Raw genomic sequence first — 230,686 nt, 5'->3', positions numbered from 1 at the left:
GTCGACGAGATCCTCGATCCGTACACACCGGTCTTCTCCGCCATCTACGGCTTCGACCAGGACTCGGTGTACCTGTGCCCGGCGCCGCTCTATCACGCTGCGCCACTGCGCTATTGCGGCATGGTCACGTCACTGGGCGGAACCGTTGTACTGATGGATCGCTTCGACGCCGAGACCGCGCTGCAACTGATCGACGAGTATCGGGTGACCCACAGCCAGTGGGTTCCGACGATGTTCATCAGGATGCTGAAGCTACCCGAGCAGGTGCGGTCGAAATACGATGTCAGCAGCCTGAAGGCCGCCATCCATGCCGCCGCACCCTGTCCGCCAGAAGTGAAGCGGGCGATGATCGAGTGGTGGGGTCCGGTCATCAACGAGTACTACGCGTCCACCGAGGGTTCCGGTGCCACGTTCATCGACAGCGCCGGTTCGCTGGCGCACCCGGGATCGGTGGGTAAACCGTTGCTCGGCATCGTCCGCATCTGCGGCGACGACGGCGCAGAACTGCCCACCGGTGAGATCGGTACCGTCTACTTCGAACGAGACGAATTGCCCTTCCACTACCACAACGACCCCGAAAAGACGCGGGACGCACAGCATCCCGACCATCCCGCTTGGACCACCAGCGGTGATGTCGGATATGTCGACGCCGATGGTTTCCTCTATCTCACCGACCGCAAGTCCTTCATGATCATCTCCGGCGGGGTGAACATCTACCCGCAGGAGGCCGAGAACATCCTCATCGGCCACCCCGATGTCTATGACGTCGGCATCATCGGCGTCCCGGACCCGGACCTCGGTGAGGTGGCGAAGGCCTGCGTCCAACTCGAACCGGGTGTCGCCGGAAGTGACGTACTCGCCGAGGAATTGATCGCGTTGGTCCGTTCTCGACTTGCCCACTACAAGGCACCGAAATCGGTCGACTTCGTCGACTCACTACCCCGCACACCCACCGGCAAACTCGTCAAACGTGAGCTGCAGAAGCGCTACCTCTGACCGGGTTCCGATGCCCGCCAGGAAGACTGATCGAATCGATACGACACCGCAAATAGGCCGTGTTCGTTAGGTAATCCTCGCCTAACAGATATAGGGTTCGCCTATTCTGAGAAGGGCGAACTAATGACCGGTTTGAACTCTGTCACCAGTCGGCGCACAGTACTGCGGGCGGCCACAGCGGGTGCGGCCATCGCGGCCGCCGCTGTAGTCGCACCCCGCGCTGCTGCCGGCACAGGAAGCACGGGCGCCACGGCGATCGTGATCGGAAGTGGGTTCGGCGGTGCAGTCGCCGCGCTGCGCCTCGGGCAGGCCGGCGTCCAGACGACCGTGCTCGAGCGTGGCCGCCGGTGGCCGATTCGCCCGGACGGCAACACATTCACCAATCTCAACAACCCGGACAAGCGGGCGGCCTGGTTCAGCACCAAGCCGCCGATCAATCCCCTGACGAGTTTCACCCGGCTGGAGCCCTACCCCGGCCTCATCGACCGCATCCACGGAAACGGTATCGATTCGGTCTACGGCGCCGGAGTCGGTGGCGGCTCGCTGGCGTTCGGTGCTTTCACACCCACCCCGCGCAAAGTCGACTTCGAGATGGAGTTCCCCGATGTCGCCAATTACGACGAGCTGATCCGGGACTACTACCCGACCGCTCGGACGATGCTCGGATCGAGTCCCATGCCCGCCGACATCCTGGCTCATCCGCAATATCGCGGCGCCCGGGTATGGACGAAGACCCTGGCCGACTACGGAGTCGAACCGGTCCCCCAGGACTTCGCTGTCGACTGGGACATCGTCCGCGACGAATTGGCAGGCAAGGCAAAGGCATCGCTGTCCGTGGGCGGCGGTCCCTACGGTGTGAACTCCGGCGCGAAGAACTCCGTCGATCACAACTATCTCCCGTCCGCCGAGTCCACCGGCAACGTCACCATCAAGCCGATGCACGAGGTGTTCGAGATCCGGCCGCGAGAGCGCGCCAAGGGATTTGTGGTGAAGGCCCGGCTCATCGACGATCAGCACCGCACGGTCAGCATCGAGACGTTCGAAGCCGACTACCTGTTCATGGCCGCCGGTTCGTACTACACGACGTCGCTTCTGGTGACTGCCCGGGCGAACGGCACCCTGCCCAACCTGTCCACACATGTCGGAAACGGATTCGGTTCCAACGGCGACTTCTTGATCATCCGGACCCTGCTCCGCGACGACGTCGGATACGCCCAAGGTGGCCCGGGCTTGTCTCGCATGTACGAGGATCGACTACCAGGCGGACCGGTGTCGATGATCTATCAGGCGACTCCGTTCCCACAGGTGGCAGGCGGGTTCACCACCACCCACATGGTGCAGACACACACCCCGGACCGCGGGACCATCACGTTCGACCGCGCCACCGGCAAGACGGTCCTCGACTACCCGTTCGCGGGCGGGCAGTCCATCGGCGACAAGCGGGCGATGGCGTTCGCCGGACACTTCCACGAGCGCACCGAAACCCGCTTCGGGCACCCGGCCAACGGCATTCCGGTGTACCCCCGCGAAGGGGACTTCGGTTCGGCTGCCACCTTCCACGGACTCGGCGGGGTGGTCATCGGGAAGGCCGCCGACGAGAACGGCAAGGTCCACGGCTACGACAACCTCTACGTCACCGATGGTTCGTTCATGCCCGGTGCCGTCGGACTGGTGAATCCGTCGCTGACGATCACCGCGATCGCCGAACGCACGATGGACCGGTTCGTGGCGAATCTCTGAGCTCCGGGCAGGCCGCCGACCAGCGAAGCTGTGTGAATGCTGAAAGGGATTAGGTAGAACACCTCGCCAGGGCTATTAGTTTTCCAACCCCCTTCGGGAAAGGCGAACCATGAGCGCCGGCGACACGATCACGTCCACACGGACCGTTCCCAGACGCACTGTTCTGCGAGCGGCGGCGGCAGGCGCGGCGGTGGCCGCCACCGCCGCGGTGTCGGCGCGAGCACGCGGAGCCCCCACGGGCGGATCGGCACCGACGGCGATCGTCATCGGCAGCGGCTTCGGAGGCGCGGTGGCGGCACTGCGGCTCGGTCAGGCAGGTGTGTCGACCACAGTTCTCGAGCGGGGTCGGCGATGGCCCATCAGGCCTGACGGCAACACCTTCGCGACGGTGAACCAGCCAGATGGGCGGGCTGCCTGGTTCAGCACGAGAACCTACATCAATGGCTTGTTGTCGCCGCCCATCAATGCGTATCCAGGTCTGATCGACCGCATCTTCGGCAACGGCGTCGACGCGATCTATGGGGTCGGCGTCGGTGGTGGATCGCTGGCGTTCGGCATGTTCACCTCGGTGCCGCGCCGGGTCGATTTCGACATGATCTTCCCGGCGTCCGCGAACTACGACGAACTCGTCAGTACCTACTATCCGCGGGCCAAGCAGGCCTTGGGTACCTCACCGTTGCCCGCCGACATCCTGGCTCATCCGCAATACCGCGGCGCGCGCGCATTTCTGGACACGTTGCGCGACTACGGAACCGAGCCGATTCCCACCGATTTCGCCGTCGACTGGGACATCGTCCGCGAAGAGCTCAGAGGCAGGCGAAAGGCATCGGTCAGCGTCGGCGAAGGACCGTACGGCATCAACTCCGGTGCCAAGAACTCCGTCGATCACAACTATCTCCCGTCCGCCGAGGCCACCGGCAACGTCACCATCAAACCGATGCACGAGGTGTTCGACATCCGACCACGGGAGGGCGCCAAGGGTTTTGTCGTCACCGCCCGCGAGATCGACGAGAACCACAACACGGTCCGCGTCACGAGCTTCGACGCCGACTACCTCTTCATGGCAGCCGGATCCTTTTACACCACATCACTTCTGGTGGCGGCGCGGGCAAGGGGAACGCTTCCGGCACTCTCGACGGCCATCGGAGGGGGCTGGGGCACCAACGGCGACTTCCTCATCGTGCGGACCCCGCTCCGTCAGGATTACGGGGCCGCACAGGGCGGACCCGGCAACGTCAAGATGTACGAGGACCGGCTACCCGGCGGGCCGGTCGCGATGAATTATCAGGCGACGCCGTTCCCGGAGTATGCCGGCGGGTTCTCCACCACGAACCTGATCCAGACCCACACCGATGAACGCGGCACCATCGACTACGACCGCGCCACCGGCAGGACGATTCTCAACTTCCCGTACCCCCGCGAGAACACGCTCGTCGATCAACGTGCTTCCCAATTCGCCTGGCACTTCCACGAACAGACGGAGACCCGATACGGGTTCCCTGCCAACGGGATTCCGATATACCCGCAGGCCGCAGACTTCGGTGCCGCCTGCACCTATCACGGCCTCGGTGGTGTGGTGATGGGTCAGGGCGCAGACGAGAACGGCCGCATCCGCGGCTACGACAACCTCTACGTCGTCGACGGCGCGTTCCTGCCGGGTGCCGCCGGACTGGTGAATCCGTCCCTGACCATCACCGCGATCGCCGAACGCACGATGGACAGATTCGTCGCCACCCTCTGACCTTCGAACTGTGCCCTTTTGGCGAACAAAACCGCAGGTCGTGCCCGCCAAAACAGCACATCATCGGGTTCAGGCGAGTTCGATGATCTCCTGGTACTCGGCCGACCAATGGTCCTCGGTGCCGTCGGGCAGCAGGATCACCCGTTGCGGATCGAGAGCCGCTGCGGCGCCCGGGTCGTGGGTGACCAGGACCACGGCACCCTTATAGCTGCGCAGGGCGTCGAGCACCTGTTCACGTGAGATCGGGTCGAGGTTGTTGGTTGGCTCGTCGAGGAGCAGGACGTTGGCCGCCGACGACACCAGTCCGGCCAAGGCCAGACGGGTCTTCTCACCACCGGACAGCGTTCCGGCCGGCTGATCGAGCTGCGGGCCGGTGAACATGAACGCACCGAGCAGACCACGCAGGTCCTGTTCACCCGCATCCGGAGCCATGTGCCGGATGTTGTCCCAGACACTCGCGTTGTCGTCGAGGGTGTCGTGTTCCTGCGCGAAATAACCGATCTTCAGGCCGTGACCGGGCTCGATCGTCCCGCGCTGGGCTGTTTCCGTACCCGCCAGCAATCGGAGCAGCGTGGTCTTGCCGGCACCGTTGAGTCCGAGCACCACGACGCGACTGCCACGGTCGATGGCCAGGTCGACGCCTGCAAAGATCTCCAGCGACCCGTACATCTTTGTCAGACCCGAGGCCATCAGCGGGGTCTTGCCACAGGCGGCAGGCTCCGGGAACCGGATCTTCGCGGTCCGGTCGGCCACCCGCTCTTCGTCGAGATTGTCGATCATGCGTTCGGCACGCTTGAGCATGTTCTGTGCGGCAACGGCTTTGGTGGCCTTGGCACCCATCTTCGCAGCCTGGACGCGCAGCACGCCCGCCTTCTTCTCGGCGTTGGCGCGTTCCCGCTTGCGGCGCTGCTCATCGGTAGCGCGGGCGTCGAGATACTTCTTCCAGCCCATGTTGTAGATTTCGGGCTCGCCGCGGACCGCGTCGAGGAACCACACGCGGTTGACGACGTCTTCGAGCAACTCGACGTCGTGACTGATCACGATCAGTCCACCCTCGTGGTTCTGCAGGAATCCGCGGAGCCAGCCGATCGAGTCGGCGTCGAGGTGGTTGGTCGGCTCGTCCAGCAGGAGCGTGGTGCCGGACTTGCCGCCGCTGCCATCGGAGGCCGCAAACAGGATGCGAGCGAGTTCGATTCGGCGGCGCTGACCACCGGAGAGCGTATTCAGCGGCTGGGCCAGTACGCGGTCGGGCAGACCGAGGCTGTTACAGATGCGGGCGGCCTCCGACTCGGCGACATATCCACCGAGGGTCGAGAAGCGATCTTCGAGCTGTCCGTACCGTTGAACGGCCTTGTCGAGGTCTTTCTCGTCGACGGCCTCTGCCATCAACGCCTGCTGCTTTTCCAGATCACGCAGCAAGGTGTCGAGCCCGCGAGCCGAGAGCACCCGATCCTTCGCAATGACCTCCAGGTCGCCTTCACGCGGATCCTGGGGCAGGTAGCCGAGCTCCCCGCTGTTGACGACCGAACCCGCGTAGGGCTCGCCTTCACCGGCGAGAATGCGCATCGTGGTGGTCTTGCCGGCACCGTTGCGGCCCACCAACCCGATGCGATCGCCGGGTTGCACCCGTAGCGCCGGACCAGGGGCGCTCAATAGGGTGCGTACGCCCGCGCGTACCTCGAGGTCAGTTGCCGTAATCACGACTTATCAGTCTACGGCAAGGCGATACGGTGCTCGTATGACAACTCGTATCGTCGACCTGGCGGTGGTGGGAGCCGGGCCGTCGGGTCGTGCCCTTGCGCACCGTGCGTCCCTCGCAGGCCTGCACGTGGCCGTGATCGACCCTCAGGTCGAGAGCCTTTGGAAGCCAACGTATGCCGCGTGGGCCGATGATCTGCCGAGCTGGCTCGACGACTCCGTGATCGCGGCAAGTTGTGAGGCCGTTGCGGTGTTCACGCCGTCGCACCGCCTCCTCGAACGGCAATACGTGACTTTGCACACGGCCGCGCTGCAACAGTCGCTGACCCTTGATGACAGGGTCGTGGTCCATCCGCAATCAGTGTCGGCGGTGCACCCCACCTCCGTGCATTTGGAGGACGGAACGCAGATCGATGCGCGGGCGGTGGTCGATGCGCGCGGGCTCCGAGATCCGGAAGCACCCGCGCAGAGTGCCTACGGCGTCGTTATGGATCGAGCCCACGCGGCACCGGTCCTTGGCAACGACAGCGCAATATTGATGGACTGGCGCGGGGCAACCGCTCATCGGACTCCGACGTTTCTCTACGCAATCCCATTGGACGACAATCGAGTACTGCTCGAAGAGACGTGCCTGGCCGCGGCACCGGCCATGCCCATCGCCGTGCTCCGCGAACGACTCGGCAAGCGGCTGGCACAATTCGACATCGACCAGGGATCACTCGAGGTGTCCCAGACGGAGACAGTGAAGATCGCGCTGTCCGACAGTTCGAGGTTGCCATGGGCCTCGCCGGATCCGCTGCGGTTCGGGGCTGCCGGCGGAATGGTCCATCCGGCAACGGGTTACAGCGTCGCCGAAACGCTGTCGTCGGTCGATCAGCTGGTTGACGCCTACGCACGTGGCCGCGATCCGGTCAAAGCCCTGTGGCCACGTCAGGCCCGGGCGGTGTATCGGCTCCGACTACGCGGACTTGCTGTGCTGCTCAACCTGTCCTCAGCCGACCTCACCGGCTTCTTCGATGCATTCTTCGCAGCACCGGCCTCGATGCAGCGCGCCTATCTGAGCGATCGCCACCATCTCGGCGGGACTCTCGGAGCGATGGCGGGCACCGTCTCCCATGCCGATATCCGCCTGTCCGGCACCATCGTCCGCTCGGCGTTGAAGTCCGGCAGGCCGGATCACTGATTCGGTGCTCGATGCAGCAGGATCCGAACCTCGACATCGGCTCCGGCGAACGACAGTTGAAGTTGATGGCGGACCGCACGTAGCAACTCGATGAGCTCGCGACCCTCGGCAGCAGGGTCTGCGGTCACGGTCAGCTCGAGCGTTGGGGTCCTGCCGTCGATGAACGACCGCGTCTGTGTCGAGTTGATCCAGGGATGCCGCTCCAACGATTTCGCGGCAGCTTTCCCGACATCGGGCACCGACACCGCGCGTTCACCGGCGACCGCACCCGATGAAGAACCCACCACGACGGACCGAATCCTGTTGAGACGCAGGTTGGCCAGCACCAGCCACAGTCCCAGGACAGCCAAGACGACGGTGGCCACGAGTAGCGACCACGGCCACCAACCCTGCTCCGGCGCGGTGTAGATCTCGTAGTCGTTGATCTGCTCGATTTCGTCGACGACCACTGAAACCTGTTGCCACCAGAGCAATGCGACCACACCCGCCCCGAGAAGGACAAGCCCGATCAGGCCAACAACGAGTCGGTCCATGAGGTTCAGGGTGCGTCTCACTTTTCCGGTCCCTCGTCCGTGGAGGTATGCGCAGGGTCGGCCGCAGGCGCCCGATAGTCGAGTACCACCCGCGGGGCGGTTTCGAGCCGGGCCATCACGATGTCCAGACGCTCACGGAGCGCAGCACTATTGCTGCCTTCCTGCCCGCGCACAGCGATCTTCGCGCGGCCCCTGGCAACGGTCGTGGTCGCCGAGACGGTGTCCTCTTCATCGAGCGCGATGGCGCTGATCCGCCGGGCGATGTCCACGTCACGCGTCCACAGGCCGGATACCGCCAACGGCCGGTGGGTGCGCGGTCGGGGTCGAATCGCCAGGTACAACAACCACAGGCCCACCACGACGGCGGCGATCGCAACGGCAACCATCCACGTCTGCCAGCTCGTACTCGCAATCCACTGCGTCGCATCCGCTATCCAGGCGTCGGAGTCGTAATAACCCTGGGCCACCGCGAATTCGCGACCGGCGAGCAGTGCTCCGACGATCAACAACACGCCGATCAGTGGCGCGATCCGCCCGGCACCGGGATAAGCCCGTGGCGGTCTACCGCCACGCTCGGAGACCATTTCAGAGGAATTCTGTTGTTCCGTGACGATATTCGCGACCTCTTCGGACAGCAACAGTCCTTCCGAATCGGTCACCGCCACAACGTCGACATCAACCCGCGACGGGCGCCGCCCGGTGAGTCGGGTCAAAACATCGGCGACGTGTGTCTGTACCTGCGCCGACACCTCCGCTGCCGACGCGGGCCAGCACACCGCGATCTCGATGGCGATCGCCGGATGCCGGGTGCTCGAATCCGACAGCGCGCGAGGCAGATTGCGACCGGTCAACGACCCCAGTTTCACCGACTGCGGCACCACGCCGCGAACCTCCACCGCAGCCTGGCGCGCGATCTTCACGTTGACCTTCGGCTCGATCTGCAACCTACCGCGGATCGCGGGCCGAGCCGGCCCGCTCAACTCCAGATCGGCAGCCTCGGTCGGTTGCGCGACTGCCGCCTCAGCCACGGCCCTTGCTCCGCAACAGCACACCGAGATCGATACGTCCATCGCGATGTGCCCCGATGGCCAGCCCGACCACCGCAAACACCACGGCGATCATCAAACCGGAAAAACCTCCGGTGGTGATGGCCAGGGCGAGCAACAGACCGACAAACAAGCCCACGATTGTATTGCTCATGATTCTCTCGTTTCTGGTGCGTTCACTTCGCTGCTTGCTGCCCCACCCACTGCTGCCCCACCCACTGCGTCTTCGACCGCTGCGCCTTCAATCACTGCGGCAACGACGTCTTCGACAACAACCGTGCAGGGCAGCGGCCGATCCAGCTGCGCCAGCGCCGCGACACGCACCGCTTGTGCCACCTGCTGAATATCGGTGCCAAAGTAGACGATCACATGCACCTCCACACCGGCCTTGCCGATCCGGACGCCGGACACCCGGTGCCCCGGCAGATATGTGGCCACGTCACCGAATGTCCCGGCATGCAGGCCGGCAACACCGTCGACCGCCATGACCGCATCGCGGACACGTTCGGCAACCGTGGTCGCCGGTCCGGTCACTGGACCCGCGACACTGTCTGCCCGTCGAGAGCGGTGGTCGAGTCATCGGTGTCCAGGTGGACGTCGTGAACCGTGATATTGACCTCCGTGACCTCGAGCCCGGTCATCTTCTCGATCGCGTCGATCACATTTGCCCGAACCGACTCCGCGAGTTGGTGAATCGCAACGCCGTAGTTCGCGACCAGGCCGACGTCCACGGCTGCCTGTCTCTCACCGACCTCGACAGAGACACCTTGTGTGACGTCCGTTGACGCACCGGGGATGTTCTCGCGCAACTTGCCGACGGCACGGGCCGCGCCCCCGCCGAGGTCAAAAACCCCGTCGATCTCCCTGGTCGCGATCCCGGCAATCTTCGACACCACCACGTCGGCGATAGTTGTCGTTCCGCCCGACGACTCGGAGTCGTCCGAGGTTTCTTTGCTCAACCCGACGTGGTCGGGGTCCGCAGAAGTTGTCATCTCGAGTCCTCCACTCGTCATGCTTCCCAATGTGGGACGGACGAGGGCATATGTAACCCGGTCCACTTCTTATGACGAGGTGGGACCGCAATGTTGCACGCGGCAATTGTGAGCCACGCCACATCCGGAACTGGCATGCTGAACCCGTGGACATGGAAAGCGAAGCATCCTTGATTCGCTACGCCGCACTGGGCGATCGCACTGCGTTCGAGGATCTGGTCCGGCGTCACCTCAAGCCTCTGCTCCGCTATGCCAACCGGCTCACCGGCTCACCGGCCACCGCAGAGGACATCACCCAGGAAACGTTCCTTGCCGCCTGGCGCGGTTTGCCCGGGTTCGCCTTCGAATCCTCGTTCCGCACGTGGCTGTTCACGATTGCCTCACGCAAGACCATCGATCTGCGGCGACACCGAGTCGCGATCCCGGTGACCGATGAAACGCTCGAACGTTCGGATCGGTACACGCCCGGACCCGAAGACGAGGCCGTGGGCCAGTCGCTGCTCGATGCATTGGAGTACGAGCTCGGACAGCTCAGCGCGCATACCCGGGCGTGCTGGTGGCTCCGCGAGGTCGAAGGGATGTCGCATGAAGAGATCGCCACCGCGCTGGCTATCACCCGGGGATCGGTGCGCGGTCATCTGCAGCGGGCACGTGCGCAGTTGGCGGCCAGACTTGCACCATGGGGACCCGCCGGGGCAAGGTCCGACAGGGTGGGCACCTACAGAAAACATCAAGGGACAAGGGAGGATCTGCGATGACCGAACCGGTGACCGACCCCGATCTGTGGTGGATCAGCGACGCCGCAGCTGCGCTCGATGCTCAGATCCCAGAGGCCACCGTCCTCGAGAAGATCCGGGCACGCCTGCACCACTCGAACCGGCGGGGCGTCCCGGTGTCGACCGACAGTCCGGGAATTCTGATCAACACCCGCGCGCTTCGCCTACTGCTGGCAGGCACCATCTGGGAGGTCGGCCGCCGCGACATCGCCGCAATCGAATTCGACACGCAATCGACAACTCTCACCGCTGTCGACATCAATCTGATCGGCCGATACAGCGATCATCTCGTGGCAATCGGTGACCGGATACATGATGCGGTCACCGAGCGCCTTCGAGAAATACTCGGGCCGGTGAGCGGCTCAGCCGTGATGCGGCGCCTGTACTGGTCCGATCTGGAGCAACCGAACGACCCAAGTGGTCGCGTGAAACCGGAGGTCAGACGGTGAAACCGAGCGCACGCAACTGTTCGCGTCCGTCATCGGTGATCTTGTCCGGACCCCACGGCGGCAGCCAGACCCAGTTGAGTTCCATGTCGGTGCACAGGCCGGAGGTGACCAGCGCATTGCGCGCCTGATCCTCGATCACGTCGGTGAGCGGGCAGGCGGCCGACGTCAGTGTCATATCGACCTTCGCAACGGCGTCGCTGCTGACCTCCAGGCCGTAAACCAAGCCCAGGTCAACGACATTGATACCGAGTTCGGGATCGACCACGTCGCGCATGGCCTCTTCGATGTCGTCGATGGACGGCAACGAGGTCTGCACCGGCGCAGGCACAGCTGCCGCAGGCGATGTTGCGACCTCGGTCGAGCCTTCAGGTCCTGATGTTGTTGTCATACCGACTCCCTAGCCGAATTCTCTTTGCCGGCAACCGTCTGTGCCAACGCGTCCTTGAATGCCATCCATCCCAGCAATGCGCATTTCACGCGAGCCGGATACTTACTGACCCCGACAAAGGCGACGCCGTCGCCGATCACGTCTTCGTCACCTTCGTCGGCGCCGCGTGAGGTCATCATCTTGTTGAACGAATCAACCGTGGCCAGAGCTTCTTTCACACTCTGGCCGACAAGCTGCTCGAACATCACCGAGGTCGAGGCCTGCGAGATGGAGCAGCCCTGACCGTCGTACGAGACGTCGGTGACGGTCTCCCCGTCGTCGGACAACCGAACCCGCAGGGTGACCTCGTCGCCGCACGTCGGATTGACGTGATGGACCTCGGCACCAAAAGGATCGCGCAGGCCACGTCCCTGCGGATGTTTGTAGTGATCGAGGATCACTTCCTGGTACATCTGTTCCATACGCATCAGGCAACCACCCCGGTCGGCACATTGTCGCCGTCAGTCTTTCTCACGCCGAAAAATTCCTGGGCCTTGACGATGGCCTTCGCAAGCGCGTCGACCTCGTCGAGTGTGTTGTATGCGGCAAACGATGCGCGTGCGGTGGCGGCCACACCGAGACGCTTGTGCAGCGGCCAGGCGCAATGGTGTCCGACGCGGATGGCGACACCTTCGTCGTCCAGGATCTGGCCGAGGTCATGGGCGTGAATGCCATCGACCACAAACGAGACCGCTCCCCCGCGCTGCTCCGAGGTGGCCGGACCGATGATCCGGACGCCTTCGATCGCACCGAGGGCGGACAACGTGGCTTCAACAAGCGAATGCTCGTGTGCGGCAATCGCATCCATACCCAGGTCCTGCAGGTAACGAACCGCCGCACCCAGCCCGATCACCTGAGAGGTCATCGGCACGCCCGCCTCGAAACGCTGTGGCGCGGGTGCGTAGGTGGAGACCTCCATGGAGACCGTTTCGATCATCGAACCACCCGATATGAACGGTGGCAGGCCGGCAAGCAGCTCCCGCTTGCCGTACAGCACACCGACACCGGAGGGGCCGAACATCTTGTGGCCGGAGAACGCCGCGAAGTCGACATCGAGTTCGTGGAAGTTCACCGTCATGTGCGGGACCGACTGGCAGGCATCGAGTACCACCAGGGCTCCGACGGCGCGTGCGCGGCGGACCATCTCCGGCACGTCGGCGATCGCACCGGTCACATTCGACTGATGCGTGAACGCCACCACCTTGACGGTGTCGTCGAGTTCCAGCGAATCCAGGTCGATCCGACCCTCGTCGGTCACCCCGTACCACTTCAGCGTTGCACCTGTCCGGCGGCACAGTTCTTGCCACGGAACCAGATTCGCGTGATGCTCGAGCTCGGTGACGACGACGGTGTCACGGGGGCCGAGTGGACTGCCACCCAGCACGCCGGCACTGCGATCGTCGCCGAGGGTGTAGGTCACCAGGTTCAGCGCCTCGGTGGCGTTCTTGGTGAACGCCAACTCGTCGACATCGGCGCCGACGAACCCGGCAACCACCGCACGCGCATCCTCGTAGGCATCCGTGGCCTCTTCGGCCAGCTGATGCGCTCCGCGGTGAACCGCCGCATTGCAGGTGACCAAAAAGTCGCGTTCGGCATCGAGAACCTGCACCGGACGTTGGCTGGTGGCACCGGAATCGAGGTACACCAGCGGCTTGTTGTCGCGCACCGTACGACCCAGGATCGGGAAGTCGGCGCGAACAGCAGTGACGTCCAGCGCAGTCGAAGCGATCGTCTCATCGATGCTTGTCATGTCTGGCCTCCTGGAGGATGTTCGGGCGAAAGGTAGATCCGGTGTCAGGCGGTTGCAGTCTGGGTGAACCGGATGTAGCCGTTCTGCTCGAGCTCGTCGGCCAATTCCGGGCCACCCGACTCGACGATGCGACCGTCGATGAACACATGAACGAAATCAGGCTTGATGTAGCGCAGGATCCGGGTGTAGTGGGTGATCAGCAGAACTCCGCCGTTCTCGCGCTCCTTGTAGCGGTTGACGCCCTCGGAGACGACGCGCAGAGCATCGACGTCCAGGCCCGAGTCGGTCTCGTCGAGGATCGCGATCTTCGGCTTGAGCAATCCGAGCTGCAGGATCTCGTGGCGCTTCTTCTCGCCACCGGAGAATCCCTCGTTGACACTGCGCTCACCGAACGACGGATTGATCTCCAGCTCGTTCATCGCCTCTTTGGTCTCTTTGACCCACAGGCGCAGCTTCGGTGCCTCGCCGCGGACTGCGGTGGCAGCGGTGCGCAAGAAGTTCGACATCGAGACGCCCGGCACCTCGACGGGGTACTGCATCGCCAGGAACAGTCCGGCGCGCGCCCGCTCGTCGACCGCCATCTCGAGGACGTTTTCGCCGTCGAGGGTGATGGTGCCCTGCATCACTTCATATTTGGGGTGCCCGGCGATGGCGTACGACAGCGTCGACTTACCGGAGCCGTTGGGGCCCATGATCGCGTGGGTCTGGCCCGACTCGATGGTCAGGTTGACACCCTTGAGGATGTTGATGGGTTCGGCGTCGGCGTCAGTCTGCTTGACGTTGACATGCAGATCACGGATTTCCAAAGTAGCCACGGTATTTGAGTTCCTTGCTGATATCTGGGGAAGAGTTTGTGCTTGCCGGCGATCAGGCGCCGGCGGCCTCGAGCTCGGCTTCGATGGCGGCCGACAGACGGTCACGCAACTCTGGCAGCGCGATCCGAGCGATCACCTCGCCGAAGAATCCGCGGACCACCAGTCGACGGGCCTCGTGTTCGGAGATGCCACGAGACTGTAGGTAGAACAGATGCTCGTCATCGAAACGGCCGGTGGCACTGGCATGTCCGGCGCCGACGATCTCACCCGTCTCGATTTCCAGGTTGGGTACCGAGTCGGCGCGGGCACCGTCGGTCAGGATCAAGTTGCGGTTCAGCTCGAAGGTGTCGGTGCCCTCGGCCTCGGCGCGGATGAGCACGTCGCCGACCCATACCGTCCTGGCCTCACGGGCGCGGTCGCCTTCGACACCCTGCAGCGCACCCTTGTAGACCACGTTCGACCGGCAATGCGGCTGCGAATGATCCACCAGCAGGTGCTGTTCGAGATGCTGTCCGGCGTCGGCAAAGTACAGACCCATCAGTTCCGCGTCGCCACCTGGTGCGTCGTAGTGCACCACCTGGCTGAGCCGGACCAGTTCGCCACCGAGGCTGATCGCGAAGTGACGCAACACCGCATCCCGGCCGAGCCGGTTGTGATGGGCGGTCACGTGCACCATGTCGTCGGCCCAGTCGTGGACGTTGAGCACCGTCAGATGCGCACTGTCACCGACGATGAACTCGATGTTCTCGCCGTAGGTGCCACTGCCCTTCTGGTCGATGACAACGGTCGCCTTGGCAAACGCTTCGAGCCGGATCTGGAGATGACCGAAAGCCGTCTCGCCGACACCCGGACCATCGACGGTCACGGTGATCGGTTCGGCGAGTTCGACCTCTTTGCCGACGGTCACAACCGTTGCCGAGGTGAACGACGAATAGGCCTGCGCTGCAACCCGATCGAACGGCACGCCGCCCTGACCGAGTCGCTTGTCGTCGCGACCGACCGTTTCAACGGTCACACCCTGCGTGGCTCCGGTGACCTCGACGGTCGCCTCGGCCGTACGTTCGGCGCTGCCGTCGTGCAGACCGCGGAGCTTACGGAACGGCGTGAACTTCCACGCTTCGTCCTTGAAGCGGGGTACTTCGAAAGCGTTCACGTCGAAGGACGTGAACATCTCACCTTTGTTGACCGCAGGCCGGGAGTTCTCACCCTGGACCGCACCGACAACACCTGTAGCAGAACTCATCCGACGGAGCCTTCCATCTGCAGTTCGATCAGCCGGTTGAGTTCCAGCGCGTATTCCATCGGCAGTTCCTTGGCGATCGGCTCGACGAATCCGCGCACGACCATGGCCATTGCCTCGTCCTCGGTCAGACCGCGGCTCATGAGGTAGAAGATCTGGTCGTCGCTCACCTTGGAGACCGTGGCCTCATGACCCATCGTGACGTCGTCCTCGCGGATGTCGACGTAGGGGTAGGTGTCGCTTCGGCTGATCTGATCAACCAGCAGCGCATCACACTTCACCGTCGAGCGGCTGCCGTGTGCACCCTTGTTGATCTGGACCAGGCCACGGTAGGAAGTCCGCCCGCCGCCACGCGCGACCGACTTGCTGACGATGTTGGACGAGGTGTTCGGTGCCAGATGCACCATCTTCGATCCGGTGTCCTGGTGCTGTCCGGGCCCTGCGAATGCAACCGAGAGGACTTCGCCCTTGGCGCCTTCACCGGTCATCCACACAGCCGGGTACTTCATGGTGACCTTGGAACCGATGTTGCCGTCGACCCACTCCATGGTGGCGCCGGCTTCAGCCTTGGCCCGCTTGGTGACCAGGTTGTAGACGTTGTTCGACCAGTTCTGAATCGTGGTGTACCGGCAGCGGCCACCCTTCTTCACGATGATCTCGACAACGGCCGAGTGCAGCGAGTCGGTCTTGTAGATCGGCGCGGTGCAACCTTCGACGTAATGCACGTAGGCACCCTCGTCGACGATGATCAGCGTGCGCTCGAACTGACCCATGTTCTCGGTGTTGATCCGGAAGTAGGCCTGCAGCGGGATGTCGACGTGCACACCCGGCGGGACGTAGATGAACGAGCCACCCGACCAGACCGCGGTGTTGAGCGCGGAGAACTTGTTGTCGCCGGCCGGGATGACCGTGCCGAAGTACTCGGCGAACAGTTCGGGCTGTTCCTTCAATGCGGTGTCGGTGTCGAGGAACAACACACCCTGCTGCTCGAGATCCTCACGAATCGAGTGGTATACGACCTCGGACTCGTACTGAGCGGCGACACCGGAGACCAGGCGCTGCTTCTCGGCTTCCGGGATGCCCAGCCGGTCGTAGGTGTTCTTGATGTCTTCGGGCAGATCGTCCCAGGTGGCTGCCTGCTTCTCGCTGGAGCGCACGAAGTACTTGATGTTGTCGAAGTCGATGCCGTCGAGGTCGCTGCCCCAGTTCGGCATGGGCTTGCGGTCGAAGATCGACAACGCCTTGAGGCGCGCCGCGAGCATCCACTCGGGCTCACTCTTCCTGGACGAGATGTCTGCGACAACCGCTTCGGACAGGCCGCGCTTGGCGCTGGCGCCCGCGACATCGGAATCGGACCAGCCGTATCCGTATGAACCGAAAGAGTCGATCGTCTCTTCCTGCGTCAGAACGCCCGCCGGTGCTGCTGCGGGGGTCGGGTCTGTGACCGTCATATGTGACTCCTTCCGGAGGCTACCGATGCCGACGCGGACTGTGCGTCGACCTGATTTGCCCCCTGCATTTTTGCAAGTGGCACGTGGGTGGTGCATGCGCAGTCGCCGTTGGCGATCGTTGCCAGACGCTGCACGTGAGTACCGAGCTTCGCGGTGAACACCGCTGTTTCTGCTTCGCACAATTCCGGGAACTCGGCCGCCACGTGCGCCACCGGACAATGGTGCTGGCAGATCTGCACACCATTACCAACGCGACGAGTGGTGGCAGAAAATCCCGCACTGGTCAAAGCTTCGGCAATTTGTTCGGCGGTGTTCTCGAGTTCTTCTGCCGAACTGCCCGATACGGGCACGTCAGAGACGATTTTCTGAGCGCGTTCCATGGCGAAGTCGGTAACCGCCTCCTCGCCACCGATCGTGCGCAGGCGGCGCATGACAGCACCGGCGAGATCGTCGTAGGCGTGCTTGAGGCGTCCACGACCGCTCGGTGTGAGCTGGAAATGCTTGGCCGGACGTCCTCGCCCACGGTGTGCGTAACGCGGTGCTGCTGTCGCGATCAGATCACCCGAGGCGATCATCGCGTCGAGATGACGACGTACCGCGGTAGGTGTGATGCCGAGCTCTTCGCTGATGTGTACCGCCGTGACCGGTCCCTGTTCGAGGATCAGGTTGACCACCGCGGCCCGGGTCTGGCCGTCATGACTGACGGGAACCGGAGAATCAGCACCGATATGCGTGCCCGGAGCAGCAGACGGTGACGCCGGAGCAGCAGACTGTGACACGGGAGCAGCAGACAACGATGCCCCTTCCGGGGCATGCGAGGTACCAGCAACCGTTTTCACAACACAAGTGTTACCGAAATAGATTCTGATTGCTAGCAAGGGTCACCTTGCTTGATGAACGCCACACTTTCAGCCCGGTATCGGAGCATCGGCTACGCAGGGCTGGCCGGGCAGAAATCGTCAGACGATTACAGTCTCACCTGTGCCGGATACCGCAGCCCCTGAAGTCGACCCTCCCGTCGACCCCAAGAAAGCTGCGACGACGCCGAACGATGCGCGCGCGTCCAGAGGCCCGATTCGGGGGGAATTCAGGAAAGCGCTCGAGTACCTGGGCCTGCGGCGTGTTGGTGAACCCGAACCGGACGCCGACGCCACCGGCGACTACGGCGTGGCGGTCGCGCGGCTACACGACGACGAGTCCGAGGTCGGGCCGCTCACCAGAGCCGAGAACAAGCGTCTGCTGAGCATCCGGGTGTTCGGGACCCTGGGTTCGGTCCTCGTGCTGGTCGGATCGCTCGGTACCGGCGCGCTCCCGGTCCTGCAGAACCCACTCGCCGGTATGCGGGTGTTGTCTCTGCCGTCCCGGATGTGGCCGGTCGCGCTGACGTTCTCGCTCACCGGAGTCGTGATCCTGGTCCTGGCATGGTTGTTGCTCGGAAGGTTCGCGGTCGGGCGCCTCGGTGTCGACGTGTTGAAGGACCGATCGCCCCAGCGACGGATGACGCGTAGCCAGGCCGATCGCACGCTGCTCGTCTGGATCCTCCCGTTCGTGCTGGCACCACCGATGCTCAGCAAAGACGTCTACTCCTACCTGGCGCAGAGCGAGATCGCCGCCCGGGGCCTCGATCCGTACAAGATCAGCCCGGCTGCGGGACTGGGCATCGATCACGTGTTCACCCGGTCCGTGCCGAACATCTGGCGCGAGACCCCGGCGCCCTACGGCCCACTGTTCCTCTGGCTCGGAGACCAGATCACGCATCTGACCGGTGAGAACATCCCGGCAGCGTTGGCCGCGCACCGGGTGCTCGCACTGCTCGGTGTGGCGATGATCGTCTGGGCGCTGCCCCGCCTGGCGGGCCGGTGCGGTGTCTCTCCGGTCGCGGCGCTGTGGCTCGGAGCCATGAACCCCCTGCTCATCCTGCATCTGGTCGGCGGCATCCACAACGAAGCGCTGATGCTCGGCATGATGCTCGCCGGCCTCGAGCTGTGTTTCCGGGGGATCGATTCACCCGACCGGCTCAGAAAACCCGGTTCGTGGTTACCGAGCCCACCGGGGTGGATTCTGGTCGCCGGCGTCGTGGTGATCGCCTGCTCCTGCATGATCAAGGTCTCCTCGATCCTGGCGCTCGGATTTGTCGGCGTGGCACTGGCCCGCCGCTGGGGCGCAACCCTCCCGGCGCTGCGTCACGCTCCGGTCCGCGAGTACTGGCAACGCTCCAAACGCAGCGTGCTGGCGCTGCTGGGTGCCGCGGGCCTGCTGGCGGTGATCCTGGCGGTGGTCATCGTCGTCATCTGTGTCGGTACCGGACTGGGATTCGGCTGGACGACGACTTTGTCGACCGGCGGGGTCGTGCGGTCATGGATGTCGATGCCGACCTTCATGTCGGTGACCACAGGCAGGGTCGGCGTACTACTCGGTCTCGGCGATCAGACCCAGGCGATGCTCGACGTCGCCCAACCGATCGGGCAGGTGATCGCCGGAATTCTGGTGATTCGCTGGCTGCTCGCCGCGCTGGCCGGCCGGATCCACCCCGTCGGGGCCCTCGGGTTGGCGATGGGCAGCTTCGTGCTGTTCTTCCCGTTCGTCCAGCCCTGGTATCTGCTGTGGTTCATCATCCCACTGGCGGCCTGGGCCACCGGGCGTTGGTTCCGCCTGATCGCGATCGCGCTCTCGGCGATCATCTCGGTCGTCGTGCTGCCAACCGGTGCCGGTACGCGCGGATTCCAGCTGGCGGAGGCCATCGTTGTGGCCGTTCTTCTTGTGGCAATACTCACAGCGTTGTTCTTCGAAGAGATGCCGTGGCAGCGCCGCCGACGCGTGAACGCCGAGGACACTGCCAAGACAACCGCACAGATCTGACCGCGAACCGGACGCTCGAAGGTCACCCGTGTTCGGATCCAGAGCGCAGGCCGCTTACTCTTGGACGTTGTGAACAGCCCGTCGTACGCTCCCGGGGTCACCGGTGCCGCGGCGACCGGCCCAGCCCTGTCGGTCAAAGGCCTGGTGAAGAGATTCGGCGAGACAACCGCGGTCGGCGGTCTCGACTTCGAGCTCCAGACCGGCGAGATCCTGGCGATCCTGGGCCCCAACGGCGCAGGCAAAACCACCACCGTCGAAATCTGCGAAGGCTTCGCCTCGCCGGATTCCGGTGAGGTCACCCTCCTGGGCCTTGATCCCATCGCCGACAACGAGGCAGTCCGCAGCCGCATCGGCGTGATGCTCCAGGGTGGAGGCGCATATCCGGGCGCCCGCGCCGGCGAGATGTTGCGACTGTGTGCCGCCTACTCCGCCGATCCCCTCGACCCGGACTGGCTGCTGCAGAGCCTCGGGCTCGTCGACGCCCAGCGCACGCCATATCGGCGACTCTCGGGTGGACAACAACAACGCCTCGCGCTCGGCTGCGCGCTGGTGGGCCGTCCCGAGGTGGTCTTCCTCGACGAACCCACCGCCGGCATGGATGCGCACGCCCGGATCATGGTGTGGGAGTTGATCGACCGGCTACGGGCCGACGGCGTCTCGGTGCTGCTGACCACCCATCTGATGGACGAGGCCGAAGCGCTCGCGGATCAGTTGCTGATCATCGATCACGGGGTCGAGGTCGCCAAGGGCTCCCCCGCCGAACTGACCAGCCGCGGAGCCGAGAACGAGCTGCGATTCCACGCGCCCCGGGGACTCGACATGACCGATCTGGAGTCTGTTCTGCCTGAAGGCTATTCGTGCACCGAGTTCACCCCGGGCGGGTACCTGGTCACCGGCCATGTCACCCCGAAGGTGCTGGCGATGGTGACCGGATGGTGTGCGGAGATCGATGTATTGGCAACCGACCTGCAGGTCGAGACACGGAGCCTGGAAGACGTCTTCCTGGATCTGACCGGCCGAGGGATGCGCGAATGACCACTGCCCGACCGAACAGCGCCAACCGTTTTGCCGCGGGCACATTCACCCCGCGGCCGCGCCCGGCCCCGATCCGCAAAATGCTCGCCGCACAGTCCCGGATCGAATTGCTCCTGCTGCTGCGCAACGGCGAGCAGCAACTGCTGACCATGTTCATCCCGATCACCATGCTGATCGGACTGTGCCTGCTGCCCATCGGCGACTTCGACGAATCCCGTGCCGACAGGTTCGTCCCCGCGATCATGACCGTTGCGGTGATGTCGACCGCATTCACCGGTCAGGCGATCGCCGTCGGATTCGATCGCCGGTACGGCGCGCTCAAGCGACTCGGGGCCACCCCATTGCCGCGATGGGGTGTGATCGCAGGCAAATCCATCGCCGTTGCCATCGTGGTCAGCTTGCAGGCGGTGATCCTCGGCGTCATCGGGCTGATCCTGGGCTGGGAGCCCTCACCGGCCGGACTCCTGCTCGGCATCCTGGTGATCGCCATCGGCACGCTCATGTTCTCGGCGATGGGTCTGCTGCTCGGTGGCACCCTCAAGGCCGAGATCGTGCTGGCCCTGGCGAACCTGCTGTGGTTCGCATTCCTCGGGATCGCGTCGATCGTCGTGATCGGCGACAGTGTTCCGACCGCGGTCGAGTGGTTCGCCAGGTGTACCCCGTCCGGCGCCCTGAGCGAGGCCCTGCATCAGGCAACGTCGGGTTCGCTGGACCTGGTCGGTATCGCAGTGCTCTCTGCCTGGGGTATCGCCGCCGGAACCGCCGCCGTTCGTTACTTCAAGTTCACCTGAACCGCGACCATCAAACCCGGCAACCTACGATCATTACCGTGTACCGCTTGTTTGTCCGGCTAGTCGACCGGCTCCCGCTCCCGTCCCTGCGCTTTCAGATCCTTTCCGCATTGGCGGTGGTACTGACGCAGGCGGGCATCGCGGTCACCGGATCGGTCGTCCGGGTCACCTCGTCCGGACTCGGATGCCCGACGTGGCCCCAGTGCTTCCCCGGCAGCTTCACCCCGGTCCAGCACGACGAGATCGCCGCGATTCACACCGCGGTCGAGTTCGGCAACCGGCTGCTGACCTTCCTGGTCACCCTCACCGCCGCGATCATCGTGATCGCCGTGACGCGGGCGCGGCGCAGGTACGAGGTTCGCCTCTACGCGTGGTTGATGCCGGCCTCGACGATCGTCCAGGCCGTCATGGGCGGCATCACCGTACTCACGGGCCTGCTGTGGTGGACGGTCGCGATCCACCTGATTTTGTCGATGGGCATGGTGTGGCTGGCGGTTCTGCTGCTGGAAAAGGTGCGCGAGCCCGACGACGTCGAAGCCGTCGCCGTGGTGCCAGCGCCCATCCGGTGGCTGACGGTCCTGTCCGCAGTCCTGATGACCGGGGTGCTGATCGCCGGGACGATGGTGACCGGCGCGGGACCTCATGCCGGCGACAAGAGCATCGACAAGCCCGTACCTCGATTGAAGATCGAGATCACCACGCTCGTGCATCTGCACGCCGACCTGTTGATCGCCTACCTGTCGGTGCTGGTGGCGATCGGCTTTGCACTCTTTGCCGTCAAGGCACCCGAACGATTGAAGCGGCGCCTCTACGTGGTCGTCGGCGTGGTCGTCGCGCAGGCGTTGGTGGGTGTGACCCAGTACGCCACCGACATCCCGGCGGTACTGGTGGTCCTCCACGTCGCGGGCGCAGGCGCCTGCGTGGCCGTCACGGCCGCGCTCTGGGTCGCCATGCGGCCAAGGCCGGCCCCGACCGGCTCCGGGACGCAGCCGTCGTCCAAGCCAGTCGAGGCCGCAGCCGCGTCTTAAATGTTTGCGTCCTAGGTGTTGGCGACCCAGCCCGCCATCTTGCGGTAGTGCGACGGGTTCACGGTCGCGGTTGACGTCAGTTCGCGATCCCACTCGCCGACCGTGAGGCCCTCGACCTGTTCGACGACCGCCTTTGCGGTGTCGAGATCAGGTACCACCTGATCCCCCAGGACGCCGCCCTCGCCGCCGACCAGGGTGATCCGAACACCCGCTGCTCCGACGGGCTGCAAAACCGCTGTTGCCGAGCCTCCCTCGCGCGCCACGTACTTGCTGATCGCTGCGATGACCGCCTTGTGTTCGCTCATGCGCCACAGCTTAGTTGGAGCTTCGGACGCTCCGGGAGCGGACACCCCCGCTGCGTACGGATCAGGCGGGTGGGTACAACTACAGTTATGCGCGCAATCCAGGTGAGTCGACACGGTGGGCCCGAAGTTCTCGAATACGTCGAATTGCCAGACCCCCAGCCGGCACCGGGCGAGATCCTGGTGCGGGCCCTGGCCATCGGCGTGAACTTCATCGACACCTATCAGCGGGCCGGCATCTATGCGATGCAGCTGCCGTACATCCCGGGCAGCGAAGGCGCCGGCGTCGTTGTTGCCGTCGGGGACGGCGTCGAATCACCCTTGGTGGGTCAGCGGGTCGCCTGGTGCGACGCCCCGGGAAGTTACGCCGAACTCGTCACCATGCCCGCCCACGTTGCCGTCGCGGTCCCGGACGGTGTCGGCGATGAGATTGCCGCCTCGGCGTTGCTGCAGGGCTGCACCGCCCACTATCTGCTGGACGGATCGTCGCACCCGAAGGCAGGCGACACCGTGCTGATCCATGCCGGCGCAGGCGGAGTCGGTCTGGTCCTCACACAAATGGCCAAGGCCAAGGGCATCCGGGTCATCACCACTGTGTCGAACGATGCCAAGGAGGCGTTGTCGCGGGGTGCGGGCGCAGACGAGGTGCTCCGGTACGGCGACGACCTCGCCGACCGCGTCCGGGACCTCACCGACGGCAAAGGTGTGGCCGTTGTCTACGACGGCGTCGGAGCCGACACCATCGACCAGAGCATCGCCGCCACCGCGGTCCGGGGCATCGTGGTCCTGTTCGGTGCCGCCAGCGGTCCGGTCCCACCATTCGACCTCCAGCGGCTCAATGCTGCCGGCTCCCTGTCGATCACCCGGCCGAAACTGGGAGATTTCATCGCCGACCCCGCCGAACGTGCGTGGCGGGCAGGCGACGTCATGAGCGGAATCAACAGTGGGACGGTGAACGTGCACGTCGGCCACCGCTACGAACTGCCCGAAGCCGCCCGGGCCCACGCCGACCTGCAGGCGCGGGCAACAAGCGGTTCGGTGGTCTTGCTGCCGGTCAGTTCGGAGTGAACACCGGGTTGTCGACCGACAGATCGACGTCCCCGTAGAGATACTGGGTATCGGTCTCGGTTTTCGTCTCGGCCGGCCGCGATCCTGATGCTTTGGTGCGGAACGTCACCGACCAGTTCAGCTGGCCATCGACCGACACCTCATTCGGATTGTCGTATCCGAGCCGAGTCTCCAGACCATCGAGGGTGGGCACGGTCCACACCGCCGAACCCGGTTCCGGGTCGTAGGCATAGACGTCCTGTTCACAACCGGGCTTGTCGGCGCTCGCGTCGGGCTCTTTCGACAACGCACAGTTGTCGACGTAGGCCTGCACCGCCGTCTCGACAGCCGTGGTTCCCTTCGTGCTCAGGGACACGGTCGGTGCGCTCGTCGATCCGTAGCTGCTCCCCGACATCCCGAATTCCGACTTCTCCTCGTCGATGACGGTGAAGTTCTTGTTCGACGTACCCCACTCGATCGGGCCCGGAAAGACGTAGACTTTCGCCTCGTTATCGACGGGGACACCGAATACCGTCAGGCCAGGGATCCCGTTCTTGAAGTACGAGATGTCGATGTCGACGGCTCCGTCGTCGAGGCGCCAGTTCTCACCGGCCTTGCTGAGCATGAAGGTCTCGTCGGCCTTGCGATCACCGAACATGTACGTGGCCTGCACGGTCGCCATGTCGCTGGACTCGGAGGTGTCGATGATCTTCACATCGGTGATCGGGGCGATCTCCTGCTGCTTACTCAGGACGTCATCGGTCAGCAGTAGTTCTGACGCCTGCGTCTTCATGAGGCCGCGGGCCTTGGCGGAATCACCGTCGGCCAGCGCTTGCAGGTACGACTTGACCGTCGCGTCGGGTTCACTCGACGAACTGCCGCCGGTGAAAACAATCAGTGAGACGACGAGGATCACAACAGCGGCAGCGGCACCGGCGGCCAGGACGATGAACAACGGCTTCTTGGATTTGGGGGGCGGCACGGGCCCGCCGCCTCCGCCTTGCGGCCAGAAGGCCGGCCCTTGCTGCTCATACGGCTGGTAGGCCCCGTAATTGGGATCAACCCCCGGCGGCACCTGGCCTGCGGGGTTCTGTGGCGGCGGGTACTGACCGAATTGCGGTTGGCCCGCTTGCGGCTGACCAGCGACGGTCGGTTCGGAATACGGCTGCCAACCGGCCTCTTCAGGACCCGGGCCCGGACCATACGGATGTGACACATTCCCCCCGATTCAGTTCAATACCGGCCATCACCCCAACGGCCGATCCGAAAACGTTAACTCGTGCGGCCGCAACTGCCGTCGCAGGCGTCCGGCGTTCGGCCGACGCGGCCGGTCAGAACAGGCTGGACAGAGTCGGCAAACCGATGACGGAATCGATTGCCAGGCCACAGAAGACCACGGCCAGATACTCGTTCGACTGCAGGAACACCTTCAGCGGTACAACTTCTTCGCCGCGCAAGGTTCCGCGGTAGAGCTTGTGCACGACGTAGATGAACCAACCGCCTGCGATGACGGCAACCGCGGTGTAGATCCAGCTGGTCGCCCAGCACAGGACGAGTGTGCTCAGGACGGTTGCCCAGGTGTAGGCCAGCATCTGACGGGTGACCTGCACCTCGGTGGCGATCACGGGCAGCATGGGGACGCCCGCAGCGCGGTAATCCTCCTTGTAGCGCATAGCCAGCGCCCAGGTGTGCGGCGGAGTCCAGAAGAAGATCACCGCGAACAGCACCAACGGTTCCCAGCTCAGCGTCCCGGTGACAGCGGTCCAGCCGACCAGGACCGGCATACAACCGGCAGCTCCGCCCCAGACCACGTTCTGCCAGGTGCGACGCTTCAAGATCATCGTGTAGACGAAGACGTAGAACGCGATGGTTGCCATCACCAACAGCGCACTGAGCAGGTTGGTCGTCGTGAACAGCACCACGAAGGACGCTGCTCCGAGGGCCAGTCCGAAGATCAGGGCACTACGTGTCGACACCGCGTGACGAGCCAGAGGCCGCCGTTCGGTGCGCTTCATCTTCTGATCGATGTCCGCGTCGACAACCATGTTCAGGGTGTTGGCGCTGGCTGCACCGAGCCAGCCACCGAGCAGGGTCCAGGCCATCAAGGCCGGATCCACATGCCCCCGATCGGCAAGCAGCATCACCGGAATCGTCGCCACGAGCAGCAATTCGATGACGCGAGGCTTGGTCAACGCGAGATAAGCGAGCGCCAATCCCGAAATCCGCCCACGCACACTGGTGGCGGGCTCCACGGGAGCAACCTCACCACCATCTGACGCTGGGGAGGAGACGAAACCGTGTCCGCTCACACGTTCCCCAATCCGCACTAGATCTCCTGACTCATGCTCATCTACTACACAGAATGGTAGACGGAGGTCGGTCGCAAACAGCAATCGAGGTCCGATCGACCGCCTATCTGTGGCGTCGGTTACCACGAGCCCTCCGCCGCCGGTTCGCGTGCCGTAGCCCGCGGCGACGGCTCGGGGCGACTACCCTAGATGGCGGACTGTGCATTGCCCAGGCCAGTGACAAATGTCGAGCCCCGGAATCAGAAGTTTGAGCTTGAGGAGTTCAGAAGATCGTGTCAGCAACAGATGAGATTCGCACACTAACTCAGGCGTCATACCCCGCAGACTGGACTGCAGTCGACACCAAAGCAGTTGACACGGTTCGTGTTCTGGCCGCCGACGCGGTCCAGAAGTGCGGAAGCGGACACCCGGGGACCGCCATGAGCCTGGCTCCCCTGGCGTACACCCTCTTCCAGCGGGTGATGCAGCACGACCCCAACGACACCGATTGGATGGGTCGCGACCGTTTCATCCTTTCCTGTGGCCACTCGAGCCTGACCCTCTACATCCAGCTGTACCTCGGCGGCTTCGGGCTCGAACTCGAGGACATCGAGGCGCTGCGTACATGGGATTCGAAGACACCCGGCCATCCGGAGTACCGCCACACGCGCGGCGTGGAGATGACCACCGGCCCGCTGGGCCAGGGACTGGCCTCCGCGGTGGGCATGGCCATGGCCGCCCGCTACGAGCGCGGCCTGTTCGATCCCGACGCACCGGTCGGACAGAGCGCTTTCGATCACTACATCTATGTGATCGCCTCTGACGGTGACATCGAGGAGGGCGTGACTTCCGAGGCGAGTTCACTGGCAGGCACCCAGCAGCTCGGCAATCTCATCGTCTTCTATGACAAGAACCACATCTCGATCGAGGACGACACGGACATCGCGCTTTCCGAGGACGTCGCCGCGCGTTACGAGGCCTACGGCTGGCACGTCCAGCGCGTCGAGGGTGGAGAAAACGTCACCGCGATCGAGGAAGCCGTCGAGAAGGCCAAGGCCGTCATCGACAAGCCCTCGATCATCGTGTTGCGCACCATCATCGGCTACCCCGCCCCGAACAAGATGAACACCGGCGGTATCCATGGCTCGGCCCTGGGCGCCGACGAGGTGGCCGCCACCAAAAAAGCGCTGGGCTTCGACCCCGACAAGACTTTCGACGTCTCCGACGAGGTCATCACCCACACCCGCGCGCTCGTCGAGCGCGGCGCAGAGCTCCGCAAGGCCTGGGATAAGTCCTTCGACGAATGGGCACAGGCCTACCCCGACCGCAAGGCACTGCTCGACCGCCTCGTGGTCAACGGCCTGCCCGACGGCTGGACCGATGTACTCCCGAAGTGGGAGGTCGGCGACAAGGACGTGGCCACCCGATCGGCGTCCGGCAAGGTGCTCTCGGCGCTGGGCCCGATTCTGCCCGAACTCTGGGGCGGTTCTGCCGACCTCGCAGGCAGCAACAACACCACGATGGACGGTGCAGCCTCGTTCGGACCGGAGGGCATCAGCACCAAGTCGTGGAGCGCGAACCCGTACGGCCGGACACTGCACTTCGGTATCCGCGAGCACGCAATGGCCGCGATCCTGTCGGGCATCGTCCGGCACGGCCCGACCCGCGCCTACGGCGGTACGTTCCTGCAGTTCGCCGACTACATGCGCCCCGCGGTGCGTCTGGCCGCCCTGATGAAGACCGATCCGATCTACGTCTGGACCCACGACTCGATCGGTCTCGGCGAGGACGGGCCCACCCATCAGCCGATCGAACACCTCGCATCCCTGCGCGCGATCCCCAACCTCGACGTGGTGCGTCCCGGTGACGCCAACGAGACGGCGTACGCCTGGCAGGCCATCATGACCCGGCGGCACAACCCGGTCGGGTTGGCGCTGACCCGCCAGAACCTGCCGATCCTCGAGGGCACATCGGCCGACGGTGTGGCCATGGGTGGCTACATCCTGTCGGAGCCCGAGAGCGAGCCCCAGGTGATCCTGATCGGAACCGGATCCGAGGTGTACCTCGCCGTCGAAGCGCAAAAAGCATTGAAGGACAAGGGCATTGCCGCCCGCGTCGTCTCGATGCCGTGTGTCGAGTGGTTCGACGAGCAGGATGAGTCGTACCGCAACTCGGTGCTGCCGCCCGCTCTGAAGGCCCGCGTGGTCGTCGAGGCCGGCATCGCGATGCCGTGGTACCGCCTGGTCGGTGACGGCGGCGAGATCGTCTCGATCGAGCACTACGGCGCATCGGCCGACTACAAGGTCCTGTACGAAAAGTTCGGGATCACCGCGGAGGCCGTGACCGCGGCCGCCGAGCGCGCTCTTGCGAAGCAAGCCTGAACTCCCCCACCATCTGAATCGGAGCACGACATGAGCGAACAGAACGCCAATCTTGCTGCACTGGCCGAGGCCGGCGTCTCGGTCTGGCTCGACGACCTCTCCCGGACCCGGATCGAATCCGGCAACCTGGCAGAGCTCATCGCGACGAAATCGGTCGTCGGTGTCACCACCAACCCGTCGATCTTCCAGGCTGCCCTCTCGAAAGGCGACGCCTACGACGCACAGGTCAACGAACTCGCCGCCCGCGGCGCCGACGTGGACGCGACCATCCGCACCGTCACCACCGACGACGTCCGCAATGCGTGTGACGTGCTGGCCCCGCAGTTCGAGGCCTCCAAAGGTGTCGACGGCCGGGTGTCGATCGAAGTCGATCCGCGACTCGCGCACGATGCCGACAAGACGGTCGCCCAGGCGATCGAACTGTGGAAGATCGTCGATCGGCCCAACCTGCTGATCAAGATCCCCGCGACAAAGGCCGGGACTCCCGCGATCACCAAGGTGATCGCGGAGGGCATCAGCGTCAACGTGACCCTGATCTTCTCGGTCGAGCGGTACCGGGACGTCATGTCCGCCTACATCGAGGGCCTGCAGCAGGCCACGACCGCGGGCCACGATCTGTCGAAGATCCATTCGGTGGCGTCGTTCTTCGTCTCCCGCGTGGACTCCGAGATCGACAAGCGTCTCGACGCGATCGGCACCGACGAGGCCAAGGCACTCAAGGGCAAGGCGGCTCTGGCAAACGCCCGGCTCGCCTACGCCGCGTACCAGGAGGTGTTCGAGCAGGGTGACGGTTTCACCGCGCTCGCCGCAGCCGGTGCCAATGCCCAGCGTCCGCTGTGGGCATCGACCGGTGTGAAGGATCCGGCCTACCCCGACACCCTCTACGTCGGTGAACTGGTCGCCCCGAACACCGTCAACACCATGCCTGAGAAGACGATGGACGCCTTTGCCGATCACGGCGTCGTGAACACCGAATCGGTTGTGGGTCAGGGTCCGGCATCGCAGCAGGTCTTCGACTCACTGGAGGCCGCCGGTATCGATGTGACCGACGTGTTCCTGGTGCTGGAAAAGGAAGGTGTCGAAAAGTTCGAGGGAGCGTGGCAGGAATTGCTCGACGCCACTGCCGAGCAGCTCGCCGCCGGCGCGAAGAGCTGATCGACCTTGCCGAACCGTCCCGCCGACCAGTGGGTCAACCCACTGCGCGATGAACGCGACAAGCGACTCCCCCGGATCGCGGGTCCGTGCAGCCTGGTCATCTTCGGTGTCACCGGTGACCTGGCCCACCGCAAGCTGATGCCTGCGGTATACGACCTGGCGAACCGGGGGCTGTTGCCGCCCGGTTTCGCACTGGTCGGCTTCGCGCGGCGGGACTGGGACCATGAGGATTTCACGCAGGTGGTGCACGACGCTGTGCGCGCCAGTGCCCGGACCCCGTTCCGGGAAGATGTCTGGGAGCGGCTGAGCGAGGGTTTCCGGTTCGTCCGGGGTGCCTTCGATGACAGCGATGCCTTCGACCGGTTGCGGGACACGCTGGCCGAGCTCGACGAGAAGCGCGGTACCGGCGGAAATCACGCGTTCTACCTCTCGATTCCGCCTGCCGCCTTCCCCGTTGTGTGCGAACAACTCTCCCGCTCGGGGTTGGCGCAACAGTCCGAGGACACATGGCGGCGGGTGGTCATCGAGAAGCCCTTCGGGCATGATCTCGAGAGCGCCAAAGAACTCAATACCGTTGTGAACAATGTCTTTCCGGAACAATCGGTTTTCCGGATCGATCACTACCTCGGTAAAGAGACGGTCCAGAACATCCTGGCGCTGCGGTTCGCCAATCAGCTGTTCGACCCGGTGTGGAGTTCGCACTACGTCGACCATGTCCAGATCACGATGGCCGAGGACATCGGCCTCGGCGGCCGGGCTGGGTACTACGACGGCATCGGTGCGGCGCGTGACGTCATCCAGAACCACCTGATCCAGTTGATGGCCCTGGTGGCGATGGAAGAGCCCATTTCCTTTGAGCCGCATGAACTCCAGAGCGAGAAGATCAAGGTCCTCTCGGCCACCAAGAACATCCTGCCCCTCGACGAGAACACCGCGCGGGGGCAGTACGAGGCGGGTTGGCAGGGCAGCGAGAAGGTTCCGGGGCTTCTGGACGAGAGCGGATTCGCCCACGATTCGACGACTGAGACCTTTGCGGCCATCGCCGTCGAGGTCGACAGTCGCCGGTGGGCCGGTGTGCCGTTCTATCTGCGCACCGGAAAGCGGTTGGGCCGCAGGGTCACCGAGATCGCACTCGTGTTCAAACGGGCTCCCCATCTTCCGTTCGACCAGACGATGACCGAAGAGCTGAGCCAGAACGCTCTGGTGATCCGGGTGCAGCCTGACGAGGGCATCACGCTCCGGTTCGGCTCCAAGGTCCCGGGATCGTCGATGGAGGTGCGGGACGTCAACATGGACTTCTCGTACGGACAGGCCTTCACTGAGTCCTCCCCAGAGGCCTACGAACGTCTGATCCTCGACGTCCTGCTCGGTGTGCCGTCCCTGTTCCCGGTGAATGCCGAGGTCGAACTGTCCTGGCAGATCCTCGATCCGGTGCTCGAACACTGGGCGGCCAGCGGCAAGCCGGACGGTTACGAGGCGGGGACCTGGGGCCCGCAATCTGCAGAAGACATGATGGCGCGGCACGGAAGGGCCTGGCGTCGTCCCTGACCGCTCTCGCCTCGAAGGAGCGCACGAATGATTGTCGAACTTCCCGATACCAACACGACCGCCATCAGCAAGGAACTCATCAAGATTCGCGACATCGGCGGCGCATTCACCTCTGGTCGCGTGCTGACGTTGTTGGTCAGCACCAACGAGGGTGAGCCGGCCGAGCCGGCCATCGAGGCCGCCAACGAGGCCAGCCGGGAACACCCCTGCCGTGTCATCGTGGTCTCGCGCGCCGACCGCTGGGGGCCCTCGAGGCTCGATGCCCAGATCCGGGTCGGCGGAGACGCCGGTGCCTCCGAAGTTGTTGTCCTGCACCTCTTCGGCGACCTGGTCGATCACGCTAAGAGCGTGGTGATCCCGTTCATGCTGCCCGACACCCCGGTGGTGACGTGGTGGCCAGGGCAAGGTCCGGAGAATCCTTCCGCTGATCCGATCGGACAGCTCGGTAAGCGCCGGATCACCGACTCCACCAAGACATTCGATGTCTCGGCGACCCTGGCGCAGCGTCTGGCCACCTATGCCCCCGGCGATTCGGACATCGCCTGGTCCCGGATCACGGTGTGGCGGGCACTGCTCACCTCGGCCCTCGATCAGCCACCGCACAGCCCGGTGACCGCCGTGGAAGTCCAGGGTCCGGCTGACAACGCTGCGCTCGAACTCCTTGCCGGATGGCTTCATTCGGCACTCGGTGTGCCGGTGACACGCTCGGTGGGCAGTTTCCAGGTGACGGTGTCCAGGGAGTCGGGACCACTTGTTCTCTACGTCGGAATGGGCAACCAGGCGATCATCTCCATGGCCGGTCAACCCGATGGCAGGGTGGCGTTGCCTGACCGGGAGCTTCGCAGCTGTCTGTCCGAGGAACTGCGTCGACTTGATCCCGATGTGATCTATCACCAGGCTCTGCAGGGGGTTTCGGGTCTGATCCGCACCGAAGACAAGATTCACGCTTGACACACGCACGTCGATCAGGAGGTCTAGCTCAACGATGAGTATCCATCCAGATGTTGTCCGAGTCGACGACAAGGACGCCCTTGTCGCCGCGGTCACCGAGCGGTTCATCAAAACCGTCACCGCAGCGCAGACCGCCCGCGGGTTTGCCTCGGTGGTCCTGACCGGCGGCAGCAACGGCATCGCGCTGCTCGAGGCGCTGGCGAAGGATTCCGGCGACATCGACTGGGTATCGGTTGACATCTACTTCGGCGACGATCGTTTCGTCCCGGCCGCCGATCCGGAGCGCAACTCCGGACAGGCTCACATCGCTCTCCTCGATCATGTTCCGGTCGCGCCGGAGCGGGTGTTCGAGATGGCACCGTCCGATGGCGAGTTCGGTGACGACATCGACGCTGCAGCAGCCGATTATGCGCGGCGGCTCGCAGACCGGGCCGGCGACGGACAGAGCGTTCCGCAGTTCGATCTACATCTTCTCGGCATGGGCGGTGAGGGACATATCAATTCGCTGTTCCCCCACTCCGAGGCCACCAGCGAAAGTCAGGCCTCGGTGGTCGCGGTGCGGAACTCGCCGAAGCCGCCTCCGGCCCGGATCACGTTGACCTTGCCCGCGATCGCGCGGGCACGCGAGGTGTGGTTCCTCGTCTCCGGCGCCGAGAAAGCCGAAGCGGTCGCGGCCGGTGTCGGCGGTGCGGACCCGATGGACTGGCCTTGCGCCGGTGCCCACGGCACCGAGGAAACGGTCTGGTTCGTGGACCGGTCCGCAGCGGGCAACCTCCCCTGAGTCGGGTTCTTCGGTCGCGGGTCAGAGCAGACCCAGCCGTTGCCCCACCGCCACCGCGTCGCGTCGATGTCGGACGTCGAACTTGCGATAGATGCCGCGCAGATGGGTTTTGACGGTGTTCACCGACAGGTGCATCAGCCCCGCGATCTCGTCGGTCGTGCGATCGGTCGCCAGGAACCTCAGGACATGGATTTCTGCGCGGGTCAGCGGCGGATAGTCCGGCACACCATGGCTGGACATGACACTCAGAACGGCATCGGCGTAGGCATTGATCGAACCGAAACTGCCCCGGTAGGTCGTGATGACTCCCGCGACGACCGGCCCGCATTCCACAATGGGACGCATCACGCCGTGCTCGGCCGCCGTTTCCAGTGCTCGGGTGATCGCCGCGTAGGACTGCGCGGACAGACCTGCCTGCTCACAGGCATACGATTCGAGCGCCCAGGCCGCAACCGTCGCCTGCGGACCGGACGCGTCGGCTTCGAGTAACGGGCTCAACAGCTTTCGTGCCGCCTGTGGTCGGGCTTCACCGACGTCGACGGCCGCATCCACGAGTCGCGCCTCGTCCGAGTATCCGAATGCGCGCTCAGCTTTGCGTGACAGGTCGCGAGCCCAGTCGAATCGCTTGACCGCCAAGCACATGTACGCCACGCGCGGAAGCAGGAAGAGTATCGGGAATGGTGAGGTGGCGCAGAGGAGCAATGCCGAGGTGGCGCTGTATGCGGTGGCGGTCACCACCAGACGATTCGGTGAGGTGTCGAACATCAGGACGCTGCGGGCAATGGGCACGTGGCGACCCAACACGCTGAACACCTCACCTCCTTCCGAGACATCCTCTGCCGGCTGGTGTTTCAGATCCTCTATCGGTTTGCCCTGCATGAATCGGGCGTATGCCAAGACTGTCTCCAGGCGCGGCACGTACGGCGACTCGGCGACTGCTGGGTCTTCATCCGCGATGTCCCGGACACATGCCAGCGCGTAGCGGGCACGGTCCTCCATCAGTACCGGCAGACCCCGCACGCCCGCCACCGACGCCCGGTTGGCCATGGCGCGCACCACCAACCGATTCAGTCCGGCAGCTTTCGCCAGCGCGATGGCCCGCACCGACGACAGCTCACCGTCGGCGGGCCGGTTCAAACGGGTGTAGGCCGATCCGAGAACGGTGTGCGCGTAGGCATCCACGGCCCACCCGCGATCGCCGACGGCAGATGCAACCGCCTTCGCCAGGTCGACCAGATCAAGATCGTCACGAGCGAGCGCGACGTCGAGGAGCAGCGCCCGGTAGAGCAGACCGCCGCCGTCGACGGCGAGGTCCTGCTCGGCCTGCGCCACGCATTCCAGGTAGGACGCCGCGTACCGCTCGTCGCCGTGTTCCATCGCCGCCAGGGCCCGAAGTACCACCGCAACCGGATCCTCGCCGAGCGAGGTGTCACACCCATCGAGCACAGACAGCAACGCCTCGCGCCTGCCCTGCAGCGCCAACTCGACTCCGCTGTGAAAGATGGTCTCCCGCAGCAACTCCGCGTCGCCGAGATGTGCCGCGTGGTCGATCGCCTCTGCGGGCCGCCTGCGCGCAGATGCCCACCGAATCGCCCTGATCTGCAGGGTGCGCCCGAGTTCGGGGGCGGTCCGCTGCAGCTCACCGCGTAGATAGGTGGCTATCAACGGAAGAAATCTATACCGGATCGCATCGCGCTCACCTGATGGGACCGCGGCCGCGATCCCCAGACCGATGATCTCGGGGATATAGGCCTCTGCGTCCGCACCGTCGATTGCCCTGGCCAGGTCGCCATCGAAGTCGGCCACGCTCGACAAACGCGTGACCAATCTGCGCACCCGGGGTGTCATCGGATCCACCAACTCGCGGCGCAAGAAATCGGATATCAGTCGCGGACATGCGGCGAACTCCAGCAGCGCGAGTTCCAGATCAGGACGCGCGGCCAGGAAGACCCCGGCCATCCGCACGAGTATCGCCCAGCCACCGGTGAGTTCGGCGACCCGTGAGACCTGTGCGGCCGCCGGGTTGAGGCCGTGTTGACGCAGCATCCGATCGACCTCGGCCTCGGTCAGTATCAGGTCCTCGCGCCCGATCCGGGCCCCGACACCATCTCCGATCAGATGCTGCCAGATCAGCGGAGGATCGTGCCGTGCGGAGACAACAACATTGATGTGTGGCGGCCGGTGGCGCAGGAACCGGTGAAAGGAGTCGAGCACCAACGGATCGGTTACGGTCTCGGCGTCGTCCAAGACTACCGTCACCGGACCGTTTTCGACGCCGGCCCCGAACAACCGATCCCCAGCCGTATCCCCGAGAACGAGATCATCGGCGCCGAATGCATCCACGCCCAGCCACACGACCCGGCCGACGACGTCTGACTCCGTGCGCCGGATCAACCATTGCTCGAGAAACGTGGTCTTGCCGTACCCGCCTGGTGCGCTGACGAGTACCAGGACGCCGGATTGATCATCAAACAGTTCATCGAGGGTACGTTCGGGGCGCATTCGTGCGAAAGCGCGGATCGTATCGGGCCCAGCTCTCGATCCGGCGGTCGAGCGCGTCAGAGCTTTCGACATGGCCACCCTTTTCTAGCCTCTGGTTGCTCAGAGGCTAACAATAATCACGACAGACAACATCTGATTACGCGTCATTAAAGAATGCCAGAGGTATTTGCGTTATTGCTCTAACCCGACGTTCGCCCGGAGCCCGGTGAAGACATCACCCGAAACAGGTGATGTCCCGATGCTCAGAACACCCCGATCATGGCAAGACCACGTTGGCAATACGTGCTGCCTGATCCGATCATCGGCCCAGGGGTTCTTGATCATCCGAGCCAAGGAGCAACGTCATGAGCAGCCCATCAGACCGTCCTCCCATCCAGCAAGACCGTCCTCCGATCCAGCAAGACCGTCATCCCGTTCAGCAAGGCATTGCAGGCGGAACGGTGTTCGCTGCGGCAATACTCCTGTTCGTCGTCGGCGCCCTCGGCATTCTCCAAGGCATTTCAGCCCTGGTCGATGACGAGGTCTTTGTCGTCGGGCCGCAATACACCTACGAGTTGGATCTCACCGCGTGGGGCTGGATCCACCTCATCGTCGGAATCATCGCAGTCCTGATCGCCGTCGGGTTGTTCACCGGTGCCACGTGGGCCCGGGTCGCGGCGGTCATCATCGCGGCCTTGTCGATCATCGCGAACTTCCTGTGGCTTCCGTACTTCCCGCTGTGGGCGATCCTGATCATCGCGATCGACCTCGTTGTGATCTGGGCCGTCACCACCTGGAATACCGACGACAGGATCTAGTGCCGCACTAGCCGCTGTTCCGCAACGCGGTGGCGAGTCCGTTCATGGTGAGCTGAATGCCGCGGCGCACCAGCTCGGAATCATCGCCACCGCGATAGCGGCGCAACAGCTCGACCTGCAGATGATTCAGCGGTTCGAGATACGGGAATCGATTGAAGACCGAACGCTTGAGGGCGGCGTTGTCGGCCAGCAGATCGTCCGTTTTGGTGATCTTGAAATACATCGCCGTTGTCCGCTCGTGTTCGGCGGTGATCATGCCGAACACCTTTTCGCGCAGCGCCTCATCGGGCACCAATCGTGAATAGTGCTCGGCCAGTCCCATATCCGACTTCGCCATCACCTGAGCCATATTCGACATCACGGTCCGGAAGAACGGCCACCGCTGGTAGTAGTCCGCCAGGGTCGCCAGGCGGCTTTCGTCGTCACCGATCCACTGCTCGAAGGCCGATCCGGTGCCGTACCAACCGGGCAACATCACACGCGACTGCGACCACGACAGCACCCACGGGATGGCGCGCAGATCGGAGATCTTCTCGGTCTGTTTGCGGGAGGCCGGGCGACTTCCGATATTGAGGGAGCCGATCTCCGACAGCGGAGTCGAGTTCACGAAATATTCGACAAACCCTGGTGTTTCGTGGACCAGCTCGCTGTACGCCTTGCGGGCCAACGCCGCCAGTTCGTCGACAACCGCGTACGCGACCTCGGCTTCGGCGCCCAGGCCTTCGGTGTCGAGCAGCGACGATTCGATGGTGGCGGCCAGCAGGGTCTCCAGATTCCGGCGTGCGATGACCGGCTCTGCGTATTTGGCCGCGATCACCTCACCCTGCTCGGTGATCCGGAGCGATCCCTGCACCGCACCCGGCGGCTGCGCCAGGATGGCCTCATAGCTCGGACCGCCACCGCGACCGACGGTTCCACCGCGGCCGTGGAAGAGCCGCAACCGGATCCCCGCCTTCGCGGCCGCTTCCACGAGATCGAGCTCTGCGCGGTAGAGCGCCCAGTTGGCGGCCAGGTATCCGCCGTCCTTGTTGGAGTCGGAGTAGCCCAGCATGATCTCGGCCATGCCGTCCTGTTGATCGATCAGCGTCCGGAACAGCGGGACCTCAAGCGCCGCAAGCAGTGTTGCCGCACCCTGCTGCAGATCCTCGATCGTTTCGAACAGCGGGACCACCCGGACCGACGACCGCGGCGGGGTGTCCGGCGAACCGGGATCGAACAGCCCGGACTCCTTCAGCATTACGAGCGCCTCGAACAGGTCGCTGACCGAGGTGCACATGCTGATGATGTAGTTGGGGACCGCTTCCGGGCCATACGCGGCCACCGCGGCCGCGGCCGCGCGGACGATGTCGAGTTCTTTGTTCGCCAGGTCCGACAGCTGCGCGCCCGGACCGGTCAGCGGCCTGCGATTGCTCAACTCCGCGGTGAGGATCTGCACCCGCTCCGGCTCGGCGAGCGACAAGTAGTCGTGATGCACACCGGCCCACGCCAACAGTTCGGCAACCACTTCTTCGTGGGTGTCGGAGTTCTGCCGCATGTCGAGACCGGACAGGTGAAAACCGAAGGCCCGCACCGATTCGCGGAGTGTCAGCAGACGATCGTCGGCCAACTCGTCGTCGCTGTTGGCGCGGAGCGACGCATCGATCAGGTCGAGATCGGCGAGCAACTGCGGGGCATCGGCATAACTGTCTGCGCCGTCGGCCGGGAATCCACCATCGTTGACAGCGACAAATCGTGCATCGAACAGTCGGGATGCGGTCGCCGCCAACCGGGCCCGGATGGCCCGCAATGCCGTACGGTACGGCTCGTCGGCGGCGATGGTTCCGCGCTCCACACCCCCGAGTTCGAGCACCGCATCGCTGACAGCGGTGAGGCGCGATGACAGGCTCAGTTCCTGGGCAAGCAGTGTCAGTTCCGAAAGGTGATGGGACACAGCGGTTTCTGCGGCGCGCCGGGTGGCCATCGACACGATCTCACCGGTGACGAAGGGATTACCGTCACGGTCGCCGCCAATCCATGAACCCATCCGGAGCATCGGATCATCGGTGATGCCTGCGGTCGGATAGTGCTGCTGCAACCAGGCCCGCAACTCGGCGTTGATACGTGGGATGACCTCGAAGAAGCCGGCGTCGTAGTAGCGCAGCCCCACCTCGATCTCGTCCTGGATCTGCAACCGTTCCAGGCGGATCAGCGCGGTTTCCCAAAGGGTCAGGATCTGCCGGTTCAGCGCGACATTGACCTCATCCCGCTCGGCAGGCGTCAGCTCGGTACGCCCGGCGAACCGCATCAATTCGGTGATCCGGTGTTGCACCTCGAAGACCGTGCGCCGCCGGGTCTCGGTGGGATGTGCGGTGATGACCGGGACGACAGTGGCATCGGCAAGTGCTTTGCCGACCTGCTCATCGGTCAGATCGGCGGAATCGAGCTTGAGGTAGGTCGCCGCCAGGGACGAATCCTGCGGGGTATCACCGGCCCGGACGTGGATCGCCCGCCTGCGTTCACGATGGATGTCTTCAGCGAGGTTGGCCAACAGGGCAAAGTGGCTGAAAGCGCGGATGACCGAAATGGCATCGGCGATGTCGATGTCGCGGAACAGGTTTTCGAGCTCGGTGCGGTCGATCTCGGAACGTCGTACCCGGAAGGACTCGACCCGGGCTTTCTCGACGAGATCGAAGGTTGCCTCGCCTGCGTGTTTACGCACGATCTGGCCGAGGATTCCGCCAAGGAGGCGGATGTCCTCGCGTAACGGTTCGGTGAGTTCGCGATCGGTACTACCGGGTTCCGGACGGGGCACAGAGGGGCGCTTATCAGTCACCCGTCCAGTATCTCCGGATGACGACGGGTTGCGCATGCCAACCCGTCGTAACGACGCAGAGGTTTTACGAGAGCTTGATATCCAGGCCGATGCCGAGGATGAAGATCGTCCAGATGATTCCGACGAATACGGTCAATCGGTCGAGGTTGCGCTCGACGACGGACGAACCAGACAGACTCGACTGGACGCCACCACCGAACAGTGACGACAAGCCGCCACCTTTACCACGATGGAGCAAGACCAGAACGATCAGCAAAACGCTGGTGATCACAAGTCCAATGTCCAGGGCTAGCTTCACGTGTTGATTCCCATCAGATCTGAAGTTCAAGCGGCCGATCTACGACTGTACCCGGCCACACTGCATAACCCGGAAATGGGGCGTTCGGGCGAACGCGACCTGCGGCGGAGACGAAGCCGAAGGCGGAGGTCGACGAATGTCTGTTCGCCCGAACACCCCAATTCACGAGATCAGGGCAGTGGACCACCGGCAGCGATGGCCGAGAGGGTGGCAAACTCGTCCGACTTGAGCGAAGCGCCGCCGACCAGTGCACCGTCGACGTCGGTCTGGCCGACGATCTCCCCCACGTTCTTTGCGTTCACCGATCCGCCGTACAGGATGCGAACCGAGTCGGCGACCTTTGCATCGGCCAATTCGGCCAGTGTGGCCCGTAGTGCGGCGCACACTTCTTGTGCGTCGGCAGCGCTGGCAACACGTCCGGTGCCGATGGCCCAGACGGGTTCGTAGGCGATGACGACCTTCGCGATCTCGGCGGCGCTCAGACCGGCGAGGGAACCCTTGAGCTGCTCGATGTTGTAGTCGACGTGCTCACCGGCCTCGCGGATCTCCAGGCCCTCACCCAAGCACACGATCGGGGTCAGTTTGTACTTCAGCGCAGCCTTGGTCTTGGCCAGCACCACCGAATCCGTCTCGCCGTGCATTGTGCGGCGCTCGGAGTGCCCGACGACCACAAAGGTGCAACCGAGCTTGGCCAGGAACGACCCGCTGATCTCACCGGTGTAGGCACCGGAATCGTGTGCCGACAGGTCCTGTGCGCCATAGGTGAGCAGCAGCTTGTCGCCGTCGACGACGGTCTGCACGCTACGGATGTCGGTGAACGGCGGGATCACCGTCACGTCGACCTTGTCGAAGTACTTCGACGGCAGCGCGAAGGCGATCTTCTGAACCAGCGCGATGGCCTCGAGGTGGTTCAGATTCATCTTCCAGTTGCCCGCGATGAGCGGTTTACGCGATGCCATGTCAGTTCTCCAATACGGTCAGGCCGGGCAGTTCTTTGCCCTCGAGGAATTCGAGCGACGCCCCGCCACCGGTCGAGATGTGGGAGAAGCCGTCCTCGGGCAGGCCGAGCAGTCGAACCGCGGCCGCACTGTCGCCGCCGCCGACAACGGAGAACGCGCCACCACTGGTGGCACCGATGATCGCCTCGGCCAGACCCTTGGTCCCGGCCGCGAACTTCTCGAACTCGAACACACCGGCCGGTCCGTTCCAGAACACGGTCTTGGCCTCGGCCAGAACCGCGGCGAACCGCTTGACCGACTCGGGTCCGATGTCCAGACCCATCCAGCCGTCCGGGATCTCCTCCGCCGAGACGACCTTCGCCTGCGCATCGGCGGCGAACTTGTCCGCCACGACCACATCGACCGGCAGGTGGATGACGTCACCGAAGCGCTCGAGGAGCGAGCGGCAGACGTCGATCTGATCTTCCTGCAGCAGCGAGTTGCCCACCGGCAGCCCGCGGGCCGCCAGGAACGTGAACGCCATACCGCCACCGATCACCAGGGTGTCGACCTTGGGGGCCAACGACTCGATGACACCGAGCTTGTCGGAGACCTTCGAACCACCGAGCACCACCGCGTACGGGCGGGCGGTGTCGGTGGTCAGCTTCACGAGAACCTCGACCTCGGCCGCGACCAGGCCGCCTGCGTAGTGCGGCAACAGCTTTGCCACGTCATACACCGACGCCTGCTTGCGGTGCACAACACCGAAGCCGTCCGAGACGAACGCACCGTTGTCCCCGGTCAGTTCCACCAACGCCTTGGCGAGCTTGTTTCGCTCGGCAGCATCCTTGGAGGTCTCGCGCGGATCGAACCGCACGTTCTCCACCATCATCACGTCTCCGTCGGTCAGACCCTCCGACCGTGCGAGGGCGTCACCGCCGACGACGTCGGTGGCGAGCTGGACGTTGCGTCCCAGCTCGGCACTGAGCCGCTCGGCGACCGGGGCCAACGAAAACGCCGGATCCGGAACACCTTTCGGGCGACCGAGATGCGCGGTCACGATGACCTTTGCACCCGCTTCGGACAGGGACTTGATGGTGGGCACCGACGCCAGGATGCGACCTGGATCGGTGATTTTGCCATTGTCGAGCGGAACATTGAGGTCGGAACGGACCAAGACGGTCCGGCCTTCCACTCCGGTCTCGAGCAGGTCTGCGAGGGTGGGTACCGAGATGGTCATCAGATGCGTTGTCTCTTTGCGATCGGTGATACGGGGTACAGGCGTCGTACGAGGCAGGCGCAAACCCGCCGAAAACCAAAGGGCGAGAACCCCTTAGAGGGACTTGGCAACAAGTCCGATGAGATCGACGAGGCGGTTGGAGTAGCCCCACTCGTTGTCGTACCAGGACACGATCTTGACCTGCTCGTCGATGACCTTGGTCAACGGCGCATCGAAGATCGAGGAATGTGCGTCGGTGACGATATCCGACGACACGATCGGGGCGGTGCTGTACTTCAGGATGCCCTTGAGCGGTCCCTCGGCAGCAGCCTGCATCGCAGCGTTGATCTCGTCGACGGTGGCCTTCTTCTTGAGGATGGCCGTCAGGTCGGTGACCGAACCGGTCGGGATCGGCACCCGAAGCGCATAGCCGTCGAGCTTGCCGAGCAGCTGTGGGAGAACCAGGCCGATTGCCTTGGCGGCACCGGTGCCCGTGGGAACCACGTTGAGTGCCGCGGCGCGAGCGCGACGCAGGTCGCTGTGCGGGCCGTCCTGCAGGTTCTGATCCTGGGTGTAGGCGTGGATCGTGGTCATCAGACCCGAGACGATGCCGAACTCGTCATCGAGAACCTTGGCGATCGGTCCGAGGCAGTTGGTGGTGCACGAAGCATTCGAGATGATGTTCTGGCTGCCGTCGTACTTGTCGTCGTTGACGCCCATCACGATGGTGATGTCTTCGCCCTTGGCGGGTGCGGAGATGATGACCTTCTTGGCGCCGGCCTCGAGGTGACCCTTGGCCTTGGCGGCGTCGGTGAAGATGCCTGTCGATTCGACGACAACGTCGACACCGAGGTCGCCCCACGGCAATTCGCTGAGCGGTCCGCGGTGTGCGAGTGCCTTGATCTTCTTGTCACCGACGACGATCGTGTCGTCGCCTTCGAGCGAAACATCCTGCGGCAGGCGGCCGAGGATGGAGTCGTACTTGAGGAGGTGTGCCAGGCTCGCATTGTCGGTGAGATCGTTGACTGCAACGATCTCGACATCCGTGGTGCCCAGCGCCTTCTGCGCCTCTATCGCGCGGAAAAAGTTGCGGCCGATCCGGCCGAATCCGTTGACGCCTACCCGAACGGTCACTATGAGCTCCTTAGCTTTGCGGTGTGCTGGGCCATCGTGTGGCCCCGCCTCTGCGGCAATGCTCAGCCTAGTCGTCGCCCGCGCGCCAAGCACCCCCGGTCCGCCTGCGTCGATGCGCACAACATGCACGTGACGTGCATTTCGCAGGAGAACCGGGCGTGGCCAGCTATTCGTCGTCGAGGAGGTCGGCGGTGACGGCCGACTCGGTGTCCGGAATTCCGTCTGTCCTGGCCTTCTTGTCAGCCATCGACAGCAGTCGCCGAATACGTCCTGCCACAGCATCTTTCGTCATCGGCGGATCGGCCAACTGGCCGAGTTCCTCGAGAGAGGCCTGCCGGTGGGTGATGCGCAGCTGACCGGCCGAGATCAGGTGGTCGGGAACCTGATCACCGAGGATCTCCAGCGCGCGCTCGACCCTGGCGGCGGCGGCCACCGCGGCACGGGCCGATCGGCGCAAGTTGGCATCGTCGAAATTCGCCAGGCGGTTGGCCGTTGCCCGGACCTCGCGCCGCATCCGGCGCTCTTCCCAGGTCAGCCTGGTGTCCTGCGCGCCCATGCGGGTCAGGAGTGCGCCAATGGCCTCACCGTCGCGGATGACCACCCGGTCGGCGCCGCGGACCTCACGGGCCTTCGCGGTGACACCGAGGCGTCGGGCGGCGCCGACGAGCGCAAGTGCCGCTTCCGGGCCGGGGCAGCTGACCTCCAGAGCCGACGAACGGCCCGGTTCCGTCAGTGAGCCATGAGCCAGGAAAGCTCCCCGCCAGGCGGCTTCGGCGTCGCCGACGCTGCCGCCGACAACCTGTGCAGGCAGACCACGCACCGGGCGTCCGCGCATGTCGAGCAGGCCGGTCTGACGGGCCAGGGCCTCGCCGTCCTTGGTGACCCGGACGATGTAACGGGCGCTCTTGCGGATGCCCCCGGCGCTGAGGACATGCGCTTCGGAGGTGTACCCGTAGAGCTCGAAGATCTCGCGCTTGAGGCGGCGCGCGACGTTGCCGAGGTCGACCTCGGCTTCGACCACGACCCGGCCTGCCACAATGTGGAGTCCGCCCGCGAATCGCAAAAGCGCTGAAACTTCTGCCTTTCGGCAACTCACCTGCGTCACAGCCAGCCGACTCAGTTCGTCTTTGACCGCGGATGTCATCGCCACCGGACGCGTTCTCCCTCTGTGGATGTCGTTTCAACTTTCGATCGGTAGCCTGCCGATTTACTATCGCACAAGCCACCTATGAGAGCGGCAACCCTGCCTGGGTCATGGGTGTGGGTTCCCGCAACTGCGAGTTCACCATCGTGCAGCGTAGCCCCAAATTTCGCCGCCGCTCGTTCAACGTGTTCACGTTCTGATCCCACCGGAACAGAACCCGAGTCCACGAGCACATGATCGACCCGGAAATCGTCGGCGTGAGCAAGGAGCACGTGCAGATGTCGCTCCACCGAAAAGCCGGTCGTCTCACCGGGTTCGGGAGCCAGGTTGACGATCAGTACCTTCTTCGCGGACGTCCGTTTGAGGGCGGCGAGCTGATCGGGTACCAGTACATGCGGGATCACACTGGAGAACCAGGAGCCCGGACCCAGCACCACCAGATCGGCGCCCTCGATCGCCTCGATCGCCTCCGGGCAGGCAGGCGGCGGGTTCGGCGAGAGGCGTACGCGGCGCACGATGCCCGGGGTGGTGGCAACTGCGACCTGACCGCGGATGGCCCGGCTGATCCGAGGATCGTCCTCGAGACCGGAGACATCGGCCTCGATCTCGAGTCCGGTGGTCGACATCGGCAGGACCCGGCCGCGAACCCCGAACAGCTCGGTCATCATCTCGAGTGCTTCGACCGCATCGCCGGTGGCCTCGGTCAGTCCGGCCAACAGCAGGTTGCCGACCGGGTGTCCGGCCAGCGCGCCGCGTCCACCGAAACGGTGCTGTAGCAACGAAGCCCACTCCTGCGGGGGTCGTACACCCGGACCGACATCGGGGCCTTCGCTCGACGGCTCGGTGGCCGCGAGCAGGGCAGCGATGGCCATCCGGAGGTCGCCGGGCGGCAGGACACCGAGTTCGGACCGGAGCCGGCCCGAGGAACCACCATCGTCGGCCACCGTCACGACCGCGGTCACATCGTCGCTCAGCAGACGCATCGCCGTCAGCGTTGCGTACAGTCCATGCCCTCCCCCGAGAGCCACGATCTTCACTCGCGCCCCAGATCTCGGTGGGCCACACGGACCGAGAAGGAACCGTCGATGTCCGTCGCCTTGGACAGCGCCGCGGCCAGCGCTTCCGTGATCGCCACACTGCGATGTTTGCCACCGGTGCAGCCGATCGCAACGGTCATGTAGCGCTTGCCCTCACGTCGGTATCCGTCGCCGACCAATCTCAGGATCTGCTCGTATTTCTCGAGGAACTCCGGCGCGCCCTCCTGGCCGAGGACGTAGTCGCGGACCGGTTGTTCCAATCCGTTGTGGTCTTTCAGTTCGGGTACCCAGTAAGGATTGGGAAGGAATCGGACGTCGGCGACCATATCGGCGTCGATCGGCAGACCGTATTTGAAACCGAACGATTCGACCACCACACTCACATCGGCGACCGAGGCCTCGGCGTATGCGCCCTCGATGATCACGCGGAGCCGCTGTACCGACAGACCCGACGTGTCGACCACGAGATCGGCCCGTTCCTTGACCCCCGCCAGCATCCCGCGTTCGGTCACGATCGCAGAGATCAGGGTGCCGTTGCCCTGCAGCGGATGTCGTCGTCGGACCTGCTCGAACCGTTGGACCAGCACCTGGTCGGAGGCCTCGATGAAGATGACGCGCGGTTCGATACCGACACGATCGAGGTCGGCGCGCAGGGTCTCCAGCGCCGAGGCGTACGAGTCGTCCTGGATCCGCATCACGATCGCCAGCCGGGAGATCGCCGAATCGGCACCCCGGGCCAGTTCGACCATCGAACCGATCAACGTGTGGGGCACGTTGTCGGCGACGTACCAGCCGGCATCCTCGAGGAGGTTGCCAACGGTGCTGCTGCCGGCGCCGGACAAACCGGTGACCAGTAGTACGTCGGGGGTCTGTGCGGGCGGCGGCGTGACCGCGTTCTCGACTTCACTCACGGTGTGGGTCCTGTCTTCTCACTCTGATTATGTTCGACAAGCGCCGCTTGCACCGCGCGTGCGGTCATCTGCCCGATACCCGGTACCTCCGCGATCTCTTCGGCCGTGGCCTGCCGCAGGTTCGCGACCGATCCGAAATGGGAGACCAGAGCCGCGCGCCGGGTGCTGCCGAGCCCGGGCACGCCGTCGAGCGCCGAGGCCGTCATGCGCTTGCTGCGCTTGCTTCGGTGGAAGCTGATGGCAAAGCGATGCGCCTCGTCGCGAACGCGCTGCAGCAGGAACAGCGCCTCACTGGTGCGCGGGAAGATCACCGGATCGTCATCGCCGGGCACCCACACCTCCTCGAGGCGCTTGGCCAGACCCACCACGGCCACATCGGTGATGTTCAACTCATCGAGTACGGCCGCGGCCGCATGGACCTGCGGCGCACCGCCGTCGACGACGAACAGGTTCGGCGGGTAGGCAAATCGTCGGGGACGCCCGGTCTTCGGATCGATCGCCGCCTCCGGGGCAGCATCTCCCCCATCTGCGCCCTCTGCGACATCGATCGGGGCCGGCTGACCGTTTGCAACATCGACCCGATGCCGCAGGAACCGGCGTCGGGTCACCTCGGCAATTGACGCCACGTCGTCGGAATGCCCGTCTCCGGCAGCCTCTTTGATCGAATAGTGGCGATAGTCGGACTTACGCGGCAGGCCGTCCTCGAACACCACCAGCGATGCCACGACGTCGGTGCCCTGCACATGTGAGATGTCGATGCATTCGATGCGCAACGGCGCAGAGTCGAGTCCGAGGGTCTCCTGGATCTCGGTGAGGGCCGCCGACCGGGTGGTCAGATCGCCTGCCCGCTTGAGTTTGTGATGTGCCAGCGCGTCCGCGGCATTGCGGTGCACGGTTTCCATCAGCGCCTTCTTGTCGCCGCGCTGCGGGATCCGCAGGTCGACGTTGCTGCCACGCAGTCTCGTCAGCCAGTCACGGACCTCATCGACATCGGGCGGAAGGGCCGGGACGAGAACCTCTCTTGGCACCGGATCGGCCTTCGTACGGCCGTCGTCCACCGACACCGACTCCGCCTGGTCGGCCTGTTCGCCGTAGAACTGGGTGAGGAACTGGCCCACCTGATCCGCCAGGTCGTCATCACCGGACTTCTCGACGATCCAGCCTCGCTGGCCTCGGACCCGTCCGCCACGAACGTGGAAGACCTGGACGGAGACCTCGAGCTGATCACCTTCCATCGCAACGAGATCGGCGTCGGTCCCGTCTCCGAGGACCACCGACTGGCGTTCGAGTGCACGGCGCAGCGCGGCGATGTCGTCGCGCAGACGCGCGGCACGCTCGAAATCCAGGTCGGCCGAAGCCTTTTCCATCTGAGTTTTCAGAGTGTTGATCATCCGGTCGGTGCGGCCGGCCAGGAAGTCGCAGAAGTCCTCCACGATGGCGCGGTGCTCGGCGGCACTGACCCGGCCGACACACGGCGCAGCGCATTTGTCGATGTAACCGAGAAGGCATGGCCGGTCGATCTGATGGTGCCGCTTGAACACCCCGGAGGAACAGGTACGGGCCGGAAAGACCCGGGTCAGCAGATCGAGCGTTTCCCGGATGGCCCAGGCATGCGAATACGGGCCGAAATAGCGCACGCCCTTGCGCCGCGGTCCGCGGTAGACGAACAGCCGGGGGTATTCCTCGTTCATCGTCACGGCCAACATCGGATAACTCTTGTCATCGCGATAGCGGACGTTGAACCGTGGATCGAACTCTTTGATCCAGTTGTATTCGAGTTGGAGCGCCTCGACCTCGGTGGCGACCACCGTCCATTCCACGGAGGCGGCGGTTGTCACCATCTGGCGGGTGCGCGGATGCAGCGTCGTCAGGTCGGCGAAGTAAGACGTCAGGCGGGAGCGAAGATTCTTCGCCTTGCCCACGTAGATCACTCGTTGATGCGCGTCCCGGAACTTGTAGACACCGGGGTCGGTGGGGATACTCCCCGGGACCGGTCGGTACGTCGTCGGGTCAGCCACAAATCCAGGCTAGTACCCCGCAGTGACAGATCGTGAATCCCCCGCGCCGGGCCCGCCGAGAATCGACTGTCAGACCTGCCTGCCGAACCGTTCGTGCAAAGCCCGAACCTCGGCCATGGCGTTGACGGCCCGTTCGCCGTCGTTGGCCTGAATGGCCAAGATCGGCACGTGCTCGTCCTCTGGCAGTTCCAGCCGCGCCCAGCTCCCACTGCGCGGGTACCGGATGCCCTCGATGATCGACCAGTCAAAGATCCGCTCGTTGAACAGATTTCGGACCGCGATACCTTCGGCGCCGACCCGGATCCGCGCCCGGGCGATGAGCATGAACGTTCCACCGATGATCATGCCGAGCCCGACCATCGCGATCTGGTCGGCGAGCTTGAACACGACACCGGAGTCACCGACCTGGAGCAACAGCGCCACGATCACATGCACGATGACCACCGCCACAGCGGCGATCATCGAGTATCGCGGCGACTTCCGGGCGCGGTAGACCATCAGCCACCGGGGTTCGTCGGTCATCGCAGAGACTGTATCGGTCTTGGCTTGTGTACTCATCAGACTTCGGGGTGGTATTCGCCTCGGGACAGCGCGCGCAGGGTCAACGCCGAGGCGATCGCCGCCGTCGCGGCCTGTGCGCCCTTGTCTTCCTTCGAATCAGGCAGACCTGCGCGGTCCAGGGCCTGCTGCTCGTTGTTGGTGGTGAGCACACCGTTGCCGACCGGGGTCGACTCGTCGAGCGAGACCCGGGTCAGGCCGCTGGTGACCGCATCACAGACGTAGTCGAAGTGGGGCGTATCGCCGCGGATCACGACACCGAGGGCGACCACCGCGTCGTGATTGCGGGCCAGCGCCTGCACGATGACCGGGAGCTCGATGGCACCGGCCACCCGCACGATCGTCGGATCAGTGATCCCGACCTCGGCCGCCGCGGTGGTGGCGCCGGCGAGCAACGACTCACAGATCGTCGAATGCCATTGCGAGGCAACAATTGCCAACTGCAGACGGCTCGCATCACCCAGGTTCAGTGTTGGTTCTCCGGCACCGCTCATGCTGGATTGCCTCCGCTCAGTTCGGTGTCTTGGTGATCCAGCTCATTGCCCTGATGAAGATCGTCCAGGCCGACGAGGTCGTGTCCCATCCGATCCCGTTTGGTACGCAGGTACCGCAAATTCTCCGCATTGGGCCGAACCGGCATCGCAACCCGCTCGGTGATGTGCAGGCCATAACCGTCCAGGCCGACACGTTTGGCCGGATTGTTGGTCAGCAGGCGCATCGACGAGACACCGAGATCGACGAGGATCTGGGCGCCGAGACCGTAATCGCGGGAATCGGCGGGCAGGCCGAGCTCCAGGTTCGCGTCGACGGTGTCGGAACCGGCGTCCTGCAGCTGGTATGCCTGCAGCTTGTGCAGCAACCCGATGCCGCGACCTTCATGGCCACGCATGTAGAGCACGATGCCGCGGCCTTCGGCGGCGACCATCTCCATCGCCGCGTCGAGCTGCGGACCGCAGTCGCAGCGCAGCGAACCGAAGACGTCTCCGGTCAGGCACTCCGAGTGCACGCGGACCAGGACGTCGTTGCCCTCACCGTCGGGTCCGGCCACGTCACCCAGGACCAGGGCCACGTGCTCGACCTCGTCGTAGATGCTGGTGTAACCGACGGCCCGGAAAGCGCCGTGGCGCGTGGGGATCCGGGCATCGGCAACCCGGACGACATGCTTCTCGTGACGACGGCGCCAGGCGATGAGATCGGCGATCGAGATCAGCGCCAGGCCGTGCTCGTCGGCGAATACCCGGAGTTCCGGGGTCTGTGCCATCGCGCCCTCGTCCTTCTGGCTGACGATCTCGCAGATCACGCCTGCGGGCGCCAGATCGGCCATCCGGGCCAGATCCACGGCGGCCTCGGTATGACCGGGACGGCGCAGGACGCCACCCTCTTTGGCGCGCAGCGGCACCACATGTCCGGGGCGGGTGAAGTCGCCCGCCGTACTGGTCGGATCGGCGAGCAACCGCATGGTCGCGGCACGGTCCGAGGCACTGATACCGGTGCCGATCCCCTCGCGGGCATCAACGGTGACGGTGTAGGCGGTGCCGTGCTTGTCCTGGTTCACCGAGTACATCGGCGGCAGACCGAGGCGGTCGCAATCGTCGCCGTCGAGAGGGACACACAGGTAGCCGGAGGTGTACCGGACCATGAACGCCACCAGTTCGGGCGTGGCCTTCTCGGCCGCGAAGATCAGGTCGCCTTCGTTCTCGCGGTCCTCGTCATCGACGACAACAACCGCCTTGCCTGCCGCGATGTCGGCGAGCGCACGTTCGATCGTGTCGAACTTGGTGCCCTGATGTAGGCCTGTAGTGGTGCCCACCTGGTTGCTCATTACTCCACTCCGATCGCGGATAGCCGTTCGACGTATTTGGCTATCACGTCGACCTCTAGGTTAACGACCACTCCCGCGGCTGCTTCCCCCAAGGTGGTCAACGCGAGAGTGGTTGGGATGAGCGATATCTCAAACCAGTCCGGGCCGATCGACGAAACGGTCAACGAAACACCATCGACGGTGATAGAACCCTTTTCGACGATGTAGCGGGCGATGGAACCGGTGGTCCCGATCCGCACGACGGTCCAGTTCTCGCCGGGTGTGACTGATTCGACTGTCCCGATGCCATCGACGTGACCCTGGACGATGTGGCCACCGAAGCGGCCGCCTGCGAGCATCGCGCGTTCCAGATTGACCGGGCTACCGGGTCCGAGGTCGGCCAGCGAACTGCGTCGCAGCGTTTCACCCATCACATCTACGGTGAAGGCGCCGTCGTCCGTGAGGTCGACCACGGTCAGACAGACGCCGTTGACGGCAATCGAATCCCCGTGTCCGGCATCACTGGTGACCAGCGGACCCCGGACGGTGAATCGTGCCGCGTCGGTCAAGTCTTCACGCGCAACAATGCTGCCGCGTTCCTCGACGATTCCCGTGAACATCGCCTACTCCTTCAATCGCTTTGCGATCTCAGGGCGGCACATGGCCGGGTCGGATGAAGACCCACCAGGTGGAGTTCTCTCACATCCGGACTATGACCGTCGGCTCCGGGATCTCACCGGAATCTGCTCGACCCCTCACCGGGTGAGGGCGCTCGCGGGCTCAGTGTCTCAACTGTTGTCGATTCACTTTTACCGCCGGTGGGGAATTGCACCCCGCCCCGAGAACTTCCACCATAGAAACTACCACATCGGGCATATATCGTGACCAGGACTAACGACATGAATGGCCCGGTCAGGGCGCTGAATCAGTTTGCATTCAGTGTGAGCAAAACATCGTCGCCCAGCGTTTCGACGCGCTCGGTGGTGAACCGGCGCGCCTGCGACAACGTCAGGACCGAATTGTCGACCACTGCGGCCGCTCCCCCGCCGATCACCAACGGCGCCAGGTACGCCTGGACGCGATCGACGAGTCCGGCCGCGAAGAACGCACCCAACAACCGCGCCCCGCCCTCGATCTGGACGTTGGTCAGCTCGCCCAACTCCTCGATCACCCTCGCCGGGTCGTGCTCGGCGATCTGCACCGTCCTCGCGCTCGAATCGAAGATGCTCGCCCCGGCCGGGATCTCCCGTCGACCGACGATCACCCGCAGCGGCTGATGTTCGCGCAATGAGCCGTCGGGATATCGGGCTGTCAGCGACGGATTGTCGGCGAGCACGGTTCCGGTGCCGACCACGATGGCGTCGATCTGTGCACGTTCGTGGTGCACCCGCTCGCGTGCCGGACTGCCGGTGATCCATTGACTGGTTCCGTCCGGAGCGGCGATCCGGCCGTCGATGGACGCCGCGAACTTGGCGGTGACCATCGGCCGTCCGCGCTCTTGCCGGAACAGCCATTCACGCAGCGGACCGTCACGCGCCTCATCGATGCCGACGCCTGCCTGAACCGAGATTCCGGCTTGTTCCAGACGGGCGTGACCTCCGCTCGCCAACGGGTTCGGGTCCGACACCGCGTAGACCACGGCGTGCACACCCGCCGCGATCAAGGCCTCGGTGCAGGGACCGGTGCGACCGGTGTGGTTACAGGGTTCGAGTGTGACCACCGCGGTACCGCCTGCGGCCCGTAGCCCGGCCTGCTCGAGGGCGACGACCTCGGCATGTGCGCCACCGGGTGGCTGGGTGTGTCCGACCCCGACCACGGAACCGTCGATGCCGAGAATCACCGCACCCACCGGCGGGTTGGGGGTGCTCTGGCCGCGGGCGCCGTACGACTCGGTGATCGCCCGGCGCATCGCCTCGCCGATCAGCCCCGTCATGACAGCCTGCGGCCCGCAGCTGCTTGCGCGCGTAGCGATTTCACGGCCTCGGCAGGATCGCTTGCGCCATAGACCGCGGAACCGGCGACAAAGCAGTCCACCCCGGCCTCGGCGGCCTGTTCGATGGTGTCGGCGTTGATCCCGCCGTCGATCTCCACCAGGATCCGCAGTTCCCCGGCGTCGACCAGCGAGCGCACCCGTCGCACCTTGTCGAGTACCCCGGCGATGAACGATTGGCCGCCGAAGCCCGGCTCGACACTCATCACCAGCAGGGTGTCGAAGCTCTTGAGGATCTCGAGGTACGGATCGAGTTCGGTGCCGGGCTTGATGCTCAGGCCCGCCTTGGCGCCTGCCGCGCGGATGTCCTTGGCGACCGCGATCGGGTCGTCGGTTGCCTCGGCATGGAAGGTGACGTTGTGCGATCCGGCCTCTGCGTATCCGGGGGCCCAGCGGGCCGGATCCTCGATCATCAGGTGGCAGTCGATCGGGATGTCGGTGGCCTTGAGCAAACTCTCGACGACCGGCAGTCCCAACGTCAGGTTGGGCACGAAGTGCCCGTCCATGACGTCGACATGTAACCAGTCGGCACCCTTGACCGCATCGGCCTCGGCGCCGAGCTTTGCGAAATCGGCGGACAAGATGGACGGCGCGATCATGGGTGACGTCTGCATGGCAACAATCCTATGTGCCCCTCCACCTCACAAATGCTCCGGTTATACGAAGACGCTCCGCATGTACGCGGAGCGTCTTCGTATAACCGGAGCGTTTGTGGTCAGTCCTTGCGGAGAGCCGCGAAGAACATCGCGTCGGTGCCGTAGAGATGCGGCCACAGCTGGACGTACGGGCCGGGACCGACACCCTCGATCGGCACCAGTTCGCGGGTGTCGATGGCGGTGATGGGGAGTTCGGCGACCGCGCGGTCGACAACCTGCGTCGTCTCCGCCGGGTGCGGCGAACAGGTGGCGTAGACGACCACGCCGCCCGGGCGCAGTAGGTTCACTGCGGATTCGAGTAATTCTTGTTGCAACACAACGAGTTCGGCGACATCAGCCGGGGTCCGCCGCCAACGGGCCTCGGGACGGCGCCGTAGCGCACCCAGACCCGAACACGGCGCGTCGACGAGGATCCGGTCGTATCCGGGTTCCAGACCCGGGTCGCGGCCATCGGCGACCTTCACATCGACCGGCAGATCGCGCGTGGCCTTGCGGATCAATTCGGCTCGGTGCGGGGCCTTTTCGATGGCGTCCACGCGGGCACCCTCGATCTCGGCGAGTGCACCGAGCAGTGCGGCCTTGCCTCCCGGCCCGGCGCAGAGGTCGAGCCAACGGCCGTTGTCGTCGCCGACAAGGGGCGCCTGCGCCAGTGACCGGGCGACGAGCTGGCTGCCTTCGTCCTGAACGCCTGCCATGCCCTCACGGATCGGGTCGAGGTCACCGGGATCGCCACCGTCGAGATAGACGCAGTACGGCGAGTAGCGCCCGACCTCGCCGCCGGTGATCAACGCGAGTTCTTCTGCGGTCAGCAACCCGGGGCGGGCCACCAGATGTGTCAGTGGCCGTTCGTCGTCGGCGGCCAAGGCCGCCTGCAGCGCTCCGGCCGAACCGCCCAGTGCGTCATTGAAGACCTCGGCGATCCACTTGGGGTGGGCGTACTGGAATGCCAAGTGCCCGATCAGATCCTCGGTGATGGGCGGCGCGAGTTCCTGCACCCAGAGGTCTTCGTCACGCTGAGAAACCTTGCGCAGGATCGCGTTGACGAAGCCGACCGGTCCGTGTCCGACGCGCGATCGCACCAGATCCACCGACGTCGACACCGCTGCGTGCGCACCGATCCGGGTCCGCAGGAGCTGGTAGGTACCCAGGCGCAGGACGTCGAGTACGGGACCGTCGATGTCGGCGACCGGGCGCTTGGCGACGTACGCGATGATCGCGTCCAGCATGCCCGCCGCGCGGCACGTGCCGTAGGTGAGCTCGGTTGCCAGCGCCGCATCGCGGCCGGTGATCTTCCGCTCGCGCAACATCTTCGGCAAGATCAGGTTGGCGTACGCGTCCCGTTCGCGGACGGCTTTCAGCACGTCGGCGGCGGCGATGCGGGCCGGATCGATCGGTGTGGATTCGCGTTGGGTGCCGGCCTGGTTGTCGGTGCCGGGCTTCCCAGTGGGCTGGTTCATGACAATGCCTGTCCGTCGGTCAGCCTGGCTCCGCGTGCCCAATCAGCACCGGCCATGGCCTTTTTGCCTTGTGGTTGAACCACATCGAGGCGGATGGGATCGGTTTGGGTGCCGACCATGAGTGCTTTTTTGGTGACATGCAATTCACCGGGTGCCGGTCGCTCGTCGACGTCCGACACGATCGACGCCTTCGCTATCTTGACGCGCAGGTCTCCGAGGTTCGTCCACGGACCCGGCGCCGGTGTCATCGCGCGAATGTGACGGTCGACGAGATGGGCCGGGAGATCCCAACGGATCCGGGCGTCGTCGATGGTGATCTTGGGCGCGGTGCTGATGCCGTCGGTCGGCTGCGGCACGGCGATCAGGGCGCCGTCCTCGAGCCCGTCGATGGTTGAAACCAGCAATCCGGCGCCGGTCTCCGACAATCGCCCGAGCAGATCACCGGCGGTGTCGGTGGGCCGGATCCGCTCGGTGACCACACCGAATACCGGGCCGGTGTCCAGACCCGCCTCGATCCGGAACGTCGTGGCACCGGTCACCTCGTCCCCCGCGGCGATCGCGGCCTGGACCGGTGCGGCGCCACGCCACGACGGGAGGAGCGAGAAGTGCAGGTTGACCCAGCCGTGCTCGGGCAGGTCGAGCAGTTCGGCCGGAACCAGTCCCCCATAGGCGACCACCGGGATGCATTCCGGTGCCCAGGCGCGCAATTGCTCAACCGCCTCGGGGTCGGCGAGCCGTCGGGGTGTGATGACCGGAACGTTGTTGTCGTCGGCGAGTTGCGCGACGGGTGAACGCGAAACCTTACGTCCGCGCCCGGCCGCGGCGTCGGGACGACTGATGACACCGACCACCTCATGGCGATCGGAATCGAGCAGTGCCTGCAACGATCCGACCGCGGGCTCAGGTGTGCCCGCAAACACCACCCGCATGTACAACCTCCATTGTCGAGACGGCCGCCGAAGATCGAGACGGCCATCCGAACAAGCTTAGAGGGCGGCTTGTGCTCAGCCGATGGTCGGTGGATCCATCTGCACGCGGATCGGGGATGTTTCGTGCTGGGCGATCCGTCCGATCAACGCCACCCGCAATGCTGCGGCCAGGGCACGTCCGTCCGAACGTTTGCAGCGCAACAGTATTCGTTGCGGGTCGGGTACCTCTGCCCGATCCAGACCGGACGGCAGCCGAACCCCGGCAGGCAGTTCGACGGGGCCGAGCACTTCCCCACCCTCGGGCAGTGTCACCTTTTCGGCAAAGGCGATGACGGCAGGCCCGGCTCCGTCGATCGACGCCATGGTCACCGCAGGCGGGAAGGCGAGTTCGGTGCGCTGGTCGAGTTCGGTTTGCGCATATCCGACGGGATCCCACCGGATCACCGCCTGTACCGGGGCGAGCCCGGCATCGGCGACCACCACAACCGTGCCGCCCTGACCATGTGGCCGCACCAGCATTGCTGCCGACAGCCACCGCCGGACCGCTTCTTCGCCTGCCCGTAGTTCGGTGCGGTCGAGTTGGGCCCAGGTGTCGAGCAGGATGACCGCGCCGTAGCCGCCTGCCGCTACCGGTTCGGCACCCGGCGTCGAGACCACCACGCGGGCACCGTGCTCGACGTGTTCGACGAGTTTGTCACCGCCGGAAGTGAGGATCGGCACTCCGGGGAACGCCCGTCCCAGCTCCTCAGCGGTCCGACTCGCCCCCGTGGTCAGCGCCCGAACCTTGGTGAAACCACATTCGGCGCAACGGAAGTCGGCCTCGGGATGCCCACACCACCGACAACTGAGCATGCCAAGGCGCGAACTGTTCGCGTCGGTGGGACCGTCGGCCTGCATCGGTCCGTGACAGCGACGGCAACGCACGTGTGAACGGCAGCGTTCGCACGCCAGCGACGGCAGGTAGCCGCGGCGGGGCACGCTGAACAGCACCGCGGTGTCGGCCGCAACAGCGGCTCGGGCGGCGTCGAAGGCAAGCGCCGGGATGCGGGCCGAGCGGGCCAGCGGGTCGCGGGCCACCCGGTTGTCCTCGTCGGAGAGCGCTTTGATCCGCGGCGTCCGTTCGCGGATGACCGCCCGCGGAGCGGTGAGGTCGTGGGCCCAGCCGGCCGCAACCAGCGCCTGGGTTTCCGTTGTTCGGGCCGAGCCCGCCAAGATCAGCCCACAGGTCTCCGAATGCGAGCGCAGGACCGCGACCTCACGGGTGTGCGGATAGGGCGCACGGGGTTCGCACAGGCTGTCGTCGCCGTCATCCCAGACCACGATCAAACCCAGATTCGGAATCGGCGCAAACGCCGCGCTCCGGGTACCGATCACCACCGATGCCTGGCCGCGCAGCGCGCGCAACCAGCGTCGATACCGCGCTGATGGACCCAGACCCGCCGACAGGGAGACCACGCGATCACCGATCAGGTCGGCGCAGGCCGTCTCGAGTCGATTCAGGTCACGCTGGTCGGGCACCACGATGATGGTGCTGCGCCCGCTGATCATGGTGTGGCAGGCGACCTCGGCCAGCCGGGCCGGCCAGTCCTCGCCGGGCAGCGCCTGCCAGGCCGCCCGCGCGGCCTTGCCGTCGGCGACCGCGCCCAGAAACGAGTCCGCGTGCCGATACGGGTCCCAGCCCGCCAGATCCACCGTCGGCGGCACCGGCGTACCGGCCGGAGCCGCGGTTGCCTGTTCGGTCCTGGCATGCCGGGGTGGGATGGCCAGGCGCAAGACGTCGGTCATCGTCCCGGCGTACCGGTCGGCGACCGCCCGCGCCAGCGCTGCCAGCTCAGGTGTGAGGACCTGCTCGGGCGAGGTCACTCGTTCGAGCCAGCCGAGCCGACCGGGATGGTCACTCGACTCGATGCGTTCGAGCAGATACCCGTCGACCAGGCGCCCGGAAAAGCGGACCCGGACCCGGACACCGGGCTGGGCCTGCTCGTCCTGGGCAGCGGTGACCTGATAGTCGAACGGTCGGTCCAGGTGTGCCAGACCCAGCAACGGCAGAACACGCGCGATCGGGAGCGTCGGGGCTAGCTCACGATCGTTCTTGGGGGCGATGGGCCTGGCTCGGACTAGATGCGCGCGTCAGATACCCGCCGCCGCGCGAAGCTTGTCGGCGCGGTCGGTGTGTTCCCACGGCAGATCGATGTCGGTGCGTCCGAAGTGGCCGTAGGCGGCGGTCGGCGCGTAGATCGGTCGCAACAGGTCGAGGTCGCGGATGATCGCACCCGGACGCAGGTCGAAGACCTCGCTGATCGCCGACTGGATCTTGGCCGGATCGACGTTTTCGGTGCCGAAGGTCTCGACGAACAGACCCACCGGGGCAGCCTTGCCGATGGCGTAGGCGACCTGCACCTCGATGCGTTCGGCCAGGCCGGCCGCGATGGCGTTCTTGGCCACCCAGCGCATCGCGTACGCGGCGCTGCGGTCGACCTTCGACGGATCCTTGCCCGAGAAGGCGCCGCCACCGTGACGGGCCATGCCGCCGTAGGTGTCGACGATGATCTTGCGGCCGGTCAGGCCGGCGTCACCCATCGGCCCACCGAGGACGAACTTGCCGGTCGGGTTGACCAGCAGACGCACGTCACTGGTGTCGAGGAACCCGAGGTTCAGCTCTTCGAAGACCGAACCGAGGACCTGGTTGCGGATGTCCGGGGTCAGCAGGTTCTCGAGGTCGATATCCGCCGCGTGCTGGGTCGAGATGACCACGGTGTCGAGGCGGACCGGCTTGTCGCCGACGTATTCGATGGTGACCTGGGTCTTGCCGTCGGGACGCAGGTACGGCAGCACGCCGGTCTTGCGCACCTCGGTCAACCGACGCGCGAGGCGATGCGCCAGCGCGATCGGGACCGGCATGTACTCGGGGGTCTCGTTGGTGGCGTACCCGAACATCAGACCCTGATCGCCTGCACCCTGGCGGGCGATCTCGTCTTCGGTGATGCCCTCGACGCGGGATTCATAAGCGTTGTCGACACCCTGGGCGATCTCGGGTGACTGCGCACCGATCGCGACGTTGACGCCACACGAGTTGCCGTCGAAGCCCTTGGCCGAGGAGTCGTAGCCGATCTCCAGGACCTTCTCGCGGACGATCTTCGGGATGTCGGCGTAGGCGGTCGTGTTGACCTCACCCGCGACATGGACCTGTCCGGTGGTCACCAGGGTCTCGACCGCGACCCGCGCACGCGGGTCCTCGGTGAGCAGGGCATCCAGGATCGAGTCGCTGATCGCGTCACAGATCTTGTCGGGGTGGCCTTCGGTGACGGACTCGCTTGTGAACAAACGGGAATCGGTCATGGATTTCCTCTCGGCAGCGGTCGTCCTGGAGCGGACGGGTCGTGGGTGCGAAAACCCGCGGACCTCAAATTACACAGGCTTGGTCTTGTTGGTTGCATCGACCATCGATGCCCCATCATCAGGGCGCATGGCGACAACCGCGTCAAGTATTCGGCTCGCCATGAGTGTTTTGGTTCCCAGCGGCAGCGCGGTCTCGTGGCCGTCGGCGGCAAGCACCCAACCGGTGTTGTGGTCCATGCCGAAAGCCTTACCGTCACCGACCGCGTTCACGACGAGCAGATCGCAACCCTTGCGGGCCAACTTGGCGCGTCCGTGGTCCAGGACTCCATGATGCTCGTCGCCGGTCTCGGCGGCAAAGCCGACGATCGACACCTCCGCCGGGATCTCCCCTGCGCGACGCGCCTCGACCAGTCCGGCCAGGATGTCGGGGTTGGTGGTCAGCTCGATCGGCGCCGGGCCGTCACCGGTCTTCTTGATCTTCGACTGCGCCACCGACACCGGACGGAAATCGGCGACCGCGGCGGCCATGATCACCACATCGGTTTCGGGCGCACGTTTGGCCATCTCTTCGGACAGGTGCTCGGCGGACTTGATCCGCACGAGCTCGACTCCCGCCGGGGTCGCGAGATCGTCGGTGGCGCCTGCCACCAGCGTGACCTGCGCACCGCGTTGCGCGGCAGCGCGGGCCAGGGCATAACCCTGCTTGCCCGAACTGCGGTTGCCGAGGTAGCGGACCGGGTCGAGTGGTTCGCGGGTACCGCCTGCACTGATCAGGAAGCGCACGCCACTCAGGTCGTACGGCAGGGCGTCAGAACGTTCTAGGAGGAGCTCGCCGAGCAGGGCGATCTCCTGCGGGTCGGGCAGACGTCCGGCACCGGAGTCGACGCCGGTCAGTCGTCCCGACGCGGGGGTGATCACGGTCGCGCCCTGCGCTCGCAGGGTGCGGACGTTGGTCTGGGTTGCCGGGTGCTCCCACATCTCTGTGTGCATCGCCGGGACGAACATCACCGGGCAACGCGCGGTGAGCAGAGTCGAGGTCAACAGGTCATCTGCTCTGCCGGACGCGGCCCGCGCCATCAGATCGGCGGTGGCCGGGGCGATGATGACCAGATCGGCTTCTTGCCCGAGGCGCACGTGTGCGACCCGGGGTACGTCGTCGAACACCTCGGTGCTCACCGGGTTACCGCTGAGCGCCTCGAAGGTGGCCGCACCGACGAACTTGAGTGCGGATTCGGTGGGGATGACCCGCACACCGTGACCGGCCTCGGTGAAATGGCGGATGACGGAGCCGACCTTGTAGGCCGCGATACCGCCGCCGACGCCCACAACGATGTTCTTGCGTGCACTAACCGCTTCGGTCACGAAACCTCATCCTCGCTGTTGGCGCCGCGAGTGATCTCCCGCCACCACATCCCCGACATACACGTGGTCCCACGATCCCGGAGATCCGGAATCGTGGGATTCGCGCTCACTCGCCTTCGGTGTGCTCGAGCAGGTCTGCGTGGATCTCGCGCATCGCGATCGACAGCGGCTTCTCCTGAAGACCCGGTTCGACCAGGGGGCCGACGTATTCGAGGATTCCGTCGCCGAGCTGGTTGTAGTAATCGTTGATCTGACGCGCACGCTTGGCCGCGAAGATCACCAGCGCGTACTTCGAGGACGCCCGTTCCAGCAACTCATCGATCGGCGGGTTGGTGATGCCAAGTGGGGTGTCGTACGCCGTCGCGTCGACCTCACCGATGAACTCGTCCTGGGTGGTCAAGCTGCTCACAGTTCTCCTACGATTTATTCAAACGGGTATCAACCAGCAAGGATAGCAACCTTTTGGCTGCGGAGTCGACTTCGTCGTTGACAATGACGTGATCGAACTCCTCGGCACTGTCCAATTCGGCTCGCGCCGTCTGCAGACGACGCTCGATCACCTCATCGGATTCGGTGCCCCGGCCGCGCAATCGCGAGACCAGAACATCCCAACTGGGTGGGGCCAGAAATACGGTGACGGCCTCGGGCACGGCGGCGCGGATGTTGCGCGCTCCGGCCAGATCGACCTCCACCAGAGTGGGTCGCCCCTGCTCCATGGCCTCGTATACGGGTTTGGCGGGCGTTCCTGAGCGTTGCAGCCCGCCATGGATCTCAGCCCATTCGAGGAGTTGATCCTCCTCGATCAGCCGATCGAACTCGTCGCGACTGACGAAGTAATAGTCGCGACCGTCCACTTCACCGGCCCGCGGTTCGCGGGTGGTGGCCGAGACGCTGAACACGAGTTCCGGGAGCAACTCCCGGAGCCGACGCACAACGCTCGACTTGCCGACAGCAGAGGGGCCGGCCAAAACCAGCAGCCGGCCCCTCTGTTGCAGATCTGGGCTCACTTGAAGAAGCGATCAGGCAAAGTCGAACTTCGCCAGTAGCGCCTTCTTCTGGCGATCTCCCAGCCCGCGCAGACGGCGGGTCGGGGCGATCTCGAGCTCGGTCATGATCTCCTGCGCCTTGACCTTGCCAACCTTCGGCAGGGCCTCGAGCAGAGCAGACACCTTCATCTTGCCGAGGATCTCGTCGTTCTCGGCATCCTTGAGTACCTGCTGCAGATCGGTGCCGCCACGCTTGAGGCGCTCTTTGAGCTCCGCCCGGGCCTTGCGAGCGGCAGCTGCCTTCTCCAAGGCAGCTGCGCGCTGCTCATCCGTCAACTGGGGAAGGGCCACGGTTCCTCCGATATCGTCTGTGTGTTCTCTGCCCCGGCACCGGTGATGTCGGGGCGGCTGCCTTGTGAGGGCAGCGAAAGCGACCGTACCCACGTGAGCTGGGATTTGCGACCCCGACCCCCGCATTCCCCCACGAAAACGGGTGTTGTAAGCCTTTCAAAGTAGACCGGCAGACGAACCCGCCACTGATCGCCAAACTGGCGGTTCCGATTCTTCGACCACACGAATCATGTTGTGCTACAACATATTTCAACGCCAGGTCATCGAATTTTCGGGAACATGACGTACGTCACACTTGCGGTGCTGCTGTGACAGGAGTTCCTCCGCGGAAAATTTCTCAGATTCTTGCGCCTTGCGCGTGTCGGAGATGGGTTTGACCTGCGATGAGTAGCGCTCGGGCACGCTCGTGTTAGATGACGTCGTGATCGATCGACTACCCACCCCAGCGCGCAACCTCCTGCGATTGACGATCGGCGGAGGCATCCGCGCGCAGGTACAGAACCCACACACGACCCTGCATTCCGAGCACCACCGGGTGCTGCGTCGCTACGGCGACCTCGATGACCTCGACCGGGCCCGCGACGGAGGCGGCATCCCCGTGCTCCTGCTCCCGCCCCTGGCCGCACCAGCTTCCTGCTACGACCTCGAACCCGACCACTCGTACGTCGGCCACCTGCTGAGTCAGGGACGTATCCCCTACGTCGTCGACTACGGCGAGATGAATCGGTCCGACCGGGGCCTGGGCTTCGAGGGGTTCACCGACGACATCATCCCGCAGGCCATCGCCCGGGTACTGGCAGATTTCGATGGCCACAGCGGACAGATCGACCTCGTCGCATGGAGCCTGGGCGGCACCGTCGCACTACTGACGCTCGCCGCCGACGCGGCGCTGCCCGTCCGGTCGATCACCGCGATCGGAACGCCGCTGAACTACGGGCTCGTTCCTCCCTATCCGCTGGTCCGGAAGCTGACCCGCAGGACCGGTCCGCGGCCTGTCACAGCGACGCTGAGCGCCTTGCGGGGGATTCCTGCACCTCTGGTGCAGATCGCCTATCGCGGCACAGCGTGGCAGCGTGAGCTCAAGAAGCCCTGGTTCATCATGAACAACCTCTCGGACACCGAGACGCTCGCCCGGATGGAGGTGGTGAACCGATTCCAGCGCCGATTCCCGGGATACCCGGGCCGCTTGTCCGAGCAGATGTGGGAGCAGTTCATCTACCACGACGAGCTCGCCGGAGGCGTGGTCAACTTCGGTGACCGCCAGATCGACCTGACCACCATCACGGTGCCGGTTCAGCTGTTCGGCAGCCACCGGGACGTCATCGTTCCGTGGGCGGCGGCCCGGCACGGCGTCGAACTGCTCGCCGAGTCACCGCAGGTGCACTTCACCACGGTCGAGTCGAGCCACCTCGGTCTGATCGCGGGCCCGGACGCCAAGGCGCAGACCTGGCCGCGCATCGATGCGTTCCATAAAGCGCTGAGTGATCACGCCGCGCTGGATGATCTGGCGACCGTGCGCGATCAGGCCGATCAGGACAGCGCGGACTCGATCTCCGACGCGGTACGCAGCGCCGCGTCCCGCAGTGCAGGCACGTCCGGGCCGTAACGCAGAACCGCGCGAGAACTCGACGGCAGAATCCAGCCCAGGTCGCTGCCCGCGAAGACGACACGCAGATCCTCGGCGGTGGCGCCCTGGGCGCCGAGTCCGGGAGCAAGCACGGGTGCACACAGATCCGCGAGGTCCAGACCGTGCTCGCGGGTGGCACCGACCACCACGCCAACCGTCCCCGAGCCGTCGCTGTTGGCCGCGGCGGCCGCATCGACGATCTGCTGGGCCACGGTCAGACCCTCACGCTCGGCCAATTGCAGCGCAGCGCCTTCCGGGTTCGATGTCCGGGCCAGCACGAACACGCCGCGTCCCTGCGCGCGGGCGAGGTCGATCGCGGGCGACAGCGAACCGAAGCCGAGGTAGGGCGACACGGTCACCGCGTCGGCACACAACGGCGACGACGGGTCCAGCCAGGCCCGCGCGTAGGCGTCCATGGTCGATCCGATGTCGCCGCGTTTGGCGTCGGCGATCACCAGCGCTCCGGAGGCCCGGCAGCCGGCGATCACCGTTTCGAGTGCGGCGAACCCCTCCGAACCAAAAGCTTCGAAGAAGGCGACCTGCGGTTTGATCACGGCCACCGTGCCGGCCAGGGCCTCGACGCAGATGTCGCCGAAAGCCCTGACCCCGGCGCCGCTGACCGGCAGCCCCCACTGTTGCAGGAGCTCGGGATGCGGGTCGATGCCCGCACACAGGCGGCCGCGCTGCGCGACCACCTCCCGATACCGTGCACCGAAGGTGCTCACTCAGCCACCCAGCATCGAGCGGTGCCGCGCCTGCAGCGACAGCACACCCATCGCGCCGCCGAGTGCAGCCTCGATGCCCTGGATCGCAGCGCTGGCGCCCTGGACCGTGGTGATGCAAGGGATGTTCACAGACACCGCGGCACTGCGGATCTCGTATCCGTCGACACGCGGTCCCGAATTGCCGTACGGGGTGTTGATGACCATGCCGATCTCACCCGCGCGGATGAGGTCGACCACGGTCACCTCACCCTCGGGGCGGTCGGCGTCGGAGTGCTTGTACACCTGCGTGCAGGTGATCCCGTTGCGCCGCAAGACATGTGCGGTCCCCTCGGTGGCCAGGATCTCGAACCCGAGATCGGCAAGCCGCTTCACCGGGAAGACCAGCGCACGCTTGTCCTTGTTGGCAACCGAGACGAAGATCTTCCCTTCGAGCGGCAGCGAACCGTACGCGGCGGTCTGCGACTTGGCGAAGGCCCGGCCGAAATCGGCGTCGATGCCCATCACCTCACCGGTCGACTTCATCTCCGGGCTCAGCAGCGAATCGACGCCGCTGCCGTCGCTGCGGCGGAACCGGTTGAACGGCAGCACCGCTTCTTTGACCGCGATCGGTGCCGTGTCGGGCAACTCGGATCCGTCACCGGTCGCAGGCAACATCCCGTCGGCGCGCATCTCGGCGATGGTGGCGCCCAGCATGAGCCTGGCGCAGGCCTTGGCCAGTGGTACCGCAGTGGCCTTGGACACGAACGGCACCGTCCGGCTCGCCCGCGGGTTCGCCTCGAGGACGTACAGGATGTCGTCTTTCAAGGCGTACTGGACGTTGAGCAGTCCGCGCACCCCGATGCCCTTGGCCAGTGCCTCGGTGGACCGGCGGACGTTCTCGAGATCAGACTTGCCGAGCGTGATCGGCGGTAGCGCACACGCCGAGTCACCGGAGTGGATACCGGCCTCCTCGATGTGCTCCATGACGCCGCCGATGTAGCAGTCGGTGCCGTCGTAAAGGGCATCGACATCGATCTCGATGGCGTCCTCGAGGAAACGGTCGACAAGCACCGGATGGTCGGGGTTGATCTCCGTGGCGCGGGAGATGTATCCGTCGAGGGATTCCTCGTCGTAGACGATCTCCATGCCGCGGCCGCCGAGCACGTACGACGGGCGCACGAGCACCGGGTAACCGATGTCGCCTGCAATCTCCTTGGCCTCCTCGAAGGTGGTGGCCATGCCGTACTTCGCAGCGGGCAGGCCGGCTGCCTCGAGCACCTTGCCGAACTCGCCGCGATCCTCCGCGAGGTCGATGGCCTCGGGGCTGGTGCCAACGATCGGCACGCCCGCGGCCTGCAGGCGATGCGCCAACCCGAGCGGTGTCTGACCACCGAGCTGGACGATCACACCTGCGACGGTGCCCGACTCCGATTCGGCGCCGAACACCTCGAGCACGTCCTCAAACGTCAGCGGCTCGAAGTAGAGGCGGTCGGCGGTGTCGTAGTCGGTCGACACGGTTTCCGGGTTGCAGTTGACCATCACGGTCTCGTAGCCGACCTCGCTCAGCGTCAACGCGGCGTGGACGCACGAGTAGTCGAACTCGATGCCCTGTCCGATGCGGTTGGGACCCGATCCCAGGATCAGGACCTTGGGCCGCTCGGTTTGCGGCGCGACCTCCGACTTCGCTGCGGGATCGAGTTCGTACGTCGAGTAGTGGTACGGCGTGGCGGCCTCGAACTCGGCGGCGCAGGTGTCGACGGTCTTGTACACCGGGCGCACGTTCAGCGAGTGCCGCAGTTCGCGGACCGCACCCTCGTCGGCGAGGTCGTCGCGCAGTGCCGCCAGCTGACGGTCGGACAGACCATTGCTCTTCGCCAGGCGCAGCAGCGGCTCGTCGAGAACCTCCGCCGACCGGATGTCTTGTCCCAGTTGGTAGATGGCCTCGATCTCGGCCAGGAACCAGGGATCGATCTTCGTGGAATCGAAGAGCTGCTCGACGGTGGCGCCCAGCATGAATGCCTGCATGATCCCGTAGAGACGGCCGTCCTTGGGCACGCTCAGTCGCTCAAGCAATTCCGGCAGGGTCTCGGCAGGCCCGTCGGTCGCCGGTTCGGTCCAGAACCCGGCGGCCTTGGTCTCCAGCGAGCGCATGACCTTGCCCAGCGCCTCGGCGAACGAACGGCCAAGCGACATCGCCTCACCCACCGACTTCATGGTGGTGGTCAGCGTGTCATCGGCACCGGGGAACTTCTCGAACGCGAACCGCGGGGCCTTGACCACGACGTAGTCGAGGGTCGGCTCGAAGCAGGCCGGGGTCTTCTTGGTGATGTCGTTGACGATCTCGTCGAGCCGGTAACCAACCGCCAGCTTCGCCGCGATCTTCGCGATCGGGAAACCGGTGGCCTTCGACGCCAGCGCCGACGACCGGGACACCCGCGGGTTCATCTCGATGACGACCAGACGGCCGTCCGCAGGATCCATCGCGAACTGGATGTTGCAGCCACCGGTGTCGACGCCGACCTCACGGATGATGGCGATCGACAGGTCACGCATGTCCTGGTACTCACGGTCCGTCAGCGTCATCGCCGGAGCGACGGTCACCGAGTCGCCGGTGTGCACACCCACCGGGTCGACGTTCTCGATCGAGCAGACGACCACGACGTTGTCGGCACCGTCGCGCATCAATTCGAGCTCGTACTCTTTCCAGCCGAGGATCGACTCCTCGATGAGCACGTTGGCGGTCGGCGATGCCGAGAGTCCGCCACCGGCGATCCGGTTGAGGTCGGTCTCGTTGTAGGCCATCCCCGAACCGAGACCACCCATCGTGAAGGACGGGCGGACGACCACCGGATAGCCGAGATCGGCGACGGTCTCGTGGACCTGCTCCATCGTGTAGCAAACCGCGGAACGGGCGCTCTCGCCACCGACCTTGGCGACGATGTCCTTGAACTTCTGACGATCCTCACCACGCTGGATGGCGTCGAAATCGGCACCGATCAGTTCGATGTCGTATTTCTCCAGGATGCCCTCGTCGTGCAGTGCGACAGCAGCATTGAGAGCGGTCTGGCCACCCAACGTGGCCAGTACCGCATCGATCGGATATCCGGCGTCACGCTCGGCGACGATCACCTTCTCGATGTAGTCGGCGGTGATCGGCTCCACGTAGGTGGCGTCGGCGAACTCCGGGTCGGTCATGATCGTCGCCGGATTCGAGTTGACGAGACTCACGCGCAGACCTTCGGCGCGCAACACGCGACAGGCCTGGGTGCCGGAATAATCGAACTCACAGGCCTGACCGATGACGATCGGACCGGAACCGATGACCAGGACGTGCGATAGGTCGGAACGGCGGGGCATCAGGCACTAGCTCCTTGCAGAAGGGAAACGAACTTGTCGAACAGGTATGCGGCATCGTGCGGGCCTGCCGCCGCTTCTGGGTGGTACTGCACCGAGAACGCCTTGCCGCTGACCAGCTCCACGCCCTCGACGGCTCCGTCGTTGGCGCACGTATGGCTGATCCGGGCCCGGCCGAAGTCGGAGTCGAACTCCTCGCCTGCCTCACCCTCGAGTGCGAACCCATGGTTCTGCGCGGTGATCGACACCGCACCGGTCGCATGGTCGATGACCGGGATGTTGATGCCGCGGTGACCGAACTTCATCTTGTAGGTGTCGCGGCCCAGCGCTCGACCGAGGATCTGATTGCCGAAGCAGATCCCGAACAGCGGGATCCCTTCTCCCAGGACGTGGCGGGTCAGATCGACAGCGTGATTCGCGGTGGCCGGGTCACCCGGGCCGTTCGACAGGAACACACCGTCGGGGTTGATCGCGGCGATGGCGTCGGGGCTCGAACCGGCAGGGAGCACATGGACCCGGACGCCGCGCTTGGCGAACATCCGTGGGGTGTTGGTCTTGATACCGAGATCGATCGCCGCGACGGTGAAGCGGTGCTCGCCCTCGGGCTCGACGACGTAGCCGTCGGGTGTCGAGACCTCCCCTGCGAGGTTCGCGCCCTTCATCTCCGGGGCGTCGACAACACGCTTGAGCAGTTCGTCGGCACCGGCGAGTGCGTCACCGGAGAAGATCCCGGCTCGCATCGATCCGTGATCGCGCAGGGTGCGGACGACGGTGCGGGTGTCGATACCGGCGATGCCGACGATCCCCTGCTCGACCAGTTCGTCTTCGAGCGAGGACGTGGCCCGCCAGCTCGAGACCCGGCGGGTGGGGTTACGGACCGCGTAACCGCTCACCCAGATCTTCCCGGAATCGTCGCCGCGTTCTCCGGCTCTGCCGGCCCGGCTTTCACCGTCTTCTTTGTTCCAGCCGGTGTTGCCGATCTGCGGCGCGGTCGCCACGACGATCTGCCGGTGGTAACTGGGATCGGTGAGCGTCTCCTGGTACCCGGTCATCGCGGTACAGAAGACGGCTTCACCAAGGGTCTGTCCCAGTGCGCCGTATCCGGTTCCGGTGTAACGCTCGCCGTTCTCAAGAACCAGCACCGCTGGCGTTGCCCGGTTTGGCTGTGTCACTGCTTTTTTCCGTCCTGCTCGAGAGGTTTGACCCATTGCGGGTAGATGGATTTGTCGTCCGCGCGGATGCCGGAGTCGATCTCGGTTCCCGACGGCAGCAGCCATCGGATCACCAGTACGCCGTCCGCCGTCATTACTTTTCCGGCCAGTCCGCGTTCGGTCCTGATCGCGGTGATCTGGTCGGCGGGGATCCAGATCGGGTTGGCGCCGCGTCGTTCGATCAGGATTCCGCCGTCGTAACGGCTGATGTCGGCGGTCGCGCGGTCGCCGTAGTCGCCGACGGCGACGCGGTCCTGCCAACTCGGCGCGATGGTCGATCCGACATAGAGCCCTGAGTGCGGTCCGAGCCGGCGGGGACCGAGGTCGGCAGGCACTTCGGGGAACGCCCCGAGCATCTGCTCCTGGCGGCGCCCACGCCCACGCCAGCCCAGGATCATCAGACCGACGATCCCGCACCAGGCCAGGACCACGATCAGGACAACCACGACGCCGGTCATCTCGGCGACCTGACCTTGCCGCCGTTGTTGGTTATCTCGCCCCGCAGCACCGTGGCGATCACGGTGCCGGGCAGGGTGAGTCCGTCGAACGGTGAGTTCGCCGACAGGCTGGCCAGTGCGTCGGACTGCACGGTCCACTCGGTGTCCGGGTCGACCAGTGCCAGGTTGGCGGGTTCGCCTGCGGCGATCGGACGGCCGTGGTCCGGCAGACCGGTGATCTGCGCCGGACGTTCACTCATCACCGCGGCCACTCCGCGCCAGTCCAGCAGACCCGGGTTGACCATCGTCTCGATCACGATCGAGAGCGCGGTCTGCAGTCCGAGCATGCCGGGGCGGGCGTTGGCGAACTCACAGCATTTCTCTTGCGCCGCATGGGGTGCATGGTCGGTGGCGACGCAGTCGATGATCCCGTCGGCCAGAGCCGCTCGGAGCGCGACCTTGTCCCGGCCTTCGCGCAGTGGCGGATTCACCTTGTTGACGGCGTCGTATGTCTCCAGCCGGCTGTCGTCGAGGAGCAGGTGATGCGGTGTGACCTCGGCGGTGATCGAGATGCCCTGTCCACGCGCCCATTTCAACAATTCGACGGTGCCCTCGGTGGACGCATGGCAGATGTGGACCCGGGTCCCGGCGTCTCGGGCCAGCAGCGCATCGCGGGCGACGATCGATTCTTCGGCCGCGCGTGGCCAGCCGCTCAGTCCCAGACGGGCGGCCGTGGCGCCCTCGTGCGCGATCGCGCCCTTGGTCAGGCGTGGTTCTTCGGCGTGCTGGGCGATCAGGACATCGAGGCCCTTGGCGTACTCGAGGGCCCGGCGCATCAGCAGCGGGTCGTCGACGCATTTGCCGTCGTCGCTGAACATCCGCACGCCGGCCGCACCGGCGGCCATCGCGCCCATCTCGGCGAGCTGCTTGCCCTCCAGGCCCACCGTGATCGCGCCGACCGGGTGCACGTCGACGAGTCCGACCTCCTGGCCACGCCGCCAGACGTAGTCGGTGATGACCGGGCTGTCCGCGACCGGGTCGGTGTTCGCCATCGCGAAGACCGCGGTGTAACCACCGAGTGCGGCTGCCGCCGAACCGGTTTCGATCGTCTCGGTGTCTTCACGGCCGGGTTCGCGCAGATGCGTGTGCATGTCGACGAATCCGGGCAGTATGACCGCGCCGGCACCATCGAGCACATCAACGCCGGCGTCGGCCGTCAGGTCGGCCCCGATCTCGGCGATGTCACCGGCCCGGACGAGAATGTCGACGATCTCACCCCCGTACGGCCGTACGTTGCGGATCAGCAGGTCGCCGCTCACGCCACACCCTCACTCTCGGTTCCGACCAGCAGCGTGAAAAGCACTGCCATTCGCATATGAACTCCATTGGAAACCTGTTGCAGCACAGTCGACTTCGATGAGTCGGCGACGGAAAAGCCGATCTCCATGCCGCGCAACATCGGACCGGGATGCAGCACCACGGCGTGATCGGCCAACAGCGCCGCCCGCCGATCGGACAGCCCGTATCGGATCGAATACTCGCGCGCCGACGGGAAGAATCCGCCGTTCATCCGCTCGGCCTGCACGCGCAGCAGCATCACCGCGTCCACCGCCGCGAGTTCGGCGTCAAGGCTGTGCGAGATCTCCACGGGCCAGGATTCGACACCGACCGGGAGCAGGGTCGGCGGCGCCACCAGCACCACCTGGGCACCGAGGGTGGCCAGGAGATGGGCATTGGACCGCGCCACCCGCGAGTGCAGGATGTCGCCCACGATCGCAATCCGCCTGCCTTTCAGCGAACCGAGTCGCTGCCGCAGGGTCAGGGCGTCGAGCAGTGCCTGTGTCGGGTGTTCGTGGGTGCCGTCACCGGCATTGATCACCGACGGACCCGGGCCATCCTCGGAGGTCCACTGGGCGATCTGGTGCGCCGCACCGGACGCCGGATGGCGGACGATGAGCGCGTCGGCACCGGCGGCGCGCAGGGTCTTGGCCGTGTCGCGCAACGACTCGCCCTTGTTCACCGACGAGCTCGACGCACTGACGTTGATCACGTCGGCGCTCATCCACTTGCCGGCGACCTCGAACGAAACCCTTGTGCGCGTGGAGTTCTCATAGAAGACGGTCATGATGGTGCGACCCCGCAGCGTCGGGAGCTTACGGATCTCCCGACCGACAAGCGCCTGCTCGAAGCGTTCGGCCTCGTCGAGCATCTCGGTGGCCACGTCTGCGCTCAGGTCATCGACGGACAGCAGGTGCTTCATGCACTCTCCCCTGCCCGCAGGACGACCCGGTCGACACCGTCGTGTTCACGCATGTGGACCTGGACGTCTTCGCTCCGCGAGGTCGGGATGTTCTTGCCGACATAATCCGCACGCAGCGGCAATTCGCGGTGACCGCGATCCACCAGTACCGCGAGCTGAACGGCCGCCGGGCGACCCAGATCACGGAGGGCGTCGAGGGCGGCCCGCACGGTCCGTCCGGAATACAGGACGTCGTCGACGAGCACCACGAGAGCGCCATCGACACCGCCTGCCGGAACCGCGGTGGATTCGAGAGCACGATGCGGCTTGGCGCGTAGGTCGTCGCGATACAGGGTGATGTCGAGGTAACCGACGGGAACCTGAACACCCGCGAACTCGGCGATGTTCGCCGCCAGGCGCCGCGCGAGGAAGATGCCCCGAGTCGGGATTCCGATGATGACAACCCGTGGTGAATCGGGGCTGTCGAGAGCTGTCTTTTCGATGATCTGATGCGCTATCCGCGCAATGGTCCTACCGACATCGGCGTCGTCGAGTAATTCACGACCCGCGTCGGTACCGTCGCTTTGTTGAGCTGGCACGGTTATCGGGACCTCCTTCTCCGCCTCTCGGGACGGATCGTTAAAGGATGTCGGCCACTGCAATGGTGGCCGACATCATTAGCACCGGCCACCATCGCAATTTCACCGCAAACACTATCAGGTGAGGCTCAGGCCTCCGGCGAGCGCGGTTCCGGTGTCTCGAGTGACGCCCGCACCTGCGGTGCCAGCAGCACGATCCGGCCGAGCACGCCGTTCACAAACGCCGGCGAATCATCCGTGGACAACTCTTTGGCCAGTTCGACGGCCTCGTCGACGACGACCATCGTGGGGACGTCGTTGGTGTTGAACAGCTCCCAGGTGGCCAGTCGCAGGATGGCGCGGTCGACCGCGGGCAGCCGCGGAAGTGTCCACTCATTCAGGTGCGACGCGATCACCGCGTCGATCTGCGCGGTGTCACCGGCGATACCTTCGATGATCTGGGCGGTGTAGTCATTGATCTTGCCGACGCTGTCGTCGGTGGCCGCCAGCTCACGACGCTGGGCGATCAGCTCGACGGGTGAGCAGTTCTTGACCTCTGCCTCGAACAGCAGATCGACGGCACGCTTGCGTGCCTTGTGTCGGGTACCGGGCTTTTTCACCAGCGTCAGGAGTTGACGCGGCCGAGGTAGCTGCCGTCGCGCGAGTCGACCTTCAGCTTGTCCCCGGTGTTGATGAACAGCGGGACCTGGATCTCGGCGCCGGTTTCGAGCGTCGCCGGCTTGGTGCCACCGGTCGATCGGTCGCCCTGGACGCCGGGGTCGGTCTGTGCGACGACGATCTCCACCGTGACCGGGAGCTCGACGTACAGCGGGACACCCTCATGGGTGGCGACCTGGACCCGCATGTTCTCCAACATGAACTTCGCGCCGTCACCGACGGTCTCCGGGCTGACGTTGAGCTGCTCGAAGGTGTCGCCGTCCATGAAGACGAAGTCCTGGCCGTCGTTGTAGAGGTAGGTCATGTCGCGGCGGTCGACCGTTGCGGTCTCGACCTTCACACCGGCGTTGAACGTCTTGTCGACGGTCTTACCCGACAGCACGTTCTTGATCTTGGTTCGGACAAACGCCGGGCCCTTGCCGGGCTTGACGTGCTGGAACTCGAGGATCTGCCACAGCTGACCCTCCATGTTCAGCACGAGGCCGTTTTTGAAATCCGAGGTGTTTGCCACGTTCTTGTTCTTCCTCTCGAGCTGCGGGCGGATGGTTCCACTCGCAACTGCTGTGCTGGGCGCCGGAGCGCGTCAGATGACGGTGAATGTCTTGTCGGTGGTGGTGAGCAGTTCGGGATCGCCGTCGCGGACCACAAGGGTGTCTTCGATCCTGACGCCACCTCGGCCCGGCAGGTAAATCCCGGGCTCCACGGTCACCGCTGCACCGCATGGCAGTGTACCCGTGCTCAACGCGCCGATAGACGGCGCTTCATGTATCTGCAGTCCGACGCCATGGCCGAGGCCGTGCACGTAATAGTCACCGAAGCCGGCCTCGTCGATGATCGACCGGGCCGCAGCGTCGACGCCCACCGCCTCGACACCGGGCTCGAGCGCGTCGCGACCGGCTTTCTGCGCCGTCGCGACGATGTCGTAGATGTCACGCTGCCAGGACTCGGACGATTCGAGCACATAGGTCCGCGTCATATCCGAGTGGTAGCCGGCGACTACGGCCCCGAAGTCGATCTTCAGCAGGTCACCCGAGCTCAACTCGGCGTCGGTCGGCCGGTGATGCGGTACCGCCGAGTTGGCGCCGGTGGCCACGATCGTCTCGAACGACACCGCGTCGGCGCCCCGCTCGAACATCGCCCATTCCAGTGCGCGCGCAACCTTGCGCTCGGTGTTGCCCGGCACCAGCACCCCTGCTGTGATGATGTCCGCGAGAGCCAGGTCGGCCGCCTGGCAGGCGGTGCGGATCTGCTCGATCTCGAACTCGTCTTTGACGATGCGCAGCTCTTCGACGAGCGGCGTCACCGGGACCAGCGTCTCGGAACCACCGAGCAGCGGCAGCAGTCGCTGATGGGTCGCCACCGTCACCACATGCTTCTCGAATCCGATCCGGGCGCCCGAGCCGACCAGGTACTCGATCAAGGCGCGCGGGCAGTCCCGGTTGATGATCGCGGTCAGATCGGGGGCCTGTTCGGCCACCTGCGTGATGTAGCGGCCGTCGGTGGCGATCCGATCATCGCCTGCGGCGGTGATCACCACACCACCGTTCGAACCGGTGAATCCGGTGAGATACCGCACATTGACCAGGTCGGTGATCAGGAGGGCGTCAACGCCTGCCCCACTGAGCAGCGCGCGCAGCCGGTCACGACGCGCCGATTCCGCAGTTGGGCCGAGGTCGGTGACCACTCGTTCAACAGTCATGAAAGCCAGGCTAGTTCAGTGGTCGGTTCGCGCGCGGTTCCACGATCAACTCGGACACCGCGTTCGTTTTGTGGCCCCTGCCACATGAACACGTTCCACATCGGTACTCTGCTCACATGGTTGCGTGGCTGTTACGTGGTTTGGTGATGTCGGCGGTGCACATCGGTGCCCGGGTCCTGCTGGGGCTGGCCATTGTGGCCTGGCCCCTGGACTCAAATTATTGGAAGACGATCGCCATCGCCGGCGTGGTGTTGGTGGCGCTGATCTGGGGTGGCATAGACGGTCTGATCGACGGTCACGCACATGCCGATCCCGACGACTACAACGACCTCACGATGCGCTGGCTCAAGGCCGGACTCCTCACCGGACTCATCAGTGCCGTTGTCTGCTGGATCCTCGGCAACTGGGTGATGTCCGGGATCGGCGAGAACTCGCTGGCCATCGAGATCTTTGCCGGCGGCTCGTTCACGACTCTGCTGGTGTTCGTCCCCGCCCTCGTCGGCGCTGCGGTCGGCCGGTTCCTCACCCGCCGCCAGCACCGCAAGAACGAGGCCAAGGCGCACGACCAGAACGCCTACGCCTGACCCCAAACGCTCCGGATATACGAGGACGCTCCACAAATATGTGGAGCGTCCTCGTATATCCGGAGCGTTTGCGGGTGGGGGCTAGAGCAGGACCGCACCGTTGGTCGGTTCGTCCTTGGCGACGGTGGAGTACGCCGCCGCGAGCAGAGCCGGATCGGGAGCTTCCAGACGTCCCGGCTTGGTCAGGCCGTCGAGGACGACGAATCGCAGCATGCCCGAACGGTTCTTCTTGTCACCCGCCATGCCCTTGAGGAGATCGGGGAAGGCGTCGGCGTCGTATCCGACCGGCAGTCCGACACTCTCGAGCACGCTGCGGTGCCGGTCGGCGGTGGCATCGTCGAGGCGTCCGGCGAGTCTGCCGAGTTCGGCGGCGTAGACCAGCCCAACCGATACCGCAGCACCGTGGCGCCACTTGTACTTTTCGCGCCGCTCGATGGCGTGGCCGAGGGTGTGTCCGTAGTTGAGGATCTCGCGCAGCGACGATTCCCGCAGATCGGCCGCAACCACTTCGGCCTTGACCCGCACGGACCGCTCGATCAGTTCCGGCAGGATCGGGCCGGTCGGGTCGAGCGCGGCCTGCGGATCGGCTTCGATCAGGTCCAGAATCACCGGATCGGCGATGAAACCGGTCTTGATGACCTCGGCCATGCCGGCGATGATCTCGTTGCGCGGAACGGTTTCCAGTGTCGCGATGTCGATGAGTACGGCCCGCGGTTCGTGGAACGACCCGACGAGGTTCTTGCCTGCCTCGGTGTTGATGCCGGTCTTGCCGCCCACCGCGGCGTCGACCATCGCCAGCAGAGTGGTCGGGACGTGGACGACCGGGATTCCGCGCATCCAGGTGGCAGCGACGAATCCGGACAGATCGGTGGCCGCTCCACCACCGAGTGAGATCACCACGTCGTTGCGCTTCATGCCGATCCGGCCGAAGACCTCCCAGCAGAACGAGGCAACCGACAATTCTTTGCCTGCCTCGGCATCGGGGATCTCGATCCGGTGCGCATTGAAGTTGTTCTCGTCCAGCGTCTTCCGGATGACCTCGGCGGTCTCGGCGAGAGATGGCTGGTACAGGATGGCCACCGAATCGGCGCCGGCGACGGACTCGACCAGTTCGGTCAGCAGCCCGCGGCCGATGATGACCTCGTAGGGACTCTCACTGTTCACCGGTACGCGGATGGGTGCGGCTTGCTCGGTCACTTGGTGGCCTCCTGCTCGGTCAGTTGGGTGATGATCTCGTCGGCGACCACACGCTGATGCGGGTGCGCATCCACCACGATCGTGGCGGCGCCCTGGTAGATCGAATCTCGTTGTGCCAGCAGGTCTCGATACGCCTGCTTGGGGTTGTCCACTTTCAGGAGCGGCCGACTGGAGTTCGCAACCCGCGAAAAACCTTGCTCGGCATCGACTCTGAGGTAGACAACCGGGTGTCCGGTGAGTAGCTCGCGGGTGGCCGCCGTCAGGATGGCGCCGCCGCCCAGCGACAGCACACCGGTGTGGGTGCGCAGCAGATCGGCGACGATCTCGCGTTCGTATTCACGGAATGCCTCTTCACCGTCGGTGAAGATCTCCGGGATGGTCCGGCCGCTTCGGCGCTCGATCTCGGCGTCGCTGTCTTTCCACTCGCAACCCAGGACGCGCGCGAGCTGTTGTCCGACCGTGGTCTTGCCCGAGCCCATGAAGCCGATGAGCACCACCCGCGGGCCGGTCGACCCCGTCACGACGAAGGCAGGTGTGCGGCCACACGCTTGAGGTAGCCGGCGAGGTTGTCCCCGGTCTCGACGGCCGAATCGCCACCGAACTTTTCCAGGGCCGCCTGCGCCAGGACCAGTGCCACCATCGACTCGGCGACCACACCCGCCGCCGGAACTGCACAGACGTCCGAGCGCTGGTGGATGGCCGTGGCCTGTTCACCGGTGGTCATGTCCATGGTCGAAAGCGCCTTCGGCACTGTGGAAATCGGCTTCATCGCGGCCCGGACCCGGAGGGACTCACCGTTGGTCATGCCGCCTTCGAGCCCACCGGCACGGTTGGTCGACCGCACCGCGCCACCTGGACCGGGGATCATCTCGTCGTGTGCGGCGCTGCCGCGACGGCGAGCGGTCTCGAATCCGTCGCCGACCTCGACACCCTTGATGGCCTGGATACCCATCAGCGCACCGGCCAACCGCGAATCGAGACGACGATCGCCACTGACATGCGAACCCAGACCAACGGGCACACCCGTCGCGACCACCTCGACAACACCGCCGAGGGTGTCGCCATCGCGTTTTGCCGCTTCGATCTCGGCGATCATCGAAGCCTGCGCCGCGGTCGAGTAGGCCCGAACCGGGCTGGCGTCGATCTGCTCGAGGTCGGCGTAGACCGGGGCGGCACCGATGTAGGGGTCGGAGGCTCCGATGGAGATCACGTGCGACAGCACCTCGATACCGAGGACCTGACGCAGGAAGTTACGGGCGACCGTGCCGATCGCAACGCGGGCAGCGGTCTCGCGGGCGCTGGCCCGTTCCAGGACCGGACGGGCATCGTCGAAGCCGTACTTCAACATGCCGGAGTAGTCGGCGTGGCCGGGTCGCGGCCGGGTGAGCGGCGCATTCCGGGCGATGCCTTCGAGTTCTTCGGCCGGGACCGGATCGGCAGACATCACGGTCTCCCACTTGGGCCACTCCGTGTTGCCGATCTCGATGGCGATCGGTCCGCCCATCGTCAAACCGTGGCGAACACCACCGACCAGGGTGACCTGGTCGGCCTCGAACTTCATCCGCGCACCCCGTCCATAACCAAGACGGCGGCGGGCCAATTGGTCAGCAACCTGCGACGAGGTCACCTCGACACCGGCCACCATCCCTTCCAGGACGGCTACCAGTGCGGGACCATGGGATTCTCCGGCAGTACTCCAGCGCAACACAGTTCCCAATTGTTCCACGCCCATCAACATGTGCTGTCACCAGATCCCCTGCCGTCACCAGAGGCCACAGCAGAGCGCCGCGGACGCACACAGCGCCGGTCCGTGTGCCGTACCGCGTGAGCGACCGTCACCCGTACGGCAGATCAGAACCTGTCCGAGCGTCAACATCTGCGCGAGCAACACCAAGACCGTTGCAGTGGCGAGCGAACCGGCCATCGCGCCGACCACCACGGCCAACTTCACATCACCACCGCCGCAGCCCCCGAACCAGAACGCGATCAGGTAGATGACACCGGCCACCAGCAGGCCGGCGCCCGCGCCGGGGGCGATGATCGTGCCTGCGATGGCACCGAGCACACCGGGTAGGACCACACCGTTCGGCAGGCGGCGGGTTCGCACGTCGACTCCGGCCAGCGCCACAAACCAGAACCCCACGATCCCGACAACAAGCTGCATTCACCCACCCTCGCGCAGCCGCACCAACTGTCGGGGCCACCGGCAGCCCGATTGTGGATGGGCACCGACTCTGTGGACGAATCGGTCGTTGTTGGCCGAGTCAGTCGAGCGCGGCGGCCATCACGTCCAGCGGAGCCTTCATGCCGGTGAACTGCTCGACCTGTCCCAGCGCCTGATTCAGGAGCATCACCAGCCCACCGACCACGGCGCCACCGGATTCGCTGACAGCGGCGGCCAGCGGGGTCGGCCAGGGGCTGTAGATGACGTCGAACAGTCGTGCTGTCGGTGCCAGAGCCCGGGCCAGCGGCTCGGCGGCCGCAGCCGGAACCGTGTTGACGACCACTGCGGCGGTGGCCGCGCGGTCCGCCAGTTCCGGAGTCGGTTCGAACGGCAGGATGTCGGTGGCCAGACCCAGCGCGTCGGCAACGGCCAGCACCTCAGCGGCCCGGGCACGGCTGCGAGCGACGATGCTCACTTCGCCGATACCGGCATCGGCCAGCGCCGCCAGGACCGGTGCGGCAGTTCCGCCCGCTCCGATGACAACAGCGTGTCTCGTCGGCGCCTGATCGATCTGGAGTTCGGCCAGGGCTGCCGCCGCACCGTCGATGTCGGTGCAATCCGCGCGCCAGCCACCGGCGACCCGGACCAGCGTGTTGGCCGAGCCCACGGCAATCGCACGGTCGGTGCGGTGATCGGCGAACTCCAGCGCGGCCCGTTTGCCCGGCATCGTCACCGAGAACCCGATGTACTTCTCATCGATACCCGAGACCAGCGATGGGAGTTGCTCCGCGGTGCACTCGATGCGCTCGTAGGTCCAGTCGACAAGACCCAATGCCCGGTACGCCGCCAGATGCAACGCGGGCGATTTCGAGTGTGCCACCGGCGATCCCAGGATCGCGGCAGCTCTGCCACGGCACGTCATCAGCAGTTGGTCTGGAGAATCGAATTGTCGCAAGCCTGTTGGCGGTTGCGCTTGTGCTGCTCGTAGTCCTCGGTGAACAGCGTGGTCCCCTGCTGATCGACTGTGACAAAGTACAACCAGTTACCGACCGGCGGTTCGATCGCTGCCAGCAATGCGGGCTGGCCGACCGCGCCGATCGGGGTGACCGGTAAACCCTTCTGCTGGTAGGTGTTCCACTTGGTGGGTGCCACGAAATCGTCACCGGCCACATCGATGTTCTGGATGGCGGAGGTGTAGTTGACCGTCGAGTCCATCTGTAGGGCCTGGTCGACGCCGAGCCGATTGGCGATGACCCGGGCGACCTTCGGATAATCCTCGGCGGTGTTGACCTCACGTTCGACGATCGAGGCCGACACCAGCGTCTGGTACGGGTTCAGGCCCGTCGACGAGGTGCCCGATGCGGGCAGCCCCCACTGCGCGAACAGGTCTGCGCTGCGCGAGATCAGGTAGTTCAGCATCTGCACCGGGGTGAGGCCGGGATCGATCATCTCCCACGACGTCGGCGCGATCAGACCCTCGATGCGGCGATGATCGCCATCAAGCGCCGACACCGCATCTACGGCCCACTCGGGCACACCGAGTTCTTGTGGAGTGGCGGTCGCCGCGGCCTGGGCCAGATCCTCGACCGTGGAGCCCTGCGTCACGCCGTTGAGGTCGACGGTGGTGGCCTCGGCAACCCGGGCGAAGATGCCCGCGGTGGTCTTGCCGTCGATGCCGTCCTTGGAGTCGAGCTGCAGACCCTCCGGGATGACCACCCGGCCGACCCGGCTGTCCATGTTCGTCAGCATCGACACCGCAGTGCTGGCCGGGATCTCGGTGCGGAGTTTGTAGTAACCGGCCGATATCGGCTGGTCATCGGCCGCAAGCGTGAAGGCGTTGACGCTGCCGACCACGTCGTTTTCTTCGAGGATCTCGCCGAACTGGGTCAGCGTCGCATCCTGCGGGATCGACACGAGAACATCCGAGGTGCCTGCGACGTTCGTGAAGTCTTTGTCGTCGGTTCCGAAGAATCCGGCAACGCGTAGTCCGGCGTATCCGATGCCACCGACCAGGGCCAGCATGAAGACGACCGCGGCCGAGATCACGATCAGTCTCCGCTTCTTGCGGCGCGCTGTCGCCGCGGCGGTGCGCTTGGGTGACCGGACGCGGGCCGTCCCTTCGCGGCGGTCGGCGTACTCCTCACGAACCGGATCGACGTAGGGCGCCCGCTCGTCACGCCTGGGATCGGGGTCGTACGCGTGCGGATACGCAGGCTCGACAGCCCGCGGAGCCGGTCGCTGTCGCGGGATCGGCTGCGATGGGGGTTGCTGTCGCGGGATCGGCTGCGATGGGGGTTGCTGTCGCGGGATCGGCTGCGATGGGGGTTGCTGTCGCGGGATCGGCTGCGACGGAGGTTGCTGGGGTCCGGGGTGGGGCTCCCACAGGGCTTCCGGCGGTGGCGCGCTCGCCCGCCGAGGTGGCGCCTCCCGCGGAGGTGGCGGTGGCGGTGTGCGACGACCTGCTGCCGGATCACGCGGTGGGATCACCTCGGGTCCACGTCTGCGGTTCGGTGCCGTTCCGTTTCCCTGAGTGAAGTACTTCAGACGATCGGGGTCATAGGGAGTGTCCGCGCGCCGACGACGGCGACCCGGCTCTGCCTGCGCCCGACGATCGTCGGATCCGTCGTCGCTCACCCGCGGCCTTCCTGACTTGCCTGCAGATCCAGCCAGTTCTGGAGGATCGCGGTGGCAGCTGCCTGATCGATCACAGATTTCTGGAACTTCGCCCGAACACCGGACGAACGTAGTGCTTGTTGTGCGGTCACCGTTGTCAAACGTTCATCGGAGTACATCACCGGCACCGGCGAGATGCGCCGGGCCAGCGCGTCACCGAACTCGGTGGCGAGGGCGGCGGCATGACCGTGCTCGTCGCGCAACGTTTTCGGCAGTCCGACGATAACGCCCACAGCGTCGTATTCGGCGACAATTTCGGCGAGTCGCCTCAGATCGGCATCACCTTTGGGGGTTCGGGCGACAGTCTCGACCGGAGTGGCCAGGATCCCGTCGGGATCACACGAGGCCACTCCGATCCGAACGCTGCCGACGTCGATGGCGATACGGCGCCCTCGGGGCGTCAGCGTCATCGAGCCGAGCCGACCAGTTCACGCAGCCGAACCAGCGCTGAATCAATACCTGCGGCGTCGCTACCGGAACCCTGTGCCAGGTCCGGCTTTCCGCCTCCCCGACCCGAGACCAGCGGCGCGAGTTCGCGAACAAGATCGCCGGCCTTGATCCCGGCGTCGCGGGCTGCCGCGGTGGTCGCGACGGCAAACGGCACCTTGTCGCCCGATGCCGAGAAAAGCACCACAACGGCGTTGTCCGAGCCCACGCGTCCGCGCAGGTCCGCGGCCAGTGTCCGCAGGTCACCGGCGTCCATACCGTCGAGCTTTCCGGCGACCACCAACACGTCACCGACACGCGTCGCGTCGTCGATCAGCGAACCCACTGATGCTTTCGCCGCGTCGGCCCGCATCTTCTCGATCTGCTTTTCGGCTTCCTTGAGTTTCGTCACGAGCGACTCGACCCGTCCGGGAACCTGGTCGCTCGGCACCTTGAGGGACGAGGCCAGTCCGGCCAGCAGTGCGCGTTCCTTGGCCAGGTAGCGGTAGGAGTCGAGCCCGACGTACGCCTCGACCCGTCGCACACCGGAACCGACCGACGACTCACCGAGCAAGGTGACCGGACCGACCTGCGCCGACGAACCGACGTGGGTTCCACCGCACAGTTCCATCGAGAACGGTCCACCCATCTCGACCACTCGGACGACGTCACCGTAGTTCTCACCGAAGAGCGCCAGCGCGCCCATCGCCTTGGCATCGTCGATTCCGGTTTCGAACGTGTTGACCGGGTAGTTCGCCTCGACCGCAGCGTTGGTGATCTCTTCGATCTCACCGCGCTGCGCCTCGGTCAGCGCGCCCTGCGATGCGAAGTCGAACCGCAGGTAGCCGGGCCGGTTGAGTGAACCCGCCTGTGTTGCGGTCGGTCCGAGGACCTGGCGCAACGCGGCTCCCACGAGGTGGGTACCGGAGTGGCCCTGGGTGGCACCGTGACGCCAGGCGGCGTCGACCTGGGTGAGGACTTCGTCACCCTCGGCGATCTCGCCCTCTTCGATGACGGCGCGGTGCAGCCAGACCGACTTGCCGACCTTCTGTACGTCTTTGACCGACAGGCGCAGCCCCGACGACGTCGTGATGGTTCCGATGTCGGCGATCTGGCCACCGGCCTCGGCGTAGAGCGGGCTGCGGTCCAGGATCACCTCGATCTCCTGACCGGCGAACGCGCTTCGCACGCGCTGCCCGTCGGCGACCAGACCCAAAACCTTTGACTCCGAATTGAGTTCGTCGAACCCGGTGAACACGGTCGGTCCACGATCGAGGAACTCGCGGTACACACTGAGATCCGCGTGACCAGCCTTACGAGCGGTCGCATCGGCTTTCGCGCGCTGCCGCTGCTCGGTCATCAGTTCTTTGAACCCGGCCTCGTCCACCGAGAGTCCGGCCTCGGCGGCCATCTCCAGTGTGAGGTCGATCGGGAATCCGTAGGTGTCGTGCAACGCGAACGCGTCTTTGCCGCTGATCCGGGTGGCACCGGACGACTTGGTGGTCTCGGCGGCGTCGTCGAACAGCCGCGAACCCGCGGTCAGGGTCTTGAGGAAGGCGTCTTCCTCACCGACCGACGTGCTGACGATCCGGGCGCGCTTGTCGGCGAGTTCGGGGTACGACGCGGTCATCGTGTCGATGACGGCGTCGGTGAACGCCTTCATCGTGGCGCCGGTGGCACCGAGGAGCCGGGCCGAGCGCACGATTCGGCGCAGCAGGCGACGCAGTACGTAACCGCGACCGTCGTTGCCGGGCGTGATCCCGTCGGCGATCAACATCACCGCGGTGCGGGCGTGATCGGCGATGACGCGGAAACGGACCGAATCGGCGGGATCCGCTCCGTAGGTGCGGCCGGTCAGGCGCTCGGCGACCCCGATGACCGGTGCCAGCAGATCGGTTTCGTAGACGTTCTCGACACCCTGCAGGATGCAGGCGACACGCTCGATGCCCATGCCGGTGTCGATGTTCTTCTTCGGCAGCGGTCCGAGGATCTCGTAGCCGTCCTTGCCACCACCGGGACCCCGCTGGTTCTGCATGAAGACCAGGTTCCAGATCTCGATGTAGCGGTCCTCGTCGGCCTCGGGTCCGCCCGGGGCGCCGTAGTCGGGACCGCGGTCGTAGAAGATCTCCGAGCTCGGTCCACAGGGTCCGGGGACACCCATCGACCAGTAGTTGTCCTTCATGCCGCGGCACTGGATCCGCTCGGCGGGCACACCGATCTCGTCATGCCAGATCGCGGCGGCCTCGTCGTCGTCGAGATACACGGTTGGCCACAGGCGCGTCGGGTCGATGCCGTAGCCACCGTCGTCGACGGAGTTGGTCAGCAGCGTCCAGGCGAAATGAATCGCTTCTCGCTTGAAGTAGTCGCCGAACGAGAAGTTGCCTGCCATCTGGAAGAACGTGTTGTGGCGTGTGGTGATGCCCACTTCCTCGATGTCGAGGGTGCGGACACACTTCTGAATGCTGGTGGCCCGCACATACGGCGGGGTCTGCTCACCGAGGAAGTACGGCTTGAACGGCACCATGCCGGCATTGACGAACAGCAGATTGGGATCCTCGAGGATCAGGGACGCACTCGGCACCTCGACGTGTCCGGCCTTGATGAAGTGATCCAGGAACCGCTTCCTGATCTCATGCGTCTGCACTGACTGTCCTCACTCTGTGACTCCACCTGGTTGTCCAGGCCCATACTCCGTGACTGCACCTGGTTCCAGGCGAATCGGCATCCGTTTATTAGAACGTGACTAACCCACACTACTGGCAAGGCCACGCCGGAGTCGCACCCCCGAGACCAGACAAACCCGGCTCCGGCGTCACCGACGCCCGCGGATGATGTTGCGCAGGCGCCCCAGGCGCACCCCGATGTCACGTTCCCGACCACGGTCGGTCGGCTCGTAGTAGTCGACGCCGACCAGTTCGTCTGGCGGATACTGCTGCCGCAACACACCGTCCGGGGCGTCGTGTGGATACCGGTAGCCGACCGCGTTGCCGAGCTTCGCGGCCCCCGCATAGTGGCCGTCGCGCAGATGCGGTGGAACCGAGCCGGCCTTCCCACCTTCGACGTCGGCGACGGCGGCCCCGATGGCGGTGATCACCGCCGCCGACTTGGGTGCGGTCGCGAGGTGAATCGTTGCCTGCGCCAATGCAAGCCGGGCCTCGGGCATGCCGATCAGCTGTACGGCCTGCGCGGCGGCCGTTGCCGTCTGCAACGCCGTCGGATCAGCCATGCCGATGTCTTCGCTGGCGTGCACGATCAGACGGCGGGCGATGAATCGGGGGTCCTCCCCCGCACTGATCATCCGGGCCAGATAGTGCAGCGCCGCATCCACATCGGAACCCCGAATCGACTTGATGAAGGCGCTGATGACGTCGTAATGCTGATCACCTCCGCGGTCGTACCGCACGGCGGCCCGATCAACCGCGGATTCGACGTAGGCCAGTGTGACCGCGGCCGGCCTGTCGGCGTTGGCGTCGGTGTCCGACAGGACTGCGTCGGCGGCCGCCTCGAGAGCGGTCAGTCCGCGCCGCGCGTCACCGCTGGAGATCTTCTCCAGGTGGTCGAGCGCATCGTCGTCGATCGTGACCGCACCACCGAGTCCACGGGGATCGGCGGCGGCCCGCACCAACAACTTTCGGATGTCGGCATTGCTCAGCGACCGCAGTTGCAGAACCAGCGATCGGGACAACAGCGGCGCCACCACCGAGAACGACGGATTCTCGGTCGTCGCTGCGACGAGCAGCACGATCCGGTTCTCCACGGCGTCGAGCAGCGCGTCCTGCTGGGTCTTGGAGAAGCGGTGGACCTCGTCGATGAACAGCACGGTCTGGGTACCGGCGATGAGCCGTCGACGCGCGGCATCGATCACCGCACGGACTTCTTTGACCCCGGACGACAACGCCGAAAGCGCTTCGAAGCGGCCACCGGCGGCGGTCGAGATCAGGGCCGCCATGGTCGTCTTGCCGGTGCCCGGCGGACCGAACAGCAGCACCGATGCCGCACCGGAACCGTCGATCAGTCTCCGCAGCGGAGAGCCCGCTTCGAGTAGATGTTCTTGTCCGACAATCTCTTCGAGCGTTTGCGGTCGCATCCGGACAGCCAGCGGCGCACTGGTGGCAGGCCGCGCCAGTCCGCTGGTGATCAGCTCCGGCGGAGCGGCGGGGGCATCAAAAAGGCCGCCCTGTTCATTGGTCATGGCTGCTGGGACGTCAGTGCAGCCAGGAGGAATCCAGCGCCTGACCGACAGAGTCCGCGAACTCGGCCAGCGCTGGCTCGGCGGCCCGACGGGCGGCAGCGGCCAGCCCGGACCACCGGTCCACGATCACACGGGGATCCGAAGTACTCAGTGCCAGTCCGTGGGCCTCGTCGGCACGACCCACATCGGCGTCGTCGACCGGCAGCATCCACATCGTGGACAGCCACACCCACGCCAACCGGGCGAGGACGATCTTGCGTGCCAGCTCCCGGTCGGAGCCCAGGCTCGGCCAGATCGCCTGCACCTCGGAGCGCCAGGCATCGACCATCAGGGTTTCGAGTTCGTCCCGGCCGGCCGCCGAACTCGGCGACAGCCACGGTGTAAATGTCACCAATGCGTACGCGATGTCGAGCGTGGCGTCGCGGAACCCGCCCCACTCGTAGTCGAGGAACCGCACCCCGTCGCCGTTGATCAGGATGTTTTCGGGACCGACATCCGAGGGGCTGAAGGCCCGGTGTTCACCTTCGCCGAACAGGGAGTACGCGGCTTCGAGCGATTCGAGGACGATCGGGTCGAGATCCAACCCGAGCATCTCGGTGACGACCCGGGGCGCCGAGGCCACCGCGGCCGCGAACTGACTGTGCAGCGCATCTGCGGCGACACCGTCGCCACCCTGCCGGAGCAGTGCCGCGAAGTCGTTCTCGCCGCCGACCGTGGCCGCGTGCATCCGGCCAAGGGCCTGGCCCCAGGCACTCAGGGAGCCACCGACGGCTGCGGTGTCGTTGCTGGTCAGCAATTCGGTCATCGAACGGCCGTCGCCGAGGTCGGAGAGCACCAGGACACGGGAAGCGAGATCAAAGGCGATCAGCGCCGGCCCCGGCCGCGATGCCATCGGCAGCGTGTTGGCGTACTTGTACGAGGCGACCTCGCGGTAGAACGAGGCTCCCGATTCGGTCTCCCCGTCGCCGAGAACCTTGATCACCAGCGTGCGATCCGCCGAAAACGGATTCTGGGCGACTCGAACTCGCAAGACTTGGGTGCGACCGCTGCCACCGAGGTCATAGGGTTCGGCTAAGGACACCGGGGCGCCGGCGCGAGCGGCAAGAAGCCGCTCGGCTGCCTGCACCGCGCCGGTTTTCTGGCTATCGGCAAGAACAGTCATCCCCTACAACCTACCCAAAAGGTAGGACGTGAATCACTGCCACGGGAAATGAGCATCAATTTTCCGGGGACACATCCACCGAAACGTCGATCTCACTCTTCCGGGATTCGGTATAGATGACGCCCCTCAACGGTGGTACATCGTCGTAGTCGCGGCCCCAGGCGACCGTGACATGGCGTTCGTCGACGAGCTTGTCATTGGTGGGGTCGAACGCGATCCAGCGGTCGCCGGGAAGCCACACCGCCGCCCACGCATGCGAGGCATCGGCCCCGAAGATCCGTTCCCGCCCCGGCGGCGGGTCGGTGGCCAGGTAACCCGAGACATACCGGGCGGCGAGCCCCTGCGACCGCAAACATGCGATGGCCACCCGCGCGAAGTCCTGGCAGACACCCTCGCGACGCTCCATGACCGTATCGACCTTGGTGCTGATCGCCGTGGACCCCGAGCGGTAGGTGAAATCACGGAAGATGCGGGTGGTGAGTTCCACCACGACATCGAGCAACGGCGCGCCGGGCGTGAATATCGTCGACGCGTAGTCGATGACCGCAGCGCTGATCTCAGGCGGGTACAGGTCGAGGCGGAACTCCACCGCGCGAGCGCCCGCGGGTCCGGATGGCCGAGCCGATTCCCACGGAGCCCGGGCTGCGGCCGAGTTGAGCAGTTCCTGATCCAGCGGATCCACGTCCACCGTCGACACACCGGTCACCTCGAGCCGCCGATGCGGCGTCCGGACGTGGAAGTAGCTGTCGTAGTTGCCGTAGATGTCGACGCCGGTCGAGCGGTCTGAGGGCTCGGGGTCGATGGTGATCGCACTGTCGATCACCCGCTGCCCTGGCAGCTCGCGGGGTTGCAGATGGCAGCGGCCGTAACTGCTGCTGACCACGTCGTCGTAGTCGTAGCGGGTCCGGTGCGTGATCTTGTAGCGCCGCGGCGCTCCCTCGATCAGATCTGTGGTGGGCAGCGATCGGTTGTCGGCAATGTTCACAGCGTCCCCTCCGATCCGGCACCCCAGAGTGGCTGCATATCGACAGGGTAAGCAAATCTGGTGCGCCCGAGTACATCCGAGAGCTCTCGGAGTCCTTTGTCCAGCGTGCGCATCAATTCGGCCAACTCCACCCGCTTGCCTCCGGCACCGATCGCGGCCAGGTCCGCCGGGTCGACGCGGCGCAGTTCTGCCACCAGATCCTCGACGATGCGCTCGGCGGCAGCAGAACGGACGATCGACGGCAGCGAGCTCAAGTCGTCGCGCAGTGTCTGGAGCTGGTAGATCATCGCCCGAGGGTTGCCCTCGTCGAACAGCATCAGGTCGGCCACCGCACTGAGCCGGACGATGCCCCGGTTACGACGGCGGTAGATGATGACCGACTCGCTGGCCGACAGATACGCCTCAAGCAAGCCCTGTTCGGTGTCCGAGTCATATTGCGGCACCAGGATGGCCGAGGTCAGGCCGGCCAGCATCTGCGCGCGTTCCACCCGGCGCCCGATGTCCATGAACAACCAGCCCGGGTCGTGCACCATCGATTCGGCTTGCAATCCGGCCAGGGCCAGGAGCCCGTGCAGGATGTCGTCGTGTGCCCGGCCGAGTTCGGAACCGTCGCGCTCGGAGTCCTCGCTCGCACCGGCCGCCGGTCCGGTACCCAATTCGTTCAGTGCGCGGTCGATGGAACCGAGCACCATCCACGTGCTCGTCGACAGTTGGTCGCGGATCGCGCGGGCCAGTTGTTGTAGACGGTCGACTGCAAAGGCAACCGAACCCGGGGTCCGGCGGGCGGTGGTCATCATGTGCAAGCGCGTCGTCGCGGCCAGGACCTCGTCGGGGTCCGGGGGTTTGCTGCTGTCGAAGTCGAGTAGGCCCGCGGTGTCCTGCAGAACCGCGCGATTGCCGGACGCAGACGCAATTGCGCTCAGGAACAACGGGATCGACGCCGTACCCGTCATCCACGGTCGGTAGCGGTAGTCCTCGTAACGTTCGCGGGCGACCTTGACCATCCTCGTGGTCAGCTCGGCCCGCTCGCCGTAGCGGCCGAACCAGAACAGGTCGGACAGCACGCGAGGCGAGCTGACCACCGGATCGGAACTCGCGCGGACCGCGCTGGGCCTGGCACCGGTGACGATGATCGGCCGAGTGCGTTCTGGTGCACCACCCGATTCTTCCACCCGGATCTGGCCGGCAGCCGGTTCTACGGTGGTCACCCAGACATCTTTTCCGGCAACGGCATTCATCGCCGACCCGGCGGCTCCCTCGGCGAGCACCTGGCCGAGGCCGCCGGGCAGAACCGCGTACCCCGAACCCTGAGCGACGCTGAACGACCGAATGCCGACGGGTGCCGCACGCAGCGGCGAACCCGTACCGCGCGTTCGATTGGGGCCGGGCGTGGACGACGGCGCAACCGAGAAACGTTCGAGGACACGGCCGACCCACTGCCACGGCTCGGTGGAGATCCGGGCGCGCAGCGTGTCGATCGCGGCCGAACTGAGCATCGGACCGGAGAACTCTTCGCCGGTCCGGAAGTTCGTGATGGCCAGCGACGGCAGGTCGGCCGACAACTTTCCGTGTTCGAGATCGTTGCCGGCCCAATAGGTCTGCACCGAGTTCAGCAGCAGATCCTCACCGAGGAAATGTTTGCTGATCGCGGGAAGAACGGTGTGCAACGCCGGGTTCTCGAGCACCCCGCTGCCAAGGGTGTTGAGGACGGTGACCGAACCGCGCGACGCCGCCTCCACCAGCCCGGTGACGCCGAGGCGGGAGTCCGCACGCAGGTCGAGCGGATCGGAATAGTCGGAGTCGACCCGCCTGATGATCACATCGAGTCGTTTGAAGGTTCCCAGCGACCGCATGTAGACCGCACCGTCACGGACCACCAGGTCGGCGGCTTCCACCAACGGAAAACCGAGGATCGAGGCCAGGTAGGCCTGATCGAACGCGGTCTCCGACAGGGAGCCCGGTGTCAGCACGGCAACCGTGGGTTCCTCGATGCCTTGCGGGGCGTATTCGAACGTCGCTATCCGAACCGTGGCCGCAAACGCCGACATCGGTCGCGGCACACACCGCTGCAGGAGCCGCGGGAATGCCCGCGACATGAGCTGCCGGTCGGCCAATGCGTAGCCGACACCGGACGGCGCCTGGGTCCGATCCGAATACACCAGGTACTCACCGCTCGGCGCCCGGCCGATGTCGCAGGCGTGCATGAACAGCAGGTGCGGCCACACCTGCGGAAAACGCGCGGCCTTGCGAACGAAACCGGGATGCCCGTAGATCATCTCCGGTGGCACCAGACCCGAGGTGATCGCGCTCTGCTCGGCGTATACATCCGACAGGAGCGCATCGAGCACTCGCGCCCGCTGCTCGATGCCTTTCTCGAGACTTTGCCACTGCGCGCCGTCGAACAGCAGCGGCACAGAATCGAGTTCCCAGCGTCGCTGCTGCGTGGAGGTACCGGTCGGGGCGTTGTACGTGATGCCGTCGTCGTCGATGAGTGTGCGCACCCGCCGATCGGCCTGGCGGAGACCGGCATCGGCCATCCGCTCCAGATTGTCGATCAGGCCGGACCACTGGGCGCGGATCGCACCGGTGCTGTCGAACAGCTCGTCGAAGGGTCCGGACGGGGATCCCGGCAGGGCCGACAGATCAAACAATCCGTACCGGTCAGACCGGTATCGGTCCAAAACTCCGGCGGGTTCGATCCTTGGCGGTGTCACCGAAGGACTGTACGTGCTCGCCGTAGATCCAACATCATGGGCACACCGGAATCGGTTGCCAGCCTGGCCTGATACTCACGGAGCTTGGCGGTGTCGACGGTGCCGACGTGATGGCCGGAGGCCTCGAAACGACCATTGCGACGCGACTCGGCCTCCACCGCGTTCACCGGTGGACGTTCGTACGCCAGACCACCGGGATGGATCACGTGATAGGTCGCACCGCCCACCGACCGCCCGTTATGGGTATCGATGAGATCGAAGACCAATGGGCTGTCGATGGTGATCGTCGGATGGAGGGCACTCGGTGGCTGCCACGCCCGGAACCGGATACCGGAGACGGTCTCCCCCGCCCGGCCGGTCGGCGTCAACGGAACCGGGACACCGTTACAGGTCAGGATGAAGCGATTCATGTCTCCGCCGAGGACTCGGAGCTGGACCCGCTCGATCGACGAATCGACGTACCGTGCGGTGCCACCGAACGCGGACTCCTCACCGAGGACGTTCCAGGGTTCGATCGCGCCGCGCAGCTCGATCTCGACATCGCGGATGTGAACCGTACCCAGACGCGGGAAGCGGAACTCGGTGAACGGGGCCAGCCAGGCGGTGTCGAAGTCGTAGCCGGCCTCGCGTAGATCTTCGGCGACGTTGGAGATGTCGTCGATCACATAGTGCGGCAACAGATGTCGGCCATGCAGGTCGGCGCCGTGGCGTTGCAGCCGCGCCCGGTAGGGCTTGTCCCAGAACCACGAGACCAGGCTGCGGACGAGCAGCGATTGCACCATCGCCATCTGGTGGTGCGGCGGCATCTCGAAGCCACGGAGCTCGAGCAGACCGAGCCGGCCGCGCGTCGAGTCGGGGCTGTAGAGCTTGTCGATGCAGAACTCGGCCCGGTGGGTGTTGCCGGTGATGTCGGTCAGCAGATGGCGCAGCGCCCGGTCGGCGACCCATGGCAGGTGATGGGAGGTGTTGCCTGCCGCGGTCTCGTCGCTGATGCGATCGATTTCGGCAAAGGCGACTTCGAGTTCGTAAAGCGAACTCTCCCGCCCCTCGTCGACGCGGGGTGCCTGCGAGGTGGTGCCGATGAACCGTCCCGAGAACAGATACGACAGCGAGGGATGCAGCTGCCAGTAAGTCAGCATCGAGACCAGCAGATCCGGGCGGCGCAACATCGGTGAATCGGCCGGGCGGATGCCACCGAGTGTGATGTGGTTGCCGCCGCCGGTGCCGCCGTGGCTCCCGTCGAGGTCGAACGACTCGGTGCCCAACCGGACCCGGCGAGCCTGGTCGTAGAGGGTTTCGAGGAGTTCGGACTGTTCGACGAACGACGCCGTCGGCTGGATGTTGACCTCGATGACACCGGGGTCGGGCGTGATCGTCAAGGACGTCAGGCGAGGATCCGACGGTGGGCCGTATCCCTCGATGACCACCGGTTTACCCACCTCGGCGGCGCTGTGTTCGATCAGGCTGACCAGCTCGGCGAAGTCGTCGCCGGTCTGGGTAGGAGGAAGGAAGACGTACAGGACACCGTTGCGCTCCTCGGCCACCAGTGCGGTGACCGATCGACCGGAGGGTTCGACGAGATCAGGTTGTTCCGGGGGTGTTTGTGCCGCCGCGTTTGCTTCTGCTTCTGCGGCCTTCTTCGCTTCGGCAGCAGCACGGGCCTTCTGCATCTCCGGGGTGATCCACAGCGGTTCACCGTCTCCGGGAACACCTGCCTCGGCCACGGACGTGCCCGGGCGGGCGCCGACCAGCGACTCCCCCGCCATTCCGGTCCGTGGCATCTGCGGTGCGGACGCGGCAGGTGGTTCGGACGAAGCGGGCGGTAGCGGCAGCACATCCGCCGCGGCGAGATCGGCGAGCGGGTCGATGTCGAACGCGGTGGGATCTGCGAGGAAGAACTGCATGTTCGGCTCCCAGAAGAGAGCATCGAGCGGCAGTCGAAGACCCGCGGGCGAATTGCCAGGACTCAGGACCAATCGGCCCCGCCGGGTCCGCCACAGTGCGCTCTGCCATCCGACACCGTCCGCGGCGCGGTTGATCGGCATCACATAGGCGGTGGGACTGCCGACCGACGAATCCAGCTCGGCCAGAAGGCGCTTACGAATCTCTGTCGAATCCTTGTCGGGCGTCAGGTCGTCCTCGGTTGCCTCGGCGGCCTGCGCTTCGGAGTCCGGCGGTGCGCCCGCAGGCAGCCGCACCAACTCGGCGAGCCGCAGCAGCGGATCCTCGTAGGCGGGCATCACCTGCGAGTCCGGAAGACGCAGACGTCGTGCCAGTGCCGAGATGAATGCCTTGGGCGCCTTGGCCGTTGCGGGATCGGTCGGTCCGAGTCCACCCGGCGCCTGCCAATCCATGGTGGCCTGTGCGGCGTACTTGGTTGGCCACGGGTCATCCAGTAGGTCGGGGTTGTTCCAGAGTGCTTTTCCGTCGGCGCGCCAGATCAGGTCGATCTGCCACCGCGGCAACGGTTCACCGGGATACCACTTGCCCTGACCGCGCTGCACCAAACCGCTCGGCGCGTAGATCTTCTTGACGCGGTCGGCCAGATCGGATGCGAGTGAACGCTTGTGGGGTCCGTCGGCGTCGGTCAGCCACTCGGGATCGACCTGGTTGTCCAGGGAGACGAACGTCGGTTCACCGCCCATCGTCAGCCGGACGTCGGCTTCACGCATCCGCTCGTCGAGGTCGGTGCCGAGATTGACGATCCGCTTCCACTGATCACCCGAATACGGCAGCGTGACCCGCGGATCTTCGTGGAAGCGGGAGACCTCGTTCGAGAAGTCCATCACCGCATGGCATTTGCCGGTGGCGCCGGTGATCGGCGCGGCCGCGCCCGGATGTGGGGTCGCGGCAAGCGGGATGTGGCCTTCCCCTGCGAAGAGGCCCGACGTGGGGTCCATGCCCACCCAGCCCGCGCCGGGCAGGTAGACCTCGGTCCAGGCATGCAGGTCGGTGAAGTCGGCGTCGGGGCCGGACGGGCCGTCGATCGACTTGATGTCGGACGTCAACTGGACCAGATACCCGGAGACGAAACGTGCCGCCAGACCGAGACGGCGCAGAATCGCAACCAGCAACCATGCGGAGTCGCGGCACGAGCCGACCCCGCTGTCGAGTGTGAACTCCGGCGCCTGCACGCCTGCCTCGAGTCGCACCGTGTATCGGACGTCGTCGCGCACTGCCGAATTCAGTTGGACGAGGTAGTCGATGACGCGCATCTTCCCGGACGCACGGTGGTCGTCAACCCACTTGGCCACCAACGGGTCCGCGCCCGTCTCGTCCACCGGCCGCAGATAGACCTCGAGATCGCGGCGGAGTTCTTCCGGGTATTCGAAGCCGACGTTCTCGGCCCATTCCTCGATGAAGAAGTCGAACGGGTTGATCGCGGTGAGGTCGGCAACCAGACCCACCGTGAAGCTCAGGACCGTTGTCGGTTCCGGAAACACCAAGCGCGCCAGGTAGTTGCTGAAGGCATCCTGTTGCCAGTTGATGAAGTGGTCGCCGGGCTCGACCTTCAGCGAATACGCCTCGATCGGGGTCCGCGAGTGTGGCGCCGGCCGCAGGCGCAGTACATGTGGGTAGACCTTCGTCAACCTGTCGAAGTTGTACGTGGTCCGGTGCTCGAGTGCCACCTTGATCGTCAACTGGCGTTACCTCCATGCGTCCCAAAACGTGAGGCTGCAAGTTCATCACAATCTTCGCCCCACCGCCGGGCACAGGATCTAGGCCAACCACGGGTTGGCACTGTTCACTAACACCCTGAAAACCGTCAAATAGCAGGGCTCCGAGGGCAAATCGCCCTCGGAGGTCCTGTATTTGCCAGACTTCAGGGCCGTCACCGTGTGAGGCCACCAAAGGCAGATCGCCGGCGGCACGAGGCCGCCGGCGATCTGTCGATCCAGGTTTCTTGCGGGAGCTACTGCTTCTCGGTGGCCGCTTGCTTCTCGCCGGCCGCTGCCGGAGCCTGCTGCTGCTTCGGAGCTGCCGGCTTGGCGTCGATGCCTGATTCCTTGCGCTGCTCCGGGGTGATCGGCGCAGGCGCATCGGTCAGCGGGTCGATGCCGCCGCCCGACTTCGGGAACGCGATCACGTCGCGGATCGACGGCTGACCGGCAAGTAGCGCCGTGATGCGGTCCCAGCCGAAGGCGATTCCGCCGTGCGGCGGTGCGCCGTACGCAAATGCGTCGAGAAGGAAGCCGAACTTCTCCTGCGCTTCGTCGTGCGAGATACCCATGATCTTGAAGACGAGTTCCTGGATCTCACGCTTGTGGATACGAATCGAACCGCCGCCGATTTCGTTGCCATTGCAGACGATGTCGTAGGCGTAGGCCAACGCCGCACCGGGATCGGACTCGAGGATCTCAAGCGATTCCGGCTTGGGCGAGGTGAAGGCGTGGTGCACAGCGGTCCACGCACCCGAACCCACGGCCACGTCACCGCTTGCGGTGGCTTCGTCGGCAGGCTCGAACAGCGGTGCGTCGACAACCCAGGTGAAGGCCCAGTCGCCGTCCTTGATCAGTCCGAGCTTCTGGGCGATCTCGCCGCGGGCCGCACCGAGCAGCGCACGCTGAGCCTTGACCGGACCCGCGGCGAAGAAGACGCAGTCGCCGGGGTTGGCACCGACATGGGCGACGAGGCCGTCGCGCTCGGCCTCCGACAGGTTCTTGGCAACCGGACCACCGAGCGTGCCGTCTTCCTGCACCAGCACGTACGCCAGTCCCTTGGCGCCGCGCTGCTTTGCCCATTCTTGCCACGCATCGAGCTGACGGCGGGGCTGGCTTGCACCGCCGGGCATGACGACCGCGCCCACATACGGCGCCTGGAACACCCGGAACGGAGTGTCCTTGAAGTAGTCGGTGCACTCGACGAGTTCGATGTCGAAGCGCAGATCGGGCTTGTCACTGCCGAACCGGCGCATCGCATCGGCGTAGGTGATCCGCGGGATCGGGGTCTGCACGTCGTAGCCGATCAGCTTCCACAGCGCGACCAGGATCTGCTCGCCGAGGGCGATGATGTCGTCCTGCTCGACGAAACTCATCTCGACGTCGAGCTGGGTGAACTCGGGCTGGCGGTCGGCGCGGAAGTCCTCGTCGCGGTAGCAGCGGGCGATCTGGAAGTAACGCTCCATGCCTGCCACCATCAGCAACTGCTTGAACAGCTGCGGGCTCTGCGGCAGTGCGTAGAAGGTACCCGGCTGCAAGCGTGCGGGGACCAGGAAGTCGCGTGCACCCTCGGGGGTCGAACGGGTCAGCGTCGGGGTCTCGATCTCGACGAAGTCCTGCTCCAGCAGCACATTACGGGCGGCCTGGTTGACCTTGGACCGCAACCGCAATGCCGAACCGGGACCTTCGCGACGGAGGTCGAGGTAGCGGTACTTCAGCCGAGCTTCTTCACCTGGGTTCTCGTCCAGCTGGAACGGCAAAGGTGCCGACTCGTTGAGAACGACCAGCTCGGTCGCGTTGACCTCGACGTCGCCGGATTTCAGGTTGGGGTTCTCGCTGCCTGCCGGACGCTGCTCGACAACGCCGGTCACCTGGACGCAGTACTCGGCGCGCAACCGGTGCGCGGGCGTGGCGACGGCCTCGTCCCGGAACACGACCTGCGCGAGACCGGAGCTGTCCCGCAGATCGATGAAAATCACGCCGCCGTGGTCGCGTCGGCGCGCCACCCAGCCGGTCAACGTCACGGTCTGCCCGGCGTTCGCGGCTCGCAGTGATCCGGCAAATTGGGTGCGCAGCACAATAGTCCTCTCGAAGCTGACGATTTTGTATCGTGCAACATCTTACGGCTGCCTCGATCGGCCGAGGACGGCACTGCTCATGCAATGCTGACCGCATGACTTTTCGAGGCAATGGCCCCTTGGATACCGGCAACGTTTCGGGCGGTGGCGGAGGCCGCGGCAAGTTCGCCATCGGCGGCGGCGCCGGCCTGATCATCGTGATCGCAGCAGCCCTGTTCGGATTCGATCCGGGCATTCTGGGCCTGGGCAGTGACGGATCGACCTCGACGTACTCATCCCAGGACCAGTCCGCCATCAACGAGGAGATCAAGAGCTGCACCATCGAAAAGGCGAACACCGACACGGTATGCCGGATCGTGGCCACCACCAACAGCCTCGATGCGGTGTGGTCGGAACTCATGCCCGGCTACGAACCACCGAAGACGGTCATCTTCGAGGGCAGCGTCGACACCGCCTGCGGACCGGCGACCTCGGATGTGGGCCCGTTCTATTGCCCCGGCGACCAGACCGCGTACTTCGACCCGTCGTTCTTCGATGTCCTGAGCGACCAGCTCGGCGGCGGAGACGGGCCGCTGGCCCAGGAATACGTCGTCGCCCACGAGTACGGCCACCACGTCGAATACCTGACCGGTGCCCTGCAGGAAGGTCAACGGATGGGTGCGGCAGGACCGAACTCGGGTTCGGTACGAATCGAATTGCAGGCCGACTGCCTGGCCGGGGTATGGGCATATCACGCCGACAAAGGCGCCGATGCGATGCTCGAACCGCTGACCCAGCAACAGATCAACGACGTCATCAAGACCGCCAAGGCGATCGGCGACGACGCGATCCAAGGCGATGCCTCCAACCCGGAAGGCTGGACCCACGGCTCATCAGACCAGCGGGTCCGCTGGTTCAACGTGGGCTACAGCGCGGGTGACCCGAACTCCTGCAACACTTTCGATGCGGCAAGCCTGTGAGCCGGTCCAGCGCGATCGACCAGATCGCCGACAACCACCTCGAACGCTCCTGTGCACTCAACCCCATCGAGGCGACCCACCTCGGAGTGGCCGGCTTCGACGATCAACTGCCGGACTTCTCTCCGGAGGGTGAGGCAGATCGGGTCTCCGAACGCCGCGCCGCGCTGAGTTCGCTGGCGTCCGCGAACATCACCGACGACGTCGACCGCGTCACCGTTGCCACGATGTCCGACCAGTTGCGCCGTGCACTCGCAGTCGACGATGCAGGCCTGCGGATCGGCGAGGTCAACGTCATCGAATCCCCGCTACAGGGTGTTCGCGATGTCTTCGATCTGATGTCGACGACGACCGCAGCCGAGCAGGACCTGTTCCTCGCGAGGTTGTCGCAGGTGCCCGCCTGCGTCGAATCGATCATCACCGGGATGCGCCATCGCGTGCAGACCGGTCCCCCGTTGGTGAGCCGGCAGGTGAGTCTGTGCGCCACGCAGGCCGACGCCGCAACCGGGTCGATCTTCAGCAACGCCACCGCCATCGAAACCACCGACCAGGTCGATCTGCTCGACGATCTGCGCGGCCAGGTGGGTGCTGCGATGACCGAACTCGCAGCGGTCCTGCGCGACGAGGTCCTGCCCCGGACCATCGACACCGATGCCGTCGGCCGCGACCGCTACCGGCTCCACTCGGCCGAGTTCGTCGGCGCGGACATCGACGTCGACGATGCCTACGCCTGGGGGCTGGATCTCCTCGAATCGATTGTGGCCGAACAAGAGACGTTGGCCCAAGAGATCGCACCCGGCGCCGGAGTGGCCGGTGCGCTGGAAGCACTGAACAACGATCCCCGCTACCAGATGACCGACCGCGACGCGTTTGTCGCCTGGATGCAGGATCTGTCCGACCGCGCGACCGAAGAGGTAGGCAGGCTGCACTTCGACATCCCGCCGCAGCTGACCGCACTCGAATGCCGGCTGGCTCCGTCGGCGACCGGGATCATCTACTACACGATGCCCAGCGAGGACCTGAGCCGTCCGGGACGCATGTGGTGGTCGGTGCCGCCGGAGCAGCAACTCTTCCATACGTGGCAGGAAACCACCACGGTCTTCCACGAAGGTGTCCCGGGCCATCACCTGCAACTGGGGTCGGCGATGGTGAGCCCGGAGCTGAACCGCTGGCGCAAGCTGGCGTCGTTCACCTCCGGCCACGGCGAGGGGTGGGCGCTGTACGCCGAGCGGCTGATGGGCGAACTGGGCTGGCTCGACGATCCGGGCGACCGGATGGGCATGCTCGACTCGCAGCGACTGCGCGCGGCCCGCGTGGTCGTCGACATCGGCGTGCACTGCGGCCTGACTGCACCCGCCTCAGTGGGCGGCGGCACCTGGGATGCCGACAAGGCCTGGCAATTCCTGAGCTCCGCGGTCGCGATGGACAAGACAGTGCTGCGGTTCGAGCTCAACCGCTACCTCGGCTGGCCTGGACAGGCCCCGTCATACGCACTGGGACAACGGGTCTGGCAACAGGCCCGCGACAACTACATCCGAACCAACCCGACGGCATCCCTCAAGGACTTCCACCGCAAGGCCCTGGCGCTGGGCGGTGTCAGTCTCGATGTGCTGCGGGCAGAACTGAGCTGACCACCACCTACAAACGAGTCGCCGGTTAGCCGGGCGGGTTCTCGGCTGTGGGGAACTCCGGCGTATGGGCCGAACTCCCCCACGTCCGGCCCGTATGCGGGGCGGGCGACGGATCACCGTCGACGGTGAAGGTGCAGGCGGCGACGCTGGTCGCCATCAGAACCCCCACCACCATCGCCGCCCACCGACGCCGCACCCCCATGGCCCCTACCCTGCAGCCAACGCCGAATTGATGTGCGCCACCACGTCATCGAGCGCGACGCGCTGTTGCTCACCGTTGGACAGATCCTTGAGTTCGACCTGACCGTCGGCGAGTTCGTTCTCGCCGAGCACCAACGCGAAACGTGCGCCCGAGCGGTCGGCGGCCTTCATCGAACCCTTGAGACCGCGACCCCCGTAGGCGATGTCGGCGCGGATGCCCGCGGCCCGAAGTCGACCGGTGATCGCGACCAGCTCGTCTTTGGCGGCTTCACCCATCGGGACGCCGAACACCTCGCAGCGCGCATCGCTGACGGCGGCAATACCTTCGGCCTCCAGCGCGAGCACGGTGCGGTCGACACCCAAGCCGTAGCCGATGCCCGAGAGCTCCTGCTTGCCACCGAGCTGCTTCATCAGACCGTCATAGCGGCCACCGCCACCGATGCCGGACTGCGCACCGAGTCCGTCGTGCACGAACTCGAAGGTGGTCTTGGTGTAGTAGTCGAGGCCGCGCACCAGTCGCGGGTTCTTCTCGTACGGAACCCCGAGTCGGTCGAGGTGACCGATCACCGCGTCGTAGTGCTCGCGCGCCGAGTCCGACAGATAGTCGATCATCAGCGGCGCCGACGCCGTGGCCTCACGAATGTGCGGACGCTTGTCGTCGAGGACGCGCAGCGGGTTGATCTCGGCGCGACGGCGGGTCTCTTCGTCCAGGTCGAGCCCGAAGAGGAACTGCTGCAGGGCTTCCCGGTACTGCGGCCGACAGGTGTCGTCGCCGAGCGAGGTGATCTCGAGGCGGAAACCGGTCAGACCCAGACGGCGGAAACCCTCATCGGCGATGGCGATGACCTCGGCGTCCAGTGCCGGATCATCGATGCCGATCGCCTCGACACCCACCTGCTGCAACTGGCGGTAACGACCGGTCTGCGGCTTCTCGTAGCGGAAGAACGGTCCGGCATACGACAGTTTGACCGGCAGTTGGCCGCGATCGAGGCCGTGCTGGATCACCGCACGCATCACACCGGCCGTGCCCTCGGGGCGCAATGTCACCGAGCGGTCGCCGCGGTCGGCGAACGTGTACATCTCCTTGGAGACGACGTCGGTCGACTCTCCGACACCGCGGGCGAACAGCGCGGTGTCCTCGAAGATCGGGAGCTCGATGTGTGAGTACCCGGCCAGTCGCGCTGCACGCGTCAGGGTGTCGCGTACCGCCACGAACTGCGCCGACTGCGGTGGCACATAGTCCGGTACACCTCGTGGAGCCTGAAATCCGGCATTCACAGCCCGTGACGTCCCTTCTTGGGTTGATCGGCCGATCCCGAGGCGGTCAGGTCGGCGAGAAATGGATTGGTGGCGCGTTCGCGGCCGATGTTGGTCTGCTCGCCGTGGCCCGGCAGGACCACGGTGTTGTCGTCAAGCGGCAGCAGACGGTCGGCGATCGAATCGAGGAGCTGCTGATGACTACCGCCGGGCAGATCGGTCCGCCCGATCGAACCGGCAAACAACACATCACCGGAAAAGCACACCGGCACAGTGCCCTCCGGCGTGACGACGTCGATACCGAACAGCACCGAACCCTGCGTGTGACCGGGCGCGAGGTCGACGCTGAAGGAAATTCCGCCGACGTCGACCGTTTCGCGGTCGGTCAGTTCGATGACTTTCTCCGGCTCACGGAACACCGTGTCGCCGATGATCTGGGACATCGCCCGACCTATCCCGACACCCGGATCGGCCAGCATCGGCCGGTCGGCGGGATGGATGTAGGCCGGAATCGCGAACTCGTCGCAGAGCTCGGCGGCATTCCAGGTGTGATCGAGGTGACCATGGGTCAACAGCACCGCCACCGGGTTCAGCTGATGCTCGGAAAGTATCTCGCGGACGCCTGCGGCCGCGTCCTGACCTGGGTCGATGATGATCGCATCGCTGCCGGGCCCGCTCGCCACCACGTAGCAATTGGTGGCGAACATACCGGCGGGGAAACCCGTGATCAGCATGGTCTGTTCTCCTGGGTCGTAAGGACGTGTTCGACCATCATCCCAGCACCGCCGAACCTCATGTGCCACGGCCATCCGTTCTGGTCGAGCTCCGCTGCGCTTCGTCTCCGGTTCTGGTCGAGCTCCGCTGCGCTTCGTCTCCGGTTCTGGTCGAGCTCCGCTGCGCTTCGTCTCCCGGTCCACACCTTGTCCGGCGCGCCGGGGCAGCGCCCATATAACGTGCTCTCAGCAAGTGCTGGCAGACTCGCATCGGTGTCCCGCACCCGGGGCGCGGTCAGACGTACGACTTGACGGAGGTTCTCTGCAGTGTCGAGCAGCAACAACGAGCAACGCCGGCTAGCGGCCAAACGCAAGCTGGAGACGCGGTTGGAGCGGCAGCAGCAGGCCGCACGCAAGCGGAAGCTGATCATCATCGGCAGTTCGGTGGCGGTGGTTGTCATCGTTGCCGCGAGCGTGACCGCCTTCGCCGTCAAAAAGGTGTCCGACGACAACGAGAAGGCACGCTGGACCGCCTGCGCATACACCCCGAACGACGCCGACCCGCTGGCATCGCTACCGCCGATCGAACAGGTCCCGGCCGAGCAGCAGGCGGAGTACCTGAAGTACAAGGACGAGCTCACCGCGGGGATGGCAAACAAGCGCACCACCCCGATCCCCGGTGACAAGCAACTCAAGAACGGCATCGTCGACGCGTTGTTCACCACCAACCAGGGTGAGCTGCCCATGACGCTCGATCGTAAGGACGCGCCCTGCAACGTCGGCGCCTTCGAGACGATGATCAAGGCGGGCTACTACAACGACACCACGTGCCACCGCCTCACCACCGAAGGCATCAAGGTGTTGCAGTGCGGCGATCCGACGGCCACCGGCGCAGGCGGCCCCGGTTGGCAGAGCCCCGACGAGGCGCCCACGACCCTTGCGCCTGCAGAAGGCGACACGACCGGTCAGTCCGTCGTCTACCCGCGCGGCACGATCGCCGTCGCGAACAGTGGTCAGGAGAACACCGGCGCCAGCCAGTTCTTCATGGTCATCGAAGACAGCACGCTGGCACCGAGCTACTCGGTCATCGGCACAGTCGATCCCGCCGGACTCCAGGTCCTCGACAAGGTCCTGGCCGCCGGAGTCGAACCCGGCGCCGACGGTGCACCTTCCGCCGACGGCAAGCCCGTGCTGCCGGTCGAGATCCTCACCGCGACCGTCAAGAGCTGATCCACCGTCACGAACTGAGCAACAAAAAGACCCGGCCGCCCCGTTTGGGAGCGGCCGGGTTTTTTGTTCGGTTGATTCCGGACTGCAGGATCTGAGCACTGCAGGATCTGGGCAACGCCGAGATCTATACAGCCGAGATCTAAGCGGCCGAGGTCACCCGGTAGACGTCGTAGACGCCTTCGACATTCCGTACGACATTCAGAACATGTCCGAGATGCTTGGGATCGCCCATCTCGAACGTGAACTTGCTGATGGCCACCCGATCGCGACTGGTGGTCACCGAGGCGGACAGGATGTTCACCCGTTCGTCCGCGAGGACCCGCGTCACATCCGACAGCAGCCGCGACCGGTCGAGCGCCTCGACCTGGATCGCGACCAGGAAGACCGACGACGGTGACGGTGCCCATTTGACTTCGATGATCCGCTCGGCCTGCTCGCGCAGCGACCCCGCGTTGGTGCAATCGGTGCGGTGCACGCTGACACCGCCACCACGCGTGACGAAGCCCATGATCTCGTCGCCCGGTACCGGGGTGCAGCATTTGGCCAACTTGGCCAGAACACCATCGGCGCCGGGAACCACCACACCGGCATCACCGGTCTGACGGACCGGCGACGGCATGGTCGAGGGCGTCGACCGCTCGGCCAGCGCCTCCTGCGCGTCTTCGAGTCCACCGAGCTGGGCAACCAGGCGGCTGACCACATGTCGTGCCGACACATGACCCTCACCGACGGCCGCATACAGCGCCGAGACGTCGGCGAAGCGCAATTCGCTTGCGATCGCACTCATCGAGTCACTGTTGAGCAGGCGCTGGATCGGAAGCCCGCCGCGGCGAACCTCTTTGACGATCGCGTCCTTGCCGGACTCGAGTGCCTCTTCGCGCCGCTCCTTGGCAAACCACTGCCGGATCTTGGCCGTGGCCCGCGGGCTGACCACAAAACTCTGCCAGTCCCGCGACGGACCGGCCGTTGCGGCCTTGGAGGTGAAAACCTCGACCACTTCACCGTTTTCGAGCTTGCGTTCGAGCGCGACAAGCCGTCCGTTGACCCGTGCGCCGATGCAGCGGTGACCGACCTCGGTGTGCACCGCATACGCGAAGTCGACCGGCGTCGACCCCATCGGCAGGGTGATCACATCACCCTTGGGGGTGAAGACGAAGATCTCCTTGACCGCGAGGTCGTACCGCAGCGATTCGAGGAACTCGCCGGGATCGGCCGCCTCCCTTTGCCAATCGAGCAGCTGGCGCATCCAGGCCATGTCGTCGATCTCGGCGGCTTCTGATCCAGGCTTGGTGCCGTTCTTGCCTCGCGTCTCCTTGTACCGCCAGTGCGCCGCGATGCCGAACTCTGCGGTCCGGTGCATGTCACGGGTCCGGATCTGGACTTCCAGCGGCTTGCCCTCGGGACCGATCACCGTGGTGTGCAGCGACTGGTAAACGCCATACCGGGGCTGGGCGATGTAGTCCTTGAAACGGCCCGCCATCGGCTGCCAGAGCGAATGCACAACGCCCACAGCGGCGTAACAGTCACGGAGGTCGTCACAGAGAATGCGCATGCCGACCAGGTCGTGGATGTCGTCGAACTCGCGCCCCTTGACGATCATCTTCTGATAGATCGACCAGTAGTGCTTGGGCCGGCCCTCGACCGTTGCCGTGATGCGCGAACCCTCGAGCGACTTGATGATGTCGGCCCGCACGCGCGCCAGGTAGGTATCGCGTGACGGCGCCCGGTCGGCGACGAGACGGACGATCTCTTCGTATCGCTTCGGGTGCAGGATCGCAAAGGCCAGGTCCTCGAGCTCCCACTTGACCGTTGCCATACCCAGGCGATGTGCCAGCGGGGCGATGACCTCCAGGGTCTCGCGCGCTTTGCGGGCCTGTTTCTCGGGCGGCAGGAAGCGCATCGTCCGCATGTTGTGCAGCCGGTCGGCCACCTTGATCACCAGCACCCGCGGGTCGCGGGCCATCGCGATGATCATCTTGCGGATGGTCTCTGCCTCCGCGGCATTGCCCAGTGTGACCTTGTCGAGTTTGGTCACACCATCGACGAGATGCGCCACCTCTTGCCCGAAGTCGTCGGAAAGCTCCTCGAGCGAATACCCGGTGTCCTCGACGGTGTCGTGCAGCAACGCCGCCACCAAGGTGGTGGTGTCCATCCCGAGGTCGGCGAGAATCGTCGCCACCGCCAGCGGGTGGGTGATGTACGGGTCGCCGGACTTACGGAACTGGCCGCTGTGGCGCGCCTCTGCGGTGTCGTAGGCCCGCTGCAGCACATGAACGTCGGCTTTGGGGTGAACATCGCGATGGAGAGCGACCAGAGGCTCCAGAACGGGCCTGATGGAACTCTTCGTCGCAGTCATCCGCCGGGCCAGGCGGGCACGCACCCGCCGAGAGGCAGACGTCGATACCGCTGCACCGCCGGTCTTCGCTTCGGACTCTTTCTCACCGGTGGTCACCGATGCAGCCCTGGGAGCCTCGTCAGCCATCTGTCACCTCCGTTTGTCGAATCAAGCCTAGTCGTCTCGGCCAGAACCCAGTCGCCTCAGCCCGGAGCCAGCGCCGAGAGTTCGACACCGGCGCAGGCCGCGCTGACGGCTTCGCGGCCGCCCAGTCCTTCGAGTTCCATCACCACGGCGATCGACACCGGGATCGCACCGGCCTGCCGCAGCAATTTCACCGCTGCGATGACCGTTCCACCGGTGGCCAGGACATCGTCGATCACGAGCACGCGGCGTCCGGTCAGATCCAGCCCATCGGCCGGGATCTCCAGGCTCGCGGAACCGTATTCGAGTGAATAACTCTCGGTGAGCACGGGCGGCGGCAGTTTGCCTGCCTTGCGCATCGCCAGCACACCGGTACCGAGGTGAAGTGCTACACCTGATCCCAACAAGAAACCGCGGGCATCGATTCCCGCAACCAGGTCGACGCCATCGGCGCCACCAGCGGCCAGCCCGGCGATCACCGCACGCAACCCCTCCGGATCAGCCAGGACCGGTGACAGGTCCTTGAACTGGATTCCCGGAGAGGGGAAGTCGGCCACCCTGCGGGTGAGTCGCTCGATCGCCGCGAGAGCGTCGTGGCCGATCGGGGTCTTGCTGTCCATCTGGTATTTCCTCAATCTTGTTCGTTCAATTGTCGGTCAACAGCCAACGGTCGATGTTCCAGCCCGAGCCCGGTCTGGACATCCCCATCACCACATTGTTCACATTGTCCCCCGCGAGCCGAGTACGCGCCTCCGCAAACAGCGGCAGAACCGGCATGTCGCGCCACAGCAATGTCTCGATCTCCCGTAGCAGCGGAAGCCTTCCGGCAGACGGAACCGTCACCGCGAGCTGACCGATCAGAGCGGACACCCGACTGTTGTCGTAACCCCCGACGTTGATCGGTTCACCGCGCACGAACGCGTAGCTGTCCCGGGTCGGGTCGGCGGCCCCGGTGGCCGCAAAACCGTTGCCCGAGGCTGTGATCAGCACATCGACGTCGCGGCCGAGGCTTCCCGGACCGATGTCCGGACCCGCGGTATCGGTGACGGTCACATCGGCACGACCACAGCTCGCGGCGATCGCGGCGACCATCTGCGCCCGGCGACTGTCCGGCGCGACATAGCCGACCCGGACGACCAGCGGTGGCATCCCGGCGCGGGCGGCAGCCAATTGCGCTCGGGCCCGTTCGGGATCGGCCTGTAGGTACTGGCTGCCGAACTGTGCGTTCACCGCGTCGGACAACAGATCGTCCGGACCGAGTATGTGGTTGTTCACCACCGATGTTCCGCGGCCGAACTCGCGGGCCATGCTGTCTCGTGGGACGCAGGCGGCAAATGCCCGGCGGACGGCGGGATCAGCGAACACGCCACCACCGGAGAAGACGAGACGTTCGACACCCAGTGACGAGACGGGCGCCCGTCCGCCCGATGGAATCGGTACGGCCTCGCGCTGTTCGCGTGGCGCCGGGTCGACTCCGTAGGTCCCGGCCGCGATGTCGAGAACATCGATGGAACCGGCATCACCGGCGGCGATCTTCTCCGTCATCTCGGTCTGCCGTGGCCAGACGGTCAGCCGTGGCATGGCGGGCGGATCCCCCCACCAGCGGGTGTTCGCCACCAGGACCAGCCCGCCGTCGCGGGTGTACTCCTCGACACGTAGTGGTCCCAGCGCCGGATATCGATCGGCCGCGCCCTCGCCGGGCACCAACGTCCACGCCGTGTTCCATACCCGCGCGAGTTCGGCTCTGGCCTGCGGGTCGGACCCGGTGATGACGTCGACGACGGACGGTATGCCCATCTGCTGGGTGATCACCTGCGGCGGCAGAAGCGTGCCTGCGCCGAAGAGCGCCTTCCAATCCTTGTATGCGCGACCGTGTTTGAACGTGACCATCGCGGTCCGCGCGCCGGGTCGGCAATCGATGTCCTCGATGTCGCGGTACCCGGCGGTGCTGGCCACGTCGAAACCGCCGACCGCACCGCTGTGCGCCGCCCAGGCCAACGTCAACGCGTCACACGTCAGCGGCACCCCGTCGCTGTACACGGCCTTGGGGTTGATCTGGTAGCGGACGACCAGCCCCCCGCCGTCGCTGTCGGTGACGACGGAGGTGCCGATGTCGGTGTCCGCAAGGGCGCCGCCGTCCGGCCCCAGGTAGCTGAAACCTGGTAGGACTCGCGACAGCGCCATCAGCGCACCCTCGGTGGACCCACCCAGCGAACTCGGGTTGTAGGTCGTCACCGCGCCATCGATGACGTAGTTCACGGCCTCCGCAGGCGGATCGGAGCAGGCGCTGACCGACCCGAGTACACACATCCCGGCGATTGCCGTCGCCAGGTGCCCGCGGATTCTCATCAACCGTGAGGTTAGTGCTTGCGCCTGCGCTTACCCGACGGACGCACCCCGGGTTCCGGAGTGCTTCCGGGACGGGACGCACGCTTGGTGACCGGCGCGGTCTTGGTCAGCGTGGTCTTGGACCCTGCAGTTGCAGATCCAGCGGCCTCGGACCCGGCAGCGTCGGAGACGCTCGCGCGCTCTTCACGCTCCGCGCGGCGACCAAGGACCTTGCGGGTGTGCGCCCCGATGTCTTTACGACGCTCCTTGAGCGTGACCAGCAACGGTGTGGCGAAGAAGAGCGACGAGTACGTTCCGGTGATCACACCGACCATCTGGACCAGGGCCAGATCCTTCAGTGTTCCGACCCCGAGCAGCCAGACCGCGATGATCATCAGCGCCAGCACCGGCAACACCGAGATCACCGTGGTGTTGATGGACCGCATCAGTGTCTGGTTCACCGCAAGGTTCGCCTGCTCCGCGTACGTGCGGCGCGACGTGTGCATGACGCCTCGGACGTTCTCCTCGACCTTGTCGAAGACCACGACCGTGTCGTAGAGCGAGAAACCCAGAATCGCAAGGAAGCCGATGACGGTCGCCGGGGTCACCTCGAATCCGACCAGCGAATAGATACCAGCGGTGGTGATGATGTCGAAGATAAGGGCGGCCATCGCCGCCAGTGCCATCTCTCGGTCGAATCGGATGGCGATGTACACCGTCACGATGACCAGGAAGACAATCAGGGCGATGATCGCCTTCTTGGTGATCTCACCACCCCAGGTGGAGCTGACCTCGGACGAGCTCACGTCGTTCGGCGCCAGGCCGAATGCTTCTGCCAGCGCCGAGTTGACCTTGACCACTTCTTGCGCATTCAAGGTCTCGGTGCGGATCTGCACCGTCTTGCTCGAACCGGCACCGGCGGTCTGCACCGATTCGGGGGCACTGCCCATGGCCTGGGTGTATACGTCCTCGACGTCTCCGGTGCTCACCTCACTCGACATCGGGAGCGAGATCTGGGTGCCGCCCTCGAAGTCGATCCCGAGGGTGAAACCTCTGATACCGATACTGGCCAGTGAGATGACCACCAACGCCAGTGTGATGAGGTACCACATCTTGCGCCGGCCGACGATTTCGAAGGCACCGGTACCGGTGTAGAGACGTGAAAACAACGAACGATTGGTGGCCGCGACAAAGTTCGCGTCACTCGTGGGTGCCAGGCGATCGACCTCAGCCATTGCGCACTCCTCCTGAGGTCGAGGTCGGACGATCCGCCGCTGCCGCGTTGCGCCGCTCGCGCGCCACATCGGTGACAGCGCCCAGTCCGTTGACGTTGGGCTTGGACAGGAACTTCGAACGTGATGCGTAGACCACCAGCGGGTACGTCACCATGAAGACGACCGCGACGTCGAGGATGGTCGTGAGGCCGAGTGTGAAGGCGAATCCGCGGACGTCACCGATCGCCAGGAAGTACAGCACCGCAGCCGAGATCAAGCTGACCGCGTTGCCGGACCAGATGGTCCGCTTGGCGCGCGCCCAGCCGCGAGGCACGGCGGACCGGAAACTTCGGCCCTCGCGCATCTCGTCCTTTATTCGTTCGAAGTAGACGACAAACGAGTCGGCGGTCATACCGATACCGATGACCAGACCGGCAATACCAGCGAGGTCGAGCGAGAAGCCGATGTACCTGCCGAGCAGGACCATGATCCCGTAGACCATGATCCCGGACATCACGAGCGAGACGACCGTCAGGATTCCGAGCATGCGGTAGTACAGCAATGCGTAGATGAAGACGGCGATGAGCCCGACCAGACCCGCGATCAGACCTGCCTTGAGCGAGGACCAGCCGAGTGTTGCCGACACCGTCTCCGCATCGGAGGCCTCGAACGACAACGGCAACGATCCGTATTTGAGGACGTTGGCGAGGTCTTTCGCCTCGGTCTGGGTGAAGTCACCACTGACCTCGGTGGTGCCACTGATGGCACCGTTGATCTGGGGAGCGCTGACGACCTTGGAGTCGAGCGTGAATGCGGTTGCCTTGCCGATGTTCTGGGCCGTGTAGCTCGCCCAGCGATCGCTGGCGCCACCCTTGTAGTCCAGGCGCACGATCCATGCACCGGCCCCCTGGGTGGTACCTGCCTCGGCCTTGTCGATGTCACTGCCCTTGAGGATCTGCGGTTCCAGCAGATAGACCTGCGTCCCGTCCTCGGAACAGGTCACCAGGTACTGATCGGGATCGTCGTTGCCCTGCAACGGATCCGGAATCGAAGGATCACAGTTCATCTGCGACATGTATTCGGTCAGGGCGGTGGTGTCGGCATCGGCGGGAGCCTGCCGCAACCTCTTCGCCTCGGCGATCGCCTCTTCCGGCGTCTGGTTCTCGGGGGTGGTTGCCGCCGGCTGAGGTGTCGCCGCCTGAACGGTGGCGACGGGCCGTACGTACAGCAGGGCGGTCTGCCCGAGGGTGCGCGCCTGCTGACCGTCGTCGCCGGGCACCGTGATGACCAGGTTGTCACCGGTGATGACCACCTCGGACCCCGAGACACCGAGCCCGTTGACGCGCTGCTCGATGATCTGCTTTGCCTTGTCGAGCTGATCATTGCTCGGCGCGGCGCCATCGGGAGTACGCGCGGTCAGTGTGACCCGGGTACCACCTTGTAGGTCGATACCCAGTTTGGGTGTCGGATCTTGGTTGCCGGTGAAGAACACCAACCCGTACACCACGATCATCAATAAGAAAAAGACGATCAAAGACCGTAGAGGCGGTGCCTCACGGTTCGACGACGATGCCACGCTGCCTACGTCTCCTCGGTTGTCCTAGATACCCCATGCACACCGCAGGGGCGCCCGCCACGGTACGTGCCGCGACCACAGTTGTGTCGCGGCACCTCCATGGAGGCGCCCCGGTACGGGCTTCGTAATTACGCTTTGTCTTGGTCTTCGTGCGGCTTCTCCAGGCTGACATTTTTGTCGCCGCCGTCGGAGCTGCCCAGGTCTACGTCGTCATCGTGGATGCCGTTGTATTCGATCTCGGCATCGTTGTTGCCGATCAATCCGACACCCGGGTAGCTGTCGGCGAGGTCATCGGATTGAACGACCTCGCGAATGGCGAGGCGGTTCCAACGAGAGACGCAACCGTCGGTGATCTCGAGATCGACGGTGCCTTCGGCCAGTCCGGTCACGGTGCCGTAGACACCGGACGTGGTCTGGACGCGGACGCCGACCTGCAGGGATTCCTGCATGGTTTTGGCTGCTGCCACTGCCTTCTTCTGGCGGCGGACAGACAGGAACATCATGCCGACCAGGAAGACCAGCAGTAGGGGAAATAGCAATTCCATGAGGTGTGTTCAGTCCTTGGTTGTAATTCGTGGTCGCGAGAAGTGCTCGCAATCACTGACCAGTGTGCCATCTTCGCCGCGCTGCGCCAGATTCGGCGTCGAACGGCTGCTTGTCAGATCTCGTTCTCGCCGGAGGGATCGATGAGCGAACCCACCTCGGGGCCATCGTCCCGGGCGCGCACGCCGAAGCCCGCGCTGAGCGCTCCCGCAGGCGGGTTCAGCCCGAGGTGATGCCACGCGGCGGCGGTCGCAACCCGGCCGCGAGGAGTCCTGGCGATCATCCCGGCACGCACCAGGAACGGTTCACACACTTCTTCGACGGTGGCGGGTTCTTCTCCGACCGCCACCGCAAGCGTCGAAACACCCACCGGCCCGCCGCCAAAACCCCTGATCAGGGCCGCGAGCACAGCGCGGTCGAGGCGATCGAATCCGAGTTCGTCAACGTCGTACACGGCCAGTGCCGCGCGTGCAACGGCCAGGTCGACCACACCATCGGCCCGCACCTCCGCGTAGTCACGGACGCGCCGCAGCAGCCGGTTGGCGATCCGGGGCGTGCCCCGGGACCGGGAGGCGATCTCGGCACCGGCGTCGGTGTGCATGGTGATCCCGAGAATCCCCGCCGCCCGGTTCAGAACCCGCTCGAGTTCACCGGTGTCGTAGAACTCCATGTGCGCGGTGAAACCGAATCGGTCACGCAGTGGTCCGGTGAGGGCTCCCGACCGCGTGGTCGCGCCGACCAACGTGAACGGCGCGACGTCGAGCGGGATCGACGTGGCACCGGGTCCCTTGCCGACGATCACGTCGACGCGGAAGTCTTCCATCGCCAGGTACAGCATCTCCTCGGCAGGCCGGGCGATCCGATGGATCTCGTCGATGAACAGCACATCACCCTCGACGAGGTTGGAGAGCATCGCGGCAAGATCGCCTGCCCGTTCGAGCGCCGGACCCGACGTGACCCGCAGCGCCGCACCCATCTCGCTCGCGATGATCATCGCGAGCGAGGTCTTACCGAGTCCGGGTGGACCCGAGAGCAGGATGTGATCAGGTGTCCCGCCACGTCCGCGGGCGGCTTGCAGCACGAGTTCGAGCTGTTCGCAGACCCGTGGCTGTCCGATGAAATCGCCAAGGCTCCGTGGCCGCAGGCTGTTGTCGAGATCACCGTCGGCCGTGATCCGACCGGCGTTGACGGTACGACTGGACGAGTCATCAGATCCGGCCTCGAAACCGTCGCCATCACCGAAATCGTCGTTTCCGAAGTTGTCGTTCCCGAAGTTGTCATCCCCGAAGTTGTCGTCGCCGGCGCCGATCATGTCGACTCACCCATCACTTGGTCTTACCCAGTGACGCCAGCGCGGCTCGCAGCACGGTTGCCGAATCGGCATCGGGCCGGTCGGCGAGGACCGCGATGACGGCCTTCTCTGCCTGTGGGGCGGCGAATCCGAGCCCGACGAGGGCCTCGGTCACCTGATCGCGAATCGTGAAACTCGACATCGAGGAATCACCCGCGGAGGCGGCATGTGGCCGCTCGACCTTGTCGCGCAGTTCGACGACGAGACGCTCGGCGACCCGTTTGCCGATGCCCGGCACGGTGATCAACGCCTTGGTGTCGCCACCGGCGAGTGCCTGACGCAATGCGTCCGGCTCGAGGACCGCAAGGGTGGCCATCGCCAACCGCGGGCCGACCCCGGTCACTGTCTGCAACAGCGTGAACAGCGATCGGGCGTCGGGTTCGGTGAAGCCGTACAACGTCATCGAGTCCTCGCGGACGATCATCGTCGTCAACAAGATGGCCTCGACGCCACGGCGTACCGATCCGGCGGTACTCGGGGTCACCAGGACCTGATATCCGACGCCGCCGCAATCGATGACCACATGGTCGAGCGCCACGTCGACCACCGGACCACGAACCGATGCGATCATCGCGCCGCCGCCTTCTTCGCCTGGGCGACTCGCTCGCGATACGCCTTCTGTTGGGCCAATGCCTTTGCCTGGGCCGCCTCCATGCGCTCGGCGATCGGCCCACGCCAGCAATGACAGATCGCCAACGCCAGGGCGTCGGCGGCATCGGCCGGTTTGGGAGCCTGCTGCATGCCAAGGATGCGGGTGACCATCGCGGTCACCTGTGCCTTGTCGGCACGACCGCTGCCGGTGACAGCGGCCTTCACCTCACTCGGCGTGTGAAATCGCACCGGGACACCCCGTTTGGCCGCGGCCAGCGCGATCACTCCCCCGGCCTGAGCGGTACCCATGGCGGTGCTGACCTGATGCTGCGCGAAGACCCGCTCGATCGCCACCACGTCCGGGCTGTGGACATCGAGCCAGTGCTCGGCGGCCGTGTGGATGGCGAGCAACCGGTTCTCCAACGGCATGTCCGGGGGCGTGCGGATCACGTCGACGTCAAGTGCCGTCACAGCGCGACCGGAGCCGGATTGCACCAGCGCGATCCCGCACCGGGTCAACCCTGGGTCCACACCCATCACACGCATGCATCTCCACCTTCGCCAACGACCGCCCAGAAACGAACAACTGTTCGATATCCTAGCGGCCGCGTCGAACAAGCCGAGGCAGCAACACGCCGGGTCAGTCGTCCTGTTCGAGTTCGGCGAGTACGTCGTCGCTGATGTCTACGTTGGAGTAGACGTCTTGCACATCGTCGGAGTCCTCCAGTGCATCGATCAGGCGAAAGACTTTCCGGGCGCCGTCGGCGTCGACCGGTACCGCCACCGATGCACGGAAGCTGGCATCAGCTGATTCGTAATCGATTCCGGCATCCTGCAGCGCAGTTCGGACGGCAACAAGATCCGTTGGCTCACTGACTATCTCGAAACTCTCGCCGAGGTCGACCACATCTTCGGCACCTGCCTCGAGGACCGCCATCAATATGTCGTCCTCGGTTTGGCCGGCCTTCTCGAGTGTCACCACACCCTTACGGGTGAACAGATACGCCACCGAGCCCGGATCGGCCATGTTGCCGCCGTTGCGACTCATCGCGGTACGCACCTCGGTGGCAGCGCGGTTTCGGTTGTCGGTGAGGCACTCGATCAGAATTGCCACGCCATTGGGGCCGTAACCCTCGTAGGTGATGTTCTGCCAATCGGAGCCGCCGGCCTCTTCGCCGCCACCACGTTTACGGGCGCGTTCGATGTTGTCGTTGGGCACCGACGACTTCTTTGCCTTCTGAATGGCGTCGTACAACGTGGGATTACCAACCGGATCGCTGCCACCCATGCGCGCGGCAACCTCAATGTTCTTGACCAGCTTGGCAAAGTTCTTGCTGCGCTTGGCATCGACCACCGCCTTCTTGTGCTTGGTGGTGGCCCATTTGGAGTGGCCGCTCATTGGCGCAAGCCCCTTTCGTACAACTCTGGTGTTCTGGCGTGGAGGTGCGGATCGATCCTACTCGCAGTATCAGCAGGTATTTCTGACCATCTCGGCAAAATACTCATGGACCCGTAGATCGCCAGTCACCTCGGGATGAAATGAGGTCGCCAGGACATTGCCCTGACGTACCGCCACCACCCGACCGGCGGCCGGACCGTCGGGGACTGTTCCGAGCACCTGCACGCCCTCCCCCGTCGACTCCACCCACGGCGCGCGGATGAAGACCGCCCGCATCGGACCGCCGGGGATGCCGACGAGTTCGAGGTCGGTCTCGAACGAGGCGACCTGACGTCCGAATGCGTTGCGGCGCACGGTGATGTCAAGGGCGTCGAGGTGCTGGGCATCGGGACGCGTATCGAGGATGTTGCTGGCGAGCATGATCATCCCGGCACAGGAACCGTAGGCGGGCAGCCCCCCGGCGAGCGCCTTGCGCAGCGGTTCGAGCAGGTCGAGGATCACCAGCAGCTTGCTCATCGTCGTCGATTCGCCACCGGGGATGACGATCCCGTCGATCTGGTCGAGCTCACCGGGCCGGCGGATCGAGCAGCTCTCGGCCCCCGCCTTGGTCAGCGCGTCGTGATGTTCACGCACATCACCTTGCAGTGCGAGGACACCGATCCGGGGTGCGCCGCTCAACTCGGCCGCTTCGCATGCTGGTCGGCCGGTACCGGACGTCCGGTCCTGGTGAGGCCCTCCTGCGTCACCGCGGCCACCATCACGCCCCGATGGTCATAGATCCGGCCCTGGGTCAACGAGCGACCACCACTGGCCGACGGTGACGTCTGGTCGTAGAGCAGCCACTCGTCGGCGCGGAACGGGCGCAGGAACCACATGGCGTGGTCGAGTGAGGCGAACTGCGCGTCTTCGTCCGGATGCGGGACCTTCGCCGAACCCAGCAACGTCATGTCGCTCATGTACGCGAGTGTGCAGACGTGGAAGACCTGGTCATCGGGCAACGGCGTGCGGTAGCGGAACCACACCTGCTGCTGCGCCGCGAGATCCCGGCTGCCGATCAGATCCTCACGCGGAACGATCCGGACGTCGAAGTTCTGCCATTCGCGGTAAGGCGCCTTCAATTCCGGATCGTCGACCGTCAGCAGGTCGACGAGTTCTTCGGGCCGCTTGACCCGCGGCATCGTGTCCTGGTGTTCGTAACCCTGGTCATCGACATGGAACGAGGCCGACATCGTGAAGATCGCCAGACCGTCCTGGATCGCGGTGACCCGTCGGGTGCAGAACGACCGGCCGTCGCGGATCCGGTCGACGAGGTACACCGTCGGCTCGAGCGGATTGCCCCCGCGGAGAAAGTAGCCATGTAGGGAGTGCACCTGGAAACGGGACTCGACACTCCGGGTGGCCGACACGAGCGCCTGACCCGCGACCTGCCCGCCGAAGGTGCGTACGAGAAAGCTCTCGTGGACGCGCCCCCGGTAGATGTCCTTCTCGATCTCCTCGAGCTGGAGGATCTCTTCGATCATCGCCATGTGGTTGACCCCTTTCTGACCACGATTATTGCCCACGTGTCGTCAGAGACCGACCACCCGCTCCCGCGGGCGACTACTTCACAGATCGTCGATGGAGACGATCCCGTCCTGGATGGCCCGCGCCACCAGAGCCGCCTTGGTCGATGCTCCGCGCCCGACCTCGTTGTACTTCACGCGGATTCGCGCGAGGTGCGTGTTGACCGTGCCGAGCGAGATGAAGAGCGATTCGGCGACAGCCGATTTCGAGTCAAGGTTCAGCCACGCCCGGAGCACCTCGATTTCACGTTGCGACAACTTGGGCTTCGGGTACGCCCGGGTGGCGACCGAATCGACCTGGCCCGCCGCCGGTCGGGCCGGTGACATCGGAGCACCCGGTGTGGTGCAGGTGGTCGGCTGCCGGCCCGGAAGAGGCATCGTGCGCTGCGCCAGCCGGGCCAACGCCTCTTCACGGGTCAGCCGGGCCGGGGTCGCCGGCCGGTAGCCGACGCGGGGACGGGTCGGCGCGTGAAAAGTGTTGTGCAATACGGTCATCACGGTCTCCTACTAGGTGTTGGGCCAACTCACTGCGCTGCGGCGCGGCTGTGGAATGTCACAACACTAAAACCGCTGCGAGCGAAGTGTCGATGGGGAGAACTACCCACCTCATCGATGCAGGTAAGACCACCTTTTCACGACGACCACCCAGAGCGCGTGCCCCATCGGGCACACTTGCGGGCGTTCAGCTGCCCGTCACACCACTGCGCCGGGCCTCGGCCTCGATCATCGGGAGGTCGGCGCGGGTCACCACCCGGGAGGCGACGGCGTACTCGACGAGTTTGACGCGGCGATTGCTGGCGAGCCGACCCGATCCGCCCCGCATTCCGGAGACACCGATCTGATCGAATTTGTCGCAGACGTTGTCGAGTTTGCGATTGAACTTGGTGAGCGACCAGCCGAGCCGGTGCGCGGCCCGCGCGGATGACGGGATCGAACTCGCTCCGGTGCCGTTGCGGCGCAACACCTCTTCGGCGAGTACGACGATGAGCAGCTTCTGGCTCTCCGTCAGGGATACGACACCGATGGTCGTCTCACCACTGCCCGTCGGTTCGCCAGGCGGTTCCAGGGTCACCAGAGGGGTTGTGCCCGAATGGATGTCGAGTTCATACGTGGTGGGTCCGGCGGTGAACACGACGGCGGTCACCCCGGATGTCAACGGCACCCTGGCGCCAGGTGCCAGGGTCGCCTGGAATCCCGCCTCACCGGCGACAACACCCGCCGACAGATGCGAGCCGACATTGGACAGCCACCAGAGACCCTGTTCGAAATGGATCATCAGGAACTTGCGATGCAGATACGGGTTGTCGTCGACGTCCAGGTCGGCGTCACGGCCGATGTGGAAGGGTTCGTCCGGATCCAGCGGGTGCCGCTCGCCGCAATAGTCGACGAACGACTCCGGCGGCGCACTCATCGGAACGCTCACCGAATGGGGGGTTCGACAAGTTCCGGAACCGCGGTGACATCGGCAATCGCCACGGTCACGTTGTCGCGGCCGCCCGATTCGAGTGCGGCCGCGACCATCGTGGTCGCGGCCAGTGTCGGATCGGGGTTGTCGGCGAGGATCTGCGCGATCACGCTGTCGGCGAGCTCTCCGGTCAGACCGTCCGAGCACACCAGGATGCGATCACCGATCGCGACCGGGAACGTGAAGAAGTCGGCCTCTTGTTCCATGCCGGCACCCAACGCCCGCGTGATCACATTGCGCCGCGGGTCAACTCGGGCCTGTTCGGCGGTCAGATATCCGGCGTCGACAAGTTCTTGCACCTGAGAGTGGTCGACGGTGACCTGTTCGAGCTTGCCTGCGGAGAACCGGTACGTCCGCGAATCGCCGATGTTCAGCACCAGCCAGTGCGGCACACCGTCGTTGTCGGCCAGCAGCGCACCGGTGACCGTTGTGCCCGCATGGCGGTTGGACTCGGTGTCGATCCGCTCGATCTGCCGTTGCGCCTCGGTGAGGAGTTCGATGACGGAATCGCGGGTGCGGTTGATCCCGCTGATGGCGGTGGCCGACAACGCGGTCAGCGCCGCCTCACTGGCCAGCTCGCCACGGTCGTGTCCGCCCATGCCGTCGGCGACAAGGACCATCCCGGGGGCCACCAGTACCGCGTCCTCATTGGTCTCGCGCATCAGGCCGACGTCGCTCACAACCGCCCAGGAGATCGAGACCTGGCCGAACTCACCTGTACCGCTGCGGGTTACATCCCGAACCGCCCCGGTTGTCTCCATGCTCATCGAGCTCCGCCTTCAGGTCTTTTGGTCGAACGCGCCAACACGTATCAATCTGCCACGTCAAAGCTTCTTTCGCCCAGCGCAGCAACCTTGCCCGGTCTGATCATCCACAATCGACCCGCCGGGCGCAGTGAATTGGATATGCGTGTCGGCAGAAACCAAAGAGGCCACCGGGCCCGCACGTGCGGGCCCGGTGGCTCCTGAGGTGTGAGCAATACCCGGACGATCGCAGACGCAGCCCTGGCAGCGCTCGATCAGTCAGCGGACGTGGTCACCAGCCGCGCTCTGCGAGGCGGTGCGGCTCCGGGATCTCGTCGACGTTGATACCGACCATCGCTTCGCCGAGTCCGCGGGAGACCTTGGCCAGCACATCGGGATCGTCGAAGAAGGTGGTGGCCTGCACGATGGCGGCGGCACGCTGCGCCGGGTTGCCGGACTTGAAGATGCCCGACCCGACGAACACGCCCTCGGCGCCGAGGTGCATCATCATCGCGGCGTCGGCCGGGGTGGCGATACCACCGGCGGTGAACAGCGTGACCGGCAACTTACCGGCCTCGGCGATCTCGACAACCAGGTCGTACGGCGCTTGCAGCTCCTTGGCCGCGACGAACAACTCGTCCTTGGGCAGCGAGGTCAGCCACCGGATCTGGTCACGCATCTTGCGCATGTGGGTGGTGGCGTTGGAGACGTCACCGGTTCCGGCCTCACCCTTGGACCGGATCATCCCGGCACCCTCGGTGATACGGCGAAGCGCCTCACCGAGATTGGTGGCACCACAGACGAACGGGACGGTGAACTGCCACTTGTCGATGTGGTTGGCGTAGTCGGCCGGGGTCAGGACCTCGGACTCGTCGATGTAATCGACACCGAGGCTCTGCAGGATCTGCGCCTCGACAAAATGTCCGATACGGGCCTTGGCCATCACCGGGATCGACACCGTGGAGATGATCGCATCGATCATGTCCGGATCGCTCATCCGGGACACGCCGCCCTGAGCGCGGATGTCGGCGGGAACCCGCTCGAGAGCCATCACGGCAACCGCACCGGCGTCCTCGGCGATCTTGGCCTGCTCCGCGTTGACCACATCCATGATCACGCCGCCTTTGAGCATCTCGGCCATACCGCGCTTGACCCGCGCAGTGCCGGTGCCGGAAGCGTCCGGAGTCACCGAAGAACCAAGGTCTGAAGCACTGCTCACGTCAATTACTCCTACACAACTAGTGGATACACAGTCAGTAAAGTCCTGGACTTTCAGTCTATGCTCTGGGCTTTTGGCGTGCATACACGCCTCGGCGAGAGGTCAGCGTCCAGTCCGTCGACAGGGGGGTCGATCAGGCCGCTGCGCGTTCGACGATCTCGAAGTAGGTCGGGAGTGGCGCGGTACCACCGAGGTGAAGCCACCGCACCGGGCGCCGATGTCGCAGCGCCAAGGTATCGCGGACGGCGTCGTTGTAGAACCGCCTGGCGATCATCACCCTGGTCTCGGCGTCCGCGAGCTCGGTGACCAGTTGTGAACGCAGCGAGCCACTGTCGACCTGGGCCAGCGCAGCAGACACCACGTTCTCGGCGTCTTCGCGTTCGCCGGGCGATGCACCTTCGGCCCGGTCGGCGGCCGCGATCAGCGCTTTGCCGTCACCACCGAGGCCTGCCCCGATCGACCGGGCAACCACGGCCCGGCGGGCCAGCGCCGCATCAAGTGCCTGCCAGGACAGATCGACCCGCACGTGCAGGCGATCGAGCCGGTTGGCCGTCTTGTAGGACCAGCCGAGCCCGGCCAGCACCACCACCGCGACAATTCCCAGAATCAGAATTGTCAGAGCTGAAATCGTCATTCTTCGACTACCACCTTGCCGGCCCCGATTGTGACCGCGTCATAAACCCGCAGGATCTGGTCAGCGACATGCGACCAGTCGTATCGCGCCGCGCGCTGCTCTGCGCGCTCCACCATGGCGGAGCGACTCGCGTCGTCACCGAGGGCCGCGATGATCCCGAAGGCGAGCTCCTCCGAATCACCGACCTCCACCAGGACTCCGGAGCGTCCGTCGTCGAGTACCCGGCGGAAGGCGTCGAGCTTGCTCGCCACCACCGCAGCGCCTGCGGCCATCGCCTCGACGAGCACGATGCCGAAACTCTCGCCGCCCAGGTTCGGCGCGCAGTACACATCGGCCGACCGCAGGGCCCGGGCCTTGGTCTCGTCGTCGACCTGTCCGAGTAACACCAGACGATCGGCGAACTCCCCGGCCTTACCGCGCAGCGTGCGTTCGTGACCGCCCCCGACCACCAGGACGCGGACGTCGGGATACCGGGCGACCACCGCGGGCAGCGCGCCGATCAGCACGTCCATCCCCTTGCGGGGTTCGTCGTAGCGACCCAGGAACAGGATCGTCTTGCCCCGTCGCGGATAGCCTTCGAACGGCTCCGCGTCGGAAAAGGACCGCACATGGACACCGTTCGGGATCTCCACCGCGTCGGAACCGAGGGATTCCATCTGCCACCGGCGGGCCAGTTCGGACACGGCGATCTTGCCGGCGATCCGTTCGTGATAGGGACGCAAAATACCCTGAAAGAGACTGAGCCACAACGACTTCGTGGTCGCGGCATGGAATGTGGTGACGATCGGGCCCTGCGCCACCATCAAGGAGAGCATCGAGATACTCGGCGAATTGGGTTCGTGGACGTGCAGTACGTCGAACTTTTCTTCCCGCAACCAGTTCCGCAGGCGCCCATACGCTTTCGGACTGAAGTTCAGGCGGGCCACCGAGCCGTTGTACGGAATCGCAACTGCCTCACCGACCGACACCACATAGGAGGGCAATACGGTGCCCCGGCCGGCGGGCGCGAGCACACTGACGGTGTGTCCACGGTTGATGAACACCTGCGCGAGTTCCATCACGTGGGCCTGGACGCCGCCTGGGATGTCGAACGAGTACGGGCAGATCATGCCGATCTTCACTGGCTTCTCCCCTCCTCGATCATGCGACGCCGGTTGTGCGACCAGTCAGCCTCCCACAGCGGTTGCAGCATGTGCCAATCTTCGGGATGGGCAGCGATATTGGCCTCGAACACCGTCGCCATCGCCTGCGTGGTCGCCTCGACCCCGCCCGCGGTGTCGATCACCTCGCTGCAGGAGAGCTCTGAGGTGTCGGGTCCGGTGAACCAGTGGTGGACCGCGATCAGCGCGGCACCGGTGTCGATCGCCAACTTGGCAGGCCCGGCCGGCATGCGGGTCTGTTCCCCGAAGAACGTCACCGGGACGCCGCGTTTGGCGAGATCTCGCTCACCGAGCAAGCAGACCACACCTCCGGACCGCAGGCGCGCCGCGAGCTGTTGAAAGGGCGGTGCCTCTCCACCGCTGAGCGGGAAGATCTCGAAGCCCAGGCTCTCCCGATACCGGACGAACCGCTCGAACAGCGATTCGGGCTTCAGCCGCTCGGCGACGGTGGAGAACTCCCCCAGCAAGTCGACAAGCCAGACACCGGCCATGTCCCAGTTGCCGGAGTGGGGCAAGGCCAGGATCACGCCGTTGCCCTTGTCGAGGGCTGTCTGAATGCGGCCACGGTCGATGTCGGGCATATGTACCCGCGAGGCCGCGGCGGCCAGATCCATGGACGGAAGCCGGAACGACTCCCGCCAATAGCGCGCATACGACCGCATTGCGGCCTTCATCACGTCGTCGGGGACCTGTTCGGGTTCGCAATGCAGGACCCGGGCCAGGTTCTTGCGCAACTGATCGGGACCGCCTTTACGACCGCCCACCACCGTGCCGACGCCGTCGAAGACACTGCGGGCGACACCTTCCGGGAGATGCCGGACCAGAGACCAGCCGGCCGCGTAACCGAGGTCCGCGAGCCGTTCTGCGGCCCCGGTCACTCCGTCGGCCCGCCGGGGTCCGGTGTCGGCGACGGGGCTGCGATCGGGAGCAGATCGGTGGCGCCGGGCGACTTGTACACCGACCACATCCGCTGGAAGACCGTGATCACGCTGCCCGCGGCCAGTGCCCACATCGCGATGTGGATGGCCCACGGCAATCCGAGGCCGGTCAGGCCGGTGCCGGCCAACACGATGACCAGGCGGTCCGGACGTTCGATCAGCCCGCCATCGCCGTTGAGACCGCTGGCCTCCGCACGCGCCTTGGCGTAGGAGATCACCTGCGAGGTGACCAGGCAGATCATCGTCGCGATGAACAGGGGCTTGCTCGGTTCCTCCACCAGGGCCCACCAGGCGAGTCCGGCGAAGATGGCACCGTCGGCGAGCCGGTCGCAGGTGGAGTCGAGCACGGCACCGAACTTGGTGCCACCACCGCGGGCCCGGGCCATCGCACCGTCGAGCATGTCGAACATGACGAAGAGCCAGATCGCCAGTGTCCCGACGAACAGGTAGCCCATCGGGAACAGCGTCACCGCCGCCGCGATCGTCGCGACGGTGCCGATGATCGTCATCGCATCAGGGGTCAGACCGGTCTTGATCAGCACTTTCCCCAGCGGCAGGGTGATCTTGGACACCGATGCCCGCCCCAGCACACTCAACATAGATTTAGCACGCTCTCCATTGGAAACATCTTCATCATGTCGTCAGCCGTCAATCCTGCAGCTTCAGCCAGGCTTCTGCCAGCAGAGCCCTGGTGTCGCGGAGCAATTGCGGCATCACCTTGGTCTCGCCGATCACCGTGATGAAGTTGGCATCACCACCCCATCGGGGCACAACGTGCTGGTGCAGGTGCTCGGCGAGCGAGCCACCCGCGGCGGTCCCGAGATTGAGTCCGACGTTGAACGCATCGGGATTGGAAACCGACTTGATCGCGCGGATCATCTTCTGCGTGAACACCATCAGTTCACGGCTTTCGGCCTCGGTGAGATCTTCGAGATCTGCGACCTGACGGTAGGGCACGATCATCGCGTGGCCGGGGTTGTAGGGATACAGGTTCAGGACCGCGTAGACCGTCTCACCGCGGGCGACCATCAGGCCGGCCTCGTCGGACATCCTGGGGATGTCGATGAAGGGGTGGACCGATGCCGCCGACGACTCGGAGTCGTCGCCGTTGCCGGACGCGGTGCGCGGGGCGGCGGTGATGTACGACATGCGGTGCGGGCTCCACAACCGCTGCAGGCGATCGGGTTGCCCCGGCCCCACGTCGCGGATCACGCCGGCGCCTCGATCAACCCTGAATCCTCGATCAAGCCTGCAGTCGGCGACTCGTTGCGGCGATCACGGACCCACTCGGTGATGATGCGGACCGCATCGGCGACCGGCACACCGTTGACCTGGGTACCGTCCCGGAACCGGAAGCTCACCGCGCCCGCCTCGACGTCGCGCTCACCGGCCAGCAACATGAACGGCACCTTGCCCGTCGTGTGGTTACGGATCTTCTTCTGCATCCGATCGTCACTCTGATCGACCTCGGCGCGGACACCGTTCGACTTGAGTTGCGCCACAACATCTTCCAGATGTGGAACGAACGTGTCGGCGACCGGGATACCCACCACCTGCACCGGCGAGAGCCAGGCCGGGAACGCGCCCGCGTAGTGCTCGGTCAGCACGCCGAAGAACCGTTCGATGGATCCGAACAGCGCCCGGTGGATCATCACCGGACGATGCTTGGAACCGTCGGGACCGGTGTACTCCATCTCGAAACGCTCGGGCAGGTTGAAGTCGAGCTGGATGGTCGACATCTGCCAGTTGCGGCCGAGTGCGTCCTTCACCTGGACGGAGATCTTCGGGCCATAGAACGCGGCGCCGCCCGGATCGGGCACCAGACGCAGGCCGGACGCCTCACCGACCTCGGCGAGGGTGGCCGTCGCCTCTTCCCAGATCTCATCGGACCCGACGGACTTGTCCGGGTTGCGGGTCGACAGTTCGAGGTAGAAATCGTCGAGGCCGTAGTCGTTGAGAAGGCCGAGCACGAACTTCAGCGTGCTGGTCAGCTCGCCGCGCATCTGCTCTTTGGTGCAGTAGATGTGGGCGTCGTCCTGCGTCATGCCCCGCACCCGGGTCAATCCGTGGACGACACCGGACTTCTCGTACCGGTAGACCGAACCGAACTCGAACAACCGCATCGGCAGTTCGCGGTACGAGCGACCCCGGGCGTTGAAGATCAGGTTGTGCATCGGGCAGTTCATCGGCTTGAGGTAGTAGTCCTGGCCGGGTTTGCGCACCTCACCGTTCTCGTCGAGTTCGGCGTCGAGGTGCATCGCCGGGAACATCCCGTCCTTGTACCAATCGAGGTGGCCGGAGATCTCGTAGAGATTGCTCTTGGTCACGTGAGGGGTGTTGACGAAGTCGTAGCCCTCTTCGATGTGGCGTGAGCGCGAGTAGTCCTCGAGTTCCTTGCGGATGATGCCACCCTTGGGGTGGAACACCGGCAGGCCGGAACCGAGCGCGTCCGGGAAACTGAACAGGTCGAGTTCGGCGCCGAGCTTGCGGTGGTCGCGGCGTTCGGCCTCGGCCAGCAGTTCGAGATAGCCGTCCATCGCCTCGGCCGACTCCCAGGCGGTGCCGTAGACCCGCTGCAGGTCGGCGTTGTCCTGGTTGCCCCGCCAGTAGGCCGCCGAGCTGCGGGTCAACTTGAAGGCGGTGATGTATTTGGTGGTCGGCACGTGCGGGCCGCGGCACAGATCGCCCCAGATCTTTTCGCCCGTGCGCGGGTTGAGGTTGTCGTAGGCGGTGAGCTCTCCCCCACCGACCTCCATGACCTCGGGGTCGTCGGCCGAACCCTTGTCTTCGACGAGTTCGAGCTTGTACGGCTCGTCGGCCAGTTCGGCCTTGGCCTGATCGACCGATTCGTAGACTCGACGCGAGAAGCGCTGACCCGACTTGATGATCTGCTTCATCTTCTTCTCGAGCGCGGTCAGATCCTCCGGCGTGAACGGTTCTTCGACGTCGAAGTCGTAGTAGAAGCCGTTCTCGATGGGCGGTCCGATGCCCAGCTTGGCCTTCGGGTTCAGGTCCTGGACGGCCTGGGCCAGCACGTGGGCCGCCGAGTGCCGGATGACGCTGCGGCCGTCTTCGGTGTTGGCGGCGACGGGCTCGACCACGGTGTCGGAGTCAGGGGCCCAGGACAGGTCACGCAGGGTGCCGTCGGCGTCGCGAACGACAACAATCGCCTCGGGACCCTTGTTGGGGTGCCCGCTCTCGCGTAGCGCCGCACCCGCGGTGGTCCCGGCCGCCACCGTGATCGTGGCTGATGGTCCGGGAACGGGATTTTCTGGCACCTGGGCACTCCTTGTCGAATGAAACCACCCGACCGAGGCCGGCCGGGTTCCATGTCAATCCATGATCGTAATGCCGACCACCCGGCCGACCCACGTCCGGTTGCCTGCGGCGGGAGCAGACGCGGTCAGAAAACGGGGCTCGCCAACCACGTCCACTCGATGCCAACCCAGCCGGCGGCCATCGCCAGGGCGCCGAGCACCCACAGGGTTCCCACGACGATGGCACAGGTCAACAACCAAAATACGGCCTGAACAGACCAATGCTGCGCCGAGATCCAGTCCATCCATTTGTCGTACTTGCCCTTGGCAAACGTCAACAGACGGTGGGCCCACGCGAACTCCGTCGCCAAGATGCCCAAGCCGGCGAAGACGATCAGCCAGCCCGGACCCGGATACGGGATGGCCACGATCCCCAGTGCCAACACTGCGGCGCCGATGACCCCGACCGCGCAGCGATAGACCAGGTTGAGCGTGCGCCGATGCCGAATGTCTTTGCGCTTGTTCGATATCGCCTGCAGGAAGCCCTTGGCGTCACGTTGCTCCACAGTGCCCCCACTTCGATCCATGGTGACAGCTTACGTAAGCAGTTGTGCGCCGGTTCAGCTGCCGGAGCGACCCCTCGGCACGTCGCGGAATGCCAGGTTGACGTCGTGAGTCTGCTCACGCGGCATCCCGAGCAGTCGCTCGCTGATCGCGTTGCGGGCCATCTCGGTGGTGCCGCCTGCGATCGTGGAGACCTGCCGCATGAGGTTGTCCACGCCGCGTTCGGCGACCGCGCCGTCGTCGCTGTCCCATGCGGCACCGGAGGCATCGGTCAGCTCGTATCCGATAGATGTGGAGCGCACGGCGGCCACACCGGTCATCAACCGGGCGATGCTCGCCGCCTGATCCGACACGGTCTTCTTGGCAATACCGCGCGAAATACGCTGTTGCAACGCATCTTTGACCACATCGAACATCCGCGCCTCGCCGATCAGATCGCGACTGATCGGATCGTCGGCCCGGCCGGAATCCTGCAGCACCTCGACCAGCTCGGGCACGCGCGAACCACCGCGGGCCGAACCGGCAGGCATCGTCGTATACGGCGAGTGATGGGCCATCCGCTCATGGAACATCCAGCCGGTGCCGACCTTCCAGCCGTTGTCGATGTCACCGACCCGGTCGCTGTCCGGGACCCTGACGTCGGTCAGGTATTCCTGGCAGAACTCCCGCGACCCGTTCAGGAGTTCGATGCGATGCACCTCGATGCCGGGCTGGCGCAGCGGCAGCATGAACACCGTCAGACCCCGATGCTTGGGGACGTCCCAGTTGGTGCGGGCCAGGCACAACGCCCAGTCCGACCACCAGGCGCCGGTGGTCCAGATCTTCGACCCGTTGAGCACCCACTCGTCACCGTCACGCACCGCGGTTGTCAACGCGCCTGCCACATCCGACCCACCGCTGGGTTCGGAGAGGAACTGCATCCAGATCTCCTCGCCCTTCAAGATGGCGGGGATGTGCTGCTTCTTCTGCTCTTCGGTGCCGTAGTCGAGGATGACACCCACACAGGGCGCGAACGTGGGCGACTGCAGACGGGCCGGATACTCGTAACCGCCGAGCGCGTCGTCGAGGGCTTTCAGGTGGGCCCGGGTGAGTCCGCGCCCGCCGTACTCGCGCGGGATGCAGATGCCGGCGAATCCGGCGTCGTAGAACATGCGCTGGACCTCACGCTCGCGCGCGACGAGGGCGACTTCCTCTTCGTCGCTGCCCTCATTACGCATGACCCCGATGTGGGCGGCGGGGTCGGAACGCTTGAGATTGTCCTGAACCCAGGCCCGCGCGCGGGCGCCGAACTCCTCGACGGATTCGATCTCGGTGTCTGTATTGGGGGCGGTCATACCGTGGCCTCCTGGCGCAGGACGATGTCGGCGATGCGTTGACGGTGATCGGCAGGTACACCGAAGGTGGATCGATTGGCACTCGCGCGCCTGCTGTACAGGTGCAGGTCGTGTTCGAACGTGACACCGATGCCGCCGTGGATCTGCACACAGTCCTGCATCAGTTCTTCGCCGTACTGACCGATGTAGGCCTTGGCGGCACTGACGACTTCCGCAACGTTCGGGACCTGCGCAGCGACTGCCGCTGCGGCGGCGTCGGCAACGGCGTGACTGGCTTCGAGCCACATCTTCATGTCGGCGAAGCGATGCTTGATCTCCTGGTAGGAGGCCAGGGCCCGGCCGAAGGAATAGCGGTCGAAGGCCCACTCGAGTGTCATGTCGAACACCGACTGCATCGCGCCGACCGACTCGGCGCAGCTGATCACGATCGCCACCTGACAACCGCGGGTGACGGCCTCGCGAGCCTGCCCCGGCTCACCGACCAGCGCCGAACGCGGCACGCGGACATTGTCGAAGTCGACGGCCGCGTAGCGCCGGGTCAGGTCGATCGATTGCAGGGGCTTGACCGTGACGCCGGTGGCGGTCCGTGGGACGAGCACCTGCGACAGGCCTTCACCGGTCCGCCCGACCACGAGCAGGTGGTCGGCGGCGGCAGCGCCTTCGACGGGCCGCTTGGTCCCGTGGACCACCACCTCGTCGCCGTCGATGGTGATCGAGGTCGCGGGGACGGCCACCAATGATTTCGGGTTCGGCCGGGCCAGTGCCCAGGCCGCGGTCGCCGTGCCTGCCAGAAGTGCTTCGAGCACCGCAACGTGATCATCGGAGCCGTCGGTATTCAGAAGTGAGGCGACGACGTTCGTGGGCAGCAGCGGGCCCGGCGCAGCGTGGCGGCCGAACTCGTGGGCCACCAACGTGAGGTCGGCGAGCCCCGACCCACTGATGGATCCACCCCCGTGCCGCTCGTCGACCAGCAGGCTGGTCCAACCCAGCTCGGCGCCTTTGCGCCAGTAGTCCGACGGATACCCGACCGGGTCGTCCCGAAGACGACGGAGTTCGGCAACCGGCACCTTGGCGGACAGGAACCGGTCCGTGGTGTCCCGGAAGAACTCTTGATCGTCAGTCAGTTCCAACAACATGGGCGTGGACGTCCTCACCTCGGTCGCACCTGCGGATACACAAATCTCTCTGAGCGAGAACGTAATTCTCATCCAGAATTCAATTAGTAGCCGCTCGGGGCCTACCGGGGCAAGTGGAGGTCACCGGCGAATCACGCCCACGTAGAATTCGACGATGAGCTTTCAGGGCTTCCCCGAGGCCGCACTCGACTTTTACGACGACTTGGAGCAGGACAACTCCAGAGCGTTCTGGGATGCGCACAAAGAGACGTACCAACTCGCTGTCGCAGGTCCGATGAACGAACTCACCGAAGCGTTGAGCGACGAGTTCGGTGCGCCCAAGGTGTTTCGTCCCTACCGCGACGTTCGGTTCGCCAAGGACAAGACGCCGTACAAAACGCACCAGGGAGCGTTCGTGGCCGTCGGACCGGCGACCGGCTACTACGTACAGATCGGCGCTCCGGGTGTGAAGGTCGCCGTCGGCTACTACGACTCGTCTGCTGAACGACTGGCGAATCTGCGGTCCGCGATCGACAACGACCTCTACGGCCCCGAACTGGAACATCTCGTCGATGCCATGCGGGCGAACGGTTGGGACATCGGCGGGAGCCAACTCAAGACCGCGCCCCGCGGGTGGGACGTGAACCATCCACGGATCGCGTTGCTGCGCCACAAGACCCTCACCGCCACCCGCGACTTCGGGTTCGACGAGTTCATCCATACCCCAGCACTGGTCGACCGCGTGCGTGCGGAGTGGCGAGCGGGCACACCACTGGTCGAATGGGCGATGCGCCACGGATAACGGCGCGACGACGAATCCTGGATGGTTGACTGATCGGAACCTGAACCCCGTCCATGGGCTACCACCAAGGATTCTGATGACAACCGGATCGTTGCGGCCACGTGCCGGCACCATCGTGTCCCTCGTCGTGATGCTGACCATCGCGACACTGCTACTCCCCGCGGCCGGATCCAGCGCCGATCCGCGGATGTCCTCGGCCGGCACGAATGGGGTCAGCACGGATGGACGGTGGCTGATCGACGCCCGCGGACGCACGATCTACCTCCACGGATTACAGATCGCCCACAAGAAGCCTCCCTATCACCCGCCTGCAGAAGCGGTCACCGATCGGGATGCCGAGCTGCTGACGTCGTTGGGCGTCAACTCCGTTCGGCTCGCCTGGTTCTGGAAGGGTTTGGAACCCACCCGCGGCGTTATCGATCAGGCCTATCTGAACGAGATCCTCCGCGAGATCGACGTGCTGACCCGGAACGGGATCTGGGTGCTGCTGGAGTTCCATCAGGACAACTACAACGAAAAGGTGAACGGCGCCGGATTCCCGGACTGGGCCACCTTCACCGACGACTGGCCGAATCCACCGGAGATCACCCAAGGTGCCTCGGCTTTCACCAACCCCGCACTGCAGCGGACGTTCGACAATCTCTACGCCAATCGGGACGGCATCGCTGATGCGATGGCGGGCGCGTGGCGCACCCTCGCGCAAGCGGTCCAGTCCGAGGACATCGGCAACGATCATCTCCTCGGCTACGACCTGTTCAACGAGCCATGGCCGGGTACGGCGTTTCCGAGCTGTCTGCCGCCGGGTGGGTGTCCGGACTTCGACAAGAACCAGCTACAACCGCTGCAGGACAAACTCGCCCTCGCGGTGCGTTCGGTCGACCGCGCCACCCCGGTGTTCTATGAGCCGCATCTGATCGCCGACATCGGATCGCCGACGTTCCTACAGCCGCCACCGGCCGAAGTCGAGCCGGTGGTGTTCGGCTTCCACGATTACTGCGGTACCTCGCTGGCGACCAAGAGCGCCGACCAGGAGTCCACAGCGCTCGGGTATCCGGCCTGCCCCGAGCTGGACAACACCGTCTACCGCAATGCGATCAGTGCGGCCGACCGGATGGGTGCGGCGGTGGTGCAGACCGAGTTCGGCGACACGCAGGACGTGGTCGAGATCGAACGCATCATGCAACTGAGCGACAAATACCTGACCGGCTGGATGCTCTGGGGCTACAAGGACTGGATCGACTATCCGGGCGGCATCGGCGACGGCGACCTGTTCGACGATCCCGATGACATGAGCACCATTCGGCAACCGATGGCGGATGTGATCGCACGTCCGTCTCCGCAGGCGATCTCTGGGGTGCCCACCCGCTATTCCTACGATCCGGCAACGGGACGCATGGTGCTGGACTGGACGCCACGTGCGGGCGTGCGCGCACCAACCGAGATCTTCGTCCCCGTCGACCGCCACTATCCGGGCGGCTACACGGTCCGGGTGACCGGCGGACAGGTGACCTCAGCACCGAACGCGCAGTTGCTGGAAATCGAGAACACCGGAGGCACGGTCGCTGTGGAACTCACTCGCTGATGTCGCCCCGGATCTCCACGGAACTTACACGAATACCTGCAAATAACGCCTGACCTTGTGGTCCCGGCTGGGATCGAACCAGCGACCTTCCCGGTGTGAACGGGACGCTCTTCCACTGAGCCACGGGACCAGATTGTCGTGACCGAAATCCTTCGGTTGCGACCGGAAGACATTAACACGACGACCCCGCGCGTAACCAAATCGCAAGGTCGATCCCACCAACCCCACCGACACCACCCGAAACTCGATCAACACGGGCGCCGCCTTCACCGAAAACCGGGCTGATCAGGCGATTTGTGACTTTGCGGGTCGGTCCGATAATGTTTGTCCTCGTTGCCAGGACAGCATGACCAAGACCCTGGTTCCGAATGCGGATGTGGCGCAGTGGTAGCGCATCACCTTGCCAAGGTGAGGGTCGCGGGTTCGAATCCCGTCATCCGCTCGATCGAGATTCACCGTGGCGGTGTGGCCGAGTGGTGAGGCAACGGCCTGCAAAGCCGTGCACACGGGTTCGATTCCCGTCGCCGCCTCCACAAGTTGGATAGGCTAAAACTAAACAAGTCTTGCGCGATTAGCTCAGCGGGAGAGCGCTTCCCTGACACGGAAGAGGTCACAGGTTCAATCCCTGTATCGCGCACCATCGTTGAAGAAGCCCCGGTTTGTACCGGGGCTTCTTCAACGAATGCGGATGTGGCGCAGTGGTAGCGCATCACCTTGCCAAGGTGAGGGTCGCGGGTTCGAATCCCGTCATCCGCTCCAAAAAGAACGAAGTCCCCCGTGAACAAGCGCGATTAGCTCAGCGGGAGAGCGCTTCCCTGACACGGAAGAGGTCACAGGTTCAATCCCTGTATCGCGCACCATGGTTCGAAAGGAAAAACCCGGCCCTGCGGCCGGGTTTTTCTTGTGTCCAGGTCGATCCACACGTTTGAGTAACCCCTACCACCTACAGCCGGGCCGCTCATGCGGCCCGGCTTTTTGCATACTTCGAATGAATTCGCTTGACCGTCACTCAAGTCAGTGCTTGAGTGGCAGTCAAATGAAAATGACACGTACGTACACCCAGACCGGCCGCGCCGAGAGCAAAGTTGCCACCCGGGAGCGAATCCTCGCCGCCGCGAAGGACCTCTTCATGGAAAAGTCCTTCGAGGACGTGACGCTCGCCTCGATCGCCAAGGCATCGGGTTGCTCACACCAGACCGTGCTCAATCATTTCGAATCCAAGGCCGGAGTGGTCCTCGGATTGGCCGAGTCGCTGGCGGAACAGACCAACGTTGCCCGTCACGCCGCGCGGCCCGGCGACATCAGTGGTGCCATCAGCGCACTGGTCGGCGAGTACGAGCTGATGGGCGATGCGAACGTCCGGTGGGCGATGTCCGCCGATCGCTTTCCCGACCTGGCCGCCGCATTGGACAACGCCCGGACCTTTCACCAGCAGTGGTTGGCAGCGATGTTCGGCGACCACCTGCCCACCGAGCCGGACGCACGCGCGCATGCACTGAACACCTTGCACGCGGCCACCGATGTCTACGTCTGGAAACTGCTGCGGCGCGATCTCCGTCTGAGCCGATCGGCAACCGAACAATCGATGGCCGATCTGGTCGTCGGCGCCCTGAAAGGAACCAGAACATGAACGCTCACACGTATCTCTTCGCGCTGGTCGACGGCGGCGGCACGGTACCCCCTGAACTCGGTGCCGCCCGCAGACTCATCGAACGTGGCCACCATGTCACCGTCCTCGCCGAGGATTCGATGATCGCCGATGTCGAAGCCATCGGCGCGACTTTTGTGCCCTGGACATCCGCACCGAATCGTCCCTCACGCAGCGCGCAGGACGATCCTCTGCAGGATTGGGAATGCTCGAACCCGATCGCGTTGTTCACCCGGCTCCGCGATCGTCAGTTCGTCGGCCCGGCTCCCGCCTACGCCCGCGACATGGTCGCGGCCATCGACAAGGTGCATCCCGATCTGGCGATCTGCTCGTTTTTCGCGGTCGGCGCGATGGTCGCAGCGCAGGCCCGCGGAGTTCCGTTCGATGTGCCGTTTGCCAACGCCTATCTCCTGCCCGCGAAAGACATGCCGCCGTTCGGCCTCGGACTGCGGCCGGCCGACGGCCGGCTGACCCGACTCCGTGATCGCATCGTCCGGACACTGACACTTCGGCAGTGGAACAAGGGCACCGAGGCGCTGAACGCACTGCGGGTGGCCTATGGACTGGCTCCGGTGCCGGAGTTCTTCGATCAGGTGCACGCGGCGCGCAAACACCTCGTGCTCACCTCTGCCGAGTTCGACTTCCCCGCGCAGATGCCGGATCACGTGCGGTACGTCGGAGCTGTCCTCGACGACCCGGCATGGACCGTCTCGACTCCGTGGACGCCTCCCCCAGGTGATGCCCCATTGGTCCTGGTGGCCCTCTCATCGACATTTCAGGACCAGGTGGACTGTTTGCAGCGCATCATCGACGCGCTCGCGCAGATGCCGGTTCGCGGCTATCTGACCACCGGACCGGCGATCGATCCCGCCTCCCTGGACGCCCCCGACAACGTCACCGTGGTCACCGCGGCGCCCCACTCTGCGGTCCTGGAACATGCCCACGCGGTCATCACCCACGCCGGCCACGGCACAGTTGTCCGCGCCCTGGCTGCCGGTGTACCGATCGTCGCGATGCCCCATGGCCGGGACCAGGCCGACAACGCCGTCCGCGTCAGCGCCCGGGGCGCCGGGATCACGCTGCCGCGCAAAGCAACACCACAGAAGATCGCGGAGGCCACACGGCGCGTCCTGGAGGTTCCGTCGTACGCCGAGGCCGCAACCGAACTCGGCGCGATCATCAGGCGCGACGCGGCAGCGGGCACCCTGGTCGCCGAACTCGAGGACATCGAGGACACCGCGGACACCGGAACCGTCGACTCCGAACCGTCGACGTCGGGGCGTCAAGGGTGATGAACTAAAGGGTGTGCTCGAGAACTACGCGGCCGAGGTCCATCTTCTGACGCCCCGCACGGGAGGAACACCATGAGCGAGAGCCCTAACGGCACCCCGGTAGCGGTGATCACAGGCGCTTCGTCGGGTATCGGCGCCGCCACCGCCCGGTCACTGCACGCGTCCGGGTACCGCATCGCCCTGTTGGCTCGGCGGATCAACGAAATCCTCCTCCGCCCAGCCGACCAACAAGGATGACCGGCCACATGCCCGAATACGACACGGCGCAGATCCTCATCGCCGCGCCAGAAGACGCCGCGGAGATCGCGGCCGTTGCGGCCGTGACCTTCCCTCTCGCGTGCCCGCCAGAACTCACGATCGCCGACATCGACGACTTCGTGGCCCACAACCTCACGACGGAACATTTCCTGGCGTTCATGGCCGAGCCCACACACCACGTCTTCAAGGCCGTCGACCCGGCCACCTCGGCGATCACCGGGTACGCACTTGTCATCGACGAAGAGCCCACTGATCGCGACGTGCTGGCCACCATCACCGAACGCCCGGTGACCATGCTGTCGAAAATGTACGTGCTGCCCGGCCATCACGGCCGCGACACGTCGGCCGGGTTGATGGCCGCGACGCTGGGCCACGCAGCGGAGGCCGGTAGTGCGCTGGTCTGGCTCGGCGTCAACCAGAAAAACATACGGGCACAACGCTTCTACCAAAAAATGGGATTCGGCATCGTGGGCCACAAGACCTTTCAGGTCAGCGGCACCAGGTGTAACGACTTCATCTTCGCGCGCAGGCCAGAAGACGGTTCCGTCTGAGCCGACACCCGGTCAGGGCCGCTCGCCCCTGGCAGCTTTCTCGACGATCGAGGCGATGCGCCTACGCTTCGTCTCCGGCCTCTTGGCCATGGCGATCTGCGTCAGCGCGAACTTCCGCACGCTGGGCGGGAATCCGTCCCAGTGACCGCGGGCCGTCGGATCGGCGTCGAGCGCAGATGCCAGCTCCGCCGGTTCGATGAGAGCCTCGGCGTCCTCGAGGAGGTTCCACAAGCCGGTGGCCTTGGCATCGTCGATCACTGCTTGTCCCGGCGGCCGCATTCGGCCTTCCGCGATCAGATCGGCGACTCGCGCCTTGTTCGATGCCGCCCACGCACTGCTGCGCCCTCTGCGGGTGAACCACAATCCACGACGCTCATCGTCGATGGATCGGGTGTGGCCGTCGATCCAGCCCCAGCAGAGTGCCTCTCTGACGGCCCCGTCGTAGTCCAGGGGCACTTTGCCGGACTCTTTGCGCCAGAACACAAGCCACACACCTGGTGACGTGTCGTGGTTGTCTGCGAGCCACCGACTCCACGCCGCCAGATCGGTCGGGTGCACGTGGGGTGCCTCGGGGTCAGCCATCTGACCAGCCTAAGGCCAGGACGACCCACCCCGGATCGAGTCGCTGCCGGCTACCTGGATTCGGCGAACCGCGAGAGCGCCAGCAGACGAGAGGTCGCTCGCAGGTACTTCTTGCGGTAACCACCGTTCAACATCTCTTCGGTGAAGATCTCGTCGAGCTTCGAGCCCGAGACCATCAGCGGGATACCTGCGTCGTACAACCGGTCGGCGAGGACGACGATCCGCAATGCCACCGTTTGATCGGCGGCCGGGTGCACCCCGGAGACGCAGGCGACGCTGACGCCTTCGACCAATGCCTTGTACTTCGACGGGTGCAGTTTGGCCAGATGCGCGCACAGCTCGTCGAAGTCGTCGAGGGTGGCGCCCGGAGTGTTCTCAGCCAGTTCCCGCAGTTCGGCATCCGAGTGAGGATCGGGCGCGGGCGGCAGGTCACGATGGCGATAGTCGGGGCCGTCGACGCGAATGGATTCGAAGACCGCCGACAGCTTCTTGATCTCCCGCAGGAAGTCCTGGGCTGCGAAACGGCCCTCACCGAGCTGTCCGGGCAACGTGTTCGACGTCGCGACGATCGAGACGCCCTTCGCCGAGAGTTCGGTCAGCAACCGTGACACCAGCATCGTGTCACCGGGATCGTCGAGTTCGAACTCGTCGATGCACAGCACCGTGTGGTCCGAGAGTCGCTCGAGGGCGTTGACGAAACCGAGGGCACCCACCACGTGCGTCACCTCGACGAACGTCGCGAACGCCTTGGGTTCGGGCATCGCGTGATAGATCGAGGCCAGCAGGTGGGTCTTACCGACACCGAATCCGCCGTCGAGGTAGAGCCCGATTCCGGCCTGCGATGCGGACTTGCGTCCGAACAGGCCTTTCTTGCCGCCCTTGACCTTCTTGGCACGTTCGACGAATGCGCGTGCAGCAGCAACCGCCTGAGCCTGGCTCGGCTCGTTGGGATCGGGTATGTAGGAGTCGAAACTGACCTCGTCGAACATCGACGGCGGGACCATCTCACCGATGAGGGCCTCGGGTGCGACCTGCGGCGTGCGGTCGCTCAGACGTGCTGGCATGTCGAGAGCCTAGTCAAGTGGTCAGAATGGTTCCGTGCACCCATTGACGAAAGCGACCCAGCTCACAGGAACCCGGTGCAACGACAGCGCGGAAACCACGGTGGCGGACATCGGTTCCGAGGCTCTCGCGGACCTCTACGCCTATCCCCCGGCGCCGGCCGACGGCGTGGTGATGCGCGCGAACATGATCGGTTCCATCGACGGCGCCGCGGTGGTCGACGGCCTTTCCGGTGGCCTCGGCGGCGACGGCGACCACCAGTTGTTCATGGTGCTGCGCGGGTTGGCCGACGTGGTCGTCGTCGGGGCTCGAACCGCGATCGCGGAAGGCTACGGGCCGGTGCAGGCCAACCCCGACCTCGCCGAGCGTCGCACCGGATTGGGTCAATCCCCGAGGGCGACACTGGCATTGGTGAGCAGCTCGCTCAGCATCCCCTCCGACAATCCGCTCATCACCGATGCCGACACCGAAATCCTCACCTGCCGCAACGCTCCCGTTGACGCGCGCGCACGCCTTCTCGAGGCCGGTGCCACGCTCGTCGATTGCGGCACCGACAGTGTCGACATGACCGCGGTTGCCGCCCACCTGGCCCGCAGTGGCAGGCCGCGGGTCCTCTGCGAAGGCGGTCCGTCGCTGCTCGGCACACTGCTCGAACAGGATCTGCTCGACGAGTTGTGTGTCACGGTCGCACCGCTGCTCACCGCCGGAGATACCAAGCACCTCACCGCGGGCGGCACCGCCGGCCGCCGGATGCGACGGGCACACGTCCTCGCCGACGACCAGGACTACCTGTACGTGCGCTGGGTGCGCGATCCGCGATGACACCGGCGGCCAGTACCCTCGCCATCATGCGACGCCCCACCGTGATCCGCCGCCGGCTCCGACTGTGCGCGGTTGCCATGGCGGTGACGATCGGCACGCTCGCCGGTTGTTCCGCCGGTCCGGACCCCGGCCCCGATCTGGTGATCAAGCAGGACGGAAATGGGGAGCAGGCGCCATCGACCGCGAAGGCCCCGCCTCCACTGGACGCGCCCGCATCGGACCTCAACTGGAGCGAATGCACCGACCAAACGGTCGATCGTTTCGGCGTCGCCTCGCTGCCCGACGGCATCACCCTCGACTGCGCGAACTACACGAACTCGGTCACACCCGGTGTCCAGAGCATGGATTCTGTCCTGGTGTCCGCGGTGCGGGCCCGATCATCGGCGACTCCTGCCGACGCGCCACCGCTGGTCCTGACCTCTGGCACCGATCTCGCCTCGGCCCGAACCCTGGTGTCGCTGGCCTCCGGAGACGGCGCCGCCCTACTGGCAGGCAACCCGGTGGTCGCCGTCGACCGTAGGGGCACCGGCGAGTCGCTCCCCCTCGACTGCATGACCAACCTCGAACGCAACACGCTCCTGAGCAACGGCTTCAGCGTGCCTGCCGATGCGACCGCGGACCGCGAACGCCGCCTCACCGCCGCCGCGACGTCGGCATCCGACGGCTGCACGGAGACCCTGAGCCCCCACCAGGTGCAATTCACCACCAACAACGCAGCCGCGGACCTCGAGGAACTGCGCGTCCTGTGGGACGTCGAGCGCATCGGGATCATCGGGGTCGGGAACGGCGCCGCTGTGGCACTGGCGTACGCCGGTCTGTACACCGACCACGTTGCACGGCTGATCCTCGACACCCCGGCCCCATACGGCGCCAACGCCCAGAGCTCGGCCCAGCAGATCGCGGAGGGAACCACTGCCGCCCTGCGCACCTTCGCCGAACAGTGCCGGGCGGTGAGCTGTTCACTCGGCGCCGATCCCGCGGCCACCATCGCCGGGCTCCTCGACCGGGCCCGTGCCGGTGAGGTCGGCGGGCTCTCCGATACCGACATCCTGCTCGCGCTGACCACCACCATCGCGCTGACACCCGGTGACCGGCCCGATGTCATCGCGGCCACCTCCGACATGCTGAGCAAGGCCGACGACGGCACTATCGGTCCGTTGCGCGCGGCGATCGAGCAGGCCAGGGAGCTGCGCGGCAGCGACGGTCAGCTGCTCTCGCGCTGCAACGACACCACCGAACCCGTCGGCCAGAACCAGGTCGCGGACCTCATCACCCAGTGGAGTCAGCAGTACCCCCTGACCGGAGGCAATACGGCGCTCGGTCTCCTGCGATGCAACGGATTCCCCTCCGGCGACGCCGCGCCGTCCCTGCGCGAGCTGCCGGTGCCCGTCCTGGTCCTCCGGGGCGCAGGCGACCCGATCAACGGTCCCGTGGCGACGGACGGCGTCAACGGCGGTTTGGTGGCGGCCGGCGCCGACTTCTCGATGCTGACGTGGGAAGGGCTCGGGTACTCGGTGACCGCCCACTCCGACTGTGCAGGCGAGGCGGTCATGTCGTACGCCCGCTCCGGGGAGCCCCCGACGACGGGCGCATGTCCGGCCTGAGTCCCGTGTCGGCCGCCGCGACCACCGGCGACCGTAGTACGGTGCGGCAGTGCCGATGAATGACACCCGCGACGACGAACATGTGACGACCAGCCCTGCAACGATCCGTGATCGGCTGCTGTTTCCGCAGGTCGACATCGGCCGCATAGTGACGATGGTGCTGTGGCCTGCGGCCATCCTGATGGTGATCCAGCGGTCTCTGATCCTGGGTGTCAACGGCGATCGAACCGACGATTTCGCACCGGTGTACCAGGCCGCACTCGCGTTTCTGCGCAACGAACCCGTCTACGACGGCAACTACAACACCGTCGATCCGCATTACCTGTATCCGCCGTCCGGCACCATGCTGATGGCGCCGCTGGGGTATCTCGACCCGGAAAAAGCCCGCTGGCTTTTCATCTTCGCCTCGGCGGCAGTCCTGGTCTTCTGCGCCTTCCTGATCACCCGGATGTTCGGGTATTCGTGGCGCTCCCCGGTGATGCCGGTGGTGCTGTTCGTGTTCTTCCTGTCCGAGAGCGTCGCGCACACGCTGATCTTCGTGAACTTCAATTCCTTTGTACTGCTGGGTGAATTGCTGTTCATGACCTGGGCACTCAAACGCAAGGATCTGTGGGCCGGTATCCCGTTGGGTATCACGATCGCGGTCAAACCGGTTCTGGCCGTGCTGCTCCTGTTGCCCCTGCTCAACCGGCAGTGGAAGGTGTTCATCGGCGCGATCGGAATGCCGATCCTGCTGACCGCGATGGCCTGGCCGCTGTCGGCCGACCCCATGGACTTCTTCACCCGCACAGCGCCGTACCTCTTCGAGGCCCGCGACTACTACAACAGTTCGATCGTCGGCAGCGGCGCCTACTTCGGGGTCGACACCTGGTTGGTCTGGCTGTTGCGTCTGGCCTTTGTGGCGATGGCGGCGTTCAGTCTCTGGTTCCTGTACCGCTACTACCGGAAAACCGACGAATTGCTGTGGATGGCAACCTCGTCCGGCGTTCTGCTGTGCACCTCGTGGCTGGTCGGTTCACTCGGCCAGGGCTACTACTCGATGCTCCTGTTCCCGCTGCTGATGACCGTGCTGATGCGTGGCTCGGCCATCCGGAACTGGCCGGCCTGGCTGGGCATCTACGGCTGCTTCACCTTCGACGCCTACTACTCGATTCGGTGGGAAGCACTCGGTCGGGCCATCGAATACAACAAGGTCACCTGGGGCTGGTCACTGCTGATGATCGCGGTGTTCTGTTCGCTGCTCTTCCGGTACCTCGATCTTCGAAAGCGAGATCAACCGATCCAGGCCGAACAACTGGCCTGACGCCACGGCCACAAACCTGACACCACCGGCGCAAACGAGCCGGATATACGAAGACGAGCCACATATGTGTGGCTCGTCTTCGTATATCCGGCTCGTCTATGTGTGCCGCCAGATCAGGGCAGGGAGGCGATCAACTTGTCGACCTCGACCCGCGGCCCGGTGTAGAACGGTGTCTCCTCGCGCACGTGCATGCGGGCCTCGGTGGCCCGCAGATCACGCATGAGGTCGACGATCCGGTGCAGTTCGGGTGCCTCGAAGGCCAGCAACCATTCGTAGTCGCCCAGAGCGAACGACGAGACCGTGTTGGCGCGCACGTCCTTGTATCCGCGGGCTTCCTTGCCGTGGTCGGCGAGCATCTTGCGACGCTCCTCGTCGGGCAGCAGGTACCACTCGTACGAACGCACGAACGGGTACACGCAGATGTACTTGCCCGCTTCCTCACCGGCGAGGAAGGCCGGGATGTGGCTCTTGTTGAACTCGGCCGGGCGATGCAGGGCCACATTGCTCCACACCGAGTTGCTGGCCTTGCCCAGGATGGTGGTGCGGCGGAAGTCGGCGTAGGCGGCCTGGATCTGTTCGACCTCTTCCGAATGCCACCAGATCATGAAGTCGGCATCAGCTCGCAGGCCGGCGACGTCGTAGAGACCGCGGACCACGACGCCGCGCTCTTCCAACGAATCGAAGAACTTGGTGGCGTCGGCAATCGCCTCGGTCCGATCGTCACCCAGTTCTCCGGGGCGAACCGAGAAAACTGAGAACATCAGATAGCGGACGGTGGCATTGATTTCGGCATAATCCAGGCGGGTCATGGATTTCATACTGCCACCCACCGACACCGTCTCGGCAGCCCAGGGGCACCGATGCGCGGAAGGTCAGGCGGTCAGGTCGGCGACGAGTTGGCGCGCGGCCAGGTCGGCCCGGCCGACACAGGCCGGGACCCCCACCCCGTTGTAGCTGGCACCGGCCAGGGCCAGGCCGCGCGGACGTCTGCGATCGAGCTCGGCGATCAGTTCGGCATGCCCGGTCCCGTAGCGCGGCAGCCCGGAAGGCCATCGCTGCACCACGGCGTCGACCGGACGCAGAGGTTCGCCGCGGCCACCGGAGATCCCGATGACGGTGGACAGGTCGCGCCTGGCCCAGTCGATGAGCTGATCGTCGTCGATGTCGGTGACGGACGCGCCGAACCGGCCGTAGGACGCGCGGACGAGGGCGCCGTGGCCTGCCAGATGCGGCCACTTCTGACTGCTGAAGGTGAACGCCTTGGCCCGCACCACGGTTTCATCGCTGGCCACCAGCACTCCGGACAATTCCGGCAAGATCACCTCCGGCCCCAAAGCCAGTGCCACCACGGCGGATCCGGAGATGTCGACGCGCGACAGCGGCTTCGCAAGGTCGGGCTCAGAGTTCATGACCCGGGCTGCGGCCGGCGCGGTGAGCGCACAGACGACCCCGTCGTAGGCGACGCCGTCGACAAGCCAGCCGCCGTCGCCGCGACGGATGTCGGTGACGATGGTCCCGGTGCGCAGCGTCGCCGCGGACCGCTCGATGAGAACGTCGATGAGTTCGGAGTATCCACCCGCCATTGCACCGAAGATCGGCCCCTGCCCCGATGCGGCGCCGAGCAGGTCGCTCACAGCTGCGGTGAGACTGGATACCCCGGCATCCAACTTCGCGGCAAGCCCGGGCAGCACCGCCCGCAGACCCAGATCGTCGGCCCGCGCCGAATAGACGCCGGAGAGCATCGGATCGACACTGCGGTCGACCACCGAGCGGCCGAAACGCTGCGCGACCAATCCCCCGATGGAGACGTCCTGACCGGACGTCCACTCGAGCGGGCGGGAGGGTTCGTCGGTCATCAACGCCAGATCGGCGGGTTCGGCGAGGTGCGCGACCACTGCCGGATCGGCGGGGATGCCCATGAGTGTGGGCCGCGCCATCGGTTCCAGGACCGAACGCGCCAGAATCCGGGGACCGAGGGTGCCCGGATGCACCATCCGCGACGAGATGCCGAGTTCGGCCAGCAGCGCCGGGACTTCTGGGCGACGCACCAGGAACGCTTCGGCGCCGACATCAAGCCGCACGCCGGCCAGGTCGACACCCTTGAGGGTGCCGCCGAGCCGGTCGGTGGCCTCGAAAAGGTCGATGGTGGCGTTCGGCCCGAGCAGTGCCCGCAGACGATACGCAGCCGTCAGACCGGAGATACCGCCACCGATCACTGCCAACCGCGATGGGTTCACAGCGAATGCACCAGCTCCACCACCCGCGTCAGCATGGTCGGGTCTGTGGTCGGCAGTACGCCGTGACCGAGGTTGAAGATGTGGCCCGCAGCACCGGCGGCCATTGCGGCGTCGGCTTCGGCGGCGATGCGACGGACGTGGGTTTCCACGACCTCCCACGGCGCGAACAGCAACGCCGGATCAAGATTGCCCTGCAGTGATTTGCCGGGTCCGACGCGACGCGCAGCCTCGTCGAGCGGGATCCGCCAGTCGACACCCACCACGTCGGCGCCCGCGGTACCCATGTCGTGCAGCAATTCACCCGTTCCGACACCGAAGTGGATGCGCGGTACGTCGTAGGACGCGAGTTCGGCGAACACCCGAGCCGAATGCGGCCTGGCGTAGGTGCGGTAATCGGCGACCGACAGGGCCCCGGCCCAGGAGTCGAACAACTGGATGGCATCGACGCCGGCTTCGAGCTGTACCCGCAGGAACGCGATCGTGATGTCGGCGAGTTTGCCGACCAGTTCGTGCCACACCGCGGGCTCGGAGTACATCAGCGCTTTGGTGTTCTCGTAGTTGCGGCTCGGACCACCCTCGATCAGATACGACGCCAGGGTGAACGGTGCACCGGCGAACCCGATCAGCGCGGTGTCACCGAGCTCTGCCTTGAGGAGCTTGACCGCTGACGAGACCGCACCAACGGCCTCCGGCCTCAGGATCGGCAGGGCCTGTATATCGGCGTGGGTGCGCACCGGATTGGCGATCACCGGACCGACACCGGAGACGATGTCAAGGTCGATGCCTGCGGCCTTGAGTGGAACAACGATGTCGGAGAACAGGATTGCGGCGTCAACACCGTGGCGGCGGACCGGCTGCATCGTGATCTCACAGACCAGCTCCGGATCGAAGCAGGCCTCGAGCATCCCGCGACCGGCGCGGATCTCCCGGTACTCTGGAAGCGAACGCCCAGCTTGGCGCATGAACCACACCGGACGGCGACTGGGAACCTGCCCCCGGGCAGCCGCAACCAGCGGAGAGACAGTGCGAGCATCATGTTCAGACATCACCTCCACATGCTGCCATGCGCCCCTCGGCGCGCCTCCGCTGCGTCCGACCTGATCGGCCCTACGGTCGAGCAGTGACCACATCCGGAGCCTCGACCGAGCCTGCGGTCTTTCGCAGCGCAATCGAATCGATGCATGCGGCCAAGGTCCGGTCGGAGATCGAACTCGGCAGCATACGTCCACCACAACGACTTGCGCCTTACAGTTACGCCGTCGGCGCAGAGGTGACCCAACCTGACGACGGCGACATCGCTACAGATTCCGACGGGACCGCATTCGGCCGATTGATCCTGCTTTACGACCCCGACGGCCATGAGGCCTGGAACGGCACGATGCGCCTGGTGGCGTTCATCCAGGCCGAGATGGAGGCGGATCTTGCCACCGATCCACTTCTGCCCGAGGTTGCCTGGAGCTGGCTGACCGAGGCGCTCGAGAAGTCGGACCGCGTGGACGTGACCGCCCTTGGCGGCACCGTCACGTCTACGACCTCGGTTCGCTACGGCGACATCGCCGGTCCCCCGCGTGCGCATCAGCTGGAACTGCGCGCGTCGTGGACAGCCACCAACGACGACCTCAGTGGCCACGTCGAAGCCTTCTGCAATGTGCTCTCACTCGCTGCCGGACTCCCGCCGACCGGCGTGACACGTCTCGGGTTTGCCGAAGCGTGACCGATTCCGACACACCGGAGCCGGCGGCAGAACCCGCCGGGCCTCCGGCCATCCCGCTGACTGCACCGGCCGACGGTGTTCCGCCGGTCCTGACCACACCGCAGGAGTTCGCCGACGCCGCACGGCGGCTGGCCGACGGAACCGGCCCGATCGCCCTCGACACCGAACGCGCATCGGGTTTTCGCTACTCCGGACGCGCCTACCTGATCCAGATCCGGCGCAACGGCAGCGGGACGATGCTGATCGACCCGATCGAGCACCCCGAGGCACTCGGTCCGGTGGCCGACGTCCTCGACGGTCCGGAGTGGATCCTGCACGCCGCCGACCAGGACCTCCCGTGCCTGCGCGAGTTGAACTTCCGGTGCGCGGCGCTCTACGACACCGAGCTGGCAGGCCGGCTCGCCGGCATCCCCAGGGTCAACCTGGCCGCCATGGTCGAACACTTCCTCGGCCTCGGACTGGTCAAGGGTCACGGCGCCGCCGACTGGTCCCGTCGCCCACTGCCGGACGAGTGGCTGAACTATGCGGCGCTCGACGTCGAGGTCCTGATCGAGTTGCGGGACGCAGTACAGGCAGCACTGGTCGAGGCAGGTAAGGACACTTGGGCCGCACAGGAGTTCGAGGCGATCTTGGCCCGGCCCGATCCCGTACCCCGCCCTGATCGCTGGCGGCGGGTCTCGAAGATCCACACCATCAAGTCACCCCGGACCTTGGCCGCGGTGCAGCAATTGTGGAACACGCGGGAAGACCTGGCCCGTCGGCGCGATACCGCGCCGGGTCGCATCCTTCCGGATTCCGCGATCGTGGCCGCCGCGGTCGCAGACCCGAAAACCCTGGACGAACTCTACAAACTGCCGGTCTTCGGTGGTCCTCGCCAACGCCGGCTCGCCGGACGCTGGATGGACGCGCTCGAGACAGCACGCACCCTGCCCGACAGCGAACTGCCCTCGCGACGGCCGCCGACCACCGGTCTGCCGCCGGTCAATCGGTGGGAAGGCAAAGAACCAGCGGCCGCAGCGCGCTATACGGCTGTTCGCGCCGGGTTGACCGAACTCGCCGAACGGGTCGATGTGCCGGTTGAGAACCTGTTGCTGCCCGAGCTCGTCCGCCAATTGTGCTGGGAGGGTATCGCTTCGCCGTCGACGGACACGGTGGCCGAGCGATTGACGGCAGGCGGCGCTCGCCCCTGGCAGGTCGAACTGACCGCACCCGTGATCGCCGAAGCGCTGACCGCTCCTCCCGCGACCGTTCCTCCCGCGACTGCACCACCCGCCGAATAGATTCGCCCCACTTACGCACAAACGCTCCGGTTGCAACCGGAGCGTATGCGAGAAAGTGGAGCGAATCTCTGCTCAGCTGATGTCGTTGAGATCTTGTTCGTCGGCGCTCGACAGCGGTGCCTGCATACTCGAGACCATGGCGGTGATCGCGCGGGCCACATCCTGTGCGGTCAGGCCGAGTTCGTCGAGCAGCTCACCCCGCGACGCCTGGGTCAAGAACCTCTGCTCGATGCCGACATCCCGCACCGGCGTCGAAATGTTCTCGGCCCGAAGCTTTTCCGACACCGACGAACCGACACCGCCGTGCACGCCACCGTCCTCGACCGTCACGACCAATCGATGCGCCTGTGCCAGTCCGGCAATCGACTCGGGCACCGGCAGCACCCAGCGAGGATCGACCACAGTGGTACCGATCCCCTGCTGCGAGAGTCGGGCCGCGGTGTCCAGCGCCAATGACGCGAACGGTCCGACCGCGACGATCAACACGTCAGCGCTTTCACCGCGTGCGGGCCGGTGCAGCACATCGGTGCCGTCGGAAAGTCGTTCCACCGCGCGGATGTCCTCCGGGACTGCACCTTTCGGGAATCGCAGCGCGGTGGGTCCGTCGTTGGTCTCCAGCGCTTCAGCCAGTTCCTCACGCAGACGCGCCGAGTCGCGGGGCGCGGCCACGCGCATCCCCGGCACGATCGACATCAGCGACAAATCCCACATGCCGTTGTGACTCGGACCGTCGGGTCCGGTGACCCCGGCCCGATCGAGCACCAGCGTCACCGGCTGCTTCAACAGGGCAACGTCCATCAGCAACTGGTCGAAGGCCCTGTTCAGAAATGTCGAATAGAGCGCAACCACGGGATGCAGACCACCGAGGGCGAGGCCGGCGGCCGAGGTCAGCGCATGCTGCTCGGCAATACCGACGTCGAACATCCGATCCGGGAAACGCTCACCGAACGCCGCGAGACCGGTAGGACCTGGCATGGCCGCGGTGATCGCGACGACGTCCTCGCGATTGCTGCCCGCCTCCACCAGCGCGGCCGAGAAGACCGAGGTCCAGTCCGGCGCCGAGACGCTGGTCGACTTGCCGGTCTCGGGATCCATGATGCCGGTCGCGTGCATCCGGTCGGCGACATGGTTCTCGGCATGGTGATACCCCATGCCTTTACGGGTGACGGTGTGCACGATCACCGAACCACCGAACGACTTGGCCTGGCGGAGCGCGTTTTCCAGCGCTTCCTGATCGTGTCCGTCCACCGGCCCGACGTACTTGATGCCGAGGTCGGTGAACATCGCCTGCGGTGCCAGTGCATCTTTGATGCCGGTCTTGAGGCCGTGTAGCGCGGCGTAGGCGATCTGGCCGAGCAACGGCAGTTTCAGCACTGCCCGCCGGCTCTCGTCGAGGACACGCTCGTAACCGGGCTGCAGGCGCAGGCCGGACAGGTGCCGTGCGAAACCGCCGATGGTCGGCGCGTAGGACCGTCCGTTGTCGTTGACGACGATGACAACCGGGCGATCGCCGGCCGCGATGTTGTTGAGGGCCTCCCAGCACATGCCGCCGGTGAGTGCGCCGTCGCCGACCACGGCAATTACGTGCCTGTCCTGCTTCGTCAGCTCGAAGGCCTTGGCGAGTCCGTCCGCGTAGGACAGGGCCGCGGACGCATGCGACGATTCGATCCAGTCGTGCTCGCTCTCGGCACGTTCCTGGTAACCGGTCAGACCACCACGTTGACGAAGGGTGTCGAAGCGATCTTTGCGGCCGGTGACGATCTTGTGGACGTAGCTCTGGTGTCCCGTGTCGAAGAGCACAGCATCGTTCGGTGAATCGAAGACCCGGTGGATGGCCAGGGTCGTCTCGACGACACCGAGGTTGGGTCCGAGGTGACCACCCGTGGCGGAGACCTTCGCGATCAGGAACTCGCGGATCTCGCCGGCCAGATCCTGCATCTGCGCAACGGTCAGTTCGCGCAGGTCGGCGGGCGAATCAACCGAATCCAGCACGCTCATCCAACATCCTCTCAATGATGTATCTCGCGGCGAAAGACGTACTTCGCCACCGGTGCCATCGGGCTGCGACGACTTGTGATCTTCCACTCTACGGATTCTTCGAGACCGCGAGCAGTAGGGATTGGTTACGCGCTCGCCCCAGTTGCGGGGCGCAGCAGCGCCACCGCCTCCATGTGGTGGGTCAGTGGAAACGCGTCGAAACCGAGCAACGTGTCGACCTCGTATCCACCGCGGCGGTAGTCGCTGAGGTCACGGGCGAATGTCGCCGGATCGCAGCCGACCGCGATGACGGCTGCGGGCCCGGCCGCCGTGATCCGTTCGACGACCTCACGGCCGGCACCTGACCGCGGCGGGTCGACGATGACCACGTCGGGCGAGGGCAGGTCGGTCACCGTTGTCAGCACACTGCCCCGATGAACCTTGACTCGATGGTCGTCGGCGAAGGTGAGGTCGGCGGCGGCGGTCGCGCCGCGGTCGGCCTCGACGATGTGAACGCGGGCCGTACCCCAGGACTCGTCGTTCTCATCGAGCACAGCCCCCGCCAGCACCCCGGCCCCGCCGTACAGATCCCACGCCACCACCGAGCGCGGCAACCCGGACGACCTCAGCAGGCTGCGCACGGTGGCGCTGTAACCGGATGCCGCGAGCCGGTGGGCCTGCCAGAATCCGGTCACGGGGAGCTCCCAGGTGCGTCCACCGACGGTTCGACGCACGGTCGGCTCCCCCGCCAGCAACACCTCACGGCGCACGGTCGAACGTTGTGCCCGCTGCTGCTGTGTCCGTCGTCGGCCCGACTGCGGCCGTTTTCCGCGTCCACCGCGGTGCGGTTCGTTCGCGGCGGCGATGTGGACCACGTGGCGGCTACCGTCGTCGCCGACGGTCAGCATCAGTTCGGAACCGGGCTCGAGGTTGCCGAACTCGTCGAGGCCGTCGACCATCCCGACAACGGGCTGCGCGCAATCCAGACGCGGGATGACCGAATGTGATTGGTATCCGCGCACTCCGGGACGCCCCTGTGCATCGATGAAGAGGCGTTCACGCACCCGCCAGTTGGTTTCGGGGGCCTCGGTGGCGTCGGGGTCGAGCGAGACCACCTCGCCGTTCCACTCGATACCTGCCATCCGGCCCAGCAGCTCGGACAGGACCTGCGATTTCAGTTCGCGGGCATACGCACCGGTGGTGTGCGAGAGGTCACAGCAACCCGCACCGGCACCACCGGCATACGCCGGGGCACCCACCTGGCAGACCGCGTCGATGCGGTGCGGTGAGGCCTGCAGGATCTCGCGGATCTCTGCGCGGCAGAAACCCTTGCCACGATCCTCGGTCACCACCACCCGCAGTGTTTCGCCCGGCAATGCGTGGCGGATGAACACCACTCGGCCATCGCGACGGCCGACCCCGATTCCACCGTGACCGAAGCGGTCGACGGTGATCTCGAATTCGGTACCCAGCCAACCTTTGCCGGCTCCTACGGAAGCATGGGCGGGTCGATCGGGGTCTTGATTGGGCTCATCGAGGTCCTGATTGAGCCCATTGACGTCTTTGTTGGGCCCATTGACGTCGTTGTTGGGCACTGAGCCGGTCACTACAAACCTGTTTTCTCTGTTGGTGTCGGACCGGCAGGGGGCGAGCCGACACCGCGACGGGTGTCGCCTGGTGCGATGTAGGTGCGGTCACGCTTTCGCCGATCCGAGGAGCTGAGCTGCCATGGTACCGACGTCACCATCACACCCGGTTCGAACAGCAGGCGGCCCTTGAGCCGCAGCGCGGACTGGTTGTGCAGGATCTGCTCCCACCAGTGACCGACCACATACTCGGGGATGAAGACTGTCACCACGTCCCGCGGCGACTCGCGCCGTAGCCGCCGGACGTACTCGATGACCGGACGGGTCACCTCGCGGTACGGCGAGGCGATCACCTTGAGCGGAACTGTGATGTCACTGTCCTCCCACTGCGCCACCAGCTTTCGGGTGTCCCGCTCGTCCACGTTCACCGTGATGGCCTCGAGGGTGTCCGGACGGGTGGCGCGGGCGAACGCCAGCGCCCGTCGGGTCGGCAGATGCAGCGTCGAGACCAGCACGATCGAATGGGTCCGGCTCGGCAGCACGGCTTCGTAGTCGGAATTGTCGAGCTCGGCCTGCACCGACGCGTAATGCCGGTGGATGAGTTTCATCAGGCCGAAGATCGCGACCATCGCCAGGATCGCAATCCAGGCTCCGGCAAGGAACTTCGTGACGAGCACGATGATCAGCACCGACCCGGTCATCACCAGTCCGATGCTGTTGATGATCCGCGAACGGATCATCCGGGTCCGGGCCCGGGGGTCACCTTCGGTTTTGAGGTGCCGGGTCCAGTGCCGGACCATTCCGATCTGACTGAGGGTGAACGACACGAAGACACCGACGATGTAGAGCTGGATGAGGGCGGTCACCTCGGCACCGAAGGCGACGATGAACGCAATGGCGGCAACGGCCAGGAACAGGATGCCGTTGGAGAAGGCCAACCGATCGCCGCGGGTGTGAAGCTGCCGTGGGAGGTAACGATCCTGCGCGAGCACCGATCCGAGTACCGGGAACCCGTTGAATGCGGTGTTCGCGGCCAGCACCAGGATCAGTGCGGTGACCACGGTCACGAAGTAGAAACCGGGGCTGAATCCGCCGAACACCGCATGTGCCAGTTGCGCGATGAGTGATTTCTGCTCGTAGTCTGCCGGTGCGCCGATCAGATCCTTGGCCGGATCGGAGACGTACTTCACACCGATTTCCTTGGCCAGCAGGATGATCCCCATCAGCAGGACGATCGAGATGGTTCCCAACAGCAGCAGCGTGGTGGCCGCGTTGCGCGACTTGGGCTTCTGGAAGGCCGGCACGCCGTTGGAGATGGCCTCCACCCCGGTCAGCGCGGCACAACCGGACGAAAAGGCGCGTGCGACAAGGAAGACAAATGCGATTCCGACGAGGTGGTTCTCTTCGGCGACGATCTCGTAGCCCGCAGTTTCGGACTCGATGTTGTCCCCGAACACGAATACGCGCAGGAACCCCCAGAACAGCATCACCACCATGCCGACGATGAAGGCATAGGTGGGAATCGAGAACGCGGTACCCGATTCTCGCAGCCCGCGCAGGTTGATCGACGTCAACAGGACGATCGCGACCACGCAGAACCAGACCTTGTGTTCCTGCACGAAAGGTACCGCCGAGCCGACGTTCTCCGCGGCCGAGGCGATCGAGACCGCAACGGTCAGCACATAATCGACAAGCAATGCGCTACCGACGGTCAGGCCCGCAGTGGGTCCGAGATTGGTGGTGGCCACCTCATAGTCGCCACCGCCCGACGGATAGGCGTGCACGTTCTGCCGATAACTCGCGACGACCACCGCCATCACCAGCGCGACCGCCAGTCCGATCCACGGGGTGTAGGTGTACGCCGACAGCCCGGCAACCGAGAGCACAAGGAAGATCTCTTGCGGCGCATAGGCAACCGACGACATCGCGTCCGACGCGAACACCGGCAACGCGATCCGCTTGGGAAGCAGCGTATGACCGAGCGTGTCGCTGCGGAATGGACGCCCGAGCAACAACCGTTTCGTCGCCGTTGAGGCCTTGGACACCGTGGACACCAGGCAACAATAGGGCCTGCGGTGACGTAAGGCCACGCCGGTCGCGGTACCGTTCCGGAGAGCATCTGCTCGGGTGAGATCAGCGAGGAGTCAGCATGCGTGTTGTGGTGATGGGATGCGGTCGCGTCGGGGCGTCCCTTGCCGGCCAGTTGCAGGATGCCGGGCACGCGGTCGCGATCATCGATCGAGATCAGACGGCATTTCGCCGTCTGCCCGATGGATTCACGGGCACCACCGTCAAGGGTGTCGGTTTTGATCAGGAAGTACTTCGACGAGCCGGTATCGAAGGTGCGGATGCGTTCGCAGCCGTCTCGTCGGGAGACAACTCCAACATCATCGCCGCGCGCGTCGCGCGCGAAACATTCAGCGTGCCCAAGGTGGTCGCCCGGATTTACGACGCCAAACGCGCGGCCGTCTACGAACGTCTCGGTATCCCGACCGTGGCCACCGTGCCCTGGACCACGGATCGGTTCATGTCGGCACTCGGCGGGGCCGCCGACACCGGCGACGTCGCCTGGACCGAACCTTCCGGCCAGGTCGCGCTCGTCCAACTGAACATCCACGAGTCCTGGGTGGGTACCTCGTTCACGCTGTTCCAGGAGCAGACGGGTTCGCGGATCAGCTTCGTCAACCGACTCGGCAAGCCGCTGTTGCCCGGTCCCAAATCCGTTCTGCAACAGAATGATCAGGTCTTCGTTGCAGCGTTGATCGACAATCTCGACAAAGTTCGTGCTGTGGCGGGCACCCTCGCCCCAGAAACCGACTGACCCGAAGCCCCCCGCAGACCGAAGGAAGAAACATGAAGGTCGCGATAGCAGGCGCAGGCGCTGTCGGGCGATCGATCGCCCGTGAGCTGCTCGCCAACTCGCACGAGGTGCTCCTCCTCGAACGCAATCCCGATCACATCGACGAAGAAGCCGTGCTCGGAGCCCGCTGGGTCGGCGGTGATGCCTGCGAACTCGACAACCTCGAACGGGTCGAGCTCCACAAGTTCGACGTCGTCATCGCCGCCACGGGTGACGACAAGGCGAATCTGGTGGTGAGCCTGCTCGCCAAAACCGAGTTCGCGGTCCAGCGGGTGGTCGCCCGGGTGAACGACCCCCGGAACGAGTGGCTGTTCGACGAGGACTGGGGTGTCGATGTGGCGGTGTCCACCCCGCGAATGCTCGCCTCGCTTGTCGAAGAGGCGGTCTCGGTGGGCGATCTCGTCCGGCTGATGACCTTCCGGCGGGGTCAGGCCAATCTGGTGGAGATGACCCTGCCCGACAACACTTCACTGGCAGGCAAGCCGGTCCGGAAACTCAACCTGCCGCGCGATGCCGCACTCGTCACCATCCTGCGCGGTGGCAGGGTGATCGTTCCGCAACCCGACGACGCCGTCGAAGGCGGCGACGAACTGGTCTTCATCGTGCCGGCAGAAGCAGAGGGTGAACTCCGGGCCGCCATCATCGAGCCGGCGGCGCCTGCTCGCTAGTCTCGCCCGGGCCCTCGGCTTCCGGCAGTGCCGCTGCCTCGTCTTCTTCGTCGTCTTCGTTCTTCTGGGCCCAGCGAACCAGGAGCACCGTGGCAAGGGCGGCGGCAGCGGTCAGGGGCCAGCCCATCGCGATGCGCGCCACGGCCAGGCCGCCGGTCTGGTCATTGTCGTAGAGAAATGACTGCACCAGGTAGCGGACACCGAACAGTGCCGCCCACACCGCCGTGGCGATGTCGTAGGCCAGCAGGGTCCGACGATGGCTGCGCCAATGAGTTCCGTTGCCGTTCACGCCGTTCCAGATGACCCCGACCAGGGGCCACCGGAACAGGATCGACACCGCAAACACCCCGGCATACAGCAGTGTGGTCCAGATGCCGAAGAGGAAGAAGCCCTTGGCGTCGCCGGTTCGGTGGGCGATGAACGCGCACACCGCAACTCCGATGACACCGGAGATGGCCGGTTGGATGGGCTCGCGCCGGACCAGCCGGAGTACGAAGATCGCGAAAGCGACGGCAAGTGCCGCGTAGATCGCGACTGTCAGACCCCACAGCGAGTTGGCCGGGACGAACGCCACGATCGGCAATGACGAATAGATGAGTCCGGAGACCCCACCCATCTGTTCGAGAACGGTCTGGGCAGGCGGTTCGTCGACCTCTGCCGAAACTTCCCGATGCCCGCCGGGCTCAGCTTTCACCGAGCAACTCGTAATCGGGGTTGAACATGACCTTGCGGCCGTCGTGCTCGCCCATCCGGCCCCGGACGATCATCTTGCGTCCCGGCTCGATACCCGGGATGCGATTGCGTCCGATGAACTTGAGCGTGACCACGTCGGTGCCGTCGAAGAACTCTGCGGCGACACCTGATTTCACCGTCTTGGCGCAGGTCTGCACGGATCGTAGTTCGCCCTGCATGGTGACTTCGTCACCGGCTGAACAATCACAGGCGCGCTGGGCACCGTTCTGCTGGGACTGCTCGGAGATCTTCTCGGCGTCGAGCTGCTCGAGGTCTTCGGTAAGTCTGCGCGTGAGGCGTTTGAGATATCCGCCTGCGGTCATGGCGCTACGCACCCTTTCGCCAATTCAATCGTGCCGCCACATCACCAGATGTACGTGGTCGGCGGGCTGTTGCTCTCGCCAGGGTAGACCCCGGCAGTGCCGAGTTCCACTCGCCGCGGCAAGATCATCACATGCCGCTCACGCCTGTGTCGCAGACCACCGCCGCAAACCGGGATCTGGTGATCGTGGCCCTGCCCGGAACAGGTTCTGACGGCGATTTCGCCGGTCGCGCGTTTGCCGACGCGACCATCCCGGTGATTGCCGTCGACCCGACAACCAACGGTCTGATCAATAGCTATGAGCAGGCACTCGACCAGGCCGCAGCGGCAGGCCACCGGGTCCTCGCCGCCGGCGTGTCCATCGGCGCCTGTGTGGCGGTCCGGTGGGCGCTGCAGAACCCGACCCTGTGCGCAGGCGTACTGGCTGCGCTGCCCCCGTGGCTCGGAGATCCGGCGACTGCGCCGGCCGCACACAGCGCACTGTTGACGCGTGACCAGCTCGCCCGAACCGGTCTCGACGCCACCATCGAAGCGATGACGGCGGGCACACCCGGCTGGCTGGCCACCGAACTGGCGCGGTCGTGGCGGGCCACCGCGCCGGTCCTGGATGCGATGCTCGGCGAGGCCGCCGGCTACCACGCTCCGATCGCTGCAGAAATCGCCGAACTGTCTGTGCCGCTGTCGATCACCGCGACCATCGACGACCCGGTCCACCCGTTCGAGGTGGCACAGGCTTGGTGCGACGTGGCCCCGCGATCGCTCCTGCAGACGATCACCCTCGACGAACTGGGCGCAGATCCCGCCGTGCTGGGCAGGCAATGCCTCGCCGGCTGGCGCCAACTGACCGCTTGACGCTTTCAGACCTTCGGACCTTCAGCGCTTCGGGCGATTACCCAACTGCTGCATCGCCGAACCTCGCGAACCGGTTCCCGGCGGCGGGGTCTCGGCCGCTTTCTCTTCCGGCTCTGCTGCAGCCGGCTGCGGCTGGCCCTGTATCCGCACCGTCGCCTGCGCGGACTGGGCCTGCGCATTGTCTGCCGCAGGCGCGGGCGCCGCGTTCGCGTCCATCGTCCCGGAGGTCACCATCTCCTGTTGCGCGGCGGCCACCTGCTCGGCGAGTACCGGCGGCAGGACGATCGGCAACGGGGTACGCGGCGGGTGCGGGTCGTCGCCGCGCCGGACCACGGTCTCGCTGACCACCGCGCGAGCCACCTTCGCCAGGCTCTCGGCGCCCGCGGTCGGCGCGCTCGCCACACAACGGATCATCCAGCGCGGGCCGTCGACACCGATGAAACGATGTACTCCACCGGAAACGGTCGCCACCACCTCGCGACCCCAGAAGCCGGTTTCGATGGCCGTCTCCGCGCCCTCCGCCTTGAGGGATTCGGTGAGTTCGCTCACCACATCGCGCCACTGTCCACTCGTCTTGGGGGCAGCGAATGCGGCAACGGTGATCCGCCCGTGAGGTGTCACCAGGAACACCGACTGCGGCTGATGGTCGACCGACATCTCGACGGTCACCTGCCCGCCCTCGACCACCGGAACGAGGACCGAACCGAGATCGAGATGTGAGTTGTCGAATGTCGAGCCGGAGGCCAGATCATCGATGTCGTACGGACCCTGACCACTGCCGATCTGCTTGGGCCCGGTGCTCGTGTCGGGTTCCTCGGTGGGGTGTCCCCGCCTGATACCCCGAGTTCGTTTTTCGCGTGCCATTTCTCAGCTGCTTTCCGACGCGTTCGCGTCCAACCTCGCGTGACCGCCACTCGAACCGTAACCGCCTGCGCCGCGGCTCGTTTCGTCCAGTTCGTCGACTTCGACGAAGTCGACGAGTTCGACCCGCTGAACCAGTAGCTGCGCAATGCGGTCACCTCGCGCGATGACAATCGGTTCGTGTGGGTCCAGATTGATCAGGCAGACCTTGATCTCGCCGCGGTATCCCGCATCGACGGTGCCCGGCGTGTTGACGATCGACAGACCGGCGCGCGCGGCGAGTCCCGATCGCGGATGGATCAGGCCCACCGTTCCGATGGGCAGAGCGATGGAGATCCCGGTCGGCACGAGTGCCCGCTGCCCGGGCGCGAGTTCGATATCGATCGCGCTCGACAGGTCGACGCCGGCATCCCCGGGGTGTGCCCGCCGGGGTAGTTCGATGCCCGGATCAAGTCGCCTGATGGCGACCTGTCCGGATGGCTGGACGGCGAGGAATGGTGCGTCGGCAGGGGTGCTGCCAGGATCGGTTGCCACACGGGAAGACTACGCTGGCGCCGTGCCTCCATTCCCATCACCCGACACAGCCGGAGACCCTTTCCAGACCCATGACAACGGCAGCGACGACAGCCGGGCGATCCTTCACGACGAACGCCTGCACGTACCGCTGTGGTGGTGGCTGGTCGCGGCAATCGTCATCGGCCTACTCGGCTACGAGATCCAGCTCGCCCTGCATGACAGCACCTTCAGCCCGATCGCCTACGTCATACTCGCGCCGCTGGCCGCCTGGCTGCTCTGGTCGATGGGCCGCACCCGCATCCGGGTCACCGACGGCGAATTGTGGGCAGGCAATGCCCATCTGCCGATCGACCTGATCGACCGGGCCGCGGTCATCCCGGCCAGCGCGAAGAGCGCGGCCCTCGGCCGCCAGCTCGACCCGGCCGCATTCCTCGCCCACAAGTTCTGGGTCAAGACCATGGTGCTGCTGGTTCTCGACGATCCCGACGACCCGACGCCCTACTGGCTCGTCAGCACCCGCCACCCGGCCGAGCTGGTCACCGCACTCGGGATGACCGACGCGGCGTCTGAATCATCCGACTGACCCGGGTCCCGGGCGGTCGCACGTTTCGGACCCGAACTCGTCGCTGCCCCAAAACACAACCGCGTCGGTGGTGTCCCCAGGCCACTTGCCTGGGTGACACCACCGACGCGGTGTTGTTGTCTATCAGTCTGCTGCAGGTGATTACGCGCAGTCGACGCAAATGCGCGAGTTGCCGTTCTCCGTTGCCAGCCGACTTCGGTGGTACACAAGGAAGCAGCTGGTGCAGGTGAACTCGTCAGCCTGCTTCGGGATCACCCGAACAGAGAGTTCCTCGCCGGACAGGTCAGCGCCCGGGAGCTCAAAGGACTCGGCGATATCGCCTTCGTCCACATCGACCGAGGCCGCCTGCGCTTCACTCCGACGTGCCTTCAGTTCCTCGAGTGAGTCCTCGGAGACCTCGTCGGATTCAGTGCGCCGGGGCGCATCGTAATCAGTTGCCATATTTCCGCCTTAGGTAGAAGCACCTGCGACCCGAGGTACCCGATGTGAGCAGGTCCCGCGTGTCCCAACAAGCCGCGCACGTTCCTCGTCTGCAAAGTCCGCGACAGTGCCCTTTGATCAACAACTCCTACGAAGGGATTCGTTGCTCATGAGGGCAAGTATATTGTGATGTTCGCCACAGTTTATTGAATGCCCGAGTTTCGGGTTATCCAAGCTGAGGCGGCTGAATCCTAGCCCAGCCGCTCCATGGAGTCAACAACACTCCCACGGTGAAAACATTCCCGGTCGGTCGCTGCCGAACGCGGGGGTCGCGACCGTTTAGAGTTTGACTCGCTCGTCCACATCTGAAGCGGAAGGCACCAGCAGCCCATGGTTTCGCAGATCACCTATGGCTATCCCACCGACGACCACGGTCGCCCGTTCCGTCGGCGGCGCTACCTGCCCGCGATCATCGTCGCCGTGGTGTTGGCACTGATCACAGCGATCGTATGGATCGGTGCGCTGTCATCGAGCGGTACCGAGGCCGCGCCGGTCGACTGCCCGCAGCCTTCCGCACCGTCAGCAACACCCGGATCACCGGCGCCGGTGGTCGGCACACCTGCCGATCGTGAAGAGATGCTCCGAGTCTCCCCCGCGGCACTGTCCGGATTCCAGATCAGAGTGCTCAACGCCACTGACGAGCAGGGCAAGGCGCAGACCGTCCTCGATGATCTGACCTCCCTGGGATTCCAGGGAACCCCCGAGGGCGCCTATGGCGACGACCCGCTCTATCCGGACCGCAATCTGGACTGCTTCGGGCAGATCCGCTTCGGGGACGCGGGCAAAGCCGCCGCCGCCGCATTGTGGATCGCCGCGCCCTGCACCCAGTTGATCAACGACGGGCGCCCCGACACGGTCGTCGACCTGTCCATCGGCGAGTCCTTCAGCGACAACGGGCAGAGCCAGGATGCACTGGCCGTCCTCGACACCCTGCGCAGCGCGAACCCACAAGACCCCAACACCGGATCCGACCCGGCCTTGGTCTCAGCGGTTCACGAAGCGTCCTGCTGAACCGGGATCGGCTCCAACGCGCCGATCTCGGCCAGCAACGCCCGCAGGTCGTCGGCGATGCCCGGCGCCATCGCCAGCGTCACGTCCCCGGCGCTGCCGCGTGATGTCGCGGCGGGTATCCGGACGATCGCACCCGCCTCTTCGGCGATCAGGGATCCGGCCGCCCAGTCCCAGGGGCTCAGACCGTGTTCGTAGTGCGCGTCGACGGCCCCACTGGCCACCATGCACAGGTCCAGAGCCGCCGAACCGATCCGCCGCAGATCCCGGACCTGTGGCAACAGTCGTGCGATCAAGGCGCCCTGCACTTCGCGGCGCGAGGCTGCGTAACCGAATCCGGTCGCCACCAGCGCCAGGCCCACCTCGTCGACAGCGTTGCAGCGCAATCGCACCGGTCCCGATCCGTCGTCCGAAAAGGCACCGCCGCCGCGGGTTGCCGAATACGTCACACCGCGGGCGACGTCGACAACCGCACCCGCGACGGTCCGACCGTCCACCTGCGCACCGATCGACACCGAGTAGGCCGGGATGCCGTAGAGAAAGTTCACGGTCCCGTCGATCGGATCGACCACCCAGCGCACCCCGGCCGGGACCGTCACCGATCCGCCTTCTTCTTCACCGAGAATCGAATCGCCGGGACGCCTGGCGGCCAGCACGTCCCGGATCAACGACTCCGATTCCGTATCGACGATCGTCACCGGATCCGTATCAGTACTCTTGGTCGACACCGACTGCGGCGCAGATGGATTCACGACGCCGTGCCCGAAGACCTCCGGTCGCCTGGCTCGGACGTGTCGCGCGGCCTCTTCGGCCACCGCAATGGCGACAGCGGTCAGTTCATGTGGATCGAGTTGGGGCACACCTACATGTGAGCACACCGAGCTCCATCACCGCCGGACCGGCCCGATCGCACCAGGTGCGGAGAGTTCGCGTGACAACACGCAGAACCCGGCCCGGCTGACTAGCCTGAACAACGGCGGCGCAGGGCGCACCCCTATCCGCAACAGTCGAGCGAAGGAGCCACAACCGTGTCCAGTGAATCCGCAGACGGCAATCCCACCCGATCAGCCAACCCGAGCCAGGCCGTCGGGATCGACGTCGGCGGTTCGGGGATCAAGGGCGGCATCGTCGACCTCGAGTCCGGTGAGCTCATCGGCGAACGGTTCAAGGTCCTCACTCCCCATCCGGCCACACCGCAGGCCGTCGCCGGCGGGATCCGTGAGGTTGTCGACCATTTCGAATGGACAGGTCCGGTCGGGGTGACCCTCCCCGCTGTGGTGACAGGCGGGATCGCGCGGACGGCGGCCAACATCGACAAGTCCTGGATCGGTACGGACGTCTATGAACTCCTCACCGCCGAGCTCGGCGACCGCTCGCTGTCGGTCCTCAACGACGCCGACGCCGCCGGGATGGCCGAGGAACACTACGGCGCAGGCAAGGACTACAACGGCGTGGTCATGTTGCTGACATTCGGCACCGGCATCGGTTCGGCGATCATGTACAACGGTGTGCTCATACCCAACACCGAGCTCGGTCACATGCAGGTCGGTAAGAAGGAAGCCGAACACCAGGCGTCCTCCAAGGTCAAAGAAGACAACGACCTCTCGTACCACCACTGGGCCAAAGAAGTCTCCAAGGTGCTGAGTGCCTACGAGGCGCTGTTTTGGCCCGAGGTGTTCATCGCAGGCGGCGGGATCAGCCGCAAAGCCCATAAATGGATTCCACTTCTGACCAACCGAACACCGGTTGTACCGGCGACTTTGCAGAATACGGCCGGCATTGTCGGCGCCGCGATGGCGGTGGCTGCGGGGTTGCGGCCCTGAGTGCCGTTACAATGGCACACAGGCTGGCTTCGAGCCGGTTCCCCCAAGCCCCAGCTTCGCCGAGTTCACTCGGCCTGACACTGCCGCCGCGACGCACCTCCCCGCGGCACAGTGTCGTGTAGATAGCCCGAAAGGTAGTACGTGGCAGCCACGAAGACCCGCCAAACTGAACCAGATGCCGAGCAGTCGGAATCGGAATCAGAGTCGGTGACCGCGCCGCGGGCACGCAAGGCGCCCGCAAAGAAAGCAGCCGCCAAAAAGGCCCCGGCCAAGAAGGCCGCCAAAAAGGCGCCTGCGAAGAAGGCCGGCGCCAAGCGTGGTCCCAAGGACGGCGATGTCGACGGCATCGACGTCGAGAATGAAGCCTCGATCGACGACATCGATGTGAACGAGGACGAACTCGAAGACGTCACCGTCGATGATGACGATGACGACGAGACCACCCCCGCGGTCGCCGTCGCAGCTCCCGGCAAGGCTGCCGCAAAGACCAAGAAGGCCGAAGACGAACCGTCGGAGTCCGACAAGGCGTCCGGCGACTTCGTCTGGGACGAGGACGAGTCCGAGGCACTGCGCCAGGCCCGCAAGGATGCCGAGCTCACCGCCTCTGCCGACTCGGTCCGCGCGTACCTGAAGCAGATCGGCAAGGTCGCACTGCTCAACGCCGAGGAAGAGGTCGAGCTCGCCAAGCGCATCGAGGCCGGACTCTTCGCCACCGAGCGGATGCGTCGACTCGCCGAGGCAGGCGAGAAGCTCACCGTCGCGCAGCGTCGCGACCTGTCGTGGGTCTCCCGCGACGGCGGCCGGGCCAAGAACCATCTGCTCGAGGCGAACCTTCGACTCGTGGTCTCGCTGGCGAAGCGCTACACCGGCCGCGGCATGGCCTTCCTCGACCTCATCCAGGAAGGCAACCTCGGTCTGATCCGTGCGGTCGAGAAGTTCGACTACACCAAGGGCTACAAGTTCTCGACCTACGCCACCTGGTGGATTCGTCAGGCGATCACCCGCGCGATGGCCGATCAGGCCCGCACCATCCGTATTCCGGTGCACATGGTCGAGGTCATCAACAAGCTCGGTCGTATCCAGCGTGAGCTGCTCCAGGATCTGGGCCGTGAGCCCACTCCGGAAGAGCTGGCGAAGGAAATGGACATCACGCCGGAGAAGGTGCTGGAAATCCAGCAGTACGCGCGTGAGCCGATCTCGCTCGACCAGACCATCGGTGACGAAGGCGACAGCCAGCTCGGTGACTTCATCGAGGATTCCGAAGCAGTCGTGGCCGTTGACGCCGTCTCGTTCACACTTCTCCAGGATCAACTGCAGTCAGTCCTCGAGACGCTGTCCGAGCGTGAGGCCGGCGTTGTCCGGTTGCGCTTCGGACTCACCGACGGACAGCCGCGCACCCTCGACGAGATCGGTCAGGTCTACGGCGTGACCCGCGAGCGGATCCGGCAGATCGAATCGAAGACGATGTCGAAGCTTCGGCACCCGTCGCGCTCGCAGGTCCTGCGCGACTACCTCGACTAGTCACACCCGCAGCAACCGAACAATTGGCCGGACCCCCCTGGGGGCCCGGCCATTTGTCATTCGCCCTGTTCGACAACTTCGGCAAGCCAATCAAGGATCTCGCCGCGCACCTGCGCCCGATTGGTTTCGTTGAGAACCTCGTGTCGAGCGCCTGCGAAGACCCGGACGCTGACGTCCTCCAGGCCGCCGTTGCGATAGTGCGCCGCAAGTAGATCCACCAGCGCTCCCCCACCGTTCACCGGATCTTTGTCGCCCACCGCGATGAGGATCGGCAGATCCGGCCGGATCGCAGCCACCGCGGATCGTTCCGCGATCCGCCGGGCACCGGCGAACATCGCCCGGGCGGAGGCGACGTCGATGCCGAACCCGCACAGGGGGTCGGCGATGTAGTCGTCGACGACGGTGTCGTCGCGGGAGAGCCAGTCGTAGTCCGTTCTGGCGGGGGCGAACGGCGCGTTGAACAGTTTCAGGTCGAGTTCGGCGTCGAGGTCGAGTGCGGGCTCGAGGCCGTCGAGCGCCGCGGTCCCGGTCAGGACCACAGCGTCGATCTGGTTGCTGTCGTCTAGTAGATATTGCTGCATCGCAAACGAACCCATGCTGTGCGCGATCACGACCAACGGCAGATCGGGCTGCTCGGTGTGGACCATCGAGACCACCCGCCCGATGTCCGCGACCAGTTGTTGCCAACCGTCCGGACCGAGGTCGCCGAGGTCGCGGTCAGGCAGTTTGGATCGTCCGTGGCCGCGATGGTCGTAGCCGTACACGACGTATCCGTCGTCCGCCAAGGCCTCAGCGGTCTCGGAATATCGCCGGATGTGTTCACCCATGCCGTGGATCAGGAGCACCGCCGCCACCGGTTCATCGGTGGGATCCCACCGAATACCCGAAATCGTTGCGCCGCGACTCGAATCGACCGTGAACTCGGAAGGCATGTATTCCTTTCAGCTGCGATATGCCGGCAACATCTGCCGGGATATCCGATGATTGCATCTGGTTTCGTATTCTGAGCTATCAATCGGAGTACACCGGCGCTTTCCATCACGCCCGACTGCGCGTGTCGTGTTCCGACCGCCGGATGTTCGGCGTACTTCGGCCATGTCTGACCGTCCTCGATGCAGAGTTGCACACCAGTGACGGGTCCATCTGTGCGGTGTCGATCTGGCGCTGCGCTCGGGCCACGGTCAGCTCTTGCGCCTGATGTCCAACACAGACACCGTCGTGGTCTCGATTCTTGTTGATGCGCAACACGAATCCGTCTCCGATACTGCCAGAGCTTGCTCATTGCTCGGGACATCGCACGACACAGGTCTTCGCACCGAGCTGCTGCTACAACGACTGTGATTGCGAGATGGTTGTGATTGCTGCGACTTCTGGTCGGCGTCGCGCAGGAACGGTGTCGCGAAACTAGTGCAGCTGCGGGTAACGCCCGGACCCGTCGACGTCATAGCGCTCCACCGCGGTCACTGCACCAGCCGGCAGAGCGCCGTACAGGTGAGGGAACTGCAACCCCGACGGGTCGGGTGGATCGCCGTCCTCCCACACGATTTCGGCGCCGACCCGAAGCGGATCGATGGTCAGCAACACCAGATCGGAGTGATCCAGATACAGGAGATTCGCGGGGATGTGAACCTGCCGACGTTCAGACAAGTGCACAAAACCCTGTTCAGCCAAGGACGCGGGTTCGATCGATCCCGTCGTCCTGGCCTCTAGCCAGTCGGAGATCGAACAGAGATGGACCAGGCTCGTTCCTGCGCTCACCCCACCAGCCTGCCGTATCAGCCCGGCAGCGCGCCAGGGGCAATTTCATCGCAGGCGCCAGGGGCAATTTCATCGCAGGCGCCAGGGGCAATTTCATCGCAGGCGCCAGGAGCAATTTCATCGCAGGCGCCAGGAGTAACTTCATCGCAGGCGCCAGGAGTAACTTCACGACCCGCGCCGTGGCGGCGTTCGTCGCGAGCCGTGAAGACGATGGCCGCGATGACCAGTGCAATGCCACACAGTTCGGTTGGCGACGGTATCTGGGACAACATCAGCGCGCCGACCACCGTCGCCGTCACCGGGAGCAACGCCAACAGCAGTGCGAATCGAGCCCGGGCCAGGCGTGCCAACACGATCTGGTCGAGCAGGTACGGAATCGCACTCGAGAGCACACCGACTCCGATACCGAGTGCCAATATCCGCCAATCCCACAGTGCCCCGGGGTCGGTGGCCGTGCTCACCCCGATCACCAGCGGGGCGCAGATCACAGCAGCCATGGACAAGCCGATCGCCAGATCGTCGATGCCGTCCCGCCAGGGCTGCTCCGAGGTTCCGTTGCCCGAAACCACCTTCCCGATCAGGATGTAGCCCGCCCACAGTGCAGCGGCCATCAGCGCGAACACCACTCCGATGGGTGATCCGGAGAAACTGGCACCGCTCAGGAGCACCACACCGACCAGGACCACGAGCACCGCAACGCCGTCCGCCACCCGCCGCGAGCCGGCCGCCGCGACAACGATCGGCCCCAAGAACTCGATCGCCACGGCCACACCGAGATCGATGTGATCGATGGCCAGATAGAACGACACGTTCATGCCCAGTGTCACCAGACCGAAGGCCGAGGCGATCAGCAGCCGTCTGCGGCCGAACGACACACCCACGCGCGGCCAGCGCCATCCGGCCAGCGGCCACCAGATCGCCAAGAGCGTGGCGCCTGCCCCCAACGTTCGCAACCAGGCAACCGCCGCGGGGTTCAGGTCATCGAACAACGGGACGGCGATCGAGGCGCCGACGTACTGACAGATCGCCCCGACAACAAACAACAGGGGCAACAGTGCGACGCGTCCACCTGAACGCGGGATGGTGTTGGCGGACCGGCGCATCGATTCACTGTAAGTGCCAGGTGCCGTGGGATTTGCGTCACACCGCCCCGGTTACATATGTTGCAGATCGCGGGTCCGCTGTTACGGGTGAGTGACGACACACCCGAAGGACCTCGGGAACAAAGACGATTCGCAAATCGTCTGAGAGAGTGAGACCTGGATACACCGCCCCGGTGTGTTAGCTCGCGAAGGGAACCGCGCCACGCAGGCCCGGGACGGAGGAAAAATGTCAGACACCATCACCACGCCCCCGATCGCCATGCAACTGACCACTGCTGACCGCTGTGATCGTTGCGGTGCCGCAGCACGAGTGCGCGCCACGCTCTCGACCGGTGGAGAGCTTCTGTTCTGCCGTCACCACTTCAACGAGCACGAAGCACGACTTGTTGACATGGGCGCGACAGTTACATCCGAGGACGAGCTCGTCTAAGACAAATCAAATAAGCACACTGCCGCGGTTCACCTCAGGTGGACCGCGGCAGTGTTGTATCTCCGGTGTTCGCCACATCGGGCGGTGACGAGGGCCGAGCCCGGCCTCAGCGCCACTTACGCAGTGCGTCGATCCGCTCCTGCAACTGCTCGGCCGTGGCCATCGCGGTGGGTGGACCACCGAGGCGTTCGCGCAGCTCGTTGTGCACCTGACCGTGAGGCCGCCCGGTGCGATGATGATGCATGGCCACCAGGCTGTTCAGTTCCTTGCGCATGGCGGTGAGCTGTTTGCCCACGGACGGGGCCCGTTCGACGGGCGGCGTCGGCGCAGAGTCCGCGCTTCGGTTCTCCACCTGATCGGACTGCCGCTTCCGAAGCAGGTCCCGCACCTGGTCGGCGTCGAGGAGCCCCGGCAGGCCGAGGTAGTCGGCTTCTTCGTCGCTACCCGAGAACGTCGCGGTACCGAAGGACGACCCGTCGAAGATGACCTGATCTAGTTCGGCATCGGCATGCAGGGACTCGAATCCCTTCTCGTCCTCACCCGCTTCGTCTTTTTGTTTGTTGGCGTCGTTGAGCAATGCATCTTCGAGGCCGTCGGATTCCCGGTGCGGCTTGCCGAGCACGTGATCGCGCTGCGCCTCGAGCTGGCTGGCCAACTGCAACAACACCGGCACCGACGGCAGGAACACGCTGGCGTTCTCCCCCGGTCGCCGCGATCGCACGAATCGGCCGATGGCCTGGGCGAAATACAGCGGGGTCGACGCGCTGGTCGCGTAGACGCCGACGGCCAGACGCGGAACGTCGACACCTTCGGACACCATCCGGACAGCGACCATCCACTCGTCCTTGGATTCGCTGAACGAGGCGATCCGCCCCGACGCCTTCGGATCATCCGAGAGCACCACCGTTGGCATCTTTCCGGTGATCGCCTCCAGCAGTTCGGCATAGTCGCGCGCGACGGTCTGATCGGTCGCGATCACCAGACCGCCGGCATCGGGCATACCGGTGCTGCGTAGTTGCCTCAGGCGCGTGTGCGCCGCCTGCAGGACGGCCGGGATCCAGTCGCCGTGCGGGTCCAGTGCGGTGCGCCAGGCGCGTGCGGTGTGTTCGGCAGACAGTGGTTCACCGAGCCGGGCGGTGAACTCTTCGCCCGCGTTGTTGCGCCAACTCGCCTCACCCGAATAGGCCAGGAACACCACCGGGCGCACAACGCCGTCGGCGAGCGCGTCGGAGTAGCCGTAGGTGTAGTCGGCGACCGATCGGGCGCCGCCGCCGGGCTCGGGCTCGTACGTGATGAATGGGATGGGGCTGTCGTCGGACCGGAAGGGTGTTCCGGTCAGTGAGAGCCGCCGGGTGGCGTCGGAGAAGGCCTCACGGATCGCATCACCCCAGCTTTTGGCGTCACCGCCGTGGTGGATCTCGTCCAGGATCACCAGAGTGCGGCGATTCTCGGTGCGGACGCGGTGTCGCGACGGGTGCGCCGCAACCTGGGCGTAGGTCAGGACCACGCCGTTGAAGTCGGAGCTGGTCTGGCCCGCGGAGTTGCTGAAGTTCGGATCCAGGGCGATACCCACGCGCGCTGCCGCACCAGCCCACTGATGCTTGAGGTGTTCGGTGGGTGCGACCACCGTGATCTGGTCCACGGTGCGGTCGGCCAATAGTTCGGCGGCGATCCGCAGACCAAAGGTGGTCTTACCGGCACCCGGGGTGGCCACTGCCAAGAAGTCTTTCGGCGCGGCCGACAGGTACTTGGTCAGCGCCCGTCGCTGCCAGGTCCGTAGCGACGACGCTGCCGGCGCCGGGGCCGGGGTGGTTGTCGATGGCTCGGAAACGGCTGTGGGTCGGGTCACGGCAGAGCACAACTCCTTGACGCAGTTGAGGTTTGAACAGTGGTGCACCGTTCGACGAAGTCGGACGAGTGCGCCTGGCGGTCGGTGTCGGCGACGAAGCGCTCGGCGAGCCCAGGCATCGGGGAATGCTACCGCGAATCGACAGGCGATCGGGTGCAGGGCGGTGGCGGCGCGGCAACACGCATCGAATCGGAACTTCGGCAATGCTTGACACCATCAGCGCATCAACCGGGCCCGCCCCCGATTCCGTTCCCGACCCCACGCCGTCGACACAGACCCGTGGTGATGACGCAGATAGACCCACGATTTCGGGGGTCACGAAGCGCCTGCCCTGGATGCTCTGGCGGACCATCACGAAGTCGTGGGACGACTCGATCTTCGCGATGGCAGCGCAGGCGGCGTTCTGGCAGACGCTCTCGCTACCCCCGCTTCTCCTGGGGTTGCTGGGCACTGTGGGGTATATCGCAAATTGGTTCGGGCCAGACACCGAAGAGATCATCTCCGACCGGATCATCAGTTTTTCGGATCGGACCTTCAGCGCGAACGTCGTCGACGAGATCATCCGGCCCACCGTCGACAACGTGTTGGTCAGCGGCCGCGCCGAAGTGATCTCGCTGGGCTTCCTGCTGTCTCTGTGGGCGGGATCGTCGGCCATGGCCAGTTTTGTCGACTCGATCGTGATCGCACACGGCCAGCACAACGTGCGGCATCCGGTCACCCAGCGACTGTTCGCACTGTGGCTGTACGTGTGTTTCCTGGTACTCGCGGTGCTCACCTTGCCACTGGTCGCACTCGGGCCCACCTACGTACGCGACGTCATCCCCGATTCGTGGCATCCGGCGAGCACCGTGGCCATCGAGTACGGCTACTTCCCGGCCGTGGCGCTGCTGTTGATCGCGGGCTTGACCACGCTCTATCGGGTGGCCCTTGCCAAACCATTGCCCTGGCACCGGCTGGTCTGCGGCGCGCTGCTGGCCGGGTTGGTGTTCTGGTGCGCCAGCGCGGTGCTGCGCTGGTATCTGGCGGTCATCACCCAGACCGGATACAGCTACGGCGCGCTGGCCACACCGATCGCGTTCCTGCTGTTCACGTTCTTCCTCGGTTTTGCCATCGTGGTCGGCGCCGAGTTCAACTCGATCGTGCAGCAGTTGTGGCCGGCCAATCCCACCAAGATCGACCAGATGCGCGACTGGGTGTCACAGCAGACCAGCGACATCACCGATCAGTTCCGCAGCACTCCCCAATGGCTGCCGACCGGTCCGATCCAGAAGAAGCCCGACCCGATCAAGAACAGGCCGGCAGACGATCAAGGTCCCTCACCGCAGGCCTGAAGACCGGCCACCGGCCTGCGCGACTACTCGCCTTTTTTCATCTTCGCGTAGATCTTCTTGCACTTCGGGCAGACCGGCGAACCCGGCTTGGCCGAACGCGTGACTGGGAACGTCTCGCCGCAGAGCGCCACGACGATGTTGCCCATGACCGCACTTTCGGCGATCTTGTTCTTCTTGACGTAGTGGAAGAACTTCGGGGTGTCTTCCTCGGTGGTTTCGTCGGTGGTGACGTCTGGCTTGTCGAGTGTCTGGGTATCCATGAGATCAATTCTGCATCGACCTGGCCCGCCGGGCCAATATCGACCCGATGTGGCCGACGCAGGGCAGAAAGAGGATAGTAGAAATCGTGGGTTCGAAAGATGACGCGCCCGAAACGTTTCTCATCACCGAGGCACAGACCTCCCTGGAAGAACAACATCGCGCTCGCGTACGCAGATACCTGACGTTGATGGCTTTTCGCATTCCGGCACTGGTCATCGCGGGAATCGTCTATGCGACCACACAAAACGGACTCCTGGCACTCGGCGTGATCGTGCTGTCCATCCCGATCCCATGGATCGCGGTACTGATGGCCAACGACCGGCCACCACGCTCCAAAGACGAAGTGCTCCACTACAAGTACAGCGGTCCGTATTCACGGAGACTGACCGACGGCAACGATTTCCACGAAATCGATCGACGCAAAGAGTGACCATCACAGAACAAACGGCCGACCTGTACACCCAGGCTGACGGCCTACACGAGGCATTCCTGCGCGCCGACTACACCACCGATGGTGTGCTGCGCCTGCTCGGCGAAGAGGCGCATGCGGCCCTCGGTCGCGGCGAACCCGTCCCGGCGCGCCGAATATGCGCCGATGGCGGCGAACTCGGCGTCCTGGTCCGACTGCTCCTGCTCGGCGATACCTGTTCGGAATCCGAGGTCAGCGCCGCATTGCGGCCGGTGTCGGTCGACGACGCGCTCCGACATGGCATCGTCCGCCGCGACGACCGCGGGCTCTACGCCGCCATCGACCTGCGGCCCTTCGACTTCGGTGCGGGCAACCGGTGGCTGTTCTCCGATCTCGACGGCACGCTCCGACGCCACAGCATCACCGAGGACCACGTTCTCGGTGTCGGTCACGCCTCACTGTCACTGCTCCGGGCCACCCCCACCGAGCCGGTCGGCCGACTGCTCGACGTCGGCACGGGCTGCGGTGTGCAGGCCGTGAACGCCGCGGATTTCGCCGGACATCTCACAGCCACCGACATCACGGACCGATCGCTGGCGTTGACCCGCGCGGGCATGGCCATCAACGACATCGCCCCCTCGCGGTACTCGCTGCTCAAAGGCCCATGGTTCGGTCCGGTCGGCGGACAGAAGTTCGATCAGATCGTCGCGAACCCACCTTTTGTCGTGGGCCCACCGAAGGTCACCCACACGTACCGCGACTCCGGGCTCGATCTCGACGGTGCCAGCGAACTGATGTGCCGGACCGCACCGAACTTCCTGAACGAGGGCGGAACCGCGTCGATGCTCGCCTCCTGGGTGATCACCGGCGACGACTGGCGTGAGCGGATCGCGCAGTGGATCCCCGATGAGGGCGTCGACGCCTGGGTGGTCCAACGTGATGTCGCAGATCCGGCGCTGTACGTCGGCACGTGGTTGCGTGACGCCGGACACGATCCGCGCGATCCGGCTTCGGCCGAGATGGCCGACCGCTGGCTGACCCACCTGCACAAGGCGGGCGTACGCGGCATCGGATTCGGCTTTGTGTTCCTGCGCCGCACCGATGAGCCCACCGACCTGCTGGCCGAAGAACTCAGTCATACCTTCGAGGACCCGCTCGGCCCCGAGGCAACCGACTACCTGCGCCGTGTCGCCTGGCTGCGCAGCCACGACGTGGGCGACGAACAGTTCTCGGTCGCCGACGGCGTTGCTCTCGAGCAGGTGTCGACGCTGGCAGAAGAAGGTGGCTGGGAGCGCATCATCACGCGCATCCACCGCCCCGACGGTCCACGCTGGAGCCACGAGATCGACGAGCTGGGGCAGTCTCTGCTCGCCGGTTTGAACCCTGATGGATTGTGTCTGGACGAGATCACCGAACTGCTCGCGGTGGCGACCGGCGAAGAGCACATCGACGCCGCGGCCGTGCACGAATTGGTCGAGGGTTTGGTGCGCCACGGCATCGTCCTGCCTGCCCACTGGGAGCCCCTCAGCCAGAAAACTTCAGTACACTCTCAGTAACTTCTCAGCCCGGTTCTCGAAAGACGCAGGTCACAGGGTTCACATCGGGATCCTGGTTCGGAACTATCTGCACCGGCCCCTCCGTTGAACAGTGTGAAAGCAACCGCACTTGAGGAGGCCGACATGTCCAGCCCTACCACCACCATCCGTCCGGCGATGACCGAACAGGACCTGGATGCGCAGAGCCCGGCCTCGGATTTGGTCCGTGTCTATCTGAACGGGATCGGCCGCACCGCGCTGCTCACCGCCGAACAAGAAGTCGATCTCGCCAAGCAGATCGAGGTCGGTCTCTACGCCAAGCACGTACTGGCGACGCGTAAGCGTCTGTCCGCGGTGAAGAAGAAGGACCTGGCCCAGCTGGTCCGCGAGGGCGAGTCGGCACGCGCCCACCTCCTCGAGGCCAACCTGCGCCTGGTTGTCTCGCTGGCCAAGCGTTACACCGGTCGCGGCATGCCGCTGCTCGACCTGATCCAGGAAGGCAACCTCGGACTGATTCGTGCGATGGAGAAGTTCGACTACGCAAAGGGCTTCAAGTTCTCGACTTACGCCACCTGGTGGATCCGTCAGGCGATCACCCGCGGCATGGCAGATCAGAGCCGCACGATCCGGCTCCCCGTCCACCTCGTGGAGCAGGTCAACAAGCTGGCCCGTATCAAGCGCGAACTGCATCAGCAGCTCGGACGTGAGGCCACCGACGACGAGTTGTCGTCGGAGTCGGGCATCCCCGCGGAGAAGATCGCCGATCTCCTCGATCACAGTCGCGACCCGGTGAGCCTGGACATGCCCGTCGGCAGCGACGAAGAGGCACCACTGGGCGACTTCATCGAGGATGCCGAGGCAACCTCGGCCGAGAACGCCGTGATCGCCGGACTCCTGCACAGCGACGTGCGGTCCGTCCTGTCCACGCTCGATGAGCGCGAACAGCAGGTCATCCGCCTGCGCTTCGGACTCGACGACGGCCAGCCGCGCACCCTCGACCAGATCGGCCGCATGTTCGGTCTGTCCCGCGAGCGGGTTCGCCAGATCGAGCGCGAGGTCATGTCGAAGCTTCGCCAGGGTGAGCGGGCCGAGCGCCTGCGCGACTACGCCAGCTGACACACACAACGTTCATCGCCTAGATCAGCCGCCACCAGACATCGTCGGTGGCGGCTGATCGCTGTGGCGGACCCGGCCCGAAAATCCGGGCCCCGGTGCGTCAGAGCCGGCGAGGTCCGGAATCGTGTTTGGTCGGCACCGGCCCCACGGTCATCCGGGCGGACAGCACGGCAACGCCGCCGGGGGTGGCGTGTATCGGATCGCACACCACGTCCCGCGTTTCTGGTATGTCGTCGACCAGTGCCGAGATCCTGATCACGAGGTCGATCAGGGCCTCCTTGTCGACCGGTTCGGATCCGCCGTACCCGGACAACAGTGGCGCCGAGCGCGGCGCTTCGATGAGATCGGCGGCGTCGTTCTCGGTCAACGGCAGCGCCCGGTAGGCGCGGTCCCCCAGCAGATCACTGGTCACGCCGGCGAGTCCGAACGACATCAATGAACCGAAAGACGGATCGTCTTGAACCCGGATAACGGTGCTGATGCCCTTCGGAGCCATCTTCTGCACGTGCAACCGGGACTCTCCGGTGACCTCCGTGAGTTCGACCATCGCGAGTTCCACAGCGTGCTGATCCGGCAGATCCAGCCGGGCGCCCTCGCGGTCGGCCCGCCCGCGCCACACCGACGAGAATGCCTTGACCACGACCGGATAGCCGAGTTCGTTTGCCGCTGCGACACTTTCTTCGACCGTACTGACCTCCCGGAACGGGACGATCTCGATTCCGTAGCAGCGCAGGACCTGTGCGGTGAGCTGATCATCGAGATCGATGACCGCGCCGCCTGCTCTTTCCACCGCTTCCCGGACGAGTCGCCGAGCCAGATCGGGATCGACGTCGACCGGACGCTTGACCTGCGATGCCGGACGCGAACGCCACTGCGCGTACCGCCAGGCGTGTCCCAATGCTTCGGCGGCCCGCTCTGGACTCGGATAAGACGGGATGGAGCCACGCGCCGGGGTGCCGCATGGCCCCAGGACCGTCAGATGCTGCGGAATACCCTCCACCGCAAGGAATGTGGTGACCACCGGCTTGTCGGCCCCGGACATCCCGGTCATCAGTGCTTGCGCGTATCGATCGACACTGACCGCGACCGGCGGCACGAACACCGCGATGAGCGCGTCGACGTCGTCATCGGCGGCGGCGGTACGGACCGCCTCCTCGAAGGTCTCCGGCGTCGCTCCCGGCCCCAGATCGACGCGCTGGACGACCTCCAATCCGAAGTGACTGCCCGCCTCCTGCGCCAGCACACCGAGCGCCGTCGAGTTCCCGACGATGCTCACCCGCGGCCCGCGGGGCAACGGCTGATAAGCGAAAACCGTTGCGCAGTCGAACAGTTGGCCGATGGTGCTGACCTGGATGACCCCGGCCTGGGCCAGCAGCGCGCGGGTACTGGCGTCGTCGAGCGAATGGTCGGCAGCTGCCATCGCCGGCGGTACCGCGCCGCGGCCCGACTTCACCGCCACCACCGGCTTGCCACTGGCGACCCGTCGCGCGAGTCTGGTGAACTTCCGCGGGTTACCGAAACTCTCGAGGTACAGCAGCACCACTTCGGTGTCGGGATCGGTGTCCCAGTACTGCAGTAGATCGTTGCCCGACACGTCGGCGCGGTTGCCTGCGGAGACGAACGTCGACAGTCCGAGCTGCCTGCGGGCGGCGGTGTCGAGGATCGCGATGCCCAAAGCGCCGGATTGGCAGAAGAATCCGACCGCACCGCGACCGGGCACATGCGGGGCGAGCGTGGCGTTGAGGGAGATCGCCGGGTCGGTGTTGACCACGCCCAGCGCGTTGGGACCCACCAGGCGCATGCCGTGTTCCCGAACCGATTCGACCAGACGCCGCTCCGAGGCGAGCCCCGAATCGCTGGTGTCACCGAATCCGGCGGAGAGCACCAGCATCGTCTTGACGCCCTTGTGAAGACAGTCGTCGAGCACCTCTTCGACGGCGTCGGCCGGAACCGCGACGATCGCCAGATCCACCGGGTCGGGGATGTCCCGCACCGTGGAGTAGGCCCGGATGCCGCGGACCGCACGGTGTTCGGAGTTGACCGGGAAGACCGGGCCGGTGAATCCGCCTGCGACCACATTGGCCAGCACCGCATTTCCCACCTTGAGCCGGTCCACCGATGCGCCGATCACCGCAACGGACCCCGGACGCAACAGGTTGGCGACACTGCGTGCCTCGGATGCGCGTTCGCGGGCATTGCGCACCGACAACAACGCCTCGGTGGGGTCGATGGTGAACTCGACGTGGATGGTGCTGCCGTCGAAACTGCGGCGCAGCTGATAACCGGCGTCACGGAACACCGCGACCATGTTCGGGTTCTCCGCGAGGACCTCTGCCTCGAACTTCTCGAACCCGCATTCGGCGGCCGCGCCCGCGAGATGTTCGAGCAGCACCGGACCGAGCCCGCGACCCTGATGCTCGTCGGCGACGACGAAGGCGACCTCGGCCGTGGTGGGCTTGCCGCTCGCGGCCAGACCCTCGTAGATCCCGATGGCGATGATCTCACCACCCAGGACACCCACGAACGCCACCCGCGAGTAGTGGTCGACGGTCGTCATCCGGGCGAGTTCGCGTGCCGGGATGTGCGGGAAGGGGCCAAAATATCGTAGGTAGCGCGTGCGTTCGGAGAGTCCCGAATGGAACCGGACCAGCGCGTCGGCGTCCTCCGGGACGATGGGCCGCAGGTGGACCACACCACCGTCGCTGGCAAGCACATCGGCGATCCAGTGGCGCGGATAGTCGTGCGGTCCACGCTGATCGGGCCGGACGTTCTCGGTCACCGGATCGCTGATCTCAGAATTGTCAGTCACGGGGATCCTCCGGGTCTAGACCGCACATCGGGTACACAGCTCGACGCGTGGCCATGATGGTGGCGTCGAGGCGGGTCTGAGCCGCCTCGGTGACACCCTCCATGAGCGGGCCTCCACCGTCACCGTTCCAGGGTAGGTAGTCCAGGTCGCCACCGTCGGTCATGGTGGGTGCCGGATCACCGCGGAGCGACTCGTCGAGCAACTGCGTTTCGACTTTGGCTGCCTCGCGCCAACTTTCATCGATGATCGTATCGGGTGCGATGTCGTTGTCGGTGACCGCGGCGATCAGATGAGTCCAACTGCGGGGCACCACATCGACGATGCCGTAACCGCCACCACCGACGGCGAGCCACCGGCCCTCGCAGTATTTGTCGGCAAGATCACGCATTGCCAGGATCGCGGCGCGCTGACCGTCGACCGTGAGCGACAGGTCGGTCAGCGGATCGCGGACGTGACTGTCGGCACCACATTGGCTGACGATGAGCTGCGGACGGAACTGGTCGATCATGGCCGGAACGATCGCGTTGAACGACCGCAGCCAGAGTTTGTCGTTGGTTTCCGGCATCAGGGCGATGTTGACCGCCGTCCCCCGCGCGTCCTGCTCACCCACCTCTTCGGGCCAGCCGGTCGCCGGCCAGAGCGTTGCCGGATGCTGGTGCAGCGACACCGTCAGCACGCGGGGATCGGCGGCGAACACCTTCTGGACGCCATCCCCGTGGTGGGCGTCGATGTCGATGTACGCGATCCGGTCGTAGCCCTGGTCGAGGAGCCAGCGGATCGCGACCGCACAGTCGTTGTAGATGCAAAAACCTGCCGCGTGCCCGGGCATCGCGTGGTGCATGCCACCGCCGATGTTGACGGCCCGCGTCACCGACCCGGAGGCGATCGCCGCCGCTGCAGCCATCGTTCCCCCGACCAACACACTCGCCGCGCCGTGCATGCCCTCGAAGGCCGGGTTGTCGGCGCTGCCGAGCCCGAACAGACGCTCCAGTAGGTGCGCGGCGCCCTTGCTGTGGTCGTCGATGTTCGATGCGGCCCGGACCGCGTCGAGGTAGGACGAGGTGTGGACGGTCTGCAGCAACCGGTCGTCCACCGGCATCGGAGCACTGGTCTCGATACCGTCGAGCACCCCGAGGGACCGCGACAGAGACATGGTCAGCGCCAGCCTGACCGGGTTCATCGGGTGTGCGGGCGTCCACCGGTAGCGCAGGAATTCGTCGCTCCAGATCACTGCCGCGGACTGGGGATTCGACGTATGTGACCGAGTACTCATGAATTGAGCCTAGTGTCCTGCTCGACACCACACGTTGATGTGACCCACGACCTCCCGCGGGGCTACCAACAACACCCTTCCGGGCAGGTAACCTGGGTCAAGACGAAAGGGATGGAGATCGTGAACGAACTGATCGATACGACTGAGATGTATCTCCGGACGATCTACGACCTCGAAGAAGAAGGCATTGTTCCCCTTCGGGCACGGATCGCCGAACGTCTCGAGCAGAGCGGACCGACCGTGTCACAAACCGTAGCGCGGATGGAGCGCGACGGCCTGGTACTCGTTGCCGGAGACCGCCACCTCGAACTGACCGACAAGGGCCGCAATCTGGCCACGTCCGTGATGCGCAAACACCGCCTGGCCGAACGGCTCCTGGTCGACGTCATCGGGATGCCCTGGGAAGACGTACACGCCGAGGCATGCCGCTGGGAGCACGTGATGAGTGAAAACGTCGAGCGCAGGCTGCTCGAGGTTCTCGATCATCCGACCACGTCGCCGTACGGCAATCCGATTCCCGGACTGGAACTGCTTGGCTACTCCCCGACCAACGCGCCCACCGCGATGACACGGATCTCCGAACTGCCGCAAGGTGAACCGGTTGCGGTGATCGTGCGCAGGCTGTCCGAGCACGCACAGGCCGACCCCGAGTTGATCAGCGCCCTTCAGGAAGCGGGCGTCGTTCCGAGCGCTCGCGTCAACGTCACGGTGTTGCCGGATTCGATCGTGATCAGCACTCCGGGTCATACCGGACTGCAGCTCTCGGAAGAGATGGCGCATTCCGTCCAGGTCGAGAAAGTCTGATACCGGACCTCAATGAAACTCCTTGTCACCGGCGGAGCCGGTTATGTGGGTAGCGTCTGTGCCCGTGTCCTGATCGAACATGGTCACGACGTGACCATCATCGACAATCTGTCGACCGGCAATGCCGATGCGCTCCCCGAGGGAGCCGCGTTCGTCGAGGGCAATGTCCGCGATGTCGCCGCCGGTGTCCTGACCGGACAGTCTTTCGACGGTGTTCTGCATTTCGCCGCACAGTCGCTGGTCGGTGAATCTGTCGAACAGCCCGAGAAGTACTGGTACGGCAACGTAGTCGAGTCACTCTCGCTCCTCGAGGCGATCCGGATCTCGGGTACGCCGCGGCTGGTCTTCTCGTCCACGGCGGCCACCTACGGCGAACCGGAAGCGGTCCCGATCCTGGAGTCGGCGCCCACCCGGCCGACCAATCCGTACGGCGCCACCAAGCTGGCCATCGACCACGCCATCACGTCGTACGCGCATGCGCACGGCCTCGCGGCAACGAGTTTGCGGTACTTCAACGTCGCCGGTGCCTACGGCGGTGCCGGCGAGAACCGTGTGATCGAAACGCACCTGATCCCACTGATCCTGCAGGTGGCGCTCGGTCACCGCGACCACATCAAGATGTTCGGCACGGATTACCCCACCGATGACGGCACGGCCATCCGCGACTACATCCATGTGCAAGACCTCGCGGCTGCGCATGTGCTTGCCCTCGAGGCCGCAGTTGCCGGCCGCCACGAGATCTTCAACCTCGGCAGCGGCACCGGTTTCTCTGTGCGGCAGGTCATTTCGGCGGTCGAAGAGGTCACCGGACTGACGATCGACGTGGTCGATGCGCCGCGGCGTGCCGGAGATCCGGCGGTGCTGATCGCATCGAGCGACAAAGCCATCGCCGACCTCGGCTGGTACCCGGCGAAAACAGACCTGTCGGTGATCGTGGCCGATGCCTGGGACTACACCCGCTCGCTCGGCGTGCGCGCCCACTCGACGGTCTGATCAGGCCGCCGGGTGCATCACCGCTTCGGGTAGTTCCACTCCGAGCGACCTGGCAACGAGATAGCCGGTCTGGGCACACTCGCCGATCACGTTCGGTGGTATCCCCCGGGTGAGAGCGGCGCTGTACAGCACCGCCATCGAATAGCCCGGGCTCGCCTCGAGTGCACGGTCGAAGGCGATGCCTGCCATCGCCCCGTTGCCGTGCACATAGTGCACAAACCCGAGGAGTGTCGCCGCGGCCGCCTGACTGCGGCCCCGGAGCCGACGGCAGAGCGTCGCCCACACCTGCTCGGCCTCGATCCAGATGGTGGTGACGGCCAACGCCATCAGCGCGTCGCGGACACAGAGTTCCCGCAGCGCCTTGTCGAAGATCCGCAGTTCGTCGCAGGTCAGTGCACCGGTATCACCGCGGTAGATCACGGACAGCGCGAACTCGAGATCGTTTCGTTCCTGCAGGCGCCGCATGTGCTCGACAACGACGTCCAGTGGAGTCCGATGCTCCCCGAACGCACCGATCCCGAACGCATCGACGCAATCTTCCAGCACCCATCGGTCGATGAATGGCTGGTCCACCGAACCCGTTTCGCCGTCGAAGGTGGTCCCGCTCCGACCGGCCCGGTCGGCCGCGAGATCGCGGTAGGCCAGGTCGTCGGCCGCCGAGAGCATGTGCGCGTCACAATCGTCGTCACCACAGTGCGGCAGGGGCGCCAGATGTTCGACCATCTCGCTGCGGGTGTTCAACACCCGCCTGCCCTTGCTGACCGCCCGCGCCACGGCGACGGGGCTGATCTTCGGGTCGCCCACCAGTCCCGCCTGAGGTCCCGAATACACCGGCGCCCCAGACCATTCGCCGGGCGACCGGTTGTCCCACACGGTGTGCCATTGACTGCCCTGTGTGATGGCGGCAGTGGCGAAGGCTCCGTGCAGGCCGCCGGTGGCCGACAAATTCCGGTCGATGATGGCGGCCAGCCGCCGGTACTCACCGGTGTCGATCGGATAGGTGTCGTCGACGATGACCGCGACCACCCGGACCACGTCGTACGATTCGCAGACCGCAGCCAGATGCTCGATCACGCTCAGCGTCGGCGGTGTGGGCAGACCGTCGTCGCCGAACGCCAGATCGTGGCGCATCGTCGTGCCGATCTCGGTCCCGTCACCATCGAAGGTCACCAGGATCAGTGACCGGTCCGGAATGAAGCCGAGTAAGGCCGGGACCGCCGTGATCAGTGCGCCCGGACCGGATACCGAAGTTGTGTATTCGTCAGATGTCATGTGGCGATGGTCGGTCCCACCGCAGACCGGATATCAAGGCCGACTATCACATTGGCCGGGTTATCCACCCCACGGTTAATCATCCACAAGCGGAATCATCCACAAGCGGGCTCAGCCGCGCGAGCGCTCCAGCGCGGTGGTGAACAGCTCGTCGAGTGCCATACCGTCGGGTACCGGCCCCGACCCCGGCGCCATGACGGTGACGTAGACCCGCACCCCATCGTTCTGGCCGACCAGTGCGGTCATCGTCTGGGTCATCGACCCCGACACCGTGACACGCCGGAAAGCCAGCGATTCCTGCGAGTCGGCGGGTGACGGCGGCAGCACCGTTGTGGTCACCGTGGCGGTCACACCCTGATTGGTGGTCGTATATGTCGGACACGCCTCGAGCTGTGCCTCCAACTCGGACAACGGCGAGTCGGTCAGCACTGTGATCGCGGTGAGGATGCCGGCGTTGGCGGCCGCGCCGGTGGCCGTCAGTGCGACGGCCTCATCGGACGTCGCAGGCAACGGGGTGGGCGCACAACTCGCAGGCGACACCAGACCGCCGACGGGAAATCCTGCGGTATCTGCCAGCACCGCGGCCAATTTGTCGGCCGACACCTCGGTCGCGTTGTACGCGGCCGGGAAGTCCTCGGCGGTCACCGATCGCTCGCGTACGTCGATCTCCTCCGACGGGAAGGCCCCCGGTTCAGACGAGAGTTCCGCGCTCTGCGGCGCCGCGACCGGATCACCGTCCACCGCATTCGTGCACGCACCCAGGAACAGGGCAGCAGCCAACGCTGCCGGCAATACCCAGCACGACTTGGTCCGCTTCGAAGACACCTGACTCACCCGCCCACTGTGCCATCGCGACCGCCCCATTGGTGTGCGCGACACGACTAGACTCGCCGGGAGCAACCGAATCGCTAGGGAGAACACCGAATATGGGGATCATCGGCAAGATCAAGGGTGAGCTCGTCGACATCATCGAATGGATCGACGACTCACGCTCCACGTTGGCGTGGCGTTTTCCCCGCTACAACAACGAGATCAAAAACGGGGCCGAACTCATCGTTCGCGAAGGTCAGCAGGCGGTTTTCGTCTATCGCGGCAAGCTCGCCGACCGGTTCGGGCCAGGGCACTACACGCTCACCTCCGAGAACCTGCCGCTGCTGAGCACATTGCAGGGATGGAAGCACGGATTCAACAGCCCGTTCCGTTCCGAGGTGTATTTCATCAACACCCGTCCGGTCACCGATCTGCGATGGGGCACCCCCAATCCGGTGACCGTCCGCGATCCAGATTTCACGATGGTCCAGGTCCGGGCCAATGGTTTGTGTGTCGTTCGAGTGGCCGAACCTGAGACCTTCCTGCGCGAGGTCATCGGGACGGACAGCTCGGTCGGTGTCGACGAGATCACCGAGTTGATCCGCCGGGTCATCACCCTCGCGTTCTCGGACATGATCATGGAGAGCCGTCTCGGGGTCATCGACCTCCAAGGCCGCCAGGTCGAGTTGTCGGAGAAGCTCCAGGCATTCGTCAATGACCGGGTCGATGACGAGTTCGGTCTGTCGATCGACTCGATCACCATGAACATCTCGTTACCCGACGAGATCACCACCGCGATGACGCGCGGTGTGGCCCGTGGTGTCGAGGAGAGCGGATTCCTCAACAACGTCGGGGATCTCGGCCGGTACCAGCAGGGCAAGGCAGCGGACGCGATGATCGCCGCGGCGCAGAACCCGGGCGGCGGCGCGATGGGCGACATGATGTCGGCGGGCATGGGCGTCGCGCTCGGCAGTCAGATGGCCGGACAGTTCGGTGGCCAGGGCGCGCAACCCGCGCAGGCGCCGGTGCCCCCGCCGTTGCCGGGCGCCGCGACATTCCACATCGACAACGGCGGGCAGCCCGCCGGCCCGTTCACGATCGCGCAACTCCAGGCCGCGGCGGCATCCGGTCAGTTCACCGCGTCCACGCTCGTCTGGAACCAGGGCATGCCGGGCTGGGCGCCTGCCGGCACCGTGCCCGCGCTGTCCGGTCTCTTCAGCACCCCTCCCCCGCTCCCGAACAACCCCACGGCATAGGAACATGGCCGACTCACACCTCCCACCGCCCCTGCCCGACAACAACTACGGCGGGGATACGGCGCCACCGCCGCTACCGCCGCTACCGCCGTTACCTCCGATGCCGCCGGTACCGGAGCCGGGCCCGTCCGATCCGCAGCGTGCGATATTCCAGGTCACCGAACAAACCCGCACGTACCCCTGCGACAGTTGCGGTGCACCACTGGTTTTCGATCCGGCAACCGGAACCCTGTTGTGCCTCAGTTGCGGTCGCTCGCACGCGATCGTCCTCGACCCGAAGCGACGTGTCGTCGAACACGACCTGCAGTCCACGATGTCTCAACTGCGCAGCCTGATGGCCGAGCAGCCTGCCTCCTCGGCAGCGGTGACCGAACGTGAGATCATCTGCCAGAGCTGCGGCGGCAGAACCACATTCAGCGGGACCCTGACCGCCACCCGATGCCCCTACTGCGCCACTCCGATCCAGCGCGACGACATCCACGACGCCCCGCTCCGGTTGCCGGTCGACGGGATCCTGCCATTTCAGGTGGACGACAAGCAGGGCCGTGAGGTCATCGAACAATGGATCAACAGTCGCTGGTTCGCGCCGTCGGAGTTCAAGAAGTACCGCGAAGTCGGTTCGTTCACCAGCATTTACGCCGCGTACTTCACCTATGACGCCGACACGACCACGTCCTATACCGGCATGCGTGGTGACACCTACACCGTCACCACCGGCAGCGGCGAGAACCGGCGCACCGAGACCAGGACGCGCTGGAGCCATCGATCGGGCGTCCTACACAACAACTTCGACGACGTCGCAGTGCTGGCCAACACCGGTTTCGACACCGACCGCGTCCACGAGCTCGAACCCTGGCCGACCGGGCAGGCCACCCCGTACAGTCCCGAATTCGTTGCCGGGCATCTCTGCCGCACCTACGACCTCGATGCCGAGCAGTGCTTCCCGGTGGCGCAGTCACGGATCAACGCCGGCATCGACGCGGCCATCCGGCGGGATATCGGAGGCGATCATCAACGCATCAACAACAAGGACACCAGGTACAACGCGTTGAGGTTCAAGCACGTGCTGCTGCCGATCTGGCTGCTCACAGTTGTGTACGCCGGCAACCCTTTTCAGGTTTTCATCAACGGTGTCACCGGCGAGGTCCAGGGGCAGCGCCCGTGGAGCACGGTGAAGATCGTCTTTGCCGTGCTGGCCGCGCTCATACTCATCGTCGGCGTCGTCGTGGCCTGGCAAGGCTTGAAATGATCACAGCGATCGTGCTGGTGGTCCTTGTCGCCTGCGTGGCAGCGGTGGCCGGGGTCTTCGTGATGACCCGGCGAATCCGGGCGGGCGCCCTGGCGGCCAACGAGATCATTCCCGGTCAGGCCACCAACGCTCCGGCATCATGGGCGGGTTCACATGATCCCGAGGCCCGGCTTCACCGCCGGATCCGCGATGCTCTCGCACTACTGCGGTCCGATCCGAAACTCGAATACGACGGCGCTCGCATCGACGCGCGGGTTCGAATCGAGATTGCCGCAACGGATCTGGACAATCGCCTGATCGCCGCCGCCGCATCGCCGGGCAGATTGCGCGAATCGCTGGTTGCCCAAGCGGACTCAGCGGTCACCGAACTGGAGAACGTGGCGGCGGCGCTGTCGGCCGGTGGCGGGATCAACCTCCAACTCGTCGACGCCCTGGTCACCCAGATGAGTTCGCCACCGCAACTCGAAAACTAGTTTCACCGGTGACGATCGAGCGCCGATATAGGGACGGTCTCAGCTGGACCACGAAACCGCCGTTCTTCCACGGCCCCGCAAACACGGGACCTAGCCTTTATCGGTGAGACAAAACAGGATGCTCCGAGCAGTCGGCATCGTCATCGCGGCAGTCGCAGCAGTGGTGGCAACCTGTGTCGTCGTCTCACCGGCCAGTGCCCACACATTCTCGTACGTTTCCCTCGGTGGCTCGTTCTCCGCCGGTGCCGGAGTTCCGCCGAAAGCGCAGGGCACACCGCCGGGCTGTAGTCGCTCCGGAGTCAACTTTTCCCACCTCGTCGCACAGGCCAAGGGCTACAAGTTGACCGACATGAGCTGCGGCGGAGCCCGAACGGACAACCTGATCATTTCCCAGTTGGCCGGTCAACCGCCGCAGTTCGAAGGCTTGAACGTGAACACCGATCTGGTGACGATGCTGATCGGCTACAACGACGGCTTCGTCTTTTCCGACAGCGTCAACTCGTGTGCCGAGAACCCATTCGGCGAGATCGGTTCGGAGATGCTCACCTGCGAAACCCGCAATGGATCACGGTTCTCCGACACGATCACCCTGTACACCGCCCCTGCAATCGCCAACGCGATAGCAGGCATCAAGAGCCGCGCCCCGTCGGCCAGGATCATCGTCCTCGGCTATCCGGCGATCTTTCCCCAGCAAGGAAATTGCGTGCCGCGAAATCCGTTCTCGGTCAAGGACACCGCGTACCTCAACAACATCGAGAAGCACCTCAACGCCACCTTGAGATCGATGGCAGGCAGCGCAGGCGTCCAGTGGCTGGACACGTTCACACCCACCGTCGCGCACAACTCCTGCCAGAGCTTCCCGCAACGGTGGATAGAGCCCTACAATTCCCCGCAGGGAGCCGTAAGGCTCCACCCCAATGCCGTCGGTGAGAGCGCGATCGCCGACCTGGTGTTGTCGGCGATCGGGAGCTAACTGCCGCGTTTGATCCATTCCTCGAGGTGTGGGGCTTCTTGCCCGACCGCGGTGGAATCACCGTGTCCGGTGTGGACTTTGGTCTGCGCGGGCAGAGTGAGGATCTTGTTCCGGATGGACTCGATGATCGTTCCGAAATCCGAGAACGAGCGACCGGTGGCGCCGGGCCCACCCGAGAACAGGGTGTCCCCGGAGAACAGGACATCGAGTTCGGGTACGTAGATCGCACACGAGCCCGGTGAATGTCCGGGGGTGTTCAGGACCACGAGATCGGTTCCGGCCACGCTGATCTTCTGCCCATCGGCCAGATCACCGTCGGGAGTGATGTCGGGGTACGTCTGATCCCAGAGCATGGTGTCGCCGGGGTGCAGCAACATCGGTGCATCGGTGGCCTTCGACAGTTCCGGAGCGGCGGTGATGTGGTCGTTGTGGCCATGGGTCAATACGATCGCCTTGACCTTCCGGCCGCCGACCGCATCGATGATCGGCGGCGCGGTGTGCGCGGCATCGATGATCACCACTTCGGAGTCATCGCCGATGATCCAGATGTTGTTGTCGACATCCCAGGTTCCGCCGTCGAGACTGAACTGCCCCGAGGTGACGACGTGTTCGACTTTGATGCTCATAGGACCACCACCGAGCGCAGCACCTCGCCGGCCTCCATCTTGTGGAAGGCCGATTCGATGTCCGTCAGACCGATTCGCTCGGACACGAACTTCTCCAACGGCAACCGGCCCTGCTGATACAGGTCGACCAGCATCGGGAAGTCACGTTCGGGCAGGCAATCGCCGTACCAGGACGACTTGAGTGCACCGCCGCGGGAGAAGAAGTCGACCAACGGGAGTTCCAGGGTCATCTCCGGGGTCGGCACACCGACCAAAACCACCACGCCGGCCAGATCGCGGGCGTAGAACGCGGTCTTGTAGGTCTCCGGGCGGCCCACCGCATCGATCACGACGTCGGCGCCGTTGCCGTCGGTCAGTTCCTGGATCGCCGCGACGACGTCCTCGACGACCGAACCGTCGATCGTGTGGGTGGCACCGAGGTCCTTGGCCCATTCGAGTTTGCGGGCGTCCCGGTCGACGGCGATGATCTTGGTCGCACCCGCCAATCGGGCACCGGCGATCGCGGCATCTCCGACACCGCCGCAACCGATGACGGCAACACTGTCGCCACGACCGACATTGCCGGTGTTGATGGCCGCACCGATACCGGCCATCACACCGCAACCGAGTAGTCCGACGACCGCCGGATCGGCATCGGCGGCAACCTTGGTGCACTGACCCTCATGGACCAGGGTCTTGTCGGCGAACGCACCGATACCCAGGGCCGGCGTCAATGCGGTGCCATCGGCCAGGGTCATCGGCTTGCTCGCGTTGTGGGTGTTGAAGCAGTACTGCGGGCGGCCCCGCTTGCAGGCCCGGCACTCACCGCAGACAGCACGCCAGTTCAGGACCACGAAATCGCCTGGCGCGACGAGCGAGACCTCATCGCCAACGGTCTCGACGATGCCGGAGGCCTCATGCCCAAGCAGGAACGGGTATTCGTCGTTGATCCCACCCTCGCGGTAGGCCAAGTCCGTATGACACACACCACACGCGAGGATCCGCACCACCACATCGCGTGGCCCCGGATCCGGGATGGTGATGGTCTCGATCGTGGTCGGGGCACCCTTGCCCGCCGACACCACACCACGCACCTGCTCTGCCATGACAACCTCTCGCCGCACTTGTGTTTGTTGGTCCAGGTCTGTTCCCGCACCCGTTTTCGGTTCAGGTCTTCCCGAACTGTTTTCCGGTCCCGATCGGTATCACCCTATTCGATGCCCAGATCGACATGTGTGCATCAGTTGCCCGTTCGCCGACGGTGAACGGGCGCCGGGAATCGCGGCCCGAGTGGTTCTGTTGTCCCAATAGGACTGTCTACACAGTGCGAACCAATGGTCTGCCCGGCACAGGGATTGGGACCAAAGGTGATGATGGGGGACAATAGTTGAATACAACCGCACGACCAGGCAGCAAGGAGGTTCGCCATGGACGACAAGTCCACGCTCTATGAACTCGAGTTCCCGGCACCACAGCTGGCTGGTGACGAGGGTGATGGCCCGGTGCTGATCCACGCACTCGAAGGCTTCGCCGACGCCGGGCACGCCATCAAGCTGGCCGCCGATCACCTGCGCCAGAGTCTTGATTCAGAGCTGGTCGCCACGTTCTCGACCGACGAGTTGATCGATTACCGCTCGCGGCGGCCGATCATGACGTTCTCCGGCGAGCAGTTCACCGGTGTGGCGATGCACGAGCTGACCCTGCACGCCATCCGCGACAACGAGGGCAAGCCGTTCTTGCTACTGGCCGGTTCCGAACCCGACATGCGTTGGGAACGTTTTGTGGCAGCGGTGACCGGTTTGGCCGATCAGTTCGGGGTGTCGACGGTCATCGGGCTCAATGCAATCCCGATGGGTATCCCGCACACCCGCCCGTCGACGATCACCGCACACGGCAACGACAAAGACCTGATCGAACCATTTCCCCGGTGGGGATCGGAACTCAAGATCCCGGCCAGTGCGTCGATGCTGCTCGAGCTGCGGCTCGGTGAGCATGGATTGACGACCGCGGGTCTGTCGGTTCACGTGCCGCACTATCTGGCCCAGACCGAATACCCGGCCGCCTCACACAAGCTGATCGAAAGCCTCGGTGAGGTCGCCGGACTCAATCTGCCGATGGCGGCGTTGGCCAACGCCGCGGAGAAGGTTCGGCACCAGGTCGACAACGAGATCTCCGGCAACCACGAAGTCGAGTCGGTGGTGACCGCACTGGAAACCCAGTACGACACCTTCACGCAGGCTCAGCAGGAGAAGGCGTCGTTGCTCGCTGCCGAAGGCGATCTGCCAACCGGCGACGAACTCGGCGCCGAACTCGAACGCTTCCTGGCCGATCACCTCAGCGGCGGTGGCAACCGGACCGATTCCGGCACCGAGACAGATGGCGATGAGCCCGGGGACGACGCCGGTCAGTGACGACCCCACTCGCCTTTCCGGACAGCACAGGGCCCGATCTCGACGAGTTGTATGCAGACTTCACGGCCTGGTGGTCCGCACGGGGTATCGAGCTGTACCCGCACCAAGACGAAGCACTGATCGAACTCGCCGGTGGGTCGAACGTCATCCTGTCGACGCCCACCGGCTCCGGTAAGTCCCTCGTCGCCAGTGGTGCACTGTATTTTGCTGCGGCACAGGGCAAGCGGGCGTTCTACACCGCGCCGATCAAGGCCCTGGTCAGCGAAAAGTTCTTCGATCTGTGTTCACAGTTCGGGGCGGAGAACGTCGGCATGCTCACCGGCGATGCCTCGGTCAACCCCAGCGCACCCATCATCTGCGCCACCGCCGAAGTCGTTGCCAACATCGCGCTGCGCGAAGGTCCCGACTCGCCGATCGGTGTCGTCGTCATGGACGAGTTCCACTATTACGCAGAAACCGATCGCGGATGGGCCTGGCAGGTCCCGCTGATCGAGTTGACCGGTAGTCAGTTCGTGCTGATGTCCGCCACCCTCGGCGACGTCAGTTTCTTCGTCGACGACCTGAGCCGACGTACCGGCCGGGAGACCGCCGCGATCACGGGCACCACTCGCCCTGTCCCACTTGAATACTCATATTCCACCCGCCCGGTACACGAAACGATCGAGCACCTGATCGCCAAGGACCGGGCGCCGGTGTACGTCGTCCACTTCACCCAGCTCTCGGCGATGGAACGTGCCCAGGCCCTGCTCAGTGCCAACATCTGCAGCCGCGCCGAACGTGACGCCATTGCCGCGGAGATCGGCGATTTCCGGTTCAGCACCGGCTTCGGCAAGACCCTGTCGAAGACCGTGCGGGCCGGGATCGGAATCCACCACGCCGGTATGTTGCCGCGCTACCGGCGTCTCGTCGAACGTCTTGCGCAACAGGGACTACTGCGCGTGGTGTGTGGCACCGACACCCTCGGGGTCGGGATCAACGTCCCCATCAGAACGGTGCTGTTCACCGGACTGACCAAGTTCGACGGGATCCGGCAACGACACCTGCGGGCCCGCGAGTTCCATCAGATCGCCGGGCGCGCAGGCCGGGCCGGCTTCGACATCCGCGGATTCGTGGTTGCGCAAGCACCGGACCATGACGTCGAGAACGCCCGACTGGTGGCGAAAGCCGGCGACGATCCGAAGAAGCTCAAGAAGATCCAGCGCAAGAAGGCCCCCGAAGGTTTCGTCTCGTGGAGTGAGGCAACCTTCGAGAAGCTGATCGTCGCGCCGCCGGAACCGTTGCGTTCCCGGTTCAAGGTCACGACCTCTATGTTGTTGGAAGTCATTGCCCGGCCGGGCAATTGCTTCACCTCGATGCGCCATCTCCTCGAGGACAACCACGAGACACGGGCCCGCCAGCGCGGTCACATCCTGCGGGCGCTGAAGCTGTATCGATCACTGGTCAACAGCGGTGTGGTGCAACGTCTCGACGAACCCGACGCGTACGGCCGCATGGCGGTCCTGGCCGTCGACCTGCCGAACAACTTCGCGCTCAACAATCCCCTGTCCCCCTTTGCTCTTGCCGCCTTCGAGTTACTCGATCCTGATTCGCCGACCTATGCGATGGACCTGATCTCGATTGTCGAATCGACCCTCGACGATCCGCGACCGGTCCTCATGGGCCAGCAGAAGGCTGCCCGCGACACGGCCATCGCGCAGATGAAGGCAGACGGCATCGAATACGAAGAGCGCATGGAGTTGCTCTCCGAGGTCACCTGGCCGCGACCGGAGCGCGAGTTCATCTTCGCGGCGTTCGATATGTACCGGCAGGGACACCCGTGGGTCATCGACACACCCCCACGCCCCAAATCGGTGTTGCGACAGATGATCGAAGAGGGCATGGACTGGGGAGACCTGATCTCCCGGTACTCCCTGGCGCGCAGCGAAGGTGTGGTCCTGCGGTACCTCACCGACTGTTACCGGACGCTGCGCCAGAGCATTCCGAATGCCGCGCGCACGGACGAGATCGACGACGTGGTCGAGTGGATCGGCGATTTGGTTCGCCGTGTCGACTCGAGCCTGCTCGACGAATGGGAACAACTCACCCACCCCGATGCCGACATCACCGGACCCACAGATCTGGCGCCGCCGCCGATCGGCCGACCCGTCAACCTGCGTGCCACCCGGGTGCATCTGCGCAACACCATGTTCCGCTTCGTGAATATGCTGTCGCGCCGCGACTGGTCCGGTCTGCAGGCAAGCTATCCCGATCTCGACTGGGCCGATGAGATGGCCGACTTCATCGACGAATACGGTCCGGTGCAAGCCGGTCCGGAAGCGCGTGGACCGGCGCTGTTCAGTTTGACCGAGGACGACGGCGAGTGGCTCGCCCGACAGGTTCTCGACGATCCGGACGGCCACCACGGATGGTCACTGCTGGCACGTTTCTCGATGCCTGAAACCGCAGATGACGAACCTGAACTCCTGGACATGGAGATCATCCCCGGCTGATCACACCCGACCCAATCAGTCGTTGACAGCACTCTGTCATAGTGACAGCATATTGTCATGAGCACATCATCAGTTGAGCCACGTACCGTTCACCTCGCCGTCTACGACACCCTCGCCGACTGGGAAACCGGTCACGCCGTTGCACACATCAACAACCCCGAGTATCAGATCCGCCCCGGCGCCTACCAGGTCCGCACGGTGGGCCCGACCACCGAGCCGACCGTGACCATCGGCGGATTGCGTATTGTTCCCGACCTGGCGCTCGCCGACCTCGACCCGGCGGCCAGCGCAATGCTGATCCTGCCCGGCGCCTCCGCGTACCTGAGCGGTGAATTGACCGAGTTCATCGACACCGCCCGCGAATTCCTCGACGCGGGTGTACCCGTGGCCGGTATCTGCGGGGCAACGGTCGCGATGGCCCAGGCCGGTCTCCTCGACGACCGGCAACACACGAGCAACGCCGCAGAAGCGGTGGCCTGGACCGGATACGCGGGTGCCGACCGCTATGTCGATGCACCGGCTGTCACGGATCGCAGCCGCCCAGGGCACCTGATCACCGCTGCCGCAATGCATCCGGTGCCCTTCGCCCGCGAAATCTTCGCCGAACTCGACCTCTACTCCCCCGAGACACTCGCCGCCTGGTTCAAGTTGTACAGCGGCGACCCGGCCGGATACCACGACCTGATGGCCGCAACCGCATGAGCGACCCGCAGTCACTGCTCAGCGACTCCGCCCTCACCGCGTTCCGGCTCAACGGTCAATTCCTGGCGGTTGCCGAAGCGCTGGCCGCGCCGGTCGGGCTCACCGCCACCAGATGGCAGGTACTGGGCGCCGTTCTGCCCGAACCACTGTCGGTCTCGGACATCGCCCGCGTCATGGGGATCACCCGGCAAAGTGTGCAGCGGACCGCAGATCTGCTCGCCGAAGCCGGCCTTGTCGCCTATCGGAGCAATCCCGCGCATCGGCGAGCCAAACTCGTCGAGGTGACCGCCGAAGGCCGCGAGGCCGTGCGCGGCATCGATCCGCAGCATGCCGAACTCGCGTTGCGCCTCAACGGAATTCTGGGCACGCAGCGCTGGAGCGAGATCGTGGCCGGGCTCCACGAATTGTCGACGGCCCTCGAATCGCTGGAAGCGCTGCCGGATTGACGAGAGCTCAGACCGGCCGCGCGGCACCGTTGCCCGACCCGACGATGGCGGCCGTGATCACCTGTGCCAGCTGGCGATACTCGACCTCACGCCCGCTGGTGGCCCGCATGACCAGCCCGATCCGGCGACCGGGCCGCGGCCGGGTGAAGCTGGCGATGGCCAGAGCCCCACGCGCAGTTTCGGTCTGAACCGCGGTCTGTGGGATGAGCGTCACGCCCAGACCTCCCTCGACGCATTGCACCGCGGTGGCCAGGGACGCCGCCCGGGTCGGCCCGACGTCGGGACGGACACCCGCGAGCCGGCAGACCTCCAATGCCTGATCGCGCAGACAGTGACCTTCGTCGAGCAGCAGCAGCGGCAGATCGGCCAGCGCGGCCGGATCCACTCGGCTTCGTCCGGCCAGCGTGTGACCGGGAGGCAACGCCAGAACGAAATCTTCGTCGTACATCGGAATCTCGATCATGCCGGTGGCATCGGCCGGCAATGCCAGCATCGCCGCGTCGATGGAATTGCGGCGCAATGCATCCAGCAATCGACTGGTCTGATCCTCGACGACCCGCAGCGTCAGGTCCGGGAGCTCGCTCGCCAGATTGCGCAGGATGCCCGGTAGCACGTACGGTGCCACCGTCGGTATCAGGCCGAGCCGCAACGTGCCCGACAACGGTCGCGCGACACCCCCGGCGGCCGCGGTGAACATATCCACCGCTTCGATTGCCGCAGCAGCCCGCGCCAATAATGCATCGCCTTCACTAGTCAAGAAGACACGCCGGGTCGAGCGTTCGACAAGCCGCAATCCCAGCCCCGATTCCAGTGCCGCCAGGGCCTGTGAGAGCGAGGGTTGACTCACTCCTAAACTCTCTGCGGCAGAACCAAAATGGCGTTTATCAGCGATGGCCGCGAACGCCTTGAGGCCGGCGATCGTCGGCTGATAAGTTTGATCGGTCATGCCTATCACTATAGTGCTACTCATCACGTATCATTCTCAGTGGATTCAGGGCAGTATTAGTCACGCTGCTTTAACAGACCCCTAAGGAGAGCATTCATGCCATTGCTGACAATTGGTGATCAATTCCCCGCTTACAACCTGACGGCCGTCATCGGCGGTGACCTCTCCAAGGTTGACGCCAAGCAGCCCGACGACTACTTCACCACCGTCACCAGCGACGACTACGCAGGCAAGTGGCGGATTGTTTTCTTCTGGCCCAAGGACTTCACCTTCGTGTGCCCCACCGAGATCGCCGCTTTCGGCAAGCTCAGCGAAGAATTCGCCGATCGTGACGCCCAGGTTCTCGGTGCGTCCGTCGACAACGAGTTCGTGCACTTCCAGTGGCGCGCACAGCACGACGACCTGAAGACCCTTCCGTTCCCGATGCTTTCGGACCTCAAGCGTGAACTCGCCGAGGCCACCGGCGTTTTGAACGCCGACGGCGTTGCGGACCGCGCAACCTTCATCGTCGACCCGAACAACGAGGTCCAGTTCGTCTCGGTCACCGCAGGTTCGGTCGGCCGCAACGTCGACGAGGTCCTCCGTGTTCTCGACGCACTGCAGTCCGACGAATTGTGCGCCTGCAACTGGAAAAAGGGCGATCCCACCATCGACGCCGGCGAACTGCTGACCGCCAGCGTCTGATCGCCTGCTCGTAGAAGGAAATACAGATGAGCATTGATAATCTGAAAGAAGCACTGCCGGAGTACGCGAAGGACCTCAAGCTCAACCTGGGTTCCATCGCACGCACCACCGTCCTCAAGGACGAGCAGCTGTGGGGCACTTTGCTGTCCACCGCGGCAGCGAGCAAGAACGCGACCGTCCTCAAGGAGATCGCCGACGAAGCTGCCGACAACCTGTCGGCGGAGGCGTACAACGCCGCCCTTGGCGCCGCATCGATCATGGGTATGAACAATGTGTTCTACCGTGGCCGCGGGTTCCTGGATGGCAAGTACGACGACCTGCGTCCCGGACTGCGGATGAACATCATCGGCAACCCCGGCGTCGAGAAGGCCAACTTCGAGTTGTGGTCCTTCGCGGTCTCGTCGATCAACGGTTGCGGCCACTGCGTCGCCGCCCACGAGAACACCCTGCGCGAAGACGGCGTCGAGCGTGAAGCGATTCTCGAATCGCTGAAGGTCGCGTCCATCATCGCAGGCGTTGCTGCAGCACTCAGTACTGCCGAGGTACTTGTCGGATAGCGAAACCTCGCTGCCACAGGCACTGACGTAACAAAAAGAGCAGGGACCCCCGACCGGGGTCCCTGCTCTTTTCGACGTTCTGCCCTCGCTACGTCAGCGCATCGGCCATCCGCGCCGCCATGTCACTGACCTGAGCACTGGTCATCACGAAGGCAGGCGAGATCTGCAGGGCGCCTTGCCCGGCCGCCCGTCCACTGACGCCATGGCGACGCAGCGCGCCGATGACCGCAGGAGCCGTCGTCGGATCAGCCAGCTGCACGGCGGCAACCGCGCCGAGGCCACTGCGGATCTCGCTGACAGCAGGCAGATCGGCCAGCGGCGCGAGCGCGATGTGCAGATCCGATTCGAGCCGTGCGGCCTCTTCGATCAGACCCTCGGATTCGATGATGTCGAGGTTGGCCATCGCCGCAGCCGCTGCGCCTGCATGTCCGCCATAGGTGTATCCGTGGCGCCACCACACGCCGCCCGCATAAAACGGTTCGGCGATCTTCGGGGCTATGAACAGCGCGCCCATCGGGACGTAACCCGACGTCAAACCCTTTGCGGTGGTGATCATGTCGGGCTCGAGCCCGAACCGGCTCGACGCAAACCAGGATCCACCGATCCGGCCGAATCCGGTGACGACCTCGTCGACGACGAACAGCACGTCGTGGTCGCGGCAGATCTGCCGAACCTCGGCCAGGTAACCCTCCGGCGGCAGGTAGATGCCACCGGCACCGATGATCGGCTCGACGAAGAACGCGGCGATGTTGTCGGCGCCGATCCGTTCGATCAGGCCCAGCAGGCTCTTGGCGTCATCCCAGTCGACGGTTGCCGCGTCGGACATGAGCTCGCCGTAGTTCTCGCGGTTCGGCGGCAGGCCCGAGAGCGCAGTGCCCCCGACATGCATGCCGTGGTAGGCCTTGGTCCGGCCGACAACGATCTTCTTCTCCGGCTTGCCCATCTCGTGCCAGTACCGGCGAGCGAGTTTCACCGCCGAGTCGACCGAGTCGCTACCACCCGAGGTGAAGAACACCTTGCTCCCCGGGATCGGGGCGATCGCCGAGAGCCGGTCGGCCAGTGCGGCGGTCACATCGGAGGTGATGTCGCCGAACCCGGAATAGTGCGCCAACGTGCTGAGCTGGCGGGCAACGGCGTCCGCGATCGCGGTCCGCCCGTGTCCGACGTTGGTGAACCACAGGCCGGCCGTGGAATCGATGTATTTGTTTCCGGAGGCGTCCCAGATGTAGGCGCCCTCGCCCCTGGCAACAACAAATGGTCCCGAGGCGCTCACGGCGCCCATGTCGGCAAACCCGTGCCAGAGACCGGTAGAAGAAGAAGCAGTCATGGGGTACATCATGCCTGTCCAGGTGGCGAGACGATGCCGGGACTCCGGCGACTACCATTGAGGCGATATGTCGACCGCGCCCGATCAGCCCAGCAGGCCCGCCGCGTCCGGGCAGCCCACCACATCGGGGCAGCGCCGACGCCGCGGACGTCCTTCGTCCACCAAATCCGGCTCGACCAGAACTGGATCGCGCACACCCGCCGGCCCCAGCCCCGAGGAGCTCGCACGGCGTCGCGCGCTGGTCCCGGTGCTCAAATATCCGCCGGAACTCCCGGTGTCGGCGGCGCGCGCCGAGATCGCCGCCGCGATCGAAGCGCATCAGGTTGTCGTTGTCGCCGGTGAAACCGGGTCGGGCAAGACCACCCAGCTCCCGAAGATCTGCCTGGAGCTCGGCCGCGGGGTCGCGGGAAAGATCGGCCATACGCAGCCACGACGGCTCGCAGCACGGTCGGTCGCCGAACGCATCGCAGAAGAAACCGGCACCGAACTCGGCGGCGTGGTCGGCTATTCAGTCCGGTTCACCGACAAGGCCTCACGCGACACCCTGGTGAAGGTGATGACCGACGGCATCCTTCTGCGCGAACTCTCCCAGGACCGCATGCTGCGCGACTACGACACACTGATCATCGACGAGGCCCACGAACGCAGCCTCAACATCGACTTCATCCTGGGATATCTCAAACAGCTACTCCCCCGGCGTCCCGATCTGAAGGTGATCATCACCTCGGCGACCATCGAGCCCGGTCGATTTGCCGATCACTTTGCCACCGAAGAACGACCCGTTCCCGTCATCGAGGTGTCCGGGCGCACCTATCCGGTCGAGATCCGTTACCGGCCACTTGTCGTCGAGGACGAGGACGAAGCCGACCTCGATCAGTTGCAGGCGATCGGCGCCGCAGTGGACGAGTTGTTCGCCGAGGGGCCCGGCGACATCCTCGTGTTCTTGCCCACCGAACGCGAGATCACCGATACCGCTGCCTCCCTCAAACACCTCGAAGCGCGTGGTGTCGAGGTGATCCCGCTGTTCGCCCGTCTGTCCGCCGCTGATCAGCACCGCGTGTTCGCCTCCCACAAGGGCCGACGGATCGTGTTGTCCACGAACGTTGCCGAGACTTCGTTGACGGTGCCGGGCATCCACTATGTGATCGACGCCGGAACCGCTCGCATGTCGCGCTATTCGACCCGCACCAAGGTTCAGCGACTGCCGATCGAGCCGATCTCGCAGGCCAGCGCCCGCCAGCGTGCCGGACGTTGTGGTCGTGTGGCCGCCGGCGTCTGCATCCGCCTCTACAGCGAAGACGACTTCCTGAGCAGGCCCGAATACACCGAGCCCGAGATCCTGCGGACCAATCTGGCCGCGGTGATCCTGAACATGACCTCGCTCGGCCTCGGCGATGTCGGCAAGTTCCCGTTTGTCGAGCCTCCCGATCCCAAGGCCATCCGCGACGGACAGCAACTTCTCGAAGAACTCGGCGCGCTCGTCCCTGCCACCCCCGACAACCCGGTACGGCAGCTGACGCCGATCGGCCGATCGCTGGCGCGGATCCCGGTGGACCCGCGTTTGGCCCGCATGCTGGTCGAGGCCGACAAGCAAGGTGTCCTGGGGCCGATGCTGGTACTCACCGCCGCACTGTCGCTACCCGATGTCCGGGAACGGCCCGCCGAACACCGGCAGGCGGCGGACGAGTCACACCGCAGGTTCGCCGCAGACGGCTCCGAGTTCCTGACCCTCCTCAATCTGTGGACGTATCTCGAGGACACGCGAAAAGAGCTGTCCTCAAGCCAGTTCCGCAAACGCATGCGCCGCGAATTCCTGCACGGACTGCGCATCCGCGAGTGGCGTGATCTACATTCGCAACTCGTCCGGATCGCCCGGGATCTGGGCTGGACCGTCCCGGCGGACTTCGAGACGCCCGAATCCGATTCGGCGACGGCGGTCGCCGTCCACCAATCGGTCCTGTCGGGTCTGCTCAGCCAGATCGGCGTCCGCGAAGGAGAATCCAAAGAGTTCCTCGGGGCTCGCGGGACGAAGTTCATGATCTTCCCCGGCTCGCATCTGTCGAACAAACCGCCTCGGTTCGTGATGGCGGCCGAGATCGTCGAGACCTCCCGCCTGTGGGCCCGGACCGTCGCCCGCATCGAACCCGAATGGGCCGAGCGACTGGCAGGCGATCTGGTCAAACGCCAATACAGCGAACCACATTGGTCGAGCAAACACTCGGCGGCGATGGCCTACGAAAGGGTCACGCTCTACGGCGTTCCCCTGGTCACCAGACGTCGGGTGAACTTTGGATCCATCGACCCCGAGGCAGCCCGCGAGCTGTTCATCCGCAGTGCCCTCGTCGAAGGAGACTGGCGCACCCAGCATCCGTTCTTCCATCGCAACCGGGCGTTACTCGACGACGCCGAAGAGTCGGTGCACCGGGTCCGGCGCACCGATGTCGTGGTCGACGACGACACCCTGTTCGCGCACTACGACCGCCACGTTGGTCAAGAGGTGGTCTCGGGCAGGCACTTCGACACCTGGTGGAAAACCGCACGCAAGAAGGACCCGAACCTCCTCGATCTCGATCCCGCCGACGTTGTTGCAGGCGATCCGGCCGGTTTCCCGGACACCTGGCGCCAGGCTGATGCCACGTACGATCTCCGGTACCACTTCGAGCCCGGCGCCGAGGACGACGGCGTCAGTGTGCTGATTCCGCTGCCCCTGCTGATGCGGGCGCGGCCTTCGGGCTTCGACTGGCTGGTCCCCGCTATGCGCACCGAACTGGTCACCGAATTGATCCGCACCCTGCCGAAAACCCTTCGGCGCCAAATCGGTCCGGCACCGGATCTGGCCTCACAAATCCTTGATGCGGTCACACCGCGTGCCAAGCCCCTGACGTCCAGCGTCGCCGCCGAACTCACCCGGCTCACCGGAGTGAGAATCGCAGCCGCCGATCTGAGGCCGACCGCACTGCCCGACCACCTGCGGATGACGTTCGTGGCGCTCAGCCCGGACGGCCGGGAGTTGGGCCACTCCAAATCGTTGACAGAGCTCCAAGAACGACTCGGCGGCAAGGCCCGCGCGGCTCTAGAGAAAGAGGCCGCGACCGAGTCGACGCCGGTGGCAACCACCTGGACAGACAAGACGTTCGGAACAATCGCGCGCTCGGTCCGCAACACTGTTGCCGGACAAGAGATCACGAGTTACCCGGCCTTGGTGCCCCGCAGAGGTGGCTTCACCGTCGCACCGATGTCGACCGAGTCCGAGCAGCGCAGCGCGATGTACAACGCCCTGATCGGACTGCTGATCAACGATGTACCTGGCCTACGGCACAACGCGACTTCTGTTCTCGGAACCGCGGAGCGGCTGGCGCTGAGCCAAAGCCCTTACCCAACCGGAGAGGCGCTGCTTGCCGATTGCGTACGAGCGGCCGTGATCGACCTGGTCCCCCCGCAGCCGGAGGTCTGGACCGCTGCCGATTACACCGCCCTGAAAAGCCATGTCGCCGGGCAGGTCACGAGCCGGGCCACGACCAAACTGCGCCAAGCCGCGGCGATCCTGACCCGGGTGGCTCCGCTGCGCACCGCCATCGCGGCCACCACGGTGGCCGACGCTGCCGACGACGTGCGGGATCAACTCGGCGATCTTGTTTTCGACGGATTCATCTCGGCCACCGGCGCCGAACACCTCCCCGAGATCCCGCGGTATCTGGATGCCGCCCTGGCCCGGCTGGAACAGCTGCCTGCCTCCGCCGCACGGGACGCCGCGTCGATGGCAGCCATCGATCGCGTAGTGGCCGCATGGACAGACCATCTGCGGATGATCCCGCCGCAGCGGCGCGATGCGGTCAGCGAGGCTGCAGGCTGGATTGTCGAGGAATTGCGCGTCGGACTGTTTGCTCAACAGCTGCGAACTGCGTACCCGATTTCAGAAAAGCGTGCCATCAAGGCAATCCGAGACTTACGGTAGCGGCGCTAGGACTTGCGGTAGTGACGCTAGGACTTGCTTGATCGGAGGTCGTCGATTTCTTTCTGGAAATCGTCCACCGAGTCGAATGACCGGTAGACAGAGGCGAACCGCAGGTATGCGACCTCGTCGAGATCGCGAAGCGGGCCGAGGATGGCCAGACCGACCTCATTGGCCGGTACCTCCGCCGAACCTGATGCCCGCACTGCTTCTTCCACCTGCTGCGCAAGATGCTGCAATTTGTCGTCATCTACCGAACGGCCCTGGCAGGCCCGGCGGACGCCGCGCATGACCTTCTCGCGACTGAACGGTTCCGTGACGCCGGTCCGTTTGACCACCGAGAGCACCGCGGTCTCCACCGTGGTGAAACGGCGTGCACACTGCGAACAGGCGCGGCGGCGACGGATGGCCTGCCCCTCGTCCGCCACTCGCGAATCGACTACGCGGGTGTCCTCGTTCTTGCAAAACGGGCAATGCATGCACGAATCCTCGACGGTCGACGGCCTGGGCGGAGTGACCAGACACTGTGACTCCGAGGATACCGTCCGGGATTGCAGCCCCTCCACGTCTACCTCGCGTAGACGGGCGTGACCAATGCCTGGCCCACCGACAGTGCCGAGTTGTTCATGGCGTTGAGCTCCATGATCTTCGCCACCACGGCTTCGGTCGGCATCTCGGGTGCGATGCGGGAGGCGATGGCGCCCAACGACTCCCCCGATTGGACCCGGACGACCTCGGTGCCGACGCGGGCCGGATCCGCGGACTGCTGCATGACCCCGCCGAAGAAGGTCATGAAGGCGACCACGAGCATCAGACCGACACCGGCGACCGCCGCGCCCGCCCAGGCGCGCCTGCGGGCGAAGACCATCTCGCGAGCGGTCGGTATCCGCCGCTCGGAGTTACGCGAATCGGCACACGAGACGGCCACCCGGCGCTGCGCAGGCAGACGGCGACCGGCCGGGCGTGATGTGTCCTCGGGCCGTACCGGGCGCGTGGTGCGCGTGCGGGTACCGCTCTCGGGGTGGTGAACAGGCCGAGCTGTGGCCGGCCGGATAATGGTGGTGGCTGCAGTCATGGGGTTCAGTCCTCGGTCATCGGTTCGATCCCTATTCGATCACTCGTTCGATTGAAAGAGTGTTCGATTAGTACCACGGGCCTCCGACAAAGCGCCACGCCTGATCGAACAAATGTTTGAGACTTGTGACCATTTGCACTATCTTTGTCGACATGGACCCCGCCCGACACCGCATGAACTGGAGGACCTGATGGCCGATAGAACCCAGCCCCCGACACCGGCGGACGGGACCGCGACCACTGTTGTCGCCACCGAACCACTCGCCGAGGGCTCACTGACCCCCCGCCAGAAAGCGGTTCTCGAGGTCATCCGCACCTCGGTCCGCGAGCGCGGCTACCCTCCGAGCATCCGGGAGATCGGTGACGCTGTCGGCCTGACCTCGACATCGTCCGTCGCCCACCAGCTCCGCACGCTGGAACGCAAGGGTTTCCTGCAGCGCGAGAACAACCGGCCTCGCGCGGTGAACATCCAGGACACCGATCTGAATCCGGCCACAGCCGCCGGACAGGTTCAGGCACCGGACGAATCCCTGCCGACGCCGACGTTCGTCCCGGTCCTCGGCCGGATCGCGGCCGGCGGTCCGATCCTCGCCGAACAAGCTGTCGAAGACGTTTTCCCACTCCCCAAAGAGCTGGTGGGCGAAGGTTCGCTGTTCATGCTCAAGGTCGTCGGTGAATCGATGATCGACGCCGCGATCTGCGACGGCGACTGGGTGGTCGTACGCCAGCAGAATGTTGCCGACAACGGCGACATCGTGGCGGCGATGATCGACGGCGATGCCACGATCAAGACGTTCAAGCGCACCAAGGACGCCGTGTGGCTGATGCCGCACAACCCGGTGTTCGATCCCATCCCGGGTAACGATGCCGTCATCCTGGGCAAGGTCGTCACTGTGATGCGTCGACTCTGACCTCCGAGTCGGAGGCAGATCACTCTCATACAGATCAAAGGCGGGGTGTACCGGGATATCCCGGTACACCCCGCCTTTCGAGTTCAGGGGACCACTGGGTGATCAGACCCCGAGACTACGTCCGATCACTTCCTTCATGATCTCGGTCGTCCCGCCGTAGATGGTCTGCACACGAGAGTCGAGGAATGCCTTGGCGACCGAGTATTCACGCATGTAGCCGTATCCACCGTGCAGCTGCAGACACCGGTCGACCAGGTGCACCTGATTCTCGGTGGCGTAGTACTTGGCCATCGCGGCATCCGGGACGGTCAGCTTCTTCTCGTTCAGCAGACCGATGCAGTGGTCGACGAAGACGCGGGTCGTCGTGGTCGACGTCGCCAGTTCGGCCAGCAGGAACCGGGTGTTCTGAAAGTTCCCGATCGAGCGACCAAAGGCCTTGCGGTCCTTGGTGTACTGAACGGTGGTCTCCAGCACCTGCTCCATCGCCGCCGCGGCGACAACAGCGATCGACAGGCGTTCGCGAGGCAGGTTCTGCATGAGGTAGATGAAGCCGAGGCCTTCTTCACCGAGCAGGTTCTCGGCGGGCACACGGACGTTGTCGAAACTCAGTTCGGCGGTGTCCTGCGCCTTCATGCCGACCTTGTCGAGGTTGCGGCCGCGTTCGAAGCCCTCCATGCCACGCTCGATGACCAGCAGGCTGAAACCTTTCGCGCCGGCCTCGGGGTCGGTGCGCGCGACCACGATCACCAGGTCGGCGTTGATGCCGTTGGTGATGAAGGTCTTCGATCCGTTGAGCACCCAGTGGTCGCCGTCTTTCTTGGCGTTGGTCTTGATGCCCTGCAGGTCCGAACCGGTTCCGGGCTCGGTCATCGCAATGGCGGTGATGAGCTCGCCGGAGGTGAATCCCGGAAGCCAGCGCGCCTTCTGCTCCTCGGTGGTCAGTTCCAGCAGGTACGGCGCGATGACGTCGTTGTGCAGGGTGAAGCCCAAACCGCTGTACCCACCCCTGGCGGACTCTTCGGAGACGATGGCCTGGTAGCGGAAGTCGTCGACTCCGCCGCCGCCGAACTCTTCGGGAGCGTCCACGGCCAGGAAGCCGTTCTTACCCGCTTCGATCCACACATCACGATCGACGATGTTCTGCTCTTCCCAGCGGGCGTGATACGGCGCCACATGCTGTTCGAGGAAGCTTCTGTACGAATCGCGGTACAGAAGATGTTCAGGCTCGAAAATCGTACGTTCCATCAAGGTCTCCATAACGAGGTGTCAAAACGCGGACGTGCCAGTAACTGTAACCGGATTCTACATTCTGCCCAAGGGCCTGGAGGCCTGGATTTTTAGAACAGATCAGATGCGGCGAACTCGGCCAGCTGGCTGGCCAGCGCAGAAGGCACACTGGCGACGATCTCCGTGCCATCGGCTCCGTGCTCCTCCCGCGACACATCGCCTTCGGCGTGGATGCGTGAGACCAGGTCACCCCGGGAGTACGGCACCCGGACGGTGACATGGACGTCATGCCGCGACACCAACTCGCGGACCCGCTCGAGCAGTTCCGGGATACCTTCGCCCGTGGCCGCCGAGATGAAGACCGCGTCGGGGAACAGACTGCGAAGCTGTGTCAGGACCGTCGGATCGGCGACGTCGATCTTGTTCACCACGAGAAGCTCCGGTGGTGCGGTTGCCTTCTCGTCCTGGATCACCTGATCGACGACCTTGCGCACCGCGCTGATCTGCTCGGTGGGAATCGGGTCCGAACCATCGACGATGTGCAACAGCAGATCTGCGTCGATGACCTCTTCCAGGGTCGAACGGAACGCCTCGACCAGCTGGGTGGGCAGGTGCCGGACAAATCCGACGGTGTCGGTGACCACGATTTCTCGACCGTCGTCGAGGGACATCTTCCGGGTTGTCGGATCGAGGGTGGCGAACAGCGCATTCTGCACCAGCACACCTGATCCGGTCATCGCGTTGATCAGACTGGACTTGCCCGCGTTGGTGTAACCGACGATCGTGACCGATGCGACAGCGGACTCTTTCCGCTTGGTGCGCTTGGTGTTTCGCGACGTCTTCATCTCACGGATCTCGCGGCGCAACTTCGCCATCCGCTCGCGGATACGGCGGCGGTCCGTCTCGATCTTCGTCTCACCGGGACCACGCAGACCCACGCCACCGTTGCTGCCCGCCCGGCCACCGGCCTGACGGGACATCGATTCACCCCAACCGCGAAGACGCGGCAGCATGTATTCCATCTGGGCCAACGCGACCTGGGCCTTGCCCTCGCGCGACGTGGCGTGCTGGGCGAAGATGTCGAGGATAAGGGCGGTGCGGTCGATGACCTTGACCTTCACCACCTTCTCCAGCGCGGTGAGCTGTGCGGGCGTCAGTTCACCATCGCAGATGACGGTGTCGGCACCGGTGGCCTCGACGATGTCGCGAAGTTCATGGGATTTGCCCGATCCGATGTAGGTGGCCGGATCCGGCTTGTCCCGACGTTGGATGAGACCTTCGAGCACCTCGGACCCGGCGGTCTCGGCCAGGGCCTTGAGTTCGGCAAGACTCGATTCCGCCTGGGCGGTGGTGCTTCCCTGCAGCCAGACACCGACCAGAACGACCCGTTCGAGGCGAAGCTGCCGGTATTCGACCTCGGTGACGTCGGTGAGTTCGGTGGACAGACCTGCAACCCGTCGCAACGACGCACGATCGTCGAGTTGCATGTCGCCGATCGTCGGACCCTTGTGGAAGTTCGGCAGGTGAACCTCCGGGGCGCGTGGCGCTCGGGCTTTCGACTCCGGAAAGTCTGAGTCGGGGCCGTCTGCGTCGGGGCCGTCCGTGTCGGGGCCGTCCGAGTAGGGGGTATTCGGATCGGCTTCGTTCGCGTCGGCTTCGTTCGCGTCGGCTTTGTTCGAGTCGGGTTCGTGTTCAGTCATGAGATGAACATCGTGACATTCGGACAGGTCTGCTGCATAACGGATTTAACGCCACCCTGCGTTGAGCATTCCGGCACCGACCAAGACCGAGGGTCCACGGAGCTCGTTGTCGTTCTCACCGACAGTGACGGTCACCGCACCACCGGGAACGTTCACGACCACCGCACCGGTGCTCCGCCCGACCGACCGCAAAGCCGCATTTGCCGCCGCGACGGTGCCGGTGCCGCAGCTGCGGGTCTCTCCCACACCGCGCTCGTGCACCCGCATCGACACCTCACCGACCACCGCGTCGTCGGCCGACTCGGCCAGCGGTGTCATCAGCTCGATGTTGACGCCTTCGGGAAAGTCGTTGTGGTCGAAGGCAATCGGTGCGGTGAGGTCGATGTTCCTCAAACGCTCGAGAGTGAGGCCCTCGACAACGCAGGCCAGATGAGGATTGCCGACGTTGACCGACAAACCCGAATACGTCTGGTCTCCGATGGTGGCCTTGCTTTCGACGCCGGCGCGGGCCCGGCCCATCAGGACACTGACGTCGGCCGAGGATTCGGTCAGATGGTGAACGGTCACTTCGCGCCCACCTGCGCGCGAGCCGACCGTGAAGGTCCGCCCGGTCACCAGATCGTGTGCGGCGAGGTAGTGCGCAAAAACCCGCACCCCGTTGCCACACATCTCTGCAACCGATCCGTCACCGTTGCGGTAATCCATGAACCAGTCATCCTCGGCGACGCCGGGTGGGAGCACCTCGAGGACTCCGGCACCGAGCAGTGCGCCTGCAGTGGCCACTCGGAGCACACCATCAGCACCGATACCACGGTGGCGATCACAGAGTGCCGACACGAAATCGGGTGTCAGATCCAGTTGCACCCCGGCATCGGGCAACAGCACGAAGTCGTTCTCCGTGCCGTGCCCCTTCACAAAATCAACACGCCCGAACATTTCGTCAAGACTACCCGTCCTGGGGTCTGTCCGGTTCTCACCTGCCTGCGGCGCGTAACGCCTGACCGAGCAGATCGGGTGTCGCCGCATCGAGCCAGTGCACCCGCGGGTCGCGCCGGAACCACGACCGCTGCCTGCGCACGTAGCGGCGGGTGCCGATGAACGTCAGTTCCTGCGCCTGTGCGAGGTCGTATTCGCCGTCGAGGGCGGCGATCACCTGCGAATATCCGATCGCTCGCGCCGCGGTGACACCCTCGCGCAGGCCCTGCGACAACAGTGCCTGCACCTCGTCGACAAACCCCTGCGAAAACATCTGTTCGGTCCGCGACGCGATGCGGTCGTCGAGCTCTGCGGTATCGCGATCAAGCGCGATGATGGTTGTGTCCCAACGTGGTTCACCGATTGTCGGTGCCGAGGCGGCAAACGGTTGCCCGGTCAGCTCCACCACCTCCAGCGCGCGCACGATGCGCCTGCCGTCGGTGTCGAGGATGTTGCGGGCGGCTTCGGGATCGACCGTGCCCAGCTGATCGTGCAGCGCCAGCGAACCCAGCCGTTCCAGGTCGGCCTCGTAGCGCCCGCGGATCTCCGGATCGGTCGCCGGAAACTTCCAGTCGTCGAGCAATGCCTGGATGTACATCATCGACCCACCGACCACGACCGGTGTGCGACCCTGCGCCAGCAGCGCCTCGACGTCGGCCCGCGCCGCCTGCTGGTAGCGCGCGACGGTCGCGGTCTCGGTGACCTCGAGGACGTCGATCTGATGGTGAACGATGCCGCGGCGCTCGCCGGCCGGCACCTTTGCGGTGCCGATGTCCATCCCCTTGTACTGCTGCATCGCGTCGATGTTCACGATGTCGCCACCGAGTGCTTCGGCGATGTCGAGTGCCAGATCAGATTTGCCACTGGCCGTGGGACCGATCACGGCAATCGGGGTCACCATGCGGGGTCCCCAGGCGTCAGGTCCCCCGGTGTCAGATCCCATAGGGCAACGCTGTAGCCGACGCCGAACGGCGCTCCGGCATAACGCAATTCGGGTGTGACCGCAAAACCCTGCGTCGCTGCCGCGGCAACCTGCCACGGGCCCCGACCATCGACACCGAAGATCTCGCACTCCGGCTGACCGAGGGCGGCAAGTGCGGCGCGGTCCCCCGAACCGAGGGCGCTGTCGATGCCGTCCTGGAACGCCTCGGAGCCATCGGCGACGCCACCGGGAGCCTTGGGGCCGAGTGTATTGGCCCCGTCGGCCACCACCAGCAGTCCCACCGGGTACGGCCGCGTCGCCAGATAGCGGGCCAGCGTGTGCCCCTGCTGCGCGCAGGCCGCTGAACCACTCGAGCTGAACACCAATTCGGTGGTCATCCGGACCTCCGGATCGACCTCATTGCGAAGCCATCCGCCGATCAACAACGACAGATCCATCTCCGGGTCGGCCGGGCCGGTTGCCTCGGGGGCCAGATCCACCTGAACGTCCACCCCGAAGCCGATAAAGCTCCCTCGCGGCGCGATCGGCCTCGCCGGATCGCCCGCTCCGACGATCACCCAATCGCGACACCGAACGGCCAGATCTGCACATACCTGCAGCGTCGCGGCCCGAACAGGCACCAACTCCGGCACCTGCGACCCGGACAGTTCGGGCACCAGAGCGGGTGCGGAGGGCACAAAGGCGGTAGCGATCAACACTTGCGCAACGCTAGTCGACCGGCCGCAGGGCGCACTGCCGACGCCATCGCAACCGGGGATCCGCCGGTCATTTGTCGGCGACTGTCCCCACCCGTGCCGGTGACCTGCTTCAATGGGTGTGGGCGGTGGAGGTGAATCACCGTCGGCATCAGATGTGACTGGCAGCCGTGTCGCGCGGCAGGGATAAGGAATGACATGACCGACCACACGCCGCAGCCGGCAGCCACCGACAACCCCACCCCGTCTCCGGGCCCGAAACCGGGTCCCAAGCCGGGCCCCCGGCCCGGTCCGCGGCCCGGCCATCATCCGCCGGCCCATCCTCATCCCGCACCCGTCGAGCCCGGTAGGCAGGCTTCCGATCCGTCCGAGTTCGGACGGATCGACGATGACGGTGCGGTGTGGCTGAAGAACTCCGCCGGAGAGCACCAGATCGCCTCCTGGCAGGCCGGCACCGCCGCCGAGGGTCTCGCCCACTTCGGACGCCGCTTCGACGACCTGGTCGTCGAGGTCGAACTGCTCGAGGAGCGACTCGACGCCGGTACGGGCGATCCACGTAAGACCAAGGTCGGCGCCGCAGCACTGCTCGAATCGCTTCCGACCGCAGCGGTCATCGGTGATGTCGACGCCGTCGCGGTTCGCCTGCAGGCCATCATCGATTGGGCCGAAGGCGCTGCCGAAAAGGTCAAGCACGAACGGGACGAATCCCGAGCCAAGGCCGTCGCCCGCAAAAACGAACTGGCCGAAGAGGCCGAGTCCATCGGCGCCGAATCCACGCAGTGGAAGGTCGCAGGCGACCGGATGCGTCAGATTCTCGACGAGTGGAAGACCATCAAGGGTGTCGATCGCAAGACCGATGACCTGTTGTGGAAGCGCTACTCAAAGGCCCGCGACACCTTCAACAGGCGGCGCGGTGCCCACTTCGCCGAGATGGACCGCGAGCGCGCAGGCGCGCGGTCCCGCAAAGAGGAGCTGATCGCAGAGGCCGAGGGGCTCTCGTCCTCCACCGAGTGGACCGACACCGCGGCAAAGTTCCGCGATCTACTCACCCAGTGGAAAGCCGCAGGCCGCGCACCCCGCGATCAGGACGACGCACTGTGGGCCCGGTTCAAAGCCGCCCAGGACGTGTTCTTCAGCGCCCGCAACGCGGCATCGTCAGAACGCGATGCAGAGTTCGAGGAGAACGCCGCGGCAAAGATCGAACTCCTCGTCCGTGCCGAGAAAACGATCGATCCCGATGGTGATCTCGAGGCCGCTCGTCGTGACTTCCGCTCGATCCGGGATCAGTGGGACGAGATCGGTAAGGTTCCCCGCGACCAGATGCACTCCCTCGAAGCCCGGATCAAGGCCGTGGAGAAACGTATCCGCGATGCCGAGTCCGCACAGTGGGAGCGCACCGATCCGGCCGTGAAGGCCCGCGCCCAGCAGTTCGCCGACCGCGTTGCCCAGCTCGAAGATCAGGCAGCCAAGGCAGAGGCAAACGGCAAGGCCAAGGACGCCCGCAAGCTCCGCGAGCAGGCCGAGCAGTGGCGTGAATGGGCCAGCGCGGCCGAGGGTGCGATCAACGACTGACCTTCATACAGATACAAAAATGACCGGGCCGATGGCCCGGTCATTTTCGTATGATCAGTACTTCAACGCGTCGGTCAGTTGTCTTTCTTGGGATGCTTGGTGGCCGACTTGCGCTGCAGCGCAACAGCCTTGAGCTCCTGCGCGGCTGCATCGTCGCGCCGCTGCGCTTCCAGTGACAGCTGCACGGAGGTGCGTACCCACACGACGCGCGCCCAATGGAAGGTCAGGACGAACATCGCCAGCCAACCGACCACGAGTCCGGCGCCGATCCCGCTCGGCGGGTCGAAGCCCGACACGCCGGGGGTGTTGCGCGACCACCAGGCCAGCATGCCCGCGACACAGCCGACCGCGCAGCCGCACAAGGCGATCCACGCAAAGAACCAGCGCCGGGTGAGCAGGGCGAGCGTCGAGAAGCCGATACCGAAGATCAGCTGGAGCCAGACCGAGATACGTGAGGTGATGGTGACGTTTTCCGCCACGGCCTCGGAATTGAATGTCAGGACATCGATACCGCTGACCGAACCGGTATGTGGCAACACAATCGACAACATCACCACCAGCACCGCGCCCGCGACCACCAATGCGCGGGCACCGGGATCGATCTCCCCCGCGACCTTCCGCTCGGCTTTGCGCAGGTCGCCTTCGAACTGTTCGAAATCGTCGCTTCGGTTTTTGCTGGCCATCAGTTCTCACATCCCGAGCCGCAGCCGGATTCAACCGGCGCTTCCATTGGTTTTCCGATTGTCGGCAGTCCCAGGCCCACCCCGATCGGCGGGGTCTGGGGTGTGGTGCCGGCGGCATGCGCATCGCCCGCGCGGGTGCGGCGGTGATTCCGCACACCCGAGTCGGCAAGTAGGTAGTGCGGTGCCGCACCTGTCACGTCGGTGTCGATCAGATCGCCGGGACGGATCGCGGGGTCGCTGGTCTCGAAATGCACCAGTCGCCCATCCCGAGCGCGTCCGGTCATCCGACCGGAATCCTTGCGCCCATCGGCGGTCACCAAGACCTCGACCGGGCTTCCGATCAACTTCTGGTTCTCTTCCAGACAGATCCGGTCCTGCAGATCGGTCAGGCGCATATAGCGCTCCGAGACAACCTCTTTCGGAATCTGGTCAACCATGTCGGCTGCGGGAGTACCCGGCCGAGGTGAGTACTGGAACGTGAAGGCACTCGTGAACCGCGCCTTGGCCACCACGTCGAGAGTCGCCTGGAAATCCTCTTCGGTCTCTCCGGGGAACCCGACGATGATGTCGGTGGTGATCGCCGCGTGCGGCATCGCGTCCCGGACGCGCTCGATGATTCCGAGGAACTTGGTGCTCCGGTAGCTGCGCCGCATCGCCTTCAGGATTCGATCGGAACCCGACTGCAGTGGCATGTGCAACTGGGGACACACATTGGTGGTCTGCGTCATCGCCTCGATCACGTCGTCGGTGAACTCGGCCGGATGCGGAGAGGTGAAACGGACCCGCTCGAGCCCTTCGATCTCACCGCAGGCGCGCAACAACGCCGCGAACGCCCCACGGTCACGTCCGAGCTCGGGGTCGGCAAACGACATCCCGTACGCATTGACGTTCTGGCCGAGCAGCGTCACCTCGAGGACACCTTCGTTGACGAGTGCCTGCACCTCGGCCAGCACGTCCCCGGGGCGACGGTCGACCTCTTTGCCTCGCAACGCCGGAACGATACAGAACGTGCAGGTGTTGTTGCACCCCACCGAGATCGACACCCAGCCCGAATACGCAGACTCACGCTTGGCAGGCAGCGTCGACGGAAAGGCCTCGAGCGAATCGATGATCTCGACCTGCGCGACCTCGTTGTGGCGCGCCCGTTCCAGCAGGACGGGCAGCGAACCGAGGTTGTGCGTGCCGAAGACGACATCGACCCACGGCGCCTTCTGGACCACGGTGCTGCGATCCTTCTGCGCCAGACAACCACCGACAGCGATCTGCATTCCCGGGCGCTGGGCCTTCACCGGGGCCAGGTGCGAAAGATTGCCGTACAGCTTGTTGTCCGCGTTCTCGCGGACCGCGCATGTGTTGAAAACAACCAGATCGGGCTCGGCGTCGGCGTCGGCCCGGACGTAGCCGGCTTCCTCGAGTAACCCGGAGATCCGCTCGGAGTCATGGACGTTCATCTGACAGCCGTAGGTGCGGACCTCATAGGTACGGCCTTCGGCGATCTGGCCGACGGTACGGTCCGTGGCCTGCGGATCTGTCAACGAGATTGTCACCTGCCCCAGGGTACTTGCCATGTTCGACCTGGCGAAATGACGCCGGTCAGCTGCTTAGTCCACTGCTAGACATCAGCAACCACCCAGGACCGGCCCAGGTCTGTTGCCGGGGTTGCGCTGCCGAGTGCCAGGTCATACTAATAGGGTCGGTATTCATGACAGCATTTTCGGACGGTTCGGACGCCGAGAAGTCGGTCCCGACATCTCAGGCCGGCACCGCGAACACCATGATCAGCATGAAGAACGTGCAAAAGCACTTCGGCGATCTACATGTGCTCAAAGACGTCCAACTCGACGTGCCCGCCGGCCAGGTGGTCGTGGTCCTGGGCCCCTCGGGTTCAGGCAAGTCCACCCTGTGTCGCACGATCAACCGCCTCGAGCCGATCGACAGCGGCGAGATCTGGATCGACGGGAGCGTCCTACCGAGTGAAGGCAAGGCGCTGGCGGCGCTGCGTGCCGACGTCGGCATGGTGTTCCAGTCGTTCAACCTCTTCGCCCACAAGACAATCCTGCAGAACGTCACGCTCGCACCGATCAAGGTGCGCGGCAAGAGCAAGGCCGAGGCCGAGAAGCGCGGGCTCGAGCTCTTGGAGCGGGTGGGGATCGCCAGCCAGAAAGACAAGTACCCAGCCCAGCTCTCCGGTGGTCAGCAGCAGCGTGTGGCCATCGCCCGTTCGCTGGCGATGGCGCCGAAGGTGATGTTGTTCGACGAGCCCACCTCTGCGCTCGATCCCGAGATGGTCAACGAGGTGCTCGACGTGATGGTCTCGCTGGCCAAGGAGGGTATGACCATGGTCGTGGTCACCCACGAGATGGGCTTTGCCCGCAAAGCCGCCGACCGGGTGATCTTCATGGCCGATGGAGCCATCGTCGAGGACGACGATCCGGAGACGTTCTTCACTGCGCCCAAGTCCGACCGGGCCCGTGACTTCCTCGGCAAGATCCTGGGCCACTGATGAGTGAGACGAACAACATGCGCCTCACGAGAAGAGCACGACCAAAACGATTGACCACACTGATCGGTCTGGCGCTCGCCGCGGTGCTGGTCACGGCCGGGCTCGCCGCCTGTGGCAACACCAATCCACGCAACCTGCTCGAGTCGATCGAGAACGGGTCGGTGATCGCAGGCACGAAGTTCGATCAACCCGGACTCGGCCTGCGTCACCCCGACGAGTCGTTCACCGGATTCGATGTCTCGGTGTCGGAGTATGTGGTCAACAACATCGCCGAGACCAACGGCTGGGACAAGCCGAAGATCGAGTGGCGAGAAACACCGTCGGCACAACGCGAGACGCTCATCGCCAACGGTGAGGTCGACATGATCGCGGCCACCTACTCGATCAACGCGGCGCGTTCCAAGAAGGTCGCCTTTGCCGGTCCCTACCTGATCAACTACCAAGGTCTGCTGGTCCGCGAAGACGATGATGAGATCCAAACCCTCACCGACCTCAACAATGGCAAGAAACTGTGCTCGGTGACCGGCTCGACCTCGGCCCAGAACGTCAAGAACCAGTTGCCGAATGTCCAGCTGCAGGAGTTCGATTCGTACTCGTCCTGTGTCGAGGCCCTGCGCCGCGGCAAGGTCGACGCGCTGACCACCGACGAGGCGATCCTCGCCGGATTCTCGAACTTCTATCCCGGCGAATTCAAGCTGGTCGACATGACCTACCCCAAAGACGCCTGCGCGGGCAATCCCGAATCGCTGAAGAAGGCCGGGACCCCGTTCTCGACCGAGCGTTACGGCATCGGTCTGGCCAAGGAGTACCCGGAAGCAGTGGCGGCGGTCAACGAAGCGCTCGTCAACATGATGACGCCGCCTCCCGGCGGTGGACCGTCCGCATGGGAGCTCGCGCTACGCGAGGCCATCGGTGATTCGGAGGTCGACGCGATGATCGCCCGTACCGAGACAACCGACACCAAGTACACGTTCACCCCGACGCCGGGTGATCTGGCTTTCCTCGACTCCACACCGACGCCGTGCCCGGAAGGACTCTCATGAGCGAGCTGTGGTCCGATATCGGACCTGCACTGTGGCCTGCGTTCTGGGTGACCATTCAGCTGACGTTCTACTCCGCCATCGGCGCATTGATCTGGGGAACGATTCTCGCAGGCATGCGGGTGTCGCCGGTTCCGGTGATGCGCGTGTTCGGCACCTGGTACGTCAACATCGTGCGCAACACCCCGTTGACGTTGATCGTCATCTTCTGTTCGGTGGGGCTGTACCAGAACCTCGGTCTTGCGTTGGCACCTGAGAACGAGAACTTCGTCAAGAACAACAACTTCTGGTTGGCCGTTCTCGGGTTTGTGCTCTACACCTCGACGTTCGTCTGCGAAACTCTGCGGTCAGGTTTCAACACCGTGCCGATCGGCCAGGCCGAAGCCGCACGATCGCTGGGATTGCCGTTCTCCAAGGTGTTTTCCATCATCGTGTTGCCTCAGGCCCTGCGATCGGTGATCGGACCGATGGGCAGCGTCCTGATCGCCCTGACCAAGAACACAACCATCGCTTCGGCGATCGGTGTGGCCGAGGCCTCGTTGCTGATGAAAGAAGAGATCGAGAACCACGCCGATCAGGTGGTCTGGATCTTCGTCATCATCGCCGCCGGCTTCATGGTGATCACACTCACCGAAGGCTTTGTCTTCGGCTACCTGGCAAAGCGATTGGCGGTCAAGCGATGAGCGGCGCAACTGTTCTGTACGACGCACCCGGACCGAAGGCCCGCAGACGTAACCTGTTGATCGCGATCGCGTTCGGCGTGGTCCTGCTCGCGGTGTTCGTCTACGTGATGGTGGCACTCGGGGACAACGGGCAGCTCACTGCCGAGAAGTGGGATCCGTTCATCAAGGCCGACACCTGGACCACCTACCTGTTGCCGGGTCTGTGGGGAACGATCAAGGCGGCGGTGCTCTCCATCGTGTTCGCTCTGATCCTCGGAGCGCTCCTGGGCATCGGCCGGCTTTCCGAGCACCGGTGGATCCGGATGCTCAGCGGCGGCACTGTCGAGATCTTCCGCGCCATCCCGGTGCTGATCCTGATGATTTTCGCGTACTACCTGTTTGCCGAGTATGCGGTGTTCCCCGCCGAGCAGCTGGCGTTTGCCGCCGTGGTCACGGGCCTGACCCTGTACAACGGCTCCGTGATCGCGGAGATCCTGCGGTCCGGCATCAATTCGCTGCCCTCCGGACAATCCGAGGCCGCCCATTCATTGGGTCTGCGTAAATCGCAGACCATGCGAATGGTGTTGCTGCCGCAGTCGATCACCGCGATGCTCCCGGCGTTGATCTCGCAGATGGTCATCGCATTGAAGGACAGCGCTCTGGGATACGCGATCGGCTACATCGAAGTGGTGCGCTCCGGAATCCAGTCGGCATCGTTCTACGGCAATTACCTGCCGGCCCTGGTGGTTGTCGCGATTGTGATGATCATCCTCAACTTCGGATTGTCGAATCTGGCCACCGTGGTCGAGCGTCGTGTTCGAGAGGGCAAGCGCAAGGGATCTGTCGGCAAGGTGACCATCGAGGACGACGCGATCACCGCAGATCGCTGAGTTCGGCCCTCACCAGATCAAACGCAAGCGACGGCGCATAGCCGCGACGAGCAAGCATCGCCACCAGTCGGCGTGTGTGCTTGTCGCGGCTTTCGCGTTCTGACACGTCCTCTGCACAGAGTCGTGCTGTTTTGCGTCGGAGCAACTCCGCGGCCCGCTCACGCTCGGCTTCGTCGTCGACCTGACTGACTGCCTGCTCGATCACCGTGTCCACCACGCCTTTCTGGCGTAGCTCATGGCGCAGCGCGGTACGTCCCTTGCCGCTGTGCCGGTGGCGCGAACGTACCCATTGCTCCGCAAAGTCCACGTCGTCGAGCAGACCGGCACGTTCGAGCCGTTGCATCACCGAATCGATCTCGGCCGCCGGAAAGTCTTTGTCCTGCAGCCGCCCTCGCAGTTCGGAACGACTACGCGCCCGGACACCGAGTAACCGGAGCGCGGCGTCGTATGCCGACGCACCGGTGCTCGACGCAGACGATCTCGGCTCGGGTGCGGATGCCGACAGCGGCGGCGTCTCGAGGACGGGGCCCCGACTCTCTGGTACCGGGGCGTCGATGGATACAGGTCGGGAGAGGATCTCCGCGGTCGCCGATCGTAGATCGGCGATGTCAGCGCGGATATCCTCTCCCCCAGGTTCGTTCACCTGTTGCTGACCCTTTAGAACTCGACCGGTGCCGGCGCCACGGCGTCGTCCGCGGTCAGCACTGCACCGATTCCGAGCTTTTCTTTGATCTTCTTCTCGATCTCATCTGCGATCTCGGTGTTCTCCAGCAGGAACTTACGAGCGTTTTCCTTGCCCTGGCCGAGCTGTTCACCCTCGTAGGTGAACCACGAGCCGGCCTTACGGACGAATCCGTGCAGCACACCCATATCGATGAGCGAGCCTTCCTTGCTGATGCCGAGGCCGTACAAGATGTCGAACTCGGCCTGCTTGAACGGCGGTGCCACCTTGTTCTTGACCACCTTGACGCGGGTCCGGTTACCGACCGCGTCGGTTCCGTCCTTGAGGGTCTCGATCCGGCGGACGTCGAGTCGTATCGACGCATAGAACTTCAGCGCCTTACCACCGGTGGTGGTCTCCGGCGATCCGAACATGACACCGATCTTCTCGCGGAGCTGATTGATGAAGATCGCGGTGGTACCGGAATTGCTCACGGCACCGGTCATCTTGCGCAGCGCCTGGCTCATCAGACGGGCCTGCAGGCCAACGTGGCTGTCGCCCATCTCGCCTTCGATTTCCGCGCGCGGAACCAACGCTGCCACCGAGTCGATGACCAGGATGTCGAGGGCACCGGACCGGATCAGCATGTCTGCGATCTCGAGGGCCTGCTCACCGGTGTCGGGTTGCGAGACCAGCAGCGCGTCGGTGTCGACACCGAGCCGCTGTGCGTAGTCCGGGTCGAGCGCGTGCTCGGCGTCGATGAAGGCTGCGATACCGCCGGCTTTCTGCGCATTGGCAACCGCATGCAGGGCCACGGTGGTCTTACCCGAGGATTCCGGGCCGTAGATCTCGACGACCCGGCCACGCGGCAATCCGCCGATACCCAGAGCGACATCGAGTGCGATCGATCCTGTCGGGATGGTGGCGATCGGCTGGCGGGCGTTCTCGCCGAGTCGCATCACCGAGCCCTTGCCGTAATTCTTGTCGATCTGGGCCAAGGCCAGGTCGAGTGCCTTTTCGCGGTCTGGTTGGGCTGCCATTTTTTCCCCTAGTGGTCTGGCCGAGTTCTCGGCGGTGGTGCCGCCGGTCTGGCGGGAGCGATCTTTTTTTCGCGTATTCGGCATCTCTTTGCGCACTGACGTCACGCTAGATCAACCCTCTGACAATTCCTCGACTCGCAGTCCGGAGTCCCGACGTTTCCCAACGTTGCTTGCCCACCACTGTAGGCGAACATCTGTTCGAGTCAACTACCATCGCACGCGACACGCCGAAGGAGGGTCTGGCGTAGAAGCGCTCTACCAGCGATTGCGAGGGACATCGAAGTCCCGGCACAGGGCCACCCACACGTCACGGGGATCCACCCCGGATTCGAGAGCCTGCGCGGCCGTCTTGCCGCCGAACTCCATGAGCGCATGGTCGACAAGCATCGAATCGGCCGTGGCGGCGCCGAACTCGGTGGTCAGAAGTTCGGTGAATTCGGTGAGTCGCACGCCGTCAAGGCTAGCGAAACGGTTGTGGGCCCGCCGCACGGGCACACAACGCCACCGGATCTAGGACATCGGCATTGCTCTGAGCTGCCCGGCGGGCAGAGATGGCAAATGAATTGTTCTGCAATATTTTTCGAACCGCCGACGCCATCGCATCGACTGTCGGCGGTCGGACGACCTCCGCGCATCCCCATCGCCGGGCCCGCTGTGCGAGCTCCCACTGATCTCCGCCACCGGGAACCAGCACCTGCGGAACGCCGGCGAGCATTGATTTCGCGAGCATCCCGTGGCCCCCACCACAGATCACCAGCGTCGCCTCGGCGAGCAACTCGTCCTGCCTGCCGTGCCCGGCGACGGCCCAGACGGGCAGTTCATCGACCTGCGGCGCCAGTCCCGAGACGACGGCGCGGACCGGCATGCCGAGCACGTCCGGGTCCAGTGCCATCAATGCAACTTCGATCAAACCCACCGAACCCGTTGTTGCCGTGGACGGTGCGATGACGACCAGGGGCGCATCGCCCGCCGGACGGTCGAAGATCTTGTCGGTGGGTTCCCACAGCAAGGGGCCGATCAGCTCAGCGCCTTCGGGCCAATCCGGACGCGGAACCTCGAGAGCAGGCAGGGTGGCGATCATCCGGGCGGTGGGTTCGGGCGCCCGGGGGGGCAATCCCATCCCCGCGCGTGCGGCTTCTCGTTGCCGATCGCCCTGCCTGATCGAACGTGCGGTCGCCGCTCGCATCAATCCGTCCCGGATCCGCCCCGACAGACCGGTCCCCGGTTCCAGCCCGCTACCGATCGGTGGGAGGCCCACCGAGGCCCGGTAGAGCGGATGCGGGGAGAGTTCGATCCACGGGACTCGCAGCGACTCGGCCGCCCATCCCCCGCAGACGGTGATGACATCGCAGATGACGAGATCGGGGTCGAAGTCGGCAAGTTCAGGCACCAGTAACTGGCACATCCGCGCGGCGCGGGCACTGAGCTTGGCACCGGCGTCGCTGTCGTCATCGTCGGCCTCTGCGGCCAGCCCCGGCAGCTGCCGAACCTGCAACCCCCGTGCCGCGGCTGCCTGTGCCCAACCCGAACCCGTATAGACAACTGGTGAAAAACCGTTGCCCTGCAACAGGTTCGCGAGAGACAGCATGGGGAACGCATGACCGGCATCAGAACCGGCCACCAGCGCTACCCGCACCTACGACTCCTCGCCTATCGGCCCCGCCGTCACAGTCCGGTGTTCGTCGGACTCTTGTCAGAACTCGACCACTTGATCAGCGCGATCACGCCGATCACCACGAGGCCGATCACCAGAATTGTCAGCAGCCCCTTCACCAGCGCCATGATCAGGCCGAAAGCCAACCACACCACCAGGATTGCCAGCAGCACCTTCCACCACATGTCATCCTCCTCGTTGATCCATCCGTTGACATCAACGGTGCCAGCACAGCACCCGTTTGTCATCGGTGAACAGGCAAGATGGGGGAAAGTTCAGGGACTACCCCGAGTACGCGCTCAGTTCGACTGGGGCTTCTCGACGTTGACCGACGGTGCCGCAGGCTCCGCGGCGGGTGCGGCGGTGGTCTCACCGGCAGCCAACGACTCACCGGCCATGGAGGCCCGGATCTGTTCGAGTCGGGAGTGCCCGGCCATCTGCACGCTGGCCTGCTGAACCTCCATCATGCGGCCCTGCACCGAATTCCGGGAGAGTTCGGCCGACCCGAGTGCGTTGGCGTAACGACGCTCGATCTTGTCGCGCACCTGCTCGAGGTTGGGGGTGTTGCCGGGCGCGGCCAGTTCACTCATCTGGTTCAGGGACGCCGAGACCTGCTCCTGCATCTTGGCCTGCTCCAACTGACTCAGCAATTTGGTCCGCTCAGCAAGCTTCTGCTGCAACATCATCGAGTTCTGCTCAACTGCATGCTTGGCCTGTTCGGCGGCCTGCAGCGACTGATCGTGGAGCGCCTTGAGGTCTTCGACGCTCTGCTCCCCGGTCACCAACTGCGCGGCGAAAGCCTCGGCAGCATTGGTGTATTCGGTCGCCTTGGCGGTGTCACCTGCCGCCGTCGCCTTGTCTGCCAGAGTCAACGCCTGCCGGGTGTTGGCCTGCAGCCGTTCGATGTCCTCGAGCTGCCGATTGAGCTTCATCTCGAGCTGGCGCTGATTGCCGATGACGGCAGCGGCCTGCTGCGAAAGAGCCTGATGCTGACGCTGTGCATCTTCGATAGCCTGCTGGATCTGAATCTTCGGGTCGGCATTCTCATCGATCTTGGCGTTTCCGAACGCCATCAAGTAACGCCATGCCTTCACAAACGGGTTAGCCATTGCCCCTGCCTTGTCTTCAGTACGATTCCGAGCAGTCCTCGACCCAATCTATCGTCTGAGCCCGCGCAGTGACACCAGCGAGTGTCAGGCGGCAGCCAGCGCCGACGCCGGCTGCGGTATGACAACCTTCGTGTCGGTCGCGATCGATGCGCGCCCGGAAGGCTGCGAAACGTGGTCCAGATCGGTGCGAAGTGTGTCGCGGACATCCAGCAGGACGTCGGCGATCTCCACCTCGAGTGCATCGCAGATCGCAGCGAGCAGTTCGCTCGACGCCTCTTTTTGGCCGCGTTCGACCTCAGACAGGTAGCCCAGGCTGACCCGGGCGCTCGTCGATACCTCACGCAAAGTGCGGCCTTGATCCATCCGAACCCGCCGCAGGCTGCCACCGAGTGCTTCCCGCAGGAGCAATGCCATATGAGTCCTCCTCAACACGTCAGTCTGTCCAACGCAGGACGGTCCGATTCCGTTCCCGGTCCGCAAACCCACGTTCATTCCTCTGCCCGCAGGTCTGCACTTTTTCGTCACTGCCGCGGATGCAGCACTCACACGAACTCAGTCGAGCCAATCGAGCAATTCACCGATTGACCGTGTGCACGACATTAGACGAATATCCCAGCGGTCGCCCTGCAGCGACATGCCAACGACCTGGGTGTCGAATCCGATGGTCCCGGCCGCCTGATCGGAGCGCGCCCGAGCCAAGCCGCAGAACACCGTGCCCGGAGCCTTTCCGTCCTGTGGATCGGGACCCGCCACTCCGGTCAGGGATATCCCGTACGTCGCACCACACCGGGTGGCCGCACCGATCGCCAACTCCTCGGCAGTTCGCGCCGCCACCGGTCCGAACTCCTCGAGCGTATCGGCGCGGACCCCCGCAAGGGCCGCCTTGAGGTCGGTTGCATAGACGATCAGACCGCCCCGCAGCACCTCGCTGGCACCGGGGATTCCCGCGATCATCGCGGACAGCAGGCCGGCCGTGAGCGACTCGCTGGTGGCCACGGTTTCTTCGCGGCGGCGCAACTCGGCCACCAACCGCCGCGCCGGCTCCCCGGCCAGCGGATCGACGCTCACCGTGCGGAGCTGTCGCCGGGGTGCCCGGACCGTTCGTCCCGACGTATCGTCGCCGCGTCCCGGCGTCGCTGGGCCCGTTTGGCGAAGGCCTGCCATACATAGTCGATGCCGGTGACCACGGTCGCCACCAGCGCCGCACCCATCAGCACGATCGCGATCCAGTGCAACGGTCCGGACAGCGGCAATATATAGAGGCCGATCGCAAAGACCTGCAAGAGCGTCTTGATCTTGCCGCCGCGACTGGCCGGGATCACTCCGTGCCGCAGCACCCAGAACCGCAGGACCGTGATCCCGAGTTCCCGGGCCAGGATCACGCCGGTCACCCACCAGGGCAGCTCACCGAGGATCGACAGACCGATCAATGCAGAGCCGATCAACGCCTTGTCGGCGATGGGGTCGGCGAGCTTTCCGAAATCGGTGATCAAGCCGCGTTCGCGCGCGATCCGGCCGTCGTAGTGGTCGGTGATCGCGGCCAGCGCGAAAACGCCCCACGCCAGGGTTCGCCACCACGGGTCGTCACCACCGTCGATGAACAGGATCGCAACAAACACCGGCACCAGCGCGATCCGAAAGATCGTCAAGATATTGGCCAGATTGAGGATCGGTACTTCTTCGCTGACCAGATCCACAATCGGGTCCGGCTCGGCGCCGCTCATCTCGCGACGCAAACGATCAGCCACGCGATGCACCTTGCAGCGCCGAATCAAGATGCCCAATACCCACGTGCACAAGGATAGGTTGCCCCGACTGCGGCGAAGGGCCGGGGTACACAGGTATTAATGTTTCACGCATGGCATCTGACAACAGCTCGGCGAACGAGCCTGCTGCTGCAACCGATTCGAAGGCTGACGCGATTGTGCGCCGGGCACGAACCTCGGATGTGCCGCGCATCAAAGAGCTGATCGACCAGTACGCGGGCAAGATCCTCCTCGAAAAGAATTTGGTGACGCTCTACGAGGCCGTCCAGGAGTTCTGGGTCGCCGAGGACGACGGCCGCGTGGTCGGTTGCGGCGCGCTCCACGTCCTCTGGGCTGACCTCGGTGAGATCCGTACCGTCGCCGTCGACCAGTCGATGGCCGGGCACGGCATCGGCCACCGATTGGTGAGCCGACTGCTCGACATGGCGCGGCAACTCCAACTGAGCCGAGTGTTCGTGCTCACCTTCGAAACCCGCTTCTTCGGCAAACACGGCTTCGTCGAAATCGCCGGTACCCCGGTGACCGCCGAGGTCTATGAGGAGATGTGCCGGTCGTACGACGCCGGTGTCGCCGAGTTCCTCGACCTGAGTTTCGTCAAACCCAACACCCTTGGCAATACCCGGATGTTGGCCACCCTCTAGGACCCGACCGCTCTTCCAACTGAAAGAAGCACCGTGGCAACGTTTCTCGTCGAGTACACCTTCTCCCCCAGCACCGCGGCCATCCGCGACGAGACCCGGCAGGCGCATCGCGCCTGGTTGTCGGGTCTGTGCGACGACGGCATCTTGAAGGCGTCCGGACCGTTCCCGGACGGCCTCGGCGCTCTGCTGATATTCCGGGCAGAGGACGAGGCCGCCGTGAAGGCCCTGATCCAGGATGATCCGTACGTTCCGGTCTCGGCCATCGACGCCACGTCGATTCGCGGGTGGAACCCGGTGATCGGACCGATCACCGACTGATCCAGGTCACCGCCCGTTCAGATCCCGACCGTGGGGTGTCTCGTCTGACTTGGCGGCGGCCTTCTTATCGTCCGACTTCGTCTTCAGCAGGCTCGCCACCGTGGTGATCACCAGGGTTCCGACGATCACGGACAGCGACACCGGTGTCGAGATCACCGGCACCGAGATGGGGTCACCACCGTTGAGGAATCCCAGGGTGTTCTCGTGCAGTGCGTGCAGCACGAGCTTCACACCGATGAAGCCGAGGATGAACGAGAGTCCGAACGACAGGTAGACCAACTTGTCGAGGAGCCCGCCGAGCAGGAAGTACAGCTGGCGCAGACCCATCAGGGCGAAAGCGTTCGCGGTGAACACGATGTAGGGCTCTTCGGTGAGTCCGTAGATCGCCGGGATCGAGTCGAGCGCGAACAGCACATCGGTGAATCCGATGACGATCAGCACCATCAGCATCGGCGTGGCCAGCCGCTTGCCGTTTTCCCTGGTGAACAGCTTGTCGCCGTCGTAGTTGTCCGACGTGCGCAGCACCTTCTTCACGAAGCGCTGAATGGCACTTTCGCGCTCTTCCTCGGCTTCGACCACGTGGTCGGATTCGCGCAGAAGTTTGATGGCGGTGAAGATCAGGAAGGCGCCGAACAGGTAGAACACCCACGAGTAGGCATCGATGGCGGCGGCACCGACTGCGATGAACGCACCGCGCATCACCAGAGCCATCACGATTCCGAGGAGCAGCACCTTTTGCTGATACTCACGCGGTACCGCGAACTTCGCCATGATGATGACAAAGACGAACAGGTTATCTACCGAGAGTGCTTTCTCGGTGACGAAGCCGGCGTAGTACTCGGTACCCGACGTCGAGCCCCACTTCCACCACACGAACCCGCCAAAGATCAGGGCGAGGGTGATGTAGAAAGCGGACCAGAATCCGGATTCTTTGATCGACGGGGCGTGTGGGACCCGTACGTGAGCAAAGAAGTCGAAGACGAACAACCCCAAGATCACCAGACAGGTGATGATCCACACAATGGGTGACACATGCACAGTTGAAGCCTCCAAGCGGCAGTCGAACGAATAGTAAAGACTACTTTACGCATCGATTCACGTAGACCCGCGCACACTGTGCGACCGGCCACCTGCTACCACGATAAAACCTTCAGATCAATCTGACGGTCGCGGAAGGTTGCTCGCCGCCAGAAGTCCCTGGTCTGCCCCTAGAAGTCCGGGTCGTCGTCCGTGTCGTCGGCACCGCCACCACCGGTGATCGAGGCGATGACACCGGCGAGATCCTCGGGTTTTACGAGCACCTCACGCGCCTTCGAACCCTCCGACGGTCCGACAACCCCGCGGGTCTCCATCAGATCGATCAGGCGTCCGGCCTTGGCGAAACCGACGCGGAGCTTGCGCTGCAGCATCGATGTCGATCCGAACTGACTCGACACCACAAGCTCGATCGCCTGCAGCAGGTCGTCGAGATCGCCACCGATGTCGTCGTCGATGTCTTTCTTGTCCGCGACCTTCTTTATGGTGACACCCTCGGTGTAGTCGGGCTCGCTCTGCTCCTTCGCGAAATCCACCACCGCCTGGATCTCTTCGTCGGTGATGAACGCACCCTGCATCCGGATGGGCTTGCTGGCTCCCATCGGCAGGAACAACCCGTCACCCATACCGATCAGCTTCTCGGCACCGGGCTGGTCGAGGATGACCCGGGAGTCGGTGAGCGACGACGTCGCGAACGCCAGCCGGGAGGGCACGTTGGTCTTGATCAGACCGGTGACCACATCGACCGAGGGTCGCTGCGTGGCCAGGACCAGATGGATACCCGCGGCGCGCGCCTTCTGGGTGATCCGGACAATCGATTCCTCGACTTCGCGCGGGGCCGTCATCATCAGGTCGGCGAGCTCGTCGACGATCGCCAGGATGTACGGATACGGCTTGTAGATGCGCTCCGAGCCGAGCGGTGTGGTGATCTCCCCGGACTTCACCTTCGCGTTGAAGTCATCGATGTGACGCACCCGCGACGACTTCATGTCCTGATAGCGCTGCTCCATCTCCTCCACGAGCCAGGCCAGTGCGGAGGCGGCCTTCTTCGGCTGGGTGATGATCGGCGTGATGAGGTGCGGAATGCCTTCATATGGTGTGAGTTCCACCATCTTCGGGTCGATCAGGATCATCCTGACCTCTTCCGGTGTCGCACGGGTCAGCAGCGAGACCAGCATCGAGTTCACGAAGCTCGACTTACCTGAACCGGTGGAGCCGGCGACCAGGAGGTGGGGCATCTTCGCCAGGTTCGCGGCAACGAAATTGCCTTCGATGTCCTTGCCAAGGCCGACAACCAGTGGGTGCTTGTCTTTGCGGGTCGACGCTGCGGTGAGCACGTCGGCCAGTCGGACCATCTCACGGTCGGTGTTGGGGACCTCGATACCCACGGCCGACTTGCCGGGAATCGGGGCAAGCAGCCGGACATTGTCGGTGGCCGCGGCGTAGGAGATGTTGCGCTGCAGTGCGGTGATCTTCTCGACCTTCACACCCGGTCCGAGTTCGACCTCATACCGGGTGACCGTGGGCCCCCGGGTGAAGCCGGTGACGGCGGCGTCGATCTTGAACTGCTCGAGAACCGCGGAGATCCGGTCGATCATCTCGTCGTTGGCGGCGCTGCCCAGCTTGGGCGGGTCGCCTTCGATCAGCAGGCTGGCCGGCGGCAACTTGTAGTCGCCCTCCACGGCACGATCGACCAACATCCCGTTCTGCGGCATGTCGTCGTCTTCGTCGTCGTCGGCCGGGACCGGCGGCGGGGTCGGCTTGGCGACGGGCCGTTTGCGGACCGGCTTGGCTCCGGCAGGAGGCGTCTGCAGGGCTTCGGTGACCGCTGTCGGTGCACCGTTGTCGTCGATGATCTCTTCGGTCAATGCCTCCGCGGCAGTCACCGGCGGCGGGGTCCGCCGACGGGGCCTGCTCAGCGACTCGGTGCGGGTAGGCAGCGGCGGAAGATCAGGTGGGTAGTTGTTGTACGGGTCACCGTAGGCCGCCTCGCCAAACGAGTTGTCCGCGCCGAAGTCGTCGTCTTCGTAGTCGCCCTCTTCATCCCATTCCTGGGCGACGCCAAGACCGAGGTACGACCCGACCACGACGAACAATTCGCGCACCGTCAGCCCGGACAGCAAGAGCAGACCAAATGCCATGCACAGCAACAGAATCGGCACGGAGATCCATGCGGTCAACCCGTCGGTGAGAGGTCCGCCGACGGCGAACCCGAAGAATCCACCAGCGTCCTGACGCTCCGACAATTCAGCCGGGCGGCCGGCGAAGATGTGCCACAGCCCGGGCAGTGGAAGCCCGATCAACAATGCAGCGCCGATGTACCGACCACGACTGCGCGGATTCGGGGCATGCCGCATGAGCACAAATGCGGCAACGATGAAGATCAGCGGCAGCAGTATGGCCACGGTGCCGATGACAGCCCTGGCTGCGGAATCGACAAACGCGCCGACCGGCCCTCCGGCGTCGAACCAGATTGCAGCGACGACCACGATCGACAATGCGATCAATACGAGCGCGAGTCCGTCGCGCCCCTGCGTGTGGACGTTCTGGTCCGCTCCCCCGCCGGACGAATCGTCGAATGCATCGTTCGGTTGGTCGTCCCAGCCGTCGTCGCCGCTGTACTGGCGCTCGTCGTAGTGGGGGTCACCGCCACGCGAACCGGACCGGGCGACCGCACCGACACCCTTGGCCAGCAGTCCCCATCCCGCACCGACACCACCGCCCACAGCCTTGAGCGCCGAGCGCCGCGGTGGCGCCGATGCCTTGGTCCGGGCCGAGGTCGCTGCCGACCTGCTCGATGCCCGGGCGCCTGCGGTTGTTTTCTTGGCTGTTGTCGCCTTCTTCGCAGCGGGCCTCTTGGCCGACGCCGCGGCCTTCTTCGCCGGAGCCTTACGCGGGGCAGCCTTCTTGGCGGCAGGTTTCTTCCCGGCCGCAGAACTGCGAGCGGGCGCGCCAGAACGAGCGGTGGACTTGGTTGCCATGGGTGCCACCTTAGTCGGCAACAGTCACACAAACCTCATCTACAACACGTGTATCGGGCTTGCGTGTCGAATTCGTGATTGTTGCTAGAAACCGCGCTTGGCTGCCTTCACCGCCGCGACCGCCTCGGCGTCACCCTCGAAAACCAAACGCGTCTGGGCTCGTCCGAACGTGAACAACAACAGTTCCAGCGGTTCACCGGTGATCCGAACCGCAGGCCCGCTGCCTCCGGTTGCGATCTGTTCACCATCAGGGGTGACCAATTCAACAGTCGCGGGTGACTTTGCGATCGCCCTTTTCGCCATCGCCTTCAGCGGCGTGAGAATCGCCTTGGTCTCATCGGCCCCAAGGGTCCGAGGCTCCCATCCCGGCGCCCCACGGCGGACATCCTCGTGGTGCACAAACATCTCGGTGACGTTCGCGAAGCGATCGAGCGGTTTCATCGGCGAATACAGCGGGGGCCCGGCAGCGAATTTTGCCACCATCGAATCCCAGTCGGCCTTCGCAGCCTTGTCCTGGACCGACTTCGTATGCCCGGCAAAGGCCGGGATGAGGATCCCCGGCGCCGCGTCGAGGCGATACTCACGAACGATCATGTGCGCGGTCAGATCCCGGGCCGTCCATCCCTCACAGAGGGTTGGCGCGTCGGGTCCGACCGCACGAAGAGTGGTCACAAGCGCTGAACGTTCATCTCGGGCAATCGTCATGGCACCACCCTATGTGGCGCCGACCACCCTTGCGGCGCATAACAACTAGCTGTTGCCGGAGTCGCTCACTGTCAGAACCGTTGGCACGATCATCGGCCGGCGGCGGTACTTGTCGGCGACCCAACGGCCGACCACCCGACGGATGGTCTGCGCGATCCGATGCGCGTCGGTGATACCTTCGTTGGCCAGCTGCTCCAGAGAGTGGTCGACCAGGTTTGCCGCTTCTTTGAGCGCTGCCGGATCATCGGAGAATCCACGACCGGAGACCTCGGGCGGGCTGACCGCTCGACCGGTGTCGGCGTCGATCACCACCGCGATCGCGATGAAGCCGCCTTCACCGAGGACAAGTCGTTCGGACAACGTCGACTCGCCGACATCTCCGACAGACAGTCCATCGACGTACACGAAGCCCACCGGAACCCGGCCGGTGATCGATGCGCGACCGTCGACGAGATCGACGATCACGCCGTCCTCGGCCAGGACCACGGCATCGGACGGGACACCGGTGGCCTCGGCCAGCTTGGCGTTGGCACGCAGGTGACGCCATTCACCGTGGACCGGCATCACGTTCGACGGCCGGACGGCGTTGTACAGGTACAGCAGCTCTCCTGCCGATGCGTGTCCGGAGACGTGCACCTTGGCGCTCTGCTGCGTGACCACGGTGGCACCGCGTCGCGCGAGGCCGTTGACCACGGCAAACACCGAGTTCTCGTTACCAGGGATGAGCGATGACGCCAAGACCACTAGATCGTCGGCGTGAATGTTGATCTGCCGGTGTTCGCCTTTGGCCATCCGCGAGAGCGCGGAGAGCGGCTCGCCTTGCGATCCGGTCGAGACGAGCACGAGCTTGTTGTCGGGCAGTGCGGCGGCGGTGTCCATGTCGACAACCACGCCGTCGGGCACCCGCAGGTAGCCGAGTTCCTGGGCGATCTGCATGTTGCGGACCATCGAGCGTCCGACAAACGTCACCCGGCGCCCGTGGGCGTGGGCCACGTCGACAACCTGCTGGATCCGGTGGACATGGCTGGCAAAGGACGCCACGATCACACGGTGTTTGGCCTTGCCGATCACCTGGTCGAGAACGCCACCGATCTCACGTTCGGGGGTGACGAATCCGGGAACCTCGGCGTTGGTCGAGTCGACCAGGAAGAGGTCGACGCCTTCATCGCCGAGCCGGCTGAAACCGGCCAGGTCGGTGAGACGGCCGTCGAGTGGCAACTGGTCGAGCTTGATGTCGCCGGTGTGCAAGACCACGCCGGCACCCGTGCGGATGGCCACTGCCAGCGCGTCCGGGATCGAATGGTTGACCGCGAAGTACTCGACCTCGAACGGACCGTGTTTGGTGAACTCGCCTTCGAACACCTCGATCAGCTTGGGACGCAGGCGATGCTCTTTGCACTTGGCCGCCAACAGGGCAAGCGTGAACTTCGCGCCGATCACCGGGATGTCCGACCGCAACCGGAGCAGGAACGGCACGGCGCCGATGTGATCTTCGTGTCCGTGCGTCAGGATGATCGCCTCGACGTCATCCATCCGGTCTTCGATGTACCGGAAGTCCGGCAGGATCAGGTCGACACCGGGCTGGGCATCCTCGGGGAACAACACACCACAGTCGACGATCAGCAACTTGCCGTCGTATTCGAAAACGGTCATGTTGCGGCCGATCTCACCGATTCCGCCGAGCGCCACGATGCGCATGCCGTTGGCCGGGAGTTTCGGCGGGGTGCCGAGCCTGTTGCTGTTCTCGACAACCCGGGCATCGGTCCGTTTCGCTGCCGACTGTCCCTGACCGCCACGACGATTCCGCGGAGACCGCTTCTGTGCGACCGACTTTGATGACTTGGGTGCGTTCGATTCGGGGATGTTGTCCGCCTTCGGTTCCGCCGCAGCGGGGATCGTCTGTGGTTTCGGCTCTGCCGGTGGTCCGGCCTTGCGGCGGATCACTCTGCCGCGCTTACGGCCGGACGAATCTGGAGATGTCATGAAAGCACCTTCGCTGCACGCAGATCCGCGATCAGCGCTTCGATTTGTGGACCGTTCGCCGGCACCTGCGGTAACCGGGGGTCGCCGACATCCATACCCAGGATGCGCAACGCTGCCTTGACCATCGTGACGCCTCCAAGACGGCCCATCGCGTTGACGAGCGGGATCATCGACAAATTGAGTTCACGGGCCCGGACGAGATCGCCCTTGTTGACCGCGTCGAGCATGTCACGCAAGCGGTCGGGAACCAGGTGGCCGATAACGCTGACAAAACCCGCTGCTCCGATCGACAGCCACGGCAGGTTCAAGGCGTCTTCGCCGGAAAGATACTGAAGGCCGGTGTCGGCCATCAGCGATGCCGCCGAGTTCAGATCACCCTTGGCGTCTTTGACGCCGCGGATGTTCGGGTGGCGCGAGAGCTCCAACAGGGTTCGGTGCTCGATCGGGATGACCGACCGGGGAGGAATGTCGTATAGCAACACCGGCACGTCGGTGGCGTCGGCGATGGCGGTGAAGTGCGCCAGCAGACCTGCCTGCGGCGGACGCGAGTAGTACGGGGTCACCACCAACAGGCCGTGCGCACCGATCGCTGCCGACTCCTTCGCGAACCAGACACTCTCGCGAGTGTCATAGCTGCCCGCGCCCTGCACGATCCGGGCGCGGTCGCCGACCGCGTCCAGGACCACCCGAAGCAGGTCGAGCTTCTCGGCCGGAGACGTGGTGGGCGATTCGCCTGTGGTGCCGGAGACAACCAGTCCGTCGCAGCCACCGGAAACGAGCCGGTCGGCAAGTTCAGCAGCTCGTTCGAGGTCCAGCGATCCGTCAGCGGTGAACGGGGTAACCATCGCAACACTGACAGTCCCGAAGGGGAAGCTCTGTGGTTGCGTCGCACCGGTGATCATGGTCGTTAAGGTTACCGGAGCACAGGCCAGTCGCTTAATCCGTGGCACCTGTGGGGCGCCGCGGCGTTTCAGCCTTCGAGAACAAACGGCGACGTGGCCACTTCGGTGCCGTCCGAGAGTGTCCCGATCTCGAAGTCTCCGAAAACAGTTGGCGCGACATCGATGAGCTGACGCAGGCATTCGATCGCCAGTTGCCTGATCTCGACATCGGCATGTTCGGTGGCCCGCATGCCGATGAAATGACGCCACGCGCGGTAGTTACCGGTCACGACGATCTTGGTTTCGGTGGCGTTGGGAAGGACCGCTCGGGCTGCCTGCCGGGCCTGCTTACGCCGCAGGATGTTGTTGGGTACGTCCGAGAACTTCTCTTCCAACGCGGTCAATAGTTCCGAGTACGCCTTACGGCTGGCGTCGGTGGCCTCGATGAACAGTGCCTCGAGTTCCGCGTCGCCGCGGATGGCCGGTGGCGGTACGACGTTCGAATCGTGCTCCGGCACAAAGCGTTGCGAGAGCTGCGAATACGAGAAATGACGATGCCGGATCAATTCGTGGGTGCACGAACGCGAGATCCCGGCGATGTAGAACGTCACGGTCGCGTGTTCGAGCAGCGACAGATGTCCGACTTCCAGGATGTGACGCAGGTATCCGGCGTTGGTTGCTGTCCGGGGATTCGGTTTGTCCCAGCTCTGATAGCAGGCCCGGCCCGCGAACTCGACCAACGCTTCCCCGCCGTCGACGTCAGTGCTCCACGGCACATCGGCGGGAGCGTCGAACGACGTTTTCGCCACCAGTTGCACCTTCAACGGCACCAATTCCGACACTGCACTTCCTCTTTCCTGTGGGTTCGAACCCCATCGATTGTCCACCACCGTGGAGACGCACATGTTATCGACCTCACCTGCCGGGTCAGGGCCCGCCGGCGCGGATGAACGCTGCCGTTCCCGACGATGAACATCGACGGATCGGCGAGCCGAAACCGGGTCCGGGCCGCCACAGAACCCTCTACTGTGACAACGCGCCACACATCCGGCGTTGATTCTTCGCCCGAAAGTGAGCGCAATGCGTACCCGTCGCGGATTGACCGCCGTCCTCCTGACCACCGGATTCCTGCTCGGTCCGACTGCGCTACCGGTGATGACCGGCGTCGCGCTCGGTGGTGGAATACCGACTGTCTCCGATTCCGGGACCGCAGCGTCCTCACTGGCCGGACGACTCATCGACCTCGAGGGTACCGAGAACACCCGGACACTGGCCGGCTTCCGTACCGCGGACGGTTCCGTGGTCAGGGAGAACCGCGTCCTGCGCTCGGACAATCTCTCGAAGCTGGCAGCTTCCGATGTCAGCATTCTGCAGGCTCAGCAGGTTGTCGCGGTCGTCGATCTGCGGACCGTCTTCGAACGGGCATTGCAACCGAACAAGCCGATTGCCGGCACGACGTCCGAGTCCAACGACGTGCTCGGCGCCCTCCCGCCGACCAGCCTCATCGATCTGGCGGCGGCGTACCGCGCATTTGTCACCGACAGCGGCGCCCGCGCAGCGTTCGCGGCGACGCTGCTTGAGATCAAGACCGCGGCCGCCGACGGCAAGGCCGTGCTCTATCACTGCTCGGCGGGCAAAGACCGGACCGGCTGGACGACCGCAGTTCTGCTGACCCTGCTCGGCGTGGATCGCGCGACCGTCGAAGCCGACTTCCTGGCCAGCAACACGTACCGCCACACCAGTGCCGACGATCCACTCAACGGGGTGAACATCGATTGGCTGCGTGCCTCGTTCGACACCGCCGATGACGTCTACGGCAGCTTCGACAACTACGTGCGCGCCGGGCTCGGCCTCGGCGACGACGACGTCAGCGCGTTGAAGTCCACGTTGCTCGTCTGAGGCGGCTCGTCCGACAGCGGTTTATCTGACAGCAGGTCATCTGAAAGCTGCTGACCCGATGGCCCTTGCCAGCACCGGAGCAAGATCGCCCCGATCGCCGACCTCCACGCGGCCGACACCGAGCCAGAGCGCCATCGCGTGGAGGTCTGCGGCCAGGGACTGCGCCACCACCGTGGGGTTGGGCCCGGATTCGCAGAAGGCTCCGAGAACCAGCAGCCGATCCCCGACCCTGTCTGTCTTGAGGTCGACGCGGGCGACGATCTGGTCGCCCATCAGGTACGGGAGCACGTAGTAGCCGTGGACCCGCTTGGGCTCGGGCACGTAGATCTCGATGCGGTAGTGGAAGTCGAAAACCCGCTCGGTACGGGGCCGGAAGAAGATCAGCGGGTCGAAAGGGCTGAGTAACGAGCTTCGGGTCACCGTGCGTGGGATCCGCGCGGCCGGGTCGAGGTAACCCGGTTTGGACCAACCCTCCACCGTCACCTGCTGAATCGTCCCTGCCGACAGCAGGTCGGCGATCGCGTCCCGCGCGGGTTGGGGTTTGAGCCGGTAGTAGTCGCGGATGTCGGCTTCGGTGCCGACTCCGAGCGCGGTCACCGAACCCCGCACCAGCTCACGGATCGCGTCGTCGCGTGCGATCTCGACGTGCAAGTGCTCCCCCACCACGTTCTCGGCGAGGTCGTAGTAGCGCGTGAATCCGTTGCGCCGCATCGCCGAGAGTTCTCCGGCGGCGAACATCACCTCACACAGGTGTTTGACCTGGCTGCGGTCCCACCAGGTGCCCTTCTTCGGACGCTTCTCGTGGCCGAGGTGGTCTTCGATCAACCCACTGGTACTGGGCCCGATCTCTGCGATGGTGTCGCGGATGACCGCGCGCATCGCCAATGAGTTCCGGTCTCCAACCGCTTGGCGATAGCGGCCGTGCCGGAAGTCTTCCATCCGCCACCGGAACAGCGGCCAGTGCTCGAGCGGGACCAGCGCCGCCTCGTGCGCCCAGTATTCGACGAGCAGAGTTGGCCGGCGCGGACCCGGTTCCCAGGCAGCTTGTTCGAGTACCGCGCGGTCGTAGTTTCCGAGACGACTGAAGACCGGCATGTAGTGGGCACGGACCGCAATGCTCACCGAGTCCATCTGCAACAGTCGTGTTCGTTCGAGTACCCGCTGCAGGTGTTTACGGGTCACCGGCCCGGCTGGAAGTCGATCGGTGAAACCTTGTGCCGCCAAGGCAATTCGACGCGCCTGCGCACCTGACAGCTGATCGCGGCCGGCCACTGTTACGCCCTGGCCGTGTATTTCAGGAAACGGTAGCGAAGACCGTTCCCGGATTCCTGCCACGGCTCATCGGCCGAGAGTTCCCAGCGCTGCGGCTCCAGATCTGGTGCCCGGGTATCACCATCGGGCACCTCGATATCGATTTCGGTGACGTAGACGATGTCAGCCAGATCCAGAGTGGCCCGGTAGATTTCACCGCCACCCATCACAAAGACCGTGGTGTCGAGTTCGCGCCCGGCGGCGATCGCCGATTCGACATCCGGAAAGCTGCGAGCGCCTTCGCCGAGCCAGTCCCGCTTCCGGGTGACGACCAGGTTTTCGCGCCCCGGCAGCGGACGAAACCTCGGCGGCAACGAATCCCACGTGCGACGGCCCATCACCACCGGATGTTTGCCGGTCACCTGCCGGAAGTACTTTTGATCTTCGGACAGCTTCCACGGCATGTCTCCGCCGCGGCCGATCACACCGTCGACAGTCTGGGCCCAGATGAGTGCGATGGTCACAGGTTCTAGACCGCCACCGGCGCTTTGATCCCCGGGTGGTACTTGTAGTCGAGCACCTCGATGTCCTCGTAGCGGTAGTCGAAGATCGAATCACGTTGCGCCAGAGCCAATGTCGGGTACGGGTACGGGTCACGGGAGAGCTGCTTGGTGACCTGTTCGACATGGTTGTCGTAGATGTGACAATCGCCGCCGGTCCAGACGAACTCCCCGACCTCGAGGCCGGCCTGCGCCGCCATCATGTGGGTGAGCAGTGCGTAGGACGCGATGTTGAACGGCACTCCGAGGAACAGGTCGGCGCTGCGCTGGTAGAGCTGGCAGGACAGTTTTCCGTCGGCGACATAGAACTGGAAGAACGCATGACACGGCGGAAGTGCCATCTGCGGGATCTCTCCGACGTTCCATGCCGAGACGATGTTGCGTCGCGAGTCCGGATTGGTGCGCAACATCTCGAGCGCAGCACTGATCTGGTCGATGTGCTCGCCCGAGGGTGTCGGCCAACTGCGCCACTGCACGCCGTAGACGGGTCCGAGTTCGCCGTTGGCGTCGGCCCACTCGTCCCAGATGGTGACGCCGTGTTCCTGCAGCCACCGCACGTTCGAATCGCCGCGCAAGAACCACAGCAGCTCGTAGACGATGGATTTCAGGTGCACCCGCTTGGTCGTGATCAGCGGAAACCCTTCAGATAGGTCGTAACGCAACTGGTGACCGAACAGGCTCCGGGTGCCGGTGCCCGTGCGGTCGGCCTTGGGAGTCCCCGTTTCCAGGACCAGCCGCAGCAGATCTTCATAAGGGGTCGGAATGTTCACCGCGTCGCTCACGGGCCCAAGTCTAAAGGGCGACGCCGACATCTCTGCACATCGCGGCCCCAGCCGCGCCTAGACAGCGACACTGGATCCGAGACAAATGCACCTGTTCCAGTCATTTGCACATGTTGCAACGTGTGTAAATGACTGGAACAGGTGCATTTGTCTACCCCATCAACTGCGCAGCAACCGTCGCCCCGAGTTCCCAGCAGGCTTCGAGATCGTCTTTGCTGGGTTTGCCCAACACCACAACGTATTCGGCGGCTTTGGACCAGCCCAGGCCCGTGGTGATGGAATCGACAGCCCGTTCGGCCCCTTCGGAGCCCTCGTTGCCGTGAAGGTAGAGCCCGAACGGTCGTCCGCGGGTCGAGTCGAGAATCTGGTAGTACGCACCGTCGAACGCATGCTTGAGCGCGCCGCTGATGTAGCCCAGGTTGGCGGGCGTTCCGAGTACGTAACCGTCGGCCTCGAGCATCTCGGCAGGTGACACCGTGAGCGCAGCCCGGCGCACCACGTCAACGCCGTCGATCTCGGGATCGCTCGCGCCGGACACCACGGCCTCGAACATCGCCTGACAATGCGGCGACGGTGTGTGGTGAATGATCAACAAACGCGACATCAACGCTCCCCTGTACTACGACTCGGATTCTTTCTCCTGCGCCACAGCACGTTTCATCATCTCGCGAGCACGGCTGCGGTCGCCGGCGTAGTCGTAGGCGCGTGCGATGCGGTACGTCGACCGCCAGTTACTCGGGTCGGCTTCCCACTCCGCCTTGACCTGAGCGAACAGCTCATCGGCGGCCTCACGTTCGATGCGACCCGAAGGACGCTTGGGCAGGGCCGAGACGTCGAGTTCATGACCCTCCTCGCGCATCCGGCGGGCCAGTCGCTGATGGGCGATACCGGACCGCAGCGCACCGACCACCATCCAGACACCGAGCAACGGCAGGATGATCACCCCGATACCCAGACCGATTCCGACCACTTCGCCAGTGGCCATCAGATCGACGGCACGAGTCCCCAGCAAGAAGAAGTAGAAGAAGAGCACCAGGACGAGTACAACGATCCCGATGACGATCGGCCGTGCGTCTTTCTGCTTCTCGCTCACCACCTCAGGCCCGCTCACAGGTCCATCAAGTCGTCGAGAC

215 protein-coding genes, 6 tRNA genes, 1 pseudogene and 1 riboswitch (2 of these 223 running past the window's edge) are annotated in these 230,686 nt (G+C 64.9%); of the genes and pseudogenes, 72 read left to right on the top strand and 150 right to left on the bottom strand.

The features are described from left to right. The 3 genes from AC1TQG_RS18965 to AC1TQG_RS18955 form a co-directional block, all read left to right on the top strand. Window positions 1-996, top strand: partial view of an AMP-binding protein gene (locus AC1TQG_RS18965; protein WP_482139385.1) — the 3' portion only. The gene continues 531 nt to the left of window position 1, outside the view; the window shows 996 of its 1,527 coding nt (coding positions 532-1,527); its start codon lies off the left edge, out of view; its stop codon occupies window positions 994-996. 123 nt (window positions 997-1,119) lie between these two features. Beyond that, entirely contained in the window at window positions 1,120-2,736 is a 1,617-nt protein-coding gene (locus AC1TQG_RS18960; RefSeq protein ID WP_482139384.1) for a GMC oxidoreductase, read from the top strand. Window positions 2,737-2,845: 109 nt separating this feature from the next. Then, entirely contained in the window at window positions 2,846-4,477 is a 1,632-nt protein-coding gene (locus AC1TQG_RS18955; RefSeq protein WP_482139383.1) for a GMC oxidoreductase, read from the top strand. Window positions 4,478-4,546: 69 nt separating this feature from the next. Here AC1TQG_RS18955 and AC1TQG_RS18950 read toward each other — a convergent pair whose 3' ends face one another. After that, window positions 4,547-6,178 carry an ABC-F family ATP-binding cassette domain-containing protein gene (locus tag AC1TQG_RS18950; RefSeq protein WP_482139382.1) on the bottom strand — a complete coding sequence of 544 codons (1,632 nt, stop codon included), beginning with the start codon at window positions 6,176-6,178 and terminating at the stop codon, window positions 4,547-4,549. A gap of 37 nt (window positions 6,179-6,215) precedes the next feature. Between AC1TQG_RS18950 and AC1TQG_RS18945 the strand changes: the two genes are divergently transcribed. Continuing rightward, window positions 6,216-7,358: a lycopene cyclase family protein gene (locus tag AC1TQG_RS18945; protein ID WP_482139381.1), complete on the top strand. Its 1,143-nt coding sequence runs from the start codon at window positions 6,216-6,218 to the stop codon at window positions 7,356-7,358. On the opposite strand, the gene AC1TQG_RS18940 is transcribed toward AC1TQG_RS18945, so the two are convergent. The 5 genes from AC1TQG_RS18940 to AC1TQG_RS18920 are packed head-to-tail and all read right to left on the bottom strand — an operon-like array spanning window position 7,352 to window position 9,929. Further along, complete coding sequence (locus AC1TQG_RS18940) at window positions 7,352-7,891, bottom strand: Asp23/Gls24 family envelope stress response protein (RefSeq protein ID WP_482139380.1); 540 nt, start codon at window positions 7,889-7,891, stop codon at window positions 7,352-7,354. The genes AC1TQG_RS18945 and AC1TQG_RS18940 overlap by 7 nt on opposite strands. Before the next feature lie 17 nt (window positions 7,892-7,908). After that, window positions 7,909-8,919 carry an Asp23/Gls24 family envelope stress response protein gene (locus AC1TQG_RS18935; protein WP_482139379.1) on the bottom strand — a complete coding sequence of 337 codons (1,011 nt, stop codon included), beginning with the start codon at window positions 8,917-8,919 and terminating at the stop codon, window positions 7,909-7,911. Continuing rightward, window positions 8,912-9,091, bottom strand: a complete 180-nt coding sequence (locus tag AC1TQG_RS18930) for a DUF2273 domain-containing protein (RefSeq protein WP_482139378.1) — start codon at window positions 9,089-9,091, stop codon at window positions 8,912-8,914. Before AC1TQG_RS18930 ends, AC1TQG_RS18935 begins: the two co-directional genes overlap by 8 nt. Further along, window positions 9,088-9,471 (bottom strand): Asp23/Gls24 family envelope stress response protein, encoded by a 384-nt coding sequence (locus AC1TQG_RS18925; RefSeq protein ID WP_482139377.1) that lies wholly within the window; start codon window positions 9,469-9,471, stop codon window positions 9,088-9,090. Before AC1TQG_RS18925 ends, AC1TQG_RS18930 begins: the two co-directional genes overlap by 4 nt. Continuing rightward, window positions 9,468-9,929 carry an Asp23/Gls24 family envelope stress response protein gene (locus AC1TQG_RS18920; protein ID WP_482139376.1) on the bottom strand — a complete coding sequence of 154 codons (462 nt, stop codon included), beginning with the start codon at window positions 9,927-9,929 and terminating at the stop codon, window positions 9,468-9,470. The genes AC1TQG_RS18925 and AC1TQG_RS18920 overlap by 4 nt, the downstream gene beginning before the upstream one ends. A 152-nt stretch (window positions 9,930-10,081) precedes the next feature. Between AC1TQG_RS18920 and AC1TQG_RS18915 the strand changes: the two genes are divergently transcribed. Together AC1TQG_RS18915 and AC1TQG_RS18910 are read left to right on the top strand one after the other, a co-directional pair. After that, window positions 10,082-10,687: an RNA polymerase sigma factor gene (locus AC1TQG_RS18915; RefSeq protein ID WP_482139912.1), complete on the top strand. Its 606-nt coding sequence runs from the start codon at window positions 10,082-10,084 to the stop codon at window positions 10,685-10,687. Next, window positions 10,684-11,154 (top strand): hypothetical protein, encoded by a 471-nt coding sequence (locus tag AC1TQG_RS18910; protein ID WP_482139375.1) that lies wholly within the window; start codon window positions 10,684-10,686, stop codon window positions 11,152-11,154. Before AC1TQG_RS18915 ends, AC1TQG_RS18910 begins: the two co-directional genes overlap by 4 nt. On the opposite strand, the gene AC1TQG_RS18905 is transcribed toward AC1TQG_RS18910, so the two are convergent. Genes AC1TQG_RS18905 through AC1TQG_RS18875 form a run of 7 tightly spaced genes read right to left on the bottom strand, consistent with a single transcriptional unit; the run spans window position 11,144 to window position 17,676 of the window. After that, window positions 11,144-11,542, bottom strand: a complete 399-nt coding sequence (locus AC1TQG_RS18905; protein ID WP_482139374.1) for a metal-sulfur cluster assembly factor — start codon at window positions 11,540-11,542, stop codon at window positions 11,144-11,146. The two genes, AC1TQG_RS18910 and AC1TQG_RS18905, sit on opposite strands and share 11 nt — an antisense overlap. After that, window positions 11,539-12,009: a Fe-S cluster assembly sulfur transfer protein SufU gene (sufU, locus tag AC1TQG_RS18900; protein WP_482139373.1), complete on the bottom strand. Its 471-nt coding sequence runs from the start codon at window positions 12,007-12,009 to the stop codon at window positions 11,539-11,541. Before sufU ends, AC1TQG_RS18905 begins: the two co-directional genes overlap by 4 nt. Continuing rightward, complete coding sequence (locus AC1TQG_RS18895) at window positions 12,009-13,331, bottom strand: SufS family cysteine desulfurase (protein ID WP_482139372.1); 1,323 nt, start codon at window positions 13,329-13,331, stop codon at window positions 12,009-12,011. The genes sufU and AC1TQG_RS18895 overlap by 1 nt, the downstream gene beginning before the upstream one ends. Before the next feature lie 44 nt (window positions 13,332-13,375). Then, window positions 13,376-14,146 carry a Fe-S cluster assembly ATPase SufC gene (gene sufC / locus AC1TQG_RS18890; RefSeq protein WP_482139371.1) on the bottom strand — a complete coding sequence of 257 codons (771 nt, stop codon included), beginning with the start codon at window positions 14,144-14,146 and terminating at the stop codon, window positions 13,376-13,378. A gap of 52 nt (window positions 14,147-14,198) precedes the next feature. Beyond that, window positions 14,199-15,389, bottom strand: coding sequence for a Fe-S cluster assembly protein SufD (gene sufD, locus AC1TQG_RS18885; RefSeq protein ID WP_482139370.1), 1,191 nt, complete (start codon window positions 15,387-15,389; stop codon window positions 14,199-14,201). After that, on the bottom strand, window positions 15,386-16,837 hold the full coding sequence (gene sufB, locus AC1TQG_RS18880) for a Fe-S cluster assembly protein SufB (protein ID WP_482139369.1): 1,452 nt from the start codon (window positions 16,835-16,837) through the stop codon (window positions 15,386-15,388). The genes sufD and sufB overlap by 4 nt, the downstream gene beginning before the upstream one ends. Continuing rightward, entirely contained in the window at window positions 16,834-17,676 is an 843-nt protein-coding gene (locus AC1TQG_RS18875; RefSeq protein ID WP_482139368.1) for a helix-turn-helix transcriptional regulator, read from the bottom strand. Before AC1TQG_RS18875 ends, sufB begins: the two co-directional genes overlap by 4 nt. A gap of 235 nt (window positions 17,677-17,911) precedes the next feature. On the opposite strand from AC1TQG_RS18875, the gene mptB reads away from it, so the two are divergent. From mptB to AC1TQG_RS18855, 4 genes are all read left to right on the top strand, one after another. Next, window positions 17,912-19,696 (top strand): polyprenol phosphomannose-dependent alpha 1,6 mannosyltransferase MptB, encoded by a 1,785-nt coding sequence (mptB, locus tag AC1TQG_RS18870; protein WP_482139910.1) that lies wholly within the window; start codon window positions 17,912-17,914, stop codon window positions 19,694-19,696. Between the two features lie 69 nt (window positions 19,697-19,765). Beyond that, window positions 19,766-20,731, top strand: coding sequence for an ABC transporter ATP-binding protein (locus AC1TQG_RS18865; protein ID WP_482139367.1), 966 nt, complete (start codon window positions 19,766-19,768; stop codon window positions 20,729-20,731). After that, window positions 20,728-21,522 carry an ABC transporter permease gene (locus AC1TQG_RS18860; RefSeq protein WP_482139366.1) on the top strand — a complete coding sequence of 265 codons (795 nt, stop codon included), beginning with the start codon at window positions 20,728-20,730 and terminating at the stop codon, window positions 21,520-21,522. Before AC1TQG_RS18865 ends, AC1TQG_RS18860 begins: the two co-directional genes overlap by 4 nt. Window positions 21,523-21,554: 32 nt before the next feature. Beyond that, complete coding sequence (locus tag AC1TQG_RS18855; RefSeq protein ID WP_482139909.1) at window positions 21,555-22,550, top strand: COX15/CtaA family protein; 996 nt, start codon at window positions 21,555-21,557, stop codon at window positions 22,548-22,550. A gap of 11 nt (window positions 22,551-22,561) precedes the next feature. Here the strand turns inward: AC1TQG_RS18855 and AC1TQG_RS18850 are convergent, their stop codons facing one another. Continuing rightward, window positions 22,562-22,855, bottom strand: a complete 294-nt coding sequence (locus AC1TQG_RS18850) for a hypothetical protein (protein ID WP_482139365.1) — start codon at window positions 22,853-22,855, stop codon at window positions 22,562-22,564. An 87-nt stretch (window positions 22,856-22,942) separates the two neighbouring features. On the opposite strand from AC1TQG_RS18850, the gene AC1TQG_RS18845 reads away from it, so the two are divergent. After that, window positions 22,943-23,920, top strand: a complete 978-nt coding sequence (locus tag AC1TQG_RS18845; protein WP_482139364.1) for a quinone oxidoreductase family protein — start codon at window positions 22,943-22,945, stop codon at window positions 23,918-23,920. On the opposite strand, the gene AC1TQG_RS18840 is transcribed toward AC1TQG_RS18845, so the two are convergent. Then, on the bottom strand, window positions 23,907-25,115 hold the full coding sequence (locus AC1TQG_RS18840) for a nuclear transport factor 2 family protein (protein ID WP_482139363.1): 1,209 nt from the start codon (window positions 25,113-25,115) through the stop codon (window positions 23,907-23,909). The genes AC1TQG_RS18845 and AC1TQG_RS18840 overlap by 14 nt on opposite strands. Before the next feature lie 115 nt (window positions 25,116-25,230). Beyond that, a complete protein-coding gene (locus tag AC1TQG_RS18835; RefSeq protein WP_482139362.1) occupies window positions 25,231-26,208 on the bottom strand; it encodes a heme o synthase in 978 nt (325 codons plus the stop codon). Window positions 26,209-26,480: 272 nt separating this feature from the next. On the opposite strand from AC1TQG_RS18835, the gene tkt reads away from it, so the two are divergent. The 5 genes from tkt to pgl are packed head-to-tail and all read left to right on the top strand — an operon-like array spanning window position 26,481 to window position 33,003. Further along, the gene (gene tkt, locus AC1TQG_RS18830) at window positions 26,481-28,568 is read left to right on the top strand and encodes a transketolase (RefSeq protein ID WP_482139361.1); all 2,088 of its coding nucleotides are present in this window, start codon (window positions 26,481-26,483) and stop codon (window positions 28,566-28,568) included. Window positions 28,569-28,598: 30 nt separating this feature from the next. Continuing rightward, window positions 28,599-29,723: a transaldolase gene (gene tal, locus AC1TQG_RS18825; RefSeq protein ID WP_482139360.1), complete on the top strand. Its 1,125-nt coding sequence runs from the start codon at window positions 28,599-28,601 to the stop codon at window positions 29,721-29,723. A gap of 6 nt (window positions 29,724-29,729) precedes the next feature. Beyond that, a complete protein-coding gene (gene zwf, locus AC1TQG_RS18820; RefSeq protein WP_482139359.1) occupies window positions 29,730-31,271 on the top strand; it encodes a glucose-6-phosphate dehydrogenase in 1,542 nt (513 codons plus the stop codon). A gap of 27 nt (window positions 31,272-31,298) precedes the next feature. Continuing rightward, a complete protein-coding gene (locus AC1TQG_RS18815; RefSeq protein ID WP_482139358.1) occupies window positions 31,299-32,222 on the top strand; it encodes a glucose-6-phosphate dehydrogenase assembly protein OpcA in 924 nt (307 codons plus the stop codon). Between the two features lie 34 nt (window positions 32,223-32,256). After that, window positions 32,257-33,003 carry a 6-phosphogluconolactonase gene (gene pgl, locus AC1TQG_RS18810; protein WP_482139357.1) on the top strand — a complete coding sequence of 249 codons (747 nt, stop codon included), beginning with the start codon at window positions 32,257-32,259 and terminating at the stop codon, window positions 33,001-33,003. A 21-nt stretch (window positions 33,004-33,024) separates the two neighbouring features. Here pgl and AC1TQG_RS18805 read toward each other — a convergent pair whose 3' ends face one another. Then, window positions 33,025-35,577 carry a LuxR C-terminal-related transcriptional regulator gene (locus tag AC1TQG_RS18805; protein WP_482139356.1) on the bottom strand — a complete coding sequence of 851 codons (2,553 nt, stop codon included), beginning with the start codon at window positions 35,575-35,577 and terminating at the stop codon, window positions 33,025-33,027. A gap of 272 nt (window positions 35,578-35,849) precedes the next feature. Between AC1TQG_RS18805 and AC1TQG_RS18800 the strand changes: the two genes are divergently transcribed. Further along, complete coding sequence (locus AC1TQG_RS18800) at window positions 35,850-36,302, top strand: DUF7144 family membrane protein (protein WP_482139355.1); 453 nt, start codon at window positions 35,850-35,852, stop codon at window positions 36,300-36,302. 7 nt (window positions 36,303-36,309) lie between these two features. Here the strand turns inward: AC1TQG_RS18800 and ppc are convergent, their stop codons facing one another. From ppc to mihF, 23 genes are all read right to left on the bottom strand, one after another. Then, window positions 36,310-39,150, bottom strand: a complete 2,841-nt coding sequence (ppc, locus tag AC1TQG_RS18795; RefSeq protein ID WP_482139354.1) for a phosphoenolpyruvate carboxylase — start codon at window positions 39,148-39,150, stop codon at window positions 36,310-36,312. A gap of 28 nt (window positions 39,151-39,178) precedes the next feature. Then, window positions 39,179-39,412 carry a preprotein translocase subunit SecG gene (gene secG, locus AC1TQG_RS18790; protein WP_482139353.1) on the bottom strand — a complete coding sequence of 78 codons (234 nt, stop codon included), beginning with the start codon at window positions 39,410-39,412 and terminating at the stop codon, window positions 39,179-39,181. A 170-nt stretch (window positions 39,413-39,582) separates the two neighbouring features. Further along, complete coding sequence (gene tpiA, locus AC1TQG_RS18785) at window positions 39,583-40,371, bottom strand: triose-phosphate isomerase (protein ID WP_482139352.1); 789 nt, start codon at window positions 40,369-40,371, stop codon at window positions 39,583-39,585. A 1-nt stretch (window position 40,372) separates the two neighbouring features. After that, window positions 40,373-41,584: a phosphoglycerate kinase gene (locus tag AC1TQG_RS18780; RefSeq protein ID WP_482139907.1), complete on the bottom strand. Its 1,212-nt coding sequence runs from the start codon at window positions 41,582-41,584 to the stop codon at window positions 40,373-40,375. Between the two features lie 99 nt (window positions 41,585-41,683). Then, on the bottom strand, window positions 41,684-42,703 hold the full coding sequence (gap, locus tag AC1TQG_RS18775; protein WP_482139351.1) for a type I glyceraldehyde-3-phosphate dehydrogenase: 1,020 nt from the start codon (window positions 42,701-42,703) through the stop codon (window positions 41,684-41,686). A gap of 166 nt (window positions 42,704-42,869) precedes the next feature. Continuing rightward, complete coding sequence (whiA, locus tag AC1TQG_RS18770) at window positions 42,870-43,847, bottom strand: DNA-binding protein WhiA (protein ID WP_482139905.1); 978 nt, start codon at window positions 43,845-43,847, stop codon at window positions 42,870-42,872. Further along, entirely contained in the window at window positions 43,844-44,884 is a 1,041-nt protein-coding gene (locus AC1TQG_RS18765; protein WP_482139350.1) for a gluconeogenesis factor YvcK family protein, read from the bottom strand. Before AC1TQG_RS18765 ends, whiA begins: the two co-directional genes overlap by 4 nt. Beyond that, window positions 44,881-45,795, bottom strand: coding sequence for an RNase adapter RapZ (rapZ, locus tag AC1TQG_RS18760; RefSeq protein WP_482139349.1), 915 nt, complete (start codon window positions 45,793-45,795; stop codon window positions 44,881-44,883). Before rapZ ends, AC1TQG_RS18765 begins: the two co-directional genes overlap by 4 nt. Then, window positions 45,792-47,813 carry an excinuclease ABC subunit UvrC gene (gene uvrC, locus AC1TQG_RS18755; protein WP_482139348.1) on the bottom strand — a complete coding sequence of 674 codons (2,022 nt, stop codon included), beginning with the start codon at window positions 47,811-47,813 and terminating at the stop codon, window positions 45,792-45,794. The genes rapZ and uvrC overlap by 4 nt, the downstream gene beginning before the upstream one ends. 69 nt (window positions 47,814-47,882) lie before the next feature. Beyond that, the gene (locus AC1TQG_RS18750) at window positions 47,883-48,335 is read right to left on the bottom strand and encodes a PH domain-containing protein (protein ID WP_482139347.1); all 453 of its coding nucleotides are present in this window, start codon (window positions 48,333-48,335) and stop codon (window positions 47,883-47,885) included. 35 nt (window positions 48,336-48,370) lie between these two features. Continuing rightward, a complete protein-coding gene (ribH, locus tag AC1TQG_RS18745) occupies window positions 48,371-48,865 on the bottom strand; it encodes a 6,7-dimethyl-8-ribityllumazine synthase (RefSeq protein ID WP_482139346.1) in 495 nt (164 codons plus the stop codon). Further along, on the bottom strand, window positions 48,862-50,193 hold the full coding sequence (locus AC1TQG_RS18740; protein ID WP_482139345.1) for a bifunctional 3,4-dihydroxy-2-butanone-4-phosphate synthase/GTP cyclohydrolase II: 1,332 nt from the start codon (window positions 50,191-50,193) through the stop codon (window positions 48,862-48,864). Before AC1TQG_RS18740 ends, ribH begins: the two co-directional genes overlap by 4 nt. Further along, on the bottom strand, window positions 50,193-50,792 hold the full coding sequence (locus AC1TQG_RS18735; protein WP_482139344.1) for a riboflavin synthase: 600 nt from the start codon (window positions 50,790-50,792) through the stop codon (window positions 50,193-50,195). Before AC1TQG_RS18735 ends, AC1TQG_RS18740 begins: the two co-directional genes overlap by 1 nt. Window positions 50,793-50,861: 69 nt before the next feature. After that, a riboswitch (FMN riboswitch) is annotated at window positions 50,862-51,022 on the bottom strand. Window positions 51,023-51,097: 75 nt separating this feature from the next. Next, window positions 51,098-52,105 carry a bifunctional diaminohydroxyphosphoribosylaminopyrimidine deaminase/5-amino-6-(5-phosphoribosylamino)uracil reductase RibD gene (gene ribD, locus AC1TQG_RS18730; protein WP_482139343.1) on the bottom strand — a complete coding sequence of 336 codons (1,008 nt, stop codon included), beginning with the start codon at window positions 52,103-52,105 and terminating at the stop codon, window positions 51,098-51,100. Next, entirely contained in the window at window positions 52,102-52,761 is a 660-nt protein-coding gene (gene rpe / locus AC1TQG_RS18725; RefSeq protein ID WP_482139903.1) for a ribulose-phosphate 3-epimerase, read from the bottom strand. Before rpe ends, ribD begins: the two co-directional genes overlap by 4 nt. Window positions 52,762-52,877: 116 nt before the next feature. Continuing rightward, window positions 52,878-54,275 (bottom strand): RsmB/NOP family class I SAM-dependent RNA methyltransferase, encoded by a 1,398-nt coding sequence (locus tag AC1TQG_RS18720; RefSeq protein ID WP_482139342.1) that lies wholly within the window; start codon window positions 54,273-54,275, stop codon window positions 52,878-52,880. Then, window positions 54,272-55,204 (bottom strand): methionyl-tRNA formyltransferase, encoded by a 933-nt coding sequence (fmt, locus tag AC1TQG_RS18715; RefSeq protein WP_482139341.1) that lies wholly within the window; start codon window positions 55,202-55,204, stop codon window positions 54,272-54,274. The genes AC1TQG_RS18720 and fmt overlap by 4 nt, the downstream gene beginning before the upstream one ends. Window positions 55,205-55,279: 75 nt before the next feature. Continuing rightward, window positions 55,280-57,253 carry a primosomal protein N' gene (locus tag AC1TQG_RS18710; protein WP_482139901.1) on the bottom strand — a complete coding sequence of 658 codons (1,974 nt, stop codon included), beginning with the start codon at window positions 57,251-57,253 and terminating at the stop codon, window positions 55,280-55,282. Between the two features lie 81 nt (window positions 57,254-57,334). Further along, window positions 57,335-58,543 carry a methionine adenosyltransferase gene (gene metK, locus AC1TQG_RS18705; protein ID WP_482139340.1) on the bottom strand — a complete coding sequence of 403 codons (1,209 nt, stop codon included), beginning with the start codon at window positions 58,541-58,543 and terminating at the stop codon, window positions 57,335-57,337. Between the two features lie 69 nt (window positions 58,544-58,612). Continuing rightward, entirely contained in the window at window positions 58,613-59,905 is a 1,293-nt protein-coding gene (gene coaBC / locus AC1TQG_RS18700) for a bifunctional phosphopantothenoylcysteine decarboxylase/phosphopantothenate--cysteine ligase CoaBC (protein WP_482139339.1), read from the bottom strand. 106 nt (window positions 59,906-60,011) lie between these two features. Next, the gene (rpoZ, locus tag AC1TQG_RS18695) at window positions 60,012-60,314 is read right to left on the bottom strand and encodes a DNA-directed RNA polymerase subunit omega (RefSeq protein ID WP_482139338.1); all 303 of its coding nucleotides are present in this window, start codon (window positions 60,312-60,314) and stop codon (window positions 60,012-60,014) included. A 7-nt stretch (window positions 60,315-60,321) separates the two neighbouring features. Next, complete coding sequence (gmk, locus tag AC1TQG_RS18690; protein ID WP_482139337.1) at window positions 60,322-60,912, bottom strand: guanylate kinase; 591 nt, start codon at window positions 60,910-60,912, stop codon at window positions 60,322-60,324. 12 nt (window positions 60,913-60,924) lie between these two features. Beyond that, window positions 60,925-61,242: an integration host factor, actinobacterial type gene (gene mihF / locus AC1TQG_RS18685; protein WP_028463499.1), complete on the bottom strand. Its 318-nt coding sequence runs from the start codon at window positions 61,240-61,242 to the stop codon at window positions 60,925-60,927. A gap of 421 nt (window positions 61,243-61,663) precedes the next feature. Between mihF and AC1TQG_RS18680 the strand changes: the two genes are divergently transcribed. Continuing rightward, window positions 61,664-62,848 (top strand): alpha/beta fold hydrolase, encoded by a 1,185-nt coding sequence (locus AC1TQG_RS18680; RefSeq protein WP_482139336.1) that lies wholly within the window; start codon window positions 61,664-61,666, stop codon window positions 62,846-62,848. On the opposite strand, the gene pyrF is transcribed toward AC1TQG_RS18680, so the two are convergent. The 10 genes from pyrF to AC1TQG_RS18630 all read right to left on the bottom strand — a co-directional run bounded on the left by pyrF (window position 62,773) and on the right by AC1TQG_RS18630 (window position 73,769). Next, complete coding sequence (gene pyrF / locus AC1TQG_RS18675; RefSeq protein WP_482139335.1) at window positions 62,773-63,594, bottom strand: orotidine-5'-phosphate decarboxylase; 822 nt, start codon at window positions 63,592-63,594, stop codon at window positions 62,773-62,775. The genes AC1TQG_RS18680 and pyrF overlap by 76 nt on opposite strands. After that, entirely contained in the window at window positions 63,595-66,930 is a 3,336-nt protein-coding gene (gene carB / locus AC1TQG_RS18670; RefSeq protein WP_482139334.1) for a carbamoyl-phosphate synthase large subunit, read from the bottom strand. Next, a complete protein-coding gene (gene carA, locus AC1TQG_RS18665) occupies window positions 66,930-68,099 on the bottom strand; it encodes a glutamine-hydrolyzing carbamoyl-phosphate synthase small subunit (RefSeq protein WP_482139333.1) in 1,170 nt (389 codons plus the stop codon). The genes carB and carA overlap by 1 nt, the downstream gene beginning before the upstream one ends. Beyond that, a complete protein-coding gene (locus tag AC1TQG_RS18660) occupies window positions 68,096-68,596 on the bottom strand; it encodes a PH-like domain-containing protein (protein WP_482139332.1) in 501 nt (166 codons plus the stop codon). Before AC1TQG_RS18660 ends, carA begins: the two co-directional genes overlap by 4 nt. Next, complete coding sequence (locus AC1TQG_RS18655) at window positions 68,593-69,894, bottom strand: dihydroorotase (RefSeq protein ID WP_482139331.1); 1,302 nt, start codon at window positions 69,892-69,894, stop codon at window positions 68,593-68,595. Before AC1TQG_RS18655 ends, AC1TQG_RS18660 begins: the two co-directional genes overlap by 4 nt. Further along, window positions 69,891-70,835, bottom strand: a complete 945-nt coding sequence (locus tag AC1TQG_RS18650) for an aspartate carbamoyltransferase catalytic subunit (protein ID WP_482139330.1) — start codon at window positions 70,833-70,835, stop codon at window positions 69,891-69,893. The genes AC1TQG_RS18655 and AC1TQG_RS18650 overlap by 4 nt, the downstream gene beginning before the upstream one ends. Continuing rightward, window positions 70,832-71,413 (bottom strand): bifunctional pyr operon transcriptional regulator/uracil phosphoribosyltransferase PyrR, encoded by a 582-nt coding sequence (gene pyrR / locus AC1TQG_RS18645; protein WP_482139329.1) that lies wholly within the window; start codon window positions 71,411-71,413, stop codon window positions 70,832-70,834. Before pyrR ends, AC1TQG_RS18650 begins: the two co-directional genes overlap by 4 nt. 128 nt (window positions 71,414-71,541) lie before the next feature. Then, window positions 71,542-72,012, bottom strand: a complete 471-nt coding sequence (gene nusB / locus AC1TQG_RS18640; protein WP_482139328.1) for a transcription antitermination factor NusB — start codon at window positions 72,010-72,012, stop codon at window positions 71,542-71,544. Window positions 72,013-72,017: 5 nt separating this feature from the next. Continuing rightward, entirely contained in the window at window positions 72,018-72,581 is a 564-nt protein-coding gene (gene efp / locus AC1TQG_RS18635) for an elongation factor P (protein ID WP_482139327.1), read from the bottom strand. 72 nt (window positions 72,582-72,653) lie between these two features. Then, on the bottom strand, window positions 72,654-73,769 hold the full coding sequence (locus tag AC1TQG_RS18630; RefSeq protein ID WP_482139326.1) for a M24 family metallopeptidase: 1,116 nt from the start codon (window positions 73,767-73,769) through the stop codon (window positions 72,654-72,656). A 116-nt stretch (window positions 73,770-73,885) separates the two neighbouring features. Here AC1TQG_RS18630 and AC1TQG_RS18625 point away from each other — a divergent pair, with 116 nt between their 5' ends. Further along, a complete protein-coding gene (locus AC1TQG_RS18625; RefSeq protein ID WP_482139325.1) occupies window positions 73,886-74,353 on the top strand; it encodes a B-4DMT family transporter in 468 nt (155 codons plus the stop codon). Window positions 74,354-74,434: 81 nt separating this feature from the next. Here the strand turns inward: AC1TQG_RS18625 and aroB are convergent, their stop codons facing one another. The 14 genes from aroB to aspS form a co-directional block, all read right to left on the bottom strand. Beyond that, window positions 74,435-75,550 carry a 3-dehydroquinate synthase gene (gene aroB, locus AC1TQG_RS18620; protein WP_482139324.1) on the bottom strand — a complete coding sequence of 372 codons (1,116 nt, stop codon included), beginning with the start codon at window positions 75,548-75,550 and terminating at the stop codon, window positions 74,435-74,437. After that, complete coding sequence (locus AC1TQG_RS18615) at window positions 75,547-76,071, bottom strand: shikimate kinase (protein ID WP_482139323.1); 525 nt, start codon at window positions 76,069-76,071, stop codon at window positions 75,547-75,549. Before AC1TQG_RS18615 ends, aroB begins: the two co-directional genes overlap by 4 nt. Then, the gene (gene aroC, locus AC1TQG_RS18610; protein WP_482139322.1) at window positions 76,068-77,276 is read right to left on the bottom strand and encodes a chorismate synthase; all 1,209 of its coding nucleotides are present in this window, start codon (window positions 77,274-77,276) and stop codon (window positions 76,068-76,070) included. The genes AC1TQG_RS18615 and aroC overlap by 4 nt, the downstream gene beginning before the upstream one ends. Window positions 77,277-77,312: 36 nt before the next feature. Then, entirely contained in the window at window positions 77,313-77,714 is a 402-nt protein-coding gene (locus AC1TQG_RS18605) for a prepilin peptidase (protein ID WP_482139321.1), read from the bottom strand. A gap of 100 nt (window positions 77,715-77,814) precedes the next feature. Then, window positions 77,815-78,636, bottom strand: a complete 822-nt coding sequence (locus AC1TQG_RS18600; protein WP_482139320.1) for a shikimate dehydrogenase — start codon at window positions 78,634-78,636, stop codon at window positions 77,815-77,817. Further along, window positions 78,636-80,348: an endolytic transglycosylase MltG gene (mltG, locus tag AC1TQG_RS18595; RefSeq protein WP_482139319.1), complete on the bottom strand. Its 1,713-nt coding sequence runs from the start codon at window positions 80,346-80,348 to the stop codon at window positions 78,636-78,638. The genes AC1TQG_RS18600 and mltG overlap by 1 nt, the downstream gene beginning before the upstream one ends. After that, a complete protein-coding gene (gene ruvX / locus AC1TQG_RS18590; protein ID WP_482139318.1) occupies window positions 80,345-80,797 on the bottom strand; it encodes a Holliday junction resolvase RuvX in 453 nt (150 codons plus the stop codon). The genes mltG and ruvX overlap by 4 nt, the downstream gene beginning before the upstream one ends. Beyond that, window positions 80,794-83,457: an alanine--tRNA ligase gene (gene alaS / locus AC1TQG_RS18585; protein WP_482139317.1), complete on the bottom strand. Its 2,664-nt coding sequence runs from the start codon at window positions 83,455-83,457 to the stop codon at window positions 80,794-80,796. Before alaS ends, ruvX begins: the two co-directional genes overlap by 4 nt. Window positions 83,458-83,625: 168 nt before the next feature. Next, window positions 83,626-85,005 (bottom strand): replication-associated recombination protein A, encoded by a 1,380-nt coding sequence (locus tag AC1TQG_RS18580; RefSeq protein ID WP_482139316.1) that lies wholly within the window; start codon window positions 85,003-85,005, stop codon window positions 83,626-83,628. Window positions 85,006-85,018: 13 nt separating this feature from the next. Next, window positions 85,019-86,167 (bottom strand): phosphotransferase family protein, encoded by a 1,149-nt coding sequence (locus AC1TQG_RS18575; RefSeq protein WP_482139315.1) that lies wholly within the window; start codon window positions 86,165-86,167, stop codon window positions 85,019-85,021. Window positions 86,168-86,222: 55 nt separating this feature from the next. Further along, window positions 86,223-87,146 (bottom strand): transglutaminase family protein, encoded by a 924-nt coding sequence (locus tag AC1TQG_RS18570; protein WP_482139900.1) that lies wholly within the window; start codon window positions 87,144-87,146, stop codon window positions 86,223-86,225. Between the two features lie 2 nt (window positions 87,147-87,148). Beyond that, a complete protein-coding gene (locus tag AC1TQG_RS18565; protein WP_482139314.1) occupies window positions 87,149-89,866 on the bottom strand; it encodes a circularly permuted type 2 ATP-grasp protein in 2,718 nt (905 codons plus the stop codon). After that, entirely contained in the window at window positions 89,863-93,507 is a 3,645-nt protein-coding gene (locus tag AC1TQG_RS18560; RefSeq protein WP_482139313.1) for a transglutaminase family protein, read from the bottom strand. Before AC1TQG_RS18560 ends, AC1TQG_RS18565 begins: the two co-directional genes overlap by 4 nt. Before the next feature lie 272 nt (window positions 93,508-93,779). Continuing rightward, window positions 93,780-95,603: an aspartate--tRNA ligase gene (gene aspS, locus AC1TQG_RS18555; RefSeq protein ID WP_482139312.1), complete on the bottom strand. Its 1,824-nt coding sequence runs from the start codon at window positions 95,601-95,603 to the stop codon at window positions 93,780-93,782. A 95-nt stretch (window positions 95,604-95,698) separates the two neighbouring features. Between aspS and ypfJ the strand changes: the two genes are divergently transcribed. Together ypfJ and AC1TQG_RS18545 are read left to right on the top strand one after the other, a co-directional pair. Then, window positions 95,699-96,562 carry a KPN_02809 family neutral zinc metallopeptidase gene (ypfJ, locus tag AC1TQG_RS18550; RefSeq protein ID WP_482139311.1) on the top strand — a complete coding sequence of 288 codons (864 nt, stop codon included), beginning with the start codon at window positions 95,699-95,701 and terminating at the stop codon, window positions 96,560-96,562. Further along, window positions 96,559-98,190, top strand: coding sequence for a DUF885 domain-containing protein (locus tag AC1TQG_RS18545; protein WP_482139310.1), 1,632 nt, complete (start codon window positions 96,559-96,561; stop codon window positions 98,188-98,190). The genes ypfJ and AC1TQG_RS18545 overlap by 4 nt, the downstream gene beginning before the upstream one ends. Before the next feature lie 25 nt (window positions 98,191-98,215). Here AC1TQG_RS18545 and AC1TQG_RS18540 read toward each other — a convergent pair whose 3' ends face one another. The 3 genes from AC1TQG_RS18540 to AC1TQG_RS18530 are packed head-to-tail and all read right to left on the bottom strand — an operon-like array spanning window position 98,216 to window position 100,382. Then, window positions 98,216-98,392: a hypothetical protein gene (locus AC1TQG_RS18540; protein ID WP_482139309.1), complete on the bottom strand. Its 177-nt coding sequence runs from the start codon at window positions 98,390-98,392 to the stop codon at window positions 98,216-98,218. A gap of 5 nt (window positions 98,393-98,397) precedes the next feature. Beyond that, entirely contained in the window at window positions 98,398-99,669 is a 1,272-nt protein-coding gene (hisS, locus tag AC1TQG_RS18535) for a histidine--tRNA ligase (protein WP_482139308.1), read from the bottom strand. Continuing rightward, the gene (locus tag AC1TQG_RS18530; RefSeq protein WP_482139307.1) at window positions 99,666-100,382 is read right to left on the bottom strand and encodes an MBL fold metallo-hydrolase; all 717 of its coding nucleotides are present in this window, start codon (window positions 100,380-100,382) and stop codon (window positions 99,666-99,668) included. The genes hisS and AC1TQG_RS18530 overlap by 4 nt, the downstream gene beginning before the upstream one ends. Window positions 100,383-100,688: 306 nt before the next feature. Between AC1TQG_RS18530 and AC1TQG_RS18525 the strand changes: the two genes are divergently transcribed. Further along, window positions 100,689-101,591: a peptidylprolyl isomerase gene (locus AC1TQG_RS18525; protein WP_482139306.1), complete on the top strand. Its 903-nt coding sequence runs from the start codon at window positions 100,689-100,691 to the stop codon at window positions 101,589-101,591. A 139-nt stretch (window positions 101,592-101,730) separates the two neighbouring features. Here AC1TQG_RS18525 and AC1TQG_RS18520 read toward each other — a convergent pair whose 3' ends face one another. From AC1TQG_RS18520 to AC1TQG_RS18400, 25 genes and pseudogenes are all read right to left on the bottom strand, one after another. Further along, the gene (locus tag AC1TQG_RS18520) at window positions 101,731-104,073 is read right to left on the bottom strand and encodes a RelA/SpoT family protein (RefSeq protein ID WP_482139305.1); all 2,343 of its coding nucleotides are present in this window, start codon (window positions 104,071-104,073) and stop codon (window positions 101,731-101,733) included. Between the two features lie 56 nt (window positions 104,074-104,129). After that, a complete protein-coding gene (locus AC1TQG_RS18515) occupies window positions 104,130-104,690 on the bottom strand; it encodes an adenine phosphoribosyltransferase (RefSeq protein WP_482139304.1) in 561 nt (186 codons plus the stop codon). Between the two features lie 25 nt (window positions 104,691-104,715). Next, window positions 104,716-106,419: an ABC transporter substrate-binding protein gene (locus tag AC1TQG_RS18510; protein WP_482139303.1), complete on the bottom strand. Its 1,704-nt coding sequence runs from the start codon at window positions 106,417-106,419 to the stop codon at window positions 104,716-104,718. Window positions 106,420-106,430: 11 nt separating this feature from the next. After that, window positions 106,431-107,633, bottom strand: a complete 1,203-nt coding sequence (secF, locus tag AC1TQG_RS18505; protein ID WP_482139302.1) for a protein translocase subunit SecF — start codon at window positions 107,631-107,633, stop codon at window positions 106,431-106,433. Then, the gene (gene secD, locus AC1TQG_RS18500) at window positions 107,626-109,188 is read right to left on the bottom strand and encodes a protein translocase subunit SecD (RefSeq protein ID WP_482139301.1); all 1,563 of its coding nucleotides are present in this window, start codon (window positions 109,186-109,188) and stop codon (window positions 107,626-107,628) included. The genes secF and secD overlap by 8 nt, the downstream gene beginning before the upstream one ends. Window positions 109,189-109,316: 128 nt before the next feature. After that, window positions 109,317-109,733: a preprotein translocase subunit YajC gene (gene yajC / locus AC1TQG_RS18495; protein WP_482139300.1), complete on the bottom strand. Its 417-nt coding sequence runs from the start codon at window positions 109,731-109,733 to the stop codon at window positions 109,317-109,319. A 113-nt stretch (window positions 109,734-109,846) separates the two neighbouring features. After that, window positions 109,847-111,043, bottom strand: a complete 1,197-nt coding sequence (ruvB, locus tag AC1TQG_RS18490; protein ID WP_482139299.1) for a Holliday junction branch migration DNA helicase RuvB — start codon at window positions 111,041-111,043, stop codon at window positions 109,847-109,849. A gap of 13 nt (window positions 111,044-111,056) precedes the next feature. Further along, complete coding sequence (ruvA, locus tag AC1TQG_RS18485; RefSeq protein ID WP_482139298.1) at window positions 111,057-111,653, bottom strand: Holliday junction branch migration protein RuvA; 597 nt, start codon at window positions 111,651-111,653, stop codon at window positions 111,057-111,059. Further along, on the bottom strand, window positions 111,650-112,219 hold the full coding sequence (ruvC, locus tag AC1TQG_RS18480) for a crossover junction endodeoxyribonuclease RuvC (protein ID WP_482139297.1): 570 nt from the start codon (window positions 112,217-112,219) through the stop codon (window positions 111,650-111,652). Before ruvC ends, ruvA begins: the two co-directional genes overlap by 4 nt. A 94-nt stretch (window positions 112,220-112,313) precedes the next feature. Continuing rightward, the gene (locus AC1TQG_RS18475) at window positions 112,314-113,072 is read right to left on the bottom strand and encodes a YebC/PmpR family DNA-binding transcriptional regulator (protein WP_482139296.1); all 759 of its coding nucleotides are present in this window, start codon (window positions 113,070-113,072) and stop codon (window positions 112,314-112,316) included. A 69-nt stretch (window positions 113,073-113,141) separates the two neighbouring features. Beyond that, window positions 113,142-113,750, bottom strand: coding sequence for a pyridoxal 5'-phosphate synthase glutaminase subunit PdxT (gene pdxT / locus AC1TQG_RS18470; protein ID WP_482139295.1), 609 nt, complete (start codon window positions 113,748-113,750; stop codon window positions 113,142-113,144). Continuing rightward, a complete protein-coding gene (locus AC1TQG_RS18465; RefSeq protein ID WP_482139294.1) occupies window positions 113,747-114,598 on the bottom strand; it encodes an acyl-CoA thioesterase in 852 nt (283 codons plus the stop codon). Before AC1TQG_RS18465 ends, pdxT begins: the two co-directional genes overlap by 4 nt. 78 nt (window positions 114,599-114,676) lie before the next feature. Beyond that, complete coding sequence (locus AC1TQG_RS18460; RefSeq protein WP_482139293.1) at window positions 114,677-115,129, bottom strand: response regulator transcription factor; 453 nt, start codon at window positions 115,127-115,129, stop codon at window positions 114,677-114,679. A 187-nt stretch (window positions 115,130-115,316) separates the two neighbouring features. Beyond that, the gene (locus tag AC1TQG_RS18455) at window positions 115,317-116,045 is read right to left on the bottom strand and encodes an FHA domain-containing protein (RefSeq protein WP_482139292.1); all 729 of its coding nucleotides are present in this window, start codon (window positions 116,043-116,045) and stop codon (window positions 115,317-115,319) included. An 8-nt stretch (window positions 116,046-116,053) separates the two neighbouring features. Next, entirely contained in the window at window positions 116,054-116,860 is an 807-nt protein-coding gene (locus AC1TQG_RS18450; RefSeq protein ID WP_482139898.1) for a PP2C family protein-serine/threonine phosphatase, read from the bottom strand. 274 nt (window positions 116,861-117,134) lie between these two features. Continuing rightward, window positions 117,135-118,061 carry a pyridoxal 5'-phosphate synthase lyase subunit PdxS gene (gene pdxS / locus AC1TQG_RS18445; protein WP_482139291.1) on the bottom strand — a complete coding sequence of 309 codons (927 nt, stop codon included), beginning with the start codon at window positions 118,059-118,061 and terminating at the stop codon, window positions 117,135-117,137. 139 nt (window positions 118,062-118,200) lie between these two features. Next, window positions 118,201-118,695: pseudogene (locus AC1TQG_RS18440) on the bottom strand (LemA family protein); the annotation flags it as partial. Further along, a complete protein-coding gene (locus tag AC1TQG_RS18435) occupies window positions 118,692-119,816 on the bottom strand; it encodes a glycosyltransferase family 4 protein (protein ID WP_482139290.1) in 1,125 nt (374 codons plus the stop codon). The gene AC1TQG_RS18435 and the pseudogene AC1TQG_RS18440, both read right to left, overlap by 4 nt. Continuing rightward, window positions 119,813-120,733 carry a phosphatidylinositol mannoside acyltransferase gene (locus AC1TQG_RS18430; RefSeq protein ID WP_482139289.1) on the bottom strand — a complete coding sequence of 307 codons (921 nt, stop codon included), beginning with the start codon at window positions 120,731-120,733 and terminating at the stop codon, window positions 119,813-119,815. Before AC1TQG_RS18430 ends, AC1TQG_RS18435 begins: the two co-directional genes overlap by 4 nt. Continuing rightward, a complete protein-coding gene (pgsA, locus tag AC1TQG_RS18425) occupies window positions 120,730-121,392 on the bottom strand; it encodes a phosphatidylinositol phosphate synthase (RefSeq protein ID WP_482139288.1) in 663 nt (220 codons plus the stop codon). Before pgsA (AC1TQG_RS18425) ends, AC1TQG_RS18430 begins: the two co-directional genes overlap by 4 nt. A 49-nt stretch (window positions 121,393-121,441) precedes the next feature. Further along, window positions 121,442-122,005 carry an ATP adenylyltransferase gene (locus AC1TQG_RS18420; protein WP_482139287.1) on the bottom strand — a complete coding sequence of 188 codons (564 nt, stop codon included), beginning with the start codon at window positions 122,003-122,005 and terminating at the stop codon, window positions 121,442-121,444. Then, window positions 122,002-124,071: a threonine--tRNA ligase gene (thrS, locus tag AC1TQG_RS18415; RefSeq protein WP_482139286.1), complete on the bottom strand. Its 2,070-nt coding sequence runs from the start codon at window positions 124,069-124,071 to the stop codon at window positions 122,002-122,004. Before thrS ends, AC1TQG_RS18420 begins: the two co-directional genes overlap by 4 nt. A gap of 125 nt (window positions 124,072-124,196) precedes the next feature. Beyond that, window positions 124,197-124,637 (bottom strand): TIGR02611 family protein, encoded by a 441-nt coding sequence (locus tag AC1TQG_RS18410; RefSeq protein ID WP_482139285.1) that lies wholly within the window; start codon window positions 124,635-124,637, stop codon window positions 124,197-124,199. Between the two features lie 33 nt (window positions 124,638-124,670). Continuing rightward, entirely contained in the window at window positions 124,671-125,948 is a 1,278-nt protein-coding gene (locus AC1TQG_RS18405) for an acyl-CoA dehydrogenase family protein (protein ID WP_482139284.1), read from the bottom strand. After that, window positions 125,945-127,084, bottom strand: a complete 1,140-nt coding sequence (locus tag AC1TQG_RS18400) for an acyl-CoA dehydrogenase family protein (RefSeq protein ID WP_482139283.1) — start codon at window positions 127,082-127,084, stop codon at window positions 125,945-125,947. Before AC1TQG_RS18400 ends, AC1TQG_RS18405 begins: the two co-directional genes overlap by 4 nt. A 154-nt stretch (window positions 127,085-127,238) precedes the next feature. On the opposite strand from AC1TQG_RS18400, the gene AC1TQG_RS18395 reads away from it, so the two are divergent. Together AC1TQG_RS18395 and AC1TQG_RS18390 are read left to right on the top strand one after the other, a co-directional pair. Next, entirely contained in the window at window positions 127,239-127,865 is a 627-nt protein-coding gene (locus AC1TQG_RS18395) for a DUF2461 domain-containing protein (protein WP_482139282.1), read from the top strand. 76 nt (window positions 127,866-127,941) lie between these two features. After that, entirely contained in the window at window positions 127,942-129,447 is a 1,506-nt protein-coding gene (locus AC1TQG_RS18390) for a cellulase family glycosylhydrolase (protein ID WP_482139281.1), read from the top strand. A 58-nt stretch (window positions 129,448-129,505) separates the two neighbouring features. Here AC1TQG_RS18390 and AC1TQG_RS18385 read toward each other — a convergent pair. Then, a tRNA-Val gene (locus tag AC1TQG_RS18385) sits at window positions 129,506-129,577 on the bottom strand. 240 nt (window positions 129,578-129,817) lie between these two features. Between AC1TQG_RS18385 and AC1TQG_RS18380 the strand changes: the two genes are divergently transcribed. The 9 genes from AC1TQG_RS18380 (at window position 129,818) to AC1TQG_RS18340 (ending at window position 133,196) form a co-directional block, all read left to right on the top strand. After that, window positions 129,818-129,889 (top strand) — tRNA-Gly (locus tag AC1TQG_RS18380). 17 nt (window positions 129,890-129,906) lie between these two features. Further along, window positions 129,907-129,980, top strand: a tRNA-Cys gene (locus AC1TQG_RS18375). Between the two features lie 32 nt (window positions 129,981-130,012). After that, a tRNA-Val gene (locus AC1TQG_RS18370) sits at window positions 130,013-130,087 on the top strand. Window positions 130,088-130,131: 44 nt separating this feature from the next. Then, window positions 130,132-130,206, top strand: a tRNA-Gly gene (locus AC1TQG_RS18365). A 26-nt stretch (window positions 130,207-130,232) separates the two neighbouring features. Further along, window positions 130,233-130,307: transfer RNA gene (locus AC1TQG_RS18360), tRNA-Val, on the top strand. A 182-nt stretch (window positions 130,308-130,489) separates the two neighbouring features. Beyond that, complete coding sequence (locus tag AC1TQG_RS18355) at window positions 130,490-131,077, top strand: TetR/AcrR family transcriptional regulator (RefSeq protein ID WP_482139280.1); 588 nt, start codon at window positions 130,490-130,492, stop codon at window positions 131,075-131,077. Continuing rightward, window positions 131,074-132,387 (top strand): glycosyltransferase, encoded by a 1,314-nt coding sequence (locus AC1TQG_RS18350; RefSeq protein WP_482139279.1) that lies wholly within the window; start codon window positions 131,074-131,076, stop codon window positions 132,385-132,387. The genes AC1TQG_RS18355 and AC1TQG_RS18350 overlap by 4 nt, the downstream gene beginning before the upstream one ends. 72 nt (window positions 132,388-132,459) lie before the next feature. Next, complete coding sequence (locus AC1TQG_RS18345) at window positions 132,460-132,624, top strand: SDR family NAD(P)-dependent oxidoreductase (RefSeq protein WP_482139278.1); 165 nt, start codon at window positions 132,460-132,462, stop codon at window positions 132,622-132,624. 8 nt (window positions 132,625-132,632) lie between these two features. Beyond that, entirely contained in the window at window positions 132,633-133,196 is a 564-nt protein-coding gene (locus tag AC1TQG_RS18340) for a GNAT family N-acetyltransferase (RefSeq protein ID WP_482139277.1), read from the top strand. A 12-nt stretch (window positions 133,197-133,208) separates the two neighbouring features. Here the strand turns inward: AC1TQG_RS18340 and AC1TQG_RS18335 are convergent, their stop codons facing one another. Then, window positions 133,209-133,778 (bottom strand): YdeI/OmpD-associated family protein, encoded by a 570-nt coding sequence (locus AC1TQG_RS18335; RefSeq protein ID WP_482139276.1) that lies wholly within the window; start codon window positions 133,776-133,778, stop codon window positions 133,209-133,211. Between the two features lie 50 nt (window positions 133,779-133,828). After that, a complete protein-coding gene (zapE, locus tag AC1TQG_RS18330; RefSeq protein WP_482139275.1) occupies window positions 133,829-134,842 on the bottom strand; it encodes a cell division protein ZapE in 1,014 nt (337 codons plus the stop codon). A 34-nt stretch (window positions 134,843-134,876) separates the two neighbouring features. Between zapE and AC1TQG_RS18325 the strand changes: the two genes are divergently transcribed. From AC1TQG_RS18325 to AC1TQG_RS18315, 3 genes are read left to right on the top strand one after another with little or no spacing between them, the layout of a single operon-like run. Beyond that, window positions 134,877-135,662, top strand: a complete 786-nt coding sequence (locus tag AC1TQG_RS18325) for a dihydrofolate reductase family protein (protein WP_482139274.1) — start codon at window positions 134,877-134,879, stop codon at window positions 135,660-135,662. 26 nt (window positions 135,663-135,688) lie between these two features. Continuing rightward, window positions 135,689-137,266 (top strand): alpha/beta hydrolase, encoded by a 1,578-nt coding sequence (locus tag AC1TQG_RS18320; RefSeq protein WP_482139273.1) that lies wholly within the window; start codon window positions 135,689-135,691, stop codon window positions 137,264-137,266. A gap of 55 nt (window positions 137,267-137,321) precedes the next feature. Next, window positions 137,322-138,569 (top strand): glycosyltransferase family 87 protein, encoded by a 1,248-nt coding sequence (locus tag AC1TQG_RS18315; protein ID WP_482139896.1) that lies wholly within the window; start codon window positions 137,322-137,324, stop codon window positions 138,567-138,569. Window positions 138,570-138,682: 113 nt separating this feature from the next. On the opposite strand, the gene hemQ is transcribed toward AC1TQG_RS18315, so the two are convergent. The 3 genes from hemQ to hemE all read right to left on the bottom strand — a co-directional run bounded on the left by hemQ (window position 138,683) and on the right by hemE (window position 141,852). Further along, window positions 138,683-139,378, bottom strand: a complete 696-nt coding sequence (gene hemQ, locus AC1TQG_RS18310; protein WP_482139272.1) for a hydrogen peroxide-dependent heme synthase — start codon at window positions 139,376-139,378, stop codon at window positions 138,683-138,685. Between the two features lie 63 nt (window positions 139,379-139,441). Next, the gene (gene hemG, locus AC1TQG_RS18305) at window positions 139,442-140,806 is read right to left on the bottom strand and encodes a protoporphyrinogen oxidase (RefSeq protein WP_482139271.1); all 1,365 of its coding nucleotides are present in this window, start codon (window positions 140,804-140,806) and stop codon (window positions 139,442-139,444) included. Next, on the bottom strand, window positions 140,803-141,852 hold the full coding sequence (hemE, locus tag AC1TQG_RS18300; protein WP_482139270.1) for a uroporphyrinogen decarboxylase: 1,050 nt from the start codon (window positions 141,850-141,852) through the stop codon (window positions 140,803-140,805). The genes hemG and hemE overlap by 4 nt, the downstream gene beginning before the upstream one ends. Before the next feature lie 74 nt (window positions 141,853-141,926). Between hemE and AC1TQG_RS18295 the strand changes: the two genes are divergently transcribed. Both AC1TQG_RS18295 and AC1TQG_RS18290 read left to right on the top strand, forming a co-directional pair. Beyond that, the gene (locus tag AC1TQG_RS18295) at window positions 141,927-142,520 is read left to right on the top strand and encodes a DUF3000 domain-containing protein (RefSeq protein WP_482139269.1); all 594 of its coding nucleotides are present in this window, start codon (window positions 141,927-141,929) and stop codon (window positions 142,518-142,520) included. After that, window positions 142,517-143,800, top strand: a complete 1,284-nt coding sequence (locus AC1TQG_RS18290; protein ID WP_482139268.1) for an HRDC domain-containing protein — start codon at window positions 142,517-142,519, stop codon at window positions 143,798-143,800. The genes AC1TQG_RS18295 and AC1TQG_RS18290 overlap by 4 nt, the downstream gene beginning before the upstream one ends. Before the next feature lie 72 nt (window positions 143,801-143,872). Here AC1TQG_RS18290 and dxs read toward each other — a convergent pair whose 3' ends face one another. From dxs to AC1TQG_RS18275, 3 genes are all read right to left on the bottom strand, one after another. Then, a complete protein-coding gene (dxs, locus tag AC1TQG_RS18285; RefSeq protein ID WP_482139267.1) occupies window positions 143,873-145,798 on the bottom strand; it encodes a 1-deoxy-D-xylulose-5-phosphate synthase in 1,926 nt (641 codons plus the stop codon). A gap of 125 nt (window positions 145,799-145,923) precedes the next feature. After that, entirely contained in the window at window positions 145,924-147,384 is a 1,461-nt protein-coding gene (locus AC1TQG_RS18280) for a class I SAM-dependent RNA methyltransferase (protein ID WP_482139266.1), read from the bottom strand. Next, the gene (locus AC1TQG_RS18275; protein ID WP_482139265.1) at window positions 147,384-149,417 is read right to left on the bottom strand and encodes an APC family permease; all 2,034 of its coding nucleotides are present in this window, start codon (window positions 149,415-149,417) and stop codon (window positions 147,384-147,386) included. The genes AC1TQG_RS18280 and AC1TQG_RS18275 overlap by 1 nt, the downstream gene beginning before the upstream one ends. A gap of 95 nt (window positions 149,418-149,512) precedes the next feature. On the opposite strand from AC1TQG_RS18275, the gene AC1TQG_RS18270 reads away from it, so the two are divergent. Together AC1TQG_RS18270 and AC1TQG_RS18265 are read left to right on the top strand one after the other, a co-directional pair. Then, window positions 149,513-150,184: a potassium channel family protein gene (locus tag AC1TQG_RS18270; RefSeq protein ID WP_482139264.1), complete on the top strand. Its 672-nt coding sequence runs from the start codon at window positions 149,513-149,515 to the stop codon at window positions 150,182-150,184. A gap of 32 nt (window positions 150,185-150,216) precedes the next feature. After that, complete coding sequence (locus tag AC1TQG_RS18265; protein WP_482139263.1) at window positions 150,217-150,891, top strand: potassium channel family protein; 675 nt, start codon at window positions 150,217-150,219, stop codon at window positions 150,889-150,891. Here AC1TQG_RS18265 and AC1TQG_RS18260 read toward each other — a convergent pair. Further along, entirely contained in the window at window positions 150,863-151,507 is a 645-nt protein-coding gene (locus AC1TQG_RS18260; RefSeq protein WP_482139894.1) for a DUF3159 domain-containing protein, read from the bottom strand. The two genes, AC1TQG_RS18265 and AC1TQG_RS18260, sit on opposite strands and share 29 nt — an antisense overlap. A gap of 67 nt (window positions 151,508-151,574) precedes the next feature. Then, window positions 151,575-151,946, bottom strand: coding sequence for an OB-fold nucleic acid binding domain-containing protein (locus AC1TQG_RS18255; protein ID WP_482139262.1), 372 nt, complete (start codon window positions 151,944-151,946; stop codon window positions 151,575-151,577). Window positions 151,947-152,077: 131 nt separating this feature from the next. Here AC1TQG_RS18255 and AC1TQG_RS18250 point away from each other — a divergent pair, with 131 nt between their 5' ends. Beyond that, entirely contained in the window at window positions 152,078-152,797 is a 720-nt protein-coding gene (locus tag AC1TQG_RS18250) for an alpha/beta fold hydrolase (protein WP_482139261.1), read from the top strand. A gap of 21 nt (window positions 152,798-152,818) precedes the next feature. On the opposite strand, the gene AC1TQG_RS18245 is transcribed toward AC1TQG_RS18250, so the two are convergent. Together AC1TQG_RS18245 and dut are read right to left on the bottom strand one after the other, a co-directional pair. Further along, on the bottom strand, window positions 152,819-153,661 hold the full coding sequence (locus tag AC1TQG_RS18245; RefSeq protein WP_482139260.1) for a DUF3710 domain-containing protein: 843 nt from the start codon (window positions 153,659-153,661) through the stop codon (window positions 152,819-152,821). Window positions 153,662-153,664: 3 nt separating this feature from the next. Next, window positions 153,665-154,120: a dUTP diphosphatase gene (dut, locus tag AC1TQG_RS18240; protein WP_482139892.1), complete on the bottom strand. Its 456-nt coding sequence runs from the start codon at window positions 154,118-154,120 to the stop codon at window positions 153,665-153,667. A 49-nt stretch (window positions 154,121-154,169) separates the two neighbouring features. On the opposite strand from dut, the gene AC1TQG_RS18235 reads away from it, so the two are divergent. Further along, entirely contained in the window at window positions 154,170-154,757 is a 588-nt protein-coding gene (locus tag AC1TQG_RS18235; protein ID WP_482139259.1) for a DUF3093 domain-containing protein, read from the top strand. A gap of 141 nt (window positions 154,758-154,898) precedes the next feature. Here AC1TQG_RS18235 and AC1TQG_RS18230 read toward each other — a convergent pair whose 3' ends face one another. Beyond that, window positions 154,899-155,198, bottom strand: a complete 300-nt coding sequence (locus AC1TQG_RS18230; protein ID WP_482139258.1) for a DUF4193 domain-containing protein — start codon at window positions 155,196-155,198, stop codon at window positions 154,899-154,901. A 369-nt stretch (window positions 155,199-155,567) separates the two neighbouring features. On the opposite strand from AC1TQG_RS18230, the gene cei reads away from it, so the two are divergent. After that, complete coding sequence (gene cei, locus AC1TQG_RS18225; protein ID WP_482139257.1) at window positions 155,568-156,248, top strand: envelope integrity protein Cei; 681 nt, start codon at window positions 155,568-155,570, stop codon at window positions 156,246-156,248. Here the strand turns inward: cei and AC1TQG_RS18220 are convergent. Next, entirely contained in the window at window positions 156,230-157,105 is an 876-nt protein-coding gene (locus tag AC1TQG_RS18220) for an inositol monophosphatase family protein (protein WP_482139256.1), read from the bottom strand. The two genes, cei and AC1TQG_RS18220, sit on opposite strands and share 19 nt — an antisense overlap. Before the next feature lie 168 nt (window positions 157,106-157,273). On the opposite strand from AC1TQG_RS18220, the gene ppgK reads away from it, so the two are divergent. Then, window positions 157,274-158,068: a polyphosphate--glucose phosphotransferase gene (gene ppgK / locus AC1TQG_RS18215; RefSeq protein WP_482139255.1), complete on the top strand. Its 795-nt coding sequence runs from the start codon at window positions 157,274-157,276 to the stop codon at window positions 158,066-158,068. 141 nt (window positions 158,069-158,209) lie between these two features. Then, a complete protein-coding gene (locus tag AC1TQG_RS18210) occupies window positions 158,210-159,589 on the top strand; it encodes an RNA polymerase sigma factor (protein WP_482139254.1) in 1,380 nt (459 codons plus the stop codon). Window positions 159,590-159,645: 56 nt separating this feature from the next. Here AC1TQG_RS18210 and AC1TQG_RS18205 read toward each other — a convergent pair whose 3' ends face one another. From AC1TQG_RS18205 to AC1TQG_RS18195, 3 genes are all read right to left on the bottom strand, one after another. Then, window positions 159,646-160,521 (bottom strand): alpha/beta hydrolase, encoded by an 876-nt coding sequence (locus tag AC1TQG_RS18205; protein ID WP_482139253.1) that lies wholly within the window; start codon window positions 160,519-160,521, stop codon window positions 159,646-159,648. Between the two features lie 472 nt (window positions 160,522-160,993). Continuing rightward, window positions 160,994-161,347, bottom strand: coding sequence for a DUF952 domain-containing protein (locus AC1TQG_RS18200; RefSeq protein ID WP_482139252.1), 354 nt, complete (start codon window positions 161,345-161,347; stop codon window positions 160,994-160,996). A gap of 17 nt (window positions 161,348-161,364) precedes the next feature. Next, window positions 161,365-162,450, bottom strand: a complete 1,086-nt coding sequence (locus AC1TQG_RS18195; RefSeq protein WP_482139251.1) for an EamA family transporter — start codon at window positions 162,448-162,450, stop codon at window positions 161,365-161,367. Window positions 162,451-162,676: 226 nt separating this feature from the next. On the opposite strand from AC1TQG_RS18195, the gene AC1TQG_RS18190 reads away from it, so the two are divergent. Beyond that, complete coding sequence (locus tag AC1TQG_RS18190) at window positions 162,677-162,880, top strand: DUF7455 domain-containing protein (RefSeq protein WP_482139250.1); 204 nt, start codon at window positions 162,677-162,679, stop codon at window positions 162,878-162,880. Between the two features lie 106 nt (window positions 162,881-162,986). On the opposite strand, the gene AC1TQG_RS18185 is transcribed toward AC1TQG_RS18190, so the two are convergent. Beyond that, window positions 162,987-164,729 (bottom strand): DEAD/DEAH box helicase, encoded by a 1,743-nt coding sequence (locus AC1TQG_RS18185; RefSeq protein ID WP_482139249.1) that lies wholly within the window; start codon window positions 164,727-164,729, stop codon window positions 162,987-162,989. Between the two features lie 203 nt (window positions 164,730-164,932). Between AC1TQG_RS18185 and AC1TQG_RS18180 the strand changes: the two genes are divergently transcribed. After that, on the top strand, window positions 164,933-166,060 hold the full coding sequence (locus AC1TQG_RS18180) for a YihY/virulence factor BrkB family protein (protein WP_482139248.1): 1,128 nt from the start codon (window positions 164,933-164,935) through the stop codon (window positions 166,058-166,060). 23 nt (window positions 166,061-166,083) lie between these two features. Here the strand turns inward: AC1TQG_RS18180 and AC1TQG_RS18175 are convergent, their stop codons facing one another. Next, window positions 166,084-166,320: a DUF3039 domain-containing protein gene (locus tag AC1TQG_RS18175; protein WP_482139247.1), complete on the bottom strand. Its 237-nt coding sequence runs from the start codon at window positions 166,318-166,320 to the stop codon at window positions 166,084-166,086. 47 nt (window positions 166,321-166,367) lie between these two features. On the opposite strand from AC1TQG_RS18175, the gene AC1TQG_RS18170 reads away from it, so the two are divergent. The 3 genes from AC1TQG_RS18170 (at window position 166,368) to AC1TQG_RS18160 (ending at window position 169,381) form a co-directional block, all read left to right on the top strand. Further along, window positions 166,368-166,751, top strand: a complete 384-nt coding sequence (locus AC1TQG_RS18170; protein ID WP_482139246.1) for a DUF3099 domain-containing protein — start codon at window positions 166,368-166,370, stop codon at window positions 166,749-166,751. After that, window positions 166,748-168,286 (top strand): DUF7782 domain-containing protein, encoded by a 1,539-nt coding sequence (locus AC1TQG_RS18165; RefSeq protein WP_482139245.1) that lies wholly within the window; start codon window positions 166,748-166,750, stop codon window positions 168,284-168,286. The genes AC1TQG_RS18170 and AC1TQG_RS18165 overlap by 4 nt, the downstream gene beginning before the upstream one ends. 123 nt (window positions 168,287-168,409) lie before the next feature. After that, window positions 168,410-169,381 (top strand): sigma-70 family RNA polymerase sigma factor, encoded by a 972-nt coding sequence (locus tag AC1TQG_RS18160; protein WP_482139244.1) that lies wholly within the window; start codon window positions 168,410-168,412, stop codon window positions 169,379-169,381. 100 nt (window positions 169,382-169,481) lie between these two features. Here AC1TQG_RS18160 and AC1TQG_RS18155 read toward each other — a convergent pair whose 3' ends face one another. Both AC1TQG_RS18155 and AC1TQG_RS18150 read right to left on the bottom strand, forming a co-directional pair. Beyond that, window positions 169,482-172,190, bottom strand: coding sequence for a bifunctional acetate--CoA ligase family protein/GNAT family N-acetyltransferase (locus AC1TQG_RS18155; protein ID WP_482139243.1), 2,709 nt, complete (start codon window positions 172,188-172,190; stop codon window positions 169,482-169,484). Next, on the bottom strand, window positions 172,183-173,463 hold the full coding sequence (locus tag AC1TQG_RS18150) for an acetoin utilization protein AcuC (RefSeq protein WP_482139242.1): 1,281 nt from the start codon (window positions 173,461-173,463) through the stop codon (window positions 172,183-172,185). Before AC1TQG_RS18150 ends, AC1TQG_RS18155 begins: the two co-directional genes overlap by 8 nt. A 120-nt stretch (window positions 173,464-173,583) precedes the next feature. Here AC1TQG_RS18150 and AC1TQG_RS18145 point away from each other — a divergent pair, with 120 nt between their 5' ends. Both AC1TQG_RS18145 and galE read left to right on the top strand, forming a co-directional pair. After that, window positions 173,584-174,267 carry an iron-dependent transcriptional repressor DtxR gene (locus AC1TQG_RS18145; RefSeq protein ID WP_482139241.1) on the top strand — a complete coding sequence of 228 codons (684 nt, stop codon included), beginning with the start codon at window positions 173,584-173,586 and terminating at the stop codon, window positions 174,265-174,267. Between the two features lie 12 nt (window positions 174,268-174,279). Beyond that, on the top strand, window positions 174,280-175,260 hold the full coding sequence (gene galE / locus AC1TQG_RS18140; protein ID WP_482139240.1) for a UDP-glucose 4-epimerase GalE: 981 nt from the start codon (window positions 174,280-174,282) through the stop codon (window positions 175,258-175,260). Here galE and AC1TQG_RS18135 read toward each other — a convergent pair whose 3' ends face one another. Together AC1TQG_RS18135 and AC1TQG_RS18130 are read right to left on the bottom strand one after the other, a co-directional pair. Beyond that, window positions 175,261-176,532, bottom strand: coding sequence for a DUF4192 domain-containing protein (locus AC1TQG_RS18135; RefSeq protein WP_482139239.1), 1,272 nt, complete (start codon window positions 176,530-176,532; stop codon window positions 175,261-175,263). A gap of 111 nt (window positions 176,533-176,643) precedes the next feature. Next, window positions 176,644-177,366 (bottom strand): DUF5642 family protein, encoded by a 723-nt coding sequence (locus AC1TQG_RS18130; protein ID WP_482139238.1) that lies wholly within the window; start codon window positions 177,364-177,366, stop codon window positions 176,644-176,646. Window positions 177,367-177,458: 92 nt separating this feature from the next. Between AC1TQG_RS18130 and AC1TQG_RS18125 the strand changes: the two genes are divergently transcribed. From AC1TQG_RS18125 to AC1TQG_RS18110, 4 genes are all read left to right on the top strand, one after another. Then, window positions 177,459-178,598, top strand: coding sequence for an SPFH domain-containing protein (locus AC1TQG_RS18125; RefSeq protein ID WP_482139237.1), 1,140 nt, complete (start codon window positions 177,459-177,461; stop codon window positions 178,596-178,598). Window positions 178,599-178,602: 4 nt separating this feature from the next. After that, the gene (locus AC1TQG_RS18120; protein WP_482139236.1) at window positions 178,603-179,847 is read left to right on the top strand and encodes a TFIIB-type zinc ribbon-containing protein; all 1,245 of its coding nucleotides are present in this window, start codon (window positions 178,603-178,605) and stop codon (window positions 179,845-179,847) included. Then, a complete protein-coding gene (locus AC1TQG_RS18115; RefSeq protein WP_482139235.1) occupies window positions 179,844-180,320 on the top strand; it encodes a hypothetical protein in 477 nt (158 codons plus the stop codon). The genes AC1TQG_RS18120 and AC1TQG_RS18115 overlap by 4 nt, the downstream gene beginning before the upstream one ends. Before the next feature lie 103 nt (window positions 180,321-180,423). Continuing rightward, on the top strand, window positions 180,424-181,293 hold the full coding sequence (locus AC1TQG_RS18110; protein WP_482139234.1) for an SGNH/GDSL hydrolase family protein: 870 nt from the start codon (window positions 180,424-180,426) through the stop codon (window positions 181,291-181,293). Here AC1TQG_RS18110 and AC1TQG_RS18105 read toward each other — a convergent pair. Both AC1TQG_RS18105 and AC1TQG_RS18100 read right to left on the bottom strand, forming a co-directional pair. Then, on the bottom strand, window positions 181,290-181,919 hold the full coding sequence (locus AC1TQG_RS18105; protein ID WP_482139233.1) for an MBL fold metallo-hydrolase: 630 nt from the start codon (window positions 181,917-181,919) through the stop codon (window positions 181,290-181,292). The two genes, AC1TQG_RS18110 and AC1TQG_RS18105, sit on opposite strands and share 4 nt — an antisense overlap. After that, entirely contained in the window at window positions 181,916-183,004 is a 1,089-nt protein-coding gene (locus tag AC1TQG_RS18100) for an S-(hydroxymethyl)mycothiol dehydrogenase (RefSeq protein WP_482139232.1), read from the bottom strand. Before AC1TQG_RS18100 ends, AC1TQG_RS18105 begins: the two co-directional genes overlap by 4 nt. 321 nt (window positions 183,005-183,325) lie before the next feature. On the opposite strand from AC1TQG_RS18100, the gene AC1TQG_RS18095 reads away from it, so the two are divergent. The 4 genes from AC1TQG_RS18095 to AC1TQG_RS18080 are packed head-to-tail and all read left to right on the top strand — an operon-like array spanning window position 183,326 to window position 187,946. Further along, the gene (locus tag AC1TQG_RS18095; protein ID WP_482139231.1) at window positions 183,326-184,309 is read left to right on the top strand and encodes a proteasome assembly chaperone family protein; all 984 of its coding nucleotides are present in this window, start codon (window positions 183,326-183,328) and stop codon (window positions 184,307-184,309) included. Beyond that, entirely contained in the window at window positions 184,306-186,798 is a 2,493-nt protein-coding gene (locus AC1TQG_RS18090; protein ID WP_482139230.1) for a DEAD/DEAH box helicase, read from the top strand. Before AC1TQG_RS18095 ends, AC1TQG_RS18090 begins: the two co-directional genes overlap by 4 nt. Window positions 186,799-186,855: 57 nt before the next feature. Further along, complete coding sequence (locus tag AC1TQG_RS18085) at window positions 186,856-187,500, top strand: DJ-1/PfpI family protein (RefSeq protein WP_482139229.1); 645 nt, start codon at window positions 186,856-186,858, stop codon at window positions 187,498-187,500. Then, window positions 187,497-187,946, top strand: a complete 450-nt coding sequence (locus AC1TQG_RS18080; RefSeq protein ID WP_482139228.1) for a MarR family winged helix-turn-helix transcriptional regulator — start codon at window positions 187,497-187,499, stop codon at window positions 187,944-187,946. The genes AC1TQG_RS18085 and AC1TQG_RS18080 overlap by 4 nt, the downstream gene beginning before the upstream one ends. Before the next feature lie 7 nt (window positions 187,947-187,953). On the opposite strand, the gene AC1TQG_RS18075 is transcribed toward AC1TQG_RS18080, so the two are convergent. After that, window positions 187,954-188,892 (bottom strand): hydrogen peroxide-inducible genes activator, encoded by a 939-nt coding sequence (locus AC1TQG_RS18075; RefSeq protein ID WP_482139227.1) that lies wholly within the window; start codon window positions 188,890-188,892, stop codon window positions 187,954-187,956. A gap of 96 nt (window positions 188,893-188,988) precedes the next feature. Here AC1TQG_RS18075 and AC1TQG_RS18070 point away from each other — a divergent pair, with 96 nt between their 5' ends. Together AC1TQG_RS18070 and AC1TQG_RS18065 are read left to right on the top strand one after the other, a co-directional pair. Beyond that, window positions 188,989-189,576 carry a peroxiredoxin gene (locus tag AC1TQG_RS18070; protein ID WP_482139226.1) on the top strand — a complete coding sequence of 196 codons (588 nt, stop codon included), beginning with the start codon at window positions 188,989-188,991 and terminating at the stop codon, window positions 189,574-189,576. Between the two features lie 26 nt (window positions 189,577-189,602). Then, a complete protein-coding gene (locus AC1TQG_RS18065; protein ID WP_482139225.1) occupies window positions 189,603-190,133 on the top strand; it encodes an alkyl hydroperoxide reductase in 531 nt (176 codons plus the stop codon). 88 nt (window positions 190,134-190,221) lie between these two features. On the opposite strand, the gene AC1TQG_RS18060 is transcribed toward AC1TQG_RS18065, so the two are convergent. Next, on the bottom strand, window positions 190,222-191,460 hold the full coding sequence (locus AC1TQG_RS18060; protein ID WP_482139224.1) for an aminotransferase family protein: 1,239 nt from the start codon (window positions 191,458-191,460) through the stop codon (window positions 190,222-190,224). A 67-nt stretch (window positions 191,461-191,527) separates the two neighbouring features. Between AC1TQG_RS18060 and hrpA the strand changes: the two genes are divergently transcribed. Beyond that, window positions 191,528-195,415, top strand: coding sequence for an ATP-dependent RNA helicase HrpA (gene hrpA, locus AC1TQG_RS18055; protein ID WP_482139223.1), 3,888 nt, complete (start codon window positions 191,528-191,530; stop codon window positions 195,413-195,415). A gap of 26 nt (window positions 195,416-195,441) precedes the next feature. On the opposite strand, the gene nrdR is transcribed toward hrpA, so the two are convergent. Together nrdR and AC1TQG_RS18045 are read right to left on the bottom strand one after the other, a co-directional pair. Continuing rightward, window positions 195,442-195,891 (bottom strand): transcriptional regulator NrdR, encoded by a 450-nt coding sequence (gene nrdR / locus AC1TQG_RS18050; protein WP_482139222.1) that lies wholly within the window; start codon window positions 195,889-195,891, stop codon window positions 195,442-195,444. 89 nt (window positions 195,892-195,980) lie between these two features. Continuing rightward, window positions 195,981-196,487 (bottom strand): LysM peptidoglycan-binding domain-containing protein, encoded by a 507-nt coding sequence (locus AC1TQG_RS18045; RefSeq protein WP_482139221.1) that lies wholly within the window; start codon window positions 196,485-196,487, stop codon window positions 195,981-195,983. 190 nt (window positions 196,488-196,677) lie between these two features. Here AC1TQG_RS18045 and lexA point away from each other — a divergent pair, with 190 nt between their 5' ends. Further along, complete coding sequence (gene lexA / locus AC1TQG_RS18040; protein ID WP_482139220.1) at window positions 196,678-197,397, top strand: transcriptional repressor LexA; 720 nt, start codon at window positions 196,678-196,680, stop codon at window positions 197,395-197,397. Between the two features lie 102 nt (window positions 197,398-197,499). On the opposite strand, the gene AC1TQG_RS18035 is transcribed toward lexA, so the two are convergent. The 5 genes from AC1TQG_RS18035 to AC1TQG_RS18015 all read right to left on the bottom strand — a co-directional run bounded on the left by AC1TQG_RS18035 (window position 197,500) and on the right by AC1TQG_RS18015 (window position 202,940). Beyond that, the gene (locus tag AC1TQG_RS18035) at window positions 197,500-198,642 is read right to left on the bottom strand and encodes an acyl-CoA dehydrogenase family protein (RefSeq protein ID WP_482139219.1); all 1,143 of its coding nucleotides are present in this window, start codon (window positions 198,640-198,642) and stop codon (window positions 197,500-197,502) included. Between the two features lie 92 nt (window positions 198,643-198,734). Beyond that, complete coding sequence (hflX, locus tag AC1TQG_RS18030) at window positions 198,735-200,111, bottom strand: GTPase HflX (protein WP_482139890.1); 1,377 nt, start codon at window positions 200,109-200,111, stop codon at window positions 198,735-198,737. A 258-nt stretch (window positions 200,112-200,369) separates the two neighbouring features. Then, window positions 200,370-201,260 carry a diaminopimelate epimerase gene (gene dapF, locus AC1TQG_RS18025; protein WP_482139217.1) on the bottom strand — a complete coding sequence of 297 codons (891 nt, stop codon included), beginning with the start codon at window positions 201,258-201,260 and terminating at the stop codon, window positions 200,370-200,372. Window positions 201,261-201,297: 37 nt separating this feature from the next. Further along, window positions 201,298-202,242 (bottom strand): tRNA (adenosine(37)-N6)-dimethylallyltransferase MiaA, encoded by a 945-nt coding sequence (gene miaA, locus AC1TQG_RS18020; protein WP_482139216.1) that lies wholly within the window; start codon window positions 202,240-202,242, stop codon window positions 201,298-201,300. Continuing rightward, window positions 202,194-202,940 carry a class III extradiol ring-cleavage dioxygenase family protein gene (locus AC1TQG_RS18015; RefSeq protein WP_482139214.1) on the bottom strand — a complete coding sequence of 249 codons (747 nt, stop codon included), beginning with the start codon at window positions 202,938-202,940 and terminating at the stop codon, window positions 202,194-202,196. Before AC1TQG_RS18015 ends, miaA begins: the two co-directional genes overlap by 49 nt. Window positions 202,941-203,135: 195 nt before the next feature. Between AC1TQG_RS18015 and AC1TQG_RS18010 the strand changes: the two genes are divergently transcribed. Next, window positions 203,136-204,509, top strand: a complete 1,374-nt coding sequence (locus tag AC1TQG_RS18010) for a DUF349 domain-containing protein (RefSeq protein WP_482139212.1) — start codon at window positions 203,136-203,138, stop codon at window positions 204,507-204,509. Between the two features lie 74 nt (window positions 204,510-204,583). Here AC1TQG_RS18010 and AC1TQG_RS18005 read toward each other — a convergent pair whose 3' ends face one another. After that, window positions 204,584-205,192: an Rv2732c family membrane protein gene (locus tag AC1TQG_RS18005; RefSeq protein ID WP_482139210.1), complete on the bottom strand. Its 609-nt coding sequence runs from the start codon at window positions 205,190-205,192 to the stop codon at window positions 204,584-204,586. Then, window positions 205,192-206,739: a tRNA (N6-isopentenyl adenosine(37)-C2)-methylthiotransferase MiaB gene (miaB, locus tag AC1TQG_RS18000; RefSeq protein ID WP_482139208.1), complete on the bottom strand. Its 1,548-nt coding sequence runs from the start codon at window positions 206,737-206,739 to the stop codon at window positions 205,192-205,194. The genes AC1TQG_RS18005 and miaB overlap by 1 nt, the downstream gene beginning before the upstream one ends. A gap of 227 nt (window positions 206,740-206,966) precedes the next feature. Between miaB and AC1TQG_RS17995 the strand changes: the two genes are divergently transcribed. Genes AC1TQG_RS17995 through AC1TQG_RS17980 form a run of 4 tightly spaced genes read left to right on the top strand, consistent with a single transcriptional unit; the run spans window position 206,967 to window position 210,287 of the window. Next, entirely contained in the window at window positions 206,967-207,695 is a 729-nt protein-coding gene (locus tag AC1TQG_RS17995; RefSeq protein ID WP_482139888.1) for an amino acid ABC transporter ATP-binding protein, read from the top strand. A gap of 17 nt (window positions 207,696-207,712) precedes the next feature. Next, complete coding sequence (locus tag AC1TQG_RS17990) at window positions 207,713-208,738, top strand: glutamate ABC transporter substrate-binding protein (RefSeq protein WP_482139886.1); 1,026 nt, start codon at window positions 207,713-207,715, stop codon at window positions 208,736-208,738. Further along, a complete protein-coding gene (locus tag AC1TQG_RS17985) occupies window positions 208,735-209,418 on the top strand; it encodes an amino acid ABC transporter permease (RefSeq protein WP_482139206.1) in 684 nt (227 codons plus the stop codon). Before AC1TQG_RS17990 ends, AC1TQG_RS17985 begins: the two co-directional genes overlap by 4 nt. Next, entirely contained in the window at window positions 209,415-210,287 is an 873-nt protein-coding gene (locus tag AC1TQG_RS17980; protein ID WP_482139204.1) for an amino acid ABC transporter permease, read from the top strand. The genes AC1TQG_RS17985 and AC1TQG_RS17980 overlap by 4 nt, the downstream gene beginning before the upstream one ends. Here AC1TQG_RS17980 and AC1TQG_RS17975 read toward each other — a convergent pair. The 9 genes from AC1TQG_RS17975 to pgsA (AC1TQG_RS17935) all read right to left on the bottom strand — a co-directional run bounded on the left by AC1TQG_RS17975 (window position 210,271) and on the right by pgsA (AC1TQG_RS17935) (window position 216,499). Next, window positions 210,271-210,930 carry a regulatory protein RecX gene (locus tag AC1TQG_RS17975; protein ID WP_482139202.1) on the bottom strand — a complete coding sequence of 220 codons (660 nt, stop codon included), beginning with the start codon at window positions 210,928-210,930 and terminating at the stop codon, window positions 210,271-210,273. The two genes, AC1TQG_RS17980 and AC1TQG_RS17975, sit on opposite strands and share 17 nt — an antisense overlap. 14 nt (window positions 210,931-210,944) lie before the next feature. Next, window positions 210,945-211,988: a recombinase RecA gene (gene recA, locus AC1TQG_RS17970; protein WP_482139200.1), complete on the bottom strand. Its 1,044-nt coding sequence runs from the start codon at window positions 211,986-211,988 to the stop codon at window positions 210,945-210,947. Between the two features lie 255 nt (window positions 211,989-212,243). After that, window positions 212,244-212,438, bottom strand: a complete 195-nt coding sequence (locus tag AC1TQG_RS17965; protein ID WP_482139198.1) for a DUF3046 domain-containing protein — start codon at window positions 212,436-212,438, stop codon at window positions 212,244-212,246. A 10-nt stretch (window positions 212,439-212,448) separates the two neighbouring features. Continuing rightward, entirely contained in the window at window positions 212,449-213,624 is a 1,176-nt protein-coding gene (locus AC1TQG_RS17960) for a glycosyltransferase (protein WP_482139196.1), read from the bottom strand. A 29-nt stretch (window positions 213,625-213,653) separates the two neighbouring features. After that, window positions 213,654-213,827, bottom strand: coding sequence for a hypothetical protein (locus tag AC1TQG_RS17955; RefSeq protein WP_482139194.1), 174 nt, complete (start codon window positions 213,825-213,827; stop codon window positions 213,654-213,656). 114 nt (window positions 213,828-213,941) lie between these two features. After that, window positions 213,942-214,751 carry a phage shock protein PspA gene (pspA, locus tag AC1TQG_RS17950; protein ID WP_482139192.1) on the bottom strand — a complete coding sequence of 270 codons (810 nt, stop codon included), beginning with the start codon at window positions 214,749-214,751 and terminating at the stop codon, window positions 213,942-213,944. A gap of 84 nt (window positions 214,752-214,835) precedes the next feature. Beyond that, entirely contained in the window at window positions 214,836-215,165 is a 330-nt protein-coding gene (locus AC1TQG_RS17945) for a helix-turn-helix domain-containing protein (RefSeq protein WP_482139190.1), read from the bottom strand. Between the two features lie 138 nt (window positions 215,166-215,303). Then, on the bottom strand, window positions 215,304-215,819 hold the full coding sequence (locus tag AC1TQG_RS17940) for a CinA family protein (RefSeq protein WP_482139188.1): 516 nt from the start codon (window positions 215,817-215,819) through the stop codon (window positions 215,304-215,306). Next, the gene (gene pgsA / locus AC1TQG_RS17935; RefSeq protein ID WP_482139186.1) at window positions 215,816-216,499 is read right to left on the bottom strand and encodes a CDP-diacylglycerol--glycerol-3-phosphate 3-phosphatidyltransferase; all 684 of its coding nucleotides are present in this window, start codon (window positions 216,497-216,499) and stop codon (window positions 215,816-215,818) included. The genes AC1TQG_RS17940 and pgsA (AC1TQG_RS17935) overlap by 4 nt, the downstream gene beginning before the upstream one ends. Window positions 216,500-216,609: 110 nt before the next feature. Here pgsA (AC1TQG_RS17935) and AC1TQG_RS17930 point away from each other — a divergent pair, with 110 nt between their 5' ends. After that, a complete protein-coding gene (locus tag AC1TQG_RS17930; protein WP_482139184.1) occupies window positions 216,610-217,158 on the top strand; it encodes an amino-acid N-acetyltransferase in 549 nt (182 codons plus the stop codon). A 33-nt stretch (window positions 217,159-217,191) separates the two neighbouring features. Then, window positions 217,192-217,476, top strand: coding sequence for a YciI family protein (locus AC1TQG_RS17925; RefSeq protein WP_482139182.1), 285 nt, complete (start codon window positions 217,192-217,194; stop codon window positions 217,474-217,476). A gap of 6 nt (window positions 217,477-217,482) precedes the next feature. Here the strand turns inward: AC1TQG_RS17925 and AC1TQG_RS17920 are convergent, their stop codons facing one another. From AC1TQG_RS17920 to thyX, 6 genes are all read right to left on the bottom strand, one after another. Beyond that, the gene (locus AC1TQG_RS17920; RefSeq protein WP_482139180.1) at window positions 217,483-218,514 is read right to left on the bottom strand and encodes a TerC family protein; all 1,032 of its coding nucleotides are present in this window, start codon (window positions 218,512-218,514) and stop codon (window positions 217,483-217,485) included. Window positions 218,515-218,684: 170 nt separating this feature from the next. Next, the gene (locus tag AC1TQG_RS17915; protein WP_482139179.1) at window positions 218,685-221,492 is read right to left on the bottom strand and encodes a DNA translocase FtsK; all 2,808 of its coding nucleotides are present in this window, start codon (window positions 221,490-221,492) and stop codon (window positions 218,685-218,687) included. An 84-nt stretch (window positions 221,493-221,576) separates the two neighbouring features. Next, entirely contained in the window at window positions 221,577-222,197 is a 621-nt protein-coding gene (locus AC1TQG_RS17910) for a TIGR03085 family metal-binding protein (RefSeq protein ID WP_482139177.1), read from the bottom strand. Window positions 222,198-222,242: 45 nt separating this feature from the next. After that, window positions 222,243-224,180 (bottom strand): ribonuclease J, encoded by a 1,938-nt coding sequence (locus tag AC1TQG_RS17905; protein WP_482139175.1) that lies wholly within the window; start codon window positions 224,178-224,180, stop codon window positions 222,243-222,245. Then, window positions 224,177-225,082: a 4-hydroxy-tetrahydrodipicolinate synthase gene (gene dapA, locus AC1TQG_RS17900; protein ID WP_482139173.1), complete on the bottom strand. Its 906-nt coding sequence runs from the start codon at window positions 225,080-225,082 to the stop codon at window positions 224,177-224,179. The genes AC1TQG_RS17905 and dapA overlap by 4 nt, the downstream gene beginning before the upstream one ends. A gap of 68 nt (window positions 225,083-225,150) precedes the next feature. After that, window positions 225,151-225,903: an FAD-dependent thymidylate synthase gene (gene thyX / locus AC1TQG_RS17895; protein ID WP_482139171.1), complete on the bottom strand. Its 753-nt coding sequence runs from the start codon at window positions 225,901-225,903 to the stop codon at window positions 225,151-225,153. A gap of 238 nt (window positions 225,904-226,141) precedes the next feature. Here thyX and AC1TQG_RS17890 point away from each other — a divergent pair, with 238 nt between their 5' ends. After that, on the top strand, window positions 226,142-226,960 hold the full coding sequence (locus AC1TQG_RS17890; RefSeq protein ID WP_482139169.1) for a tyrosine-protein phosphatase: 819 nt from the start codon (window positions 226,142-226,144) through the stop codon (window positions 226,958-226,960). Window positions 226,961-226,996: 36 nt separating this feature from the next. Here the strand turns inward: AC1TQG_RS17890 and AC1TQG_RS17885 are convergent, their stop codons facing one another. The 6 genes from AC1TQG_RS17885 to dapB form a co-directional block, all read right to left on the bottom strand. Then, window positions 226,997-228,232, bottom strand: coding sequence for a winged helix-turn-helix domain-containing protein (locus tag AC1TQG_RS17885; protein WP_482139167.1), 1,236 nt, complete (start codon window positions 228,230-228,232; stop codon window positions 226,997-226,999). 2 nt (window positions 228,233-228,234) lie between these two features. Then, window positions 228,235-228,735: a dihydrofolate reductase gene (locus AC1TQG_RS17880; protein WP_482139165.1), complete on the bottom strand. Its 501-nt coding sequence runs from the start codon at window positions 228,733-228,735 to the stop codon at window positions 228,235-228,237. A 5-nt stretch (window positions 228,736-228,740) separates the two neighbouring features. After that, the gene (locus tag AC1TQG_RS17875; protein WP_482139163.1) at window positions 228,741-229,583 is read right to left on the bottom strand and encodes a thymidylate synthase; all 843 of its coding nucleotides are present in this window, start codon (window positions 229,581-229,583) and stop codon (window positions 228,741-228,743) included. Window positions 229,584-229,704: 121 nt separating this feature from the next. Beyond that, the gene (locus AC1TQG_RS17870) at window positions 229,705-230,157 is read right to left on the bottom strand and encodes a flavodoxin family protein (RefSeq protein WP_482139161.1); all 453 of its coding nucleotides are present in this window, start codon (window positions 230,155-230,157) and stop codon (window positions 229,705-229,707) included. Between the two features lie 15 nt (window positions 230,158-230,172). Continuing rightward, window positions 230,173-230,646, bottom strand: a complete 474-nt coding sequence (locus tag AC1TQG_RS17865; protein WP_482139159.1) for a hypothetical protein — start codon at window positions 230,644-230,646, stop codon at window positions 230,173-230,175. 14 nt (window positions 230,647-230,660) lie between these two features. Continuing rightward, window positions 230,661-230,686: the 3' portion of a 4-hydroxy-tetrahydrodipicolinate reductase gene (gene dapB / locus AC1TQG_RS17860; RefSeq protein ID WP_482139157.1), read on the bottom strand. Its footprint extends 727 nt past the window's final position; 26 of the gene's 753 nt are visible here — the last part of the coding sequence; its start codon lies beyond the right edge, outside the window; it ends in the stop codon at window positions 230,661-230,663.

The organism is Williamsia sp. Y844 (assembly GCF_056786475.1).
Note: the sequence above shows the minus strand (reverse complement) of the source record. Positions and strands in the feature narration are given on the sequence as shown.

What these genes read in the sequence shown, in the direction of transcription:
- carB (WP_482139334.1), bottom strand. Translation starts at nt 66,930, where the DNA reads ATGCCCCGCCGTTCCGACCTATCGCACGTCCTGGTCATCGGTTCCGGT.
- AC1TQG_RS18390 (WP_482139281.1), top strand. Translation starts at nt 127,942, where the DNA reads ATGACAACCGGATCGTTGCGGCCACGTGCCGGCACCATCGTGTCCCTC.
- rpe (WP_482139903.1), bottom strand. Translation starts at nt 52,761, where the DNA reads ATGATCGCGCCGTCCATCTTGTCCGCCGATTTCGCAAAGCTCGGCGCC.
- fmt (WP_482139341.1), bottom strand. Translation starts at nt 55,204, where the DNA reads ATGCGGGTGGTGTTTGCGGGCACACCTGAGCCCGCGGTCGGATCGTTG.
- AC1TQG_RS18150 (WP_482139242.1), bottom strand. Translation starts at nt 173,463, where the DNA reads ATGAGTACTCGGTCACATACGTCGAATCCCCAGTCCGCGGCAGTGATC.
- AC1TQG_RS17910 (WP_482139177.1), bottom strand. Translation starts at nt 222,197, where the DNA reads ATGACGATTGCCCGAGATGAACGTTCAGCGCTTGTGACCACTCTTCGT.
- AC1TQG_RS18920 (WP_482139376.1), bottom strand. Translation starts at nt 9,929, where the DNA reads ATGACAACTTCTGCGGACCCCGACCACGTCGGGTTGAGCAAAGAAACC.
- AC1TQG_RS18905 (WP_482139374.1), bottom strand. Translation starts at nt 11,542, where the DNA reads ATGACAACAACATCAGGACCTGAAGGCTCGACCGAGGTCGCAACATCG.
- dapF (WP_482139217.1), bottom strand. Translation starts at nt 201,260, where the DNA reads ATGTTCGGGCGTGTTGATTTTGTGAAGGGGCACGGCACGGAGAACGAC.
- AC1TQG_RS18805 (WP_482139356.1), bottom strand. Translation starts at nt 35,577, where the DNA reads ATGTCGAAAGCTCTGACGCGCTCGACCGCCGGATCGAGAGCTGGGCCC.
- AC1TQG_RS18460 (WP_482139293.1), bottom strand. Translation starts at nt 115,129, where the DNA reads ATGACCGTATTGCACAACACTTTTCACGCGCCGACCCGTCCCCGCGTC.
- ruvA (WP_482139298.1), bottom strand. Translation starts at nt 111,653, where the DNA reads ATGATCGCATCGGTTCGTGGTCCGGTGGTCGACGTGGCGCTCGACCAT.
- ruvB (WP_482139299.1), bottom strand. Translation starts at nt 111,043, where the DNA reads ATGATCGGCGCCGGCGACGACAACTTCGGGGATGACAACTTCGGGAAC.
- AC1TQG_RS17945 (WP_482139190.1), bottom strand. Translation starts at nt 215,165, where the DNA reads ATGGCATTGCTCCTGCGGGAAGCACTCGGTGGCAGCCTGCGGCGGGTT.
- AC1TQG_RS18075 (WP_482139227.1), bottom strand. Translation starts at nt 188,892, where the DNA reads ATGACCGATCAAACTTATCAGCCGACGATCGCCGGCCTCAAGGCGTTC.
- AC1TQG_RS18205 (WP_482139253.1), bottom strand. Translation starts at nt 160,521, where the DNA reads ATGCCTTCCGAGTTCACGGTCGATTCGAGTCGCGGCGCAACGATTTCG.
- AC1TQG_RS18095 (WP_482139231.1), top strand. Translation starts at nt 183,326, where the DNA reads ATGGACGACAAGTCCACGCTCTATGAACTCGAGTTCCCGGCACCACAG.
- ruvX (WP_482139318.1), bottom strand. Translation starts at nt 80,797, where the DNA reads ATGACGCTGACGCCCCGAGGGCGCCGTATCGCCATCGACGTCGGCAGC.
- AC1TQG_RS17955 (WP_482139194.1), bottom strand. Translation starts at nt 213,827, where the DNA reads ATGTGGTGGAAGGTGCTGCTGGCAATCCTGGTGGTGTGGTTGGCTTTC.
- AC1TQG_RS18410 (WP_482139285.1), bottom strand. Translation starts at nt 124,637, where the DNA reads ATGGATCGAAGTGGGGGCACTGTGGAGCAACGTGACGCCAAGGGCTTC.
- AC1TQG_RS18660 (WP_482139332.1), bottom strand. Translation starts at nt 68,596, where the DNA reads ATGACCGGCGTCGTGGTTGTCCTGATCGTGGTCCTGGCCTGGTGCGGG.
- AC1TQG_RS18910 (WP_482139375.1), top strand. Translation starts at nt 10,684, where the DNA reads ATGACCGAACCGGTGACCGACCCCGATCTGTGGTGGATCAGCGACGCC.
- AC1TQG_RS18010 (WP_482139212.1), top strand. Translation starts at nt 203,136, where the DNA reads ATGACCGACCACACGCCGCAGCCGGCAGCCACCGACAACCCCACCCCG.
- AC1TQG_RS18190 (WP_482139250.1), top strand. Translation starts at nt 162,677, where the DNA reads ATGTCAGACACCATCACCACGCCCCCGATCGCCATGCAACTGACCACT.
- pgsA (WP_482139288.1), bottom strand. Translation starts at nt 121,392, where the DNA reads ATGTTGAGTGTGCTGGGGCGGGCATCGGTGTCCAAGATCACCCTGCCG.
- zapE (WP_482139275.1), bottom strand. Translation starts at nt 134,842, where the DNA reads ATGCCAGCACGTCTGAGCGACCGCACGCCGCAGGTCGCACCCGAGGCC.
- AC1TQG_RS18515 (WP_482139304.1), bottom strand. Translation starts at nt 104,690, where the DNA reads ATGGACAGCAAGACCCCGATCGGCCACGACGCTCTCGCGGCGATCGAG.
- ribH (WP_482139346.1), bottom strand. Translation starts at nt 48,865, where the DNA reads ATGAGCGGTGCCGGAGAACCAACACTGAACCTGGGTGATGCGAGCCGT.
- AC1TQG_RS18265 (WP_482139263.1), top strand. Translation starts at nt 150,217, where the DNA reads ATGAAGGTCGCGATAGCAGGCGCAGGCGCTGTCGGGCGATCGATCGCC.
- AC1TQG_RS18720 (WP_482139342.1), bottom strand. Translation starts at nt 54,275, where the DNA reads ATGAACCAGCCCACTGGGAAGCCCGGCACCGACAACCAGGCCGGCACC.
- AC1TQG_RS18395 (WP_482139282.1), top strand. Translation starts at nt 127,239, where the DNA reads ATGAGCTTTCAGGGCTTCCCCGAGGCCGCACTCGACTTTTACGACGAC.
- AC1TQG_RS18540 (WP_482139309.1), bottom strand. Translation starts at nt 98,392, where the DNA reads ATGGGGGTGCGGCGTCGGTGGGCGGCGATGGTGGTGGGGGTTCTGATG.
- AC1TQG_RS18625 (WP_482139325.1), top strand. Translation starts at nt 73,886, where the DNA reads ATGGTTGCGTGGCTGTTACGTGGTTTGGTGATGTCGGCGGTGCACATC.
- dapA (WP_482139173.1), bottom strand. Translation starts at nt 225,082, where the DNA reads ATGATCACCGGTGCGACGCAACCACAGAGCTTCCCCTTCGGGACTGTC.
- AC1TQG_RS17990 (WP_482139886.1), top strand. Translation starts at nt 207,713, where the DNA reads ATGCGCCTCACGAGAAGAGCACGACCAAAACGATTGACCACACTGATC.
- dxs (WP_482139267.1), bottom strand. Translation starts at nt 145,798, where the DNA reads ATGAGCGTGCTGGATTCGGTTGATTCGCCCGCCGACCTGCGCGAACTG.
- ypfJ (WP_482139311.1), top strand. Translation starts at nt 95,699, where the DNA reads ATGACTTTTCGAGGCAATGGCCCCTTGGATACCGGCAACGTTTCGGGC.
- AC1TQG_RS18465 (WP_482139294.1), bottom strand. Translation starts at nt 114,598, where the DNA reads ATGGCGATGATCGAAGAGATCCTCCAGCTCGAGGAGATCGAGAAGGAC.
- AC1TQG_RS18475 (WP_482139296.1), bottom strand. Translation starts at nt 113,072, where the DNA reads ATGAGCGGCCACTCCAAATGGGCCACCACCAAGCACAAGAAGGCGGTG.
- AC1TQG_RS18815 (WP_482139358.1), top strand. Translation starts at nt 31,299, where the DNA reads ATGATTGTCGAACTTCCCGATACCAACACGACCGCCATCAGCAAGGAA.
- whiA (WP_482139905.1), bottom strand. Translation starts at nt 43,847, where the DNA reads ATGACATCCGCGGTCAAAGACGAACTGAGTCGGCTGGCTGTGACGCAG.
- AC1TQG_RS18740 (WP_482139345.1), bottom strand. Translation starts at nt 50,193, where the DNA reads ATGAGCAACCAGGTGGGCACCACTACAGGCCTACATCAGGGCACCAAG.
- AC1TQG_RS18530 (WP_482139307.1), bottom strand. Translation starts at nt 100,382, where the DNA reads ATGCTGATCACGGGTTTCCCCGCCGGTATGTTCGCCACCAATTGCTAC.
- AC1TQG_RS18135 (WP_482139239.1), bottom strand. Translation starts at nt 176,532, where the DNA reads ATGACATCTGACGAATACACAACTTCGGTATCCGGTCCGGGCGCACTG.
- hemE (WP_482139270.1), bottom strand. Translation starts at nt 141,852, where the DNA reads ATGTCTGAACATGATGCTCGCACTGTCTCTCCGCTGGTTGCGGCTGCC.
- AC1TQG_RS18335 (WP_482139276.1), bottom strand. Translation starts at nt 133,778, where the DNA reads ATGGCTGACCCCGAGGCACCCCACGTGCACCCGACCGATCTGGCGGCG.
- AC1TQG_RS18270 (WP_482139264.1), top strand. Translation starts at nt 149,513, where the DNA reads ATGCGTGTTGTGGTGATGGGATGCGGTCGCGTCGGGGCGTCCCTTGCC.
- AC1TQG_RS18450 (WP_482139898.1), bottom strand. Translation starts at nt 116,860, where the DNA reads ATGGAGACAACCGGGGCGGTTCGGGATGTAACCCGCAGCGGTACAGGT.
- AC1TQG_RS18955 (WP_482139383.1), top strand. Translation starts at nt 2,846, where the DNA reads ATGAGCGCCGGCGACACGATCACGTCCACACGGACCGTTCCCAGACGC.
- metK (WP_482139340.1), bottom strand. Translation starts at nt 58,543, where the DNA reads ATGACCGATTCCCGTTTGTTCACAAGCGAGTCCGTCACCGAAGGCCAC.
- pspA (WP_482139192.1), bottom strand. Translation starts at nt 214,751, where the DNA reads ATGGCTAACCCGTTTGTGAAGGCATGGCGTTACTTGATGGCGTTCGGA.
- AC1TQG_RS18405 (WP_482139284.1), bottom strand. Translation starts at nt 125,948, where the DNA reads ATGACCGCCCCCAATACAGACACCGAGATCGAATCCGTCGAGGAGTTC.
- AC1TQG_RS18175 (WP_482139247.1), bottom strand. Translation starts at nt 166,320, where the DNA reads ATGGATACCCAGACACTCGACAAGCCAGACGTCACCACCGACGAAACC.
- sufU (WP_482139373.1), bottom strand. Translation starts at nt 12,009, where the DNA reads ATGCGTATGGAACAGATGTACCAGGAAGTGATCCTCGATCACTACAAA.
- ribD (WP_482139343.1), bottom strand. Translation starts at nt 52,105, where the DNA reads ATGACGGGGCTGATCGGCGAGGCGATGCGCCGGGCGATCACCGAGTCG.
- AC1TQG_RS18600 (WP_482139320.1), bottom strand. Translation starts at nt 78,636, where the DNA reads ATGACGTGCCGTGGCAGAGCTGCCGCGATCCTGGGATCGCCGGTGGCA.
- hrpA (WP_482139223.1), top strand. Translation starts at nt 191,528, where the DNA reads ATGTCGACCGCGCCCGATCAGCCCAGCAGGCCCGCCGCGTCCGGGCAG.
- AC1TQG_RS18250 (WP_482139261.1), top strand. Translation starts at nt 152,078, where the DNA reads ATGCCGCTCACGCCTGTGTCGCAGACCACCGCCGCAAACCGGGATCTG.
- AC1TQG_RS18045 (WP_482139221.1), bottom strand. Translation starts at nt 196,487, where the DNA reads ATGACTGCAGCCACCACCATTATCCGGCCGGCCACAGCTCGGCCTGTT.
- AC1TQG_RS17905 (WP_482139175.1), bottom strand. Translation starts at nt 224,180, where the DNA reads ATGACATCTCCAGATTCGTCCGGCCGTAAGCGCGGCAGAGTGATCCGC.
- AC1TQG_RS18085 (WP_482139229.1), top strand. Translation starts at nt 186,856, where the DNA reads ATGAGCACATCATCAGTTGAGCCACGTACCGTTCACCTCGCCGTCTAC.
- sufD (WP_482139370.1), bottom strand. Translation starts at nt 15,389, where the DNA reads ATGAGTTCTGCTACAGGTGTTGTCGGTGCGGTCCAGGGTGAGAACTCC.
- AC1TQG_RS17985 (WP_482139206.1), top strand. Translation starts at nt 208,735, where the DNA reads ATGAGCGAGCTGTGGTCCGATATCGGACCTGCACTGTGGCCTGCGTTC.
- tpiA (WP_482139352.1), bottom strand. Translation starts at nt 40,371, where the DNA reads ATGGCATCGCGTAAACCGCTCATCGCGGGCAACTGGAAGATGAATCTG.
- AC1TQG_RS18400 (WP_482139283.1), bottom strand. Translation starts at nt 127,084, where the DNA reads ATGTTGTTGGAACTGACTGACGATCAAGAGTTCTTCCGGGACACCACG.
- galE (WP_482139240.1), top strand. Translation starts at nt 174,280, where the DNA reads ATGAAACTCCTTGTCACCGGCGGAGCCGGTTATGTGGGTAGCGTCTGT.
- AC1TQG_RS18125 (WP_482139237.1), top strand. Translation starts at nt 177,459, where the DNA reads ATGGGGATCATCGGCAAGATCAAGGGTGAGCTCGTCGACATCATCGAA.
- AC1TQG_RS18605 (WP_482139321.1), bottom strand. Translation starts at nt 77,714, where the DNA reads ATGCAGCTTGTTGTCGGGATCGTGGGGTTCTGGTTTGTGGCGCTGGCC.
- AC1TQG_RS18345 (WP_482139278.1), top strand. Translation starts at nt 132,460, where the DNA reads ATGAGCGAGAGCCCTAACGGCACCCCGGTAGCGGTGATCACAGGCGCT.
- AC1TQG_RS18120 (WP_482139236.1), top strand. Translation starts at nt 178,603, where the DNA reads ATGGCCGACTCACACCTCCCACCGCCCCTGCCCGACAACAACTACGGC.
- AC1TQG_RS18860 (WP_482139366.1), top strand. Translation starts at nt 20,728, where the DNA reads ATGACCACTGCCCGACCGAACAGCGCCAACCGTTTTGCCGCGGGCACA.
- AC1TQG_RS18105 (WP_482139233.1), bottom strand. Translation starts at nt 181,919, where the DNA reads ATGAGCATCAAAGTCGAACACGTCGTCACCTCGGGGCAGTTCAGTCTC.
- AC1TQG_RS18455 (WP_482139292.1), bottom strand. Translation starts at nt 116,045, where the DNA reads ATGAGTGCGCCGCCGGAGTCGTTCGTCGACTATTGCGGCGAGCGGCAC.
- AC1TQG_RS17890 (WP_482139169.1), top strand. Translation starts at nt 226,142, where the DNA reads ATGCGTACCCGTCGCGGATTGACCGCCGTCCTCCTGACCACCGGATTC.
- yajC (WP_482139300.1), bottom strand. Translation starts at nt 109,733, where the DNA reads ATGGAATTGCTATTTCCCCTACTGCTGGTCTTCCTGGTCGGCATGATG.
- AC1TQG_RS18800 (WP_482139355.1), top strand. Translation starts at nt 35,850, where the DNA reads ATGAGCAGCCCATCAGACCGTCCTCCCATCCAGCAAGACCGTCCTCCG.
- ruvC (WP_482139297.1), bottom strand. Translation starts at nt 112,219, where the DNA reads ATGCGTGTGATGGGTGTGGACCCAGGGTTGACCCGGTGCGGGATCGCG.
- AC1TQG_RS18350 (WP_482139279.1), top strand. Translation starts at nt 131,074, where the DNA reads ATGAACGCTCACACGTATCTCTTCGCGCTGGTCGACGGCGGCGGCACG.
- AC1TQG_RS18650 (WP_482139330.1), bottom strand. Translation starts at nt 70,835, where the DNA reads ATGAAGCACCTGCTGTCCGTCGATGACCTGAGCGCAGACGTGGCCACC.
- AC1TQG_RS18930 (WP_482139378.1), bottom strand. Translation starts at nt 9,091, where the DNA reads ATGAGCAATACAATCGTGGGCTTGTTTGTCGGTCTGTTGCTCGCCCTG.
- hemQ (WP_482139272.1), bottom strand. Translation starts at nt 139,378, where the DNA reads ATGACCCGCCTGGATTATGCCGAAATCAATGCCACCGTCCGCTATCTG.
- sufB (WP_482139369.1), bottom strand. Translation starts at nt 16,837, where the DNA reads ATGACGGTCACAGACCCGACCCCCGCAGCAGCACCGGCGGGCGTTCTG.
- AC1TQG_RS18170 (WP_482139246.1), top strand. Translation starts at nt 166,368, where the DNA reads ATGTGGCCGACGCAGGGCAGAAAGAGGATAGTAGAAATCGTGGGTTCG.
- AC1TQG_RS18315 (WP_482139896.1), top strand. Translation starts at nt 137,322, where the DNA reads ATGAATGACACCCGCGACGACGAACATGTGACGACCAGCCCTGCAACG.
- AC1TQG_RS18255 (WP_482139262.1), bottom strand. Translation starts at nt 151,946, where the DNA reads ATGACCGCAGGCGGATATCTCAAACGCCTCACGCGCAGACTTACCGAA.
- AC1TQG_RS17930 (WP_482139184.1), top strand. Translation starts at nt 216,610, where the DNA reads ATGGCATCTGACAACAGCTCGGCGAACGAGCCTGCTGCTGCAACCGAT.
- AC1TQG_RS18005 (WP_482139210.1), bottom strand. Translation starts at nt 205,192, where the DNA reads ATGGCCAGCAAAAACCGAAGCGACGATTTCGAACAGTTCGAAGGCGAC.
- AC1TQG_RS18260 (WP_482139894.1), bottom strand. Translation starts at nt 151,507, where the DNA reads ATGGGTGGGGTCTCCGGACTCATCTATTCGTCATTGCCGATCGTGGCG.
- AC1TQG_RS18320 (WP_482139273.1), top strand. Translation starts at nt 135,689, where the DNA reads ATGCGACGCCCCACCGTGATCCGCCGCCGGCTCCGACTGTGCGCGGTT.
- pgl (WP_482139357.1), top strand. Translation starts at nt 32,257, where the DNA reads ATGAGTATCCATCCAGATGTTGTCCGAGTCGACGACAAGGACGCCCTT.
- recA (WP_482139200.1), bottom strand. Translation starts at nt 211,988, where the DNA reads ATGGCAGCCCAACCAGACCGCGAAAAGGCACTCGACCTGGCCTTGGCC.
- AC1TQG_RS17980 (WP_482139204.1), top strand. Translation starts at nt 209,415, where the DNA reads ATGAGCGGCGCAACTGTTCTGTACGACGCACCCGGACCGAAGGCCCGC.
- AC1TQG_RS18510 (WP_482139303.1), bottom strand. Translation starts at nt 106,419, where the DNA reads ATGAGAATCCGCGGGCACCTGGCGACGGCAATCGCCGGGATGTGTGTA.
- AC1TQG_RS18575 (WP_482139315.1), bottom strand. Translation starts at nt 86,167, where the DNA reads ATGACTGTTCTTGCCGATAGCCAGAAAACCGGCGCGGTGCAGGCAGCC.
- AC1TQG_RS18580 (WP_482139316.1), bottom strand. Translation starts at nt 85,005, where the DNA reads ATGACCAATGAACAGGGCGGCCTTTTTGATGCCCCCGCCGCTCCGCCG.
- AC1TQG_RS18245 (WP_482139260.1), bottom strand. Translation starts at nt 153,661, where the DNA reads ATGGCACGCGAAAAACGAACTCGGGGTATCAGGCGGGGACACCCCACC.
- AC1TQG_RS18035 (WP_482139219.1), bottom strand. Translation starts at nt 198,642, where the DNA reads ATGGAACGTACGATTTTCGAGCCTGAACATCTTCTGTACCGCGATTCG.
- AC1TQG_RS18735 (WP_482139344.1), bottom strand. Translation starts at nt 50,792, where the DNA reads ATGTTCACGGGAATCGTCGAGGAACGCGGCAGCATTGTTGCGCGTGAA.
- AC1TQG_RS18060 (WP_482139224.1), bottom strand. Translation starts at nt 191,460, where the DNA reads ATGACTGCTTCTTCTTCTACCGGTCTCTGGCACGGGTTTGCCGACATG.
- AC1TQG_RS18230 (WP_482139258.1), bottom strand. Translation starts at nt 155,198, where the DNA reads ATGGCAACTGATTACGATGCGCCCCGGCGCACTGAATCCGACGAGGTC.
- AC1TQG_RS18180 (WP_482139248.1), top strand. Translation starts at nt 164,933, where the DNA reads ATGCTTGACACCATCAGCGCATCAACCGGGCCCGCCCCCGATTCCGTT.
- miaA (WP_482139216.1), bottom strand. Translation starts at nt 202,242, where the DNA reads ATGGGATCTGACACCGGGGGACCTGACGCCTGGGGACCCCGCATGGTG.
- AC1TQG_RS18115 (WP_482139235.1), top strand. Translation starts at nt 179,844, where the DNA reads ATGATCACAGCGATCGTGCTGGTGGTCCTTGTCGCCTGCGTGGCAGCG.
- AC1TQG_RS18630 (WP_482139326.1), bottom strand. Translation starts at nt 73,769, where the DNA reads ATGACTGTTGAACGAGTGGTCACCGACCTCGGCCCAACTGCGGAATCG.
- AC1TQG_RS18850 (WP_482139365.1), bottom strand. Translation starts at nt 22,855, where the DNA reads ATGAGCGAACACAAGGCGGTCATCGCAGCGATCAGCAAGTACGTGGCG.
- hflX (WP_482139890.1), bottom strand. Translation starts at nt 200,111, where the DNA reads ATGCAACTCGACGATCGTGCGTCGTTGCGACGGGTTGCAGGTCTGTCC.
- AC1TQG_RS18845 (WP_482139364.1), top strand. Translation starts at nt 22,943, where the DNA reads ATGCGCGCAATCCAGGTGAGTCGACACGGTGGGCCCGAAGTTCTCGAA.
- AC1TQG_RS18940 (WP_482139380.1), bottom strand. Translation starts at nt 7,891, where the DNA reads ATGGACCGACTCGTTGTTGGCCTGATCGGGCTTGTCCTTCTCGGGGCG.
- secF (WP_482139302.1), bottom strand. Translation starts at nt 107,633, where the DNA reads ATGGCTGAGGTCGATCGCCTGGCACCCACGAGTGACGCGAACTTTGTC.
- AC1TQG_RS17915 (WP_482139179.1), bottom strand. Translation starts at nt 221,492, where the DNA reads ATGGCAACCAAGTCCACCGCTCGTTCTGGCGCGCCCGCTCGCAGTTCT.
- AC1TQG_RS18080 (WP_482139228.1), top strand. Translation starts at nt 187,497, where the DNA reads ATGAGCGACCCGCAGTCACTGCTCAGCGACTCCGCCCTCACCGCGTTC.
- AC1TQG_RS18895 (WP_482139372.1), bottom strand. Translation starts at nt 13,331, where the DNA reads ATGACAAGCATCGATGAGACGATCGCTTCGACTGCGCTGGACGTCACT.
- AC1TQG_RS17870 (WP_482139161.1), bottom strand. Translation starts at nt 230,157, where the DNA reads ATGTCGCGTTTGTTGATCATTCACCACACACCGTCGCCGCATTGTCAG.
- lexA (WP_482139220.1), top strand. Translation starts at nt 196,678, where the DNA reads ATGGCCGATAGAACCCAGCCCCCGACACCGGCGGACGGGACCGCGACC.
- AC1TQG_RS18960 (WP_482139384.1), top strand. Translation starts at nt 1,120, where the DNA reads ATGACCGGTTTGAACTCTGTCACCAGTCGGCGCACAGTACTGCGGGCG.
- AC1TQG_RS17995 (WP_482139888.1), top strand. Translation starts at nt 206,967, where the DNA reads ATGATCAGCATGAAGAACGTGCAAAAGCACTTCGGCGATCTACATGTG.
- AC1TQG_RS18070 (WP_482139226.1), top strand. Translation starts at nt 188,989, where the DNA reads ATGCCATTGCTGACAATTGGTGATCAATTCCCCGCTTACAACCTGACG.
- AC1TQG_RS18160 (WP_482139244.1), top strand. Translation starts at nt 168,410, where the DNA reads ATGTCCAGCCCTACCACCACCATCCGTCCGGCGATGACCGAACAGGAC.
- AC1TQG_RS18750 (WP_482139347.1), bottom strand. Translation starts at nt 48,335, where the DNA reads ATGACCGACGAACCCCGGTGGCTGATGGTCTACCGCGCCCGGAAGTCG.
- AC1TQG_RS18915 (WP_482139912.1), top strand. Translation starts at nt 10,082, where the DNA reads ATGGAAAGCGAAGCATCCTTGATTCGCTACGCCGCACTGGGCGATCGC.
- AC1TQG_RS18195 (WP_482139251.1), bottom strand. Translation starts at nt 162,450, where the DNA reads ATGCGCCGGTCCGCCAACACCATCCCGCGTTCAGGTGGACGCGTCGCA.
- tal (WP_482139360.1), top strand. Translation starts at nt 28,599, where the DNA reads ATGAGCGAACAGAACGCCAATCTTGCTGCACTGGCCGAGGCCGGCGTC.
- AC1TQG_RS17875 (WP_482139163.1), bottom strand. Translation starts at nt 229,583, where the DNA reads ATGTCGGCGTCGCCCTTTAGACTTGGGCCCGTGAGCGACGCGGTGAAC.
- AC1TQG_RS18520 (WP_482139305.1), bottom strand. Translation starts at nt 104,073, where the DNA reads ATGGCTGACGAGGCTCCCAGGGCTGCATCGGTGACCACCGGTGAGAAA.
- ppc (WP_482139354.1), bottom strand. Translation starts at nt 39,150, where the DNA reads ATGCGCAACCCGTCGTCATCCGGAGATACTGGACGGGTGACTGATAAG.
- AC1TQG_RS18945 (WP_482139381.1), top strand. Translation starts at nt 6,216, where the DNA reads ATGACAACTCGTATCGTCGACCTGGCGGTGGTGGGAGCCGGGCCGTCG.
- AC1TQG_RS18340 (WP_482139277.1), top strand. Translation starts at nt 132,633, where the DNA reads ATGCCCGAATACGACACGGCGCAGATCCTCATCGCCGCGCCAGAAGAC.
- cei (WP_482139257.1), top strand. Translation starts at nt 155,568, where the DNA reads ATGGTTTCGCAGATCACCTATGGCTATCCCACCGACGACCACGGTCGC.
- AC1TQG_RS18355 (WP_482139280.1), top strand. Translation starts at nt 130,490, where the DNA reads ATGACACGTACGTACACCCAGACCGGCCGCGCCGAGAGCAAAGTTGCC.
- AC1TQG_RS18065 (WP_482139225.1), top strand. Translation starts at nt 189,603, where the DNA reads ATGAGCATTGATAATCTGAAAGAAGCACTGCCGGAGTACGCGAAGGAC.
- AC1TQG_RS18100 (WP_482139232.1), bottom strand. Translation starts at nt 183,004, where the DNA reads ATGGCAGAGCAGGTGCGTGGTGTGGTGTCGGCGGGCAAGGGTGCCCCG.
- nrdR (WP_482139222.1), bottom strand. Translation starts at nt 195,891, where the DNA reads ATGCATTGCCCGTTTTGCAAGAACGAGGACACCCGCGTAGTCGATTCG.